This is a genomic window from Streptomyces sp. NPDC007856 (genome assembly GCF_042868225.1).
Taxonomy (GTDB): Bacteria; Actinomycetota; Actinomycetes; order Streptomycetales; family Streptomycetaceae; genus Streptomyces.
Genome location: NZ_JBIAEC010000001.1, coordinates 589,810 through 814,363 on the forward strand (window position 1 = coordinate 589,810; position 224,554 = coordinate 814,363).

At 71.7% G+C, this 224,554-nt stretch carries 205 protein-coding genes, 2 tRNA genes, 2 pseudogenes and 1 riboswitch (2 of these 210 running past the window's edge); of the genes and pseudogenes, 127 read left to right on the plus strand and 82 right to left on the minus strand.

What is annotated here, in order from left to right; genetic code table 11:
- A protein-coding gene (locus ACFYOH_RS02840) for an ABC transporter ATP-binding protein (RefSeq protein WP_388620428.1) crosses the window boundary here: on the plus strand, nt 1–214 show its 3' portion. Its footprint begins 839 nt before the window's first position; only the last 214 of its 1,053 coding nucleotides appear in the window; its start codon lies off the left edge, out of view; it ends in the stop codon at nt 212–214.
- A gap of 146 nt (nt 215–360) precedes the next feature.
- Here ACFYOH_RS02840 and ACFYOH_RS02845 read toward each other — a convergent pair whose 3' ends face one another.
- The gene (locus ACFYOH_RS02845) at nt 361–2,499 is read right to left on the minus strand and encodes a prolyl oligopeptidase family serine peptidase (RefSeq protein WP_388620432.1); all 2,139 of its coding nucleotides are present in this window, start codon (nt 2,497–2,499) and stop codon (nt 361–363) included.
- 164 nt (nt 2,500–2,663) lie between these two features.
- Here ACFYOH_RS02845 and ACFYOH_RS02850 point away from each other — a divergent pair, with 164 nt between their 5' ends.
- The 8 genes from ACFYOH_RS02850 (at nt 2,664) to ACFYOH_RS02885 (ending at nt 10,408) form a co-directional block, all read left to right on the plus strand.
- Complete coding sequence (locus ACFYOH_RS02850; protein WP_055707280.1) at nt 2,664–2,858, plus strand: hypothetical protein; 195 nt, start codon at nt 2,664–2,666, stop codon at nt 2,856–2,858.
- A gap of 74 nt (nt 2,859–2,932) precedes the next feature.
- The gene (gene mshB, locus ACFYOH_RS02855; RefSeq protein WP_388620435.1) at nt 2,933–3,790 is read left to right on the plus strand and encodes an N-acetyl-1-D-myo-inositol-2-amino-2-deoxy-alpha-D-glucopyranoside deacetylase; all 858 of its coding nucleotides are present in this window, start codon (nt 2,933–2,935) and stop codon (nt 3,788–3,790) included.
- Nucleotides 3,787–4,203 (plus strand): DUF6113 family protein, encoded by a 417-nt coding sequence (locus ACFYOH_RS02860; protein ID WP_388620438.1) that lies wholly within the window; start codon nt 3,787–3,789, stop codon nt 4,201–4,203. The genes mshB and ACFYOH_RS02860 overlap by 4 nt, the downstream gene beginning before the upstream one ends.
- Nucleotides 4,204–4,364: 161 nt before the next feature.
- Nucleotides 4,365–6,782, plus strand: a complete 2,418-nt coding sequence (locus ACFYOH_RS02865; protein ID WP_388620441.1) for a hypothetical protein — start codon at nt 4,365–4,367, stop codon at nt 6,780–6,782.
- 152 nt (nt 6,783–6,934) lie between these two features.
- A complete protein-coding gene (locus ACFYOH_RS02870; RefSeq protein WP_388620444.1) occupies nt 6,935–7,864 on the plus strand; it encodes an ABC transporter ATP-binding protein in 930 nt (309 codons plus the stop codon).
- Nucleotides 7,861–8,601: an ABC transporter permease gene (locus ACFYOH_RS02875; RefSeq protein ID WP_388620446.1), complete on the plus strand. Its 741-nt coding sequence runs from the start codon at nt 7,861–7,863 to the stop codon at nt 8,599–8,601. Before ACFYOH_RS02870 ends, ACFYOH_RS02875 begins: the two co-directional genes overlap by 4 nt.
- A gap of 5 nt (nt 8,602–8,606) precedes the next feature.
- The gene (locus ACFYOH_RS02880; protein ID WP_388621056.1) at nt 8,607–9,797 is read left to right on the plus strand and encodes a sensor histidine kinase; all 1,191 of its coding nucleotides are present in this window, start codon (nt 8,607–8,609) and stop codon (nt 9,795–9,797) included.
- Entirely contained in the window at nt 9,794–10,408 is a 615-nt protein-coding gene (locus tag ACFYOH_RS02885) for a response regulator (protein ID WP_388620448.1), read from the plus strand. The genes ACFYOH_RS02880 and ACFYOH_RS02885 overlap by 4 nt, the downstream gene beginning before the upstream one ends.
- Before the next feature lie 4 nt (nt 10,409–10,412).
- On the opposite strand, the gene ACFYOH_RS02890 is transcribed toward ACFYOH_RS02885, so the two are convergent.
- Complete coding sequence (locus ACFYOH_RS02890; protein ID WP_388620451.1) at nt 10,413–11,279, minus strand: tetratricopeptide repeat protein; 867 nt, start codon at nt 11,277–11,279, stop codon at nt 10,413–10,415.
- A 387-nt stretch (nt 11,280–11,666) separates the two neighbouring features.
- Entirely contained in the window at nt 11,667–12,707 is a 1,041-nt protein-coding gene (locus ACFYOH_RS02895) for a GNAT family N-acetyltransferase (protein ID WP_388621058.1), read from the minus strand.
- 296 nt (nt 12,708–13,003) lie between these two features.
- Here ACFYOH_RS02895 and fdxA point away from each other — a divergent pair, with 296 nt between their 5' ends.
- Nucleotides 13,004–13,324, plus strand: coding sequence for a ferredoxin (gene fdxA / locus ACFYOH_RS02900; protein WP_023546973.1), 321 nt, complete (start codon nt 13,004–13,006; stop codon nt 13,322–13,324).
- A gap of 141 nt (nt 13,325–13,465) precedes the next feature.
- Nucleotides 13,466–14,563 (plus strand): bifunctional succinyldiaminopimelate transaminase/glutamate-prephenate aminotransferase, encoded by a 1,098-nt coding sequence (locus tag ACFYOH_RS02905; RefSeq protein WP_388620454.1) that lies wholly within the window; start codon nt 13,466–13,468, stop codon nt 14,561–14,563.
- Between the two features lie 72 nt (nt 14,564–14,635).
- Here ACFYOH_RS02905 and ACFYOH_RS02910 read toward each other — a convergent pair whose 3' ends face one another.
- Nucleotides 14,636–15,052: an ATP-binding protein gene (locus ACFYOH_RS02910; RefSeq protein WP_388620456.1), complete on the minus strand. Its 417-nt coding sequence runs from the start codon at nt 15,050–15,052 to the stop codon at nt 14,636–14,638.
- A gap of 286 nt (nt 15,053–15,338) precedes the next feature.
- Nucleotides 15,339–16,331, minus strand: a complete 993-nt coding sequence (locus tag ACFYOH_RS02915; RefSeq protein ID WP_388620459.1) for a heavy metal transporter — start codon at nt 16,329–16,331, stop codon at nt 15,339–15,341.
- A 97-nt stretch (nt 16,332–16,428) separates the two neighbouring features.
- Here ACFYOH_RS02915 and dapE point away from each other — a divergent pair, with 97 nt between their 5' ends.
- Both dapE and ACFYOH_RS02925 read left to right on the plus strand, forming a co-directional pair.
- Entirely contained in the window at nt 16,429–17,508 is a 1,080-nt protein-coding gene (gene dapE / locus ACFYOH_RS02920; RefSeq protein ID WP_388620462.1) for a succinyl-diaminopimelate desuccinylase, read from the plus strand.
- Between the two features lie 114 nt (nt 17,509–17,622).
- Complete coding sequence (locus tag ACFYOH_RS02925; protein ID WP_351799286.1) at nt 17,623–18,381, plus strand: TIGR00730 family Rossman fold protein; 759 nt, start codon at nt 17,623–17,625, stop codon at nt 18,379–18,381.
- 58 nt (nt 18,382–18,439) lie between these two features.
- On the opposite strand, the gene folP is transcribed toward ACFYOH_RS02925, so the two are convergent.
- On the minus strand, nt 18,440–19,300 hold the full coding sequence (gene folP / locus ACFYOH_RS02930) for a dihydropteroate synthase (RefSeq protein WP_388620465.1): 861 nt from the start codon (nt 19,298–19,300) through the stop codon (nt 18,440–18,442).
- Nucleotides 19,301–19,449: 149 nt separating this feature from the next.
- On the opposite strand from folP, the gene ACFYOH_RS02935 reads away from it, so the two are divergent.
- From ACFYOH_RS02935 to ACFYOH_RS02945, 3 genes are read left to right on the plus strand one after another with little or no spacing between them, the layout of a single operon-like run.
- Nucleotides 19,450–19,806, plus strand: coding sequence for a DivIVA domain-containing protein (locus ACFYOH_RS02935; protein ID WP_388621060.1), 357 nt, complete (start codon nt 19,450–19,452; stop codon nt 19,804–19,806).
- On the plus strand, nt 19,803–20,393 hold the full coding sequence (locus tag ACFYOH_RS02940) for a DNA-3-methyladenine glycosylase I (protein ID WP_388620468.1): 591 nt from the start codon (nt 19,803–19,805) through the stop codon (nt 20,391–20,393). Before ACFYOH_RS02935 ends, ACFYOH_RS02940 begins: the two co-directional genes overlap by 4 nt.
- A 5-nt stretch (nt 20,394–20,398) precedes the next feature.
- A complete protein-coding gene (locus tag ACFYOH_RS02945; protein ID WP_388620470.1) occupies nt 20,399–21,040 on the plus strand; it encodes a GNAT family N-acetyltransferase in 642 nt (213 codons plus the stop codon).
- Between the two features lie 515 nt (nt 21,041–21,555).
- Here ACFYOH_RS02945 and ACFYOH_RS02950 read toward each other — a convergent pair.
- Entirely contained in the window at nt 21,556–22,359 is an 804-nt protein-coding gene (locus ACFYOH_RS02950) for an enoyl-CoA hydratase/isomerase family protein (protein ID WP_388620472.1), read from the minus strand.
- 61 nt (nt 22,360–22,420) lie between these two features.
- Here ACFYOH_RS02950 and ACFYOH_RS02955 point away from each other — a divergent pair, with 61 nt between their 5' ends.
- Both ACFYOH_RS02955 and ACFYOH_RS02960 read left to right on the plus strand, forming a co-directional pair.
- On the plus strand, nt 22,421–22,585 hold the full coding sequence (locus tag ACFYOH_RS02955) for a hypothetical protein (RefSeq protein WP_388620475.1): 165 nt from the start codon (nt 22,421–22,423) through the stop codon (nt 22,583–22,585).
- A gap of 144 nt (nt 22,586–22,729) precedes the next feature.
- Complete coding sequence (locus ACFYOH_RS02960) at nt 22,730–22,897, plus strand: DUF3117 domain-containing protein (protein WP_018544333.1); 168 nt, start codon at nt 22,730–22,732, stop codon at nt 22,895–22,897.
- A gap of 84 nt (nt 22,898–22,981) precedes the next feature.
- Here the strand turns inward: ACFYOH_RS02960 and ACFYOH_RS02965 are convergent, their stop codons facing one another.
- On the minus strand, nt 22,982–23,680 hold the full coding sequence (locus ACFYOH_RS02965) for an O-methyltransferase (RefSeq protein ID WP_388621062.1): 699 nt from the start codon (nt 23,678–23,680) through the stop codon (nt 22,982–22,984).
- Between the two features lie 246 nt (nt 23,681–23,926).
- Between ACFYOH_RS02965 and sigE the strand changes: the two genes are divergently transcribed.
- The 5 genes from sigE to ACFYOH_RS02990 all read left to right on the plus strand — a co-directional run bounded on the left by sigE (nt 23,927) and on the right by ACFYOH_RS02990 (nt 28,956).
- On the plus strand, nt 23,927–24,640 hold the full coding sequence (sigE, locus tag ACFYOH_RS02970) for an RNA polymerase sigma factor SigE (protein WP_388620478.1): 714 nt from the start codon (nt 23,927–23,929) through the stop codon (nt 24,638–24,640).
- Nucleotides 24,637–25,677: an anti-sigma factor family protein gene (locus ACFYOH_RS02975; protein ID WP_388620481.1), complete on the plus strand. Its 1,041-nt coding sequence runs from the start codon at nt 24,637–24,639 to the stop codon at nt 25,675–25,677. The genes sigE and ACFYOH_RS02975 overlap by 4 nt, the downstream gene beginning before the upstream one ends.
- Nucleotides 25,678–25,810: 133 nt before the next feature.
- Nucleotides 25,811–27,517, plus strand: coding sequence for a S1C family serine protease (locus ACFYOH_RS02980; protein ID WP_388620484.1), 1,707 nt, complete (start codon nt 25,811–25,813; stop codon nt 27,515–27,517).
- An 84-nt stretch (nt 27,518–27,601) separates the two neighbouring features.
- Nucleotides 27,602–28,051, plus strand: a complete 450-nt coding sequence (locus ACFYOH_RS02985) for a sec-independent translocase (RefSeq protein WP_388620487.1) — start codon at nt 27,602–27,604, stop codon at nt 28,049–28,051.
- Nucleotides 28,052–28,290: 239 nt separating this feature from the next.
- The gene (locus ACFYOH_RS02990; protein ID WP_388620489.1) at nt 28,291–28,956 is read left to right on the plus strand and encodes a hypothetical protein; all 666 of its coding nucleotides are present in this window, start codon (nt 28,291–28,293) and stop codon (nt 28,954–28,956) included.
- Nucleotides 28,957–29,001: 45 nt separating this feature from the next.
- Here ACFYOH_RS02990 and ACFYOH_RS02995 read toward each other — a convergent pair whose 3' ends face one another.
- Genes ACFYOH_RS02995 through ACFYOH_RS03005 form a run of 3 tightly spaced genes read right to left on the minus strand, consistent with a single transcriptional unit; the run spans nt 29,002 to nt 32,066 of the window.
- Nucleotides 29,002–30,135 (minus strand): Mrp/NBP35 family ATP-binding protein, encoded by a 1,134-nt coding sequence (locus ACFYOH_RS02995; protein WP_388620491.1) that lies wholly within the window; start codon nt 30,133–30,135, stop codon nt 29,002–29,004.
- A 43-nt stretch (nt 30,136–30,178) separates the two neighbouring features.
- Nucleotides 30,179–30,784, minus strand: a complete 606-nt coding sequence (locus ACFYOH_RS03000; protein ID WP_388620493.1) for a DUF1003 domain-containing protein — start codon at nt 30,782–30,784, stop codon at nt 30,179–30,181.
- Nucleotides 30,774–32,066 carry a magnesium transporter MgtE N-terminal domain-containing protein gene (locus ACFYOH_RS03005; protein ID WP_388620496.1) on the minus strand — a complete coding sequence of 431 codons (1,293 nt, stop codon included), beginning with the start codon at nt 32,064–32,066 and terminating at the stop codon, nt 30,774–30,776. The genes ACFYOH_RS03000 and ACFYOH_RS03005 overlap by 11 nt, the downstream gene beginning before the upstream one ends.
- Before the next feature lie 238 nt (nt 32,067–32,304).
- Here ACFYOH_RS03005 and ACFYOH_RS03010 point away from each other — a divergent pair, with 238 nt between their 5' ends.
- On the plus strand, nt 32,305–33,054 hold the full coding sequence (locus ACFYOH_RS03010; RefSeq protein WP_388620499.1) for a hypothetical protein: 750 nt from the start codon (nt 32,305–32,307) through the stop codon (nt 33,052–33,054).
- Nucleotides 33,055–33,102: 48 nt separating this feature from the next.
- Here the strand turns inward: ACFYOH_RS03010 and ACFYOH_RS03015 are convergent, their stop codons facing one another.
- Both ACFYOH_RS03015 and ACFYOH_RS03020 read right to left on the minus strand, forming a co-directional pair.
- Complete coding sequence (locus ACFYOH_RS03015; protein ID WP_388620502.1) at nt 33,103–33,618, minus strand: hypothetical protein; 516 nt, start codon at nt 33,616–33,618, stop codon at nt 33,103–33,105.
- A gap of 24 nt (nt 33,619–33,642) precedes the next feature.
- On the minus strand, nt 33,643–34,773 hold the full coding sequence (locus ACFYOH_RS03020) for a magnesium and cobalt transport protein CorA (RefSeq protein ID WP_388620505.1): 1,131 nt from the start codon (nt 34,771–34,773) through the stop codon (nt 33,643–33,645).
- 502 nt (nt 34,774–35,275) lie between these two features.
- Here ACFYOH_RS03020 and ACFYOH_RS03025 point away from each other — a divergent pair.
- The 4 genes from ACFYOH_RS03025 (at nt 35,276) to ACFYOH_RS03040 (ending at nt 38,446) form a co-directional block, all read left to right on the plus strand.
- Nucleotides 35,276–35,860 (plus strand): suppressor of fused domain protein, encoded by a 585-nt coding sequence (locus ACFYOH_RS03025; RefSeq protein ID WP_388620507.1) that lies wholly within the window; start codon nt 35,276–35,278, stop codon nt 35,858–35,860.
- Between the two features lie 229 nt (nt 35,861–36,089).
- Nucleotides 36,090–36,731, plus strand: a complete 642-nt coding sequence (locus ACFYOH_RS03030; RefSeq protein WP_388620510.1) for a DUF6758 family protein — start codon at nt 36,090–36,092, stop codon at nt 36,729–36,731.
- 188 nt (nt 36,732–36,919) lie between these two features.
- Complete coding sequence (locus tag ACFYOH_RS03035; RefSeq protein ID WP_388620513.1) at nt 36,920–37,777, plus strand: PHP domain-containing protein; 858 nt, start codon at nt 36,920–36,922, stop codon at nt 37,775–37,777.
- A 63-nt stretch (nt 37,778–37,840) separates the two neighbouring features.
- Complete coding sequence (locus tag ACFYOH_RS03040; protein WP_388620516.1) at nt 37,841–38,446, plus strand: MarC family protein; 606 nt, start codon at nt 37,841–37,843, stop codon at nt 38,444–38,446.
- A gap of 55 nt (nt 38,447–38,501) precedes the next feature.
- Here the strand turns inward: ACFYOH_RS03040 and ACFYOH_RS03045 are convergent, their stop codons facing one another.
- Nucleotides 38,502–38,654, minus strand: coding sequence for a hypothetical protein (locus ACFYOH_RS03045; RefSeq protein ID WP_194294011.1), 153 nt, complete (start codon nt 38,652–38,654; stop codon nt 38,502–38,504).
- A 207-nt stretch (nt 38,655–38,861) separates the two neighbouring features.
- On the opposite strand from ACFYOH_RS03045, the gene ACFYOH_RS03050 reads away from it, so the two are divergent.
- Nucleotides 38,862–39,767 (plus strand): NYN domain-containing protein, encoded by a 906-nt coding sequence (locus ACFYOH_RS03050; RefSeq protein ID WP_388621064.1) that lies wholly within the window; start codon nt 38,862–38,864, stop codon nt 39,765–39,767.
- Between the two features lie 52 nt (nt 39,768–39,819).
- On the opposite strand, the gene ACFYOH_RS03055 is transcribed toward ACFYOH_RS03050, so the two are convergent.
- Complete coding sequence (locus ACFYOH_RS03055) at nt 39,820–40,701, minus strand: alpha/beta fold hydrolase (RefSeq protein ID WP_388620521.1); 882 nt, start codon at nt 40,699–40,701, stop codon at nt 39,820–39,822.
- A 155-nt stretch (nt 40,702–40,856) separates the two neighbouring features.
- Nucleotides 40,857–43,226: a DEAD/DEAH box helicase gene (locus ACFYOH_RS03060; protein WP_388621066.1), complete on the minus strand. Its 2,370-nt coding sequence runs from the start codon at nt 43,224–43,226 to the stop codon at nt 40,857–40,859.
- Between the two features lie 505 nt (nt 43,227–43,731).
- Here ACFYOH_RS03060 and ACFYOH_RS03065 point away from each other — a divergent pair.
- A complete protein-coding gene (locus ACFYOH_RS03065) occupies nt 43,732–44,478 on the plus strand; it encodes a ferritin-like fold-containing protein (protein ID WP_388620524.1) in 747 nt (248 codons plus the stop codon).
- A gap of 155 nt (nt 44,479–44,633) precedes the next feature.
- Here the strand turns inward: ACFYOH_RS03065 and ACFYOH_RS03070 are convergent, their stop codons facing one another.
- The 4 genes from ACFYOH_RS03070 to ACFYOH_RS03085 form a co-directional block, all read right to left on the minus strand.
- The gene (locus ACFYOH_RS03070; RefSeq protein WP_388620527.1) at nt 44,634–44,903 is read right to left on the minus strand and encodes a hypothetical protein; all 270 of its coding nucleotides are present in this window, start codon (nt 44,901–44,903) and stop codon (nt 44,634–44,636) included.
- Nucleotides 44,904–45,073: 170 nt separating this feature from the next.
- Entirely contained in the window at nt 45,074–45,301 is a 228-nt protein-coding gene (locus ACFYOH_RS03075; RefSeq protein ID WP_388620530.1) for a DUF3107 domain-containing protein, read from the minus strand.
- A 134-nt stretch (nt 45,302–45,435) separates the two neighbouring features.
- Complete coding sequence (locus tag ACFYOH_RS03080; protein WP_132853227.1) at nt 45,436–46,077, minus strand: TetR/AcrR family transcriptional regulator; 642 nt, start codon at nt 46,075–46,077, stop codon at nt 45,436–45,438.
- A 177-nt stretch (nt 46,078–46,254) separates the two neighbouring features.
- Nucleotides 46,255–46,479: a hypothetical protein gene (locus tag ACFYOH_RS03085; RefSeq protein WP_388620533.1), complete on the minus strand. Its 225-nt coding sequence runs from the start codon at nt 46,477–46,479 to the stop codon at nt 46,255–46,257.
- A gap of 245 nt (nt 46,480–46,724) precedes the next feature.
- On the opposite strand from ACFYOH_RS03085, the gene ACFYOH_RS03090 reads away from it, so the two are divergent.
- The 12 genes from ACFYOH_RS03090 to moeZ all read left to right on the plus strand — a co-directional run bounded on the left by ACFYOH_RS03090 (nt 46,725) and on the right by moeZ (nt 62,002).
- Complete coding sequence (locus ACFYOH_RS03090) at nt 46,725–47,708, plus strand: alpha/beta fold hydrolase (protein ID WP_388620536.1); 984 nt, start codon at nt 46,725–46,727, stop codon at nt 47,706–47,708.
- Between the two features lie 628 nt (nt 47,709–48,336).
- Nucleotides 48,337–49,557, plus strand: coding sequence for a DUF3152 domain-containing protein (locus tag ACFYOH_RS03095; RefSeq protein WP_388620539.1), 1,221 nt, complete (start codon nt 48,337–48,339; stop codon nt 49,555–49,557).
- Nucleotides 49,558–49,613: 56 nt separating this feature from the next.
- Complete coding sequence (locus ACFYOH_RS03100) at nt 49,614–49,709, plus strand: Ms4533A family Cys-rich leader peptide (RefSeq protein ID WP_388620542.1); 96 nt, start codon at nt 49,614–49,616, stop codon at nt 49,707–49,709.
- 169 nt (nt 49,710–49,878) lie between these two features.
- Nucleotides 49,879–51,597 (plus strand): ABC transporter substrate-binding protein, encoded by a 1,719-nt coding sequence (locus ACFYOH_RS03105; protein WP_388620545.1) that lies wholly within the window; start codon nt 49,879–49,881, stop codon nt 51,595–51,597.
- Nucleotides 51,598–51,601: 4 nt separating this feature from the next.
- Nucleotides 51,602–52,645 carry an ABC transporter permease gene (locus ACFYOH_RS03110; protein ID WP_388620548.1) on the plus strand — a complete coding sequence of 348 codons (1,044 nt, stop codon included), beginning with the start codon at nt 51,602–51,604 and terminating at the stop codon, nt 52,643–52,645.
- Nucleotides 52,642–53,640, plus strand: coding sequence for an ABC transporter permease (locus ACFYOH_RS03115; protein WP_388620551.1), 999 nt, complete (start codon nt 52,642–52,644; stop codon nt 53,638–53,640). The genes ACFYOH_RS03110 and ACFYOH_RS03115 overlap by 4 nt, the downstream gene beginning before the upstream one ends.
- Complete coding sequence (locus tag ACFYOH_RS03120) at nt 53,637–55,229, plus strand: dipeptide ABC transporter ATP-binding protein (protein ID WP_388620554.1); 1,593 nt, start codon at nt 53,637–53,639, stop codon at nt 55,227–55,229. Before ACFYOH_RS03115 ends, ACFYOH_RS03120 begins: the two co-directional genes overlap by 4 nt.
- 201 nt (nt 55,230–55,430) lie before the next feature.
- Nucleotides 55,431–57,128, plus strand: coding sequence for a DUF3492 domain-containing protein (locus ACFYOH_RS03125; RefSeq protein ID WP_388620558.1), 1,698 nt, complete (start codon nt 55,431–55,433; stop codon nt 57,126–57,128).
- Between the two features lie 260 nt (nt 57,129–57,388).
- Nucleotides 57,389–58,726, plus strand: a complete 1,338-nt coding sequence (locus ACFYOH_RS03130; RefSeq protein WP_388621068.1) for a hypothetical protein — start codon at nt 57,389–57,391, stop codon at nt 58,724–58,726.
- A gap of 337 nt (nt 58,727–59,063) precedes the next feature.
- Nucleotides 59,064–60,023: an NAD-dependent epimerase/dehydratase family protein gene (locus ACFYOH_RS03135; protein WP_388620561.1), complete on the plus strand. Its 960-nt coding sequence runs from the start codon at nt 59,064–59,066 to the stop codon at nt 60,021–60,023.
- Nucleotides 60,011–60,760 (plus strand): spherulation-specific family 4 protein, encoded by a 750-nt coding sequence (locus ACFYOH_RS03140; protein WP_388620564.1) that lies wholly within the window; start codon nt 60,011–60,013, stop codon nt 60,758–60,760. The genes ACFYOH_RS03135 and ACFYOH_RS03140 overlap by 13 nt, the downstream gene beginning before the upstream one ends.
- 63 nt (nt 60,761–60,823) lie before the next feature.
- On the plus strand, nt 60,824–62,002 hold the full coding sequence (gene moeZ / locus ACFYOH_RS03145) for an adenylyltransferase/sulfurtransferase MoeZ (RefSeq protein WP_388620567.1): 1,179 nt from the start codon (nt 60,824–60,826) through the stop codon (nt 62,000–62,002).
- 101 nt (nt 62,003–62,103) lie between these two features.
- Here the strand turns inward: moeZ and ACFYOH_RS03150 are convergent, their stop codons facing one another.
- The 4 genes from ACFYOH_RS03150 to ACFYOH_RS03165 form a co-directional block, all read right to left on the minus strand.
- Complete coding sequence (locus tag ACFYOH_RS03150) at nt 62,104–62,691, minus strand: SMI1/KNR4 family protein (protein ID WP_388620570.1); 588 nt, start codon at nt 62,689–62,691, stop codon at nt 62,104–62,106.
- 57 nt (nt 62,692–62,748) lie between these two features.
- Nucleotides 62,749–64,305: an alpha/beta hydrolase gene (locus tag ACFYOH_RS03155; RefSeq protein WP_388620573.1), complete on the minus strand. Its 1,557-nt coding sequence runs from the start codon at nt 64,303–64,305 to the stop codon at nt 62,749–62,751.
- Between the two features lie 133 nt (nt 64,306–64,438).
- Complete coding sequence (locus ACFYOH_RS03160) at nt 64,439–65,983, minus strand: alpha/beta hydrolase (protein ID WP_388620576.1); 1,545 nt, start codon at nt 65,981–65,983, stop codon at nt 64,439–64,441.
- 81 nt (nt 65,984–66,064) lie between these two features.
- Nucleotides 66,065–68,890 (minus strand): lysylphosphatidylglycerol synthase domain-containing protein, encoded by a 2,826-nt coding sequence (locus ACFYOH_RS03165; RefSeq protein WP_388620579.1) that lies wholly within the window; start codon nt 68,888–68,890, stop codon nt 66,065–66,067.
- A 186-nt stretch (nt 68,891–69,076) separates the two neighbouring features.
- Here ACFYOH_RS03165 and ACFYOH_RS03170 point away from each other — a divergent pair, with 186 nt between their 5' ends.
- The 5 genes from ACFYOH_RS03170 (at nt 69,077) to nudC (ending at nt 79,374) form a co-directional block, all read left to right on the plus strand.
- Nucleotides 69,077–69,463, plus strand: coding sequence for an MGMT family protein (locus tag ACFYOH_RS03170; RefSeq protein ID WP_388620582.1), 387 nt, complete (start codon nt 69,077–69,079; stop codon nt 69,461–69,463).
- A 257-nt stretch (nt 69,464–69,720) separates the two neighbouring features.
- On the plus strand, nt 69,721–73,152 hold the full coding sequence (locus tag ACFYOH_RS03175) for an ATP-dependent helicase (RefSeq protein WP_388620585.1): 3,432 nt from the start codon (nt 69,721–69,723) through the stop codon (nt 73,150–73,152).
- A 114-nt stretch (nt 73,153–73,266) separates the two neighbouring features.
- Nucleotides 73,267–76,818: a UvrD-helicase domain-containing protein gene (locus tag ACFYOH_RS03180; protein ID WP_388620588.1), complete on the plus strand. Its 3,552-nt coding sequence runs from the start codon at nt 73,267–73,269 to the stop codon at nt 76,816–76,818.
- Between the two features lie 53 nt (nt 76,819–76,871).
- The gene (locus tag ACFYOH_RS03185; RefSeq protein WP_388620591.1) at nt 76,872–78,275 is read left to right on the plus strand and encodes a dipeptidase; all 1,404 of its coding nucleotides are present in this window, start codon (nt 76,872–76,874) and stop codon (nt 78,273–78,275) included.
- Between the two features lie 154 nt (nt 78,276–78,429).
- Nucleotides 78,430–79,374 carry an NAD(+) diphosphatase gene (gene nudC, locus ACFYOH_RS03190; RefSeq protein WP_388620594.1) on the plus strand — a complete coding sequence of 315 codons (945 nt, stop codon included), beginning with the start codon at nt 78,430–78,432 and terminating at the stop codon, nt 79,372–79,374.
- Between the two features lie 74 nt (nt 79,375–79,448).
- On the opposite strand, the gene ACFYOH_RS03195 is transcribed toward nudC, so the two are convergent.
- Nucleotides 79,449–79,691: a mycoredoxin gene (locus ACFYOH_RS03195; RefSeq protein WP_030649619.1), complete on the minus strand. Its 243-nt coding sequence runs from the start codon at nt 79,689–79,691 to the stop codon at nt 79,449–79,451.
- Between the two features lie 125 nt (nt 79,692–79,816).
- Here ACFYOH_RS03195 and ACFYOH_RS03200 point away from each other — a divergent pair, with 125 nt between their 5' ends.
- From ACFYOH_RS03200 to ACFYOH_RS03220, 5 genes are all read left to right on the plus strand, one after another.
- Nucleotides 79,817–82,069: an ATP-dependent DNA helicase UvrD2 gene (locus ACFYOH_RS03200; RefSeq protein WP_388620597.1), complete on the plus strand. Its 2,253-nt coding sequence runs from the start codon at nt 79,817–79,819 to the stop codon at nt 82,067–82,069.
- Between the two features lie 164 nt (nt 82,070–82,233).
- Nucleotides 82,234–82,554: a hypothetical protein gene (locus ACFYOH_RS03205; RefSeq protein WP_388620600.1), complete on the plus strand. Its 321-nt coding sequence runs from the start codon at nt 82,234–82,236 to the stop codon at nt 82,552–82,554.
- Between the two features lie 171 nt (nt 82,555–82,725).
- Nucleotides 82,726–83,094, plus strand: coding sequence for a WhiB family transcriptional regulator (locus tag ACFYOH_RS03210; RefSeq protein ID WP_388620602.1), 369 nt, complete (start codon nt 82,726–82,728; stop codon nt 83,092–83,094).
- Nucleotides 83,091–83,414, plus strand: coding sequence for a hypothetical protein (locus tag ACFYOH_RS03215; RefSeq protein WP_388620605.1), 324 nt, complete (start codon nt 83,091–83,093; stop codon nt 83,412–83,414). The genes ACFYOH_RS03210 and ACFYOH_RS03215 overlap by 4 nt, the downstream gene beginning before the upstream one ends.
- A gap of 137 nt (nt 83,415–83,551) precedes the next feature.
- Nucleotides 83,552–83,764, plus strand: a complete 213-nt coding sequence (locus tag ACFYOH_RS03220; RefSeq protein WP_388620608.1) for a hypothetical protein — start codon at nt 83,552–83,554, stop codon at nt 83,762–83,764.
- Between the two features lie 101 nt (nt 83,765–83,865).
- Here ACFYOH_RS03220 and ACFYOH_RS03225 read toward each other — a convergent pair whose 3' ends face one another.
- Together ACFYOH_RS03225 and ACFYOH_RS03230 are read right to left on the minus strand one after the other, a co-directional pair.
- The gene (locus tag ACFYOH_RS03225; RefSeq protein WP_388620611.1) at nt 83,866–85,275 is read right to left on the minus strand and encodes an ABC1 kinase family protein; all 1,410 of its coding nucleotides are present in this window, start codon (nt 85,273–85,275) and stop codon (nt 83,866–83,868) included.
- Complete coding sequence (locus ACFYOH_RS03230) at nt 85,268–86,482, minus strand: TOMM precursor leader peptide-binding protein (RefSeq protein ID WP_388620614.1); 1,215 nt, start codon at nt 86,480–86,482, stop codon at nt 85,268–85,270. Before ACFYOH_RS03230 ends, ACFYOH_RS03225 begins: the two co-directional genes overlap by 8 nt.
- 327 nt (nt 86,483–86,809) lie before the next feature.
- On the opposite strand from ACFYOH_RS03230, the gene ACFYOH_RS03235 reads away from it, so the two are divergent.
- From ACFYOH_RS03235 to ACFYOH_RS03250, 4 genes are all read left to right on the plus strand, one after another.
- Nucleotides 86,810–87,406, plus strand: coding sequence for a M48 family metallopeptidase (locus ACFYOH_RS03235; protein ID WP_388620617.1), 597 nt, complete (start codon nt 86,810–86,812; stop codon nt 87,404–87,406).
- 129 nt (nt 87,407–87,535) lie between these two features.
- Entirely contained in the window at nt 87,536–89,239 is a 1,704-nt protein-coding gene (locus tag ACFYOH_RS03240; protein WP_388620620.1) for a TerD family protein, read from the plus strand.
- A gap of 12 nt (nt 89,240–89,251) precedes the next feature.
- The gene (locus ACFYOH_RS03245; RefSeq protein ID WP_388620623.1) at nt 89,252–89,932 is read left to right on the plus strand and encodes an AIM24 family protein; all 681 of its coding nucleotides are present in this window, start codon (nt 89,252–89,254) and stop codon (nt 89,930–89,932) included.
- Between the two features lie 17 nt (nt 89,933–89,949).
- Nucleotides 89,950–90,705 (plus strand): AIM24 family protein, encoded by a 756-nt coding sequence (locus tag ACFYOH_RS03250; RefSeq protein WP_388620626.1) that lies wholly within the window; start codon nt 89,950–89,952, stop codon nt 90,703–90,705.
- Nucleotides 90,706–90,767: 62 nt separating this feature from the next.
- Here ACFYOH_RS03250 and ACFYOH_RS03255 read toward each other — a convergent pair whose 3' ends face one another.
- Nucleotides 90,768–91,289, minus strand: a complete 522-nt coding sequence (locus ACFYOH_RS03255) for an NUDIX hydrolase (RefSeq protein ID WP_388620628.1) — start codon at nt 91,287–91,289, stop codon at nt 90,768–90,770.
- Nucleotides 91,286–92,719 carry a zinc-dependent metalloprotease gene (locus ACFYOH_RS03260; RefSeq protein WP_388620631.1) on the minus strand — a complete coding sequence of 478 codons (1,434 nt, stop codon included), beginning with the start codon at nt 92,717–92,719 and terminating at the stop codon, nt 91,286–91,288. Before ACFYOH_RS03260 ends, ACFYOH_RS03255 begins: the two co-directional genes overlap by 4 nt.
- Nucleotides 92,720–92,907: 188 nt before the next feature.
- On the opposite strand from ACFYOH_RS03260, the gene ACFYOH_RS03265 reads away from it, so the two are divergent.
- From ACFYOH_RS03265 to ACFYOH_RS03280, 4 genes are all read left to right on the plus strand, one after another.
- Nucleotides 92,908–94,020: an SDR family oxidoreductase gene (locus ACFYOH_RS03265; RefSeq protein ID WP_388620634.1), complete on the plus strand. Its 1,113-nt coding sequence runs from the start codon at nt 92,908–92,910 to the stop codon at nt 94,018–94,020.
- A gap of 129 nt (nt 94,021–94,149) precedes the next feature.
- Nucleotides 94,150–94,608 carry a molybdenum cofactor biosynthesis protein MoaE gene (locus ACFYOH_RS03270; RefSeq protein WP_388620637.1) on the plus strand — a complete coding sequence of 153 codons (459 nt, stop codon included), beginning with the start codon at nt 94,150–94,152 and terminating at the stop codon, nt 94,606–94,608.
- A gap of 172 nt (nt 94,609–94,780) precedes the next feature.
- Nucleotides 94,781–94,954, plus strand: a complete 174-nt coding sequence (locus ACFYOH_RS03275) for a hypothetical protein (protein WP_385316635.1) — start codon at nt 94,781–94,783, stop codon at nt 94,952–94,954.
- A 50-nt stretch (nt 94,955–95,004) separates the two neighbouring features.
- Nucleotides 95,005–96,102: a PDZ domain-containing protein gene (locus ACFYOH_RS03280; protein ID WP_388620640.1), complete on the plus strand. Its 1,098-nt coding sequence runs from the start codon at nt 95,005–95,007 to the stop codon at nt 96,100–96,102.
- A gap of 71 nt (nt 96,103–96,173) precedes the next feature.
- On the opposite strand, the gene ACFYOH_RS03285 is transcribed toward ACFYOH_RS03280, so the two are convergent.
- Nucleotides 96,174–96,716, minus strand: coding sequence for a PPA1309 family protein (locus ACFYOH_RS03285; protein ID WP_388620642.1), 543 nt, complete (start codon nt 96,714–96,716; stop codon nt 96,174–96,176).
- Nucleotides 96,717–96,880: 164 nt separating this feature from the next.
- Here ACFYOH_RS03285 and ACFYOH_RS03290 point away from each other — a divergent pair, with 164 nt between their 5' ends.
- From ACFYOH_RS03290 to ACFYOH_RS03305, 4 genes are all read left to right on the plus strand, one after another.
- Complete coding sequence (locus tag ACFYOH_RS03290) at nt 96,881–99,817, plus strand: UPF0182 family protein (protein ID WP_388621070.1); 2,937 nt, start codon at nt 96,881–96,883, stop codon at nt 99,815–99,817.
- 41 nt (nt 99,818–99,858) lie between these two features.
- Nucleotides 99,859–99,932: transfer RNA gene (locus ACFYOH_RS03295), tRNA-Met, on the plus strand.
- 203 nt (nt 99,933–100,135) lie between these two features.
- The gene (locus ACFYOH_RS03300) at nt 100,136–101,944 is read left to right on the plus strand and encodes a tetratricopeptide repeat protein (RefSeq protein WP_388620644.1); all 1,809 of its coding nucleotides are present in this window, start codon (nt 100,136–100,138) and stop codon (nt 101,942–101,944) included.
- Between the two features lie 68 nt (nt 101,945–102,012).
- Nucleotides 102,013–102,086: transfer RNA gene (locus ACFYOH_RS03305), tRNA-Met, on the plus strand.
- Between the two features lie 132 nt (nt 102,087–102,218).
- Here ACFYOH_RS03305 and ACFYOH_RS03310 read toward each other — a convergent pair.
- The gene (locus ACFYOH_RS03310; protein WP_388620646.1) at nt 102,219–102,635 is read right to left on the minus strand and encodes a Fur family transcriptional regulator; all 417 of its coding nucleotides are present in this window, start codon (nt 102,633–102,635) and stop codon (nt 102,219–102,221) included.
- A gap of 106 nt (nt 102,636–102,741) precedes the next feature.
- On the opposite strand from ACFYOH_RS03310, the pseudogene ACFYOH_RS03315 reads away from it, so the two are divergent.
- Nucleotides 102,742–103,638: pseudogene (locus tag ACFYOH_RS03315) on the plus strand (catalase); the annotation flags it as partial.
- A gap of 104 nt (nt 103,639–103,742) precedes the next feature.
- On the opposite strand, the gene ACFYOH_RS03320 reads toward ACFYOH_RS03315, so the two are convergent.
- Both ACFYOH_RS03320 and hisN read right to left on the minus strand, forming a co-directional pair.
- Complete coding sequence (locus tag ACFYOH_RS03320) at nt 103,743–104,138, minus strand: cyclic nucleotide-binding/CBS domain-containing protein (RefSeq protein ID WP_388620648.1); 396 nt, start codon at nt 104,136–104,138, stop codon at nt 103,743–103,745.
- Between the two features lie 149 nt (nt 104,139–104,287).
- Complete coding sequence (gene hisN, locus ACFYOH_RS03325; protein ID WP_388620650.1) at nt 104,288–105,088, minus strand: histidinol-phosphatase; 801 nt, start codon at nt 105,086–105,088, stop codon at nt 104,288–104,290.
- Nucleotides 105,089–105,276: 188 nt separating this feature from the next.
- Here hisN and ACFYOH_RS03330 point away from each other — a divergent pair, with 188 nt between their 5' ends.
- Nucleotides 105,277–105,885 (plus strand): TetR/AcrR family transcriptional regulator, encoded by a 609-nt coding sequence (locus ACFYOH_RS03330; protein ID WP_388620652.1) that lies wholly within the window; start codon nt 105,277–105,279, stop codon nt 105,883–105,885.
- A 203-nt stretch (nt 105,886–106,088) separates the two neighbouring features.
- Here ACFYOH_RS03330 and ACFYOH_RS03335 read toward each other — a convergent pair whose 3' ends face one another.
- The 4 genes from ACFYOH_RS03335 to ACFYOH_RS03350 form a co-directional block, all read right to left on the minus strand.
- Nucleotides 106,089–106,412: a DMT family transporter gene (locus tag ACFYOH_RS03335; RefSeq protein WP_388620654.1), complete on the minus strand. Its 324-nt coding sequence runs from the start codon at nt 106,410–106,412 to the stop codon at nt 106,089–106,091.
- An 87-nt stretch (nt 106,413–106,499) separates the two neighbouring features.
- On the minus strand, nt 106,500–107,510 hold the full coding sequence (gene rsgA / locus ACFYOH_RS03340; RefSeq protein WP_388620656.1) for a ribosome small subunit-dependent GTPase A: 1,011 nt from the start codon (nt 107,508–107,510) through the stop codon (nt 106,500–106,502).
- Nucleotides 107,511–107,519: 9 nt separating this feature from the next.
- A complete protein-coding gene (gene aroA / locus ACFYOH_RS03345) occupies nt 107,520–108,836 on the minus strand; it encodes a 3-phosphoshikimate 1-carboxyvinyltransferase (protein WP_388620658.1) in 1,317 nt (438 codons plus the stop codon).
- A 110-nt stretch (nt 108,837–108,946) separates the two neighbouring features.
- Complete coding sequence (locus ACFYOH_RS03350) at nt 108,947–109,669, minus strand: M50 family metallopeptidase (RefSeq protein WP_388620660.1); 723 nt, start codon at nt 109,667–109,669, stop codon at nt 108,947–108,949.
- Nucleotides 109,670–109,824: 155 nt separating this feature from the next.
- On the opposite strand from ACFYOH_RS03350, the gene ACFYOH_RS03355 reads away from it, so the two are divergent.
- Nucleotides 109,825–110,628: a hypothetical protein gene (locus tag ACFYOH_RS03355; protein ID WP_388620662.1), complete on the plus strand. Its 804-nt coding sequence runs from the start codon at nt 109,825–109,827 to the stop codon at nt 110,626–110,628.
- Nucleotides 110,629–110,742: 114 nt separating this feature from the next.
- Here the strand turns inward: ACFYOH_RS03355 and ACFYOH_RS03360 are convergent, their stop codons facing one another.
- Complete coding sequence (locus tag ACFYOH_RS03360) at nt 110,743–113,235, minus strand: N-acetylmuramoyl-L-alanine amidase (protein ID WP_388620663.1); 2,493 nt, start codon at nt 113,233–113,235, stop codon at nt 110,743–110,745.
- Nucleotides 113,236–113,451: 216 nt separating this feature from the next.
- Between ACFYOH_RS03360 and ACFYOH_RS03365 the strand changes: the two genes are divergently transcribed.
- The 10 genes from ACFYOH_RS03365 (at nt 113,452) to ACFYOH_RS03410 (ending at nt 123,405) form a co-directional block, all read left to right on the plus strand.
- Nucleotides 113,452–114,267, plus strand: a complete 816-nt coding sequence (locus tag ACFYOH_RS03365; RefSeq protein WP_388620665.1) for an SOS response-associated peptidase — start codon at nt 113,452–113,454, stop codon at nt 114,265–114,267.
- A gap of 1 nt (nt 114,268) precedes the next feature.
- A complete protein-coding gene (locus ACFYOH_RS03370) occupies nt 114,269–114,895 on the plus strand; it encodes an alpha/beta family hydrolase (protein WP_388620667.1) in 627 nt (208 codons plus the stop codon).
- 256 nt (nt 114,896–115,151) lie between these two features.
- Nucleotides 115,152–115,847 (plus strand): RNA polymerase sigma factor SigR, encoded by a 696-nt coding sequence (gene sigR / locus ACFYOH_RS03375; protein ID WP_388620669.1) that lies wholly within the window; start codon nt 115,152–115,154, stop codon nt 115,845–115,847.
- Nucleotides 115,844–116,146 (plus strand): mycothiol system anti-sigma-R factor, encoded by a 303-nt coding sequence (gene rsrA / locus ACFYOH_RS03380; protein WP_388620671.1) that lies wholly within the window; start codon nt 115,844–115,846, stop codon nt 116,144–116,146. The genes sigR and rsrA overlap by 4 nt, the downstream gene beginning before the upstream one ends.
- Before the next feature lie 109 nt (nt 116,147–116,255).
- Nucleotides 116,256–117,569 (plus strand): HD-GYP domain-containing protein, encoded by a 1,314-nt coding sequence (locus ACFYOH_RS03385; RefSeq protein WP_388620673.1) that lies wholly within the window; start codon nt 116,256–116,258, stop codon nt 117,567–117,569.
- Nucleotides 117,566–118,858: an HD-GYP domain-containing protein gene (locus ACFYOH_RS03390; RefSeq protein ID WP_388620675.1), complete on the plus strand. Its 1,293-nt coding sequence runs from the start codon at nt 117,566–117,568 to the stop codon at nt 118,856–118,858. Before ACFYOH_RS03385 ends, ACFYOH_RS03390 begins: the two co-directional genes overlap by 4 nt.
- 100 nt (nt 118,859–118,958) lie before the next feature.
- Complete coding sequence (locus ACFYOH_RS03395) at nt 118,959–119,939, plus strand: tetratricopeptide repeat protein (protein ID WP_388620677.1); 981 nt, start codon at nt 118,959–118,961, stop codon at nt 119,937–119,939.
- A gap of 73 nt (nt 119,940–120,012) precedes the next feature.
- A complete protein-coding gene (gene def / locus ACFYOH_RS03400) occupies nt 120,013–120,663 on the plus strand; it encodes a peptide deformylase (protein WP_388620679.1) in 651 nt (216 codons plus the stop codon).
- Between the two features lie 289 nt (nt 120,664–120,952).
- Complete coding sequence (gene cyc1, locus ACFYOH_RS03405; RefSeq protein WP_388620681.1) at nt 120,953–122,038, plus strand: epi-isozizaene synthase; 1,086 nt, start codon at nt 120,953–120,955, stop codon at nt 122,036–122,038.
- Nucleotides 122,035–123,405: a cytochrome P450 gene (locus ACFYOH_RS03410; RefSeq protein ID WP_388620683.1), complete on the plus strand. Its 1,371-nt coding sequence runs from the start codon at nt 122,035–122,037 to the stop codon at nt 123,403–123,405. The genes cyc1 and ACFYOH_RS03410 overlap by 4 nt, the downstream gene beginning before the upstream one ends.
- 37 nt (nt 123,406–123,442) lie before the next feature.
- On the opposite strand, the gene ACFYOH_RS03415 is transcribed toward ACFYOH_RS03410, so the two are convergent.
- Nucleotides 123,443–124,405, minus strand: coding sequence for a GlxA family transcriptional regulator (locus ACFYOH_RS03415; protein WP_388620685.1), 963 nt, complete (start codon nt 124,403–124,405; stop codon nt 123,443–123,445).
- 93 nt (nt 124,406–124,498) lie between these two features.
- On the opposite strand from ACFYOH_RS03415, the gene ACFYOH_RS03420 reads away from it, so the two are divergent.
- A complete protein-coding gene (locus tag ACFYOH_RS03420) occupies nt 124,499–124,711 on the plus strand; it encodes a hypothetical protein (RefSeq protein WP_388620687.1) in 213 nt (70 codons plus the stop codon).
- A gap of 8 nt (nt 124,712–124,719) precedes the next feature.
- On the opposite strand, the gene ACFYOH_RS03425 is transcribed toward ACFYOH_RS03420, so the two are convergent.
- The 7 genes from ACFYOH_RS03425 to nagB all read right to left on the minus strand — a co-directional run bounded on the left by ACFYOH_RS03425 (nt 124,720) and on the right by nagB (nt 132,712).
- Entirely contained in the window at nt 124,720–125,733 is a 1,014-nt protein-coding gene (locus ACFYOH_RS03425) for a ribonucleotide-diphosphate reductase subunit beta (protein ID WP_388620689.1), read from the minus strand.
- A complete protein-coding gene (locus ACFYOH_RS03430) occupies nt 125,733–128,102 on the minus strand; it encodes a ribonucleoside-diphosphate reductase subunit alpha (protein ID WP_388620691.1) in 2,370 nt (789 codons plus the stop codon). Before ACFYOH_RS03430 ends, ACFYOH_RS03425 begins: the two co-directional genes overlap by 1 nt.
- A 146-nt stretch (nt 128,103–128,248) precedes the next feature.
- Nucleotides 128,249–128,327, minus strand: a riboswitch (cobalamin riboswitch).
- Between the two features lie 77 nt (nt 128,328–128,404).
- Nucleotides 128,405–128,911 (minus strand): GNAT family N-acetyltransferase, encoded by a 507-nt coding sequence (locus ACFYOH_RS03435; RefSeq protein ID WP_388620693.1) that lies wholly within the window; start codon nt 128,909–128,911, stop codon nt 128,405–128,407.
- Nucleotides 128,912–128,985: 74 nt separating this feature from the next.
- A complete protein-coding gene (mctP, locus tag ACFYOH_RS03440; RefSeq protein ID WP_388620695.1) occupies nt 128,986–130,614 on the minus strand; it encodes a monocarboxylate uptake permease MctP in 1,629 nt (542 codons plus the stop codon).
- The gene (locus ACFYOH_RS03445) at nt 130,611–130,874 is read right to left on the minus strand and encodes a DUF3311 domain-containing protein (RefSeq protein WP_388620697.1); all 264 of its coding nucleotides are present in this window, start codon (nt 130,872–130,874) and stop codon (nt 130,611–130,613) included. The genes mctP and ACFYOH_RS03445 overlap by 4 nt, the downstream gene beginning before the upstream one ends.
- A gap of 123 nt (nt 130,875–130,997) precedes the next feature.
- Entirely contained in the window at nt 130,998–131,762 is a 765-nt protein-coding gene (locus tag ACFYOH_RS03450; protein WP_388620698.1) for a GntR family transcriptional regulator, read from the minus strand.
- 164 nt (nt 131,763–131,926) lie between these two features.
- Nucleotides 131,927–132,712, minus strand: a complete 786-nt coding sequence (gene nagB, locus ACFYOH_RS03455) for a glucosamine-6-phosphate deaminase (protein WP_388620700.1) — start codon at nt 132,710–132,712, stop codon at nt 131,927–131,929.
- 133 nt (nt 132,713–132,845) lie between these two features.
- On the opposite strand from nagB, the gene ACFYOH_RS03460 reads away from it, so the two are divergent.
- Both ACFYOH_RS03460 and ACFYOH_RS03465 read left to right on the plus strand, forming a co-directional pair.
- Nucleotides 132,846–133,475 (plus strand): TetR/AcrR family transcriptional regulator, encoded by a 630-nt coding sequence (locus tag ACFYOH_RS03460; RefSeq protein ID WP_388620701.1) that lies wholly within the window; start codon nt 132,846–132,848, stop codon nt 133,473–133,475.
- Between the two features lie 365 nt (nt 133,476–133,840).
- A complete protein-coding gene (locus ACFYOH_RS03465) occupies nt 133,841–135,316 on the plus strand; it encodes a sensor histidine kinase (RefSeq protein WP_388620703.1) in 1,476 nt (491 codons plus the stop codon).
- A gap of 196 nt (nt 135,317–135,512) precedes the next feature.
- Here ACFYOH_RS03465 and ACFYOH_RS03470 read toward each other — a convergent pair whose 3' ends face one another.
- Both ACFYOH_RS03470 and ACFYOH_RS03475 read right to left on the minus strand, forming a co-directional pair.
- Complete coding sequence (locus tag ACFYOH_RS03470; RefSeq protein WP_003992873.1) at nt 135,513–135,770, minus strand: WhiB family transcriptional regulator; 258 nt, start codon at nt 135,768–135,770, stop codon at nt 135,513–135,515.
- Nucleotides 135,771–136,101: 331 nt separating this feature from the next.
- Nucleotides 136,102–137,070, minus strand: coding sequence for a diacylglycerol/lipid kinase family protein (locus ACFYOH_RS03475; RefSeq protein WP_388620705.1), 969 nt, complete (start codon nt 137,068–137,070; stop codon nt 136,102–136,104).
- A 143-nt stretch (nt 137,071–137,213) separates the two neighbouring features.
- Here ACFYOH_RS03475 and ACFYOH_RS03480 point away from each other — a divergent pair, with 143 nt between their 5' ends.
- Nucleotides 137,214–137,639: a hypothetical protein gene (locus ACFYOH_RS03480; RefSeq protein ID WP_388620707.1), complete on the plus strand. Its 426-nt coding sequence runs from the start codon at nt 137,214–137,216 to the stop codon at nt 137,637–137,639.
- Nucleotides 137,640–137,648: 9 nt separating this feature from the next.
- Here the strand turns inward: ACFYOH_RS03480 and ACFYOH_RS03485 are convergent, their stop codons facing one another.
- The 3 genes from ACFYOH_RS03485 to ACFYOH_RS03495 all read right to left on the minus strand — a co-directional run bounded on the left by ACFYOH_RS03485 (nt 137,649) and on the right by ACFYOH_RS03495 (nt 139,786).
- A complete protein-coding gene (locus ACFYOH_RS03485) occupies nt 137,649–138,770 on the minus strand; it encodes an RNA polymerase sigma factor SigF (RefSeq protein WP_388620709.1) in 1,122 nt (373 codons plus the stop codon).
- A 17-nt stretch (nt 138,771–138,787) separates the two neighbouring features.
- Nucleotides 138,788–139,204 carry an anti-sigma regulatory factor gene (locus ACFYOH_RS03490; RefSeq protein ID WP_009190566.1) on the minus strand — a complete coding sequence of 139 codons (417 nt, stop codon included), beginning with the start codon at nt 139,202–139,204 and terminating at the stop codon, nt 138,788–138,790.
- Between the two features lie 321 nt (nt 139,205–139,525).
- The gene (locus tag ACFYOH_RS03495; protein ID WP_388620711.1) at nt 139,526–139,786 is read right to left on the minus strand and encodes a UBP-type zinc finger domain-containing protein; all 261 of its coding nucleotides are present in this window, start codon (nt 139,784–139,786) and stop codon (nt 139,526–139,528) included.
- Between the two features lie 61 nt (nt 139,787–139,847).
- Between ACFYOH_RS03495 and ACFYOH_RS03500 the strand changes: the two genes are divergently transcribed.
- Nucleotides 139,848–141,443 carry a Na+/H+ antiporter gene (locus ACFYOH_RS03500; RefSeq protein ID WP_388620713.1) on the plus strand — a complete coding sequence of 532 codons (1,596 nt, stop codon included), beginning with the start codon at nt 139,848–139,850 and terminating at the stop codon, nt 141,441–141,443.
- 2 nt (nt 141,444–141,445) lie between these two features.
- On the opposite strand, the gene ACFYOH_RS03505 is transcribed toward ACFYOH_RS03500, so the two are convergent.
- Nucleotides 141,446–142,384, minus strand: coding sequence for a 1-aminocyclopropane-1-carboxylate deaminase/D-cysteine desulfhydrase (locus ACFYOH_RS03505; protein WP_388620715.1), 939 nt, complete (start codon nt 142,382–142,384; stop codon nt 141,446–141,448).
- A gap of 10 nt (nt 142,385–142,394) precedes the next feature.
- Complete coding sequence (locus ACFYOH_RS03510) at nt 142,395–142,988, minus strand: N-acetylmuramoyl-L-alanine amidase (RefSeq protein WP_388620717.1); 594 nt, start codon at nt 142,986–142,988, stop codon at nt 142,395–142,397.
- Nucleotides 142,989–143,277: 289 nt separating this feature from the next.
- Here ACFYOH_RS03510 and ACFYOH_RS03515 point away from each other — a divergent pair, with 289 nt between their 5' ends.
- Entirely contained in the window at nt 143,278–144,684 is a 1,407-nt protein-coding gene (locus tag ACFYOH_RS03515; protein WP_388620719.1) for a family 2B encapsulin nanocompartment shell protein, read from the plus strand.
- Between the two features lie 124 nt (nt 144,685–144,808).
- On the plus strand, nt 144,809–145,933 hold the full coding sequence (locus ACFYOH_RS03520) for a family 2 encapsulin nanocompartment cargo protein polyprenyl transferase (protein WP_388621072.1): 1,125 nt from the start codon (nt 144,809–144,811) through the stop codon (nt 145,931–145,933).
- 516 nt (nt 145,934–146,449) lie between these two features.
- On the opposite strand, the gene ACFYOH_RS03525 is transcribed toward ACFYOH_RS03520, so the two are convergent.
- A complete protein-coding gene (locus tag ACFYOH_RS03525) occupies nt 146,450–147,040 on the minus strand; it encodes a TetR/AcrR family transcriptional regulator (RefSeq protein WP_388620721.1) in 591 nt (196 codons plus the stop codon).
- Between the two features lie 144 nt (nt 147,041–147,184).
- Between ACFYOH_RS03525 and ACFYOH_RS03530 the strand changes: the two genes are divergently transcribed.
- The 4 genes from ACFYOH_RS03530 to ACFYOH_RS03545 are packed head-to-tail and all read left to right on the plus strand — an operon-like array spanning nt 147,185 to nt 148,852.
- Nucleotides 147,185–147,772, plus strand: coding sequence for a dihydrofolate reductase family protein (locus ACFYOH_RS03530; protein ID WP_388620723.1), 588 nt, complete (start codon nt 147,185–147,187; stop codon nt 147,770–147,772).
- A 26-nt stretch (nt 147,773–147,798) separates the two neighbouring features.
- Complete coding sequence (locus ACFYOH_RS03535; protein ID WP_388620725.1) at nt 147,799–148,026, plus strand: hypothetical protein; 228 nt, start codon at nt 147,799–147,801, stop codon at nt 148,024–148,026.
- A 31-nt stretch (nt 148,027–148,057) separates the two neighbouring features.
- Nucleotides 148,058–148,480, plus strand: coding sequence for a YciI family protein (locus ACFYOH_RS03540; RefSeq protein ID WP_388620727.1), 423 nt, complete (start codon nt 148,058–148,060; stop codon nt 148,478–148,480).
- A gap of 39 nt (nt 148,481–148,519) precedes the next feature.
- Complete coding sequence (locus tag ACFYOH_RS03545; protein ID WP_388620729.1) at nt 148,520–148,852, plus strand: DUF952 domain-containing protein; 333 nt, start codon at nt 148,520–148,522, stop codon at nt 148,850–148,852.
- 304 nt (nt 148,853–149,156) lie between these two features.
- Here ACFYOH_RS03545 and ACFYOH_RS03550 read toward each other — a convergent pair whose 3' ends face one another.
- Genes ACFYOH_RS03550 through ACFYOH_RS03560 form a run of 3 tightly spaced genes read right to left on the minus strand, consistent with a single transcriptional unit; the run spans nt 149,157 to nt 150,833 of the window.
- Entirely contained in the window at nt 149,157–149,906 is a 750-nt protein-coding gene (locus tag ACFYOH_RS03550; protein WP_388620731.1) for a VOC family protein, read from the minus strand.
- A gap of 55 nt (nt 149,907–149,961) precedes the next feature.
- Complete coding sequence (locus ACFYOH_RS03555; RefSeq protein WP_388620733.1) at nt 149,962–150,378, minus strand: VOC family protein; 417 nt, start codon at nt 150,376–150,378, stop codon at nt 149,962–149,964.
- A 56-nt stretch (nt 150,379–150,434) separates the two neighbouring features.
- Nucleotides 150,435–150,833 (minus strand): helix-turn-helix transcriptional regulator, encoded by a 399-nt coding sequence (locus ACFYOH_RS03560; RefSeq protein WP_388620735.1) that lies wholly within the window; start codon nt 150,831–150,833, stop codon nt 150,435–150,437.
- 139 nt (nt 150,834–150,972) lie between these two features.
- Here ACFYOH_RS03560 and ACFYOH_RS03565 point away from each other — a divergent pair, with 139 nt between their 5' ends.
- Both ACFYOH_RS03565 and ACFYOH_RS03570 read left to right on the plus strand, forming a co-directional pair.
- A complete protein-coding gene (locus ACFYOH_RS03565) occupies nt 150,973–152,127 on the plus strand; it encodes an anion permease (protein ID WP_388620737.1) in 1,155 nt (384 codons plus the stop codon).
- A gap of 17 nt (nt 152,128–152,144) precedes the next feature.
- Complete coding sequence (locus ACFYOH_RS03570; RefSeq protein ID WP_388620739.1) at nt 152,145–152,384, plus strand: hypothetical protein; 240 nt, start codon at nt 152,145–152,147, stop codon at nt 152,382–152,384.
- 104 nt (nt 152,385–152,488) lie between these two features.
- Here ACFYOH_RS03570 and ACFYOH_RS03575 read toward each other — a convergent pair whose 3' ends face one another.
- Nucleotides 152,489–153,577 carry a LacI family DNA-binding transcriptional regulator gene (locus tag ACFYOH_RS03575; RefSeq protein ID WP_388620741.1) on the minus strand — a complete coding sequence of 363 codons (1,089 nt, stop codon included), beginning with the start codon at nt 153,575–153,577 and terminating at the stop codon, nt 152,489–152,491.
- A gap of 274 nt (nt 153,578–153,851) precedes the next feature.
- Here ACFYOH_RS03575 and ACFYOH_RS03580 point away from each other — a divergent pair, with 274 nt between their 5' ends.
- The 4 genes from ACFYOH_RS03580 to ACFYOH_RS03595 are packed head-to-tail and all read left to right on the plus strand — an operon-like array spanning nt 153,852 to nt 158,687.
- A complete protein-coding gene (locus ACFYOH_RS03580) occupies nt 153,852–155,150 on the plus strand; it encodes an ABC transporter substrate-binding protein (protein WP_388620743.1) in 1,299 nt (432 codons plus the stop codon).
- A gap of 11 nt (nt 155,151–155,161) precedes the next feature.
- Nucleotides 155,162–156,193: a carbohydrate ABC transporter permease gene (locus ACFYOH_RS03585; protein WP_388620745.1), complete on the plus strand. Its 1,032-nt coding sequence runs from the start codon at nt 155,162–155,164 to the stop codon at nt 156,191–156,193.
- Nucleotides 156,190–157,023 (plus strand): carbohydrate ABC transporter permease, encoded by an 834-nt coding sequence (locus ACFYOH_RS03590; RefSeq protein WP_388620747.1) that lies wholly within the window; start codon nt 156,190–156,192, stop codon nt 157,021–157,023. The genes ACFYOH_RS03585 and ACFYOH_RS03590 overlap by 4 nt, the downstream gene beginning before the upstream one ends.
- Nucleotides 157,024–157,049: 26 nt before the next feature.
- Nucleotides 157,050–158,687 carry a glycoside hydrolase family 13 protein gene (locus tag ACFYOH_RS03595; protein ID WP_388620749.1) on the plus strand — a complete coding sequence of 546 codons (1,638 nt, stop codon included), beginning with the start codon at nt 157,050–157,052 and terminating at the stop codon, nt 158,685–158,687.
- Between the two features lie 37 nt (nt 158,688–158,724).
- Here the strand turns inward: ACFYOH_RS03595 and ACFYOH_RS03600 are convergent, their stop codons facing one another.
- Both ACFYOH_RS03600 and ACFYOH_RS03605 read right to left on the minus strand, forming a co-directional pair.
- Nucleotides 158,725–159,486, minus strand: a complete 762-nt coding sequence (locus ACFYOH_RS03600; RefSeq protein ID WP_388621074.1) for a response regulator — start codon at nt 159,484–159,486, stop codon at nt 158,725–158,727.
- Between the two features lie 44 nt (nt 159,487–159,530).
- Nucleotides 159,531–160,409, minus strand: coding sequence for a sensor histidine kinase (locus ACFYOH_RS03605; protein ID WP_388620751.1), 879 nt, complete (start codon nt 160,407–160,409; stop codon nt 159,531–159,533).
- Between the two features lie 128 nt (nt 160,410–160,537).
- Here ACFYOH_RS03605 and ACFYOH_RS03610 point away from each other — a divergent pair, with 128 nt between their 5' ends.
- Together ACFYOH_RS03610 and ACFYOH_RS03615 are read left to right on the plus strand one after the other, a co-directional pair.
- Nucleotides 160,538–161,281 carry an ABC transporter ATP-binding protein gene (locus tag ACFYOH_RS03610; protein ID WP_388620753.1) on the plus strand — a complete coding sequence of 248 codons (744 nt, stop codon included), beginning with the start codon at nt 160,538–160,540 and terminating at the stop codon, nt 161,279–161,281.
- Nucleotides 161,278–163,623, plus strand: coding sequence for an ABC transporter permease (locus ACFYOH_RS03615; RefSeq protein WP_388620755.1), 2,346 nt, complete (start codon nt 161,278–161,280; stop codon nt 163,621–163,623). The genes ACFYOH_RS03610 and ACFYOH_RS03615 overlap by 4 nt, the downstream gene beginning before the upstream one ends.
- 102 nt (nt 163,624–163,725) lie before the next feature.
- Here the strand turns inward: ACFYOH_RS03615 and ACFYOH_RS03620 are convergent.
- Together ACFYOH_RS03620 and sodN are read right to left on the minus strand one after the other, a co-directional pair.
- Nucleotides 163,726–164,418: pseudogene (locus tag ACFYOH_RS03620) on the minus strand (ATP-binding protein); the annotation flags it as partial.
- A gap of 102 nt (nt 164,419–164,520) precedes the next feature.
- Nucleotides 164,521–164,916 carry a superoxide dismutase, Ni gene (gene sodN / locus ACFYOH_RS03625; protein ID WP_351613554.1) on the minus strand — a complete coding sequence of 132 codons (396 nt, stop codon included), beginning with the start codon at nt 164,914–164,916 and terminating at the stop codon, nt 164,521–164,523.
- A 145-nt stretch (nt 164,917–165,061) separates the two neighbouring features.
- Between sodN and sodX the strand changes: the two genes are divergently transcribed.
- On the plus strand, nt 165,062–165,496 hold the full coding sequence (sodX, locus tag ACFYOH_RS03630) for a nickel-type superoxide dismutase maturation protease (RefSeq protein ID WP_388621076.1): 435 nt from the start codon (nt 165,062–165,064) through the stop codon (nt 165,494–165,496).
- Here sodX and ACFYOH_RS03635 read toward each other — a convergent pair.
- Complete coding sequence (locus ACFYOH_RS03635; protein WP_388620757.1) at nt 165,400–166,029, minus strand: CGNR zinc finger domain-containing protein; 630 nt, start codon at nt 166,027–166,029, stop codon at nt 165,400–165,402. The two genes, sodX and ACFYOH_RS03635, sit on opposite strands and share 97 nt — an antisense overlap.
- 97 nt (nt 166,030–166,126) lie before the next feature.
- Here ACFYOH_RS03635 and ACFYOH_RS03640 point away from each other — a divergent pair, with 97 nt between their 5' ends.
- Together ACFYOH_RS03640 and ACFYOH_RS03645 are read left to right on the plus strand one after the other, a co-directional pair.
- A complete protein-coding gene (locus ACFYOH_RS03640; RefSeq protein WP_388620759.1) occupies nt 166,127–166,885 on the plus strand; it encodes a class I SAM-dependent methyltransferase in 759 nt (252 codons plus the stop codon).
- 45 nt (nt 166,886–166,930) lie between these two features.
- Nucleotides 166,931–167,077 carry a hypothetical protein gene (locus tag ACFYOH_RS03645; protein ID WP_388620761.1) on the plus strand — a complete coding sequence of 49 codons (147 nt, stop codon included), beginning with the start codon at nt 166,931–166,933 and terminating at the stop codon, nt 167,075–167,077.
- Between the two features lie 73 nt (nt 167,078–167,150).
- Here the strand turns inward: ACFYOH_RS03645 and ACFYOH_RS03650 are convergent, their stop codons facing one another.
- The 3 genes from ACFYOH_RS03650 to ACFYOH_RS03660 are packed head-to-tail and all read right to left on the minus strand — an operon-like array spanning nt 167,151 to nt 169,908.
- Nucleotides 167,151–167,903, minus strand: a complete 753-nt coding sequence (locus ACFYOH_RS03650; protein WP_388621078.1) for an amino acid ABC transporter ATP-binding protein — start codon at nt 167,901–167,903, stop codon at nt 167,151–167,153.
- A gap of 50 nt (nt 167,904–167,953) precedes the next feature.
- Nucleotides 167,954–168,904 carry an amino acid ABC transporter permease gene (locus ACFYOH_RS03655; RefSeq protein ID WP_388620763.1) on the minus strand — a complete coding sequence of 317 codons (951 nt, stop codon included), beginning with the start codon at nt 168,902–168,904 and terminating at the stop codon, nt 167,954–167,956.
- Between the two features lie 47 nt (nt 168,905–168,951).
- A complete protein-coding gene (locus tag ACFYOH_RS03660; protein ID WP_388620765.1) occupies nt 168,952–169,908 on the minus strand; it encodes an ABC transporter substrate-binding protein in 957 nt (318 codons plus the stop codon).
- Between the two features lie 554 nt (nt 169,909–170,462).
- Here ACFYOH_RS03660 and ACFYOH_RS03665 point away from each other — a divergent pair.
- The 4 genes from ACFYOH_RS03665 (at nt 170,463) to ACFYOH_RS03680 (ending at nt 173,768) form a co-directional block, all read left to right on the plus strand.
- Nucleotides 170,463–171,686 carry an NADP-dependent malic enzyme gene (locus tag ACFYOH_RS03665; RefSeq protein WP_388620767.1) on the plus strand — a complete coding sequence of 408 codons (1,224 nt, stop codon included), beginning with the start codon at nt 170,463–170,465 and terminating at the stop codon, nt 171,684–171,686.
- 231 nt (nt 171,687–171,917) lie between these two features.
- Complete coding sequence (locus tag ACFYOH_RS03670; RefSeq protein WP_388620769.1) at nt 171,918–172,883, plus strand: zinc-binding dehydrogenase; 966 nt, start codon at nt 171,918–171,920, stop codon at nt 172,881–172,883.
- 112 nt (nt 172,884–172,995) lie between these two features.
- A complete protein-coding gene (locus ACFYOH_RS03675) occupies nt 172,996–173,205 on the plus strand; it encodes a helix-turn-helix domain-containing protein (protein ID WP_018571396.1) in 210 nt (69 codons plus the stop codon).
- Complete coding sequence (locus tag ACFYOH_RS03680; protein ID WP_388621080.1) at nt 173,205–173,768, plus strand: Clp protease N-terminal domain-containing protein; 564 nt, start codon at nt 173,205–173,207, stop codon at nt 173,766–173,768. Before ACFYOH_RS03675 ends, ACFYOH_RS03680 begins: the two co-directional genes overlap by 1 nt.
- 112 nt (nt 173,769–173,880) lie before the next feature.
- On the opposite strand, the gene ACFYOH_RS03685 is transcribed toward ACFYOH_RS03680, so the two are convergent.
- Both ACFYOH_RS03685 and ACFYOH_RS03690 read right to left on the minus strand, forming a co-directional pair.
- Complete coding sequence (locus ACFYOH_RS03685; protein ID WP_388620771.1) at nt 173,881–174,924, minus strand: PadR family transcriptional regulator; 1,044 nt, start codon at nt 174,922–174,924, stop codon at nt 173,881–173,883.
- Between the two features lies 1 nt (nt 174,925).
- Nucleotides 174,926–175,945, minus strand: coding sequence for a DUF4097 domain-containing protein (locus ACFYOH_RS03690; protein WP_388620773.1), 1,020 nt, complete (start codon nt 175,943–175,945; stop codon nt 174,926–174,928).
- A 156-nt stretch (nt 175,946–176,101) separates the two neighbouring features.
- Between ACFYOH_RS03690 and ACFYOH_RS03695 the strand changes: the two genes are divergently transcribed.
- From ACFYOH_RS03695 to fxsT, 9 genes are all read left to right on the plus strand, one after another.
- Nucleotides 176,102–176,971 (plus strand): hypothetical protein, encoded by an 870-nt coding sequence (locus tag ACFYOH_RS03695; protein WP_388620775.1) that lies wholly within the window; start codon nt 176,102–176,104, stop codon nt 176,969–176,971.
- A gap of 425 nt (nt 176,972–177,396) precedes the next feature.
- On the plus strand, nt 177,397–177,576 hold the full coding sequence (locus ACFYOH_RS03700; RefSeq protein WP_003992906.1) for a DUF6104 family protein: 180 nt from the start codon (nt 177,397–177,399) through the stop codon (nt 177,574–177,576).
- Nucleotides 177,577–177,672: 96 nt separating this feature from the next.
- Nucleotides 177,673–178,086 carry a CU044_2847 family protein gene (locus ACFYOH_RS03705; protein ID WP_388620777.1) on the plus strand — a complete coding sequence of 138 codons (414 nt, stop codon included), beginning with the start codon at nt 177,673–177,675 and terminating at the stop codon, nt 178,084–178,086.
- Nucleotides 178,087–178,100: 14 nt separating this feature from the next.
- Complete coding sequence (locus ACFYOH_RS03710) at nt 178,101–180,272, plus strand: trypsin-like peptidase domain-containing protein (protein WP_388621081.1); 2,172 nt, start codon at nt 178,101–178,103, stop codon at nt 180,270–180,272.
- A gap of 192 nt (nt 180,273–180,464) precedes the next feature.
- Entirely contained in the window at nt 180,465–181,481 is a 1,017-nt protein-coding gene (locus ACFYOH_RS03715) for an AAA family ATPase (protein ID WP_388620779.1), read from the plus strand.
- 7 nt (nt 181,482–181,488) lie between these two features.
- Nucleotides 181,489–184,707: an SAV_2336 N-terminal domain-related protein gene (locus tag ACFYOH_RS03720; RefSeq protein WP_388620781.1), complete on the plus strand. Its 3,219-nt coding sequence runs from the start codon at nt 181,489–181,491 to the stop codon at nt 184,705–184,707.
- A 91-nt stretch (nt 184,708–184,798) separates the two neighbouring features.
- Complete coding sequence (locus ACFYOH_RS03725) at nt 184,799–185,074, plus strand: hypothetical protein (RefSeq protein ID WP_388620783.1); 276 nt, start codon at nt 184,799–184,801, stop codon at nt 185,072–185,074.
- Nucleotides 185,071–186,342 carry an aKG-HExxH-type peptide beta-hydroxylase gene (locus tag ACFYOH_RS03730; RefSeq protein ID WP_388620784.1) on the plus strand — a complete coding sequence of 424 codons (1,272 nt, stop codon included), beginning with the start codon at nt 185,071–185,073 and terminating at the stop codon, nt 186,340–186,342. The genes ACFYOH_RS03725 and ACFYOH_RS03730 overlap by 4 nt, the downstream gene beginning before the upstream one ends.
- 95 nt (nt 186,343–186,437) lie before the next feature.
- The gene (fxsT, locus tag ACFYOH_RS03735; protein WP_388620786.1) at nt 186,438–189,440 is read left to right on the plus strand and encodes an FxSxx-COOH system tetratricopeptide repeat protein; all 3,003 of its coding nucleotides are present in this window, start codon (nt 186,438–186,440) and stop codon (nt 189,438–189,440) included.
- A 76-nt stretch (nt 189,441–189,516) separates the two neighbouring features.
- Here fxsT and ACFYOH_RS03740 read toward each other — a convergent pair whose 3' ends face one another.
- The 4 genes from ACFYOH_RS03740 to ACFYOH_RS03755 all read right to left on the minus strand — a co-directional run bounded on the left by ACFYOH_RS03740 (nt 189,517) and on the right by ACFYOH_RS03755 (nt 196,270).
- The gene (locus ACFYOH_RS03740; RefSeq protein ID WP_388620788.1) at nt 189,517–193,323 is read right to left on the minus strand and encodes a multifunctional oxoglutarate decarboxylase/oxoglutarate dehydrogenase thiamine pyrophosphate-binding subunit/dihydrolipoyllysine-residue succinyltransferase subunit; all 3,807 of its coding nucleotides are present in this window, start codon (nt 193,321–193,323) and stop codon (nt 189,517–189,519) included.
- A gap of 303 nt (nt 193,324–193,626) precedes the next feature.
- Nucleotides 193,627–194,742, minus strand: coding sequence for an ATP-binding protein (locus ACFYOH_RS03745; RefSeq protein ID WP_388620789.1), 1,116 nt, complete (start codon nt 194,740–194,742; stop codon nt 193,627–193,629).
- Nucleotides 194,739–195,479 carry a response regulator transcription factor gene (locus ACFYOH_RS03750; RefSeq protein WP_351623052.1) on the minus strand — a complete coding sequence of 247 codons (741 nt, stop codon included), beginning with the start codon at nt 195,477–195,479 and terminating at the stop codon, nt 194,739–194,741. Before ACFYOH_RS03750 ends, ACFYOH_RS03745 begins: the two co-directional genes overlap by 4 nt.
- 113 nt (nt 195,480–195,592) lie before the next feature.
- Nucleotides 195,593–196,270, minus strand: coding sequence for a spermidine synthase (locus tag ACFYOH_RS03755; protein WP_388620791.1), 678 nt, complete (start codon nt 196,268–196,270; stop codon nt 195,593–195,595).
- 196 nt (nt 196,271–196,466) lie between these two features.
- Between ACFYOH_RS03755 and ACFYOH_RS03760 the strand changes: the two genes are divergently transcribed.
- From ACFYOH_RS03760 to ACFYOH_RS03785, 6 genes are all read left to right on the plus strand, one after another.
- A complete protein-coding gene (locus ACFYOH_RS03760; protein ID WP_388620793.1) occupies nt 196,467–197,291 on the plus strand; it encodes a rhomboid-like protein in 825 nt (274 codons plus the stop codon).
- A 148-nt stretch (nt 197,292–197,439) separates the two neighbouring features.
- Nucleotides 197,440–199,860, plus strand: coding sequence for an endopeptidase La (gene lon, locus ACFYOH_RS03765; protein WP_388620795.1), 2,421 nt, complete (start codon nt 197,440–197,442; stop codon nt 199,858–199,860).
- A gap of 151 nt (nt 199,861–200,011) precedes the next feature.
- The gene (locus ACFYOH_RS03770) at nt 200,012–200,962 is read left to right on the plus strand and encodes a serine/threonine-protein kinase (protein ID WP_388620797.1); all 951 of its coding nucleotides are present in this window, start codon (nt 200,012–200,014) and stop codon (nt 200,960–200,962) included.
- Nucleotides 200,963–201,174: 212 nt separating this feature from the next.
- Nucleotides 201,175–201,771 carry a hypothetical protein gene (locus tag ACFYOH_RS03775; RefSeq protein WP_388620799.1) on the plus strand — a complete coding sequence of 199 codons (597 nt, stop codon included), beginning with the start codon at nt 201,175–201,177 and terminating at the stop codon, nt 201,769–201,771.
- Between the two features lie 116 nt (nt 201,772–201,887).
- The gene (locus ACFYOH_RS03780; protein WP_388620801.1) at nt 201,888–202,325 is read left to right on the plus strand and encodes a DUF1153 domain-containing protein; all 438 of its coding nucleotides are present in this window, start codon (nt 201,888–201,890) and stop codon (nt 202,323–202,325) included.
- Nucleotides 202,326–202,360: 35 nt separating this feature from the next.
- On the plus strand, nt 202,361–202,873 hold the full coding sequence (locus tag ACFYOH_RS03785) for a hypothetical protein (protein WP_388620802.1): 513 nt from the start codon (nt 202,361–202,363) through the stop codon (nt 202,871–202,873).
- Nucleotide 202,874: 1 nt separating this feature from the next.
- Here the strand turns inward: ACFYOH_RS03785 and ACFYOH_RS03790 are convergent, their stop codons facing one another.
- Nucleotides 202,875–205,241, minus strand: a complete 2,367-nt coding sequence (locus ACFYOH_RS03790; RefSeq protein WP_388620804.1) for a SpoIIE family protein phosphatase — start codon at nt 205,239–205,241, stop codon at nt 202,875–202,877.
- Nucleotides 205,242–205,437: 196 nt separating this feature from the next.
- Between ACFYOH_RS03790 and ACFYOH_RS03795 the strand changes: the two genes are divergently transcribed.
- Entirely contained in the window at nt 205,438–205,644 is a 207-nt protein-coding gene (locus tag ACFYOH_RS03795; protein WP_388620806.1) for a response regulator transcription factor, read from the plus strand.
- A 22-nt stretch (nt 205,645–205,666) separates the two neighbouring features.
- Here the strand turns inward: ACFYOH_RS03795 and ACFYOH_RS03800 are convergent, their stop codons facing one another.
- Complete coding sequence (locus tag ACFYOH_RS03800) at nt 205,667–206,509, minus strand: lysozyme (RefSeq protein ID WP_388620808.1); 843 nt, start codon at nt 206,507–206,509, stop codon at nt 205,667–205,669.
- 235 nt (nt 206,510–206,744) lie between these two features.
- Between ACFYOH_RS03800 and ACFYOH_RS03805 the strand changes: the two genes are divergently transcribed.
- Nucleotides 206,745–207,236 carry a MarR family winged helix-turn-helix transcriptional regulator gene (locus tag ACFYOH_RS03805; protein ID WP_388620810.1) on the plus strand — a complete coding sequence of 164 codons (492 nt, stop codon included), beginning with the start codon at nt 206,745–206,747 and terminating at the stop codon, nt 207,234–207,236.
- A 198-nt stretch (nt 207,237–207,434) separates the two neighbouring features.
- Here the strand turns inward: ACFYOH_RS03805 and ACFYOH_RS03810 are convergent, their stop codons facing one another.
- Nucleotides 207,435–208,223 (minus strand): protein phosphatase 2C domain-containing protein, encoded by a 789-nt coding sequence (locus ACFYOH_RS03810; protein ID WP_388620812.1) that lies wholly within the window; start codon nt 208,221–208,223, stop codon nt 207,435–207,437.
- Nucleotides 208,224–208,595: 372 nt separating this feature from the next.
- Here ACFYOH_RS03810 and ACFYOH_RS03815 point away from each other — a divergent pair, with 372 nt between their 5' ends.
- The 5 genes from ACFYOH_RS03815 to ACFYOH_RS03835 are packed head-to-tail and all read left to right on the plus strand — an operon-like array spanning nt 208,596 to nt 214,854.
- The gene (locus ACFYOH_RS03815; RefSeq protein WP_388620814.1) at nt 208,596–212,024 is read left to right on the plus strand and encodes a nitrate- and nitrite sensing domain-containing protein; all 3,429 of its coding nucleotides are present in this window, start codon (nt 208,596–208,598) and stop codon (nt 212,022–212,024) included.
- The gene (locus ACFYOH_RS03820) at nt 212,021–212,518 is read left to right on the plus strand and encodes a roadblock/LC7 domain-containing protein (protein ID WP_388620815.1); all 498 of its coding nucleotides are present in this window, start codon (nt 212,021–212,023) and stop codon (nt 212,516–212,518) included. Before ACFYOH_RS03815 ends, ACFYOH_RS03820 begins: the two co-directional genes overlap by 4 nt.
- Complete coding sequence (locus ACFYOH_RS03825; protein WP_388620817.1) at nt 212,515–212,925, plus strand: DUF742 domain-containing protein; 411 nt, start codon at nt 212,515–212,517, stop codon at nt 212,923–212,925. Before ACFYOH_RS03820 ends, ACFYOH_RS03825 begins: the two co-directional genes overlap by 4 nt.
- Nucleotides 212,906–213,565, plus strand: a complete 660-nt coding sequence (locus tag ACFYOH_RS03830; RefSeq protein ID WP_388620819.1) for an ATP/GTP-binding protein — start codon at nt 212,906–212,908, stop codon at nt 213,563–213,565. Before ACFYOH_RS03825 ends, ACFYOH_RS03830 begins: the two co-directional genes overlap by 20 nt.
- A gap of 35 nt (nt 213,566–213,600) precedes the next feature.
- Nucleotides 213,601–214,854, plus strand: a complete 1,254-nt coding sequence (locus ACFYOH_RS03835; RefSeq protein WP_388620821.1) for a styrene monooxygenase/indole monooxygenase family protein — start codon at nt 213,601–213,603, stop codon at nt 214,852–214,854.
- A 110-nt stretch (nt 214,855–214,964) separates the two neighbouring features.
- Here ACFYOH_RS03835 and ACFYOH_RS03840 read toward each other — a convergent pair whose 3' ends face one another.
- The 4 genes from ACFYOH_RS03840 to ACFYOH_RS03855 all read right to left on the minus strand — a co-directional run bounded on the left by ACFYOH_RS03840 (nt 214,965) and on the right by ACFYOH_RS03855 (nt 218,324).
- Nucleotides 214,965–216,098 carry an NlpC/P60 family protein gene (locus tag ACFYOH_RS03840; RefSeq protein ID WP_388621083.1) on the minus strand — a complete coding sequence of 378 codons (1,134 nt, stop codon included), beginning with the start codon at nt 216,096–216,098 and terminating at the stop codon, nt 214,965–214,967.
- Nucleotides 216,099–216,231: 133 nt separating this feature from the next.
- Nucleotides 216,232–216,534, minus strand: coding sequence for a hypothetical protein (locus ACFYOH_RS03845; protein WP_388620823.1), 303 nt, complete (start codon nt 216,532–216,534; stop codon nt 216,232–216,234).
- Between the two features lie 10 nt (nt 216,535–216,544).
- The gene (locus tag ACFYOH_RS03850) at nt 216,545–217,198 is read right to left on the minus strand and encodes a TetR/AcrR family transcriptional regulator (protein ID WP_388620825.1); all 654 of its coding nucleotides are present in this window, start codon (nt 217,196–217,198) and stop codon (nt 216,545–216,547) included.
- Between the two features lie 187 nt (nt 217,199–217,385).
- Nucleotides 217,386–218,324 carry a diiron oxygenase gene (locus ACFYOH_RS03855; RefSeq protein ID WP_388620827.1) on the minus strand — a complete coding sequence of 313 codons (939 nt, stop codon included), beginning with the start codon at nt 218,322–218,324 and terminating at the stop codon, nt 217,386–217,388.
- A 124-nt stretch (nt 218,325–218,448) separates the two neighbouring features.
- Between ACFYOH_RS03855 and ACFYOH_RS03860 the strand changes: the two genes are divergently transcribed.
- Together ACFYOH_RS03860 and ACFYOH_RS03865 are read left to right on the plus strand one after the other, a co-directional pair.
- Nucleotides 218,449–219,558 (plus strand): ferritin-like domain-containing protein, encoded by a 1,110-nt coding sequence (locus ACFYOH_RS03860; protein WP_388620829.1) that lies wholly within the window; start codon nt 218,449–218,451, stop codon nt 219,556–219,558.
- Nucleotides 219,559–220,220: 662 nt separating this feature from the next.
- The gene (locus ACFYOH_RS03865; RefSeq protein WP_388621085.1) at nt 220,221–221,123 is read left to right on the plus strand and encodes a hypothetical protein; all 903 of its coding nucleotides are present in this window, start codon (nt 220,221–220,223) and stop codon (nt 221,121–221,123) included.
- Nucleotides 221,124–221,145: 22 nt separating this feature from the next.
- On the opposite strand, the gene ACFYOH_RS03870 is transcribed toward ACFYOH_RS03865, so the two are convergent.
- The 3 genes from ACFYOH_RS03870 to ACFYOH_RS03880 all read right to left on the minus strand — a co-directional run.
- A complete protein-coding gene (locus tag ACFYOH_RS03870; protein WP_388621087.1) occupies nt 221,146–222,603 on the minus strand; it encodes a penicillin-binding transpeptidase domain-containing protein in 1,458 nt (485 codons plus the stop codon).
- Nucleotides 222,604–222,626: 23 nt separating this feature from the next.
- Entirely contained in the window at nt 222,627–223,988 is a 1,362-nt protein-coding gene (locus tag ACFYOH_RS03875) for an FtsW/RodA/SpoVE family cell cycle protein (protein ID WP_388620831.1), read from the minus strand.
- A 68-nt stretch (nt 223,989–224,056) separates the two neighbouring features.
- On the minus strand, nt 224,057–224,554 hold the final stretch of the coding sequence (locus ACFYOH_RS03880) for an ATP-binding protein (RefSeq protein WP_388620833.1). It continues 753 nt past the right edge of the window; the window shows 498 of its 1,251 coding nt (coding positions 754–1,251); the start codon falls outside the window, past its right edge — the gene reads right to left on this strand; the stop codon is at nt 224,057–224,059.

A 224,554-nucleotide genomic window follows, 5' to 3' on the forward strand; every position in this document is an offset into this window, starting at 1 on the left:
GATCATCCTCAGCGGAGACGTGCCCTCGCCGACGAACATCCCCTCCGGCTGCCGCTTCCGCACCCGCTGCTGGAAGGCGCAGGAGCGCTGCGTCCGGGAGGTGCCGGCCCTGGCGGTACCGGCCGTCTTCCGCGACACCTCCGGCCCGGCGGCCCACGCCTCGGCCTGCCACTTCGCGGAGGAGAAGCGGGTGGTGCCGGCGGAGGACTCGTAGGGGTACGCGTACGGCAGCGGGCCGGGATGACATGGCGCACCCCGGCCCGCTTACGGCACCCGCACGGCCGTACGCTGATCAGCGTGCCGCGTCCGTATATCGGTACCGATTCCGTGCAGTTGCCTGCGTGTTAACGCAGTTCACGGTCATTTTCCCTGCTGGGGCAGCGAACGCCGGAGGAAGTCCAGCTGGAGCAGCAGCAGGTTCTCCGCGACGGTCTCCTGCGGGGTCATGTGCGTCACCCCGGACAGCGGCAGGACCTCGTGCGGGCGGCCGGCGGCGAGGAGGGCGGAGGACAGCCGCAGGGAATGGGCGACGACGACGTTGTCATCCGCAAGCCCGTGAATGATCATCATCGGGCGGTGCGGCTCGGCCGGGCCGACCAGGCCCGCGTCGTCGATCACTGAGTTGCGGCTGTAGACCTCCGGCTGCTCGCCCGGCAGGCCCAGATAGCGCTCCTGGTAGTGGGTGTCGTACAGCCGCAGATCCGTGACCGGGGCGCCGACGACCGCCGCGTGGAAGACGTCCGGGCGGCGCAGTACCGCCAGTGCCGCCAGATAGCCGCCGAAGGACCAGCCGCGGATGCCCACCCGGTCGAGGTCCAGTGGGAACTCACCGGCGAGCGCGTGCAGCGCGTCCACCTGGTCCTGGAGTACGACGGCCGCCAGCTCGTCCCGGACCGCCTTCTCCCAGGTCGGCGAGTGCCCCGGAGTGCCCCGCCCGTCCGCCACGACCACCGCGAAACCCTGGTCGGCGAACCACTGGGAGGTGAGGTGGGCGTTGTGCGCGGCGAGCACCCGCTGGCCGTGCGGGCCGCCGTAGGGGTCCATGAGGACGGGCAGGGGAGTGTCACCGTGGTAGTCCCGTGGCATAAGCACGGCGCACGGGATTCGGCGTGCGCCCCCCTGGGTCAGCGTCACCCGTGGGGAGAAACCGGGACTTTCGGCGTACGAGGGGACAGTCGCCGCCGGTTTTCCGTCACGCAGTACCTGGACACGGGAGCCGGGAGTGTCCGGCGTCGCGGACACCAGCACGGTCACACCGCCGACGCGCACCGCCGAGTGCACCCCGGGCTCCTGCGACACGCGCTCCACGCCCAGCTCGTTCACCCGGTACACATGGACCTCGCCGGTCTCCGGCGCCTGCGCCTCCGTGCCCGCCGAGGCGGAAACCAGCACGTCGTCGTCGCCCACGTCCAGCACCGCCCGGACGTGCAGCTGAGCGCTGGTCAACGGCCGTTCGCCGACCGTCAGCACTCGTGCGCCGCCCTCGTCCGCGATCCGGACAAGCTGCCCGGACGGGCTCCAGCAGGGCACTCCAGGGAAAAGTTCCAGCCAACTTGGATCTTCATCGGCGTGCACCATCCGGGTGGCCCCCGTCTCCGGGTCCACCGCCAGGAACAGCTGGCTGCGCTGGTCCCGCGCCTGCACCAGCAACAGCGGCGCACCCGCCGTTGACCAGTGCACACGGGCAAGATACGGATAGCGGGACCGGTCCCACGCGACCTCCGTGCGCTCCCCGTCGAGCCCGATCACGAACAGCCGTACGTCCGCGTTCGGTGTGCCCGCGGCCGGGTACGCGATGTCGATCGGCTCGCGTTCCGGGTGGGCCGGGTCCGCGATCCACCACCGCTTCACCGGCGTGTCGTCCACGCGCGCCACGAGCAGCCGGCGCCCGTCGGGCGCCCACCAGAATCCCCGCGAACGGCCCATTTCCTCGGCCGCGATGAACTCGGCGAGCCCGTACGTGACCCGTCCCGGTCCGTCCGTGGGCTCCGGCTCGGCGAGCGCCCGGTCGCCCTCGCCCTCGGCGCCCACCACCCGCAGCGCGCCCTGCGCGACATACGCGATGTGCCGGCCGTCGGGGGAGGGCCGAGGGTCGATCACCGGTCCCGGGACCCGGAGTTCCCGTGCGGTACCGGCCCGCAGCTCGGCCGCGAAAAGCCGCCCCGACAAGGCGAAAGCCGCCAACTCCACGGCCGTGTCGGTGGCATAGCCGACGATGCCGGCACCGCCCTCCCGGCTGCGCTCGCGGCGCGCCCGCTCCTCGGCCGAGAGCTCTTCGGAGGCGCCGCCGAGGAGGGCGTCGGGATCGGCCGCCAGACGCTCTGCGCGGTCCGGAAGGTCCATGACCCAAAGGGAGTTGGCCCGGTCGGTGCCGGAGGCGGAGCGCAGGAACGCGACACGCGCACCGTCGGGTGCCACCGTGAACGCACGCGGCGCGCCGAGCGTGAACCGCTGGGTGCGGGCGTACCGACGGGGGAAGGAGTCAGACTCGGTCGTCATACCCCGACCATATTGGCCATGCGCCCCCTTGTGCGGCCGTGCGCCGCGCGATGCGCGAGCACGGATAGTTATGATCACTACCGCTGTGTGGGTATGAACCTGCTGGCGTCTGCATGGATTTGCTCAACTGATCTAGATCTGACGATCTTTGGAGGTGAGCCGCCGTGGCACTCTCGATTTCGGCGGTGGTGCTGCTGGCGATCATCGTCTTCCTGCTGATCAAGAAGTCAGGGCTGAAGGGTGGTCATGCGCTCGTCTGCATGCTGCTCGGTTTCTACCTCGCCTCCTCGACCGTCGCCCCCACGATCAGCCAGCTGACGACCAACGTCGCCAGCATGATCAGCAGCATCAAGTTCTGAGGTGGGGTGTGACTCCCCGCGCCGCCCCACCCCGGCGACCCCCCAAGGCGCCCCCCTCCTCGTAGGGTGGACCCATGACGGAACTCCCCGCCCGGCGTCTTCTCCTGGTGCATGCGCATCCGGACGACGAGTCGATCAACAACGGCGCCACCATGGCCAGGTATGCGGCCGAGGGTGTGCATGTGACCCTGGTCACCTGCACCCTCGGCGAGCGGGGTGAGGTCATCCCGCCGGAGCTTCGGCACCTGACCGGCCCGGCGCTGGGCGCGCACCGGCGCGGGGAGCTGGCCGCCGCCACCCGCGCGCTGGGCGTGGGCGACGCTCGGCTGCTCGGCGGCGCGGGGCGGTACGGCGACTCCGGAATGATGGGCATTCCGGACAATGACGACCCCGGATGCTTCTGGCAGGCCGACGTGGACGAGGCCGCCGGGTATCTGGCCGACGTGATCCTCGAGGTGCGGCCCCAGGTCCTCGTCACCTATGACGACAACGGCGGCTACGGCCACCCGGACCACATCCAGGCCCACCGCGTCGCCATGCGGGCCGTCGGGCTCGCGGCCGAGCGCGGCCACCGCATCGCCAAGGTCTACTGGAACCGCGTCCCGCGCTCGGTCGCCGAGGACGCCTTCGCCCGGCTCCAGGACGAGCTGGCCGTGCTGCCCTTCGAGAAGAGCGCCACCGTCGCCGACGTACCCGGTGTGGTGGACGACGAGCGGATCACCACCGTCGTCGACGGGTCCGCCCACGCCGCCGCCAAGGCCGCCGCGATGCGCGCCCACGTCACCCAGATCGAGGTGGCCGAGCCCTACTTCGCGCTCTCCAACGAACTGGCCCAGCCGCTGTTCACCACCGAGTACTACGAGTTGGTGCGCGGCGCGGGCCGCCCCGGGGAGACCGACCTGTTCGCGGGCATCGAGGAGGCGGCGGCATGAGCAGCAACGGACAGGGCCCGCTGCTCGCCCAGCCGCTGCAGCGGCCCTCGGCGGGGCGGATCGCCGCCTATGTCGGACTCTTCCTGCTCGGCGCCGTCATCGGCCTCGCCGGTTCCCTGCTCCAGGCCGCCTGGTTCCCCGGCGGGCTGCTGCTCGCTCTCGCGGGCGCGGCCGGGCTGTTCCTCGGCGGGGCGTACGCCACGGGCGGCCGGGGCGGGGCGGTCGCCCCGGTGGCGGGCTGGATCATCACCGTCATCCTGCTCACCACCTCACGCCCCGAGGGCGACTTCCTGTTCGGCGCGGGACTCGGCTCCTATCTCTTCCTGCTCGGCGGTATGGCCGTCGCTGTGATCTGTGCCACCCTTGGCGCCGGGCGGCAACCTCGGGGCGGTCCCGCCCGACTTGGCAAGTGACGTACCACTTCGCCGTGCGGCGCAGGTGCGAGTCCGGTGTGGGTTTCCTCGGCGGTCATGGGATAAGCGCCAGAAGTGGCCAGTATGGTGGTGCGCGCCGCCGAGCCGCCCGAGCTAGTTGAGGTCGAAACGGGCGGCGAAGCCAACTGGGAGAACCTGCCTTGAGTCGTGAAACTGACACTCCGTCCTCCGGGCCCAACGGGCGCGGCGGTGCCGCATACCCTTCCGGCACGCCGCCGTACGGGACCCCCATGGCTTCCGACGACGGTACGGACGCCGGTCGTTCGGCCACGCGCCCGGAGGAGAAGAAGACCGAGACCACGCTGACGACCCGGATCCGGATCAACATCCCCGGTTCCCGGCCCATCCCGCCGGTCGTCGTGCGCAAGCCCGTCGGGGACGCCGAAGGCGCCGGGGACGAGGCGCCCGCCCGCGAGCCGCGCCCCGCGGCCGACCGGACGGCCACCTCCGCCGCCGAGCCCCCCGCCGAGCCCGCGGCCCAGGCCGAGGAGAAGACCAGCGACTGGTTCGCGCCCCGCAAGTCCTCCGCCGGCAAGGCCGGTCCGGCCGGCGGCGGCACGAACGGGGCCGGAACGCCCGGAGTTTCCACCACCGCCCCCGGCGCGTCGGGCACCCGTCCGGGTGGTCCGGGAGCAACCGGGGCGTCCGGTACCACCGGCGCACGCCCCGGCGGCCGCCCGGGCGGTGTGGTCGGCTCCATGAGCGTCCCGGGCGCCTCCCGCCCCGGCGCCGGCAAGGGCAAGGGTCTGCCCGGTGCCACCGGCGGCCCCGTCGCCCCCGGACACGGCGGCGGCACCGGCTCCTTCGACGTGACCGAGGCACTGAACGCCGCGGGCAACGGCTCCCGCCCCGGCGCGTCCGGCGGCGAACCGCGCCGCGACAACCTGCCGTACTTCGCGGAGAACGGCGGCGGGGACGGCCTCGGAGGCACGGGCACGGCCGGTGCCAGCGGCCCCGAGGACTTCGGCACCCCGGGTGCACACGGCAGCAGCGGCTTCCCCGGCACCGGTGCGAGCGGTCACGACGGCTTCGGCGGCCCGGCCGCCCCGAGCGGAACGGGCGGCCCCGTCGGTCCCGGCGGCCCCGGTGGTCCCAGCGGCTTCAACGGCCCGAACGGCCACGGCGGCCCGGGCGGCCCCCAGGGCCCGGCCGGCCCCACCAGCGGCCCGGTCACCGGTGACGGTCCCCTCGTCCCGTCGGCCGGCGAACCCTTCGACGCCCTGTCCGGCATGGGCGGTTACGACGGTCCCGGCGGTCGGCACACCCAGGCTCCCCGGCCCCCGCGCAGCGCCCTCGCCGACCTCGAAGGGCCCGCCGTCCCGGGCGGTCCCGCCGGACCCGGCGCCCCGGCCGGCGGCGCCGGTCCCATCGGTCTCGGCCCGGGCGGCGGACTCAGCGACGACACCGCGATCCTCACCCCGCAGAAGCCGGCCCCCGAACCGGGCACGCCCGGCTACCGCCCGGTCGACAACGTCTCCGGACACACCGTCACCAGCGGTATCCCGGTGGTCCCCGGGGCCGCCGGCTCCCCGTTCTCCGCCGATGGTCCGGCCGGGCCGACGCAGGCGAAGCCGGCGTCGGCCCCCGCCCCCAAGGCGCAGGCCAAGCCGAAGAAGAAGGGCCGCAGCAAGCTGGTGCTGCTCGGCGTCGGCGTGGTCGTCGTCGCGGGCGGTGCCTACGGCGCCGGACTGCTGATGAACCACACCGACGTGCCCAAGGGCACCACGGTCCTCGGCGTGGACATCGGCGGCGGCACCCGTGACGACGCCGTCAAGCAGCTCGACGACGCCTTCGGCAGCCGGGTGAACAAGCCGCTGAAGCTCTCCGTCGGCGACCGGACGGTCACCCTCACGCCGGAGAACGCCGGTCTCCAGTTCGACTTCCAGGCCACCGTGAGCAAGGCCGCGACCAGCGACTACAACCCGGTCCACGTCATCGGGTCGCTCTTCGGGCAGAAACGGGTGATCGAGCCCGAGATGCCGGTGGACGAGGAGAAGCTCCAGGCCGCGCTCCAGCAGGCGGGCGGCGGCTCAGGCTCGGTGGTGGAGGGCGGTATCGACTTCAAGCCGGGCAAGGCGGTCGCCGTCTACGGAAAGGCGGGCAAGGCCATCGACGCCGCCCAGTCCACCCGGGCGGTCGAACAGGCCTACCGCACCCTGGTGGAGACGGGCACGCCGACGCCGATCACGGTCCCGACGACCACCAGTCAGCCGACGGTGTCGAACGCGGCGGTCGACCAGGAGATGAAGCTGTTCGCGCAGCCGGCGATGTCGGCCAACGTGGTCGTGAAGACCGACGCGACGCACGTGGTCCTGATGAGCCCGCAGAACTCGCTGTGGAAGTTCCTCCGGGTGACGGCAGTCGACGGCAAGCTGGTCGACAAGCCCGACCTGGCCGCCCTGAAGCAGCTGTACGGCAAGGCCTTCGACGGTGTGCTCATCACCCGCGCCAACGGCAAGAAGACGCCGGTCACTCCGCAGGACGTGTACGTCGCCCTGCGCCAGGCGCTGATCAGCAGGACCAACCGGGTCGCGGTCATCTCCACCAACCCCAGCTAGACCAGCTAGACCAGCCGCACAAGGGGGCGTCCGGCGTTCGGCGGGCGCCCCCTTGGCCATGCCCGTCACCCGATCCGTATGACATCTGTCATCCGCCACTCGGGATCCCCGACACTGCCCCGCACCCGGCCGTCGCCGCGAGCATGGATGCCATGACGACAACTGCGGCACCGGCCACCACCACCCCGGTGGTCGGCTTCGACCAGGTGACCAAGACGTACGGGAGCGTGCGGGCCGTCGACGGCCTCTCGCTCCGGCTCTACCCCGGCGAGACCGTCGCCCTCCTCGGCCCGAACGGGGCCGGCAAGTCCACCACCCTCGATCTGCTCCTCGGCCTCAAGCAGCCCGACGGCGGCACCGTGAGCCTCTTCGGCGGCACCCCGCGCGAGGCGATCGTCGCCGGGCGGGTCGGGGCGATGCTGCAGAGCGGCGGCCTGATGGACGAGGTCACCGTCGAGGAACTGGTCAACCTGGGCTGCTCGCTGCACCCGAAGCCGTACAAGGCCGCGGACGTGATGGCCCGCGCGGGCATCACGCAGATCGCCGACCGCAAGGTCAACAAGCTCTCCGGCGGCCAGGCGCAGCGCGTCCGCTTCGCCCTCGCCACCGCCGGCGACAGCGACCTGATCATCCTGGACGAGCCGACCACCGGCATGGACGTCTCCGCCCGCCAGGCCTTCTGGGCCACCATGCGCGAGCAGGCCGACCAGGGCCGTACGGTCCTCTTCGCGACCCACTACCTCGAAGAGGCCGACGCGATCGCGGACCGCGTGCTCGTGCTGCACCGCGGCCGGCTCCTGGCCGACGGCACCGCCGCCGAGATCAAGGCCAAGGCGGGCGCCCGCCGGGTCGCCTTCGACCTGGAGGGCGAGATCGACGAGACCGCCCTGCGCGCCCTGCCGTTCCTGACCTCCATCGACGTGTCGGGCCAGACGGTGCGCATCCAGTCGTCCGACGCCGACGCCACCGTGCACGCCCTGTACGGCCTCGGTGTCTACCCCCGCAACCTCGAAGTCGCCGGTCTCGGTCTGGAGCAGGCCTTCGTCGCCATCACGGAGGCCGAGGAGGCCAAGCAGTCATGAACGCCCTGATCAAGCTCGAACTGGCGCGCGCCCTGCGCAACAAGAAGTTCCTGTTCTTCTCGGTGCTCTACCCCGCGATCCTCTTCCTGATCTTCTCCAGCAGCTCCGGCTCGAACGAGAAGGTCGACGGCACCGGCCTGACCGTCGCCACGTACCTGATGGTCTCCATGGCCTCCTTCGGTGCCCTGACCGCCGTCCTGATGGGCAACAGCGAGCGCATCGCCAAGGAGCGCGAGAACGGCTGGGTACGGCAGCTGCGGCTGACCCCGCTGCCCGGGCGCGGCTATGTCCTCGCCAAGACCGCAAGCGCCGCCGTGGTGAGCCTGCCGTCGATCATCGTGGTGTTCCTGGCCGCGGCCGCGATCAAGCACGTCCACCTGGACGCCTGGCAGTGGCTGGCCCTCACCGGGGTCATCTGGGCCGGCAGCCTGGTCTTCGCCGCGCTCGGCGTCGCCATCGGCTATGTCGCCTCCGGTGACGCGGTCCGCCCGATCACGATGATCATCTACTTCGGCCTGTCGATCCTCGGCGGCCTGTGGATGCCGTCCACCACGTTCCCGCAGGTCCTGCAGGACATCGCGAAGTGGCTGCCCACGCACGCGTACGCTGCACTGGGGCGGGCGATCGAGCAGAGCCAGGCCCCGCACGCGACGGACATCGCCATCCTCGCCGTCTACTTCGTCCTCTTCGCGGGCGGCGCGGCCTGGCTGTACCGGAAGGACACGCTGAAGGCGTGAGCACGATGACGGAAGACCCGCAGGCCTGCGAGCAGCGCCAGCGGCACCAGGTGCGGATCGGCCAGGGGTCGCGCAACCGGCGCGAGCTCATGGTCAGGACGCTGTGGATCGGGGTCTGGCTGATCTTTCTCGGCTCCCCGGTCCACGATCTGACCAGCGGCCGGCACACCACGGGCGGCACGGTGGCCGGCGCGCTCGGCCTGACCGCCTTCGTCGTCACCTACCTGTCGCTGGTCTTCCGGAACATGGGGCGGCCCTTCTCGCCGCGGGTCGTCGTCTCGATGCTCTCGGTCCTCGCCGTCCTCGCCCCCCTCCTGGCCTACACCCTCGGCCCCGCCTGGCTCGGCCTGTTCGTCTACCTCTCGGTCGCCTGCGGGGCCACCCTGCCGGTCCGGGCCACCTACTGGGCGATCCCGTCGACGGGCGTGGTGACGTACCTCGTCGGCCGGCACTGGGACCAGAAACCGGACGACAGCCTGGTGCTCGTCGTGCTCATCGGCTTCGCGATGGTCGGTGTCGGCCAACTCGTCCGTACGACCGTCGAGTTGCGCAAGGCCCGGGCCACCGTCGCCCAGCTCGCCGCCAACGAGGAGCGGCTGCGGCTCGCCCGTGACCTGCACGATCTACTCGGCCACTCGCTCTCCCTGATCACGCTGAAGAGCGAGCTGGCCGGGCGGATGCTGCCCGGCCAGCCGGACAAGGCGGCCCAGCAGGTCGCCGACATCGAGCAGGTCAGCCGGCAGGCCCTGGCCGACGTCCGGGAGGCCGTCACCGGCTATCGGCGCCCCCGGCTCGCCGCCGAGCTCGCCGGCGCCGAGGTCGCCCTGACCGCCGCCGGTGTCAGCGCCGAGGTGCCCGCCGAGCCCGGCCTCGACGGCGTCCCCGAGGAGTCCGAGTCCGCGCTCGCCTGGGGGCTGCGCGAGGCGATCACCAACGTGGTCCGGCACAGCGGCGCCGACAAGTGCCTCGTCCAGCTCACCCACCGTCAGACCCTGGACGGCGCGGTGCTCGAACTCTCCGTCGAGGACAACGGATCCGGCGGCAACGGCAGCGGGCCCGGCAACGGCCTGATCGGTCTCACCGAGCGGTTGGAGAAGGCCGGCGGCGCCCTGGAGGCGGGCCGGACCAAGCACGGGTTCAGGCTGGTCGCCCGTGTCCCGTCGGCTCCCCGGGGGGACGTAGGATCCGGGGCATGACGAGCACGATCAAGGTCCTGCTGGCCGAGGACCAGTCGATGGTCCGCGAGGCCCTGGCCGCGCTGCTCGGGCTGGAGGAGGACATCGAGGTCGTCGCCCAGGTCGCGCGCGGGGACCAGGTGCTGGCCGCCGTCGGCGCGCACGGCGTGGACGTGGCGCTGCTCGACATCGAGATGCCCGGCTGCACCGGCATCGAGGCGGCCGCCCAGGTCCACCGGGAGTTCCCGCAGGTCAAGCTGGTCGTCCTCACGACCTTCGGGCGCCCCGGCTATCTGCGCAGCGCCATGGAGGCGGGCGCCGACGCCTTCCTCGTCAAGGACGCCCCGGCCGCCCAGCTCGCCGAGGCGATCCGCAAGGTGCTGTCCGGCGAGCGGGTCATCGACCCCACGCTCGCCGCCGCCGCGCTCGCCGAAGGCGCCAACCCGCTCACCGAGCGCGAACGCGAGGTGCTCCGCGCGGCCGCCGACGGCTCCACCAACGCCGAACTGGCCAAGGCCCTCCACCTCTCCCAGGGCACGGTCCGCAACTACCTCTCCACGGCCATCCAGAAGCTCGCGGTGCGGAACAGGGCGGAGGCGGTACGGATCGCGCGGGAGAAGGGGTGGCTCTGAGGATTCAGTTGAGCATCGCGCGAGCGGTGTGCGCCTGCTCCCGCACCTTGCGCGCGGCCGACTCGTCCACCACCTCGATCAACTCGGCGTAATACTCCAGCTCTTCCGCGCCGGACGCGAACTCCCCCCGCTGCACGAGAAGTTGCCCGCGCTCGTAGCGCAGCCGAGCCGGATGCGCGGGCACCAGCAGGGCCAGCTCCACGGCCCACAGCGCCACGTCCGACCGCTCCGGCCGGGCGGCGGCCCACGCGCGGATGTTGTTCAGGATCCGCTGGACGACCTCCAGCGGCGCCGCGGGCTCCAGCATCGAGGCGTCCAGCGGCGTCCCCGTGGCCCCCACCACGAGCATCTCCGCGTCGGCCCCGGTCAGCACCCGCCCGCCCTCGAACGGATCCGCCAGCACCTGCTCCTCCGCCGCCCCGAAGCCGACCACGAAGTGCCCCGGCAGCGCGACCCCGTACACCGGAGCCCCCGCCCGCCGCGCGACCTCCAGCCACACCACCGACAGCAGGATCGGCAGCCCGCGCCGCCGCCGCAGCACCTCGTGCAGCAGGGAGGACTCCAGCCGCTGGTAGTCGCCGGGCGTCCCGTGGAAGTCGTAGCGCTCCCCGAGCAGCCGCCGTACGGCCTCCGCCCACGCGCGCGGCCCCCCGGGGCGGTACGGCAGCTCGCCCGCGAGCCGGTCCAGCTCCAGCTGGGCGGCGTCGATCCCCGCCTCGTCCAGCGTGCCGTCACCCTCGGCGCCGATCAGGAGGCACAGCGCCGACAGATCCGGCCGCTCGGACCGCGCCTCGTCGGCGAACCTGCGACGCAACTCGGCCGACCGCTCCGGCGGGGGCGGATACGGCGGCGGCAGATACGGGTGACGCATGCCAGGCTCATGCCCTTCCACAACGGTTCTACGACCGGACCGGCCCGGATTCCTTCAGCCCCCGGCCTCCGGGCCCGTCACCTGCCGGTCCCGGGCGGTGGGCGGCGCGCCTCCGGCAGCCTGGTGCGCTTGTGGCGGTGTCCCGGTCGCCGACCGAGCCCGCGGCCCCGGCCGTGTGGGCAGATCCGGCCGTGTGCGGGGCGGCCTTGTCCGCAGCCTCGGCAGTATCGGCCGTGTCAGCCGGGCTGACGGTGTCCCGATCGGCGGCCGTGCGCGCAGCGCCGGCCGTCTCCGACAGCCCCGGCTGTGTGTGCGGCGTCGTCCTTGTCCGCAGCCCTGGCCGTGTGTGGGGCGGCCTTGTCCGCAGCCTCGGCAGTATCGGCCGTGTCAGCCGGGCTGACGGTGTCCCGATCGGCGGCCGTGCGCGCAGCGCCGGCCGTCTCCGACAGCCCCGGCCGCGTCGGCAGCGCCGGCGGTGGCCCGATCATCGACCGCAGCGCCTGCCGTCTCCTGGCCACCGGCCGCGGTCGCTGCGCCGCTCCGGCCCGTGGACATGGCCGTCTCGTGGTCGTGAGCGCCGGGCGTCGGTGCGTCCGGTGCCCGGTAATGGTGGTACGCGTGGTGCGGTGTGAAGCCCAGTGCGGCGTACAGCGCGCGGGCGACCTCGTTGTCCGTCTCGACCTGCAGCCAGGCCGCCGACGCGCCCTCGGCCAGCGCCCGCCGGGCCAGCGCGGCCATCACCTCGGTGGCGAGGCCCTGCCGGCGCCGCCCGGGATCCACCTCGACCGCCGCGAACCCGGCCCACCGGCCGTCCACGACGCACCGCCCGATCGCCGCCGGCGCCTCGCCCTCGGCTCCGGGCGCGGTCGCGAACCACACCGACGGCCCGCCGCCGAGCACCCGCAGGGCCACCTCGCTCACCCCCTTGCGCTGGTACCGGGCGAGCCACGCCTCGTCCGCCTGCCGCGACAGCACCACACCGGTGCCCTCGGCCCGGTCCGCGACCGGCGCCAGGCCGCCGGTCCACACCTCGGCGGTCACCTCCCGCACCCAGCCGCGCCGCTCCAGCTCCCCGCACAGCAGCTCCTGCGTGCCCTCGGCTCCGGTGGCCGTCTGGACGTAGGCGGGCAGGCCGCGCTCGCCGTACCAGCGTCGTACGGCCGTCAGGGCCGCGTCGAGAGGGAGACCGGGGTCGCCGAGCGGCAGCACACTGTTCGCCCGCCGGGTGAACCCGCCGGACGCCCGCAGCTCCCACTCACCCAGCCGCTCGGTCTCCAGCGGCTGCCAGCCGCGCGAGCAGACCCGCGCGAGTTCCTCGTACGAGGCGGCGGGCCCCCGGCGGCGCGCCGGAGCGGCCGGTACCACCTTGCCCGCGACCAGCGCGGACTCGGCGATCCGGACGCTCTGCCCGTCCCGCCGTGTGATCATGAGCACGCCACTGTCCCATGATGTGAGAACACCCACCGTGTCGGTGAACTTCTCCGGCGCCGCGCCGGGTTCGCTCAACCGCCGTACGGAAACACGTTTTCCCACGTCAGTAGGGGTGATGCGGACTTCCAGACGTCCTGCAGCCGAGATTTCCACTGGTCAGTTCACCCCTCCTGTTCGGATCATGCTCCGGAACGGAGATACTAGAGGCGGGCATCGACGACGCCGCGCTCCCGCGCGCCAGGCGGCGGAGCCTGAGGAGGCCCGCCAGCGCCCTATCGAGGAGGAACGACAGCGTGACCTACGTCATCGCGCAGCCTTGTGTCGACGTCAAGGACAAGGCGTGCATCGAGGAGTGCCCGGTCGACTGCATTTACGAGGGCTCCCGGTCCTTGTACATCCACCCGGACGAATGCGTCGACTGTGGTGCCTGTGAGCCGGTCTGCCCGGTCGAGGCGATCTTCTACGAGGACGACGTCCCGGAGGAGTGGAAGGACTACTACAAGGCGAACGTCGAGTTCTTCGACGAGCTCGGCTCTCCCGGCGGCGCCAGCAAGCTGGGCCTGATCGAGCGCGACCACCCGTTCGTCGCCGCGCTGCCGCCGCAGGGCGAGTGACCGTCTAAGCGCCAAGCGGCCCGCAACGAACGCGCCGCCTCGGTCCCGTACGGCCCGATCGCCCAGATCGCGGCCGTACGGGACCGAGGCGTTTGCCGCACCGGGCGTTTGCCGCACCGTACGAAAGAGAGCCTGATTCCCGTGTCCGCAGTCTCCGACCGGCTCCCCACCTTCCCCTGGGACAAGCTGGAGCCGTACAAGAAGACGGCCGCCGCGCACCCCGACGGGATCGTCGACCTCTCCGTGGGAACCCCGGTCGACCCGGTGCCCGAGCTGATCCAGAAGGCCCTGATCGACGCGGCCGACTCGCCGGGCTATCCGACCGTCTGGGGCACCCCGGCGCTGCGCGACGCGATCACCGGCTGGCTGGAGCGCCGCCTGGGCGCCCGCGACGTCACCCACCGCCATGTCCTGCCGGTCGTCGGCTCCAAGGAACTGGTCGCCTGGCTGCCGACCCAGCTGGGCCTCGGCCCCGGCGACAAGGTCGCGTACCCGCGCCTCGCCTACCCCACCTACGAGGTCGGCGCCCGCCTCGCCCGCGCCGACTACGAGGTCTACGACGACCCGCGCGACCTGGACCCGGCGGCCCTGAAGCTCCTCTGGCTGAACTCGCCGTCGAACCCGACGGGCAAGGTGCTGTCGAAGCAGGAGCTGACGGACATCGTGGCCTGGGCCCGCGAGCACGGCGTGCTGCTGTTCTCCGACGAGTGCTATCTGGAGCTGGGCTGGGAGGCCGACCCGGTCTCGGTCCTGCACCCGGACGTCAACGGCGGCTCCTACGACGGCATCGTGGCCGTGCACTCGCTCTCCAAGCGCTCCAACCTCGCCGGCTACCGCGCGGCCTTCATCGCCGGCGATCCGGCCGTCCTGGGCCCGCTGCTGGAGATCCGCAAGCACGGCGGCATGATGACCCCCGCACCGACCCAGGCTGCGGTCGTGGCGGCGCTCGGCGACGACGCCCACGTCCACGAGCAGCGCGAGCGCTACGCCGCCCGCCGCGACGCCCTCCGGGCGGCCCTGCTCGGCCACGGCTTCCGCATCGAACACAGCGAGGCCAGCCTCTACCTCTGGGCCACCAGGGACGAGTCCTGCTGGCAGACGGTCGCCCACCTGGCCGACCTGGGCATCCTCGTCGCCCCGGGCGACTTCTACGGCGAGGCGGGCGAAAAGTTCGTACGAGTGGCCCTGACGGCGACGGACGAACGGATCCAGGCAGCGGTGTCGCGCCTGGCGGCGTAGATCCCGGCGCAGGCGCACAAGCGAACGGGGTCCAGGGAAATCCCTGGACCCCGTCACCGGTCGAAGCGGCGCTCAGCCACCCAGCGGCAGCCCCTGCACCGGCAGGTGGGGCACCCCGCCCTTCGTCACGTTGGACGTGGCGCCCCCGAGGACGCTCCCGGCCGCCCCGGCGGTGTCACCCGCGGCCTTCTGCGCCACCGGCGTCGCCTTCTTCAGGGCACCGCCCGTGGTCTTGCCCGCGGCCGGCACCGTCTGCTCGACCGCCTTGCCGCCCGCGTGGCCCGCGAGGGAGGTGACGGTCTGCGCGGCACCGTCGACCGTGTTGCCGGCGTGCGCCGTGTCCAGGGCGGACAGGCCGCCCAGGTTCGGGGCCGCCGCCGGCAGGTTCGTGGCCGCACCGGCGGAGCCGGCCGCACCGACCCCGGCTGCCGCTCCCGCTGCGACGAGCAGCGCGGCACGGGCGATCCGGCGGGTCAGAGGGAGGGACATGATGCTCCATTCGACGGGAATGAACGGTGTTTGTGTCCGGTCCACTTCGTGGCTCGGACGCCCTGACTACCGCTCGAAACCCGCGAAGGTTGCGGACGCCCCAGGTAAAGAATGGATAACGCATCGCATTATCAGGTGTGGATAAAAACGGGCAAAGAACGTCTGCCCGAAATTCCGCAGAATCCTTACGGCCCTTGATTTCCCAGGGATTCCGGAGACGGTACGCGTACCGTCACGGCCGCCGCCCGGACCGGCGCCGTACAACCCCTCGGTGTGATCTCCCGTACTACTGTCCGGTCACGATCCGGACGACCCCCAGGGACGCCCCCGCACCGCGGGCCCCGGACGAAGCGGCCGCCTTCCACTGCCCGCCGCCGCTCCCCGTGGCCCACTCCCGCCCCGCGTAGGACACCCGCTCGATGTGCAGCGCCGAGGAGTTGGCCACGGCCCACTGCGCCAGCTGCCAGCCCCGCTGCCGCTCGCCGCGCCCGATCGCGTCGACCTTCGTGCCCTGCGGCACCGGCACCGTCACGGTCCGCCCCTGCGCGGTCGCGGTCACACTCGGCGCGGGAGACGGCGACGGCACGGGCGTACCGCCCACCTCCGCACCGGTCTCCTGCAGCGCGTCCCGCCCGAAGTCCCGTACCAGCGCGGCCCGCACCGCGTCCGGACCCGTCGCCGAGGCCATGGTCTCCGGGCGCCCGTCGCAGGTCAGCGTGGCCGCCGCCCGCCCGGTCAGCGCCGCCGCCAGCAGCTTCGCGTCCGACTCGTGCTTGGCGTACGCCTCCGGGTAGCCGCTGCGCTGGACCTCCTGGGCCGCCCTGGTCAGCGGCAGATCGGTGTAGTTCGGCACCTTGGCGAGGTGGGCGTAGAAGATGCCGGCCGCGTACGCCGGGTCCATGATCTGCTGCGCGGTGCCCCAGCCCTGTGAGGGCCGCTGCTGGAACAGGCCCAGCGAGTCCCGGTCGCCGTGCTCGATGTTGCGCAGCCCCGACTCCTGCAGGGAGGTCGCCAGCGCGATCGTCACCGCCCGCTCGGGCATCCCGCGTCCGGTGCCGACGGCCGCGATCGTCGCCGCGTTCACCGCCTGCTCCGGCGTGAACTCGTACGACGTCGTGTCACCGTCGGCCGAGACCACCTTGCAGCCGCGCGCTCCGCCGCCTCCGGTGACGTACTGCACCACGAGGTACGCGGCGACGCCGCACAGGACCAACAGGGCCGCGCCGAAACGGAGGAGGCGGCCGCGACGCTTGGGACGGGTGGGGGTCGGCTCTGGCACGCGTACAAGGTACTGGAGGCCCGGCGGACCCTCACCGGGGGTTACCGGACAGCGCTTGCCAGCCGGCCCCGGTGAGCGGCGCGCTAGGGTCGACGCCATGGCCGACACCTCGCTTGACCTCACGCTCGACGCCGCCGCGCTCACCGCGCAGCTCGTGGACTTCCCGTCCGAGAGCGGCACCGAGAAGCCGCTCGCGGACGCGATCGAGACCGCCCTGCGCGCCCTGCCGCACCTGACGGTCGACCGCTACGGCAACAACGTGATCGCCCGCACGAACCTGGGCCGCGCCGAGCGCGTGATCCTGGCCGGCCACATCGACACGGTCCCGATCGCGGACAACGTGCCCGCCCGCCTGGACGAGGACGGCGTGCTGTGGGGCTGCGGCACCTGTGACATGAAGTCGGGCGTCGCGGTGCAACTGCGCATCGCGGCCACGGTCCCCGCCCCCAACCGCGACCTGACGTTCGTCTTCTACGACAACGAGGAGGTCGCCGCCGAGCTCAACGGCCTCAAGCACATGGCCATGGCCCACCCGGATTGGCTGGAGGGGGACTTCGCGGTCCTGCTGGAGCCCTCCGACGGCGAGGTCGAGGGCGGCTGCCAGGGCACCCTGCGCATGCTGCTGAGGACGAGCGGCGAGCGGGCCCACTCGGCGCGCTCCTGGATGGGCGCCAACGCCATCCACGCGGCGGCGCCCATCCTGGCCCGCCTGGCCTCCTACGAGCCCCGCTACCCGGTCATCGATGGCCTGGAGTACCGCGAGGGCCTGAACGCCGTGCGCATCAGCGGCGGGGTCGCCGGCAACGTCATCCCCGACGAGTGCGTGGTGACGGTCAACTTCCGCTACGCCCCCGACCGCACGGAGGAGGAGGCGATCGCGCACGTCCGCGAGGTGTTCGCGGACTGCGGCGTGGCGGAGTTCGTGGTCGACGACCACAGCGGCGGCGCGCTGCCCGGCCTCTCCCACCCGGCCGCCGCGGCCTTCATCGAGGCGGTGGGCGGCACCCCGCGCCCCAAGTACGGCTGGACGGACGTCTCCCGCTTCTCCGCGCTCGGCATCCCGGCCGTCAACTACGGCCCGGGCAACCCGCACTTGGCCCACAAGCGCGACGAGCGCGTGGAGACGGCCAGGATCCTGGCGGGCGAGGAACGGCTGCGCACCTGGCTCACCGCATAGGACGTCGTAGGACGCCCGTACGGCGCACGCGTGCCGGACATACACATGTCCCCCCTCCGTAACCGGCGTGGATCTACGCTGAGGTGGAACCACCCCCGAGCGGAGGGAGCGCACATGCCTACCGGCAACCCCGAGGGGAAGAAGATCCCGCCGGACGAGCAGCGTCTGGGACCGGTCCTCCGCCGACGAGGACAGGTGACGGCGAGCACGACGGACCAGCGGCTGCTGGACGCCGGCGGCCCCTCGGACTGGGTCCACACCGACCCCTGGCGCGTGCTGCGCATCCAGTCGGAGTTCATCGAGGGCTTCGGCACGCTGGCCGAACTCCCGCCCGCCATCAGCGTGTTCGGCTCGGCGCGTACGCCGGTGGACTCGCCGGAGTACGACGCCGGGGTGCGGCTCGGCCGGGGCCTGGTGGAGGCGGGCTGGGCCGTGATCACGGGTGGCGGGCCGGGCGCGATGGAGGCGGCCAACAGGGGCGCGTGCGAGGCGGGCGGCGTCTCGGTCGGCCTCGGCATCGAACTGCCCTTCGAGCAGGGCCTGAACCCCTATGTCGACATCGGCCTGAACTTCCGCTACTTCTTCGTCCGCAAGATGATGTTCGTGAAGTACGCGCAGGGTTTCGTGGTCCTGCCCGGCGGTCTCGGCACCCTCGACGAACTCTTCGAGGCGCTGACCCTGGTCCAGACCCAGAAGGTCACCCGCTTCCCGATCGTCCTCTTCGGCAGCGAGTACTGGGGCGGCCTGGTGTCCTGGCTGAAGAACACCCTGGTCGCCCAGGGCAAGGCCGCGGAGAAGGACCTGCTGCTGTTCCACGTCACGGACGAGGTGGAGGAAGCGGTGGCACTGGTGTCGAAGGAGGCGGGCCGCTAGCGGGCCGCCTGCGCGGGGCTTCGCGGACGGGGGTCCAGGGGGCCGGGCCCCCTGGTACCTAAGCCAGACCCCGCCGGGCCACCGCGGGGACCCGGTGCCCGGCGATGGACGCGACCATGTCCAGCACCTGACGCGTCTCGGCCACCTCGTGCACCCGGTACACCTGCGCCCCGAGCCACGCGGACACCGCGGTCGTCGCCAGCGTACCGATCAACCGTTCCTTCACCGGCCGGTCCAGCGTCTCCCCGACGAAGTCCTTGTTGGACAGCGACACCAGCACCGGCCACCCCGTGGCGACCATGTCGTCCAGCCGCCGCGTCGCCTCCAGGCTGTGCCGCGTGTTCTTCCCGAAGTCGTGCCCGGGATCGATCAGCACCGACTCACGCGGCACCCCGAGCGCGACCGCCCGCTCGGCCAGCCCCACGGTGACATCGAGGATGTCGGCCATCACATCGTCGTACGTCACCCGGTGCGGACGCGTACGCGGCTGCACGCCACCCGCGTGCGTGCACACCAGCCCCGCCCCGTACCGTCCGGCGACCTCCGCGAGTCCCGGGTCGACGCCACCCCACGCGTCGTTCAGCAGATCCGCCCCCGCCTCGCACACCGCCTCGCCGACCTCGGCCCGCCAGGTGTCCACGCTGATGATCACGTCCGGGAAGCGCCGCCGTACCTCCGCCACGAAGCCGACCGTCCGCCGCGCCTCCTCCTCGGCCGTGACCTCCTCGCCCGGCCCGGCCTTCACCCCGCCGATGTCGATGATCGCGGCGCCCTCGGCCACCGCCTGCTCCACGCGCGCGAGGGCCGGCTCGTCACGGAACGTGGCTCCTTGGTCGTAGAAGGAGTCCGGAGTCCGGTTCACGATCGCCATGATCACCGGCTCATAGGGCCCGAATTCCCGCCTGCCCAGCCTGAGCATCCGCTGTGACCTCTCCTAGTACGTTCCGCAGCACGGCCGCCTGTGACCCTAACTGTCAGACTCGCATGGCACGATCGGACCCTGAGAGATTCGACGGAGACATTCGACGTCCGGCGGAGTGTCCGGCAGAGAGCATGGGGACCCTGGCGATGGTGATGTTCTTGTTCCTGGTCGTCGCGCTGGCCGTCGTGGTCGCCGCGGTGGCACTCGGCGTGGTGGGCGGCGGCGGCAGCGGCCCGCTGCCCGAGGTGGCACCGGAGCGGCTGCAGGACCCGCTGCCCCCGGACCGCCCGGTGAACCGCGCCGACGTGGACAGCGTGCGCTTCCCGGTCGCCCCGCGCGGCTACCGCATGGCGGACGTCGACGACGTCCTCGGTCGGCTCGGCGCCGAACTCGCCGAGCGGGACGCCCGCATCGCCGACCTGGAGTCGGCGCTGGCCGGCGCCAGAGCCGCGGCGGCACACGTCCACATGGAGAAGCCCGATCACCCCGAGGACCAGCGATGAGCGACGGCGCCGCCCTCGCCGGGCCGGACGGCGCGCTGCGCTGCCCCTGGGCCCTGTCCACCGACGACTATGTGTCGTACCACGACGAGGAGTGGGGCCGTCCGGTCCACGGCGACGACGCCCTCTTCGAGCGGATCAGCCTGGAGGCCTTCCAGTCGGGCCTGTCCTGGATCACGATCCTGCGCCGCCGCGAGGGATTCCGTGCCGCCTTCTCCGGCTTCCGGGTCGAGAAGGTCGCCGCGTTCACCGACGAGGACCGCGAGCGCCTGCTGGCGGACGAGGGGATCATCCGCAACCGCGCCAAGATCGACGCCACGCTCGCCAACGCGCGCGTGCTCGCCGACTGGGGGGAGGGCGAACTGGACGAGCTGATCTGGTCCCACGCCCCGGACCCGGCCGGCCGCCCGGCCCCGAAGACCGTCTCCGACGTCCCGGCCGTGACCCCGGAGTCCACGGCGCTGTCGAAGGCGCTGAAGAAGCGGGGCCTCAGATTCGTCGGCCCGACGACGGCGTACGCACTGATGCAGGCCTGCGGTCTGGTCGACGACCACCTGGAGGCGTGCGTGGCGAGAGGAGCGGGCGCCTGACCGCCGTGACCCCGACCCTGGCCGACATCCTGGACGCGGCGGCGCAGGGGCGCTTCCCGGCGCCCGACGGCGGTACGACCGTGGTGCCGCAGCCGAGCCACCGCGACGCCGGGGTGATCGCGTTCACCGCGCATTCGGTGGTGTTCACCGACGAGGACCCGCAGTGGGTGCACAGCACGCTCGCGTCCCTCGACTGCGACGAGCTGGCGGCGGCGATGAACCCCCGCTTCCTGGCCGCGTTCCTGGCCCGCACGGGCCGCACGACGGACTGCGTCGATCTGCTCACCGTGGCGAGCTCTCTGCCCGGTGATCCCCCGGTGGACCTGCGCGAACTCACCGACCCGGACCATCCACGCGTGCACAGCGCCCGTGAGCGCCGGGACGACGTGCGCGTCTGGGCGACGGACGGCGGAGTCGTCGTCCTCGGGCGGGGCGTGGCGGGCCGCTGGGAGACGGCGGTCGAGGTGGACGAGGAGGTACGGCACCGGGGGCTGGGCCGGGCCCTGGCCACAGCCGCCCGGCACCTCATTCCCCCGGGCCGCTGGCTCTGGTCGCAACAGGCCGCCGGCAACGCCCGCAGCATCCGCGCCTTCCAGTCAGCGGGCTACCGCCCGGTGGGCGCGGAGTCCCTGCTCATCGCACGCTAGCCCCGAGCCGACCGCCGGCCCGCCCGCCTGGCCGACGTGGCGGCCCCCGCACATCGCGCCCCAGAACCGCTCGGTCCGCGGTCTCTGCCGGCGGTTCGCTGCCCGCCCGGCCGCTTGGCCGGTGCGGTGGCTGTGCGTGTCGCGTGCCGGGGCCGCCCGGTCCGCGGTCACTGCTGCTGGCGCGCCGTCGCCCGGTTCGCTGTTGCTGTCGGCAGCCCCTGAGCCAACCGCCGGCCCGCCCGCCTGGCCGACGCGGCGGCCCCCGCACATCGCGCCCCAGAACCGCTCGGTCCGCGGTCTCTGCCGGCGGTTTGCTGCCCGCCCGGCCGGCTGGTCGGGATGGAGGGCCTGCACATCGCGCGTCAGGGCCGTGGCCGCACGGGCCGGTGGCGCTGTCGCCGGCCGCCGTTCGACAGGGCAGCGCCGAAGGCATCATGGCGCCGCTGGTCCGGTCACCCCGCCCCGAGCGAGCGTGGGACGCTGCGGTGGTCCGGCTCACCGGGCCGGGTGGCGCGTCACCGGCCCAGGTACTTCGGCTTCTCCTTGTTCACGAATGCCTGTACGGCGATCGCGTGGTCCTCGGACTGGCCGGCGCGGGTCTGCAGGTCGTCCTCCTTGTCCAGGGTCTCGGAGAGGGAGTGCGTGAGGCCGTAGGCCACCGCCTCCTTGATGGCCGCGTACGCCACCGTCGGGCCCTCGGCCAGCGCCCGCGCCGTCTTCTCGGCCTCGGCGCGCAGCTCGGCCGCGGGGACGACCCGGTTGGCGATGCCCAGCTCCAGCGCGTCCTGGGCGCTGATGCTGCGCGGGAAGAGCAGCAGGTCGGCAGCGCGGCTCGGGCCGATCACCCGGGGCAGGGTCCAGGAGATCCCGGAGTCGGCGGTCAGGGCCACGCCCGCGAAGGAGGTGTTGAAGGCGGCCGTGTCGGCGACCAGCCGGTAGTCCGCGGCGAGGGCGAAGCCGAAGCCGGCCCCGGCCGCGACCCCGTTCACCGCGGCGACCACCGGCTTGGGCGCGCCGGAGAGCGCCCGCACGATCGGGTTGTAGTGCTCCTTGACCGTGGTCATCGTCTGCCCCGACCCGGTCTCACGGTCCGCCGCGAGCAGCCCGATGTGCTCCTTGAGGTCCTGGCCGACGCAGAACGCCCGGTCCCCGGCCGCCGTCAGCAGGATCGCCCGTACGGCCGTGTCCCCGGCCGCGGATTCCGCCGCCTCCCGCAGCGCGACCTTGGTCGCGATGTTCAGCGCGTTCATCGCCTCGGGGCGGTTCAGCGTGATCGTCGCGAGTCCGTCGCTCACCTCGTAGAGCACGGTGTCGGCCATGGCGCATCCCCTCCGGTTCGCGGGTGACGTACCGCTCAGTACGTCTCGTACGAAGGACAGCATGGCCGAGATCGCCGCCGAAGGACCGGACCCGACGTGTGACCTGCGTCAAAGAAATCCGGAGCGGAGTCGGCCGGTCGATGTCGGTGCGGCGGTGCAGTATCGCAGCCACATCGCCGAATTGGGTGGTTTTGCTCGCGCGCGTTGCCCAAGCGATGCCGACTGACGTTGGTCATCGGGTCCTGCGATGCGGGATAATGGCTGGGAAGCAATGTGTTCGATGCCGGTGTCGCGTGTCCGTTTCGGAACCGCGGATGCCCTCCCAGGGCTCTCGGCAGACGATGAGCTGGTTTCAGGAAGGGGAACGAGCATGGCGGCCATGAAGCCGCGGACGGGTGATGGCCCGCTCGAGGTGACCAAGGAGGGGCGGGGCATCGTCATGCGCGTTCCGCTCGAAGGCGGCGGTCGACTCGTCGTCGAGCTGACCCCTGACGAGGCCGAGGCGCTCGGCGACGCCCTCAAGAAGGTCGTCGTCTGACGTCCCAGCGATCCTGTCCTTCGGACCGCCCCGGCATCGTACGCGGTGCCGGGGCGATCGCGCTCCCGGACCCCGCGGCGGGCCTCACCTCTTGACCGCGCACAGGAGACCGTCGCCCACCGGCAGCAGCGACGGGACCAGTTCCTGGCTCTCGCGCACCGCGCGCAGCAGCTCCCGCAGCCGCAGCACCTCCGTGGGCTGCGGCCCGGAGTCCACCGTACGGCCGTTGGCGAATATGCCCTCGAACACCACCAGACCGCCCGGCCGCAGCAGGCGCAACGATTCAGCGAGGTAGTCCAGGTACTCCAGCCGGTCGCCGTCGCAGAAGACGAGGTCGTAGCCGGCGTCCGCGAGCCGGGGCAGCACGTCCAGGGCGCGGCCGGGGATGAAGCGGGCCCGGTTGCTGGCGAAACCGCAGGCGCGGAAGGCCTGCCGGGCGAACTGCTGGTGCTCCGGCTCCGGGTCGACCGTGGTGAGCACCCCGTCCGGGCGCATGCCGTGCAGCAGATGGATTCCGGACACCCCGCAGCCCGTGCCGATCTCCGCGACCGCCTTCGCGTCCACGGAGGCGGCGAGCAGTCGCAGCGCGGCGCCGGTGCCGGGCGACACCGAGCGCAGCCCTGCCTCGCGGGCCCGGTCGCGGGCCCACCGCAGCGCGTCGTCCTCGGCGACAAAGGCGTCGGCGAACGCCCAGCTCGTCGGCCGGTTGCCGGTAATGACCCTCTCCTGTCCCCGTGATTGCCTGGGCGTGACTGTATCCGTTGGTGGCGGGAACCCGCAGATAGGACCAGGCGTTAAAAGGGTTGAGACGGTGGCCCGGGACGTGACGGGGGTAAGACGGGGGTGCCAGAGGTGGATGGGGACGTCGCGCAACTGCTGACGCAGCCGGATGAGCCGTGTCAGCCCAGATCAAATTCTTGTAAAACCGCTTATGGGGAGCTAACGGGCGAGGTGGCTATGGTAGGGGCTCCACTGGACACCACCAGAGCTGACAGGGGAGGTGCGGCTGCGCCCGGAGACCGGGGTGGAGTGCTGCGGCGCTTCCTCGGGTCGGCGGGCAGGCCGAAATCCGTGACCGACACCGCTGCTGACCACCACGCCGGTTTCGCCGCAGGCGAGGCCCCCCAGACCGCGACCTTCTCCACCGACGCGGACGGGCAGGCGTGGACTCCGCCCACGTGGGAGGAGATCGTCAGCACGCACAGCGGCCGGGTCTACCGGCTCGCCTACCGTCTGACGGGCAATCAGCACGACGCCGAGGACCTCACCCAGGAGGTCTTCGTCCGTGTCTTCCGCTCCCTGTCGACGTACTCGCCGGGCACCTTCGAGGGCTGGCTGCACCGCATCACCACCAACCTGTTCCTGGACATGGTCCGGCGCAAGCAGCGCATCCGCTTCGACGCCCTCGGCGAGGACGCGGCCGATCGCCTGGCCAGCCGCGAGCCCACCCCGCAGCAGCTCTTCAACGACGCGCACTTCGACGCCGACGTCCAGCAGGCCCTGGACACCCTCGCGCCCGAGTTCCGCGCCGCCGTCGTCCTGTGCGACATCGAGGGACTGTCGTACGAGGAGATCGCCGCCACCCTCGGCGTGAAGCTCGGCACGGTCCGCTCCCGTATCCACCGTGGCCGCTCCCAGCTCCGCAAGGCGCTCGCCCACCGGTCCCCGGAGGCCCGCGCGGCCGAGCGGCGCTCCTTCGTGGCCCGTGTCCCCGCTCTGGGGGGAGGGGGCGCGACCGCGTGAGTGGATCTCGGCCCAAACCTGCGGAGGCACACCTCGCAGAGCAGCACCTGGGAGACCGGCTCTCCGCCCTGGTGGACGGAGAGCTCGGTCATGAGTCGCGTGAGCGGGTCCTCGCGCACCTGGCCACCTGTGCCCGGTGCAAGGCGGAGGCGGACGCCCAGCGCCGACTGAAGAACGTGTTCGCGGAGACGGCCCCGCCGCCTCCCTCGGCGAGCCTCCTGGCCCGCCTCCAGGGCCTCCCCGGAGGAGGTGACCCGGACGGCGACGGCACGTCGCCGCCGGGGGGAGGACTCTTCGGCCGCGGCCCGGGTGACGACGAGACCACCGGGCCGGCGGGAGTCTCCGGCGTCTTCGGGCTGAAGCGCGGCGAGCGCTTCACGTTCGGCTACCTCCCGGCCCGCTCGCACGGCTCCGCGCATCCGGGCAGCCCGGTCCCGGCCGCCGAGGAGCGCGGCTTCCGCATCCACGCCGTCGGCCGCCCGGACGACGGCCGCTCAGCCTCGCGCGGACTGCGGTTCGCGTTCGCCGCCGCCGGCGCGGTGTCGCTGGCCGCGGTCGCCCTCGGCGGCGTGACCACCGCCGTCCCCGGTGACACCACCGCGGACCCCCGCGGCGGCACCGGCACCGGCAGCAATGTGATACCCGCGCGCCCGGCGGGCACCGGCGCGGGCTCGGCCACGCCCGACAGCCTGCGCCGCCGCTCGGTGGGACCGCTGCTCGCCCAGGGCGGTACCCGGTTCGGACCGTTGCCGGCCGTCCCGACGTCGATGACGGCGCCACTGGTGCCCGGCCTGCCGACGCCCGGCACCGGCGGGACCCGCGGCGACGACGCCACGCGCGGCCTGACCGCGCCGGTGATGGCCGGTGCGGCCGCCGTCTCCCCACTGATACGTCCGCTCGACGACACCGTGGTCTATCCGCTCGCCGCCTGGTCCAGGTTTCCCGGAGTGACCGGCTCCGGCCTGCCGCTCGCCCCCGTCCCCGGCACCACCCCCGCTCCCGCACCGTCCGCCTCCACACCCCGCCAGACCCCCTGACCGGCCACTGCGCCACGGCCCGCGAACCTGGTTGAATTCGTGCGGGCCGTTCCCGCGGCGTTGACCCGGGGGCGTAGTCGACGTTCCGCGGCCACCGCCGAAGCGCGCGGCCGCGGCCAGCCGTGGGGAGAGCATGAACAAGGGCAACCGTGTCCCGCCGGAGGACGCCCCGGAGGGAACGGCGGATGTGACACCGACCGGCCGAACCGACGCCGAGCAGCCGGGGGCGGACAACACCGGCGCCGCGGTCGACGGGGACTTCGAGCTGGCCAAGCCGGTGCCGAAGGTGACCGACGGGGCCGGAGCGGATGGAACCGCCGCAGCCGCCGCGTCGACCGAGCCCGAGTCCGAGCCCGAGAACAACGCCTGGGTGGCTCCCACCACCGAGCGGCCGAAGCCGTTGCACGACCCCGACCCCTACGGCACCCCGCCGTACGGCGAGCCGGGCCCCTGGGCGCCCGCACCGCCCGTACAGCACCCCGCGGTCACCACGGCCCGGGGAACGGCCCAGGGAGCGCCACCGCTAGCCGCCGCACCCGCGCCCACAGCAGCGCCGCACACCGCCGCCCCCGGCCTCCCCGCCCCCGCAGGACCGCTGCCGCCCACCTCGGCGGCGGAGACGGGTCAGCGGTACGACCCCTGGGCCACCGGCTCGCCCAAGGAGCAGGTGTTCGCTCAGGGGGCGTTGCAGCAGACCGGTGCCGGGGTGCTGACGGCTGGGCAGCGCAAGCGGCGGGGGCGGGGGCTGCTGGTCGCGTGGACTCTGGCGGTCGCCGTCGTCTCCGCGGGGATCGGCGGGGTGGCCGGCGCCTGGGTCCAGCGGCAGGGGCTGGGGGACGACGTACATCTGCCGCAGGCCGGACACGTACCCGTCGGGCGGGCGCCGTACAGCGTGGCCGGGATAGCCGCCCGCTCGCTGCCCAGTGTCGTCACGCTCCATGTCACCGGCACCGACCAGTCGGACACCGGCACCGGCTTCGTGCTCGACACCCAGGGGCACATCCTCACCAACAACCACGTCGTCGCGCCGGCCGGACCAGGCGGCGAGATATCCGTGACGTTCAGCAGCGGCGACACGATCAAGGCCAAGGTGGTCGGCCACGACAGCGGCTACGACCTCGCCGTCGTCCAGGTCCGCGGGGTGCCCGGGCTCACCCCGCTGCCCCTCGGCAACTCCGACGACGTCCAGGTCGGTGACCCCGTCGTCGCCATCGGCGCCCCCTTCGACCTCGCCAACACCGTCACCTCCGGCATCATCAGCGCCAAGGAGCGGCCCATCACGGCAGGCGGGGAGAAGGGGGACGGGAGCGACGTCTCGTACGTCGACGCGCTGCAGACCGACGCCCCCATCAATCCGGGCAACTCCGGTGGGCCGCTGCTCGACTCAAGGGGCCAGGTCATCGGCATCAATTCGGCCATTCGTTCCGCCGACGGCAGCTCCGACTCGGAGAGCGAACAGGCCGGCTCCATCGGACTGGGCTTCGCCATCCCCGTGAACCAGGCCAGGCGTGTCGCCGAGGAACTGATCAACGACGGCCACGCGACCCACCCGGTGATCGGCGTCACGCTCGACACGGCGTACACCGGCGACGGCGCCCGTATCGACAGCAGGAGCGCGGACGGCGGCCCCGCCGTGACCCGGGGCGGCCCCGGTGCACGAGCCGGTCTCAAGGCGGGCGACATCATCACCGGGGTCGACGGGCAGCGCGTGCACACGGCCGAGGAGCTGATCGTCAAGATCCGTGCCCACCGGCCCGGTGACCGGCTGCGGCTGACGGTCCGGCGCGACGGCACGGATCAGGAGGTCCCGCTCCGACTGGGCGCGGCGGAGCAGAACTGACAGAAGTCTCACCTCGGGACGGTACCGGTCGGACAGGAACGCCGGGTACCGTTGAGCGACCGAGGACATCGCAAGGAGCGTCAGGTGTTCAATGACATAGGACCACTGGAGCTGGTGACGATCATTGTGCTCGCCGTGCTCGTCTTCGGTCCGGACAAGCTCCCGAAGGTCATCCAGGACGTCACGCGCACGATCCGGAAGATCCGCGAGTTCTCGGAGAGCGCCAAGCAGGACATCCGCAGCGAACTGGGTCCGGAGTTCAAGGACTTCGAGTTCGAGGACCTCAACCCCAAGACGTTCATCCGCAAGCAGCTGGACAACGACGAGCTGGGCCTCAAGGAGATCCGCAACGGCTTCGACCTGAAGAAGGAGATGGCCGAGGTCACGGACGCCGTAAACGGGCGGGAGAGCGAAGCCTCCGCGTCCTCCGCGTCTTCTTCGGGTTCGGCCCCCTCGGGGCGGATCGACATGACCAAGAAGCCGGAGGAGCCCGGCAAGGACGAGCGGCCGCCCTTCGACGCGGACGCCACCTAGGTGCACGCCCCGGCGCCGACACGCGCACGCGGGCGTACGCCACGCACGTGACGCGTTTCATAGCGCGCACCCCTCGCGCACGGCGTGAACAGGCCGTTCGCGCGACCCACGCATCCAGCGCCTGCCCTGCGGCTCTCACCGGTGTGGATATGCTGCCGAGTTGTTGTGCGGACCGGCGAGTACGCCCGAAGGGGGGCGGGCCATCCCGGTCCGACGAGAGCGAGGAGGCGTCCGGGCAGATGGAGACGACGAGTCGGGTGGGCGCGCAGGCGCCGGCCGCGGAGGGTGCGCAACAGCTCCCCTTCGCCCGGCGTACGGTCGACGGTTACCTGCAGGCACCCTTCCCGTGGTACGGCCTCGACGAGGCGTTCACCGGGCCGCGCTGGCTGATGCAGGTCGGTACGGCGGCCGACGGTGCCGTCGAGCACGGTTCGATCGGGCACGGCGACGAGCCCTCCCTACGGGGCGAGGCGGGCGCAGCCGGTGAGCCGCGGGAGAAGTTCGCGGTGGTCGTCACCGTGGCCGCACAGCCGTCCCGGAGGAGCGCCGACGGTACGGGGCTGCTGGAGGCCACGTCGGTCTCCTCGGCGGCGTGGCTGGCCGGGGTGGGGCTGCTGTCGTTCACCTGGCCCGCGCAGATGGACCACAGCCTGCGGGACGACTGGCTGGAGCAGCAGACCGAGACCGCATGGGCTTTGGCCGACGATCTGGAGGGGCCGGAGTGGAGTCGGCTCTCTCTGCCGGTGGACGGGGTTGCGGCCGCTTTCCATTACCGGGAGTCGGAGTTCGGGTGGGTGCTCGCCGGCACCACTGAGGCGGGGGTGCACCTGGGTGCGTACGGGCGGGGGATGAGCGCGTACGGGCTTGGGTTCGCCGTGGTGAAGGACGTTGCCGCCTACGCATGACTGAGGGGCGCCGGTTGCTTTCGGCGCCCCTTCGCCGTAGGGCCTCTAGAACTTGTTCTTCGGGGTGATCCCCAGAGACAGGCCCGAAAGGCCCCGCTGGCGACCGCCCAGCTTCCCGGCGATCGACCTCAGCGCGCTGCCCGCCGGGGAGTCCGGGTCGGTCAGGACCACTGGCTTGCCCTCGTCGCCGCCCTCGCGGAGGCGGACGTCGATCGGGATGTTGCCGAGGACCGGGACCGTCGTACCCGTCGTACGGGTCAGGCCGTCGGCGACCAGCTGGCCGCCGCCCGTGCCGAAGACGTCGACCATCTCGCCGCAGTGCGGGCAGGGCAGGCCGGACATGTTCTCGACCACGCCGACGATCTTCTGGTGGGTCTGAACGGCGATGGAACCGGCGCGCTCGGCGACCTCGGCCGCCGCCTGCTGAGGCGTCGTGACGACCAGGATCTCGGCGTTCGGGACCAGCTGGGCCACGGAGATGGCGATGTCACCGGTGCCGGGCGGGAGGTCCAGGAGGAGAACGTCCAGGTCGCCCCAGTACACGTCCGCGAGGAACTGCTGGAGGGCACGGTGGAGCATCGGGCCGCGCCAGACGACCGGGGCGTTGCCCGGGGTGAACATGCCGATGGAGATGACCTTCACGCCGTTCGCCGACGGCGGCATGATCATGTTCTCGACCTGGGTGGGACGGCCGTCCGCGCCCAGCATGCGCGGCACGCTGTGGCCGTAGATGTCGGCGTCGACGACGCCCACCTTCAGGCCGTCGGCGGCCATGGCGGCCGCCAGGTTCACCGTCACCGAGGACTTGCCGACGCCGCCCTTGCCGGAGGCGACCGCGTAGACGCGGGTGAGGTTGCCGGGCTTGGCGAAGGGGACCTCGCGCTCGGCCTGGCCGCCGCGCAGGGCCGCCGCCAGCTCCTTGCGCTGCTCGTCGCTCATCACGTCGAGGGTGACGTCGACACGGGTGACGCCCTCGACCCGGGACACCGCCTCGGTGACACGCTGGGTGATCGTGTCGCGCATGGGGCAGCCGGAGACCGTCAGGTACACGGTGACCGCGACCGCGCCGTCCTCCCCGATCTCCACCGATTTGACCATCCCCAGTTCGGTGATGGGTCGGTTGATCTCGGGGTCGTTCACCGTCGCCAGTGCCTCGCGCACCGCGTCTTCCGTAGCCATAAGGACGATGGTACGGCGCGCCGAGGGGCGTCCGGGATGCCCCTCAGCGGTCGTCTGTGTCACGTCCCGGAGAACGATCTGACCGTTCCGCCGGGAATAGGACATGCCCGTCGTGATGCCGTCGGTGCTCCAGCTCCTTGACCATGTCCTGCAGCTCCGAGCGGATCCAGTCGCGGGTCGCGACCTCGCCCAGGCCCAAGCGCAGTGCGGCGATCTCCCGGGTCAGGTACTCGGTGTCGGCGATGGACCGCTCGTTCTGCTTGCGGTCCTGCTCCAGGTTGACCCGGTCGCGGTCGTCCTGCCTGTTCTGCGCGAGCAGGATCAGCGGGGCCGCGTAGGAGGCCTGCAGGGACAGCGCCAGGGTCAGGAAGATGAACGGGTATTCGTCGAAGCGCAGATGGCGGGGCGCGGCGATGTTCCACAGCACCCAGACGATGATGACGATCGTCATCCAGACGATGAAGCGTCCCGTGCCCAGGAAGCGGGCGATGCGCTCCGACAGCCGGCCGAAGGCCTCCGGGTCCCACTCGGGGATGATCCGGCGGCGCGGCGGGCGCGGCTGGTCCAGCCGGGGTGCCCGGGGCCGGGTGGCGGCGGTGGCGCCCGCCGGGTTGCGCTCGCGGGTCGCGATGTCACGCTCAGGAGCCATAGCTGCCCACCCCCTCGTTCTCGTCGTTCAGGTGGAACTCCGTCTCGCGCCAGTCCTCGGGCAGCATGTGGTCCAGTACGTCGTCCACGGTGACCGCGCCGAGCAGCGACCCGGACTCGTCCACCACGGGCGCGGCGACCATGTCGTACGTGGCGAAGAACCCGGCGATGATGCGCAGCGCCGCGTCCGGGTCGAGCGGCTGCAGGTCGGTGTCGACGATGGAGCTGACGAGGGAGTAGGGCGGCTCGCGCAGCAGCCGCTGGAAGTGGACCGTGCCCAGGTACTTGCCGGTCGGGGTCTCGTCCGGGGGCCGGCAGACGTAGACCTGGGCGGCGAGCGAGGGGGAGAGGTCGGGGTTGCGGACCCGGGCGAGCGCGTCGGCGACGGTGGCGTCCGGGCGCAGCACGATCGGCTCGGTGGTCATCAGACCGCCGGCCGTGTGCTCCTCGTACGACATCAGCCGGCGCATGTCGGCCGCGTCGCCCGGCTGCATCAGGCTCAGCAGCCGTTCCTTGTCCTCCTCGGGCAGTTCGCCGAGCAGGTCGGCCGCGTCGTCGGGGTCCATGGCCTCCAGGACGTCCGCCGCGCGCTCCTCCTTCAGCTTGCCGAGGATCTCGATCTGGTCGTCCTCCGGCAGTTCTTCGAGTACGTCGGCCAGCCGGTCGTCGTCCAGGGCGGCGGCGACCTCGGCGCGCCGCTTGGGGGAGAGGTGGTGCAGGACGTTGGCGAGGTCGGCGGGGCGCAGCTGCTCGAAGGTGGCGAGCAGGCTCTCGGCGCCCTGGCCGTGCTCCTCCAGGGAGAAGCCGGTGACGGCCGACCACTCGACGGTCAGCGTCTCGCCCTTGGCCCGCCGGAAGGCGCTCGCCTTCTTGCCCTTGCGGACGAAGACGCGGTCGATCTCCCAGTCGCGGCGGGCCGGCAGCTGCTGCACGGACACGTCGAGGACGGTGACCTCCTCGCGGGTCTCCACCAGCGTCACCCGCCGGTCCAGCAGCTCGCCGAAGACCAGCCGCTCGGTGGGCCGCTGCTCGAAGCGCCGGACGTTCATCACGCCGGTGATGATGACCTGCCCGGACTCGACGCCGGTGACCCGGGTCATGGGCAGGAAGATACGGCGCCGGGTGGTCAGTTCGACGACCAGCCCGAGGAGGCGCGGAGGTTTGCGGCCCACGCGCAGCATCACGACCAGGTCGCGCACACGGCCCACCTGGTCGCCGTTCGGGTCGAAGACGGGGACCCCGGCGAGGTGCGAGACGAAGATCCGGGGGGCGCCGGCTGCCATGGCTCTGCTTCCTCTGCTGATGTGGCCTGGGAATCGCCCTTTGGTGGGGTGTTCCGCATTCTTTGTGAATAGATCGGTGAATTGCTCGGATTTGCCCGCTCGGGTGCGCTTCAGGCTAGCCCCTACCGGTCGAACACGCCCCGGTGGGGGGTCCGGACGGACTGGCTCCGCCGGGTGGCCGGGGCACCGGTACGCTGCCGTGCACCGCTCAGGAACCGTCAGAAAGGCGACCCCACCTGTGACTGCGATTCCCCAGGGCCGTACCCGCCGGGCCGCGCTGGTCGCCGCGATCTGCGTCGGCGCCGTGACGGGGACGGCGGTGCTGACCGGGTGCGGCGCCGAGGATCCGGACGCGGGGACGAACGGCGTGGGCAAGCTGCCCGCCGACAAGATCCAGGCGAAGACCCGGTCGGCCGCCCAGGGGGCGTCGGCGGTACGGCTGTCCGGCACCGTGGTCACCAGCGGCCGCACGTACCAGCTGGACATGCGGCTGAAGGCCGACGGCGGGACCGGCTCCGTGACCTCGAAGGGGGCGACCTTCAAGCTGCTGCGGGTCGGGAAGCAGCTGTATCTGAAGGCCGACGCGGACTTCTGGAACCAGGCCGGCGGCAAGAACGGCGCCGACGGCGCGGGCGAGAAGCTGAACGGCAAGTATGTGAAGGTGCCGCAGGGCGATCCCGCGTACCGGAAGTTCAGCGGCTTCACGGACAAGGACGTCCTCCTCGGCGGACTGCTCAGCCTGCACGGAACACTGGCGACGGACGGCCACCACGACGACGCGGGTACCCGCACCATCCGCATCACCGGCGACAAGGGCTCCGGCGGCAGCCTCGACGTCTCCCTCGAGGGCACCCCGTATCCCCTCCGCCTGGTCCGCGGCGGCGGCGCGGGCACGCTCAGCTTCTCGGACTGGGGTAAGGACTTCGCTGTCGCCGAGCCCGCGAAGGGTGAGACCGTGGACTACGGGCGGCAGCTGCCGACGTCGTAGGCGTTCGGGTGGGTCCGCTCAGGGGGGGGCTGAGCAGGAGGTTCGGCGCTACCGTCCCTTCCGGCGCTTGGCGAGAAGCTTCGGCAGGCCCGCCGGCACCGGTCGGCGCGTGGTCGCCGGCGTCGGCACAGGAGCCTCCGCCAGGCTGCCGGCGGGCAACGGCACCCCGGACCCCGCCGGAACCAGGCGCAGCACCCGGCACTCGCGGGCCCAGCGGGCCGGCATCTCCTCGCCGTCGGGGGCGTTCAGGCGCTTGCCCTTCAGCTCGGCGACGGCCGCCTGCCACTCCTCGGAGCCGGAGGGCAGCTCGGACACGGTCGCGGGGAACGTCACCAGCCGCCCGCCCTTGTCCTTGCTGCGCACCGTCACCTCGGCGGTTCCCCCGTCGGCCAGCCCCTCCAGGGGCTGCTCACCGGGCCCGCCCCCGACCAGGCACACCGCGCCCTCGTGCCACACGTGCCACAGCGCACGCGCGGCGGAGGCCCCGGCGCCCCTGACCCAGATGAGGCCGGACTTCTTGCAGGCCTCCTCGATGAGGGCCCGGTCGAGCAGCTCGCTTGTCATGCGCCCAGCCTATCCAGCGCCCGCTCACAGCCAGCCGTTGCGCTTCAGCACCCGGTGGATGCCCACACACATGGCGATGGTGACGCCCAGGACCAGCGGGTAGCCGTACTTCCAGTGCAGCTCGGGCATGTGGTCGAAGTTCATCCCGTACACGCCGGTCACCATCGTCGGCACGGCGATGATCGCGGCCCAGGCGGTGATCTTGCGCATGTCCTCGTTCTGCGCGACGGACGCCTGCGCCAGGTTGGCCTGGAGGATGGAGTTGAGGAGTTCGTCGAAGCCCAGCACCTGCTCCTGGACCCGGGCGAGGTGGTCGGCGACGTCCCGGAAGTACTTCTGGATGTCCGGGTCGATCAGCCGCATCGGCCGCTCGCTCAGCAGCTGCATCGGGCGCAGCAGGGGAGCCACCGCGCGCTTGAACTCCAGTACCTCACGCTTGAGTTGGTAGATCCGCGCCGAGTCCACACCACGGGAGACCCCGCCCTTGCGGCCCGGCGAGAAGACCTCGGTCTCCACCTCGTCGATGTCGTCCTGCACCGCGTCGGCGACCGCGATGTAGCCGTCCACGACGTGGTCCGCGATCGCGTGCAGCACCGCCGAGGGGCCCTTGGCGAGCAGCTCAGGGTCGTCCTGCAGCCGGTGGCGCAGCGCCCGCAGCGAGCCCTGGCCGCCGTGCCGGACGGTGATGAAGAAGTCCCGGCCGGTGAAGCACATGACCTCGCCGGTCTCCACGACCTCGCTGTTGGCGGTGAGCCGGTCGTGCTCGACGTAGTGGATGGTCTTGAAGACGGTGAAGAGCGAGTCGTCGTACCGCTCCAGCTTGGGCCGCTGGTGCGCCTGCACCGCGTCCTCCACGGCCAGCGGGTGCAGCCCGAACACGCTGGCGATACCGGCGAATTCGGCTTCGGTCGGCTCGTGCAGACCGATCCACACGAAGCCGCCGTCGCGCCGCACCAGCCGCATCGCCTCGTGCGGGCCGAGCGGCTTGTCGTTGCGCACGCGGACGCCGTCGCGGTAGACGGCGCAGTCGACCACGGCCGACGGGGTGGCGGGGTCGCGGGTGGTGTCGTACGACGCGCTCGACGGGCTCGTGGGCTTGCGCAGCGAGACGCGGGACGGACGGACCGCGGCGCGCAGGTCGCGGATCATCGACATGGGCAGGCTCCTTCGCGACAGGCAACGAAAGGCCGCCGGCGACGGGTGGAACTACCCGGAATGGGGACGTCCTGACTGCGGGATGTTTGGCACGTCCACAAAGCGGGGAGCACCGCACCGTTGCGGTGGCGACTTCGCTACTGATGCAGAACTGATGCGATCGGCGGATCGGGTGATCAGACGGATCGGATGATCAGGCGGATCAGGCAAAGCGAAACGAAGTGCTCTTCCGAAGGGCAACGCGCACGGGAAGGCGTAGAGCAGCCGGAAACCAGCCAGTGACTACATCAACGGGCGGAAGAGCGAGTGGTACTGCACGGTCGACTTCGATCCATGACAGCCCCACCTCCTCCGGCCGGTCCCTCGTAAGGGAGTCTCATCGGCGTCGGGACTCGATAGCGACGCTTCTGCGTGCTGTCCCGAACCACCGGCTCAGCGTAGCAGCCGCCCGATGTGTCAAGGCGCAGCTTTGCCCGCTACTGACGAGTTCTATGCTCACGGCATGGTTGATGTTCTTCCTCTGGTCGAAGCACGGTTGACCACCGCGCTGGGCGAGCCGGACGCGCGCGCCGCCGTCACCTTCCTCGGCACGGACCGCATCGAGGTGCTCCGGTTCCAGGAGGGGGACGTCGTGCGGTACGCCACCCTCGGCATGTCCGCGCACCCCATGACCGACCCCACCGCGATGCTCGCCGACCCGGTCAAGGGCCCCCGCGCCGAGCTGGTCCTGTCCGTCCGCGCGGGCCTCGCCGACACCGACAAGGTGCTCCGGCCGCTGGCCGTGCTGGCCGCCTCCCCGCAGGTGGAGGGCCTGGTCGTGACCCCGGGTGCCTCCCTGGACGTCGGTGACCCGCTGTGGCCCGGCGCCCCCTTCACCTCGGTCCTGGTGGGTGAGCCCGGCGGCCTGGTCGAGGACCTGGAGCTGGACGACCCGATGGAGCCCGTACGGTTCCTGCCGCTGCTGCCGATGACCCCGAACGAGGCCGCCTGGAAGCGGGTGCAAGGCGCCCAGGCCCTCCAGGAGCGGTGGCTCGCGAACGGGACGGACCTGAGGGATCCCGCCCGCAGGTCGGTCCCGCTCGACTGATCCGGAGGTGACCGATCTCACCAACGCAGGGCCGGACTCGGCCAGTTGGCAAAGACGGTGACGCCGTCCGCGGTGTCGTGCGGCCCCGCGCGGCTTGCGGCGGGACCGGGCCGACCGGGCCGATGCCCGTGAACCCGACTGCGCAATAGATCGATGTAGATGGCATCGGGTTTGCCGGACGGGTGATCGTCCTTGACGTGGGCGTTCGGGGGTAGGACCGTGGAGCCCTATGAGGGGCGAACCCAGTTGCCCGAGGTGCGGTGGCCGGGTCAGGGCGCCCGGTCTCTTCGCCGATGCGTGGCAGTGCGATGTGCACGGCACGGTGTATCCGCTGCAGCCCGTGATCCCGCCCAGTGTCGAAGCCCTCAGCGCCGTCGTGCACCGCACACACGTGCCGTTGTGGATGCCCTGGCCGCTGCCCGTCGGCTGGCTCTTCACGGGCGTGGCCTACGCGGGTGACGACCGCAGCGGTGGCCGCGCGACCGCCGTCGCCTGCTCCGGACCCGGCCCGCTCGGCGGCCCGGCCGAACTCATCCTGGTCGCCGAGGAGCTCGGCGTCGGCCTCGGCGCGCGGTACGCGGGCATCGACGGCCCGGACCCGGGGTCGTACATGAACGTCGAGAAGCCGCCCCAGGCCAAGGTGCTGGCCGTCGGCCGCCCGACCCCGCTCTGGCACGTCTACCGCACTCCCGACGACCGCGCCGTCTTCGCCGGTGAGGCCCTCGGCATGTGGCTGTGGGCGGTGGTGTGGCCGGAGCAGGCGGGCCTGCTCATGTACGACGAGCTGGTGCTGACCGATCTGCGGGACGCGGGGGCGGAGCTGGATCTGGTGCCCTTCGGAGCGTTGTCGCCGCGCTTGCTTCGGCCGTAGCGCCCACTGGGGTGCCGGGTGCTGTCTGATGGCGGCTGCGGGTTGTGGTGGGTTGCTCGCGCAGTTCCCCGCGCCCCTTTCAGGTTGGCTGCCGTAGGGGGCGCTGAACGGTTGCGGGTGTGACAGTGGGCTTGAAAATCCCGGTATCCTTAGGTGTCCCCTTCCGTCCGTCATCGCCTGGAGTCTGCGTGCGTATCGATCTGCACTGTCACTCCACGGCCTCCGACGGTACGGACACCCCGGCCGAGCTGGTGCGCAATGCCGCCGCTGCCGGGCTGGACGTCGTCGCGCTGACCGATCACGACACCACCCGTGGGCACGCCGAGGCGATCGCCGCGCTGCCCGAGGGGCTCACCCTGGTCACCGGGGCCGAGCTGTCCTGCCGGATCGACGGCATCTCGATGCACATGCTGGCCTATCTCTTCGACCCCGAGGAGGCCGCGCTGCTCGCCGAGCGCGAGCTGGTGCGGGACGACCGGGTGCCGCGGGCCAAGGGCATGATCGCCAAGCTCAACGGGTTGGGCGTGCCGGTCACCTGGGAGCAGGTCGAGCGGATCGCGGCCGGCGGTTCGGTGGGGCGGCCGCATGTCGCGACGGCGCTGGTCGAGCTGGGCGTCGTACCGACGGTGAGCGACGCGTTCACCGAGGAGTGGCTGGCCGACGGCGGCCGGGCCTTCGTGGAGAAGCACGAGACCGACCCCTTCGAGACGATCCGGCTGGTCAAGAACGCGGGCGGGGTCTGTGTGTTCGCGCACCCGGCCGCCGCCAAGCGCGGTCGTACGGTCCCGGAGGCGCGGATCGCGGAGCTGGCCGAGGCCGGTCTGGACGGCATCGAGGTCGACCACATGGACCACGACGCCGACGCGCGCCACCGGCTGCGGGGCTTGGCGAAGGACCTGGATCTGCTGGTCACGGGCTCCTCGGACTACCACGGCAGCCGCAAGACCGTGGCGCTGGGCGCGTACGCGACCGACCCCGAGGTGTACGGCGAGATCACGCGGCGGGCCACCGGGGCGTTCCCCGTGCCGGGGACCGGCGGGGCCTGAGGCCGTCAGCGGCCCTCGCGCGCCCCCAGTCCACCCTTTTCCAGCAAGGCCAGTACTTCCCCCATGTTCGACATCGCCGGCTTCGGTTCCCTGTTTCTGACCCTTTTTGTCATCATGGATCCCCCAGGGATCACCCCGATCTTCCTCGCCCTCACCGCCGGCCGTCCGGCCAAGGTGCAGAAGCGGATGGCCTTCCAGGCCGTGTGCGTGGCGGGCGGGGTCATCGCCACCTTCGGTGTCCTGGGCCACCAGATCCTCGACTACCTGCACGTCTCCGTCCCCGCGCTGATGATCGCGGGCGGCCTGCTGCTTCTGCTGATCGCACTGGACCTGCTCACCGGCAAGACCGACGAGCCGAAGCAGACCAAGGACGTGAACGTGGCGCTCGTACCCCTGGGTATGCCGCTGCTGGCCGGGCCCGGTGCGATCGTGTCCGTGATCCTGGCCGTGCAGAAGGCCGACAGCGCGGCCACGCAGGTATCGGTGTGGAGCGCGATCCTCGCGATCCATGTCGTGCTGTGGCTGGTGATGCGCTACTCGCTGCTGATCATCCGGGTCATCAAGGACGGCGGTGTCGTGCTGGTGACGCGGCTCGCGGGCATGATGCTCTCCGCGATCGCCGTGCAGCAGATCATCAACGGTGTCACTCAGGTGATCCGGGGGAGCTGAGCCCTCGTCGGCTCGGCTCCCCCGGAAAGCTTGAGTGGCGCGCAGCGCGTGAGCGTTACGAGGCCTGGGTGTCGGCCGGGCGGATCCACAGGCGCTGTCCGATGGCGGCGGCCTGCTGAACGATCCGGTTGACGGAGGCGGCGTCCACGACGGTGCTGTCCACGGTCGTGCCGTCGACCTCGTCGAGTCGCATGATTTCGAAGCGCATGGCTTCTCCCTTCGTCTGGTCATCCTCCTGCGGAGAACTACTTGGCGGGCCGGATGTGTCTTCCGGCCTCGTGAGTAGTCAACCTGCTTCTTGTTACAAACATTCCCTACGCTAAAGAAAATTTTCGAACGACTAATTACCGAGCGGTAAGTAGAGGGTGCGGGACTGATCGGGAGCGGTTGTGTTCGCAGCGTGACCACCGGGACAATGGAGGCGATGAACGACGACCTGGCCGCCCTGGGCGCCCGCATCGACCGCACGAACGAGCTGCTGGAACGCATGCTCGCCGAGGTGGCGAAGACGCCCTCCACCCACGCGATCTTCGTCGACGCGGGCTATCTGTACGCGGCCGCGGGCCGGCTGGTCGCCGGGACCGAGGACCGCCGGGCCTTCGATCTCGACGCCGAGGGCCTGATCGAGGCCCTCATCGACCGGGCCCGCCAGGTCTTCGCGGACAGCCGCCTGCTGCGTGTGTACTGGTACGACGGCGCCCGCCGGCGCATCCACACCGCCGAGCAGCAGTCCATCGCCGAACTCCCCGACGTCAAGGTCCGCCTCGGCAACCTCAACGCCAACAACCAGCAGAAGGGCGTCGATTCCCTGATCCGCAGCGACCTCGAATCACTGGCGAGGCATCGCGCGATCAGCGACGCTGCCCTGCTCGGCGGTGACGAGGACCTGGTCTCGGCGGTCGAGGCGGCGCAGGGCTACGGCGCCCGCGTCCACCTGTGGGGCATCGAGGCCCCCGAGGGCCGCAACCAGGCGGAACCCCTCCTCTGGGAGGTCGACAGCCAACGCACCCTCGACCTGGAGTTCTTCAAGCCGTACGTCTCCCGCCGCACGGCCGCCGCGTACGACGCCACCGCCGGCACCCGCCCCACCCGCGAGGACGTCCGCTTCGTCGGCGCCCAGATCGCCGCGAAGTGGCTCGTCTCCCGAGGCCGCGAGGCCCTGGTCGAGTTGCTCCCCGGCCACCCCTACCTCCCCGGCTCCGTCGACCAGGACCTGCTGGTCGAGGCCGAGGGCCTGCTCCAGTACTCCCTGCGCGGCCAGGCAGACCTGCGCCGCGCCCTGCGGGACGGCTTCTGGGACCATCTGCAGACGCAGTACTAGCCCTGTCCGACGCCACTGTTCCTGGTCCGGCGGCGCCGGCCCTGTCCGGCGGCTAGGCCTGTCCGGTGGCGCTGTCCCAGAAGTCGGCGATCGCGCGGGCCGTGGCGAGGGGCTGGTCGGTGTTGGGGGAGTGCTCGGCGTTCTCGATCACCGTCCGCCGTGCGTTCAGTCGTACCGCCATGTCGTCCAGCAGCTGCAGCGGCCAGGTGTCGTCCCGCGCGCCGGACAGGACGTGGAACGGCAGCGGCAGCGCAGCCAGTTCCGTGACACGGTCTGGTTCCGCGCACAACTGGCGTCCGGTGGCGATGAGTTGGGCCGGCTTGGTGCCAAGCCAGCGGCGCTGCAGGTCGTCCCGGTCGTCGAGGCCGCCGTCGAGCGCCGCCGTCTCGGTCTCCTCGGGCGTCTCCATCGCCCGCATCGCGTCCCACACCTGGCCCATGGTCATCACCGCGAGCGCGTCCCGCAGCAGCTTCACGCGCTGCTGCTGGGATTCCGAGATCTGCGCGGGGCCGGAGGCCATGAGGGTGAGCGACCGGAAGGGTGCGTGGTCGAGGAGTACGGCCGCGCGCGAGATCTGCCCGCCGAGGGAGTGCCCCAGCAGATGCACCGGCTCCCCGAGCGCCGCCGCCTGCGCCAGCACGTCCCGCGCCAACTCCTGCTGCGCATAAGCCGATTCGTCGGTGTCGGGCCCGTCCGACTCGTACTGCCCGCGCCCGTCGACGGCCACGGTCCGGTACCCGCGCCGCGCGAGCGGCACGTGCAGCGGATTGAAGTCCTCCTTGCTCCCGGTGAACCCCGGCAGCAACAGCGCCACCCCTCGGGGCTCGACCCCGTCGGCCACGGGAGCGTCGATGACGGCGAACTCCCCGCGCGCGGTCCGCAGCGAGTACGCACGGGCACCGGGAGGCGGGACGAAGGTGGCGGGCCTGCTCATGGGGAGAGGCTACCGGGCGCGGCGCCGCGCGCTGTGCTGTGGCTGGGCGGGAGCGTCTCGGAGGCGTGCGCGTACGCAGACCGCGGCGCGGCATCCGGGAAAGGCGACGGCCCGGTCCTCATCAGGGACCGGGCCGTCGCTTGTCGTGTGCCGGATCAGCCCTCGGCGACCTCGACGGCCGCCGTGGCCTTACGGGTACGGCGACGCGGCTTGGCCTCCGGCGCCGGCTCCTCGGTGGCCTGCGTCGGAATCTCCGCGGCGACCGCCTTGGCGACGGCCTTGCGGGTCCGGCGGACCTTCGGCGTGGCCGCCTCGGCGTCCCCGTCCGCCTCGGCGACGGCGGCGGCCGTCTTGCGGGTGCGGCGGGGCTTGGCCTCCGCGGCCTCGGCCGTGTCCACCGCGGCTTCGGCGGCGGCAGCCGTCTTGCGGGTCCGGCGGACCTTCGCCGTGGCCGCCTCGGCGTCCCCCTCCGCCTCGGCGACGGCGGCGGCCGTCTTGCGGGTGCGGCGGGGCTTGGCCTCGGCTTCGGCTGCCTCGGTCGTCTCCGGTGCGGCGGCGGCCTTCTTCCGGGTGCGGCGCGGCTTGGCCTCCGCGGCCTCGGCCGTGTCCACGGCGGCCTCGGCCTCCGCAGCCTCCGTCGTCACCGGTGCGGCGGCGGCTTTCTTGCGGGTGCGGCGCGGCTTGGCCTCCGCCTCCGTGTCCGCCGGTGCTGCCTCGGCCGGTGCTGCCTCGGTGACGGCGGCGGCCGTCTTCCGGGTGCGGCGCGGCTTGGCCTCCGTGCCCTCGGCCGTGGCGACGGCCGTCTCGGCGGTGGGCTCGGCCGTCTTGCGCGTACGGCGGCGCGGCTTCGCCTCCGGGGCCTCCACGGGGGCGGCCTCGGCCTGCGGCTCGGCGGCCACAGGTGCCGTCTCCGCCGCCGGCGCGGTGGTCTCGGGCGCCGTCTCGGTCATGGCCGGCTCCGCCGACTTGCGGGTGCGGCGGCGGCGCGGCTTCTCCGGGACCTCAGGGGTCTCCAGCCGGGCCGGGCCCTCCGCCGTGTCCACCGACTCGACGGCGGCCTCGGTGGCCGTCACCTGCTGCGCCGGTGCCCCGCCGCGCGTACGGCGACGGCGGCGCAGGGTGCGGGGAGCGCTGGACTCCGTCACGTCGGCGGCCTCCGGGGCGCCCGACTCGGACGCCGGCACCGAGGTGGTCGTGGTGGCGTCGACCGGCGCTCCGCCACGGGTGCGGCGGCGACGGCGCGCCGTACGGTCCGTGGGCTCGCGCTCGGTGGTGCCGGACTCGGGACGGCTGTCACGCTCGCCCCGGCCGCGACCGCGTGCGCCACGCCCGCCGGTCTCGCCGAGATCCTCCAGCTCCTCCGCGTCGAGACCCGCTCGGGTCCGCTCCGAGCGCGGCAGGACGCCCTTGGTGCCCGCGGGGATGCCGAGGTCGGAGAACAGGTGCGGGGACGAGGAGTACGTCTCCACCGGGTCGTTGAAGTCCAGCTCCAGCGCCTTGTTGATCAGCTGCCAGCGCGGGATCTCGTCCCAGTCGACGAACGTGATCGCCGTACCCTTGGCGCCCGCGCGGCCCGTGCGGCCGACGCGGTGCAGGTACGTCTTCTCGTCCTCGGGGGTCTGGTAGTTGATGACGTGGGTCACGCCCTCGACGTCGATGCCGCGCGCGGCGACGTCGGTGCAGACCAGGACGTCGACCTTGCCGTTGCGGAAGGCGCGCAGCGCCTGCTCGCGGGCGCCCTGGCCGAGGTCGCCGTGGACCGCGCCGGAGGCGAACCCGCGGCGCTGCAACTGCTCGGCGATGTCGGCGGCCGTGCGCTTGGTGCGACAGAAGATCATCGCCAGTCCGCGGCCCTCGGCCTGCAGGATGCGGGCGACCATCTCCGGCTTGTCCATGGAGTGACCGCGGTAGACGAACTGCTTGATGTTCGCGACCGTCGCGCCCTCGTCGTCCGGCGCGGTGGCGCGGATGTGCGTGGGCCGGGACATGTAGCGGCGCGCGAGGCCGATGACCGCGCCCGGCATGGTCGCCGAGAACAGCATGGTCTGGCGCTTGACCGGCAGCATGTCGATGATCTTCTCGACGTCGGGCAGGAAGCCCAGGTCGAGCATCTCGTCGGCCTCGTCGAGGACCAGGCACTTCACGTGCTTGAGGTTCAGCTTCTTCTGGCCGGCGAGGTCGAGCAGCCGGCCCGGGGTGCCGACGACCACGTCGACGCCCTTCTTCAGGGCCTCCACCTGGGGTTCGTAGGCCCGGCCGCCGTAGATCGCCACCACGCGCACGTTACGGACCTTGCCCGCGGTCAGCAGGTCGTTGGTGACCTGGGTGCACAGCTCGCGCGTGGGGACGACGACGAGCGCCTGCGGGGCGTCGGTGAGGGCCTCGGGGGCGGCGCGTCCGGCCTCGACGTCGGCGGGGACGGTGACGCGCTCGAGGAGCGGAAGACCGAAGCCCAGCGTCTTGCCGGTGCCGGTCTTGGCCTGGCCGATGACGTCCGTGCCGGAAAGGGCGACGGGGAGCGTCATCTCCTGGATGGGGAAGGGGGTGATGATGCCGACGGCCTCCAGGGCCTCGGCGGTCTCGGGGAGAATCCCAAGGTCTCGAAACGTCGTAGTCAGGGTCATGCCTCTTCTGTGTGCGCGGCGCGAGGCGAGCGCGGGGGTCATGTGCGACCGTGCCGGGGACGTCGGCCGCCGTACGGGCGAGCCACTCAAGGCAAGCCGTAGGGCACGGGACCTCTGCCGACGCTCTAGCGCTCGTACCGCTGAGGGTGTCCCTCCGGTCGTCGTACGAACTGTTCCGTACGGCCAGGGAGGGCTGTCGGGTCGGAGCCGATCGGGCCACCGACCGGGCATCCTCATGCATGCGGCCTGTTCTGAGACGTCGAACACCGTCGACGCACTCGGGCAGGCGCATTACCACCATACCCCGGATTCGCGCACATGCGATGGCCGATTTGGTCACGTCATGGTCGTCACACTGATCGGCAACGACCTTCCGGTGCCGCGCAAGCGGGCTATTGTGCGCCTCATGACTAGCTCTGACAAGCCTGAGAACGCGTCCGCCGCCTCCGCCGAACCCACCGGTGTCGCCGCCCAGGACTGGGCGCAGGCCTCCGCCGACCCGCAGTACCGCGCCGCCGTCGTGGACCTGCTCGGCGCGCTCGCGTACGGGGAGCTTGCGGCGTTCGAGCGGCTCGCGGAGGACGCGAAGCTCGCGCCGACCCTCGCGGACAAGGCGGAGCTGGCGAAGATGGCCTCGGCCGAGTTTCACCACTTCGAGCGGCTGCGGAACCGGCTGACCGAGATCGGCGAGGAGCCGACGGCGGCGATGGACCCGTTCGTCGCCGCACTCGACGGCTTCCACCGGCAGACCGCGCCCTCGGACTGGCTGGAGGGCCTGGTCAAGGCCTACGTCGGCGACTCGATCGCGAGCGACTTCTACCGGGAGGTCGCCGCCCGTCTGGATTCGGACACGCGCGAACTCGTCCTCGCCGTGCTCGACGACACCGGGCACGCCGGGTTCGCGGTGGAGAAGGTGCGGGCCGCCATCGACGCGGACCCGCGGGTCGGGGGCCGACTGGCGCTGTGGGCGCGGCGGCTGATGGGCGAGGCGCTGTCACAGTCCCAGCGGGTGGTCGCGGACCGGGACGCGCTGTCCACGATGCTCGTGGGCGGGGTTGCCGACGGGTTCGACCTCGCGGAGGTCGGGAGGATGTTCTCGCGGATCACCGAGGCGCACACGAAGCGGATGGCTGCGCTGGGCCTCGCGGCCTGAGAGCCGGTGCGCTCTGTGGGGGCGGGTGCGGTGACTTGCGCGGCTGCCGCTGGGGTGTGGTTGCGCGCGCCCCGCGGCGGAGCCGCATATCAGACACAGCCCCGCGCCCCTTCGGGGGCGCTGCGCCCTCCGCGTCCCTGACGGCTCGGCTTTGGCTACGCCGTCAATGATCGTCGGCGCAGGCGGCCTGACGGGCGCAGGAGCAGGGACAGGGATGCCGCCGAGATGATCGCGGCGCCCAGCAGGCTCAGCCAGGCGGCGCCGGGGCCGAGGGCGGTGTGGGTGACGAAGTCGCCGAAGAGGGCGCCGGCGATGCCCGTGGAGAAGACCATGGGGCGGGCCGGCAGGCGGTGGGACAGACGGTGTGCCGCCGCCCAGGAGAGGATCAGACCGAGCACTGCGGACGCGAGTGCTTCCAGGATCATGTCGGGGTTCCTCCCACGGCCGGCCTGCCCACATGCGGTCGTAGCTGGTCATACCCGTGGCCTGCAAAGTGCAATCATCCGCCGTGGAGGAGTTGTGCTCCGACCGTGGGCCCCGCACATGCGGAAGGGCCCGGCGGCACACGGCCGCCGGGCCCTTCTCGTGACGTCGCCTACAGCGCGCCGAAGCCCACCTTGCGCACGGTCGGCTCGCCGATCTCCACGTACGCCAGGCGGTCCGTCGGCACCAGGACCTTGCGGCCCTTCTCGTCCTGGAGGGCCAGCAGCTGCGTCTTTCCGGCCAGCGCGTCACTCACCAGGCGCTCGACCTCCTCGACGCTCTGACCGCTCTCCAGAACGATCTCGCGGGGCGCGTACTGCACGCCGATCTTGACCTCCACGGCTATGTCCCTCCGACGGTCAGTGATGTGCGCGATCTTCCGCGCCGTACCCAGCACACATTAGCCCGGTGAGAGGACCCGTACGCCGCGGGCCGGAACGCCGTCAGCGAACAGCGCACGGGAACAAACGGCCGTCAGTGGTGTTCGGTGCCGTGCAGCGGGAAGCCGGCGATGCCCCGCCAGGCCAGCGAGGTCAGCAGCTGCACCGCCTGGTCGCGCGGCACGCTGCGGTCGCTGTGCAACCAGGAGCGGGCCACCACCTGGGCGAGGCCGCCGAGGCCGGAGGCGAGCAGCATCGACTCCGCGCGCGACAGTCCGGTGTCCTCGGCGATGACGTCGCAGATCGCCTCGGCGCAGTCGTTGGTGACCTTGTCGACGCGCTCGCGGACCGCGGGCTCGTTCGTCAGATCCGACTCGAAGACCAGCCGGAAGGCGCCGCCGTCGTCCTCGACGTAGGCGAAGTAGGCGTCCATGGTCGCCCGGACCCGCTGCTTGTTGTCGGTCGTCGACGCCAGCGCGTTGCGCACGGACTGGATCAGCGACTCGCAGTGCTGGTCCAGCAGGGCGAGGTAGAGGTCGAGCTTGCCGGGAAAGTGCTGGTAGAGCACCGGCTTGCTCACGCCGGCACGCTCGGCGATGTCGTCCATCGCCGCCGCGTGGTACCCCTGCGCGACGAAAACCTCCTGGGCGGCGCCCAGCAGCTGGTTCCGTCGGGCTCGGCGTGGCAGACGGGTGCCACGCGGGCGTGCCGCCTCAGTTTGCTCGATGGCTGTCACGCCGCCTCCCAAAGTCGTCCATTTCGCGGTGTCAGCCGCGCGGCCATCGTACTTTTCGGTAACCGTGGTGTGCGCGGTGCGAGCGCAGAATTTCACGTACCGGACGGCGGCGAAAGCTGCAGTCGGGCTCCGTGCGAGCTGCAGCGGGCGTCTCGTGCGGCCGCGGGGTCGGCGAGGTCAGCGGTAGTCGTCCTCGTCGAGTGAGACCACACGCGCCTGTTCGACCAGATCGGCCTCGTTCGCGCGGGCCGGATCCACGCCCGTCAGGGGGTCGTCACGGTCCGGCTTGACGTCGGCGTGCTGCTCGGCGGCGTCCACCTCGTTGGCTTCGACGTCGATCTCCGGGACCGCGTCGGCCTCCAGATCCTCGATTGTGTCGGGTTCGGTGGGGTCATAGGCCATGGTGGGCTCCCTTCCTACGAACGTCCCTGGAAACAGCAGGGGCCACATACGGGTGCCCTGTGTACGAGCCTATGAGACTCCGGAACCGGATGCCATGCCGTCTCGCCCGTTCGCAGCGGACCTGTTCGGATCCGGTAGGGATCTGGTCGGGATCCGGGTGCGGTGCCGCTTCACCCGTCATTCGCGGGTCGCTCTGTGACGGCGAACACATGAACCACGACGTGATCACCTCGTAACATTGCCGCATGTCTTCGACCGAGTCGCCGTCCGTGCCGGCCGCCAGTGTTCTTCCGAGGGTGGCGCCCGTCCGGGTCGGCGAGGGCGAGCGGCTGCGGTCCGTGGGACTGCCCGGGGTCACCCTGTCGATCCGGTCCCGCCGTCCCGCCCGCGAGGGCCTGCCGCCCGCGCTGTACGTCCACGGGCTCGGCGGTTCCTCGCAGAACTGGTCGGCGCTCATGGCCGAGCTGGACGGCGTCGTCGAGAGCGAGGCGGTCGACCTGCCGGGCTTCGGCGACTCACCGCCCCCGGACGACGGGAACTACTCCGTCACCGGGCACGCGCGTGCGGTGATCCGCTATCTCGACGCGGCCGGCCGCGGCCCGGTGCACCTGTTCGGCAACTCGCTCGGCGGCGCGGTCGCCACGCGCGTGGCCGCCGTACGCCCCGACCTCGTCCGTACGCTCACGCTCGTGTCCCCGGCCCTGCCGGAGCTGCGCATCCAGCGCACCGCGGCGCCGACCGCGCTGCTCGGGGTGCCCGGTGTCGCCGCGCTGTTCACCCGGTTCACCAAGGGGTGGACGGCCGAGCAGCGGGTGCGCGGGGTCCTGGCGCTCTGCTACGGCGACCCCGGGACGGTGTCGCCCGAGGCGTTCCAACACGCCGTGGAGGAGCTGGAGCGACGGCTGCAACTGCCGTACTTCTGGGACGCGATGGCCCGCTCCGCGCGCGGGATCGTCAACGCCTACACGCTCGGCGGACAGCACGGTCTGTGGCGCCAGGCCGAGCGGGTGCTCGCGCCGACCCTGCTGATCTACGGCGGCCGTGACCAACTGGTCGGCTTCCGCATGGCCCACCGGGCCGCCCGCGCCTTCCGTGACTCGCGTCTGCTGTCCCTGCCGGACGCCGGGCACGTGGCGATGATGGAGTACCCGGACGTGGTGGCCACGGCGTTCCGGGAACTCCTCGCGGAGACCGGGGACACCGGCACCGACTCGGGCACGGGGAGCTGAGGCCGGCGTGGGACGCCACAGCCGCCGCGGCCCGTCCCCGAAGGACGACTCCGCGGACATACCCGCCGCAGGGCGGACGACCGGCACCCGAGACGGGCGGCCCCTGCTACCGGGCCAGCGACAGGCACCGACGGCCACCACCGGGTCCCCACCGCGCGGCCCACAGCCCTTCCCGCCCGGCACTCCTACGGGCGGCGCCCAGAACTTCCCCGCCGGCGCGCCTGCGCGCGGGGTTCCGGGGCTTCCCGACGGCACCCGTGCGCAGGGTGTTCGGAGGCTTCCTGACGGCGGTCCCGCGCATGGTGTCCCGGGGTTCCCGGGGGGCGCGCCGGGTCAGGGTGTGCCGCCTCTGCCTGACGGCACTCCGGCACATGGCGTCCCGAGGCTTCCCGACGGCACCCCCGCACGGGGTGTTCGCCGGCTTCCTCACGGCACTCCCGCCGATGGTGTTCCGGGGTTCCCGGGGGGCACGCCGGGTCAGGGTGTGCCGCGTTTCGGTGGGGGAATCCCGGCGCACGGTGTGCCGCGCCTTCCCGACGGGACGCCCGCGCGCGGTGTGCCCAGGCTTCCTTATGACCCGCCTGCGCCCGGTGTTCCGAGGCTCCCTGACGGCACCCCCGCGCACGGCATGCCGGGGCTTCCCGACGGCACCCCCGCGCACGGCATGCCGAGGCTTCCCGACGGCACCCCCGCGCACGGTGTCCCCCGTCTTCGCGAGGGCGGTCCGGCTGCTCGTGGTGGGCACCCTCAGCAGCGGGAAGCCGGTGGTGGCTGGGGTGAGTTCGCGGGGGCGGCCGGTCCCGGTGTCGTGGTTCCGCGGCAGCGGCCGGCCGGTCCGGGCGCCGGGGCCGGGCCCCGGCGTGAGTACCTCGACGCCTTCGCCGACGGGCGCGGCGGCGTCGGCCTCGACGACGACATCGACGTCTTCACGCCCCGCACGGGGAAGCCTCGCCCCGCCGAGGGGCACCCGGCCGACGCGCCGGAGGCGGACGCCGGTGACGCACCCCCGGCCGGTCCACCCGCGCAGCCCTCCGTCGGCCTGCCCGCGCAGCGCCACGGCGGCAAGGGGCGGGCCTTCACCGGAATCGCGGCGGCCGCCGTCACCACCGTGCTCGCGGTGGTCGTCGCAGGCCAGGTCGCCGCGTCGCAGCACCACGGCGGTGGACAGCCGAGCTCCGCCGCCGACCAGGCTCGGGACGCAGGCATCCCCGGCGGTGAGGCCCCGTCCGCCTCGCCCGGCACGGTCACACTGTCGTACGAGCAGAAGATGGACCGGACGTACCCGCTCAGCGCCACGCTGAAGGGCTCCGGGAAGTTCGAGACCGTGCCCGGTTCCGCCAAGGCGCCCGGCAAGGGGCAGAAGTACACCTACCGCGTGGACATCGAGCAGGGACTCGGACTGGACGGCGAACTGTTCGCCGAGGCCGTACAGAAGACCCTGAACGACGACCGCAGTTGGGCCCACGACGGCGCCCGTACCTTCGAGCGGGTCTCCTCCGGGAAGCCCGACTTCGTGATCACGCTGGCCAGCCCTGGTACGACCGCCAAGTGGTGCGCCAAGTCCGGGCTCGACACCACCGAGGACAACGTCTCCTGCGACTCCGCCGCCACCGAACGAGTGATGATCAATGCATACAGGTGGGCCGAGGGCAGCAAGACATATGGGGACAAGATCCACGCCTACCGGCAGATGTTGATCAATCATGAGGTCGGTCACCGGCTCGGCCACGGCCATGTGACGTGCCAGAAGGACGGCGAACTCGCCCCCGTCATGCAGCAGCAGACCAAGTTCCTCGACCATGACGGAATCCACTGTCTGCCCAACCCGTGGCCATATCCCAGGAGTTGACCGGCGCCACTTACGTCACATTGACATGAGCCGCAGGTTCGTTCATATTTCTGCTCATGTGGTCTAGTCATGCCGCCCGTGAGAGCGCAGCCATCGAGCTGGCGCTCATCGGCGTGACCGCACTCTGCGTGGCCGACATCGACTGTCGCTGACGCCGCCACCCTGGCGTTCGCGTCGCGACCCTTTTCCCCTTTTCACGTCCGTGACTCAGTCACGGATTGAGTCACGGATTTTCGACGACCTGACGCCGGGGCTGACGTCTGCCCGCAATCGTCTCACCCCTTGTCCTTCAGTCTCAGTATTCGAGAGGTCGTCATTCCGATGCGTCAACCGTCCGTCATAGCGCGCCGCGTGGCAGCGGCATCCGTCAGCCTGGTCGTGGCAGCGGGCGCCGCCGCCTGCGGCCCGAAGGACAACGATGCCAAGGGCTCCGGTGGCGACTCCACGCCCCACAAGGGCGGCACCCTGACGGTGCTGAACTCCGAGCCGCAGACCGACTTCGACCCCGCGCGCCTCTACACCTCCGGCGGCGGAAACGTCCCTTCGCTGGTCTTCCGCACCCTCACCACGCGCAACCGCGAGAGCGGCGCGGCCGGCGCCAAGGTCGTCCCCGACCTCGCCACCGACACCGGGCGCCCCAGCGAGAACGCGACCGTGTGGACGTACACCCTGAAGAAGGGCCTCAAGTACGAGGACGGCACCCCGATCACCTCGGCCGACATCAAGTACGGCATCGAGCGCTCCTTCGCCCCCGAACTCTCCGGCGGCGCTCCCTACTTGAGGGACTGGCTGGTCGGCGCGGCCGACTACCAGGGGCTCTACAAGGACAAGAAGGGGCTCGCGGCGATCGAGACGCCTGACGCGCGGACCATCGTCTTCCACCTGAACAAGCCCGAGGGCGAGTTCCCGTTCCTCGCGACGCAGACGCAGTTCACCCCGGTGCCCAAGAGCAAGGACAACGGCACCAAGTACGAGGAGCACCCGATCTCGTCCGGCCCCTACCGGGTCGTCAAGAACGACAACGACGGCGAGCACCTGGTCCTGGAACGCAACAAGTACTGGTCGACGGCTGTCGACGACCAGCGCAAGGCCTACCCGGACACCATCGACGTCCGCTCCGGACTCGACTCCTCGGTGATCAACCAGCGACTGTCCGCGTCTCAGGGTGCGGACGCCGCCGCGGTCACCACGGACACCAACCTCGGTCCGGCCGAGCTGGCCAAGGTCAGCGGCGACAAGGAACTGGCCGCGCGCGTCGGCACCGGCCACTTCGGCTACACGAACTACATCGCGTTCAACCCGACCGTGAAGCCCTTCGACAACCCCAAGGTGCGGCAGGCGATCGCCTACGCCGTCGACCGCTCCTCGGTGGTCAACGCGGCCGGCGGCAGCGCGCTCGCCGAGCCCGCCACCACCTTCCTGCCGAACCAGAAGTCCTTCGGCTACACGCCGTACGACCCGTTCCCGGCCGGTACGTCCGGCAACCCGGCCAAAGCCAAGGAACTGCTCGCCCAGGCCGGCTACAAGAACGGGCTCACCATCACGCTGACCCACTCCAACGCCAAGGACTTCGAGACCAGCCCGGAGATCGCGACCGCCGTCCAGGACGCGCTCAAGAAGGCCGGCATCACGGTCAAGCTGCAGGGCCTGGAGGACAACGACTACCGGGACACGATCCACAGCGTGAAGACCGAGCCCGGTTTCTTCCTCGCGCACTGGGGTGCCGACTGGCCCTCCGGCGGTCCCTTCCTCGCCCCGATCTTCGACGGCCGGCAGATCGTCAAGGACGGCGCGAACTTCAACACGGGCCTGCTCAACGACAAGTCGGTCAATGCCGAGATTGACGCGATCAACAAGTTGACCGACCTTGACGCCGCCGCCAAGCGGTGGGGCGCACTGGACAAGAGGATCGGCGATCAGGCCCTCGTCGTGCCGCTGTTCCACCCGGTCTACAAGCGTCTGTACGGCAAGGACGTCAAGAACATCGTCATCAGCGACTGGACCGGCGTGCTGGACATCTCCCAGGTCGCGGTGAAGTAGCGCCGTGAGCGAGGCACTCCTCGCCGTCGAGACCGCCGGGACGGAAGCCACCGTCCCGGCGGCCTCGGGGGCCCGTCAGTTCTGGCGGCGGCTGCGCGCGCAGCGCGCCGCCCTGGTCGCCGCGGCCGTCGTCGCGCTGCTCGTCCTGGTCGCGCTCGCCGCGCCGCTGCTCACCGCCCTGGAGGGCCAGGACCCCACCACCTACCACCCGTCCCTGATCGACTCCGCGCGCGGCGGCGTGCCCATCGGCTCCCTCGGCGGCATCGGCGCCGACCACTGGCTGGGCGTCGAACCGCAGACCGGCCGCGACCTGTTCGCCCGCCTGGTCTACGGGGCGCGGGTGTCGCTGGGCGTCGCCTTCGCGGCCACGGTGGTGCAGGTCGCCATCGGGGTCGCGGTCGGCGTGGCCTCCGCGCTCGGCAATCGATGGGTTGATCAACTGTTGAGCCGCGCCACGGACATCATCGTGTCGATGCCCCTCATGATCATGTCGTTGGCACTGCTGGCCATCGTGCCATCCAGTTTTCCGCGGCCGGTCCTGGTCACCCTGGTCATCGGCCTGATCGCCTGGGGCAACATCGCGAAGATCGTGCGGGCCCAGACGCTTTCCCTGAAGGGGCTCGACCACGTCTCCGCCGCCCGGCTGAGCGGCTGGGGCGCCTGGCGGGTCGCCCGCCGCGAACTGCTGCCCGGCCTCGCCGCTCCCGTCATCACGTACGCCGCGCTGCTGGTGCCCACGAACATCTCCGTCGAGGCGGCGCTGTCCTTCCTCGGCGTCGGCGTGCAGCCGCCCACCCCGTCCTGGGGACAGATGCTGACCGCCGCGGACGTCTGGTACCAGGCCGCGCCCCAGTACCTGCTGCTGCCGGCCGGCGCCCTGTTCGTCACCGTCCTCGCCCTCACCGTTCTCGGCGACGGCGTACGCACCGCACTCGACCCGCGCGCCGCCTCCCGCCTGCGCGTCGGCACCGGCCGCAAGGACGTCCAGGACGCCCAGGACGTCCAGGAAACCGAGGGTGCCAAGAGCGACAAGGAGGCAACCGCATGAGCGGCCTCGGCGGCTTTCTGCTGCGCCGCGCCGTCGGCGTGGTGGTCACCCTGCTCGCCATCTCGGTGATCGTCTACGTCGTCTTCTACGTCACCCCCGGCAACGTCGCCCAGATCACCTGCGGCCCGCGCTGCTCACCGGAACAGGTGCGCCAGGTCGCCGAGCAGCTCAAGCTGGGCGACCCCCTCTATCTGCGCTACTGGCACTTCCTGGAAGGGCTCGTCGTCGGCCAGGACTTCTCCACGGGCACATCGGTCGTGCACTGCGCCGCGCCCTGCCTGGGGCAGTCGTACCAGACCGACCAGCAGGTCCTGGACATCATCCTGACCAAGCTGCCGGTCAGTCTGTCGCTGGTCCTCGGCGGCATGGTGGTGTGGCTCGTCCTCGGCGTCGGCACCGGCGTGCTCTCCGCGTGGCGGCGCGGCCGGATCTCCGAGCGCGTGCTGACCGCGATCACCCTCGCGGGCACGGCCACGCCCGTCTTCGTCATCGGCCTGGTGCTGATGATCGTCGTCTGCGGCGAACTGCAGCTGCTGCCCTTCCCGCAGTACGTGAACCTCTCCGACGATCCCGAGCAATGGGCCTGGAACCTGCTGCTGCCCTGGCTCTCGCTCGCCCTGATCGAGGCGGCGGCCTTCGCCCGCCTCACCCGCGCCGCCATGCTGGAGACCCTCGCCGAGGACCACATCCGGACCTTCCGGGCATACGGGGTGTCCGAGCGTTCCATCGTCGGCCGGCACGCCCTGCGCGGCGCCCTGGCGCCCGTGATCGCGCTGAACGCCAACAACGTCGGCTCGGCCGTCGGCGGTGCCGTCCTCACCGAGACCCTCTTCGGGCTGCCCGGCATCGGCCAGGAGCTGGTGCACGCGGTGAAGGTAGTCGACCTGCCGGTGGTCGTGGGCATGGTCCTGGTCATCGGCTTCTTCGTGGTCCTCGCCAACGCCGTGGCGGACGTCCTGTACGCGGTGGCCGACCGACGGGTGGTACTCCAATGAGCCTGGTGGAAGTCACGGATCTGACCGTCGAGTTCGGTTCGCTGCGGGCCGTCGACGGACTCTCCCTCAGCCTCGCGAAGGGGGCCGCGCTGGCCCTGGTCGGCGAGTCGGGCTCCGGCAAGTCCACGGTCGCGGGCGCCCTGCTGGGCCTGCACCGCGGCACCGGAGCCCGGGTCACCGGCTCGGTCCGCGTCGCCGGCACGGACGTACACGCGGCCCCCGACGAGGAGTTGCGGCGGCTGCGCGGCGCCACGGCCGCCATGGTCTTCCAGGACCCGCTGTCCTCGCTGGACCCGTACTACGCGATCGGCGACCAGATCGCCGAGGTCCACCGCGTGCACACGCGCGTGTCGCGCCGCGCCGCACACGCGCGTGCCGTCGAGGTGCTGGAGCGGGTTGGAATTCCGGACGCGGCACGGCGGTCCCGGTCCCGCCCGCACGAGTTCAGCGGCGGCATGCGCCAGCGCGCCCTCATCGCCATGGCCCTCGCCTGCGAGCCGGAGCTGCTGATCGCCGACGAGCCGACCACCGCGCTCGACGTCACCGTCCAGGCCCAGATCCTCGACCTGCTGCACACGCTGCGCGAGGAGACCGGCATGGGCCTGCTGCTCGTCACCCACGACGTGGGCGTCGCCGCCGAGAGCGTGGACGACATCCTCGTCATGCGGCACGGCAGGGTCGTCGAGCACGGCCCGGTCGGCACGGTCCTCGCGGCGCCCGCCGAGACGTACACCCGGGAACTCCTCGACGCCGTACCGCGCGTGGACACCCGCCGCACCGGCTCCCGCGCCTCCGCCGATGTCGTGCTGGAGGCCACCGGGGTGCGGCGCGAGTTCGGGCGTGGCCGGCGGGCGTTCGCGGCCGTGGACGACGTCTCGCTGACCGTCCGCCGCGGCGAGACGCTCGGGGTGGTCGGCGAGAGCGGCAGCGGCAAGACCACGCTCGGCCGGATGCTGGTCGGCCTGCTGGAGCCGACCGCCGGCGCGATCCGCTACGAGGGCCGCCGCCACAAGGGCGTGAACCCGGCCGTCCAGATGGTCTTCCAGGACCCCGTCTCCTCCCTCAACCCGCGTCGCAGCGTGGGCGAGTCCATCGCCGATCCGCTACGCGCGCGTGGCGAACACGACGAGGAGCGCATCCGGGGGCGCGTGACCGAACTGCTGGAGCGTGTCGGGCTCGAAAGGGCGCACTACGACCGCTACCCGCACGAGTTCAGCGGCGGTCAGCGCCAGCGCATCGGCATCGCCCGCGCACTCGCCGCCGACCCGCGCGTCATCGTGTGCGACGAGCCGGTCTCCGCGCTCGACGTCACCACGCAGGCCCAGGTGGTCGAGCTGCTCGGCGAACTCCAGCGGGAACTCGGCCTCGCGCTCGTCTTCATCGCCCATGACCTCGCCGTCGTACGGCAGGTCAGCGACCGGGTCGCGGTGATGCGCCAGGGCCGGCTCGTCGAATACGGGCCCGCCGACGAGGTGTACGACAGCCCGCGGGAGCCGTACACCCGGCAGCTCCTGGCGGCCGTACCGGCGCTCGACCCGGAGCTGGCGGCGCAGCGACGGGCCGCGCGGCGCGAACCGGCCGCGGCGTAACGTTTCGTGCATGACTGATCGCCCTGTGAAGCCTTAGCGCGGCCGAACGCGACCCGCACGCGAAAGTTACGTCCGTTCACCCCTTTTGGTGGCGCGATGGACAACCGTCCGTCGCGCCACCGCCTTGTCCGCTTACGTTCGTCCCGCTGCGAGCCGCCGGGGGAACGGCGGCTCACCGGACAGGAGATCGGGGGTGCACACGTGCGCATCGGACTGCTTACGGAAGGCGGCTACCCGTATGTGAGCGGTGACGCCGGACTCTGGTGCGACCGGCTCGTGCGCGGGCTCGACCAGCACGAGTTCGACATCTACGCGCTCAGCCGCAGCCGGCGCCAGGAGGACGACGGCTGGGTCGCGCTCCCGCCGCAGGTCGGCCGGGTGCGTACGGCGCCGCTGTGGACGGCCGAGGACGACGGGGTCACCTACTCACGGCGCACGCGCCGGCGCTTCACCGAGTGCTACGGCGAACTGGTCGCCGCCATGTGCGCCGGAGCCGACCCGGTCTCCGGGGGCGGATCCACCGACATGGCGGACCGTTTCGGCAGCGCGCTGTACGGACTCGCCGAACTCGCCCGCGAGGAAGGCGGACTGGCCGGCGCCCTGCACTCGGACACCGCCGTACGCACCCTCGAACGCGCCTGTCGCGCCCCCGGCGCGCTGCGCACGGCGCGCGAGGCGCGCGTACCCGATCTGCTCAGCGTCACCGCACACCTCGAACGCGCCCTGCGCCCCCTCTCCCTCGACTGGTACGGCGACGAGGACCTCGGCGCGGCCGACCTCTGCCACGCCGCCGCCGGCGGCCCCGCCGCCCTCCCCGGGCTACTCGCCCGGCACTTCGCCGGCGTACCCCTGCTCGTCACCGAGTACGGCGTGCAGCTCCGCTCGCACTACCTGGCCCTCGGCCCCGACACCGCCGCCCCCGCCGTACGCGCGCTGCTCGCCGCCTTTCACGGTCGGCTCGCCGCCGAGGTCTACCGGCGCGCCGAGCTCCTCACCCCCGGCAACGCCCACGCCCGCCGCTGGCAGGAACGGTGCGGCGCCGACCGGGCCCGGATCCGCACGGTCTACCCCGGCATGGACGCCGGCCATTTCACGGAGGTCGGCGAGGCCCCGGACCGCGCCGACCCCGGCACGCTGGTCTGGGTCGGGCGGGTCGAACCCGCCAAGGACCTGATCTCGCTGCTGCACGCCTTCGCCGAAGTCCGCAAGGAGGAGCCCAAGGCGCGCCTCAGGATCGTCGGCGCGCCCTCCGGACCCGAGGGCGCGGCCTACCTCGGTCACTGCCGGGCGCTCGCCGCGCAGCTCTTCCCGGACGAGGCGGAAGGTGTGCACGCCGTCGGCGACAACCCGGTCTCCTTCGAGGAGATCGGCGGCCCGGAGGCGCCCACGCTGCCCGAGGCGTACGCGGCCGGCGCGGTCGTCGTGCTGTCCAGCGTGGTCGAGGGCTTCCCGATCGGCCTGATCGAGGCCATGTTCTGCGGCCGGGCCACGGTGTCCACCGACGTCGGCGCGGTGGTGGAGGTCATCGGGGGCACGGGGCTCGTCGTGCCCCCGCGCAATCCGCGGGCGCTCGCCGAGGCGTGCGTGGCGCTGCTGCGCGACCCCGAGCGCCGTGAGCGCCTGGGCGCCGCCGCGCGCGCCCGCGCGCTCGAACTGTTCACCGTCGAGCAGAACATCGCGGCATTTCACGGCATTTACCTGCAGATCGTATCTCGCTGCCCGGTCCGCAGGTTCGTCCTCGACGAGGGCGGTGACCCCCTGCCGTTCGCCACCCCCGCCGAGTCCCATGTCTCCGGCCGCTGGACCGGCCCCACGGCCCGCGTCCTGCCCCGGACCGCCCCTGGCTGGGCCACGGCCCCACCGGTACGCGCGACACGACTCGCCGCGGAGGGGACGTGATGGGCACACGGGACGACCACACGGGCGGAGACCGCACCGTGTCGGTGGACGAGCAGACCGAACCGGACACGCCGGGAGACCTCGGCTCGCGGGGCACTGAGGTGCGGGGCGGGCTGGGGTGCGCGGATTCGGCCGCCGGGGTGGCGGAGGCGCTGGGCGGGTGGGGCGCGTGGGGCACTGGAGTGTCCGGGGAGACGGGGGGCTCGGGTTCGCCCGCCGGGGTGTCGGGAGCGCCGGGCGGGCTGGGCGCGCCGCTCGGGATGCCCAGTGCTGCTGAACCTTGGGACTCGCGGTCGGGGGAGTGGTTCGAGGCCGAGCGAGCCGATGAGGGAGCCCTGTCCGGCGAGACCTCGTCGGCCCGGTCCGCCGCCGGAACGCCCGCCGCGGGCGCCGTCACCCAGGCGGAATCGGACGACTCGCCGTCGGACAACTCACTCTCGGACAACTCCCCGTCGGGCAAGGGTGAGTCGGACAAGCGGCGCGTCGCCCCCGCGCCCCGGCGTGGAGCCGCCGACCCCGTGAAAGCCCTGCTGCACCGGCACCGCGAGCTGTGCGAGCGGGCCGTGGACCCGTTGGAGATCGCCGCCGGGCTGGAGGCGCACGGTGTCACCGACCGGACCGCCGCCCGCTTCCGCCACCGCGACGTCTTCTCGCTCGCCGAGGAGCTGTACGCGCGCGTGCCGCGAGGCGGCGAGCAGGGCCCGGAGTCCGAGCCCCTGCCCGTACCGCGTGTGCGCGCGGACTGGATCCTGCTCAGCCTCCTGCCCGGCGCCCTCGGCGCGGCCACCGTGGCCGGACTGCGTCTCGCCCACGGACAGCCACGCCTGCTCGCCGCTGCCGTCGGCATCCTCGCCGTAGCCTTCGCCACGCGCGCCGCACTGCGCCGCGGCCCCCTCGCCGGACCGCCCGGCACGCACGCGTGGCGCACGGCGAAGGCCACGCGTGCGTGGACCCTGTGGCTGCTCGGATACGCCCTCCTGGGCGACGGCCTCCTCCACGCGATCACGACCGGTGGCCCCGATGCCCTGCCCACCGGCGCCCCGGACGGCCCCTGGCCCACGGCCCTGGCGCCGGCCCTGGCCCTTACGCTGGCCTGTGCTCCGGCGGCCTGGTGCGCGCACCTGCTCAGCGCGGGCGCCCGCCGCAGGCTCGCCGGCAGCCGGGGTCTGGAGGACTTCGCAGCCAGCGCCAAACCGTTGCTGTTCGGCATGTTCGTCCTGTTCCTGGGCGCCCTCACCGCCCTGCTCCTGGTGTGCGGCACCCTCCTGCACGAGCCCGTGGCCTACCCGCAGACCCTCGCCCTGGGCGCCCTGCTGCTGCTCGCCCGCGTGCTCACCGTCCACGGCCGCCGGCACGCCCCGGCCGTGGCGCTCGGCGCCGCGGCAGCCGCGGAGGCGGTGGCCCTCGCGCTGCCGCTGGCCGGAAGGCTGCCGGGCTGCGCTGTGCTGGCGACCCCCGTGGGAAACCTCGTCGAGGCCTGGGGTGAGGCCGCGGTCCCGGCCCTCGTCTGCGGTACGGCCGCGCTGGCCCTGTTGTGCCATGCCGGCCGGACCCTCACCCAGGCCTCGGCGCACGCGCCCACGGGAGCCCCCGACTGAATCTTCCGCCACCGGCCCGAATCGCCGCCGGCAGCGACCGCACCGCCCCTCTTGAAGGAGAAGACGAGATGACCACCTCCCGCCCCGGAGCGTCCGGAGCCCCCGGAACCTCCGGCGCGTCCGCAGCAGTCGCAGCCGCGGATGCACAAGCCGGGACCGCCGGAGCCGGAGTCCGGGCAACCACCGGATCCGCAGGCACCGCGAGCACGGGCGGACCCAGCACACCCTCATGGCTCAAAGCACCCTTCAGCCACGTTTGGCACATCGGTGCAGCCAGCCACAACTGTCACATCGGCCCCGCCAGTCACGCCGGCGCCCGCATGACGGGAGCCGCCCGATGAGGGTCCTGCTGATCGGAGCCAACGGATACATCGGCCGCTTCGTCGCCGACCGCCTGCTCGCCGACCCGGCCGTCCAGCTCACCGCGCTCGGCCGCGGCGACGACGCCGACGTCCGCTTCGACCTCGCCACCGGCAGCCCCGGCGCACTCACCCGCTTCCTGGACGCGGTCCACCCCGGGGTCGTCGTCAACTGCGCCGGTGCCATCCGCGGCGGCGCCCGCGAACTCACCCGGCACAACACCGTGGCCGTCGCCACCGTCTGCGAGGCCCTGCGCCGCAGCGGCTGCGGAGCCCGGCTGGTGCAGATCGGGTGCAGCGCCGAGTACGGGCCGAGCCAGCCCGGCTCCTCCACCGCCGAGGACGCCGTACCGCGCCCCGGCGGCCCGTACGGCGTGAGCAAGCTCGCCGCGACCGAACTGGTCCTAGGCTCCGGACTGGACGCCGTCGTGCTGCGGGTCTTCTCCCCGGCCGGTCCCGGCACCCCGGCCGGCTCCCCGCTCGGCCGGCTCGCCGAGGCGATGCGGCGCGCGATGCAGTCCGGCGACGGCGAGCTCAAGCTGGGCGGGCTCGGCGTGCAGCGCGACTTCGTCGACGTACGCGACGTCGCCCGCGCCGTGCACGCCGCCTCGCTCTCCGCCGCGCAGGGCGTCATCAACATCGGCTCCGGCCGCGCCGTCCGCCTCCGTGACGCCGCCGCCGTCCTCGCGCGCGTGGCGGGCTACGGCGGCGCCCTGCACGAACTCGACGCCCCGCCCGGCCCGCTGCGCAGCGCCATCGGCCACCCCCGCGCCGACTCCGACCACGCGGCCCCGGTGGCTTACCCGTACCCGGACGGCTGCGGCAGCTGGCAGCAGGCCGACGTGCGCACCGCGCGCGACCGGCTCGGCTGGCGGCCCCGCATCAACCTCGAAGAATCCCTGGCCGACATCTGGATGGAGGCGGCATGCCGCATCTGACCAGCACCACAGCAGGCGCCACGAGCACCGGCCTGCGCACCGCCATCGGCGTACCCGGCTACGCCCACCCGCTCGTCGCCCCCGCCGAGTGGGCCCAGCTCGCCCGGCCGGGCACCCCCCTGGACTGGGTGGTCCTGAACGTGGCCGCCGGTCCCGGCACCCGCCCGGACCCGCACTGCCTGGAGGCCGCGGGCCGGCTGCGGGAAGCGGGCGTCCGCGTCCTCGGCCACCTGGACCTCGCCCACGGCACCCGCGCCTTCGCCGACCTGCTCCCCGACGCCCACCGCCACCTCGACTGGTACCGGGTCGACGGCTTCCTGCTGGACCGCTGCCCCACCGACCGCACCGCGCTCCCCGAGGTCCGCCGCGCGGTCACCACGCTGCGGACGATCAGTGACACTGCCCACATCGTCCTCGGCCACGGCAGCCATCCGCACCCCGGGTACGCGGAGAACGCCGATCAACTGGTGACTTTCTCCGGCCCCTGGTCCGACTACCGCTGGTCGCAGGTCGCCGAGTGGACCGCCGACTACCCGCCCGACCGCTTCTGCCACTTCGTGCACGGCGTGCCCCGCGGCCACCTGGAGGAGGCGCTGCGCATCGCCCGCTGGCAGGGCGCGGCGACGATCTACTTCACCGACCGCACGGACCGCGGCGGCCGCACCGACCCCTGGGAGACCATGCCCGGTTACTGGGACGAAATCGTCTCGCGTGTCGGAACAGGTGTCTCGGAATGAAGAAGGCCGTGGCAGTGTTACGGAGAGAACAACTGTAGTGATTGACCGACCAACGGAGTCCCCGTGTCGCTGCCACCCCTGGTTGAGCCAGCCTCTGAGCTCACCGTAGACGAGGTCCGCAGGTACTCCCGCCACCTGATCATCCCCGACGTGGGCATGGACGGGCAGAAGCGGCTGAAGAACGCCAAGGTGCTCTGTGTGGGTGCCGGCGGCCTGGGCTCGCCGGCGCTGATGTACCTGGCCGCCGCGGGCGTGGGCACCCTCGGCATCGTGGAGTTCGACGAGGTCGACGAGTCGAACCTGCAGCGCCAGATCATCCACAGCCAGTCCGACATCGGCCGCTCCAAGGCCGAGTCCGCCCGTGACACCGTCAAGGGCATCAACCCGTACGTGAACGTGATCCTTCACGAGGAGCGGCTCGAGGCCGACAACGTGATGGACATCTTCAGCCAGTACGACCTGATCATCGACGGCACCGACAACTTCGCGACCCGCTACCTGGTCAACGACGCGTGCGTGCTGCTGAACAAGCCGTACGTGTGGGGTTCGATCTACCGCTTCGACGGCCAGGCCTCCGTCTTCTGGTCCGAGCACGGCCCCTGCTACCGCTGCCTCTACCCGGAGCCCCCGCCCCCCGGCATGGTCCCCTCCTGCGCCGAGGGCGGCGTCCTGGGCGTGCTCTGCGCGTCCATCGGCTCCATCCAGGTCAACGAGGCCATCAAGCTCCTCGCGGGCATCGGCGAGCCGCTGGTCGGCCGCCTGATGATCTACGACGCCCTGGAGATGACGTACCGCCAGGTCAAGGTCCGCAAGGACCCGAACTGCGCGGTCTGCGGCGAGAACCCGACCGTCACCGAGCTCATCGACTACGAGGCCTTCTGCGGCGTCGTCTCCGAGGAGGCCCAGGCGGCGGCCGCCGACTCCACGATCACTCCGAAGCAGCTCAAGGAGTGGATCGACGACGGCGAGAACATCGAGATCATCGACGTCCGCGAGCCGAACGAGTACGAGATCGTCTCCATCCCGGGCGCCAGGCTGATCCCGAAGAACGAGTTCCTCATGGGCGCCGCCCTGGAGGGCCTCCCGCAGGACAAGAAGATCGTCCTGCACTGCAAGACGGGTGTCCGCAGTGCGGAAGTCCTCGCCGTCCTGAAGTCCGCGGGCTTCGCCGACGCCGTCCACGTCGGCGGCGGCGTCATCGGCTGGGTCAACCAGATCGAACCGCACAAGCCGGTCTACTGATCACCGGGCCCGCCCACCGGCGAGGCTGACGAAGCCCACGGCTCCGACCAGGTCGGAGCCGTGGGCTTCTGTCGTTCTCGGTCGGCGTCGGGCAGCGGCTGTCAGATCATGGCGAGCCGGTCCACCAGCAGTTCCACCCCCGGTTCGGTGTACACAAAGCGGTTGTCCAACGGCTCGTCGAGGTCCGGCAAGAAGTCACTGAGCTCCTCCGGCGCGTGCAGGGACTCCGACAGGACGATCTCGACCCAGGCCAGGGAACACCGTTCCATCCAGTCCTCCCAGCGCTCGGCCGCCTTGTCGGCCAAATCGAGCTTCGTCATCACTGGAGGATCGGCCTTGTCGAGATCAACGAGCCGGATGCCCCACGACGCCGCCCTTTGGTTCTCATGCCGGAACACCAGTACCTCACCGCGCTCGTCGACGTACAGCTGATCCGGACTGAGCAGGCGGTCATGGTTGCTCGTCAGATCCTGTCGGTCACCTATGAGCTGGTAGCCCTGACGAAGCGCCGCGGGCATGGTGAGACCGAGTCGGGTCTGCGCACATGCCAGCTCCGCATCGTCGCAACCGTCGCCCTCAGCCAGTGGCGTCACCCAGTGCGCGGCGAATCCGCGAATGAAGCGCCAGGCCTCGGCGGCGTCCGTCACACCCGGCTTCAGCTGGCTGACGAGGTCACATGGTGAGGCCATGCGGCGGACGCTATCGCAGGGACCGCCGGCCTGAGACCGACGCGCCCTCAGACAACGTCAGGAGCAGACCTTGCCGTCCTTCGGCACCGTCCCGTTCAGCAGGTAGGCGTTCACCGTCGAGTCGACACAGTCGCTGCCGTTGCCGTACGCCCCATGTCCCTCGCCCTTCCAGGTGAGTTCGACGCCGACGCCCTTGCCCAGTTCGTCGGCCATTCTGCGGGCGCCCTCGTAGGGCGTGGCCGGGTCGCCGGTGTTGCCGATCAGCAGGATCGGTGCCGCTCCCGGCGCGCTGACGTCCGGGGTCGTGAACTGGCCCGGTACCGGCCAGTCGTGGCACCAGCCGGCCGTGTCCCAGCCCAGGAAGTCCCCGAACACCGGCGAGATGCGCTCGAACTCCGCCAGCCGCTTCTTCGTCTCGGCGAGCGTCGGCCGCTCCTTCTCGTCCAGGCACGATATGACCCGCTGTGAGTGGGACGTCGTACCGTAGTGCCCCGAGGAGTCCCGCTCGTTGTAGTCGTCCGCGAGCGCCAGCAGCGGTGAGCCGTCGCCCTTCTCCGCCGAGTCGAGCGCGGCGGTCAGCCTCGGCCAGCTGGATTCGCTGTACAGCGGCAGGACGATCCCGGTGACCGCGAGGGTGTCGGTCAGCTTCCGCCCGGACGATGTCGGCAACGGGCGCGCGTCGATCCGCTTCAGCAGGGTGGTGATCTTCCGGGAGCCCAGTGCGGGGTCCTGCCCGGTGGACTTCAGGTAGTCGTCCAGCGCCCGCTGGAAGCCGTGGGTCTGGTTCTCGGCCTGGCCCACCGTGTCCGCAGTCGGGTCGACCACCGCGTCGAGGATCAGCCGTCCCACCCGCTGCGGGAACAAGTGGGCGTACACGCCGCCGAGTTCGGTGCCGTAGGAGATGCCGAAGTAGTGCATCCGCGTGTCGCCGAGGACCTGGCGCATCAGATCCATGTCGCGTGCGGTGTCGGTGGTGGAGACATGGGCCAGCAGCTTGCCTGCGGCCTTCGCGCAGCCCTTGCCGAAGTCGGTGGCGTCCTGGAGGAACGCCTGCTCCTCCTGTGGACTGTCCGGCGTTGCGTCCACGTCCTCGGCGGCCTCGATCTGCCGGTCGCCGCGGCAGCGGACGCCCTCACTGGGGCCGACCCCGCGCGGGTCCCAGCTCACCAGGTCGTAGTGCTCACGGAGTTTCGAGACGGTGCCTGCGTAGTACGGCATCATCTCCAGGCCCGAGCCGCCGGGGCCGCCGAAGTTGAACAGCAGGGAGCCGATACGGTTCCCGCCCGTCGCCTGCGCGCGGATCAGAGCCAGGCCGATCGTCGCACCGTCCGGCTCGGACCAGTCCAGCGGCACCTTGAGCGTCGCGCACCGCCAGTCGCCGCTCGGCGCGGGGGACTTCCCCGTGGCCTTGCACCCGTGCCAGTCGAGGTGCTGGGAGGTGAGGGACGCGGGCAGGTCCGTCGCCGGAGCCGGCGGGCCGGCCGTGCTCGTGCCCTTGTCCTCGCCGCCGTCGTGCCCCTTGCCGTTGCCCCGTCCGTCCGACAAGCCGCCGCCGCAGCCGGCCACCAGCAGCGCCGCGGCCAGCGCGGCCGTCCAGCGCAGGAATCGCCTCATACGCACCCCCTCACAGGCCCTGCGCGTCGTGCCGCGCCGGGTGTCCAGGCCATGGTAGGCATACCCTGCCGATCTCGTGGCGGCCTGTGGATAACGCTCTGACCAGTGGTTTCTTGGCAGGTGTGGGGGTGTTTCAGGAGCAGACCTCGCCGGCCTTCGGTTCCCTCCCGTCCAGCAGATAGCCGTTCACCGCGCTCTGCACGCACCTGTTCTTGCTGTCGTACGCACCGTGCCCCTGGCCCTTGTACGTCAGCTCGACGGCGACGCCCTTGCCGAGCGCCTCCACCATCTTCTTGGCGCCCTCGTACGGGGTGGCCGGGTCGCCGGTGTTGCCGACGACGAGGATGGGCGCCGAGCCGGGCGCGCTGACGTCGGGATGGTCGGCGGCACCCGCCACGGGCCAGTTGGTGCAGCTGACCATGCCCCAGGCCAGGTAGTCCCCGAACAGCGGGGAGGCGGCACGGAACTCGGGCAGCTTCCGTTGGACGTAGCCGACGGTGTACCGCGGCTTCTCGTCGGCGCAGTTGATGGCGATGTTCGCAGCGGTGATGTTGCTGTACTGACCGTCCTCGCTGCGGCCGTTCATCGAGTCGGACAGCAGCATGAGGATCTTGCCGTCGCCCGCGTACGCCTGCTCCAGGCCCTCGGTGAGGTACTCCCAGAAGTCCTTGGAGTACAGGGACTGCGCGATGCCGTTCGTCGCGGCGGTCTGGGTGAGCTGACGCGGCGCGATGCCGGGGATCGGCTTCTTCTCCAGGTCGTTCAGCAGTTTCGCGATGCGGTTCTTCACATCCTGCGCGGTGGTGCCGACCGGGCATTGCGTGGTCTTGGAGGTGCAGTCCGCGGCGTAGTTGTCCAGTGCGAGCTGGAAGCCCTTGGCCTGGCCGAGCGCGCTCTGTTCGGGGTTCTGCGTGGGGTCGACGACCGCGTCGAGCACGGCCCGGCCGACGTTCTTGGGGAACAGGTGGGCGTACACGCCGCCGAGTTCGGTGCCGTAGGAGATGCCGAAGTAGTGCAGCTTGTCGTCACCGAGGACCTGGCGCATCAGGTCCATGTCGCGGGCCGCGTCGGTGGTCGCCACGTGCGGCAGGATCTTCCTGGAGTTCTTCTCACAGGCCGCGTTGAACTGCTTGGTGCGGTTCACCAGCGCCGTACGTTCGGCGCCGTTGTCGGGGGTCGCGTCCTGCTGGAAGTACACATCCAGCTGGGAGTCGCTCTCGCACTGCACCGGCGAGCTGCGGCCGACCCCGCGCGGGTCGAAGCTGACCAGGTCGTAGCGGGTGCGCAGGGCGGCGTAGTCCGGGGCGAACGCGGGCAGCGAGCTGACGCCGCTGCCGCCGGGGCCGCCGAAGTTGAACACGAGTGAGCCGATCCGCTCGCTCGCGGGGCCGCTGGCCCTGGCGCGGATCAGGGCGATGCCGATGGTGTCGCCCTTCGGATTGCTCCAGTCCAGGGGTGCCTTCATGGTGGCGCACTGCCATGTGCCGCCGTTCGGCAGCGGGGACGGGGCGCTGCCGCCGCCCTCGGCCTCGGACGGAGCCGTGCAGTCCTTCCAGTCCAGCTTCTGCGCCGAGAGGTCGCTGTCCTTGCTGCGGTCGCCGCACCCGGCCAGCAGAGCCGGGAGCATCAGGGCAGCGGTGGTCAGGGCGGCGGCGCGCAGCCGGGAGGAGTTCGCCATACTCCCATCCTGGAGGCGCACACGCCGGGACGCGCGGGGCGCGGGCCGTACGAGGTACGGCACCCGTGCCCTGCGCGATCCCTACAGGGCTCCCTTGCGGGTGAGCTGGTTGAAGGCCAGCCAGCCCGGCAGCACCGGCAGCCACAGCGTCAGCAGGCGGTACAGCAGGACGGCCGGGGCGGCGACCTCCTTGGGCAGGCCGACGGCGATCAGGCCGACCGTCAGGGTCGCCTCCACGGCACCGACGCCGCCCGGGGTGGGCGCCGCGGAGCCGAGGGCGTTGCCCGCGAGGAAGACCACGGCGACGCTGGCGATGCTGAGCGAGGCCGAGCCGTCGCCGAACGCCCGGACGGAGGCGTCCAGGCACATCACGAAGCAGAACGTCAGCAGCAGAATGCCGCCGATGCCGGTGATCAGCTTCTGCGGCCGCTGCAGCACATCGAGCATGCGGGGCACGACACCAGCGAAAAGTGAGCGCACGCGCGTGACGACGAATTTCCGCAGGAACGGCACCGATGTCACCACGAGCACCAGCACCGCCACCGTCAGCAGGCCCGCGATGACCGTCCGGGACGGCGACAGGGACGGCGTCTTCTCGGTACCGGTGAGATAGCCGAAGGACAACAGCATCAGGATGTGGAAGCCGAGCCCGGCCAGCTGCGAGGCGCCCACGCTCGCCACCGCGAGCCCCGGCCGCACCCCCGAGCGCTGCAGGTACCGCGTGTTGAGGGCCACACCGCCGACCGCGGCCGGTGCCACGATCTTCACGAACGAGCCGGCCACCTGGGCCGCCACGGCCCGCAGGAACGGCACCCGCTCCGGTACGAACCCCAGCAGCTGCATCGCCGCCGCGACATAGCTGAGCGCCGCGAACAGCACGGCGGCGACGACCCAGCCCCACTGGGCGTTGGCCACGAGCGGCCCGAACTCGATGTGCGTGAGCTGCGTCAGCAGGAAGTACGCGCCGATGGCACCGGCGAAGACGCTGATCAGCGTGCGGGGCCGCACCCGTTCCAGCCGGGCCGGCTCCACTGGCGCCTGCGGCCTGATCCGCAGCACCTCATGGCGGATCTGGGTGAGCAGATCCTCCTCACGCGCTTCCTCCAGGGCCTCGTCGACGGCCCGCTTCTCGGCTCGCGCCTGGGCGCGTACGGCCTTCTTGTCGGCCTTGCCGAGGGCCTCCGTGCCCTGCGTTCCGGCTTCCTCCGGAGGCACCTCCTTGGCCTGCCGGGATGCCTCCAGCACCGCCTCGCGCTCGCGCTGGGCCTGCTCCCGGGCCAGTTTGCGCAGCGTCGCGCGCGTGGAGCGGGTCAGGGCGATCGGCTGGAGCAGCGGCAGGCAGTCGGCGACCGCGTCGGGCCCGAGCACCCGGACCGCCGAGGCCACCGCGCGTTCGGCGCCCACCCGCAGACCGAGCGTCGTGACCAGCTGGGCCACGTCCATGCGCAGCAGCAGCTCGCCGGCCGCGATCTCACCGCCGCGCAGCTCGGTGAGGATCACCCTGCCGGAACGATCCACCAGAATCGCGTCACCTGCGAGTCTGCGGTGTGCAATGCGCCGCGACTGCAGCGCCTGCACCTGGTGCCAGGTGTTGCGCAGCAGCTCGTCGGTGATCTCCTCGTCGGCCAGCGAGTCCAGCGTGCGCCCGCCGGTGTGCTCGTAGACGAGCATGACGGCGTCGGGGCCGAGTTCGGAGGTGGCGATCAGCTTGGGCGCGTTGGCGCCGGCCGCGATCGCCGCGTACGCCAGCAGCGCCTCCTGTTCCAGCGCCTGGCGCAGCGACTGGAGGCTGGAGCGGGTGGCGAAGCCGCGCAGGGTGAGATTGCGCCACGCGCGGTAAAAGAAGCCCTGGGCCTGCTGTTCCCGGTCCACGACCGTGACGTCCAGCGGCGGGCCGTCCTCCAGGGTGACGAAGTAGCGCCGGCCGCGGTCGCCGTTCTCCGTCTCCACGGCCTCCTCGCGGGCCGCGTTGACGGGGTGGAAGCCGACGTGCCTGAGGCCCGCCATCAGGGTCTGCCCGGTGGGGCGCACGTTGGGGGAGCCGACCGCGTACAGCGTGCCGTAGGCGATGGTCCAGCCGATCAGCACTGTCAGGATGATCGAGAACGGCGTCGTGTAGCCGGTGACCAGCATCGAGAACGCGTCGAGCAGCAGCACGATCCACAGCACCGCGCGCCATCTGGGTCTGCGGGACATGCCGACGGCCGTCATATAGGCGATGACGGGTGCCAGATAGCCGTGGACGGGGTCGGTGAGGGCATGGATGTCGCCCGGGGAGGGCTGGGTGAGCGCCTCCTGGATCGAGCCCGGGGCGGCCCGCGCGACCCACAGGTCTGTCGCGAGGGTCACTCCATGGGCGAGGACCGCCGCGAGGACGCCGTCGGCGATGCGCAGCCCGTCGCGTTTGATCAGCCGCTCGATCGCGAAGGCGACCGGCACCAGCAGGATCGCGATGCTGGACGCCAGACCCGCGATCTTGATGAGCAGGTCGGGGGCCTGACCGGTGCCCTTGTGGATGTCCTGCTCGAAGCCCGAGGTGGTGCCGTGCGCGAACGCGGCGATCGCGAGCAGCACCACGACGGCGAGCACGCCCACCAGGAGCCGCATGAGGTCCGAGGGGCGGTGCACGCGCGCGGGGAGCAGCGGTTCGTCGCCCTCCACGGCCTCGGCGTGCGGATCGTCGTCTGCGCCCGGACCGTGGCCGGGGGGCGTGTTCTCCGGGACGTGCGCTCCCTCGGTGTCGTCGTTTCCGTCGGCCGCGCTGTTCTCACGCGCGCGTGCGCTGCCGTCTGCGCTGTTCTCCAGCGCGCGCGGGCCGTCGTCCTGCGCGCCGCCGGCGGTGTCGGGGCGCGCGGCCGCGTCAGGGGTGCCCGCCGCTCCTTCGGGGTGCACGCCCTGCTGCTTCATGGTCTCTTCTTGGTCTCGTATCACCAGTCACCGCCCGCACGATGGTGGCATGCTCCGCCGACACACGGGGGCATCAGGGTGCGGATGCGCGGGCGCACAGTCTGCCGGAAGCGCCGTCCGGCGGCGAGAGGGCCGTTCCTCGCGGTCCGCGCCGCGATGTCGGTGGGGTGGGGCAGGATGGGGCGAATGAGCGAGCAGAGCCCTGCCGGGGACACCCGCGAGGAGTACGCGGACGCGCTGCCGGAGTACGCGGAGCGGGTCCTCGAGGTCGCCGAGCGGATCCCGCCGGGCCGGGTCATGACGTACGGCGATGTCGCCGAGTGGCTCGAGGAAGGCGGACCGCGCCAGGTCGGCCGTGTGATGTCGCTCTACGGAGGCGCGGTCCCGTGGTGGCGGGTGGTGCGTGCCGACGGGGTGCTGCTGCCCGGCCACGAACTGCGCGCGCTCGCCCACTACCGCGCGGAGGGCACGCCGCTGAAGGAGGCGGCCAGGAGTGCCGAGGGGCATCTGCCGCGGATCGACATGCGGCGGGCCCGATGGGACGGCGGAACGGGCGCAGTGGGTCACACCTGACAGCTTCCGCCATTCGATGCCCTCGGGGAGAGCCCATGGCACGTACGGGTGACAGGGGGGACATCCGTGGCATGACGTACGTTCGTGGGTTGTGGGACGCGCGTGGCACGAGCGCCGCGAGGGAAGAAGCGGAAGCCCTGCTTCCGTCCGGTGCGGCGGCGTAGCGTCGGCTGCACGTGTCCCCCTCACCCCGCGGTCACCGCCTCGCACGCGTGACCGCCCGCCCACCAGCACGAACACCAGGACCGGCCGATCAAGTGAGCTCCTCTTCCACCACCAGGCGCCTGCCGCACCCCCCGGTGCGGCAGGGGGGCCGTGGCGCTTACCGACTGGTCCGTACCCCGCCGGCCACCATGGACCCCCCTCGTCTGGACGCGGCTCAGCGCGCCGTGGTTGACCACAGCGCCGGACCCCTGCTCGTCCTCGCCGGCCCCGGCACCGGCAAGACCACCACCCTCGTCGAGTCCGTGGCCGCGCGGATCGCCCGCGGCGCCGATCCCGAACGCATCCTGGTGCTGACGTTCAGCCGCAAGGCCGCCGTCGACCTGCGCGACCGCATGGCCCTGCGCATCGGCGCCGCCCGCGCGCCCCGGGCGACCACGTTCCACTCGTACTGCTACGCGCTCGTGCGCGCCCACCAGGACAGCGGCCTGTTCACCGAGCCGCTGCGGCTGCTCTCCGGCCCGGAGCAGGACGTCACCGTCCGCGAGCTGCTCGCCGGGCAGCCGGAACTGCAGCGGCTCGGACTGGCGCATGTGCGCTGGCCCGACGAGCTGCGCGCCTGCCTGACCACGCGGGGCTTCGCCGACGAGGTCCGCGCGGTCCTCGCCCGCAGTCGCGAGCTGGGCCTCGGCCCCGGCGCACTGGACGCCTTCGCCCGCCGTATCGGCCGCCCCGACTGGCGCGCCGCCGCCGCGTTCCTCGCCGAGTACCTGGACGTGCTCGACATGCAGGGCGTGATCGACTACACGGAACTGGTCCACCGCGCGGTCCTGCTCGCCCGCCGCCCGGAGACCGCCGCACGGCTCGCCGCCCAGTACGACGCCGTGTACGTCGACGAGTACCAGGACACCGACCCTGCCCAGGTACGGCTCCTGCACGCACTGGCCGGCGGCGGACGGACCCTGGTCGCCCTCGGCGATCCCGACCAGTCGATCTACGCCTTCCGGGGTGCCGACGTGAACGGCATCCTCGACTTCCCGGCGGCCTTCCCGCGCGCGGACGGCCGCCCCGCCCCCGTCGAGGTGCTGCGCACCTCCCGCCGCTCCGGTGCCGCCCTGCTGGCCGCCACCCGGCTGATCACCCAGCGCATGCCGCTGCCCCGGCTGCCCGCCGACAGGGTTCGCGTCCACCGTGAGCCGGCCGCCGTACGCGACGGGGGCCGCGTGGAGGTCTACACGTACCCGACGGCAGGTACGGAACTGGACAACATCGCGGACATCCTGCGCCGCGCGCACCTGGAGGACGGCGTCGCCTGGAGCGACATGGCCGTCCTGGTCCGAGCCGGCGCCCGCACCCTGCCGACCCTGCGCCGCGCCCTCACCGCGGCCGGCGTTCCGCTGGACATCGACGGCGACGACCTGCCCCTGCGCCACGAGCCGGCGGTGGCGCCGCTGCTGACGGCCCTGCGCGCGGTGGCCACGGCGGAGGCCCGGCGCCACGAGGAGAACGCGGGCGTGCTCTCCCCTGCCGACGAATCTGTCGAGACTGCCTCGGACGATCCTGAGGAGACCGGCCCAGAAGAGGCCGTCGCCGCGGACGCCGCCCCCGAAGACACCGCCTCCGAAGACATGGCGGAGCCGGCCCCGGACCTCTCCTGGCTCGACACCGAGACCGCGCTCACCCTGCTCGCCTCCCCCCTCGCCGGCATGGACCCCGCCGACCTGCGCCGCCTCGGCCGCGCCCTGCGCGAGGAGGAGCGGGTGGCCGGCAACCCGCTGCCACCCCCGTCCGACGTACTCCTCGCACGGGCGCTTGCCGAGCCCGAGCGCCTGGCCGTGCACGACCCGGCGTACGCGCGCGGCGCGCAGCGCCTCGGCGCGCTGCTGCGCAAGGCCCGCGAGCGCCTCGCGGGCGGCGGTACGGCCGAGGAGGCGCTGTGGGACCTGTGGGAGGGCACGCCATGGCCCACGCGCCTGGAACGGGCCGCCCGGCGCGGCGGCGCGGCCGGCCGCAACGCCGACCGGGACCTGGACGCCGTGTGCGCGCTGTTCGCCACCGCCGCGCGCGCGGAGGAGCGCACCGGAGGCCGTGGCGCGCTCAACTTCCTGGAGGAGATCGAGGCCCAGGACATCGCCGCCGACACGCTCACGCGCCGCGCGGTACGCCCCCACGCAGTCCGTCTGATGACCGCGCACCGCGCCAAGGGCCTGGAGTGGCGGCTGGTCGTCGTCGCCGGTGTCCAGGAGGGCCTGTGGCCCGACCTGCGCCGGCGCGGCTCCCTCCTGGAAGCCGACCGCATCGGCCGCGACGGACTCGCCGAACCGCTCACCCAGGGCGCCCTGCTCGCCGAGGAGCGCAGGCTGTTCTACGTGGCCGCCACGCGCGCGCGTGAACGCCTCGTCGTCACCGCGGTGAAGGCACCGGCCGACGACGGCGACCAGCCGTCCCGCTTCCTGACCGAACTCGGCGTCGAGCCGAAGGACGTCACCGGCCGCCCCCGCCGCCCGCTGTCCGTGGCCGCGCTCGTCGCCGAGCTGCGCGCCACCACGGTCGACCCGCGCGCGTCCGCCGCCCTGCGGGAGGCCGCCGCCCGCCGCCTGGCCCGGCTCGCCGCCCTCGCCGACGAGGACGGCCGCCCGCTGGTGCCCTCCGCGCACCCCTACCGCTGGTGGGGCATGTACGACCCGACCGAGAGCAAGGTGCCGCTGCGCCACCGCGACCGGCCGGTCGTGCTCTCCGGCAGCGCCCTCGACCAGCTCGCCAACACCTGCGCGCTCCAGTGGTTCCTGGGCCGCGAGGTGAAGGCCGACGCCCCGGCCACCACCGCACAGGGCTTCGGCAACGTCGTCCACGTCCTCGCCGACGAGGTCGCCTCCGGCCGCAGCCCGGCCGACCTCGACGTCCTCATGGAACGCCTGGACTCGGTGTGGAACGCGCTCGCCTTCGACGCGCCCTGGAAGTCGCAGCAGGAGAAGGACAACGCGCGCGTGGCGCTCGAACGCTTCCTGAACTGGCATGTGCTGGACCGCACCGGCCGCACCCCGGTCGCGAGCGAGCAGGACTTCGACGTCACCCTCGAAGCGGGCGACTACCAGGTCCGCATCCGCGGCCAGATGGACCGTGTGGAAACGGACGCCGAGGGCCGCGCCTACGTGGTGGACTTCAAGACCGGCAAGCAGGCACCCAGCGCCGCCGAGGTGGCCCGCCATCCCCAGCTCGCCGTCTACCAGCTGGCCGTCCAGGAGGGCGCCGTCGATGAGGCCTTCGACGGCGCACGTCCCGAATCCGGCGGCGCCGAACTGGTGCACCTCAGGCAGGGCGCCGCCAGACGCGACGGCGGCGACAGCCTGCCCAAGACGCAGACCCAGGAACCGCTGTCGGGGGAGTGGGTCGGCGAGCTGCTGGCCACCGCCGCCGGCAAGGTCCTCGACGAGCGGTTCGCGCCGAACACCGGCCAGCACTGCACGCACTGCGCGTTCCGCGCCTCGTGCAGCGCCCGTCCCGAGGGACGGCACGTGATCGACTGAGCCACCGGGGATGCCGGAGTGACGCACGGCACCACATGCGCTGACCTGTGCTTCTTGCTCCCGGAGGGCCGATCGGGGCTCGACTGTCAGTCCCCGCCGCTAGCCTTTTGCGACATGTCCGCCCGCATCACCGACCCCGAGCAGCTCAAAGAGCTCCTCGGCATCCCGTTCACCCCGGAGCAGACGGCCTGCATCACCGCGCCGCCCGCCCCGCAGGTGATCGTGGCCGGAGCCGGGTCGGGCAAGACCACCGTGATGGCCGCCCGCGTGGTCTGGCTGGTCGGCACCGGCCAGGTCGCCCCCGAACAGGTCCTCGGCCTGACCTTCACCAACAAGGCCGCAGGCGAGCTGGCCGAACGCGTCCGCAAGGCCCTGATCAAGGCCGGCGTCACCGACCCGGACGCCCTCCCGTCACCCGACCACCACCCCTCAACGACACCGCTTCGCGCTGACTCCGTCTCGTCGGACCCGGACAACCCGCCCGGCGAGCCGGTCATCTCGACGTACCACGCCTTCGCCGGCCGCCTCCTCACCGACCACGGACTGCGCCTCGGCCTGGAGCCAACCTCCCGGCTGCTCGCCGACGCCACGCGCTACCAGCTCGCCGCGCGCGTGCTGCGTGAGGCCCCCGGCCCCTACCCCGCGCTGACCCGCTCCTTCGCCGACCTCGTCAGCGACCTGCTCGCCCTCGACTCCGAACTCGCCGAACACCTCGTCGACCCCGAGGAACTGCGCTCCTGGGACGCCGACCTGCTGCGCACCCTCCAGAGCGCCAAGCTCACCAACGCCGACCTGCGCAAGGTGCCCGAGACGGCCGCCGCCCGCCGCGAACTGGCCGACCTCGTCCGCCGCTACCGGACGGCCAAACGCGAACGCGACCTGCTCGACTTCGGCGACCAGATCGCCCTGTCCGCCCGCCTCGCCCGCATCCCCGAGGTGGGCCGGCTGCTGCGCGAGGAGTTCCGCGTGGTGCTCCTGGACGAGTACCAGGACACCTCCGTCGCCCAACGCGTCCTGCTCGCGGGCCTGTTCGGCGGCGGCACGGGCCATCCCGTGACCGCGGTCGGCGACCCCTGCCAGGCCATCTACGGCTGGCGTGGCGCCTCCGTCGCCAACCTGGACGACTTCCCCGCGCACTTCGCGCACGCCGACGGCCGCCGAGCCACCCGGCAGGCCCTCAGCGAGAACCGCCGCAGCGGCGGCCGCCTCCTCGACCTCGCCAACGGCCTCGCCGAACCCCTGCGTGCCATGCACGCGGGCGTGGAGGCCCTGCGCCCGGCCCCCGGCGCCGAGTACGACGGCACGGTCCGCTGCGCGCTGCTGCCCACCCACGCCGAGGAACTCGACTGGATCGCCGACTCGATCGCCCACCTCGTGCACACCGGCACGGCCCCCGGCGAGATCGCCGTACTGTGCCGTACGGCCACCGACTTCGCCGAGATCCAGGGCGCCCTCGTGGCACGGGACGTCCCCGTCGAGGTGGTCGGCCTGTCCGGGCTGCTGCACCTGCCCGAGGTCGCCGACCTCGTCGCCGTCTGCGAGGTCCTGCAGGACCCCGGCGCCAACGCCGCCCTGGTGCGCCTGCTGACCGGCCCGCGCTGGCGCATCGGCCCCCGCGACCTCGCCCTGCTGGGCCGCCGCGCCCGCCTGCTGGTCGCCCACGCACGCGTGGACGACGGCGACGACCCCGACCGCCGGCTCGCCGCCGCCGTCGAGGGGGTCGACCCCGCCGAGGTGATCTCGCTCGCGGACGCCCTCGACACCTTCCTCGAAGCACCCATGGACGCCGAGGCGCACGACGACGGGCTGCCGTTCTCCCCGGACGCGCGCGTGCGCTTCGCCCGCCTGGCAGCCGAACTGCGCGACCTGCGCCGCTCGCTGTCCGACCCGCTGATGGACGTCCTGCACCGCGTGCTCGCCGTCACCGGCCTGGAAGTGGAGCTGTCGGCGTCCCCGCACGCCCTGGCCGCCCGCCGCCGCGAGACCCTGTCCAACTTCCTGGACGTCGCCGCGTCCTTCGCGGCGAGCGACGCCGAGGCCACCCTGCTCGCCTTCCTCGGCTTCCTGCGCACCGCAGCGCAGTACGAGAAGGGCCTCGACAACGCCCTGCCCGGCGGCGAGAACACCGTCAAGGTGCTCACCGCCCACAAGTCCAAGGGCCTGGAGTGGGACGTCGTGGCCGTCCCCGGCCTGGTCAAGGGCACCTTTCCCAGCGCACAGGGCCGCGAGAAGTGGACGGCGCAGGCCAAGGTGGTGCCGCACGCCCTGCGCGGCGACACCGACACCCTGCCCGACGTCGACAGCTGGGACGCGCGCGGCATGAAGGCCTTCCACGAGGCCATGAAGGACCACCAGCACACCGAGGAGCTCCGCCTCGGCTACGTCACCTTCACCCGCCCCCGCTCGCTGCTGCTCGGCTCCGGCCACTGGTGGGGGCCCAGCCAGAAGAGACCACGCGGCCCCTCCGACTTCCTCCGGGCCCTCCACGACCACTGCGCCGCCGGACACGGCGAGATCGAGGCCTGGGCCGAGGAGCCCGCCGAGGACGAGGAGAACCCCGCCCTGCACACGGCCGGCGCCGACCAGGTGTGGCCGCTCCCGCTGGACGCCGCCGCCCTGGCCCGCCGCCGCGCGGCCGCCGAGACCGTCCTCGCCCACCTGGACGCCCTCGCCGCCCAGGACACCACGCACCCGTCGGCCGCCCACGACCCCGCTGCCCTCGACGACCCGGCCTGGCCCCCGCCCCCGGACGACGACCCCTACGGCGAGGAGCCGTACGAGGGCCTGCCCGAGGATCCGTACGGGGACGGGTTCCCGTACGACGACGGCGGCCCCGATGCGCAGGATGCCGACAGCTGGGACTCCTGGAGCGCCGAGCGGCCGACCGTTCCCCACCAGGCACCCGCGCCCGGCGCACGCGCTCCGCGCACCCCCGATCCCGCGCCCGAGGCCTCTCTCACCCCCGAGGAGGCCCGCACCATCGCCTCCTGGGACCGTGACCTGGACGCGCTCAGCGGCGAACTGCTGCGCGCCCGGCAGACCGTCACCGACGTCCCGCTGCCCGCCGCGCTCACCGCCACCCAACTGCTGCGCCTGGCCGAGGACCCGGACGGGCTCGCGCAGGAACTCGCGCGCCCCATGCCACGCCCTCCGCAACCGGCCGCGCGCCGGGGCACCCGGTTCCACGCCTGGGTCGAAGCCCGCTTCGAGGAACTGACGCTCCCCCTGCTGGAACCCGACGAGCTGCCCGGCAGCGACGCCGAGATCGCCGACGAACAGGACCTGGAAGCCCTCAAGGAGGCCTTCGAACGCACCGAGTACGCCCGGCGCACCCCCTACCGCGTCGAAGCGCCCTTCCAGCTCACCCTCGCCGGCCGCGTGGTACGGGGTCGCATCGACGCCGTCTACAGACACGGCGACGGCGACGGGGCGACGTACGAGATCGTCGACTGGAAGACCAGCCGTACCCGCACCGCCGACCCGCTCCAGCTCGCCGTGTACCGGCTGGCCTGGGCCGAGCAGCAGGGCGTGCCCCCCGAGTCCGTCACGGCCGCCTTCCTGTACGTGCGCACCGGCGAGGTCGTACGGCCGCAGGACCTGCCGGACCGGACCGCCCTGGAACGGCTCCTCACGGAAGACACCGAAACGGCACACCCGGCAATCTGAGTGTGACGAACCGCCCGCCGAGGATGTCCGTGCGGGCCGATAGGCTCGTGAACATGAGCCAGACCCCGGACAGCGCCGTCCGCACGTACATCGAGCAGCACCGCGCCACCTTCCTCGACGACCTCGCGGCATGGCTGCGCATCCCCTCCGTGTCGGCCCAGCCCGACCACGCGCCCGACGTACGGCGCAGCGCCGACTGGCTCGCCGCCAAGCTCAACGAGACCGGCTTCCCGACCACCGAGGTCTGGCAGACCCCCGGCGCCCCGGCCGTCTTCGCCGAGTGGCCCTCCGGCGACCCCGAGGCACCCACCGTCCTCGTCTACGGCCACCACGACGTACAGCCCGCCGCCCGCGAGGACGGCTGGGACACCGACCCCTTCGAGCCGGTCGTCCGCGGAAACCGTCTCTACGCGCGCGGGGCGGCCGACGACAAGGGCCAGGTGTTCTTCCACACACTCGGCGTCCGCGCCCACCTCGCCGCCACCGGCCGCACCGCCCCCGCGGTCAACCTGAAACTCCTGATCGAGGGCGAGGAGGAGTCCGGCTCCCCGCACTTCCGGGCCCTGGTCGAGGAGCACGCGGGCCGGCTCGCCGCCGACGCCGTGATCGTCTCCGACACCGGCATGTGGTCCGAGGACACCCCGACCGTCTGCACCGGCATGCGCGGCCTCGCCGAGTGCGAGATCCGGCTGTACGGCCCCGACCAGGACATCCACTCCGGCTCGTTCGGCGGTGCCGTACCCAACCCGGCCGTCGCCGCCGCCCGCCTGGTCGCAGCCCTGCACGACGAGCACGCGCGCGTGGCGATCCCCGGCTTCTACGACGGCATCGTGGAGCTGACCGACCGAGAGCGCGAGCTGTTCGCCGAGCTGCCCTTCGACGAGCAGCGCTGGCTGGACACCGCCAAGTCCCGCGCCACCCACGGCGAGGCCGGATACACCACCCTCGAACGCATCTGGGCCCGCCCGACCGCCGAGGTCAACGGCATCGGCGGCGGTTACCAGGGCCCCGGCAACAAGACGATCATCCCCTCCTCGGCCATGGTGAAGCTGTCCTTCCGGATGGTCGCCGGCCAGGACCCGGACCACCTCGAGAAGGCCGTCCGCGCCTGGGTCGAGACACAGGTGCCCGCCGGGATCCGGTACGAGATCGGCTTCGGCGCGGCCACCCGCCCATGCCTGACCCCGCTCGACCACCCCGCACTGCAGTCCGTGGTCCGCGCCATGGGCCGCGCCTTCGAGAAGTCGGTCCGCTTCACCCGCGAGGGCGGCTCCGGACCCGCCGCCGACCTCCAGGAGGTCCTCGGCGCCCCCGTGCTCTTCCTGGGCATCTCCGTCCCCTCCGACGGCTGGCACGCCCCGAACGAAAAGGTCGAGCTGGATCTCCTCCTCAAGGGCGTCGAGACCAGCGCCCATCTGTGGGGTGACCTGGCCGAGCACTGGCGTCACACGCCCTGACCGGCCGGTGCCGTACGGGTGGGCACCGCGCGCGGGGCACACTGGAAGGACCGTCCCGCCCGTCCCACCCGCGCCCGGCCCGGTGCCCTCCCGCCCACGTCCCGCCGAACCGCCCGCCGAACGAACCGCTGCACTGGGGGAGTTGGAAGCACCCGTGACCACCTGGACCGACGACACAGCTGACCGTCCCATCTCGCTGACCGCCCCGAACGGCATCGACCGCGCCGCCCACCACCGGCTCGACGAGGCCTGGCTCGCGGCGGCGTGGAGCCACCCCACGACCCGCTGCTTCGTGGTCTCCGGCGGCCAGGTGCTCATCGACGAGACCCCGGACGGCCGGACCGAACTCGTCATGACGCCGTCCTTCGAGGCCCCCCTCACCGAGGCGCACCGCTACTTCCTCGGCATCGACGAGGACGGCGTCAGCTACTTCGCGCTCCAGAAGGACGCGCTGCCCGGCCGTATCGACCAGTCCGCACGGCCCGCCGGGCTGCGCGAGGCCGGCCTGCTGCTCTCGCCGCGCGACACCGGGCTGATGGTGCACGCGGTCGGCCTGGAGAACTGGCAGCGCACCCATCGTTTCTGCTCCCGCTGCGGGGAACGCACGGTCATCGCCGCCGCCGGCCACATCCGCCGCTGCCCGGCCTGCGGCGCCGAGCACTACCCGCGCACCGATCCGGCCGTGATCATGGCCGTGACCGACGCGGACGACCGCATCCTGCTCGGCCGCCAGGTCCACTGGCCCGAGGGCCGCTTCTCCACGCTCGCCGGCTTCGTCGAACCCGGCGAGTCCATCGAGCAGGCGGTGCGCCGCGAGGTGTCCGAGGAGGTAGGCGTCACCGTCGGCCCCGTGGAGTACGTGGCCAGCCAGCCCTGGCCCTTCCCGTCCAGCCTGATGCTCGGCTTCATGGCCCGCGCCACCTCGACCGAGATCGACGTCGACGGCGACGAGATCCACGAGGCCCGCTGGTTCTCCCGCGAGGAACTGCACGACGCCTTCGAATCCGGCGAGGTACTGCCGCCCTACGGCATCTCCATCGCGGCCCGCCTGATCGAGATGTGGTACGGCAAGCCGCTGCCGACACGCAGCTTCGTCTGAAGTCACAGCAGGGCGGCCCCCGATCCTTTCAGGGGCCGCCCTGCTGTGTGGTTACCGCGGAAACCCGCGGAGCGTCAGGCGGCGAGCTTCTGCTTCACCTGGGCGAGCGACGGGTTCGTCAGCGTGGAACCGTCCGCGAAGAGCACCGTCGGGACCGTCTGGTTTCCGCCATTCGCCTTCTCCACGAAAGCGGCGGACTCCGGGTCCTGCTCGATGTTGATCTCGGTGTAGGCGATGCCCTCCCGGTCCAGCTGGCTCTTCAGCCGCCGGCAGTAGCCGCACCAAGTCGTGCTGTACATCGTCACAGTGCCCTGCATGTCTCTCGCGCTCCTCAGGCAGCTCGGAAAGTCGTCCGGGGGAAGAACGTACGCGAGCCGTCCGCCATTCCCGCCCGGGGTATCCACAGGCGGCTGTGACGCCTGCCGCATTCATACGACTATCTGTGCCCGCCTGTGGACAACCGGCACGGCAGTCCCGGGCGACCTGGCAGCATGGCGGTGTGACAGCAGCACCGCACTCCACCCTCTTCCCGCAGGCACCGGACTCTGCCGACGCGGTGCTCGAAGGGCTCGACCCCGAGCAGCGCGCGGTGGCCACCGCCCTGCACGGCCCGGTGTGCGTCCTGGCCGGAGCGGGCACGGGCAAGACACGGGCGATCACCCACCGCATCGCCTACGGCGTGCGCGCCGGCATCCTCCAGCCCTCCAGCGTGCTCGCCGTCACCTTCACCAACCGCGCCGCCGGAGAGATGCGCGGCCGGCTGCGCCAGCTCGGCGCCCACGGCGTCCAGGCCCGCACCTTCCACTCCGCCGCCCTGCGCCAGCTCCAGTACTTCTGGCCGAAAGCGATCGGTGGCGGCATGCCCCGGCTCGTCGACCGCAAGATCCAGCTCGTCGCCGACGCGGCCGCACGACTGGGCACCCGGCTCGACCGGGGCGAGCTGCGCGACGTCACCGCCGAGATCGAGTGGTCCAAGGTCACCCAGACGATCCCCGCCGACTACCCGTACGCGGCCGCGAAGGCCGGCCGCGAGGCCCCCCGCGACCCCGCCGAGATCGCCCACCTCTACGCGGCCTACGAAGACCTCAAGCGCGACCGCGCCGTGATCGACTTCGAGGACGTCCTGCTGCTGACCGTCGCCATCCTCCAGGACCGGCACGACATCGCCGAACAGGTCCGCGCGCAGTACCAGCACTTCGTCGTCGACGAATACCAGGACGTCAGCCCCCTGCAGCAGCGGATGCTGGAACTCTGGCTCGGCGACCGCGACAACCTGTGCGTCGTCGGCGACGCCAGCCAGACGATCTACTCGTTCACCGGAGCAACGCCCGACCACCTCCTCGACTTCCGCACCCGGCACCCCGGCGCCACCGTCGTCAAACTCGTCCGTGACTACCGCTCCACCCCCCAGGTGGTCCACCTCGCCAACGGCCTGCTCGCCCAGGCCCGCGGCCGCGCCGCCGACCACCGGCTGGAACTGGTCTCCCAGCGGCCCCCCGGCCCCGAGCCCGTCTACACCGAGTACACCGACGAACCGGCCGAGGCCGAAGGCGCCGCCCGCCGCATCCGCGAACTGATCGACGCGGGCGTCCCGGCCGCCGAGATCGCCGTCCTGTTCCGTACGAACGCCCAGTCCGAGACCTACGAGCAGGCCCTCGCCGACGCCGGCGTCCCCTACCAGCTACGCGGCGCCGAGCGCTTCTTCGACCGCCCCGAGGTCCGCAAGGCCGGCATCGCCCTGCGCGGCGCCGCCCGCTTCGGCGGCAACGACTCCCTGCTGGACGACGCCGTGGACCTGCCCTCCCAGGTGCGCGCCGTCCTGTCCGGAGAGGGCTGGACCACCGAGCCCCCGGCCGGCTTCGGCGCCGTCAGAGAACGCTGGGAGTCCCTCGCCGCCCTCGTCGGCCTCGCCCACGACCTCGCCGCCGCCCGACCCGGCGCCACCCTCGGCGACTTCGTGGCGGAACTCGACGAGCGGGCGAACGCCCAGCACGCCCCGACCGTCCAGGGCGTCACCCTCGCCTCCCTGCACGCCGCCAAGGGCCTGGAGTGGGACGTCGTCTTCCTGGTCGGCGTCGCCGAGGGCATGCTCCCCATCACCTACGCCAGGACCGACGAGCAGATCGAGGAAGAACGCAGGCTCCTCTACGTCGGCGTCACCCGTGCGCGGGAACGGCTCCACCTCTCCTGGGCGCTGTCCCGCTCACCCGGAACCCGCCCCAACCGCAGACCCAGCCACTTCCTCGACGGATTGCGCCCCGGCACCACCCCCACCGTCGGCCACGCCGGCACCGCCGTCACCGGAGGCATCGAGCGCGGGACCACCACCGGCACCCTCGCCGCTCCCCGCCGTACCCAGCGCACCCCCGCCCGCTGCCGGGTCTGCGGCCGCACGCTCACCGACGCCGGCGAGATGAAGCTGATGCGCTGCGAGGACTGCCCCTCGGACATGGACGAAGGGCTCTACGCACGGCTGCGGGAGTGGCGGGCGATCCAGGCCGAGCGCAGCGGACAACCGGACTTCTGCGTCTTCACCGACCGCACCCTGATGGCCATCGCCGAGGCACGGCCCGAGAGTCCCGCCGAGCTCTCCCGCATCCCCGGTGTCCTCAGCCGCAAGCTGCGCAGCTACGGAACCGACGTTCTGGCCATCTGCGCAGGCCACGAGGTTGGGGAAGGCGACGAGGGCGACTGATGCGAACTCGTCGAAAAAATAGTTTGCGCATGCCCCGGCAATCCCCATAGGTTCTAGGCACGGAAGCAGCGGCCTTCTCGAAGGGCCCGCCTCCGTGATGTACTTGCATATCCGAACGGACTGGTTCACCCCAGTCCTTGAGACGCCGAGAGGAGGCGAGTCCAGTGATCAGCATCAACACCAGCACCATCAGCACGGCCAAACTGACCGATCGCTCGGCCGTCTCCCTGTGCATGCTCGGCGCCTCCCACCAGGCCACCGGTCTGTCCGGCATCCGTGCCGACCGCCCGGCGTCCTCCCTTGCTCCCGCGGGCCTTCCCGTCCGTGAGCGCAATGAGCGACCGACCAAGGCACTGGAAGCGGTAGCGGCACAGGCGCAGGCCTATGCCTTTGCGGCGGCCGGTGCCGGATTCCGGAAGCAGACGACGCAGCACCACCTGATGTGGGCCTTCCGTGGGCCAGAACCCTGGAGTGATCCAGCCTGATCCGATCAGGCCGGCGCCTTCAGGGCCGCGGAACCCCATCCGGGATCCGCGGCCCTTCTGTTTTCCCCGAACGGGGACGACGGAGCGAAGGGGCCTCGGGACAAAAAAGAACCCGGTACCAAGCCGACACCCGGTCAACCGGCCGGACCGACCAGACGAGGAAGACCAACCGTGCAACTCGAAGCGCACGCCCCGTCCGTACCGCCTTCGCAAACGATCCCCCCGCCCGGCCTCACGGAGGACTCCACCTTGACCCCCCTCACCGCGCTCACCGCGCTCGACGACGCCATCGAGAACCTCGGCGTACCCGTCCCCTGCCGCTCCTACGACCCGGAGGTCTTCTTCGCCGAGTCGCCGGCGGACGTCGAGTACGCCAAGTCCCTCTGCCGCACCTGCCCGCTGATCGAGGCCTGCCTCGCCGGCGCCGAGGAGCGGCGTGAGCCCTGGGGCGTCTGGGGTGGCGAGCTGTTCGTCCAGGGTGTCGTCGTCGCCCGGAAGCGGCCGCGTGGTCGCCCGCGGAAGAACCCGGTCACGGCATGAACACCGCAGGAACGATCGACCGTCCCCTCACGCACGACCCCAAGAAGCAGGCCCCGATGAAGCCGTCCACCAGCGAGCCCGCAGGCTCCGCGACTCCAGACGTCACCACCACCGGCGCGACCGAAGCGCGCCAGAACAGGACCCGAGAGATGCAACTCATGCAAGAAGCCCTGGCTCGTGCGCATATGGACGAGCGACTCCATGACGCCGCGCGGGAGCGCCGGGCCGTGCGCCTGGCGGTCGCCGAGCGGATGCAGCGCCGGGCCGAGCGCGCCTCGCTGCGCGCCCGGCGCGCGCTCGCCATGGCGGTCATGCAGTAACGATCACGCCTGCGGAAGCGGCGGCCTCCCGGCCCGGGAGGCGAAGCCTTCTCGAGCGGGGGCCGGTCCGGCTGAACGGACCGGCCCCCGCGGTGCGTTGTACGGCGTTCCGCCGCCTGCGGAGTTATCGTCGCCGGGTGACGAGTCTTCCCGGAGGAAGTGATCAGGGCGGCTCCACCCCGGAGCGCCGCGTTCTCGTGTGCGCCCGCTGCGGAACCCCCGCCGAAGGCCCCCAGCCGGTCACCTGGACCTGCTCCGTGGAGAACGGCGTCCGCCAGTACTTCTGCGACACCTGCTCCAGGGAGAACCTGAGGGCGATCGAGGGGCGGCTGGACTCGTCCTGGTGGTGAGCCGCTTCTCGGGGCCCCTCCCCCCGCCCCCGCCCCCTCCCCTCCCTCCCCGCTTTCAAGAATCGCCGGTCACCCGATACGAGGCACCTCGCATCACGGGATCACGCCTCCGCCGCAGGCTCCTCCTCAGGCAGTTCGTCGTCCGTCAGTTCGCCGTCCATCAGTTCGTCCTCAGGGATGTCGAGGACGAACCCCGGCAGCCAGTCTTCCAGCTCCTCGCGGAGTCGTACCGTCGCGCCGAGTTGGCACAGGACGCCGATGGTGCTCAGGGTCACCCGGTGGATCAGCAGATAGGCGGGCGGCAGGTTGAGCCGCTTGCCCAGCTGATAGGCGGGGGAGCGAGGGTCGGCGATGCGCGCGGCCTGGTTGCGCATCCAGGTGCGGCTGAAGGTGAACGCCTCGACCCGGGCCGGTTCGATGATCGGCAGCAGGTAGTCGAGGACCGCGTCGGGGTCCAGCTCTATGGACTCCTTCACAAATCCTTCCTCGCAGAGGAGTTCGTAGACCGTCTCGGCCTCGCCGTCCAGCGTCATACGGAGCGAGATGCCGATCGGAGTCGGCAGACCGCCGGGCAGCCGGTCGACCGTGCCGAAGTCCAGGACGCCCAGGCGCCAGTCGTCCTCGCCGGCCGGGCCGCCGGGCAGCAGCCGGAAGTTGCCGGGATGCGGGTCGGCGTGCAGCAGGCCGGTGCGTGCCGGGCCCGAGAAGAGGAACCGGGCCAGGAGCTGGCCGGCGCGGTCGCGCTGCTCCGGGGTGCCGTCCGAGATCACCTCCGACAGCGGGATGCCGTCGATCCACTCGGTCACCAGGACCTGGTCGCACTGGTGCACCACCGCCGGGACCACCACGTCCGGGTCGTCCGCGAACTCCTCCGCGTGGGCGGTCTGGGCCTGCGCCTCCAGTCCGTAGTCCAGCTCCTCGGAGACGCGGTCCTTCAGTTCCGCGATGAGCGGCTTGATGTCCATGCCGGGAATCAGCGGGCCCAAGAGGCGGGCGAAGCGGCTCAGTTGGCCGAGATCGGAGAGCAGGGCCTCGCCGGCGCCCGGGTACTGCACCTTGACCGCCACCTCACGGCCGTCGTGCCACACGGCCCGGTGCACCTGCCCGATCGAGGCCGCCGCGGCCGGCTTGTCCTCGAACTCCTCGAACAGCTCGCGCCAGTCCGGCCCGAGCCGCTCCGCGAGCACCGCGTGCACCGTGCGGGTCGGCATCGGCGGCGCCGCCTCCTGGAGCTTGGTCAGAGCGGCGCGGTAGGGCCCGGCGATCTCCTCGGGCAGCGCGGACTCGAAGACGGACAGGGCCTGCCCGAACTTCATCGCACCGCCCTTCAATTCGCCCAGCACCTTGAACAGCTGCTCCGCCGTGCGCTGTTGCAGTTCCCGGCCGACGATCTCCGCGGACTCGCCCACGATCCGCTTGCCCAGCCCCCAGGTCGCCCGGCCGGCGAAGCCGAGCGGGAGCGCGGCGAGCTTGGCGGTACGGGTGACCGCCTTCCGGGGAAGATCAGACATGCGCCCTCCAAGTCCCAGTCGGCCGCGCCGCGCGTGACTTGCGTCGTTGCTCCGTCGACGGCCGTTGCACCGCCATTGTCGCGCGTGCTTCGCCGACGGTTGAGGGGTGCTCCTCTTCAGGTCTGTCCGCAGCGCCGCACCCGCATGCCGGATGCGGCCGGACCGGTCGGGCGTGCCAGTTCAGGCCGGGCGTGGACACCTCCCAGCGGGTGCCGGTGCTGGACGGCGACTCCCCGTCGAGGAAGGCGAGCGCGTGCGCCGCGGCCAGTCCGGCGACCGCCGTGGCGAGCGTCAGATCGCAGGCCCCGACCCGGCGGGCCCTGGCGCACCGCCACTGGGCGGTCAGCCGGGGCCAGGCCGGGTCCCGGTCCCCGCGGTCGAGGTGCAGACAGCCGGCGCAGCCCGATGCGCCGGGCAGGACGAGCGGTCCGACGACTCCGGTGCCCTCGACGACGCCGGCGTACAGATGGGGCGTTCCGGAGGCCATGAGCGGCTCGGTGTCGGCCGGGTCCGGTGCGTGCACGGCGACGTCGTCCCGGGGAGTGAGGATCACCAGGGAGAATCCGGGGTCCTGGGCGCCGGATCCGGGGGAGTGGGCGCGGCGCGGTGGGCGCTCGGGTGCCGCACGGCGCACCGCGGCGCGCGCCGCCGTGTCCCGGCGCTCGCCGAGCGACTCGGCGGGCAGCCCGCCCGGTGCCACGTCCCACGGCTCGACGCGTCCCACGTCTCGTACGTCGACCTCGCCGACTCCGGCGCCCGACAGCGCCGAGGCCAGTACGGCGCCGACGCGGCCCGCGCCCCGGACCTGGACGCGCAGTGCGCGGCGGGCGGCGAGCCGGGCGAGCGCGCCGCCGGGCTCGGCCGTGGTCAGGGACAGCGCGGCGAGGTCGGGGCGCAGCCGCCCCAGGACATGCGTCTTGGCGCGCAGCGCGTCGGCGGCCGGTCCGCCGCCGCGCGCGTCGTCGACGAGGCCCGCGCGGGTCAGCCGTGCCAGCAGGGTGTCGACATGGCCGGCCGGGAGCCGCATGCGGCGGGCCTCCTCGCGGAGCAGCGGCAGTCCGCGCGTGCCGTTGAGCAGGTCGAGGAAGCCGCGCGTGGCCGGGTCCATCGGTCCCAGTGTCAGCGCGTGTGCCTGGGTCATTCCGAACTGCACGGTCTCGCGATCACGCCAGCCGCGCCGCAGCGCGGGTTTCATCACCGGATGCATGACTGGCCCCCGTATCCGTGGAAAGCATCCTGAACATCTCGTCGCCGGTGGAACCGGTCACGCTCCACCGACGCCTGCCAGCATGCCGTGCCAGTCGGACCGGTGCCGAGGGTTATCCACAGGGTGAGGGTATTTGTCGTATAGGTCGACCGATCAAAGCGTAATAAATCGGTCGGACGGTGGCGGCAAACCGCTCGTGCGGAGCCTCGTAAACCGGATGTGCGGATCAGTGGTAGGAATCATAGGAATCAAACGCACGGTGGGGGATCGGCATCGAACCGTTCCGGAGCCGGGACTTCGGCCCTGCCCAGCGGGTAACGTCGGGGCGTGCCCGCCGACCCACTGCACCGTGCCGGAATTCCACAGCGCAGCACGACGAGCCAGCCGCCCGGCGGCTCGGGGGCGAGCGCGATCGAGGTCCGCAGGAGTTCCCGGCGCCGCCGGACGGTCTCCGCGTACCGCGAGGGCGATCGCACCGTCGTACTGATCCCCGCCCGGATGTCGAAGGCGGAGGAACAGCGCTGGATCACCGTCATGCTCGACAAACTCGCTGCCCAGGAGAGCAAGCGGGTGCTCGGCGACGCCGAACTGGCCGAGCGTGCCGAACGGCTGTCGGCGCAGTACTTCGACGGCCGGGCGCGCCCCGCCTCCGTACGCTGGGTCACCAACCAGAACACGCGCTGGGGTTCGTGCACCCCGGCCGAGGGCAGCATCCGGCTCTCGCACCGGCTGCAGGGAATGCCCGAGTACGTCGTCGACTACGTCCTCTGCCATGAGCTGGCCCATCTGCTGGTCCCCGGTCACGGGCCGGACTTCTGGCGGCTGCTGGAGGCGTATCCGCGCACCGAGCGGGCCCGCGGCTACCTCGAAGGGGTGGTCGCCGCGGAACGGCTGCCGCATGTGCCCGGGGCGCGCGGGGGGTGAACCCGGCGCCGTCCGTCCTCCTCCGGGCGCGGTTGTGTACCGGCTCTGTACCGGCTGCGTCCGCTGTCGGACTTTGCCGTTAGCCTGGCGCGACGCACTCGTATTCGGGATGGGGGACGGTCGTTACGCATGGCCAGGGAATTCCAACGCGGCCACAAGGCCAGGATCAGTGACCTCACGGCCGGCACGGATCTGTACGTGGGCGTGCAGATCTCCGGCCCCGGGCTGACCTTCGACATCAGCTGCTTCGGTCTGGACGCCGACGAGCGCCTCTCGGACGACCGGTACTTCGTCTTCTTCAACCAGCCGAAGTCCCCGGAGGAGTCCATCCAGCTGCTGGGTGCCCAGGCGGGCGACACCGAGTCGTTCCGGGTCACGCTGGACCGGATCCCCCCGCACATCCACAAGCTGGCCTTCACGGCGACCATCGACGGCGCCGGGCAGATGTCGCAGATCGGCCCCGGCTACCTGCGGATCGTGGCGGGCGGTGAGGAGATCGCGCGGTACTCCTTCAGCGGCGCGGAGTTCTCCACCGAGCGGGCCGTGATGGTCGGCGACATCTACCTGAAGGACGTGTGGCGGTTCGCCGCCGTCGGGCAGGGCTTCGACGGCGGACTGGAGGCGCTGCTGAAGAACTTCGGCGGTGAAGTGCTGGAGGAGGAGGCGCCCGCCGCCCCGCAACAGCCGCAGACCGGTGCCGCCCCGGGCTTCGCCCCGCCCGCCCAGGCCGCTGCCCCGCCCGCGTTCGCCGCCCCGGCCGTCCCCGCCCCGGCCCCCGCGCCACAGCCCGCCGCCCAGGGTTTCGCGCCGCCGCCCGGAGCCACAACTCCGCAGGGCTTCACACCGCCCGGCCACACCCCGCCCCCGGCGCCCGCGCCGGACGTGCACGCCGCGCCGACGGTCATCGCCCCCATGACCCCGCCCGTCGGCGGCACGGTCCCGCCGCCGGCCCCGGCCCCCGCACCGTACGGACAGCCCCAGCAGCCGTACGGCCAGCCGCCCCAGCAGCCGTCCTACGGCGGTCAGCCCGCCGCGCCGATGCCGCCGGGCTACGGCCAGCAGCCGCCCTCCTACGGCGGACAGCCCACCGCGCCCATGCCCCCGGGCTACGGGCAGGTACCCGGCCAGCAGCCCGCCGGCTACGGAGTGCCGCAGGGCGCCCCGCAGGGCGGTGCCGGTGTGACGGCCGCGCTGCAGATGTACAAGGAGACGCCCACCGGGCAGCGCTGGACGCAGCAGAACAAGAAGCTCATCCGCGTCGACCTCGGCATCGGCGGGCAGCCCGTGCTGGCCCGGCAGGGCAGCATGGTGCTCTACCAGGGCAAGGTCGACTTCAGCTACAAGGGCGCCGGATTCGCCGGACGGATCGTCGGCAACGCCACCGGCCAGGAGATGCAGCTGATGCGCTGCACCGGCAACGGCCAGGTGTTCCTCGCCGAGAACGCCACCCATGTGCACCCCGTCGAACTGCAGGGTGACGCGATCTGCGTGTCCGCGGAGAACGTCCTTGCCTTCGACGAGAGCCTGCAGTACGAGGTCCGCCGCATCGAGGGCCACGGCATTCCCGGCGGCGCGCTGTTCACCATGCAGTTCCAGGGCACCGGCACGATCGTCGTCAAGACGCACGGCACGCCCGTGGTCCTGCCGGTCACGCCGACCACCTTCGCCGACTGCAACGCGGTCGTCGCCTGGTCGGCCGCCTCCCAGGTGATCGTCTCCAGCCAGGTCCGCATGCGCCGCAACGCCTACCCGGGCGACACCGGCGAGAGCGTCAACCTCCAGTTCCGGGGCGCGCCCGGCAACTTCATCGTCGTCCAGCCGTACGAGGTCTAAGGGGAGCCCGTCATGAACCAGCCGCTCGCGGGCTACGCCCCCGCACCCGTCACCGCGCGCATGGAGAACCACGGCAGCCACATGCTGAAGGTCGCCATGCAGACCGGGAACGACCTCCTCGCGCGCGTGGGCTCGATGGTCGCCTACGAAGGCTTCATCCAGTACGAGCCCAACCCGCCGGCCGTCCGCCAGATCGCCCGCGACTGGATCACCGGCGAGGGCGCGCCCCTGATGAAGTGCACCGGGGACGGCCTGCTCTACCTCGCCGACTACGGCGCCAACGTCGTCGTGATCAACCTCAACGGTGACGGCATCTCCGTCAACGCCACCAACCTGCTCGCCTTCGACGCCCACCTCAACTGGGGTGTGGAGCGGGTGAAGGGCCTGGCGAAGTTCGCCGGGCAGGGGCTGTGGAACACGAGGATCTCGGGGCAGGGCTGGGTCGCGCTGACCTCCCGCGGCGAGCCGATCGTCGTCGACTGCGGCGGCGGCGAGGACGAGACCTACGTCGACCCGGACGCGCTCGTCGCCTGGTCGCCGAACCTGAAGGTGAAGGGCAAGCGCAGCTTCAAGGCGCAGTCGCTGATCGGCCGGGGCAGCGGTGAGGCCTACCAGATGGCCTTCTCCGGCCAGGGCATCGTCGTCGTCCAGCCCAGTGAGGACAGCACCGACCGCCTCCGGATCCGGGGCTGAGGGGGAGTCACCAAGCCATGCAGAGCCCGCTTTTCGCGCACAACGACGTCCAGACGCAGGAGCGCTGGAGCCTGCAGAACTCGCAGATGCTCCGCGTCACCCTGGAGGGCCACGACGACATCCTCGCCCGTAAGGGCACCATGGTCGCCTACCAGGGGCTGATGGAGTTCGACGCCGAGTACCAGAACAGCAACCAGGCACGCGCGCGTGCGTACACCGGCGAGGGCCTGGACCTGATGCGCTGTCACGGGCAGGGCACGGTGTATCTCGCCAACCTGGCCCAGCACGTGCACATCATGGACGTCGAGCAGGACGGGCTGACCGTCGACAGCTCCTACGTCCTCGCCATGGACTCCTCGCTGCACTACGAGGTCGTCGCCGTCGACAGCCTCTACGGCATCTCCGGCTCCGGGAAGTACCAGCTGAACATCACCGGGCGCGGCAGGGTCGCCCTGATGACGTCGGGAGCGCCGCTGCTGATGCAGGTGACGCCGGACAAGTACGTCAACTGCGACGCGGACGCGATCGTCGCCTGGTCCACCGGGCTGCGCGTGCAGATGCAGGCGCAGACGCATTCCTCCGGAGTGTGGCGCCGGCGCGGCAGCACCGGTGAGGGCTGGGAGCTGAGCTTCATGGGGTCCGGCTTCGCGCTGGTCCAGCCCAGCGAGCTGCTGCCGCCGCAGAACGCGGTGATCGGGCAGGGCCTCGCCGCACAGTTCGGCATGGGGCAGCACGGTGCACGCGGGCAGAACCAGGGGAACGTCTGGAGCTGAGCCCACAGGTGAGGGGTGGCCGCCATGGTGGCCACCCCTCACACCGGGCCACGCTCACACCGTCACAGCCTGGCGCGCGTCGCCTCCAGTAGACGTACGACCGACTCGTCGGCCACGTCGGCCACCTCGTCGTACGGGAACCAGCGCAGGTCGAGCGACTCGTCACTGATCGCCTGCATGGCGCCGGGCGGTGCCAGGGCCGCGTACTGCACGTCGTAGTGCCAGTGGCAGGGCGCCGGGATCGGATGCCGGTCCAGGCGCACCGGGCCGCCGGGCAGCAGGGTCAGCCCGGGGACGCCGGACTCCTCCGTCGCCTCGCGCAGGGCCGCCGCCGCGAGCGACGGATCGCCCGGTTCGCAGTGGCCGCCCATCTGCAGCCACATCCGCAGCTTCCTGTGCAGGGTGAGCAGCACCCGGCCGTGCTCGGGATCGATGACCAGGGCGCTCGCCGTCACATGGCCGGCCTCGCAGGCCTTCCACATGCCGTCCGGGTGGGCCGCCAGATGGTCGAGGTAGGCCTGGCGCAGTTCGTCCTGGCCCTCGTACCCCTTCAGGACGAGGACCGCGTCGTCGTGCAGGCTCACTCGGCGTCGTCGCCCTCTGCCTCGCCGTCGTCCTTCTTGCGCAGGTCCGGCTTGTCGGCGGCTTCCCCGAGCATCTTGTCCAGCTCGGAGAAGTCCAGCTGCTCGCGGTGCACGAAGCCGTCCGGGTCGTCCAGGTCGGTCGCGGTCGGCAGCATGTCCGGGTGGGCCCACAGACCGTCCCGGCCGTCGACCCCGCGCGCGTCCGTGAGCGAGGCCCACAGGCGGGAGGCGTCGCGCAGCCGGCGCGGGCGCAGCTCCAGGCCGATCAGGGTGGCGAAGGTCTGCTCGGCCGGGCCGCCCGTGGCACGGCGGCGGCGCAGGGTCTCGCGCAGGGCGTCGGCCGACGACAGACGCGGCTTCGCGGCCGCGTGGACCACCGCATCCACCCAGCCCTCGACGAGCGCCAGCGCGGTCTCCAGCCGGGCCAGGGCGGCCTTCTGCTCCGGCGTGTCCTCCGGCTGGAACATGCCCTGCTGCAAGGCGTCCTGCAGCTGCTCCGGGTTCTGCGGGTCGAACTGGCCGACCACGTCCTCCAGCTTGGCGGTGTCGACCTTGATCCCGCGCGCGTACCCGTCGACCGCGCCGAACAGGTGCGAGCGCAGCCACGGCACGTGCGCGAACAGGCGCTGGTGGGCCGCCTCCCGCAGAGCCAGATACAGCCGCACCTCCTCCTGCGACACGCTGAGGTCCTTGCCGAAGGCCTCCACGTTGGCCGGGAGCAGCGCGGCCTTGCCGGCCGGGCCGAGCGGCAGGCCGATGTCGGTGGAGCCGACGACCTCGCCCGCGAGCACGCCGACGGCCTGACCGATCTGCGTGCCGAACATGGCGCCGCCCATCGAGCGCATCATGCCGATCAGCGGGCCCGCCATGGCCTGCATCTCCTCCGGCAGGACGTCGCCCATGGCCGCGCCGACCCGCTCGGCGACCGGGTCGACCAGTTCCTGCCAGGCCGGCAGGGTCGCCTCGACCCACTCCGCGCGGGACCACGCGACCGCCGAGGCCGAGCCCGACGGCAGGGACGTCACGTCGTCCAGCCACAGGTCGGCCAGGCGGACGGCCTCCTCGACCGCCCTGCGCTCGGCCGGGCCCACGCTGGCGTCCTTCGTGCCGTCCGGGGTGCCCTGGGCGACCGTCTGGCGGGCGATCTGCTTGGCCATGTCCCAGTTCACCGGGCCGCCCTCGTAGGAGAGCATCTGGCCCAGCTGCTGGAACGCGGCGCCCAGATCCGTGGGGTTCAGCGACCCGAACATCGCTGCGAGCGGATTGTCGGCGCCGGGGCCGCCAAAGCCTCCGGCTCCGGGCAGGCCGCCGAAGCCGAACGGATTGGCCGGTCCCTGCCCACCACCGCTCTGTTGGTCCTTCTTCTTGCCCTCGTCGCCGTCTTCCGGCTCCTCCGGCGGAAGGCCGAAACCGAATGGGGTGTCACTCACGGGATTCCTCGGCTGGTAAGGCCACCGGTTCTCTCCGGCGGCGCGGCTGCCCGACAACACCAAGCGTAGACACCCGGACCCGATCGGGCCTCGGTGCTTCGCTCACGGCAGGCCTGCGGCAGGATGGATGCACCTGGTACGTGCGCGTCACTCGCGCCCGTACCGAAGACAACCGCTGGAGACGCCCGGTGAGTTCCCCAGATCCGCAGGTTCGCGCAGCGCGAAACCCATCAACCTCTCCCGCCGTGCGCGGCCCCGTCGTCGCGGTCACCGGCGCCGCCGGCGGGGTCGGTGCCCTGCTCACCGAGCGGCTCGCCGCCTCCGAGGAGATCAAGCAGGTCATCGCCATCGACGAGCGGCGCGGGGAGTGCGCCGAGGCGCAGTGGCACATCCTGGACGTGCGCGACCCCGCCATCGCGGACAAGCTGCGGGGCGCCGACGTGGTCGTCCACCTCGCGCTCGACCTGGACCTGGAGACCGATCCGGCCGCTCGCACCGCTTACAACGTCCGGGGGACGCAGACCGTCCTGACGGCCGCGGCGGCGGCCGGCGTGCACCGGGTCGTGCTGTGCACCTCGGCGATGGTCTACGGCGCGCTGCCGGACAACGAGCTGCCCCTTTCGGAGGACGCCGAGCTGCGCGCGACCGCCGAGGCGACCGGCGTGGGGGACCTGCTGGAGATCGAGCGGCTGGCCCGGCGGGCGCCGCGGGCGCATCCGGGGCTGAACGTCACCGTGGTCCGGCCCGCCGTGCTGGTCGGGGGTACCGACACGGCGCTGACCCGCTATTTCGAGTCGCCGCGGCTGCTCGTCGTCGCCGGGTCGCGGCCCGCGTGGCAGTTCTGCCATGTCGAGGACCTGTGCAGTGCCCTGGAGTACGCGGTCCTGGAGAAGGTCGACGGGGAGCTGGCCGTCGGCTGCGACGGGTGGCTGGAGCAGGAGGAGGTCGAGGAGCTGAGCGGGATCCGGCGGATGGAGCTGCCGTCGGCGGTGGCGCTGGGCGCGGCGGCCCGGCTGCACCGGATCGGGCTCACGCCGTCCCCCGCGGGGGACCTGGCCTACACGATGTACCCGTGGGTGGTCAGCGGGAGCCGGCTGCACGACGCCGGGTGGCGGCCGGGGTGGACCAACGAGGAGGTGCTCGCGGAGCTGCTGGAGGAGGTCTCCGGGCGGCACACGGTGGCCGGGCGGCGGCTGGGACGCAAGGACGCCACGGCCGCGGGGGCCGCGGGGGCGACGGTGGCGCTGCTCGGCGCGGCCGCTGTGGTCCGGCGGGCTCGGAAGGCCCGGCGGCGGGTCTGAGACCGGTGAGGCCGGGCGGGATGGGCTCCGTGCCCGCGGCCGAGTGGTACAAGCATCCAAAACGCCCCGCGCGCGTGCCTGGTGAATCTCGTATTCCCCGGTGTCACAGGCGTGCGGCACGATGGGGGCATGGCACACGCGAACGAGCACCCCGGTGAGCAGGCGGCACAGGATCCCATCAAGTTGATCGGTGTCCGGGAGACCGCGCTCTCCGTGGACGAGGTGTTCCAGGCCGTCGGGGACGCCGCGGCCGGCGGCATCGCCCTGTTCGTGGGGACGGTGCGGAACCACGACGGGGGCGCGGACGTGGACGCCCTCGGGTACTCCTGCCACCCCAGCGCCGAGGCCGAGATGCGGCGGATCGCCGAGAAGGTGGTGGCCGAGTACCCGGTGCGGGCGCTGGCCGCCGTGCACCGGGTGGGGGACCTGCGGGTCGGGGATCTCGCCGTGGTCGTCGGTGTCGCCTGTCCGCACCGGGCCGAGGCCTTCGACGCCTGCCGGAAGCTGATCGACGACCTCAAGCACGAAGTGCCCATCTGGAAGCACCAGAGGTTCTCCGACGGTACCGATGAATGGGTCGGCGCGTAGCGCCGTCGTTGAGGGGTGGTGGTCGGCTGACGGGGCCTGCTGAGCTGGGTCACTCGGAGCACACGGGCTACCCCGTGTTGCGTAACCGGCACCCTCGCGTGAGCGTTGTCAGTGCGGATGGTTAATCTGCTGATCAGTCAGTTGCGGACGCTCATGGCGTTGGGAGGTCGGCATGGGGGCGCTTGTCTGGCTGCTCATTCCGCTGGTGGCCGCGGTCGGCGGCGGACTGTGGGGCAGTTGGGCCAATCGGACTCGTAAGGTGCGCGGTGACGGCCCGGAGCTGGACGGGTATGCCCGGTTCCGCGAGGCCATGGAGAGATCCCACACGGGTGCCGGCGGGGCGTGACGGGGGTGCCCTGACGGTGTGCTGACAGAGGCGTCCCGTACTGTCGTGGCATGCCACGCCGCACCGCGACGATGCTCGCCTCCACCCTGATGCTGATCGCGCTCCTGTGCGCGGGAGTGCTCATCCCCGTGCCGTACTCGGAGATGTCCCCCGGCCCGACCGTGAACACGCTCGGGGACCACGACGGCGAGCCGGTGCTGCAGATCACCGGGCACGACACGTACAAGACCAGCGGCAACCTGAACATGACAACCGTCCGGGTCACCAGCGCGGACTTCCGCATGAACCTGGTGGAGGCCGTCTACGGCTGGCTGGACCACGACACCAAGGTCGTCCCGCACGACACGCTGTACCCGAACGGGACGACCGAGGAGCAGTCCTCGCAGCAGAACGCCGAGGAGTTCAGCCAGTCCCAGGAGAGCGCCAAGGTCGCCGCCCTGAAGGAACTGGGCATCCCGGTGAAGTCCTGGGTGATCGTCTCCACCGTCGTCAAGGACTCACCCGCCCAGGGCAGGCTGCACGCCGGTGACGTGATCAAGGCCGTCGACGGCACGGCCGTGAAGCAGCCCACCGACGTCGCCAAGCTCGTCACCCGGCACAAGCCCGGGCAGAAGGTCGTCTTCACCGTCGTCCCCGCCAAGGAGCAGGCCGCCGCCGAGAAGGCGCACAGGGCGGCGACGAGGACGCAGGACGTCACGATCACCACGGCCACCTCCAACGACAGCGGCGCCAAGCGGGCCGTCGTCGGCATCTCGGCCGGGACCGACCACACGTTCCCGTTCAGCATCGACATCAAGCTCGCCGACGTCGGCGGGCCCAGCGCCGGTCTGATGTTCGCCCTCGGCATCTACGACAAGCTGACCCCGGGCAGCCTGACCGGCGGCAAGTTCGTCGCGGGCACCGGCACCATCGACGACAACGGCACCGTCGGGCCGATCGGCGGCGTCGAGATGAAGACCGTCGGCGCGCGCGAGAAGGGCGCCCAGTACTTCCTGACGCCCGCCGACAACTGCGCGGCCGCCGCCAAGGACACCCCGAGCGGGCTCACCCTGGTCAAGGTGAAGAACATCGGCGACGCGCTCGGCGCGCTGAAGGACATCCGCAGCGGGAACACCGCGGCCCTGCCCAAGTGCACCACCAAGGGCTGACCGGCCTGTGACACGGCTGGGGGCGCCCCTGAGGCGGGGCCGCCCCCAGCGCCGTACCGAACCGGGCCGGATCAGTCCGCGAACGTCGCCGCCAGGGCCGCCGCCAGGCCGGGCACCAGGTCCGGGCCGGTCAGGACCTCCGTCGGGGAGTCCTTCTCGCGCAGCCGCAGCGCCGACTCGCGGCCGCCGTCGCGCAGCACCGCGACCGTCATGCGCACCTCCTGGCGCTCGGGGTGGTCGGCCACCCACTGGGCCAGCTTGGCCTCGCTCAGGTTCTTCGGTACCTGAGCCTCGGCTGACGGCGGCAGCATCAGGCGCTCCACCGAGAGCGCGCAGCCGGCCACGGCGTCCGGCCAGGCGATGGTGCCGAGGAACTCGTCCAGCGGCTTGCCGGACGGGATCTCGTCCTGCTCGATCGGGGTGAGACCGGCGGAGGCGGACTCGTCCTCAAGGCCCAGCTGGGCCGCGAGCGCGGGTTCCTGGGCCCGCAGCCGTGCGGTGTCGACAAGGGCGAAGAGGCGAGCGGGCTGGTCCCAGCCGAGGCCGGAGACGTACTCGTCGATCTCGAGTACGGCCCGGGTGAGCGGGCTCGCTGCCATGGGAGTGTTGGACATGGTCACAATCCTGCCTCGTTCCACACCGGAATCGGGAACCGAGGAACGCGTGAGTAAGTTGCATAGGTGTGGGTCCGCGATCACGGGGGGCCACGGCGGGTCCGCGAACACGAGGGCCTGACGGATCGACAGCGAACTTCGAGGTGCGCACCTTGGCTTTCCAGATGCCGGACCGCGGCGGAGGCCCGACGGGGCCGCGGATCAGAGCGGGACGACCGCCCCGGGGTGTCCGGACCCTGCTCATGACGCTGGGCGTCCTGGCCGTCCTCGGCATGGCGTTCACCATGTTCGCGGGCTTCTGGACGGACTGGCTGTGGTACCGGTCGGTGCACTACTCGTCCGTGTTCACGACCACGCTGTGGACCAAGATCGGTCTCTTCTTCGTCTTCGGTCTGCTGATGGCGGTCGCCGTGGGGGTCAACATCTGGCTCGCGCACCGCCTGCGGCCCCCGCTGAGCGCCATGTCCATGGAGCAGCAGAGCCTCGACCGCTACCGGATGGGCATCGCGCCGTACAAGAAGTGGCTGCTGCTCGCCGTCACCGCGCTCGTCGGGCTGATCGCCGGCGCCTCCGCCGCCGGCCAGTGGCGGACCTGGCTGATGTGGGTCAACGGCGTGCCCTTCCACCAGAAGGACCCCCAGTTCCACCTCGACATCTCCTTCTACGCCTTCGATCTGCCCTGGTACCGCTTTCTGCTCGGCTTCGGCTTCGCCGCCACCGTCCTGTGCCTGATCGCCGCCGCGCTCACGCACTATCTGTACGGCGGGCTGCGCGTCACCAGCCCCGGCGCGCGGGCCACCGCCGCCGCGACCGGGCACCTGTCAGTGCTGCTCGGGATCTTCGTCGCCCTCAAGGCGGTCGCCTACTGGCTCGACCGGTACGGCCTCGCGGTGAAGTCCAGCGACTTCAAGGCGACCGGCAACTGGACCGGCCTGCGCTACGTCGACGCCAACGCCTATCTGCCGGCGAAGACGATCCTGTTCTGCATCGCCGTCATCTGCGCGCTGCTGTTCTTCGCCACGCTGTGGCGGCGCACCTGGCAGCTGCCGGTCATCGGCTTCGGCCTGATGGTCCTCTCGGCGATCCTGATCGGCGGGCTGTACCCGGCGATCGTGCAGAAGTTCCAGGTCCAGCCCAACGAGCAGGCCAAGGAAGCCCCGTACGTCCAGAAGAACCTCAAGGCGACCCGCGAGGCGTACGGCATCGACGACACCAAGGTCACCGAGTACGCCGGCAAGTCCACGACCTCGGACACGACCAGGCTGCGCGGTGACGCGGACGACGCGGCGAGCATCCGGATCATGGACCCGAACATCGTCTCGCCGACGTTCCAGCAGGCGCAGCAGATGAAGAACTACTACGCCTTCCCGACCAATCTGGACGTCGACCGCTACCCCCCGCAGGACGGCAAGGACGCCAGGGACGCCAAGGAACAGGACACGGTCATCGGCCTGCGCGAGCTGAACCTGGACGGCGTCCCGAAGAACAACTGGATCAACGACCACTTCCGCTACACGCACGGCTACGGCGTGGTCGCCGCCAAGGGCACCGAGGCCGACGACCAGGGCCAGCCGGTCTTCACCGAGTCCAACCTGCCGTCCAAGGGTGACCTCGGCGCATACGAACAGCGCGTCTACTACGGCGAGAAGACCACCACGTACTCCATCGTCGGCGGACCGCAGAAGGAGGTCGACTACTCGGCGGACAACGGCGACGAGAAGACCTTCAGCTACACCGGCAACAGCGGCGTCAACCTCGACAACCCGATCAACCGGGCCGCGTACGCGGTGGCGTTCAACGAGCCGCAGATCCTCTACTCGGGCGCGATCGGCAAGGGCTCGCGGATCCTGTACAACCGTACGCCCAAGGAGCGCGTCGAGGCGGTCGCCCCCTGGCTGACCATCGACGGGGACGCCTATCCGGCGGTCGTGGACGGTCGTATCCAGTGGATCGTCGACGCGTACACGACGTCGAACGGCTACCCGTACTCCTCGCGTACGACCCTGGGCGACACGACGGCCGACTCGCTGACCGCCGCCAACAACAACCGTGCGGTGGTGGCCCAGCAGAACCAGGTCAACTACATCCGCAACTCGGTGAAGGCGACCGTCGACGCGTACACCGGCGAGGTCAAGCTGTACCAGTGGGACAGCCAGGACCCCGTGCTGAAGACCTGGATGAAGGCGTTCCCGGGCACGGTGCAGCCGAAGAGCACCATCTCCAAGGACCTGCTGGCCCATCTGCGTTATCCGCAGGACCTGTTCAAGGTCCAGCGCGAGCTGCTCAGCCGCTACCACGTGACCGACGCGCAGACGTTCCTCACCGGCAGCGAGGTCTGGCAGGTGCCCGACGACCCGACCAACGACTCGGGCAGCGCGGTGCCGCCGTACTACCTGAGCATGAAGATGCCGGACCAGAGCAGGCAGTCGTTCTCGCTGACGACGACGTTCACGCCGAACGGACGTGACAACCTCAGCGCGTTCATGGCGGTCGACTCCGACCCGGGCGCCAGTGACTACGGCAGGATCAGAATCCTGAAACTGCCGACCAGCACGACGGCCGACGGTCCCAAACAGGTGCAGAGCCAGTTCAACTCCCGGCCGGACATCGCGGAGACGATCAGCTTGCTCACCCGGGGACATTCCAAGGTGGAGTACGGCAATCTGCTGACCGTGCCGCTCGACGGCGGACTGTTGTACGCGGAGCCGGTCTACGTCCTCGGCGGTAAGCTCAAGTACCCGTTGCTGGGCAAGGTTCTGGTCACCTACAACGGCAAGACGGCCTTCGAGAACACCCTGGACGAGGCGCTGAACAAGGTGTTCGGGGTGCAGGGTTCGACCACCCCGCCCGACACCGGCACCCCCAATCCCCCCACGTCGGCCAACCCGACCGTCCAACAGGCCCTGAGCGACGCCCAGAAGGCGTACGACGCCGGACAGAAGGCCCTGCAGGGGCCGAACGGACCGGACTGGACCGCGTACGCCAAGGCCCAGAAGGACCTGAAGGACGCGCTGCAGCGGGCGCGGGAGGCGGAGGCCAAGGCAGGTCAGTCCGGCGGTGGCAAGAACGCCGACAAGAGCACCGGCAAAAAGGGCACTTGATCAAGGGCGCCCCACGTCGTGGTACGGTTGACAGGCAACGGCGCGGGGTGGAGCAGCTCGGTAGCTCGCTGGGCTCATAACCCAGAGGTCGCAGGTTCAAATCCTGTCCCCGCTACTGCAGTCGAAGGCCCGGATCCCAAGGATCCGGGCCTTCGTGGTGTGCGAACTCATGTGCTGAGGGGAGGGACGGCCGCGCCGCCGTGGGGAGTTGCGGGGTGTGTGTTTGACTTGTCGTCCTGTGGGCATGTCGACAAAACGCTGAAGTGACCTCACGGGCTGCGGTATACCGGGTGTACCCGGGGTGCAGGTGGTGCGACGATGGACGTTATGGGGGACAAGGCAACTCTGTTCGAGTCAGGGCGATTTGTGCAGCCTTCCGGTGGGGAACCGTCCCGTGACGAGATGACCGACACGGGGGACGCCGCCGAGGAGGTACGCCTCGGACTCGCCGCGCAGAGCGGCGACGCCGAGGCCGCCAGCGTCCTCGGAGCCATGCTGCTGCGCCGCGGCGACCTCGACGGAGCCGAAACCCATCTGCGAGCCGCCACCGCGGCCGGTGACCGGGCCGCCGCCAACAACCTGGGTGTCCTGCTGCACCAGCGCGGCTACCCCGAGGAGGCCGCCGGCTGGTGGCGCATCGCCGCCGTCGCCGGTTCCGCGGCCGCCGCGCACGCCCTGGGCCGCTACCACCGTGAGCGCGGGGACGAGCCCGCCGCCGAGTACTGGCTGCGCCAGTCCGCCGAGCAGGGCCATGTCCTCGGCGCCTACGCGCTCGCCGACCTGCTGGAGCACCGCGGGGACGTCGGCGCCGAGCCCTGGATGCGGGCCGCGGCCGAGCGGGGGCACCGGGAGGCCGCCTACCGGCTGGCGCGCGCGCTCGACACGGCCGGGCGTGAGGACGAGGCCGGGGCCGACAACGCTGTCGCCGAGGCCGAGCAGTGGTACCGGCAGGCCGCCGCGCGCGGCCACCGGCGGGCCGCGCTGCACCTCGGGGCGATCCTGGAGAAGCGCGGGGATCTGAAGGAGGCCGGGCGCTGGTATCTGACCTCCGCCAAGGACGGCGAGGCCCGCGCCGCCTGCGCGCTCGGCTTTCTGCTGCGCGACGCCGGGGACACCGAGAGCGCGGCCGTGTGGTGGCTGCGCGCGGCCCAGGAGGGCGACGGCAACGCGGCCAACGCCCTCGGCGCACTGCACGCCGAGCGCGGCGAGACCCAGACCGCCGAGCGCTGGTACCGGGCGGCGCTGGACGCCGGTGACGACAACGGCGCCTACAACCTCGGGCTGCTCTGCGCCGAGCAGGGGCGGACCGCGCAGGCCGAGCAGTGGTACCGGCGGGCCGCCTACGCCGGGCACCGGGAGGCCGCCAACGCGCTGGCCATCCTGCTGCTCCAGGGCGGCGACACCACCGGCGCCGAGCCGTGGTTCTCCAAGGCCGCCGAGGCCGGCAGCGTGGACGCCGCGTTCAACCTCGGCATCCTCTACGCCGGACGCGGCGAGGAGGCCATGGCGCTGCGCTGGTACGAGCGGGCGGCCGCCGCCGGGCACACCGAGGCCGCGCTCCAGGTCGGGATCGCCCGGCTGCGCGCGGGCGAGGAGCAGGAGGCCGAGCGGCATCTGCGGTGCGCGGCGGGCGGGGGCAGCGCGGAGGCGGCGTACCGGCTGGCCGCGCTGCTCGACGCGCGGCGGCCGCCGGAGCCGGCACACGAGCTGGGCGAGATCGTGCACGAGAAGACCGAGTGCGAGGAGTGGTACGAGCGGGCGGCGACCCAGGGGCACCGGCGGGCGCAGGTGCGGGTCGGGATGCTCGCGGCGGCCCGGGGTGACGTGGTCGAGGCGGCGCGCTGGTACCGGGCGGCGGCGGAGGCCGGGTCGCGCAACGGCGCCTTCAACCTCGGGCTGCTGCTCGCGCGGGAGGGGAGCGAGCCGGAGGCCGCGGTGTGGTGGACGCGAGCGGCTGACGCCGGGCACGGCCGGGCGGCGCTGCGGCTGGCCCTGGTCTACGCGCGTCGGGGGGAGCTGGCGGAGGGCCAGCGGTGGGCCGACCGGGCGGTCGAGCTGGGGCCGGCGGAGGTTTCGGAGCGGGCGGGGCGGTTGCGGGATGCGCTGCGGGAGGAGCTCTCGGCGTGAGCCCGGCCACGTCCCCGGTAACTGATTTGCTTCCGTCGACCTCCCTCACGTAATGTCGTGTTCACCGACGCGGGGTGGAGCAGCTCGGTAGCTCGCTGGGCTCATAACCCAGAGGTCGCAGGTTCAAATCCTGTCCCCGCTACTGAAGGCCGAGGGCCGGAATCCAGAGATGGATTCCGGCCCTCAGTCGTATCCGGGAGATCCGGGAGATCCAGGAGTTCGGGCGCGCAGGGCAGAAAAAAGAGGGGGCTTGCGCCCCCTCTCCAGCGTTCGCTCACGCCCGCGCGCAGTCCGGGCACAGCCCCCGGTACGTCACCTCGACATCCGACACCGTGAAGCCGAAACGCTCGGTGTCGGGGAGGTCGGCGAGCGGGTTGCCCGTGGGGTGGACGTCGCGGATCGCGCCGCACTGGGCGCAGACCAGGTGCTGGTGCGGCCGGTGCGCGTTCGGGTCGTAGCGCTTGGCGCGTTTGTCCGTCGCGACTTCCAGCACCTCGCCGAGCGAGACCAGCTCACCCAGCGTGTTGTAGACGGTCGCCCGGGAGATCTCGGGCAGCTTCGCGACAGCCCGTGCGTGGACCTCGTCGGCCGTCAGATGGACGTGCTCGCCGTCGAGGACCTCGGCGACGACGCGCCGCTGCGCGGTCATCCGCCATCCGCGTCCACGCAGCCGTTCCAGAAGGTCGCTCATGGACCCAAGCCTAACAGCAAGGGGGACCAGGACGGGAATAGGTGTGATTTTGGATCGATCTTTGATTTAGAACCTGTCCAACATGGATCGAGCGCGGCTTTGGCTCGCACTGAAGTTCTCCACCGAGGAGGGCAACTACGACCTCGTCGGCAACAACACCCCGGTCTTCTTCATCCGGGACGCGATCAAGTTCCCCGACTTCATCCACACCATCCCGGCGTCGTACCGCCACATGGACGGCTTCGGCTCGCACACGGAAGAGGCCGAGGTGCTCGTGGGCAAGGACCCCGACTCGCACCAGCGCGAGCTGCGTGAGGCGATCGAGCGCGGGGAGTTCCCGAGCTGGACCGTGGGTGTGCAGATCGTGCCGGCGGCCGACGCAGGGACGTACCGCTTCAACCCGTTCGACCTGACCAAGGTGCGGCCGCACGCGGACTACCCGGTCATCGAGATGGGCAGGCTGGAGCTGAACCGCAACCCGCGGAACATCTTCGCCGAGGTCGAGCGGTCGATCTACAGCCCCGCGCACTTCGTGCCGGGCATCGGCCCCTCGCCCGACAAGATGCTCCATGGCCGCCTCTTCGCGTACGGCGACGCGCACCGCTACCGCGTCGGCATCAACGCCGACCACCTGCCGGTGAACCGTCCGCACGCCACCGAGGCGCGCACCAACTCCCGTGACGGCCACCTCTACGACGGCCGGCACGGCTCGGCGAAGAACTATGAGCCGAACGGCTTCGACCACGCGACGCCGGCGCACGCCGAGGACGACGACTTCGTGCAGGCGGGCAACCTGTACCGGCTGATGTCGCAGGAGGAGCGGGACCGCCTGATCGCGAACCTGGCGGGTGCCGTCTCCCAGGTCTCGCGCGAGGACATCGTCGAGCGCGCCATCGGCAACTTCCGCAACGCCGACGCCGACGCCGGCTTCGGCAAGCGGCTGAAGGCGGCGGTGCAGGCGCTGCGCGGCTGTGAGTCGGTCGTACCGAGCCGGCCGTATTGAGTCGGAGACAACAGATCGGCGGCACGCCCGTGCCGCTGGGCCGGACCCCCTGGTGCTCGGGGTCCGGCCCGTTCCGCTGGGTCACATGCCTGGCCCGGGACTGCTCAGAGCACCGCTGCGGGCTCGCGGGTCGGGGCCCAGCAGCGGATGATGTCGCGGACCGAGACGATGCCGGCCACCTCGCCGCGATCGAGGACGACCAGGTGCCGGAAGCCGCCGTGGGCCATGGCGCGTGCGGCCTGCTCCAGGGTCCAGGTCGGGGCGGCGAAGACGACGTCGGTGGTGGTGTGGGCGTGGGTGCGTTCCGTGTCGGGGTTCTGGCCGAGGCCGACGGAGTTGAGGATGTCGCGTTCGGTGAGGATGCCGATGCCGCCGGCGTCCGGGTCGAGGACGACGGCGGCGCCGACCCGGCGTGCGGACATCAGGGCGGCTGCCTGGCGGAGGGTGTGGGCGGGGCCGACGGTGAGGATCACCGTGCTCATGGCGTCACGGACGAGCATGGATGGGGCCACCTCCTAGGAATCCAGTGGGTTAGTTCCTGGATTCACAAGTTCACAAGTGGGGGTGACTTCAGGGTGACAGGTAAAGGTGCGGTCAACAAGGGGGCGCGCGGCGCCAGTTGAGGGCGTATCGGGACTGCACCCGGGTCTCAGTGGCGCGGGTTGAGATACCCCAGCAACTCGTCGTGCAGCAGACCGTTGGACGCCGCCGCGTTCCCGCTGTGCGGGCCCGGGCGGCCGTCGAGGCCGGTGAAGCTGCCGCCGGCCTCCGTGACGACGATCGCGGTGGCGGCCATGTCCCAGAGCGACAGCTCCGGCTCCGCGCAGATGTCCACGGATCCCTCGGCGACCATCATGTACGGCCAGAAGTCGCCGTACGCGCGGGTGCGCCACACCTGGCGGGTGAGATCGAGGAAGCCGTCGAGGCGGCCCTGTTCCTCCCAGCTGGAGAGGGAGGAGTAGGCGAAGGACGCGTCCGCGAGCTTGCCGACGGCGGAGACGTGGATGCGGGTCGCGGAGGTCAGGCTGCGGCCGGTGAAGGCCCCGTGGTCCTTGGCGGCCCACCAGCGGCGGCCGAGGGCGGGGGCGGAGACGACGCCGACGACGGGGTGGTAGCCGCCCTCGCCCGCCTCCATCAGCGCGATGAGGGTCGCCCATACGGGCACGCCGCGTACGTAGTTCTTGGTGCCGTCGATGGGGTCGATCACCCAGCGGCGGGAGCCGGAGCCCTCGACGCCGTACTCCTCGCCGAGGACCGAGTCTCTCGGGCGTGCGCGCTGGAGGTGGTTCCGGATGAGTTCCTCCGCCGCCTGGTCCGCTTCGCTCACCGGGGTCATGTCCGGCTTGGTCTCCACTTTCAGGTCGAGGGCCTTGAAGCGGTCCATGGTGGTGGCGTCGGCGGCGTCCGCGAGGACGTGGGCCAGGCGCAGATCGTCGAGGTAGTCCGGCATGTGACGAACGCTATCTGCCGGGGTCGGTACGGGGCTACCAGGGGACGGGGCGGTGTCGTGGGCTTGTGGTGCCGGTGGGGCCGTGGTGACAGGCGCGTCGGTCCACCGACCCGTACTGCCGCGAACCCTTGACAGTGCATACAAGCGCGTCAAATCTGGGCGCAGAGCCGCTCTGACCCAGGGAGGCGATGATGCCTGCTGCCCGGGAGTCCCTACTGGACGCCGCCCATACGGCGCTCGCGCGCCGGCCGTGGTCCGCGGTGCGGATGGTCGACGTGGCAGCGGCGGCGGGCGTGTCCCGGCAGACCCTGTACAACGAGTTCGGGAGCAAGGACGGGCTGGCGCGGGCGCTGGTGCGGCGGGAGGCCGACGGGTACCTCGCCGGAGTCGAGCGGGCGCTCGCCGGGCCGGGCGAGCCGAGAGAACGGCTCACCGCCGTCGCCGAGTGGACGCGCTCCGCCGCGCGGGACAACGAACTGGTACGGGCCATGCTCACCGGCTGCTGGAGCGAACGGCTGCCCACGCCGCCGCTCGCCGCCGTGCCGTCCTCCTCCTCGGTGCCGGCCCAGCGCCGCGCGGACGGGCCGCTGCCCACGCCCCGCGACTTCGTACGGATCGTGCGGGACCGCGCCGTCACCGCCCTGACCGGCCACGCCGCCACCCTGGCCGATCCCGCCGAGCTGACCCGCCCCTGCGAACTGGCCGTACGCCTCGCCCTGTCCTGCGTCGCGGCACCGCCGGGGGAGGGCGGCGTGGCGGAGCTGATCCAGGCGGTCGTCCCACGCCAGTTGGTGTGAGTCCAGGTCTCAGCAGGGGCCACCCCGGAAGTACCGGGCGCCGTACGGCCGGGCGTGGTCGCCGTGCTCGTGGGCGGCGTCGGACCGGTGCGCGGGGGCCGCGCGCTCCGACGCGTGCGTAGCCGCTCCAGGCCGGCCAGCACCTCGGCGCGATGGCCGGACTCCTTCATCCACCGGGGCAGTCGCGGGAGCATCGCGTGCCCTCAGTGCGCCGACCCCGACAACTGCAGCCCGATCACCCCGACGATGACCAGGCTGATCGAGACGATCTTCAGGGTGGAGACCAGGTCGCCGAGGAAGACCATGCCGTAGATCGCGGTCCCGGCCGCGCCGATGCCGGTCCACACGGCGTACGCGGGGCCCACGTCGAGCTTCTTCAGGGACAGGGTCAGCAGGCCGAAGCTGCCGAGGGCGAACGAGGCGAAGGCGACGGTCGGCCAGAGGCGGGTGAACCCGTGCGAGAGCTTCAGGCACACGGCGAAACCGGTCTCCAGCATCCCGGCCACGATGACCAGCAGCCACGCCATGTGCGGTCCTCCCGTTGATCCGGATCTCCGGCTCGGTGCGATTATGCACTTACCGAACCCGGGCCCCGGCAAACAACGCAGGGCGGCTCAGTCGCCTTCCTTGCGCTCCCGCGTGGCCAGCAGGCGGCGCAGCGAGTACAGGCGCGCCGGGTCTGCGTGGCCGTCCGCGACCCAGGCGTCCAGCGCGCAGTCCGGCTCGTCGTGGCTGCACGCGCGCGGGCAGCCCTCCGTGCCGGGTTCGAGATCCGGGAAGGCGTGGATGACACGGGACGGGTCGATGTGGGCCAGGCCGAAGGAGCGCACGCCCGGGGTGTCGATGACCCAGCCGTCCACATCGGTCAGGGGCAGGGCGAGGGCCGACGTCGTGGTGTGGCGGCCGCGGCCCGTCACCGCGTTGACGTGTCCCGTCGAACGCCGGCGTTCCTGGGACACCAGCGCGTTGACCAGGGTCGTCTTGCCGACGCCCGAGTGGCCGACGAACGCCGTCACCCTGCCGTCCAGGTACTCCCGCACCCGGTCCGCGGCATCCCCGTCCTCCAGTTCCTCGCGGCTGGTGACGACGTGGGGGATGTCGAGGGCGCCGTACAGCTCCAGCAGCTTGTCCGGCGGTGCGAGGTCCGACTTGGTCATGACCAGCAGCGGCTCCAGGCCGCCGTCGAAGGCGGCGACCAGGCAGCGGTCGATCAGACGCGGGCGCGGTTCCGGGTCGGCCAGGGCCGTGACGATCGCCAGCTGGTCGGCGTTGGCGACGACCACCCGCTCGAACGGGTCGTCGTCGTCGGCCGTGCGCCGCAGCACCGACGTGCGCTCCTCGATCCGTACGATCCGGGCGAGCGTGTCCTTCTTGCCGGACAGGTCGCCGACCAGGGCCACCCGGTCCCCGACCACCGCGGCCTTGCGGCCCAGCTCGCGGGCCTTCATCGCCATCACGGTCCGGTCGTCGACCAGGCAGGTCAGCCGGCCGCGGTCGACCGTGAGGACCAGGCCCTCGGCGGCGTCCTCGTGCTTGGGCCGGATGTTCGTGCGCGGCCGGGTGCCCCGGCGGCCGGGGCGGGTACGGATGTCGTCCTCGTCGGTGTGCTTGCCGTAGCGGCGCATGGCGTGTCCCTACTGCCCGAGCATCCCGGTCCACAGCTCGGGGAAGTCCGGCAGGGTCTTCGCCGTCGTCGCCACGTTCTCGATCCGCACGCCCTCGACCGCGAGGCCGATGATCGCGCCGGCGGTCGCCATGCGGTGGTCCTCGTAGGTGTGGAAGACGCCGCCGTGCAGCGGGCGCGGGCGGATGTGCAGGCCGTCGGCGGTCTCGGTGACGTCACCGCCGAGCTCGTTGATCTCCTTGGTGAGCGCGGCCAGCCGGTCCGTCTCGTGCAGCCGCAGATGGGCCACGCCCCGCAGGGTCGAGGGGGAGTCCGCGAGGGCGGCGACCGCCGCGATGCCCGGGGTCAGCTCACCGACGTCGCCCAGGTCCACGTCGATGCCGTGGATGGCGCCGGAGCCGGTGAACACCAGCCCGAACTCGGTGAGTTCGCAGGAGCCGCCCATCTCGGTGAAGATCTCCCGCAGCCGGTCACCCGGCTGGGTGGTGCGCTCCGGCCAGTCCGGGATCAGTACCTTGCCGCTTGTCACCAGGGCCGCCGCCAGGAACGGCTGGGCGTTGGACAGGTCCGGTTCGATCGTCAGGTCCCGGCCGAGCAGCGCGCCCGGCGTCACCCGCCACACGTTCGGCTCGCCGCCCGACTCCGGGGTGTCCACCTGGGCGCCGACCGCGCGCAGCATGTCGACGGTCATCCGGATGTGGGGCATGGAAGGCAGGGTCGCGCCGGTGTGGCGGACCTCGACGCCCTGGTTGAAGCGGGGTCCGGACAGCAGCAGGGCGCTCACGAACTGGGAGGACGAGGAGGCGTCGATCGACACCGGGCCGCCGTCCAGGGCCCCGCCGCCGTGCACCGTGAGCGGCAGCGCGCCCCGGCCGTCGTCGTCGATCCGGGCGCCGAGCGCCCGCAGCGCGTCGATCACGCCGTGCAGGGGACGTTCGTACGAGCGCGGGTCGCCGTCGAACCGGATGGGGCCGTCGGCCAGCGCGGCCACCGGCGGCAGGAAGCGCATCACCGTGCCGGCGTTGCCGACGTCGACCGTGGCCGGGCCGTGCAGCCCCGTCGGCAGCACCCGCCAGGCCTCGCCGGTGCCGTCGGGGCCGACCCCTTCCTCGATCTCCACGCCCATCGCGCGCAGGGCACCGGCCATCAGCAGGGTGTCGCGGGAGCGCAGCGGGCGGCGCAGCCAGCCGGGCTCGGAGGCGAGGGCGGCCAGCACCAGAGCGCGGTTGGTGACCGACTTGGACCCGGGCACGTGGACCGTCGCGTCGACGGCTCCGCTCGCGTGCGGGGCGGGCCAGAGGGCGGTGTGTGCGGGGTTAACGGTCATGCGCCCCACTTTAGTGGCTGGGGGCGGCCGGAGATCTCGATCAAAAGCGGCGAAACCCCCGACGAGAGCCCGACGGGAGCCGTCGCCCGGGCGGCGTCCCTGCCCGGGGCTCACACCGCCAGCAGCCAGCGGCCGCCGCCGATCAGCGAGCACAGCGACACCGCGTGGAACAGGAACAGCCACAGCGCGGCCGGTACGTGGGTGAGCCGCGAGAGCTGGTCCGCGTCCGAGTCGCCCGCGCCGCCCCGCGACCGCTTCAGCTGCAGCTCGAACGGCGGCCGTACCCCGCCGAACAGCAGGAACCACACCACCGCGTACGCGAAGGCGGCCTGTACCTGGGGCCCGGCCAGCCAGGACACCAGCAGGAAGGCGCCCCCCGTCAGCACCACGGTCAGCACGCCGTACGCGTTGCGGATCATCACCAGCATCGCCACCAGCAGCGCCGTCGCGGCCCAGAGCAGCAGCGTGATGCGGCCCGCGGCCAGCAGGGCGGCGCCGCCGAGGCCCAGCAGCGAGGGGGCCGTGTACCCGGCGGCGGCCGTCAGGATCATGCCGAGCCCGTGCGGCTTGCCCCTGCTGACCGTGAGACCGCTGGTGTCGGAGTGCAGCCGGATGCCGGTGAGCTGCCGGCCGGTGAGCAGGGCGATCAGCCCGTGGCCGCCCTCGTGCGCGATGGTGATCGCGTTGCGGGATATCCGCCACACGGTGTGCGGGACCACCACGGCGAGCGCGGCCACCGAGGTGGCGAGCACCACCCACAGATCGGGATCGGGCTGGGTACCGGTGAGCCGGTCCCAGATGTCGGGCAGCGCGGTGGCGGCGAGGCTGTCCATAGGTCCGAGAGGCCCCCTGTTCTGGTGCGGAGTCTGGCAGTGTGGCACGTCTGTGCGGACGGTATCCGAGACGCCGACCTCGCAGCGATCGTTCCTGAGGTGCGGGCTCGTCGACAGCACGTCCGTTGTCAGTGCGGTGCGCTTCACTGTCCGTTATGGAGCTCATCCAAGCGACCGTCGATGACCTGCTGGCCCGACTCGGCCCGGGGGACGGCTACCTGTACCTGGCCGGCGACCTGGACCCGCAGGACCTGACCGACCTGCTCAGCGACAGGTACGGCGCCCCGCGCACCCTCGTCCTCGACGGCTTCACCGATCCGACGGTCGACGAGTCCGGGGGCGCGGCCCTCCTTGCCCCCTTCGAGGACCGGGCCGTGAAGATACGGGCGTGGGCATACGGGGATCAGTGGGTCGGCACGGGTACGGTGCGCGACGCCGAGGGCGTCGAGCGGCCGGTGCTGGTGATCGCTCACAGGGAGATGCCAGAACCCTTGGCGGTCGCTCCGGGCGAGGACGGGGACGTCGACTGGATGGAGCGGCTCAGACGGATCACCGGCTGGACGCAGCCCGCCCAGCGGCCGGACGTGGACTGGGCGGAGGTGGAGTCGCGCCTGGGCACGGCGCTGCCCGGCGACTACAAGCGCATGGTCGAGACGTTCGGCAAGGGCGCCTTCGACGGATATCTGGGCCTGAACCAGGAGCCGTGGACGCATCTCAGGGAGGACGGGCTGCTGATCTGGGCGGGCACTGAGCACGAGGACCTGTACTGCTGGAGGGCCGACGGCGACGACCCCGACCGCTGGCCCGTCGTGGTCCGGTCCTTCGACGGCGAGGACGTCTCCTTCGAGTGCCGGGCCGCGGAGTTCGTCTGCCGCATCCTCATCGACCCGTGCCACCGGTTCACGATGGCCCGCTATTTCGACACCCACTGGTTCATGAACTACCGGGAAAGCGTCTGACCGGCCCGAAAGCCGAAAAGGTCGCGGGTGGGCGTTCCCGGTGTCTCTGCTGACGCGCGTGCCCGCCGGCCCCGCCCAGCGGTGCGACCGTGGGCGGGACGGCGGGGGTGCTGGTCAGCCGATGGTGGCGATGCCGTCGGAGGTGACGGTCGGGCGGCCCGAGGTGCCGACCACGACGATCTTCAGGGTGTGTTTGGCGGAGCTGGACCACGTCTTCGTCCAGATCGCCTGTCGATACAGCGTGGTGGAGGACTTCAGGTCGACCTCGGTGACCTTGGTGCCGTCGAGGTAGACGTACGCCTGGCCGGAGGTGGAGGCCCGCGAGACGATCCAGGCCACCGAGCGGCCGGTGAAGGTCCAGCTGATCGAGGCCCCGGCGGAGGAGGCGCTGTAGGAGTAGCCGCCCAGGTAGCTGGTGCTGCTCTTGTGCGTCCAGGTGCCGGTGCGGGTGGTGGAGGTCTCCTGGACGATGTTCGGCGTCCGGTAGACGGAGGCGCCGACGCTGTTGCCTGCCACGTCGTACGCCTTCAGCGCGAACAGGTCCGAGCCGCCGGGCTTGGCGGTGGTGTTCCAGGAAGTGGTGGTCGGGCCGAAGGAGGCGGAGGAGGGCGAGGTCGCGAGGACCTGGGCCAGCGCCGCGTTGTCGGCTGCCTTCCAGGTCACCGTGACCGGAACGGCTGTCGAACTCACCGTCCCCGTACGCGTCTTGACGTCGGGAGTGGTCGGGAAGGCGGGCGCGGTGGTGTCGCCGACCAGGGTGACCGAGCCGGACAGGGTGGTCGAGCCGCGGACGTGGGTGGCACGGACCTGGACCGTGTGGCTGCCGGCCGCGACCGAGATCGAGGCGGAGCGGGCGGAACCGGAGGCATGCGCCACGGCCTTGCCGTCGACCAGGACGTCGAAGCCGGAGATCACCTGGGACGGTGTGGCGGTCGTCCAGCTCACCGTCGCCGCGCCCTTGGTGTAGTAGCTCGTACCGGACTTGGTCGCGCCGCCGGACATTCCGGTGACGGTGACGGCACCGACCGGGCCGGCCGCGTAGGAGCGGACCGTGCCCAGGGCGTTGTAGAGCTGGTTGCCGGGGCAGTCGGTGGCGTAACCGTTGCGGTGACCGGAGATGACGTCGAAGTTGTAGCTGTTGCCCAGGGTGAAGCCGTGGCTGTCGGAGGCGCCCTCGGGCAGGGAGGCGGAGTCGGTGCCCGGGTTCACCCCGGTCATGCCGAACTTCCAGGCGGCGATCCGGGCGATCGAGCCCAGCATCGCCTGCGTCGGCGCGGCCCCCGGGAAGGTGCTGGCCGTGGAGTCACCGCCGCTGAAGTCGGTGTACGTGCCGATGGCGGCCACGCCCATGCTGTTGGTGTTGAACCCGTAGGTCTGGGCGCCTACGACGGGCAGAGCCATCCCGCCGAAGCGGCCCTCGAAGATGGTGCCGCACTTGTCGACCAGGAAGTTGTAGCCGAGGTCGCGCCAGCCCTGGTTGAGGTGCTCGGCGTAGATGCCGCGCACGATCGCCGGAGAGTCGGAGCAGGAGTAGTTGTTCGTGGTGTCCGTGTGGTGGACGAACATCACCTTCACCGCCGACCCGTACAGCGGATAACCGGTCTCCCGGGCGCACTCGTCCGCGCCCCAGCCGGCCCGGGTGACCACGGTCGGCGGCGCCACCGTCGAGGTGGTCGTGGCCGGCATCGGGTCCGGCGGGACCGGCGATGCCGACGCGGAGGGGCTGGCCGAGGAGGCCGGGCAGGACGGGTACGCCTGGTCCATGGTCGGCAACTGGCTCGGCCAGGACGTCGCCGACGCGCTCGGCGAGGTGGAGCCGGAGGCGGAGGGCGAGGTGCTGGTGGACGGTGCGACGGAGGTGGAGTCCGTGGCCGTGGGGGTGGCCGAGTCCGTCGCCGTCGCCGAGTCGGTCGGGGCGGCGCTGTCGGTGGCCGTCGCCGTGCCGGTCGCGGTGGCCGTGTCCGTCGGCGTGGTCGTGTCGGTGGCCGTGGCGGTATCGGTGGCCGTGGCGGTGTCGGTGGCCGTCGCGTCCATGGCGTAGGCGGCCGGGGCCATGCCGGAGCCCGTGGTGCCCGAGGCGGCCTTGCCCGGGTCGATCAGGTCCACCCGCAGCCCGGCGGGCAGCGCGGCCGCGCGGTGCGCGCCGGCCGCGCGGACCTGGATGCCGTTCGACGGCCCCGCCCACATCGGCGACATCCCGCCCCGTACGCCGGGACGGTTCAGCTCGGCCGCGTCGGGGATGTCGTCCGGCTGCTGCATCTTCAGCCACTGGGTCCAGTGGCCGTCGGCGGCGGAACGGGTGCGTACCTCCACCGTGCCGCGCAGCGAGGTGTGCGCGCCGTTCCAGGTGACGCCCACCATGCTGAACGGGGCCGTGGACCGGGCGCCCAGCGTCTTGAGCGACGCGCTCGAACCGGTCAGCGGCAGCGAGTGCACATGCGTCTTGACCGGCCCCGCCGCCGACGCCCCGGAACCACCGCCCTGCCCGGCCGCCGCGACGGCTGCCACCGCCAGGCCGCCTCCCGCGACGACCGCTCCCAACGCCACCCAGGCGCGCTTCTTCAGTCCGGACGGACGCGTTCGCCGGCCCCTGTATGCAGTTCTCATGCCCCACCTTGTGGAAACGTGGCATCCCTTGCCACACGTCGAACCCATGGGGACCGGATGACGTGGCCCGGCCGGCCCATGACCGGCGGGCCATTACATGATCCCCGAGAGATCCAGCGCATCACACGTCACTTTCGTTTCTCGGACGGCTCGTCCTCCTTGCGTAAGGTGGTGACGACCCTGGGGTCACTGGGCAGGTCGGAGGGGTGGTTTCGGATGTGCGGACGGTATGCGTCGAGTCGTAGGCCCGAGGATCTCGCAGGAATCTTCGACGTCGAGAAGTGGGGGCCCGAGGAGACCCTGGAGCCGGACTACAACGTGGCGCCGACCAAGGAGGTCTACGCCGTCCTCGACCGTCCCCTCAAAGACGCGGACTCCCCGCGTCCGGTCCGCCAGCTGCGCAAGCTGAAGTGGGGTCTGGTGCCGTCCTGGGCCAAGACGCCCGAGGGCGGCGCCCGGATGATCAACGCCCGGGCCGAGACGGTGCACGAGAAGCCCGCCTACCGCCGCGCCTTCGCCGCCCGGCGCTGCATCATCCCCGCCGACGGCTACTACGAGTGGGTCACCGGCAAGCAGGAGCGCGACCTGGAGGTCGAGGGAAAGAAGAAGCGGCCGCGCAAGCAGCCGTACTTCGTGCTGCCGGCCGACGGCTCGGTGTTCGCGATGGCCGGGCTGTACGAGTTCTGGCGGGACCGCACCCTGCCCGACGACCACCCCCAGGCCTGGTGGGTGACCTGCTCGGTGATCACCACGGAGGCGGAGCAGACCCCGCTGGCCGTGGCCCCGGCCGAGGGCCCGTACTCGCTGGTCGACATCCACCCCCGGATGCCGCTGATGCTCACCCCGGACCGCTGGGACGCCTGGCTCGACCCGGCCCGCACCGATCCCGACGCCCTCCGCGACCTCCTCGCCCCGCCCCCGCCCGGCCTGATGCGCGCCTACCCGGTCTCCACGGCCGTCAGCAACGTCCGCAACAACGGCCCGGAACTGCTGAAGGAGCTTGAGGCACCGGAAACGGGCACACTCTTCTAACGTGATCGAGATTGTCGAGACCGACGCCGGGACCGCACGCATCACCTGGCACAAGGCGAAGAAGGCGCGACTGGTCCTGGCCGTGAGCCATGGAGCCGGCGGTGGCATCGAGGCACGCGACCTCCAGGCCCTCGCCCGCGTGCTCCCGGAGCACGGCGTGACCGTGGCCCTCGTGGAGCAGCCCTGGCGCGTCGCCGGGAAGAAGGTCGCCCCCGCGCCGAAGACCCTGGACACCGGCTGGCGCGGCATCTGGCCCGCGCTGTCCGGGATGGAGCTGCCGGTGGTCTCCGGCGGCCGAAGCGCCGGCGCCCGGGTCGCCTGCCGTACGGCGACCGAGCTGGGCGCGCATGCCGTGCTCGCGCTCAGCTTCCCGCTGCACCCGCCGGGCAAGCCCGAGAAGTCCCGCGCCGAGGAACTGCTGGGGGCCGGGCTGCCGACGCTGGTCGTGCAGGGCGGCAACGACCCCTTCGGCAAGCCGGAGGAGTTCCCGAAGGGTGACTTCGAGCTGATCGAGGTGCCGTACGGCGATCACGGTTTCGCGGTCCCCAAGCGTGCGGAGATCACCCAGGAGAGGGCCCTGGAGATCGTCAGCGAGGGCGTAGTGGAGTGGACCGTGTCACTCGGGTGACCCCCGGGAATGTTGCCGGCCGGACCTCTGTTGATCGGGACAGAAGTGCTGAGGCCTCGGCACCGACGTCGTAGGAGAGGAAGTCCGCCGCATGGGTTCGACCATCTGCCCGAGCCAAAAGCGCAGCGCTGACCTGGACTGGACGGTGCTGCACGCGGCCAAGGCCACTCCTATTCGAGGGGCGGCAGGCACGGGTCGTGTTCTATCCTCCGAAACGAGTGGGACCGGTTTCGGTCCTGCCCGGGATCTTGAGGAGGTGGGTCCGGTCACCGGTACCGACGCAGGGACCGACAACGGCCAGGCGGAGCAGCCCGAGGGCCAGGGCGTGAGCGCGGAGGCGATCTCCGAGTCCACCGCCGAGCGCAGTGCGCGCTTCGAGCGGGACGCGCTCGAGTTCCTCGACCAGATGTACTCGGCCGGGTTGCGCATGACGCGCAACCCGGCCGACGCCGAGGACCTGGTGCAGGAGACCTACGCGAAGGCGTACGCGTCCTTCCACCAGTTCCGCGAGGGCACCAACCTCAAGGCGTGGCTGTACCGGATCCTCACCAACACGTTCATCAACTCCTACCGCAAGAAGCAGCGCGAGCCGCAGCGCTCCGCCGCGGAGGAGATCGAGGACTGGCAGCTCGCCCGCGCCGAGTCGCACATGTCGACGGGTCTGCGCTCCGCCGAGTCGCAGGCGCTCGACCACCTGCCCGACTCGGACGTGAAGGAGGCGCTGCAGGCGATCCCCGAGGAGTTCCGCATCGCCGTCTATCTCGCGGACGTAGAGGGCTTTGCGTACAAGGAGATCGCGGACATCATGGGGACACCCATCGGTACGGTGATGTCCCGGCTGCACCGGGGCCGCCGTCAACTGCGCGGCATGCTGGAGGACTACGCCCGTGAGCGTGGGCTGGTCCCGGCGGGCGCCGGAGAGTCGAACGAAGCGAAAGGCTCGGGCTCATGAGCTGCGGAGAGCCGCACGAGACGGACTGCAGTGAGGTCCTCGACCATCTGTACGAGTTCCTCGACAGTGAGATGCCGGACGTCGATCGCGACAAGTTCCAGCACCACTTCGAGGAATGCTCTCCGTGCCTGGAGAAGTACGGCCTGGAGCAGGCCGTGAAGAAGCTGGTCAAGCGGTGCTGCGGGCATGACGACGTACCCGCGGACCTGCGCGCCAAGGTCATGGGGCGGATCGACCTGATCCGTTCCGGCCAGGCCGTCCCCGAGCACGACGTGACCGCCACCCCGCAGGAGAGCTGACCGCCGGGTCGTCACTCGAACGTGCTAATCCTCAGGTCATAGGCCCCGCACCCCCCGATCCCCGCCCTAGGCTCCGAGCCTGGACAGGCATGGTCGGGGGAGGGGCGTGATGGAGGCGGTACCGGCTAGGGCCCGCGGTTATGTGGCCTGTGTCGCCCTGCTGGCGCTGCTCTGCCTCCTGCCGCTGCCGACGGTACGCACCCCGTGGTGGGCGCTCGGTCTTCTCTGCGCGCTCTACGCCGTCTGCGAGCACGCCGTGCGCCGACGCTTCGGCGGCACCTTCTACCCCGTGCTGCTCGCCGGGGCGTTCCTGCTGCCGCCGCCGGCCGCCGCGCTGGTCCCGCTGCCCGCGGCCCTGCTCTCCCCGGTCGAGCGGGCCGGGCACCGGCCCGCGCCGCTCAGACGCCTGTGGCGGGCCGCGCAGCCCGCGCTCGCCGTGTGGGGCGCCGCCCGGGTGCACTGGGCGCTCGGCGGCCGCGACGCCGTCGTCGCCTCCGACTTCCCGTACGCGCTGCTGCCCGCGGGCGCGGCCGTGCTCGCCTTCTGCCTGATCCTCACCGTCCTCGACGGCGGGATCCGCGCCGTCGCCCTCGGCGTCCCGCTGCGCCGGGCCTGGCGCGGGCTGCTGTCCCGCTCCCTCGCGCCCGTCGCGGTGCACGGACTCGCCGGGCTGATGACGGCCGTGCTGTGGCGCAGCCCGTACGGCCCGGTCGCCGCGCTGCTCGTGCTGCTGCCGATGTGCGTGTCCTGGTGGATCTTCGCCCAGTACCACCGCGAACGCGCCGCCCACCAGGCCACCATCCGTGCCCTCGTCCAGGCGGTCGACATCAAGGACGGCTACACCCGCGGCCACAGCGAACGCGTCGGACAGGCCTCCGTGATGATCGCCCGCGAACTGGGCATGGACGACGACCGCGTCGAGGTGCTGCGCTTCGCCGGCATCCTGCACGACGTCGGCAAGCTCGGTGTCCCGACGCGGCTGCTGCGCAAGGACGGCCCGCTGACCCCCGAGGAACGCCGGATCATCGAACTGCACCCCGAGTACGGCCATGAGATGGTCCGCGGGATCTCCTTCCTCGGCGAGGCCCGCGCCGCGATCCTGCACCACCACGAACGCCTCGACGGCAGCGGCTACCCGTACGGCCTAGTCGGAAGCCAGATCCCCGAGTGCGCCCGCATCGTCGCCGTCGCCGACGCCTTCGACGCGATGACCTCCACCCGCTCCTACCGCCGGGCCCGCCCGGTCGAGGCGGCCGTCGCCGAACTGGAGCGCTGCGCCGGCGCGCAGTTCGACCCGCGCATGGTGGACGCGTTCCGGCGCGCGCTGGGCCGCTACGGCTGGCACCCCACGGTCACCTCCGAGGACACCGCGACGCCGCACGAGAGCCAGGGCCGGTCGCCGGTCATCGGGGCACCCCGGTGACCGCGCTGCGGATCGTGCACGGGGCCGCCGCGCTCACCGCGGCCGGGTCCCTCGCCGTCACCCTGTGGACCGGGCTCGACGAACGGGGCGTCGCCCTCGCCTTCGGGGTGCTCATAGCGGTCGGCGAGCTGACCCGGTGGAGCGACGCCGAGGTACGGCAGGCCGCCCCCCTCGCCACCGCCGGCTCGCTGTCGTACGCCCTGCTCGGAGCGGAGGCCGGTCGGCCCGCGCACCACGACGCGGCGCAGGTCGTCACCGTGGTCCTGGCGGCCGCCCTGCTCGGCGCCGTCCCGCACATCTGGCACGGACGCACCCCCACCCTCGACCATCTGGCCCGCCGTGTGCTCACCGTCGGCTTCGCCGCCGTCTGCTTCCAACCCCTCTACAGCAAGGGCGCATTCACCTCCTGGAGCGGCCCCGCCTACGCCGTGCTCCTGGTCGCCCTGCTCTGCCTCACCGCGCTGTGCGACGCCGTCCTGGCCGCCGCTCTCGCCCACTCCCGCACCCGCTGGCCGTTCGGCCCGCTGCTGCGCGAGGAACTGCGCGGGCTGCTCGGCATCGGCTCCGCCGTCTGTGCGACCGGCGCGGTGATCGCGCTAGGGGTCGCCGTCGCCGGGCTGTGGGCGCTGCCCGTGTTCTGTCTGCCCCTGCTGCTCACTCAGTTGTCCCTGCGCAGATACGCGGCCGTCCGCGCCACCTACCGGCAGACCATCGCCTCCCTCGCCCGCGCCACCGAGATAGCCGGCTGCACCCCACCCGGGCACGCCCGCCGGGTGGCCGCGCTCAGCCTCGCCGTCGGCCGGGATCTCGGCCTGACCGGCGGCGAACTGACCGTCCTGGAGTACGCGGCCCTCATGCACGACATCGGCCAGCTCAGCCTGGTCGACCCGGTCCCGGCCGGTGCCACCGCCGGGCTGCCGCCCGCGCAGCAGCGGCGGATCGCGCTGCTCGGCGGGGCCGTCGTAAGGCAGACCGGTGTGTCCGCGGCCGTCGCCGTGATGGTGGAACGGCAGGCGGACCCCTACCGCGAACAGCCCCTCGCCGCCCGGATCATCCGGGCCGTGAACGCCTACGAGGAGAAGACCCGGGACGCGGGCCCCGAGGGACCCCTGCGGGCGCTGGAGGAGCTGCGTCTCGGCACCGCCGGTGACTACGCTCCGGAGGTGGTGGAGTCCCTCGCCCGCGTCCTGGCCCAGCCACGGACCTGGGGGGAGAGCGCGCCAGTGGCGGGCGACGGGAGACGCACGGCACTGTCTGACCCCGCTCGCGGCTGGGTAACCCATGGGTAATGAGCGCCTTTCCCACCGTACGTGGTTGGATGCGAGGGAGAGGGTGTCCGGGGGCACAAGCCAGCCCACTGAGCGGAACTGGAACTGGCAGGCGGGAATCGTGAGGATCTTCGGCAAGGGACGGCACCGGCCCTCCGCCTCCTGGCGGCAGGCCACCGACCGGGCGTTCACGCTCATCGGCGACGGTCGGTACGAGGACGCGGGCGAGCTGCTGACACGGGCCGCCGACCTGGAACCCTGGCTGTCGGAGTCCTGGTTCAACCTCGCCCTGCTGCACAAGTTCCGGCACGACTGGGAGCAGGCCCGCGCGGCCGGTCTGCGCGCGGTGGCCCTGCTCGACCGGGAGACCGGGGCGCCCGACTGGTGGAACGTCGGCATCGCCGCCACCGCCCTGCAGGACTGGCCGCTGGCCCGCCGCGCCTGGCAGGCGTACGGGCTGAAGGTGCCCGGAGGCGCCGCCGTGGCCGGGGAACCGGTCGGCATGGAGCTGGGCAGCGCGGCCGTACGGCTCTCCCCGGAGGGTGAGGCCGAGGTCGTGTGGGGCCGCAGGCTGGACCCCGCGCGGATGGAGGTGCTGTCCATCCCGCTTCCCTCGTCCGGGCGACGCTGGGGCGAGGTCGTGCTGCACGACGGGGTCCCGCACGGCGAGCGCACGACCTCCACCGGCCATGCGTATCCGGTCTTCGACGAGATCGAGCTGTGGGCGCCCTCACCCGTGCCGACCTGGGTGGTTCTGCTGGAGGCGGCCACGGAGGCGGACCGGGACGCGCTGGAGCAGCTCGCCGCGGACGCCGGGTTCGCCGCGGAGGACTGGTCGTCGTCCGTGCGGCTGCTGTGCCGGATGTGCTCGGAGTCGCGGATGCCGTCGGACGAGGGCGAGGGTGATCACCTGGACCCGCACGACCACAGCGAGCCAGGTCATCCCGGGCCGCTGGGGCACCGGACGGACGGGCAGCTGTGGGTGCCGGAGCGGGAGTGCGGGGTGGCCGCGCCGGCTTCGCTGGTGCGGGGGCTGCTGGACGGGTGGGTCGCCGACAGCCCGGACTCCAGGGACTGGCGGGATCTCGAAGAGGTTTGCTGAGCCGCCGGTGACCAGCCGCCTTTAGGCTGTACCCGAGACTTTTCCAAGGTTTGCAGGAAGGCGTACGTCGGTCATGGCGCAGCAGGACACCGATCAGCAGCACGCGGGCGTGCTCCCCGTCGACGAGGAGGGGTACGTCGTCGACACGGAGGACTGCGAGGAGCGCGAGAAGGCCTGGCGGGAGCGTGGGACCTCGCGGCCGATCACGGTGGTCGGCAACCCGGTGCTGCACAAGGAGTGCAAGGACGTCACCGAGTTCGGCGAGGAGCTGCAGCAGCTCGTCGCGGACATGTTCGCCAGCCAGCGCACCGCCGAGGGCGTGGGTCTGGCCGCCAACCAGATCGGTGTCGACCTGAAGGTCTTCGTCTACGACTGCCCCGACGACGAGGGCGTCCGGCACGTGGGCGTGGTGTGCAACCCCAAGCTCGTCGAGCTGCCCGCCGACCAGCGCCGCCTGGACGACAGCAACGAGGGCTGCCTGTCGGTGCCGACGGCGTACGCACCGCTCGCCCGGCCCGACTACGCCGAGGTGACCGGCCAGGACGAGCAGGGCAACCCGATCAAGGTCCGTGGCACCGGCTACTTCGCACGGTGTTTGCAGCACGAGACCGACCACCTCTACGGCTACCTGTACATCGACCGGCTGTCCAAGCGGGACCGCAAGGACGCGTTGCGGCAGATGGCCGAGAACGAGCCACGTTATCCGGTGGTCGCCAACGACTAGCAGGCGCCGCGGACTTGGGGCGTCCGGCGGGATCACTCCCGGTCGGGCGCCCTTCGTATGTCCGGCTTCGATCATCCGTGCGTCGTACAACCGCCCCGTTCTGCCCTCCTAATGATCCTTAATCGGTCACACAGGGGGAGATTCTCGGCACCTAGGGGTAGTGATTGAAGCAAATCCGTTCCCACGGCGGACAGTTGTGGTGCTGAATGTAAGTGCGGGGATACGCAACGGCGCACGCCCGGCACGACGGTAGGGGTGTGCGCTCCTGGCGGCGGAGAGGGGTTTGTACGTGCATGCTTTCCCATACGGCACCACAGCGACGCCGATGGCGGTCGTAGTACCACCCTCACTGGCACTCCCGGTGATCGAGTCCGCCTTTCCTCGGCAACTGCACCCGTATTGGCCGCGACTCCAGGAGAAGACACGGCTCTGGCTGCTGGAAAAGCGGCTCATGCCGGCGGACTTGGTGCGGGAATATGCCGATGGACTGTGCTACACCGACCTCATGGCGGGGTACTACCTCGGTGCCCCCGACGAGGTCATGCAGGCCATCGCCGACTACAGCGCATGGTTCTTCGTCTGGGACGACCGCCACGACCGGTACGTCGTCCACGGCCGGGCCGACGACTGGCGACGCCTCAGGCACCGCCTCCATACGGCCCTCGACGCACCCCGGCACCATCTGCACCACCCGGACTCGCTGGTCGCGGGGTTCGCGGACAGCGTGCTGCGGCTGTACGGCTTCCTGTCGCGCACCTGGAACCAGCGGTTCGCCCGGCACTTCCACGCGGTGATCGAGGCCTACGACCGCGAGTTCCGCAACCGCACCGAGGGATACATACCCGGCGTCGAGGAATACCTCGCCCTGCGCCGCCACACCTTCGCGCACCGGATATGGACGGACCTGCTGGAGCCGAGCGCCGGATGTGAACTCCCGGATTCCGTGCGGAAAAACCCGGCCTATCGCCGGGCCGCACTGCTCAGTCAGGAATTCGCCGCCTGGTACAACGATCTGTGCTCGCTGCCGAAGGAAATAGCGGGCGACGAGGTCCACAATCTCGGCATCAGTCTCATCGCCCATGAGAGGCTGACTCTCGAGGAATCGGTGGACGAAGTGAGGCGGCGCATCGAGGAATGTATCAGTGAATTCCTCGAAGTCGAGCAGGAGGCCCTGCAGTTCGCCGACGGCCTCGCCGACGGCACGGTCCACGGAAAGGAACTGAACGCCGCGGTCCGCACCTGCGTCGGCAATATGCGCAACTGGTTCAGCTCCGTCTACTGGTTCCACCACGAGTCCGGCCGGTACATGGTCGACACCTGGGACGACCGGTCCACACCCCCGTACGTCACGAACGAAACGGCAGGTGAGAAATGACCGTCCAGTCTGTGCGGCCCCTGACCTCCGAGACCGCCGAGCTGCGTGAACCGCCGCTGGCCGGCGGCGCGGTGCCCGGCCTCGGGCACGGTCTGCAACTGGTCCGCGATCCGCTCGCGTTCATGTCCCGGCTCCGGGACCACGGCGACGTCGTACGCCTCAGGCTCGGCCCCAAGACGGTGTACGCCGTCACCGCCCCGGAGCTCACCGGCGCGCTCGCGCTCAACCCCGACTTCAAGATCGACGGACCCCTGTGGGAGTCCCTCGAAGGGCTGCTCGGCAAGGAGGGCGTGGCCACCGCCAACGGCCCCCGGCACCGGCGCCAGCGGCGCACCATCCAGCCCGCGTTCCGGCTCGACGCCATCCCGAACTACGGGCCGGTCATGGAGGAGGAGGCGCACGCGCTGACCGAGCGCTGGCGGCCCGGCGAGACCGTCGACTGCACCTCCGAGTCCTTCCGGGTGGCCGTCCGCATCGCCGCCCGCTGCCTGCTGCGCGGCGAGTACATGGACGAGCGCGCCGAGCGGCTCAGCGTCGACCTCGCCACCGTCTTCCGCGGCATGTACCGGCGCATGGTCATCCCGCTCGGGCCGCTCTACCGGCTGCCGTTCCCGGCCAACCGCGAATTCAACCGGGCGCTGGCCGATTTGCATCTGCTGGTCGACGAGATCATCGCCGAGCGGAGGGCGTCTGGTCAAAAGCCGGACGATTTGCTGACGGCATTGCTGGAGGCGAAGGACGACAATGGCGACCCCATCGGGGAACAGGAGATCCACGACCAGGTCGTCGCGATACTCACCCCCGGCAGCGAAACAGTGGCGTCCACGATCATGTGGCTGCTCCAGGTCCTCGCGGAACACCCGGAACACGCCGAGAAGGTACGGACCGAGGTTGAATCCGTGACCGGTGGTCAACCGGTCGGTTTCGAACACGTCCGCTCGCTCCGGCACACCAACAATGTCGTCGTCGAGGCCATGCGGCTCCGGCCCGCCGTATGGATATTGACGCGGCGAGCGGTGACCGACACCGCGCTCGGTGAATATCGCATTCCGGCCGGGGCGGACATCGTCTACAGCCCCTACGCGATCCAGCGCGACGCCCGCTCCTACGACCGCCACCTCGACTTCGACCCCGACCGGTGGCTGCCGGAGCGGGCCAAGGACGTGCCGAAGTACGCCATGAGCCCCTTCAGCGTCGGCAACCGCAAGTGCCCCAGCGACCACTTCTCCATGACCCAGCTGAGCCTGATCACCGCGGCGATCTCGGCGAAGTACCGCTTCGAGCAGGTCGCGGGGTCGAACGACACCACCCGCGTGGGCATCACGCTCCGCCCGCACAACCTGCTGCTGAGGCCGCTGCCTTGGTAGGAGTGTCTGGGTAGGACAACCTGGTACCGGCGCGCGCTCAGGCGGCCTCAGGGCCCCGGAACGCGCGCCGGTAGGCGTTCGGGGTGGTGCCGAGCGCCCGCACGAACTGGTACCGCATGGCAGCCGCCGTACCGAACCCGGTGCGCCAGGCGATCGCGTCCATGGTCTCGTCGGTCCCCTCCAGCAACTCCTGGGCGCGCAGCACCCGTTGCCGCAGGATCCACCGGTAGGGAGTGGTCCCGGTCTCCTGCTGGAAGCGGCGCGCGAAGGTGCGCGGGGCCATGTGGGCGCGCGCGGCGAGCTGCTCGACGGTCACCTCCTGGTCGAGGTGCTCCTCCATCCACACCAGCACCTCGCCGACGGTGTCGCACGGCCCCTTCGGCAGCGGCCGCTCGATGTACTGCGCCTGCCCGCCGTCCCGGTGCGGCGGTACGACCATCCGGCGGGCGATCTTGTTGGCGACCTCGGGTCCCTGCTCCTTGCGCACCAGATGCAGACAGGCGTCGATCCCGGCGGCGGTGCCGGCCGAGGTGATCACGGGGTCCTCGTCGACGTAGAGCACGTCCGGCTCGACGGTCAGCCGCGGATACTGGCGGGCCAGCTCCGCCGCGTGGTGCCAGTGCACGGCACAGCGCCGGCCGTCCAGCAGCCCGGCGGCGGCGAGGACGAAGACGCCCGAGCAGACGCTGAGCACCCGGGCGCCGCGGTCCACCCCGCGGCGCAGGGCGGCGAGCAGCTCCGGCGGGAACGCGCGCGAGTCGTAGCAGGCCCCGGCTGGTACGGCGATCAGATCGGCCGCCTCCAGGCGCTCCAGGCCGTGCTCGACCTGCAGGGTGAACCCCGCGTTGGAGCGCAGCACCCGGCCCTCGGCCGAGGCGACCGCGAAGTCGTACACCGGCAGTCCCTCGTCACTGCGGTCGGTACCGAAGACCTCGCAGACGACGGCCATCTCGAAGGGGTTCACGCCGTCGAGCAGCACGGCGGCCACGTTCTGCAGCATGCTGCCAGTCTGCCTCGCCGGTGGCAGTAATTCGAGGGTGTACGGCAGTCCTGCCGCTCCCGGTAAGGAGCGTTCGGCGGGACAGTGATGTCCATGACCACATCACAGACAGAAGGACTGCTCGGAATGATCGCCGTGATCGGGATCCTGGGCCTGCTGATCCTCCCGGCGGTGATCGGTATCGCGCACGACAGGATGATCGACCGCCAGATCAGCAGGTCACAGCGTAAGGAGGCGAAGGGGGAGAACGAGACGCGGCGGCCGAGCCGGACCCGCAGGAGGCACGGCGTGGCCCACCCCGTCTGAACGGCCGGTCAGAAGTCTTCGTCCAGGTCGACGGTGCCCTCCACCGCGACCTGGTACGCCGACGGGCGGCGCTCGAAGAAGTTCGTCAGCTCCTGGACGCCCTGCAGCTCCATGAAGGAGAACGGGTTCTCCGAGCCGTACACCGGGGCGAACCCCAGGCGGCCGAGGCGCTGGTCGGCGACGCACTCCAGGTACTGCCGCATCGACTCGGTGTTCATGCCCGGCAGGCCGTCGCCGCACAGGTCGCGCGCGAACTGCAGCTCGGCCTCGACGGCCTCCCTCAGCATGTCGGTGACCTGCTGCCCCAGCTCCTCGTCGAACAGCTCCGGCTCCTCCTTGCGGACGGTGTCGACCACGTCGAAGGCGAAGGACATGTGCATCGTCTCGTCGCGGAACACCCAGTTGGTGCCGGTGGCCAGACCGTGCAGCAGACCCCGGCTGCGGAACCAGTAGACGTACGCGAACGCGCCGTAGAAGAACAGGCCCTCGATGCACGCGGCGAAGCAGATCAGGTTGAGCAGGAAGCGACGGCGGTCGGCCTTCGTCTCCAGCCGCTCGATCTTCTCGACCTCGTTGATCCACTTGAAGCAGAACCCGGCCTTCTCGCGGATGGAGGGGATGTTCTCCACCGCGGCGAAGGCCGCCGCGCGGTCGTCCGGGTCGGGCAGGTAGGTGTCCAGGAGCGTCAGATAGAACTGGACGTGCACGGCCTCCTCGAAGAGCTGACGGCTCAGGTAGAGCCGTGCCTCGGGGGAGTTGATGTGCTTGTACAGCGTCAGCACCAGGTTGTTGGCGACGATCGAGTCACCGGTCGCGAAGAAGGCGACCAGGCGGCCGATGAGGTGCTGCTCCTCGGGCGTCAGCTTCGCGAGGTCGGCGACGTCCGAGTGGAGGTCGACCTCCTCGACGTGCCAGGTGTTCTTGATCGCGTCGCGGTAGCGCTCGTAGAAGTCCGGGTAGCGCATGGGGCGCAGGGTGAGTTCGAAGCCCGGGTCGAGAAGGTTCTGGGGACGGTTGGACATTACTGGCAGGCCTCGCAGGACTCGGGGTTCTCAAGGGAGCAGGCGACCGCGTCGGGGTCGGCGACCTGCTGGACGGGGATGCCGGCGGCGGTCTGCGCCTGGGCGGCGCGGGCGATGCGGGTCGCCGGGCGGGAGCGCAGGTAGTACGTCGTCTTCAGGCCCGACTTCCAGGCGTAGGCGTACATCGAGGAGAGCTTGCCGATGGTCGGCGTCTCCATGAACAGGTTCAGGGACTGCGCCTGGTCCAGGAACGGGGTGCGGGCCGCCGCCATGTCGATCAGGCCGCGCTGCGGGATCTCCCACGCCGTGCGGTACAGCGCCCGTACGTCGGCCGGAATCCACGCGAAGTCCTGCACCGAGCCGTTGCTGTCCCGCAGCGCCTCACGGGTGCGGGCGTCCCAGACGCCCAGCTCCTTCAGGTCCTGCACCAGGTAGGAGTTGACCTGCAGGAACTCACCGGACAGCGTCTCGCGCTTGAACAGGTTCGACACCTGCGGCTCGATGCACTCGTACACGCCCGCGATGGAGGCGATGGTGGCGGTGGGCGCGATGGCCAGCAGCAGGGAGTTGCGCATGCCGACCTCGGCGATACGGCCGCGCAGCGCCGCCCAGCGCTCCGGCCAGGACAGCTCGACACCGAAGTGGTCGGGGTGCAGCACGCCCTGGGCCGTACGGGTCTTCTCCCAGGCCGGCAGCGGGCCGTTGCGCTCGGCCAGGTCGGCGGAGGCCTCGTACGCGGCGAGCATGATCCGCTCGGCGATCCGCGTGGACAGGGCCTTGGCCTCCGGCGAGTCGAAGGGCAGGCGCAGCTTGAAGAAGACGTCCTGCAGACCCATCGCGCCGAGACCGACGGGACGCCACTTGGCGTTCGACCGTCCCGCCTGCTCGGTCGGATAGAAGTTGATGTCGACCACGCGGTCCAGGAAGGTGACGGCGGTGCGGACGGTGTCGTCCAGCCGCTGCCAGTCGAGGTCACCGGTCGTCGTGTCGACAAAGGCACCCAGGTTCACGGACCCCAGGTTGCAGACCGCCGTCTCCCCGTCGTCCGTGACCTCCAGGATCTCCGTGCAGAGGTTGGAGGAGTGGACCACGTGCCCCGGCAGGGCCGTCTGGTTGGCGGTGCGGTTGGCCGCGTCCTTGAAGGTCATCCAGCCGTTGCCGGTCTGCGCGAGGGTGCGCATCATCCGGCCGTACAGCTCACGGGCCGGCATGGTCTTCTTCGCGAGGCCCTTTTCCTCCGCCTTGCGGTAGGCGGCCTCGAACTCCTCGCCCCACAGGTCCACCAGCTCCGGCACGTCCGACGGGGAGAACAGCGACCACTGCTCGTCGGCGTTGACCCGGCGCATGAACTCGTCCGGGATCCAGTGCGCGAGGTTCAGGTTGTGCGTACGGCGGGCGTCCTCACCGGTGTTGTCCCGCAGCTCCAGGAACTCCTCGATGTCGGAGTGCCAGGTCTCCAGGTAGACCGCGGCCGCGCCCTTGCGCCGGCCGCCCTGGTTCACGGCGGCCACCGAGGCGTCCAGGGTCTTCAGGAACGGCACGATGCCGTTGGAGTGCCCGTTGGTGCCGCGGATCAGCGAACCCCGGCTGCGGATCCGGGAGTACGACAGACCGATGCCTCCGGCGTGCTTGGAGAGCCGGGCCACCTGGTGGTAGCGGTCGTAGATGGAGTCCAGCTCGTCCAGCGGGGAGTCGAGGAGGTAGCAGGACGACATCTGCGGGTGCCGCGTGCCGGAGTTGAAGAGCGTGGGGGAGGACGGGAGGTAGTCGAGCCTGCTCATGAGCCCGTAGAGCGCGGCCACTTCGTCCACGGAGCGGGTCGTGTCGTCCTCGGCCAGGCCGCTCGCGACCCGCAGCATGAAGTGCTGGGGCGTCTCGATGACCTTGCGGGTGATCGGGTGCCGCAGGAGGTAGCGGCTGTGCAGGGTGCGCAGGCCGAAGTAGCCGAAGCGGTCGTCGCCGGCCGCGTCGATCAGCGTGTCGAGCCGCTCGGCGTGCAGCCGTACGAACTCGGCGGTGCGGTCGGCGATGAGCCCCTCGCGGTGCCCCACGGCCACGGACCCGGTGAAGGACGCCACGCCCTGCGAGGCGGCCTCGGCGCGGATGGAGATGGTCAGCAGCCGGGCGGCCAGCCGGGAGTAGGCGGGGTCCTCGGAGATGAGCCCGGCGGCGGCCTCGGTGGCCAGCTCGCGCAACTCCGCCTCGTCGGCCCGGGCGGACCGGCCGCGCAGCGCGGCGGCGGCGACCCGGCCGGGGTCGGCGTCGGGGAGGTCGACGGTCAGCTCGGTCAGGGTCCGCAGCAGCGCGGCACCGGGACCGTCGGTCTCCAGGCCGCTGGCTGAAGCCGGATCTGCTGGCGCGATGGTCACGTGGGGCTCTCCCTCGCTGGGCACGGGGGCCTTGTCGAGGGCAGGGGGCAGCCACGAGCGCGCACGGCGTCGCGTCCACCGGCCCATCCCACGAGGCCCGGACGTCTCAGGGCACCCGAACCGGACGGCCGGGTGCGCTGTCGGCAGGTCCTCGGACTGACTCCTGAGCGCAGACGCGCACAAGTACACCGTTGCGGGACAGTTCCGGATTCGCACCGGATTCCCCTGCGACGACAGCGAGCATGAGCATACATCTAGTGCCGGGCTGTCGTGTCACCCCCAGATGTTGTGTCGTGACGGTGTCAGAGCGTCAACTCGTAGGTGAGGAGAGTGATGTCGGCGAGTTCCGGGAGCGGGTTCCAGTCGCGTTCGGGGACGCGGACGAACCCCAGGCGCTCGTAGATGCGGTGGGCGGCGTGCATGGTGCGCTGGGTCGACAGGACGACGGCCCGGCAGCCCTCGGTGGCCCGTGCGCGGTCGATGCAGGCCCGGACGAGGGCGTCGCCCGCACCCTGTCCCCGTCCCGCGTGCGCGACCGCCAGCATGCGGATCTCGGCCTCTGCGGGGCGGGCGATGTCGGCCATGGGGCCGGGGGACGGCACGAAGGTGACTCCGCCGAGGAGGGTGCCGTTCCGGACGGCCACGAGCACCTGTGCCGCGGCCGCTCGCTTGGCCACGTCTCTCAGTTCGCCCAGGTACCAGTCGCTCTCCCCGAAGTCGAGGAGCCCATCGTCCAGGTACGCCCGGGCGGTGATCTCGCCGAGGGCGTCGTAGTCGCCGGGGTGCGCGGGCCGGATCACGATGTCCATGGCGTCGAGTCTGCCGGAGCGGTACGACGACGGGCCGCCGGATTTCCGCCGGCGGCCCGTCGTACGGCAGTCGCTCAGTGACCGGCGCCCGCGGTCGCCGGCGGCAGTTCCACCTGCACCCCCGGGTCGCCCGCGTCCGCCGTGTAGTCCTCCGGCTTGGTCTCGTCGACGCCCTCGGGGGCCTTCACGGCCTTCAGGACGACGGTGAGGACCACGGTGACCACGGCATTGAGGACGAAGGCCGTGAGGCCGATGTAGCCGATCTCGCCGATGCCGGGGATCTCCTTCGCCGAGCCGCCGAAGTGCTTCTGGGTCGGGGAGGCGACGCCGTACGCGGCGACCGTGCCGTACGCCATGCCGACCGCCCAGCCGGCCAGTAGCGCCCAGCGGTGGAACCAGCGGGTGAACAGGCCACCGACCAGGGCCGGGAAGGTCTGCAGGATCCAGATGCCGCCCAGCAGCTGGAAGTTGATCGCCACCGTCTTGTCCATGGTGAGGACGAAGACCAGGGCGCCGACCTTCACCAGCAGAGAGACGATCTTGGAGACCTGGGCCTCCTGCTTCGGCGTGGCGTCCGGCTTGATGAAGTCCTTGTAGATGTTGCGGGTGAAGAGGTTCGCCGCGGCGATCGACATGATCGCCGCGGGGACCAGGGCACCGATGCCGATCGCCGCGAAGGCCACGCCCGCGAACCAGTCCGGGAACATGTTCTCGAACAGCTGGGGGATGGCCAGCTGGCCGTTGGTGACCTTGACCCCGGCCGCGATCGCCATGAAGCCCAGCAGCGCGAGCAGGCCGAGCATCAGGGAGTACAGCGGCAGGATCGTGGTGTTGCGGCGGATCACGTTACGGCTCCTGGAGGACAGGGTCGCGGTGATCGAGTGCGGGTACATGAAGAGCGCGAGTGCGGAGCCCAGGGCCAGGGTGGCGTACGTCCACTGTCCGGCCTCCGGGGGCACGAGCGCGCCGCGCGGCTTGCCCGTCACCGGGTTGACCTGACTGAACGCGTGGCCCGCCTTGGCGAAGATGTCGTCGAAGCCGCCCAGCTTGATCGGGATGTAGATGATCGCCACCGCGATGACGATGTAGATCAGCGTGTCCTTCACGAAGGCGATCAGGGCGGGGGCGCGCAGACCGGAGGAGTAGGTGTACGCCGCCAGCACGCCGAAGGCGATCAGCAGCGGCAGGTCCCGTACGAACCAGTTGGTGCTGCTGTCCCCGCCGACGCCCATCACGTCCAGCACCGCCTGGATGCCCACGAGCTGGAGCGCGATGTACGGCATCGTCGCCAGGATGCCGGTCAGTGCCACCGCCAGCGACAGGCCCTTGGAGCCGAAGCGGCCCCGGACGAAGTCGGAGGTGGTGACGTACCCGTGGCGGTGCGAGACCGACCACAGGCGCGGCAGGAACGTGAAGATCAGCGGGTAGACCAGGATCGTGTACGGCACGGCGAAGAAGCCGGCCGCGCCCGCCGTGTAGATCGCCGCCGGTACGGCGACGAAGGTGTACGCGGTGTACAGGTCGCCGCCGAGCAGGAACCACGTGACCCAGGTGCCGAACGACCGTCCGCCCAGGCCCCATTCGTCCAGGGAGTGCTCGTTCTCGGCCCTGCGCCAGCGGGCGGCGAGGAAGCCCATGACCGTGACGGCCAGGAAGAAGAAGATGAAGACGCCGAGCGCGACGCCGTTGACGCCGTTCTTCACTTCGCCTCACCACCCTGCTGAGCGGCGCGGGCGCGCTGGTCGCGCTGCCACAGCTTGTAGGCGGTCATCGTGAGCGCGGTGGAGATCAGCACCCAGAGCATCTGGTACCAGTAGAAGAACGGGATCCCGATGAAGGCGGGGTCCGTCTTGGCGTAGGAGCCGACCCAGAGCGTCGCCACGAAGGGCGCGACGAGACACAGGCCGATGATCACACGCACCGGCGTCACCACCGGTGGTTTCACTTCAGGCGTTTCGGACATGCCACGGCTCCGTCCCCTCGCTGATCACCTGTGTAATGCGCAGGCAATGTAGGTGACGGCGTCGTGGAAGCGGAAGACCTCGTCCGGATCTCGGTATATCGATTCAGCGACGGTCCGCGGGTCCTACTCGGCAGGCCGCTTCAGCCGCGCGACGAACTTGTACCGGTCGCCCCGGTACACCGAGCGCACCCACTCCACCGGCTTGCCCTCGTGGTCCAGGGAGTGGCGGGAGAGCATCAGCATCGGCAGGCCCACGTCGGTGCCGAGCAGGCCCGCCTCGCGCGGCGTGGCCAGCGAGGTCTCGATGGTCTCCTCGGCCTCGGCGAGGTGGACGTCGTAGACCTCGGCGAGGGCGGTGTAGAGCGACGTGTACTTCACCAGGGAGCGGCGCAGGGCCGGGAAGCGCTTGGCGCTCAGGTGGGTGGTCTCGATGGCCATCGGCTCGCCGTTGGCCATGCGCAGCCGCTCGATGCGCAGCACCCGTCCGCCGGCGGTGATGTCGAGCAGCTCCGCGAGCCGGTCGTCGGCGGTGATGTACCCGATGTCCAGCAGCTGCGAGGTCGGCTCCAGCCCCTGGGCGCGCATGTCCTCGGTGTAGGAGGTGAGCTGGAGCGCCTGGGAGACCTTGGGCTTGGCGACGAAGGTGCCCTTGCCCTGGATGCGCTCCAGGCGCCCCTCGACCACCAGCTCCTGCAGGGCCTGGCGGACGGTGGTGCGGGAGGTGTCGAACTCGGCCGCCAGCGTGCGCTCGGGCGGGACCGGCGTGCCCGGCGCCTGCGTCTCCGTCATGTCGAGCAGGTGCTTCTTCAGGCGGTAGTACTTGGGCACGCGCGCCGTACGGACGGTCGTCGCGGCCTCGTTCTCCGCACTGCTGACGTCGGTGCTCATGCTCTGCCTTCCCGGCTCCGGATGCCGAAAGCGACCGACTGACATCGGCCACGGCTCACATCGTGGCACGGGTTCTTCTGTCAGGACTCCACCCGCACGCTCCGTGATCTCCTCTATATACAGTGGTGACCGGGTTTGGTCTAGTCCATGCCGCCGAGCAGGCGTCAGATCCCCTGCCAGTCCGGCTTGCCCGCGTAGGTGTGCCGGAAGTAGTCGGCCAGCTTGAGTTTGGAGGCCGCCGCCTCGTCGACGACCACCGTGGCGTGCGGGTGCAGCTGCAGCGCGGAGGCCGGGCAGACGGCCGCGACGGGGCCCTCGACCGTCGCGGCGACCGCGTCCGCCTTGCCCTCGCCGGTCGCCAGCAGCACCAGATGGCGGGCCTCCAGGATGGTGCCGATGCCCTGGGTGATGACGTGGCGCGGCACCTGCTCGATGTCGCCGTCGAAGAAACGGGCGTTGTCGACGCGGGTCTGCTCGGTCAGTGTCTTGATCCGGGTGCGCGAGGCGAGCGAGGAGCACGGCTCGTTGAACCCGATGTGCCCGTCGGTGCCGATCCCGAGCAGCTGCAGGTCCACCCCGCCGGCCTCGGCAAGCGCGCGGTCGTACGCCTCGCAGGCCGCCTGGATGTTCTCGGCGGTGCCGTCGGGCCCGAGGAACTCGTCCATGCCGATGCCGAGCGGCTCCAGGACCTCCCGGCGCAGCACCGAGCGGTAGGACTCGGGATGGTCGGCGGGCAGTCCCACGTACTCGTCGAGCTGGGCGATGCGCGCCCGCGAGGTGTCCACGGCGCCGGAGCGCACCTTCGCGGTCAGCGCCTGGTAGATGGGCAGCGGGGTGGAGCCGGTGGCCACGCCGAGCAGGGCGCCGGGCTTGCGTCGCAGCAGCTGTGCCATGGCTTCGGCGATCAGTTCGCCGCCCGCCGCGGCGTCCGGAACGATGACAACTTCCACGCTGGGCCTGCCGTTCTGAAGTGGGCTCTGGACGTCCTATGTGGTTTAGACCAATCTAACAGAACCGGGTGCCCCGGCGATGTGCTTCTCCCGACCGGCGCCTTTTTCTAGGGCCCGCTATAAAATGCCCTCCATGGTGAGCGCTCAGGAGACGGGAACACGGGCCGGGGCATCCGGAACGCGGGGCCGCCCGCGCTCCTTCGATCGTGCCACCGCGCTGGAGAAGGCGCTCATGGCCTTCTGGGAGCACGGCTACGAGGCCACCTCGGTCGCCGACCTCACCCGGCTCATGGGGATCGGCGCCCCGAGCCTGTACGCCGCCTTCGGCGGCAAGCGGACGCTGTTCGAGGAGGTCGTTCGGCTCTACACCGATACGTACGGCGCCTTCGGTGATCGCGCCCTCGCCGAGGAGCCCACCGCCCGCGCCGCTGTCGAACGCATGCTGCGCGAGGCCGCCGCCGAGTACACCGACCTCGCCCATCCCCACGGCTGCCTTGTCGTGCACGCCGCCACCAACTGCACCAGTCCCGAGGTGGCGCGGCTGCTGCGGGAGCGGCGGAACGCGAACATCGCCGCCCTGGAGTCCCGGATCCGGGCCGATGTCGCGGAGGGCCGACTTCCGGCCGGCACCGACGCCGCTGCCCTCGCCCGGCACGCCGGCGCCATGATCCAGGGCATGTCCCAGCAGGCCCGCGACGGAGCGAGCCGGCAGGAACTGGAAGCACTCGCGGAAATTGCCATGTCCATCTGGCCCCACGGCTGACCGAGGCGGGCTAGGCTTCATGGCATCGGGTGCCATCAGTCGTGCATGCCGACAAAGCCGTGGACACATCGTTGTGGTCTAGTCCACAATCGACGACGACGGATCCGACGACGTATCCACGCGAACAAGCCTCCGTCTTCCCCGCACAGGAAGGCGGATCGAGGACCCGGAGCTCTCTGCCCTGACTGCCCCGGCTCCTCGACCTTCGGCCGACCGGGACCGCACACCCCACGGCCGATGATGCTCCGGGCTGCGGTGCCGGGAGGGTTGAGGGTCCCTTCCAGGCGCCGCGGCCCGCGGGTGTTTCCGGAGCCGGTGGCAGATGTTTTTCAGCCATGTTCGAACGTCCGGGTACGCTCGCAGACGTGCCCTCCATGAACGAACTGGTCCGCCAGCACACCGCCCTCGACGACTCCGACCTCGAGTGGCTCCATCTGCTGGTCTCGGAGTGGCAGCTGCTCTCCGACCTCTCCTTCGCCGACCTGGTTCTGTGGGTCCCCACCCGGGACGGCACCCGGTACGTCTCGGTCGCCCAGATGCGCCCCAACACCGGCCCCACGTCCTACCAGGACGACATGGTCGGCCACCTGGTCCCGCGCGGCCGGCGGCCCATGCTGGACGCCGCGCTCGACGAGGGCCGGATCGTGCGCGAGGGCGACCCGGAGTGGCGCGAAGAGGTCCCGGTACGGGTCGAGTCCATCCCCGTACGGCGCGAGGGCCGCGTCCTCGGTGTGATCGCCCGCAACACCAACCTGCTCACGGTCCGCACCCCGAGCCGTCTGGAGCTCACCTACCTCCAGAGCGCCTCCGACCTCGCGCAGATGATCGCCGCAGGATCGTTCCCCTTCCCCGACCAGCAGGTCGACATGGACGCCTCGCCGCGCGTCGGCGACGGCCTGATCCGGCTGGACGGCGACGGCATCGTCCAGTACGCCTCCCCGAACGCGCTGTCCGCCTACCACCGCCTGGGCCTCGCCGCCGACCTGGTCGGCCAGCACCTCGGGCAGACCACCGCCGAACTCGCCCCGACCCGGGGGCCGGTCGACGAGGCGCTCGCCAAGGCGGCCAGCGGCTGGGCGCCGCGCGAGTTCGAGATCGAGGCCAACGACGGCGTCATCCAGTTCCGGGCGATCCCGCTCAAGCCCAAGGGCACCCGGATCGGTTCGCTGGTGCTGTGCCGGGACGTCACCGAACTGCGGCGCCGCGAGCGCGAGTTGATAACGAAGGACGCGACCATCCGGGAGATCCATCACCGGGTGAAGAACAACCTCCAGACGGTCGCCGCGCTGCTGCGGCTGCAGGCCCGGCGCATCGAGTCCGAGCGCGGCCGGGAGGCCCTGGAGGAGGCCGTCCGCCGGGTCGGCTCGATCGCGATCGTGCATGAGACGCTGTCTCAGAACCTGGACGAGCGGGTGGAGTTCGACGACATCGCCGACCGTGTGCTGGCGATGGTCGCCGAGATCTCGCCGGGCAAGGTGACGGGCCGGCGCAGCGGGCGGTTCGGGATCCTGGACGCCGAGGTGGCCACACCGCTGTCGATGGTCCTCACCGAGATCCTGCAGAACGCCCTGGAGCACGGCTTCCGAGAGGGCGACACCGGCACGGTCGAGGTCTCGGCGGTCCGGGGCGGTACGACGAAGGAGGCCCGGCTTCTCGTCACGGTCCAGGACGACGGCGTCGGCCTGCCCGAGGGCTTCGACCCGCACCGCTCGGGCAACCTGGGGCTGCAGATCGTACGGACGCTGGTGGAGGGGGAGTTGGGTGGCTCGTTCGACATGGTCCCGGCGCCGGGGCGGGGGACCAGGGTGATCCTCGACATTCCGGTGCGGGCGCAGAAGTGAGCAACTCCGTGCGCCATAAAGGAGCTTGAGGACAGCAAAAAGCCCCGGACCGCCGTTGGTCCGGGGCTCGTGCTCGTTGCTGCTCCGCTATATCGCTAAGCACATCGGGGGATACTGCGCGCTGCGGCTCGGGGGCGGGAGATGCGTGCGTGCTGCACGCGCCGCCAAGCTCAGGCTGTCAGCAGGGGTGGGTATGTCAGGCGGAGGCCTGACGAGCCCGGTTGCGGGCGGCGCGGCGCTTCATGGCGCGGCGCTCGTCCTCGCTGAGACCACCCCAGACGCCGGAGTCCTGACCGGACTCGAGCGCCCACTGCAGACACTGCTCGATCACCGGGCAGCGACGGCAGACGGCCTTGGCTTCCTCGATCTGCAGCAGCGCAGGACCGGTGTTGCCGATGGGGAAGAAGAGCTCGGGGTCTTCCTCGCGGCAAACGGCGTTGTGACGCCAGTCCATGGCTGCTACCTCTCCTAGGTTCTCTGAACGTATTACGTGCAGGTTGCTTGTGAATGTGAACGCTTTCACGAATCCCTCAACAAGTGAAGGGCCGACCGCCGAGTCTTCCCCGGCGTGGTCCTTGGTTTGAGGAGGGGTTCCGGCGATCAGTGGAGGCCGGTCTTGCGGGCCGTCCCGATCGCCAGATAGAGACTCGCAAACCTCGGCGGCGGATACAACCCCTTCCAGAAAGTTTTTTTTGATTCCTCGGTGTCGACTAGGTCACAGCCGTACTTCCATGGGGTGGATCCTGGCCTAAACGTTCGAGTGAAAGGACTTTTGCCCGTTCCGCTCACACAATCACACGCAGTGCACGGCGTACGCCTGTGAACGTCACGCTCGTACGCAGTCCCAGGTGGTCACCGTCCATCTGCAGGGGCAGGGGCGCCTTCGAATGCAAGGTGAACTGGTCCAGATCGTGCAGCGAGACGACATGTCGACCATGGGGTCCACGCTCGGGGGACGAAGTGAGCAACTGGGTGCCATACCGGGCAACCGCGGCAGTCGACAGACGGCTGAGACCGAGCACGTCGACGCCGGTATCGAACGAGGCCTTAGGCGACGTGTACATGGGGCGATTGCCGAGATACGTCCAAGGGGACGTGTTCGAGACTATGGCCACCACAAGATCGGCAATCGGTTCCTCGCCGGGTTGCTCCAGCGTGATCGAGCCGCGCCGGCGGTTCTGCTCACCGAGGAACTGCCGGATCACCTGACGTACGTACAACGCGTGTGTCGACTTCTTGCCGCGCTCGCGCTGCTGCTCCACCCGGCCGACGACACCCGCGTCGAATCCGAGTCCCGCGTTGAAGGTGAACCAGCGGTCCGGGACCGCCTCGTCCTCGGTGCCGGGCGTGCCCGAGGTCAGCCCGAGGCCGACGACCCGCTCCCGGCCCTCCCGCAGCGCGTCCAGCAGGGCGCCGGTGGCCTCGACCGGATCGTTGGGCAGGCCCAGGGCGCGGGCGAAGACGTTGGTGGAGCCGCCGGGTACGACGGCGAGACCGGGCAGGCGCTCGGGGTCGGGGCCGGCGTGCAGCAGGCCGTTGACGACCTCGTTGACGGTGCCGTCGCCGCCGAGGGCCACGACCAGGTCGATGTCGTCGCTGTCCGCCGCCTGCCGGCCGAGGTCGCGCGCGTGTCCGCGGTACTCGGTGGTGACCGCCTCCAGCTTCATCTCGCTCGCGAGCGCGTGGATCAGCACGTCACGCCTGCGTGCGCTTGTGGTGGTTGCCGCCGGGTTGACCACGAGAAGTGCACGCATGGTCTGCAGCGTACCTACTGGGGGGTACCGGGCCCACAGCGAGGTAGGGATCGGGTAAGAGGGACGGGCGTGAGCCTGGACACGCCGGTGGTCTGCGGGCCGCCCCTTCGGGGCGCTGACACCGCCCCCGCTACCCTGCTGGGGTGAGCAGTGAGCAGAACCCCGCCCAGGAACCCCGTCCCCGTCGGCTGACCTATGCCGCTGTGCTGGCCGGGCTGGAGGGCGTCGCCCTCGGCGTCGGCGGGGTCTGGGTGCTCGTGCTCGGCCTCACCGGGTCCCCGGACAACCGGCAGCAGGCCGTGACCCTCGGTGTCACCCTCGTCGTGCTCGCGCTGCTGCCGCTGCTCGCCGCGCGCGGGCTGCTGCTGCGGCGCGGCTGGAGCCGAGGCCCCGCAGTGATCACCCAGGTCATGGCGCTGCCCATCGCCTACAACCTGCTCAAGGCCGACAGCATGGCCATCCCGGCCGGGATCGCCCTCGCGGTGGTTGCCGTGGCGGCGCTGATCCTTCTCGTCAACGGCGAGACGACCCGGGCCCTCGGCATCAAGGGACCGGGCCGCACCGAGTAGGCAGGCGCTCTACTCCTCCACCAGCAGTTTCTCCCGCAGCTGTGCCAGTGTGCGGGCCAGCAGCCGGGAGACGTGCATCTGGGAGATGCCGACCTCCTGCGCGATCTGCGACTGGGTCATGTTCCCGAAGAAGCGCAGCAGCAGGATCCGCTTCTCGCGCGGCGGCAGATCCTCCAGCAGCGGCTTGAGGGACTCCCGGTACTCCACTCCCTCCAGCGCCTCGTCCTCCGCGCCGAGGGTGTCGGCGACCGCCGGGGACTCGTCGTCGGTGTCGGGGACGTCCAGGGACAGCGTGGAGTACGCGTTGGCGGACTCCAGGCCCTCCAGGACCTCCTCCTCGGAGATCGCGAGCTTCTCGGCCAGCTCGTGGACCGTGGGGGAGCGGCCGTGCAGCTGGGACAGCTCGGCCGTCGCCGTGGTCAGCGCGAGCCGCAGCTCCTGCAGCCTGCGCGGCACGCGCACCGCCCAGCCCTTGTCGCGGAAGTGCCGCTTGATCTCGCCGACCACGGTGGGGGTGGCGTACGTGGAGAACTCCACGCCGCGCTCCGGGTCGAAGCGGTCGACGGACTTGATCAGCCCGATCGTGGCGACCTGGGTGAGGTCGTCCAGCGGCTCGCCGCGGTTGCGGAACCGGCGTGCCAGGTGCTCCACGAGCGGCAGATGCATACGGACCAGCTGATTGCGCAGCGCCGCGTACTCCGGGCTGCCCTCCTTCAGCGTGCGCAGCTCCACGAACATCGCCCGCGCCCCGCTGCGGTCCGCCGGGTCGTGCTGTACGGCCTGCACGGCCCCCATGGCCTCCGCGCCCGGCGCGTCGTCCCCGGCGTGCCGCTCGTGTTCGCTCATCGTCCCGCCCGTAGCCCTTCCCCGAGCCCTGGCCCCCGTGCGGCCGGCGGACCCGGCGTCGCCGGAGCCCTCCGGCGGTACGCCCTGCGCGGCACCGTCACCTCCGGCCCGCGCGGAGTCGTCCTCCGGGTGTGGTCTGGCCTGCTCGGGGATGCCGTCGATGCCGTCGGCCATGCGCCGGGAACCGTCCCCGGGGGCCTCCCCGGACAGGTCGCCCGTGCTGGGCCAGGAGGCGCCCCCGTCCTCGGCCGGCAGCTCCCGTGTGCCGCGCTCTTCGTCCCGCACCGGACCGTCCCCGTTCCTCACGCCGGGCCGGGGCCCGCGCCGCGCTGTTTGTAGAGGCTGATCGACACGGTCTTGTCCTCGTCGACGGCGGACGAGACCTTGCCCGCGAGGGCCGAGAGCACGGTCCAGGCGAAGGTGTCCCGCGAGGGGGCGTGACCGTCCGTGGTCGGCGCCGAGACCGTGACCTCCAGCGAGTCGTCGACGAGCCGGAAGACACAGCTGAGCACAGAGCCGGGCACGGCCTGCTGGAGCAGGATCGCGCAGGCCTCGTCCACGGCGATGCGCAGGTCCTCGATCTCGTCCAGGGTGAAGTCCAAGCGGGCCGCGAGACCGGCCGTGGCCGTCCGCAGCACCGACAGGTAGGCACCCGCGGCCGGCAGCCGGACTTCCACGAAGTCCTGATTCGCCGCGGGCTCGCCTGCGATCTGGGACACCCTCACCTCCATGGTGGTACAAGCTTTACGGGGCCGAGGGTCGCCCCCCGGGGTAACGCGCACATGGTTCCGCGGTGACGCTATCGCGCTCCGAACGGTCCTGTCCCGGGACCCCAACCCCCCAGGCGTCACTCACAGTAAAGCTGTGCATACGCTCCGTGTCTAGAGGGTTTGCGGGCCCAAAAGGGAGGAGCGCGCGCCGGGTTGACGTACCCAGACGTCAGACACTCGAACCGTCGTGCGGCAGCCGCCGCATGCAGTGTCACACGAGAACACGGCCGAACGGGAATGCGATCACGCGAGAACCCGCTCGAAAGAGGGTCAGACGAGCACGTGGTCCACGAAGCACCACCGCCAGTCCTCGCCGGGTTCGATGGTCCGCATCACCGGGTGACCGGACGTCTCGTGGTGCTGTGTCGCGTGCCGTCCGGGCGAGGAGTCGCAGCAGCCGACATGGCCGCAGGTGAGGCACAGCCGCAGCTGCACGGGGTGCGTGCCGTCACGCAGGCACTCCGGGCAGGTCGGATCGAGCGGTTCCGGTTCCGGGTGCGGCAGCGCGCCGGCGTGCGTGCACTGTTTCATGATTGCCAGATTACGACGGGCGTGCGGTCGGCCGCGCGGAAAACGAGGGTGGGCGAGGATCATGGACGTGATGCCGCTGCTGTTGCTGGTGGCGGGCAGCGCGGGGGTCGCGGGGGTCGCCCGGCGCACGCCGGTGCCGGCGCCGCTGCTGCTGGTCGCCGTCGGCCTGGCGGTCTCGTACATCCCGGGCATCCCGCACTACACCCTGGACCCGAACATCGTCCTGCCGCTGGTGGTGCCGCCGCTGCTGTACAAGGAGGGCACCGAGAGCTCGTACCTGGACCTGCGCGCCCAGATGCGGCCCGTGGGCATGCTGTCCATCGGATACGTGCTCTTCGCGACCTTCGCCGTCGGCTGGGTCGCCTACCTCGTCGTACCGGGGCTGCCGCTGCCCGCCGCGCTGGTGCTGGGCGCGGTGGTCGCGCCGACGGACGCGGTCGCGGCCGCGGCCATCGCGCGCCGGGTGGGTCTGCCCTCCCGGATCACCACCATCCTCCAGGGCGAGTCCCTGCTCAACGACGCCACCGCGATCACCGCCTACCGGGTGGCCCTCGCCGCGGCCGTCGGCGAGGGCGCCACCTGGGCGGGCGGAATCGGTGAGTTCCTGCGGGCCGCCATCGGGGGTGTCGTGGTCGGTCTGGTGCTCATGGTGCCGATCCACTGGCTGCGCACCCACCTGAAGGAGGCCCTGCTCCAGAACACCCTCTCGCTGCTGATCCCGTTCGTCGCCTACGGCGTCGCCGAGCAGTTCCACGGCTCCGGGGTCCTCGCGGTCGTCGTGGTCGCGGTCTATCTCGGGCACCACGCGTGGGAGGTCGACTTCGCCACCCGGCTCCAGGAGGACGCGGTGTGGCGGATGGTCGCCTTCGTGCTGGAATCGGCGGTGTTCGCGCTGATCGGCCTGCAACTGCCCACCGTCCTCAAGGGGCTGGGCGCGTACCAGGGCGCCGATGCGGTGTGGTACGCCGTCGCGGTCTTCCTCGTGGTCGTCGCGGCCCGCTTCGTGTGGGTGTTCCCGGCGACCTTCTGGCCCCGGCTGCTCTTCCGCCGCATCAGGGAGCGCGAGGACAACCCGACCTGGCGGGGCCCGGTGGTGACCGGGTGGGCCGCCATGCGGGGCGTGGTGTCCCTGGCCATCGCCTTCTCGATCCCGCTCACGGTGCACGGCGGCGCCCCCTTCCCGCAGCGGAACCTGATCCTCTTCCTGACCTTCACCACGGTCATCGGCACCCTTGTGGTGCAGGGACTGACCCTCGCGCCGCTCATCCGCCTGTTGAAGTTCCCCGCCCGCGACCCGCAGGCCGAGACCCTCGCCGAGGCCAACGCCCAGGCGCAGGCCTCCCGGGCCGCCGAGAACCGCCTCGACGACCTCCTCTCGGACGAGCGCAACGAGCTGCCCCCGCCGCTCGCCGACCGTCTGCGCACCGTCCTGGAGCGCCGCCGCAACGCCGTCTGGGAGCGCCTCGGCCAGATCAACCCCATCACCGGCGAGTCCGTCGACGACACCTATCGCCGTCTCTCGCGCGAGATGATCGGCGCCGAACGCGAGGTCTTCGTCACGCTCCGCGATCACCGCTACATCGACGACGAGATGCTGCGCGCGCTGCTCAGACGCCTGGACCTGGAGGAGGCGGCGGCCTACCGGGAGGCGGAGTAGCGCTACGGGAACGGCCGCCCGGTGACGACGGCGGCGACCGTCGTCCCACGCGCGAAGGCACCCTCCTCCGCGAGGGCGGCGAGTCCGTAGAGCAACTTGGCGACATAGAGACGTTCGACAGGCAGCCCGTGGCGGTCCTCGAAGTCCTCGGCGAACGCGTCAAGTTCGGGTGTCGTACGGGCGTAACCGCCGAAGTGGAAACGCTCGTCGAGGGACCAGGAGCCGGTACGGCCGCCGAAGGCACGTTCCTGCAGGGCCTGTACGTCGCCTTCCAGGAAGCCGCCCCTGAGCACCGGCACGCCGAGTGCCCGCTGCCCGGGGGCCAGCCCGGCGGCCAGCCCGGCGAGCGTGCCCCCGGTGCCGCAGGCGACGCCGACGACCTCGGCGAGCCCACGCAACTCCGCTCCCAGCACCCGGCAGCCGCGCACGGCCGCGCTGTTGCTGCCGCCCTCGGGCACGACGTACGCGTCCTCGGCGCCGACCGCGCGCAGGAGGGTGCCCAGCGTCTCCGGCTCGTTCTTCCGCCGGTACGTCGATCTGTCGACGAAGTGCAGCCGCATGCCGTCCGCCGCGCACCGGGCCAGCGAGGGATTGAGCGGACGGTCGGCCAGCTCCTCGCCGCGGACCACACCGGTGGTCGGCAGCCCGAGGATGCGGCCCGCGGCGGCGGTGGCCCGCAGATGGTTGGAGTAGGCCCCGCCGAAGGTCACCAGCGGCCGCCCTCGCGCCGCCTCGACATTCGGCACGAGCTTGCGCCACTTGTTGCCGACGAGCTCGGGGTGGATCAGGTCGTCCCGCTTGAGCACCAGCCGCAGCCCGTGCCGCTCGAACCGGTCGTCCCTGACCTCCTGGAGGGGGGAGGGGAGGCGTGGGGGGAGCGGGGTACGGCTGGTCACCGCTCCATTGTCGCCCGGGGACCGGGCTCGGAGACGGCCATGCATCCCTACGGCGCTACCCCTTCAGTCGCTCTGCCACGCGATCCCGCAGCCAATCCATCCCGAACCCCCGAGGATCAACCTTCCCCGGCCGCCACTCCAGATGGCCGATGACCGACCTCTCGGTCCACCCGTGCCGCCGGCACAAAGCGGCCGCGACCCGTTCGATCGCGTCCAGCTGGGCGTGCGGCCAGGGGTCCTCCCCGTCGCCGAGGTTCTCGCACTCGAAGCCGTAGAAGTGCCGGTTGCCGTCGGTGTTGGCCTCGTCGGCCGGCGGCAGCCCCTTCTCGGCGATGACGGCGCGCAGCACGTCGTCGTCGCCGAGGCCGGCGTGGTTGGCGCGGCCGTAGCCGACCAGGTGGACCGTGCCGTCCTTGGTGATCACGCCGTGGCACAGCGGGCCCGGCAGCGCCGGGTGGCCGTCCCGGCAGATCTGCACGGTGTGCGCGCTGCCCCGGGTCACCGTGTGGTGGATCATCACGCCGTGGACGGGCCCCCACGGGCCCTTGTGGTTGCGGTTGTGGTTCCGCCAGTCGCCCACCTCGACGACCGTGACGCCCTCCGCGCGCAGTGCGTCCAGGAATCCGCTCGCGGACATGGGTGGGGCCATGCCGCCTCCTTCGTGCCGTGCCGGTCTGCCGATTTGCGATGAAATCTCTACCGAAACCGGACGTCCCGGACCACATCGTTCGCACGCTGTGCGAGCCGATCCGGACAGGCGGCGCAGGTCGCCGACGGCGCCACGCGCCGGCCGGAGTCCCTCTTCCTGCCCAGTAGTCCGATGATCCATTCCCGCACTTTCGGGTAATGGCGCGACCACGCTCCGTGATGGAAGCCTCGACGGTGAGACCGGTGCCCCCTGCGATTCGGTGCCGGGCATACTTGGGAGGCAATTCTCTATGTCGGTAGGCGAAGAGGTCCGCACGGATCAGGGCAAGCCGCAGCAGTCCCTCGGGACGGCGGCCGCGCGGAACCTGGCCACCACGACCAAGTCCGTTCCTCAGATGCAGGAGATCAGCTCCCGCTGGCTGCTGCGCACACTCCCGTGGGTCGACGTCCAGGGCGGCACGTACCGCGTCAACCGGCGGCTGACGTACTCCGTCGGCGACGGCCGCATCACCTTCGTGAAGACCGGGGACCAGGTCGAGGTCATCCCGGCCGAACTCGGCGAGCTGCCGGCCCTGCGCGCCTACGAGGACGAGGAGGTGCTGACGGAGCTCGCCCGGCGCTGCCGCCAGCGCGACTTCGCGCCCGGCGAGGTGATCGCCGACTTCGGCAACCAGACGGGCGCGGTGTACCTGCTGGCGCACGGCAGGGTCGAGAAGGTCGGCACCGGCCCCTACGGCGACGACGCCGTCCTCGGAGTCCTCGCCGACGGCGCCTACTTCGGCGAGCAGGCGCTGCTGGACCCGGACGCCATCTGGGAGTACACCGTTCGCGCCGACACCGCGACCACCGTGCTGATCCTCAGCCGCCAGGACTTCCAGCAGGTCGCCGAGCGCTCGGACAGCCTGCGTGAGCACCTCGAACAGCTGCGCTCGGTGCCGGAGCAGCGGACCAACAAGTACGGCGAGAAGGAGGTCGAGCTGGCCGCCGGTCACTCCGGTGAGCCCGACATCCCGCACACCTTCGTGGACTACGAGGCGCGGCCCCGCGAGTACGAGCTGAGCATCGCCCAGACCGTGCTGCGCATCCACACGCGCGTGGCCGACCTCTACAACCAGCCGATGAACCAGACCGAGCAGCAGCTCAGGCTCACGGTCGAGGCGCTCAAGGAGCGCCAGGAGCACGAGCTGATCAACAACCGCGACTTCGGCCTGCTCCACAACTGCGAGTACGACCAGCGGATCCAGCCGCACGACGGCGTGCCCAGCCCGGACGACATGGACGAGCTGCTCAGCCGCCGGCGCAGCACCAAGCTGTTCCTGGCCCACCCGCGCGCGATCGCCGCGTTCGGGCGCGAGCTGAACAAGCGCGGACTGGTTCCGGAGACCGTCGAGATCGGCGGCAACCGCATCCCGACCTGGCGCGGAGTGCCGATCTACCCGTGCAGCAAGATCCCGGTCACCCCGGAGCGCACTACCTCGATCATCGCGATGCGTACCGGTGAGCAGGACCAGGGTGTCATCGGCCTGCGGCAGTCGGGCATCCCGGACGAGATCGAGCCGAGCATGTCCGTGAGGTTCATGGGCATCAACGAACAGGCCATCATCAAGTACCTGGTGACGGCCTACTACTCGGCCGCCGTACTGGTGCCGGACGCGCTCGGCGTGCTGGAGAACGTCGAGATCGGCCGGTGGAGGTGACGTTTCCGCACTTCGCGGCCGTGTCCCCGCCCGCCGGGCGGGGTAGACCCTCGGAATATGCGTCCGGCCGGGCCGGCGACGCCGGTGTCCGCGGACCTGGCGAGGGGGAGACATGGCCGAGTTCATGACGGAGACCGAACAGCGTTGCCCCGCCGTGCCGCAGCCGGGCACGGCGGGGGAGCGGTGGCATCTCGACGGACAGCTCGAAGTTCGGTCCGAAGGGCAGGAGGCGCCGGCGCTGCTGGAGCGCACCCGGGCCGTGGTCGACCCGGAGCTGCGGTCGGCCCTGGAGTCGCTGCCCGCCTCCATGCGCCGGATCGCGCTCTACCACTTCGGCTGGCAGCACGCGGACGGCAGCCCGGCAACGGGCAACGCCGGCAAGGCGATACGGCCCGCGCTCGTCCTGGCGGCGGCCGCGGCCCTCGGCGGATCCGAGGCCCGTACGGCGGCGGTCCGGGCGGCGGTGGCGGTCGAACTGGTCCACAACTTCACGCTGTTGCACGACGACGTGATGGACCGCGACACCTCCCGCCGGCACCGGCCCACGGCCTGGACCGTGTTCGGCGACGCCGACGCGATCCTCGCCGGTGACGCACTGCAGGCGCTGGCCCTGCGGCTGCTCGCGGAGGATCCGCACCCGGCCTCCGGTCCGGCCGCGGCCCGGCTGGCGGACTGTGTCGTGGAGCTGTGCGCCGGCCAGCACACCGACACGGACCTTGAGCACCGCGCCCCGGACGAGGTCACCCTCGACGAGGTGCTCGCCATGGCGGAGGCGAAGACCGGCGCGCTGCTGGGCTGCGCCTGCGCCCTCGGTGCGCTGTACGCGGGCGCCGGCCGGGAGCAGGTGGCGGCGCTGGACGGCTTCGGCCGCCAGGCGGGGCTCGCCTTCCAGCTGATCGACGACGTCATCGGCATATGGGGTGACCCACGGCACACCGGGAAGCCGGCCGGTGCCGATCTCGCCGCCCGCAAGAAGTCGCTGCCCGTGGTGGCGGCCCTGACCTCCGGCACCGAGGCCGCGGCCGAACTCGCCGAGCTGTACGGCAAGCCGTACGTCTCCGGTGACGACGAGGGCATCGCGCGTACGGCCCTGGCCGTGGAGCGGGCCGGCGGCCGGGACTGGGCGCAGGCCGAGGCGGCCGACCGGATGGCCCGCGCCATGCAGGAGCTGTCCCGCGCGGTCCCCGCTCCCGAGGCGGCGGGCGGCCTGCTGGCACTCGCCGAGTTCGTCACCCGCCGCAACAGTTGAGCCCTGCGGGCCCGGGGGCCGGGAAGAGCCGGGAGCCCCCGTCGGCACCGACAGCCGGGAGAACCTGCGAACCCCGCCGACACCGGCAGCCGGGAAGAACCCGGAACTCCGGGCCTGTGCGGCTCCTGACCCCCCGCGGTCACCGGGGCTTCGGCCAGGTGCGTCCCGCGCATCCCCACGGTGCGCGGGGCTCGCTGCTTTTCCAAGCCGGCGCAGGGTGCGCGAGCCGTGGTCCCCGCCGGCCCACCCGTCGTCGGCGAGCCGTTGCGCCGCGGGCCTTGCCTATTTGGCCGGGGTGATCGTCGTCTACGAGTCGTCGGGTCGTGGGTCCCGTCGGCCTGCTCGTCGGGGACGGCCGTCGTCTAGGAGCCGTCGCGCCGCGGAGCCCCACCGGGTTACTCAGCCGGGGCGATCGTCGTTGAGCCGTTGAGCCGTTGAGCCGCGGGGCCCCGTCGGTCCGCTCGGCAGGGACGGTCGTCGTCAAGGGGCCGTCGCGCCGACGAGGCCCGCCGGGGTCTACTCGGCCGGGACGATCGTCGTCACGATTCTCTCGACCAGTCCCTCCGGCACGCTCACTCCTGCCAGGGCTCCGTCCAGGACGCCGGGCAGTGTCAGGTGCTCCAGGATGAGGCCGAGCATCGCGAGGTAGAGGACGGTGACGGTCTCGTCGCCGCCGGGCAGGCCGCTCTCGCGGTGGAACGCCATGCCCTGTTCCAGGTCCCCGCGCACCGACCTGGCGTAGGAGGCGCGCAGTTCCGGGCGCCGGGTGGCCTCCAGGCGCATCTCCAGCAGGGCCAGATAGCCGGTGCGGTCGCGGGTGGCGCGGTCCATGAGATCCCGCATGAACGCCATGACCAGGGAGCGGTCGCGGGCCCCGCGCAACAGCGTCTCCACCACCTTTGGATCGGGCGCGAGCCGGAGATGCAACCGGGCGTCGATCTGGCGGAGCAGATCGTCGCGGTTGGTGAAGTAGTTGGAGGCGGTACCCGTGGGCACGCCTGCCTCGCCGTCCACCGCGCGGAACGTCAGCCCGCGCGCGCCCTCCCGCGCCAGCACCGTGATCCCGGCGTCCACCAGCGCCGCCCGCCGTTCCGGATTGCCCGCCATGCGGAATCCCTTCTCCCACTTGCCTTCGGTCCCGACAGCATCCCCGAAAGACCTTGTCACCACTACATACGGAGTACTACAAATGAAGCACTACAGACGGAGTGGTCGTCCGGCCGCCCAGCAGCCTACGAAAAGAGACCAAGCTTGCGAAAGCTCACGTACTTCATCGCCTGCTCGCTCGACGGCTTCATCGGCGACGAGCACGGCGACGCCTCCGCGATGCTCCGCTTCCTGGACGAGGATTCCCTGAGGTTCCTCGGGACGGAGTTCCCGGAGACCCTCCCCACCCACGCCCGCCAGCCGCTGGGCCTGGACCACCTGGAGAACAAGCGGTTCGACACCGTCATCCAGGGCCGGGCCAGCTACGAGTTGGCACTGAAGGAGGGCATCACCAGCCCCTACGCCCACCTGCGCGAGTACGTCGCCTCGCGCACGCTGGGCAGCTCCCCCGACCCGAACGTCGAGATCATCGCCGACGACCTGGTCGGCCGGGTGCGTGAACTGAAGGCCGAGGAAGGCGGGTTGGACATCTTCCTGTGCGGTGGCTCGCTGCTCGCCGGCGCACTGCTCGACGAGATCGACGAACTCGTCATCAAGACCTACCCCATCGTCTACGGCACCGGCATGCCGATGTTCGGCACCGGACTCGACATCAAGGAGTTCACCCTGGACTCGGTGCGCACCTTCGGCAACGGCGCGCTGGTGCGGACGTACTACCGCAGGAAGCGCTGAACCCTCGCCCGCCCTACCCTGAGGACATGGACAGCGAGGACCACGTCTGTCCCGTCTGCGGACAGCCCGTCGACACGGTCGTCGGACGGCGCAAGACGCTGGGCGCCTGGGTGCCGGTGTGGGGCCCCGGCCCCTGCCGCAACCCCGACTGCCCGGCCTACGGCGAGCCCGTCGAGCCGGTCGAGCCCGCGGCCCCGGACGACGGGAACGAGCAGCCGCGCAGCCCCGGTGGATCCACGGCCGAGGAGTCCTGAGCCGGGCGGTCCCGAGCCGAAGGAGGGGGCCATGCGGTACCTGGTGATGGTGCAGGGCACCCAGGCGGACTACGACGCGATGGCCGGCAAGCGCACCGAGCACGCTCCGGCCTGGACCGAGGTGCAGCTCAAGGCCATGTACCTGTACATGGCGGCGCTCAGCGACGACCTCGCCGAGTCCGGCGAACTCGTCGAGGCCCAGGGCCTGGCCGAGCCCGCCCTGACCCGGCTGGTCGCGCGGGGCGAGCACGGCCGGACCCTGATCACCGACGACCCGTACGGCGACACCGAGCCGCTGATGGCCGGCTACTGGGTGGTGGACTGCGCGAGCCTGGACCGGGTCACCGAGATCGCCGAACGCGTCACCCGCTGTCCCGGCCCCGGGGCCATGACCGACTACCCCGTGGTGATCCGGCCCGTCATGGGCGGAGCGGACGACATCGGGACCGGATGAGGAGGCGCGCGCCCCCGGCCGGGGCCGTAGCGTGGCCGCATGCCGAAACTTCCGCACATCGTCCACATCACCGAGCGCTCCCTGTGGGAGGCGGCGCGCGAGCGCGGCACCTACGAGGTGTCGACCCGTGGCCGCGCCCTGCAGGAGGAGGGCTTCATCCACTTCTCCACCCGCGAACAGCTCCCCCGCATCGCCGAGTTCCTCTACGGCGACTACGCAGGCCCGGACGAACTGGTCGTGCTGGTCGTGGACCCGGCCCTGGTCGGCGCGCCGGTGAAGTACGAGGCCGTGGAGCCCGGCGGGGAGGAGTTCCCGCATGTGTACGGGCCGGTGCCGGCCGACGCCGTGGTGGCCGTGGAGTCCTGGGGGTGACCGGGCAGCAGGGAACGCCTCGTCGCCGGGGTGGCGGTGGGCGGTGATGGTCTGGGCGGTCGCCGTGGCCGTGGGGGGAGGACTCACGCTCCTGCTCCAGGAGGACGCCCGGCCCCGGGGCCGTAAGTCTGGGACGGCGGGCACGGGGCCCGTCCGTCGCCGGGTGCGCGGCGCCTGCGGAAGCCGCCTGGTGACGACCGCTCCTGCCCGCCGAGTCCGCCGCAGGATCCGGCCGAGCCCTCGCGTACCGGGGTCGTGTGCCTCTACGGGACGACGGCTCGCTGACCGGCACCCGTCGCCCGTCTCACCGGCCGGCGCCCGGCAGGCCGCCGGTCTCCGGGTCGCGGCCGGTCAGGCAGTAGATGCCGCCCGCCGGGTCGCGGAGCACCGTCCAGTGCGGGCCGCCGCCCACCACGACGGCGCCGTGCTCCTCGTGCCGGGCGCGGACGGCGGCGATGTCCGCGCAGGCCAGATCGAGGTGGGCGGAAACGGCGCGCTCCTCGCCGAGCCGTTGGAGCAGGATCCGGACGGGCAGCCCCGCCGGCGGCCTCAGCACCTCGAACTCCGGCAGGGACCCCTTCAGCCGCTCCCAGCCGGTGAGACCGGCCCAGAAGTCCGACTCGGCGGCGTACGCCGACGGCGGGATGTCCAGGCACACCTGGTCCAGCCGGCCGCCGGCCACCACCGGCGGCCGTACCGTCTCTCCGTGCCAGGGCACGGCACAGAACAACTGCCCCGCCGGGGAACGCAGTACGGCCCACTCGCCGTGGTCCGACACCAGCGCCGCGCCGAGTTCCAGGGCCGCCCCGGTCAACTCCCGTACGTCCTCGGTGCAGAGGTCGAGATGGGCGCCGCCGTCGCCCCCGGTGACGCCCTGGAGCTTCACGCACGGGTCCGTCCCGGCCGCCTCCTCGGGCAGCAGGGTCAGGAACTCGCCGCGCTCACCACGGGGCCGGGACGCCCGGGTGCCGGTGACGGCCGTCCAGAAGTCGCGCGCCTCGGGCAGCCGGCCGGCGGGGCGGTCGACGAAGGCGTACGTCCAGCGAACGATCATGTGGGGAGTGTAGGTCCGAACTCCTCGACGATCTCCGGGAAATCAGCCGGGGCACTCACTCCGCGGGGCGCTGGAGGAAGCGCAGCTGGTTGCCCGCCGGGTCCCGGAAGGCGCAGTCGCGCACACCGTACGGCTGGTCCGTCGGCTCCTGGAGCACATCGGCGCCGGACGCCCGCACCCGCTCGTACAGCGCGTCGCAGTCCTCGGTCGTGAAGATGACACCCCGGAGCATGCCCTTGGCCAACAGCTCGGCCATCGCCTGCCGGTCGGCGGGGGAGGCGTCCGGGTTCGCGCCGGGCGGCTCCAGCACGATGTCGACGTCCGGCTGCAGCGGCGAGCCCAGCGTCACCCAGCGCATGTCCTCGAAGCTCACGTCATTGCGGACCTCCAGACCGAGCACGTCACGGTAGAAGGCGAGCGCCTTGTCGTGGTCGTCCACCGCGATGAAGCAGTTCTTGAGTTTCACGTCCATGGGCTCACGCTAGGCCCATCCGGGCGACGGCGCGCCTCCGTACGGGCGGGCGGGGCTCAGTACGGCCGGCGGCGGGGCCGGGTGAACGTACGGGCCACGCAGGACGGGATCACCGCGCTCTCCTCGTGGTCGCGGGCCCGGTAGGCGCTCGGGGTCTCCCCGACCAGCTCGGTGAAGCGGGAGCTGAAGGAGCCCAGTGACGTACACCCCACGGCGAGGCACACCTCGGTCACGGTGAGATCGCCCCGGCGCAGCAGCGCCTTGGCCCGCTCGATCCTGCGGGTCATCAGATAGCTGTACGGCGTCTCCCCGAAGGCCTTGCGGAAGCTGCGCTGGAAGTGGCCGGGTGACATATGGGCGCCCCGGGCCAGCTCGGTGATGTCGAGCGGCTCGGCGTACTCCCGGTCCATGCGGTCGCGCACGCGCCGCAGCTGTCTGAGGTCCTCCAGGGTCACGTCCACAGCTTGGCACAGGGCACCGACACCGCCGGATGCAACGGTTTCGCACAGGACTGCACAACAGGCCTCCCGATGTTCGACACGCCGTTCGCCTTCGGTTCCCCATGCACTGGCCCTCTCTTGCTTGCCTTGGGGAATGGACCACATCACGTTCCTCGTGGCGGTCGTCATCGTCACGGCACTGGCGTTCGACTTCACGAACGGGTTCCACGACACTGCGAACGCGATGGCCACCTCCATCGCGACCGGCGCACTCAAACCGCGCGTAGCGGTCATGATCAGCGGGATCCTCAATATCGCCGGGGCCTTTCTCTCGACCGAGGTCGCGAAGACGATCTCCGGCGGGATCGTGGACGACGCCCTGGTCAGCCCGGCGATGATCTTCGCGGGGCTGGTCGGCGCGATCCTGTGGAATCTGGTGACCTGGCTCGCCGGACTGCCCTCCAGCTCCTCCCACGCCCTCTTCGGCGGTCTGATCGGCGCGGTCTGGGTCGGCGCCGGCTCCGGCGCCGTGCACTTCGACAAGGTCGTCGACAAGGTGCTGATCCCGGCCGTGGCCTCTCCGGTGGTGGCCGGCCTGGCCGCCCTGGTCGCCACCTACCTCGCCTACAAGCTCTCCGCCCGCGCCCGCCAGGAGTCGGTGACCAGGGGCTTCCGCCTCGGCCAGGCCGCCTCCGCCTCCCTGGTCTCCCTCGCGCACGGCACCAACGACGCGCAGAAGACCATGGGCGTGATCACGCTGACCCTCATCTCGGCGGGCGCACTCGGCCATGACGCGGGTCCGCCGGTGTGGGTGATCGGCTCGGCGGGCCTCGCCATCGGCCTCGGCACCTACCTGGGCGGCTGGCGGATCATCCGCACCATGGGCAAGGGGCTGGCGGAGATCCAGTCACCGCAGGGCTTCGCCGCCGAGACGGCTTCCACGGCCGTGATCCTCAGCTCGGCCCACCTGGGCTTCGCGCTGTCCACGACCCAGGTCGCCTCGGGCAGCATCCTCGGCGCCGGCCTGGGCCGCCGGCTCGCGGAGGTCCGCTGGGGCGTGGCCGGCCGTATGGTGCTGGCCTGGCTGATCACCCTGCCCTCCGCCGCGCTGGTCGGCGGCCTCGCGGCGAGCGTGGTCAAGCACGGCGGCAATCTCGGTACGGCGGTCATCGCCCTGGTCGCCCTGGCCTTCGCCGCCGTCATCGTCGCCGCGTCCCGCCGTAACCCGGTGCGCGCCGACAACGTCAACGACCACCACGAGGTCACCCTCCGCGCCCCGGGCCCGACGAACGTCCGCTCGGCCGCCTGAACCCCCTGGGAGTCCCCATGCATGTCGACTGGTCCGCCCTCGGCAAGGTCGCCGCGGTCAGCCTCGGTGTCACGGTCGCCGTGGTCGTCGTCTTCACCTTCGGCGTCCTGGGCCTGTCCCGGGCCGAATCCGACGCCGCCGAAGCCGGCCGCTCCGGAGCCGCCACCGCGGGCCGGGTCCAGGCCGCCCTGTGCTTCCTCGCCTGCGCGGCGGTGGTGGTGTACGGGATCTGTCTGATCGTGCCGCAGTTCCACTGACCGTGGACACGCGGACGGCAGGGGCCCGGTCGAGGGGAAACCGACCGGACCCGTCGCCGAACTCGCGACCGTACCCGTCCTCCGAACGCGTACGGCAGAAAGCCTCAGGCGCGCGGAAGTTCGCCGTCGGCGTCCCGGTCGCCGTGCGGGACGGGCGCGGTGGTGGCCCGCGGGATCAGATGCGTGGGCAGCACGATGTGCTGCTTGTGGTCCGCCTGGTCCGCCTGGTCGGGCTGGTCCGCCTCGGAGCCGTCGATGAGCCGCAGGGCCAGCCGGCCGGCCTCGCGGCCGATGTCCGAGGGTGACTGGGCGATGGTGGACAGGTCGAACCAGTCGGCCACCGGCTGGTCGTCGAAGCCGAGGACGGACATCTGCGTGGGTACCTCGATGTGCGTCCGGCGTAGGGCCCGGAGGACGGCGACGGCGACCTCGTCCTGTTCGGCGAAGACGGCGGTGGGCGGCTCGCGCAGGCTCAGCAGCTTCCCCAGCGCTTCGGCGGTGGCGCGTTTGTCGCCCACCGGGAGCCCGGCCACCAGGTTCTCGTCGAGGGGGACGCTCGCCTCGGTGAGCGCCTGCTGATAGCCGAGCAGCCGCTCGTTGGAGCTGAAGGAGAAGCCGCTCGCGCCCACCGTCTTGATGAACGCGATCCGCCGGTGCCCGAGGTTGAGCAGGTGCCGGGTGCCGTGCAGGGCGCCGGCGACGTCGTCGACGTACACGCTCGGGCGGCCGTCGACGTGCTGGCTGACGTAGATGACCGGCATGCCGAGGGTGTCCAGCCGGTCGGTCTCCTCCTCGGTGAGGTCGAAGGAGAAGACCAGCAGCGCGTCGGCGTTCCGGCGGGCGGGCAGCCGGTCGAAGAACGAGGTGCGCTCGGCGAGGTCGGGGATCACATAGACGGTCAGCTCCATCCCCGCGGCCCGCAGCACCGGGGCCAGGCTGGAGAGGGCCGAGCCCATGAACCACGCGTTGAGTGTGGGGACGAGCACCGCCACGGTCCCGGTCTTCCCCGTGACAAGGCTTGCGGCCTGCCGGGAGACGGCGAAGTTCAGCTCGCGGGCGGCCTGTTCGACCCGGGCGCGCACCTCCGGGGAGACGGTGGTCAGGCCGCGCAGGGTCCGCGAGACGGTGGACGTGGAGACCCCGGCCCGTTCGGCGACGTCAGCCATCGTCGGGTGTCGCTGAGCTGGAGGCATGTGCCGGACGGTAGCACAGAAGGCCCGTTGTCGACGCTGGTTGTGACAGCGCTTTCACAAGCTCGGGGCCCTGATTCCCACTCGTTACCGGGAAGTAACGCATTGACTTCCGCTTGGTCCACTCCTAGCGTGCAAGCGTTGTCTCGGACAGGTCAAAGCAGTCCCCCGTGTACTTGCGCCATGTGCTTTGACCTGCGCATTTGATCAAGAAGTTGCTATGACAACGCAGTCTCACAACAGCGTCGCCTCAGGTTCCGCACGACCAGGAGAGACAGTGAAGACCACAACCGCCAGAGCCCTTCGATGCTCGGCCGCGCTCGCCGCCGCCGGACTCCTCCTCGCCGCCTGCGGCTCGTCCGACGACGGCGGCTCCGCAGGCCAGTCCGGGCCCACCTCGTTCACCGGCCGCGGCCCCATCACCTACGTGGCCGGAAAGGACACCACCGGAGCCGTCCAGCCGGTCCTCGACCAGTGGAACAAGCTGCACCCGAAGGAGAAGGTCACCTTCATCCAGCTGCCCACGGACGCGGACGCGCAGCGCCAGCAGATGATCCAGAACGCCGAGACGAAGTCCGACGCCTATACGGTGCTCTCTCTGGACGTCGTGTGGACGTCGGAGTTCGCCGCGCACCAGTGGATCGACAAGCTGCCCGAGCAGCAGTTCCCCCTGGACAGGATGCTCAAGCCGGTGGTGGAGACGGCCAAGTACCGCGGTGGTCTGTACGCGGCCCCGGCCAGCTCGGACGGCGGCATGCTGTACTACCGCACCGACTTGCTGAAGCAGGCGGGAATCGGCAAGGCCCCGGCGACCTGGGCCGAGTTGAAGGCCGACTGCGCCAAGGTGAAGAAGCTGCCCGCCGCCAAGGGCGTGTCCTGCTACGCCGGGCAGTTCCAGAAGTACGAGGGCCTGACGGTCAACTTCTCCGAGGCCGTGAACTCCGCGGGCGGTGTCGTCACCGACGCGAACGGCAAGCCCGACGTGGACACCCCCGAGGCGAAGAAGGGACTGGACTTCCTGGCCGGCTCGTTCCGGGACGCCACGATCCCCAAGGAGGCCATCACCTACCAGGAGGAGGACGGCCGCCAGGCCTTCCAGGCCGGCAAGCTGGTCTTCCTGCGCAACTGGCCGTACATGTACGCGCTCGCCGGCAAGAGCAAGCTGGCCGGCAAGTACGCCGTCGCGCCGCTGCCCGGCCTGAACGGCCTCGGCGCCTCCAGCCTGGGCGGTCACAACCTGGCCCTGTCGTCCTTCGCCAAGAACAAGGCGACGGCCCTGGACTTCATGAAGTTCTACAGCAGCGAGACCACCGCGAAGACCTTCCTGGAGAAGGCCTCCCTGGCCCCGCCGTACGCCGACCTGTACGACGACGCGGCGCTGGCCGGGCAGTACCCGTACCTCCCGGTCCTCAAGCAGTCGATCCTGCACGCCGTGCCGCGCCCGCGCGTCGTCCAGTACGGCGATGTCACCTCGGCGGTCCAGCAGGAGGCGTACGCCGCGCTGACCGGCACCAAGAGCAGCGCACAGGCGCTGAAGGACCTGCAGCGGGAGCTGCTGAAGTCCACCGGGCAGTGAGGAGCGGGGCCATGACCGACATCGAGATACCGCCCGGACCCGCGGCGGCCGAGCCCCATCGCCGGTCCGGTACGACCGTGACAGGCCGGCGGGCCCGCGCCACGGCCGGCGCCGGGCGGATGGCGGCCCTGCTGGTGTCCCCGACGCTGCTGGTGCTGACGGTCGTCGTGCTCTACCCGACGCTCATGGCGCTCAGGGAGTCGCTGTACGGACCGAAGGGTCTCGACCCGAGGACCGGCTTCATCCGCAGCACCGAGCCGTTCGTCGGGCTGAAGAACTACGCCGACATCTTCGGCGCCGCCGGGGACCGGTTCTGGAACGCCTTCTGGAACACCAGCTTCTTCACGGTCGTCACCGTCGGACTGGAGACGGTGACCGGTGTGGTGATGGCCCTGATCATGCACCGGGCGTTCAGCGGCCGGGCCCTGGTGCGGGCGAGCATCCTCGTGCCCTGGGCGGTGCCCACGGCCATCTCCGCCCTGCTGTGGCGGTGGATCTTCAACAGTGACGGCATCGCCAACGCCCTGATCGGCCATCAGATCCTGTGGACCACCGAGGGCTTCCACGCCAAGGTCGCGGTCATCGTCGCCGAGGTATGGAAGACCGCCCCGTTCATCGGGCTGCTGGTCCTGGCCGGACTGCAGGTCATTCCGAACGAGGTATACGAGGCGGCCCGCATCGACGGGGCGAGCGCGCTGCGCCGGTTCTGGCACATCACGCTGCCCCTGGTGAAACCCGCGCTGCTGGTGGCCATGCTGTTCCGCTGCATGGACGCGCTGCGGATGTTCGACCTGCCGTACATCCTGATCGGCGCGCAGAAGAATTCGGTGGAAACGCTGTCCATGCTGGCGCAGAACGAGGCGTCCAACGTCCGCTTCGGGCCCGCCTCCGCCTACGCGGTCCTGCTCTTCCTGTACGTCTTCCTCATCGCGCTCGCCTTCGTACGGCTGCTGGGCGCGGATCTCGTCGGCGACACCGGCGGCGGCCGCCGGAAGACGAAGACCAGGCTCGTGTTCGCGCGCCGTACGGAGGTGACGGCATGACGACCACGGCGAAGTGGCGCGGCCGCCTGCTGTACGTGGGGGTCGCCGCGGTGGTGGCCTACTGCCTGGCCCCCTTCTACTGGATGCTGGTCTCCAGCCTGCGCCGCACCTCCGACATCTTCGACACCTCACTCGTCCCGTCACCGGTGTCGTTCGCGAACTACCGGTCGCTGTTCGGCGCCTCCCAGGGTTTCACCCGGGCGCTGCTCAACAGCCTGGTCGTGGCCGGTGTCACCACCGCGCTGGCGCTGCTGCTGGCCACGTTCACCGCCTACGCGATGGCGAGGCTGGAGTTCCGGTTCAAGCGGCTGATCCTCACCCTGATCATCGCCACCTCGATGTTTCCGGTGGTGTCGATCGTGGTCCCGCTGCTGAAGCTGTTCACGGACATCGGCTGGATCAACACCTACCAGGCCATGATCGTGCCGAGCATGTCCTTCGCACTGCCGCTGGCGGTGTGGAACCTGACCACCTTCTTCCGGCAGATGCCGGACGAACTGGAGCACGCCGCCATGGTCGACGGCTGCACCCGCGGCCAGGCCTTCCGCAAGGTCATCGTCCCGCTCGCCGCGCCCGGCATCTTCACCACCGCGATCATCACGTTCATCGCCGCCTGGAACGAGTTCCTCATCGCCCTGTCGATGACCAACCGGCCGGACATGCAGACCGCACCGGTCGCCATCTCCAAGTTCACCGGCGCCACGACCTACGAGACCCCGTTCGGCAGCCAGATGGCAGCGGGCGTCCTCGTCACGATCCCGCTGGTGGTCATGGTGCTGCTCTTCCAGCGCCGCATCGTCGCCGGCCTGACGGCCGGTGCCGCGAAGTAAGCCCTCTTCCACTCCTAAGGAGCAGCATGTCCGGCACCGCACCGTGGTGGCGCAGCGCCGTCATCTACCAGGTCTACATCCGCAGCTTCGCCGACGGGAACGGGGACGGCGTCGGTGACATCGCCGGCATCCGCTCCCGACTGCCGTACCTGAAGGCGCTGGGCGTCGACGCGCTCTGGATCAACCCGTGGTACAAGTCGCCGCAGGCGGACCACGGTTACGACGTGGCCGACTACCGCGCGATCGACCCGCTGTTCGGCACCGTGCAGGAGGCCGAGCGGCTCATCGAGGAAGCCCACCGGCACGGGATCCGCGTCATCCCCGACATGGTGCCCAACCACACCTCCGACCGGCATGCCTGGTTCCAGGCGGCGCTGGCGGCCGGCCCGGGCAGCCCGGAACGCGACCGCTACATCTTCCGCCCCGGCCGCGGCCCCGACGGCGACCTGCCGCCCAACGACTGGGTCTCCTCCTTCGGCGGCCCGGCCTGGACCCGGCTGCCCGACGGCGAGTGGTACCTGCACCTCTTCGCCCCGCAGCAGCCCGACCTGAACTGGCAGCACCCCGAGGTGCGGGCGGAGTTCGAGTCGATCCTGCGGTTCTGGTTCGCCCGGGGCGTGGACGGCTTCCGTATCGACGTGGCGCACGGACTGATCAAGCACCCCGAACTGCCCGACCTGCCGCCGCCTCCGGCCGGGGTCGGCCGGCGCCGGCACCACCTCGACCACCCGCACTGGGACCGCGACGAGGTCCACGACATCTACCGCGCCTGGCGCAAGGTGGCCGACGAGTTCCCCGGCGACCGGTGCTTCGTCGCCGAGGCGTGGGCCGACACCCCCGAGCGGCTGGCGGCCTACGTCCGCGCCGACGGCCTGCACACGGCGTTCAACTTCGACTTCCTGATGTCCAGTTGGGACCCCAAGGACCTGCGCACGGTCATCGACGACTCCCTCGCCATGCTCGGCGCGGTCGGCGCACCCGCCACCTGGGTGCTCTCCAACCACGACGTCATGCGCCACGCCAGCCGGTACGGCCGCAGGGCGGCCAAGCGCTGGGTGGCCAACGAGCGCTACGAACCCGAAGGCCCCCTCGACCTCGACCTGGGCACCCGCCGCGCCCGCGCGGCCGCCCTGCTCATGCTCGCCCTGCCCGGCGGCGCCTACGTCTACCAGGGCGAGGAACTCGGCCTGCCCGAGGTCGAGGACCTGCCCGAGGCGGTGCTGCAGGACCCCGTCTGGGAACGCTCCGGCCACACCGACCGCGGCCGCGACGGCTGCCGGGTGCCGATCCCCTGGTCCGGGCGGACGGCACCGTACGGCTTCAGCCCCGAGGGCGCCTCCGCCGCACCCTGGCTGCCGCAGCCCGCGGACTGGGCCGCGCGCACCGTCGAGGCGCAGACCGGCGACGAGACCTCAATGCTGGAGCTCTACCGCACCGCGCTGCGCCGGCGCCGCGAGCATCCGGCCCTCGGCGACGGCACCCTCACCTGGCTGGACGCCCCCGCCGGAGTCCTCGCCTTCCGCCGCGACCCCGGCTTCGTCTGCGTGGTCAACCTCTCCACCGAGCCGTACCCGCTGCCCGACCACACCGCGGTCCTGCTGACCAGCGAACCCCTGGAGGGCGGCCGGCTGGCCCCGGACCAGGCGGCCTGGCTGGCGGTGTAGCGGCTCCCTTCCGTGAGCAGCGACAGGCGGCCACCGGTCACTGCCGACCGGTGGCCGCTCCGCCGGGCGTGACCAGGCCCGTCTCATAAGCGAGGACGACGGCCTGGGCGCGGTCGCGGAGGTCGAGCTTGGCGAAGATCCGGGCGACGTGCGTCTTCACGGTGGCCTCGCTGAGCGTGAGGGACGCGGCGAGCTCGGTGTTCGACAGGCCCCGGCCCATCAGCATCAGCACCTCGCGCTCGCGGGGGGTCAGCGCGGCCAGGTCACGGTGGAGCGCGGGTGAGGGCGGTGCGGTGGCGGGGCGGTGCGCGGGCACGGCCGGGCCGGCCTCGTGGCCGGCCGCGTACCGCTCGACCAGACGGCGGGTGATCGAGGGGGCGAGCAGCGCGTCGCCCGTGTTCACCAGCCGTACCGCCGCGGCGAGATGGGCGGCAGTGACGTCCTTGAGCAGGAAACCGCTCGCGCCGGTGGCGAGCGCCGCGTAGACGTAGCGGTCGAGGTCGAACGTGGTGAGCATGAGGACCCGGCACCGCGGCACCAGCCGCAGGACGAGCTTGGCGGCTTCCAGGCCGTCCAGGTCGGGCATCCGGATGTCCATCAGGACGACGTCCGGGCGCAGCCGTTCCGCTTCCGCCACGGCCCGCAGTCCGTCCGCCGCCTCACCGACGACCTCGATGCCGCGCGAGGTGAGGATCAGCCGGAACCCGGTGCGGATGAGCTCTTCGTCGTCGGCGATGAGGACGCGCGGGGCACCGGTTTCCTGGGCCGGGACAGGGGCCGGGGCAGGGCAGTCCGGGATGCGGCCCGGCGCGGGGCCGAGGCCGGGGTGTGCGGCGGGTTCGGTCACGGGCGCTCCAGCGGGATGCGGGCACGGACACGGTACCCACCGCCGATGCGGCGCCGGGCGTCGAAGTGGCCGCCGTAGACGGCCACACGCTCACGCAGGCCGATCAGGCCGCGCCCCGCCCCCTCGTCCCGGCGCTTCCCGGGACCCGGTGCCGGACCGCTGCTCGCGTGGTCGGCGGCCAGCACGCTCGGTCCGCTGTCCAGCACCTCGACCCGAAGGCTGTGGTCGGCATAGCGCACCGTCACGGTCGCCGTGCCGCCGTCGCCGTACTTGAGCGAATTGGTCAGCGCCTCCTGGATGATCCGGTAGGCGGTGACGTCGATGCCGGGAGGCAGCGGGCGCGGTTCCCCGGAGATCCGCACCTCGACCGGCAGTCCGGCGAAGGCGATCCGGTCGACGAGCGTGCCCAGTTGGCGCAGGCTCGGCTGCGGCGCGAGTCCGGAGAGGTCTCCGTGCTCGCTCGGCTCGGCGGGGTCGTCGCCGTCCGGCGACGGCGCCAACAGACCGAGCAGGTGGCGCAGTTCGGTCATCGCGTCGCGGCCGGCGCCCTCGACGGCCGCCAGCGCGGTCTCCGCCGCGTCCGGCAGGGTGGCGAGCACCTCCCGGGCGGCCGTCGCCTGTACCACCATGAGGCCGACCTTGTGGCTGACGATGTCGTGCAACTCGCGGGCGATGCGGGCGCGTTCGGCCACCACCGCCGTACGGGCTGCGGCCTCCCGCTCACGCTCCAGCAGCCAGCGCCGGTCCTCCAGCACCTTGCGGTACCGGCGGCGGGCCCGCGCCAGCAGCACGACGGCGCCACCGGCCGACGCCAGGCCCACCGCTGCCAGGGCGATGAGCAGCGCGCCCGTCTCCGATGTCCACACGCCGTCCATCGTGCCAGCCGGCCGACGGACGGGCGTCCTCCTCCGGGGCCATCCCGTACATCGCCGGGATGACCACCGCCGCGGGATACCTCCGGGGGCTGACGCCGGGACGGACCCGGCCGCCTACCGTCCCTGCCATGACCACCGAAGACATCGGCGACCCGAGCCGGGGGGCCGGCCCGGCCGCCGTACCCGACCAGGAAGTCGTCCGGCTGAGCGGGCTGCGCAAGGAGTACGGCGACACCGTCGCCCTGGACGGCGTGTCGCTGGAGATCGCCGCCGGGGAGGCGGTGGCGGTGATGGGGCCGTCCGGCTGCGGCAAATCGACCCTGCTGAACATGATCGCCGGTCTGGACCGGCCGAGCGGCGGACAGGTGCGCGTGCACGGCGAGGACCTGGGCGCGCTCAACGAGACCGGGCTGGCGCTGTTCCGGCGGCGCCGGATCGGCATGATCTTCCAGTTCTTCAACCTCATCGACGACCTGCCCGCGATCGACAACGTCGCCCTGGCCGCGCAGCTCACCGGCACCTCGGCCCGCCAGGCCCGGCGCCGGGCGCTGGAGCTGCTGGACGAACTCGGCATCGCCGACCGCAGGAACGTCTACCCCGCCGCGCTCAGCGGCGGCGAGCGCCAGCGGGTGGCGGTGGCCCGCGCGCTGATGAACCGGCCCGCGCTGCTGCTCGCGGACGAGCCCACCGGCGCGCTGGACAGCCATGCGGGCGAGCAGGTGATGGACCTGCTCATCGACCTCAACGAACTGGGCCAGACCCTGCTGCTGGTGACGCACGACCCGACGCTGGCCACGCGCTGCGCCGGCCGGCTGGTGACCATGGCGGACGGCCGGATCACCGGCGACCGGACCCTGGAGCGGACGGCATGAGCGCGGTGTGGCGTGCCTCCCGCGCGGCCGTGCGCCGTCGCCGGCTGCAGACCGCCGTGATCGGCGCGGTGGTCCTCGTCTCCTCCGTGGCGCTGGTGGTCGCCCTCGGCCTGCTGGACGTCGCGTCCGGGCCGTTCGACCGGATCTTCGGCCAGGCGCACGGCGCCCACGTCGTCGCCACGTTCGACGCGACGAAGGTCACCGGCACCCGGCTGGCACGGACCGCGCACCGACTGGGCGTGCGGGCCTCGGCCGGGCCGTTCCCGGAAGCGGTGGTCGACCTGCCGCAGAGCGCGGTCGCCGAGCTGCCCGGGATGGGACCCGGCCCGCTGACCGTGGTGGGCCGGGCGGACCCCGGCGGCACGGTCGACCGGCTGGACCTGTTCGCCGGGCACTGGGCCACCGGCCCCGGCCAGCTCGTCCTGGCGCTTCCGGACGCGCCCGGGATGGGCGACGGCCCGCACTCTCCGATCGGCAGACGGATCAGGCTGCCCGGGTTGGCGCCGCTGACCGTCGTCGGACTCGCGTCCAGCGTGAGCGGCACCGCGCAGGCCTGGGTCTCACCACGGCAGATCACGGCCCTGCACCCCACGACGTACCAGATGCTGTACCGCTTCGACCGGGCCGGCACGGCCCGGCAGATCACGGCGGACACCGCGGCGGTGAGCGCCGGTCTGCCGTCCGGCTCGCTCGTCGCCCACCAGTCGTATCTGACCCTGAAGGCGCAGGTCGCGACCGAGCCCAACGCCTTCGTGCCGTTCCTCATGGCCTTCGGCATCCTCGGCCTGCTGGTGGCCGTGCTGATCGTGGGCAACGTGGTGAGCGGCGCCGTCGTGTCCGGCTTCCGGCACATCGGGGTGCTCAAGTCCGTGGGATTCACGCCGATCCAGGTGACCGCGGTCTACCTGGTGATGGTCTGTGTCCCGGCGACGGTGGGCGCAGCGATCGGCACCGCCCTGGGCGCGGTGGTGGCACGGCCGCTGTTGCACCAGGTCTTCTACGGCGCCGACCTCGGCACGGTGACCCTCAGACCGACGATCAGCTCCTGGGTGTACGTGACGACGGCGCTGGGCATGCCCGCGGTCGTGCTGCTGGCCGCGCTGATTCCGGCGCTGCGCGCTCACCGACTCTCCGCGGCGCGGGCGATCAGCGCGGGCAGCGCGCCCGACGGCGGACGCCGGCCTGCGGTGCAGCGGTGGCTGAGCGGGGTGCGGCTGCCGCGCTCGGTGACACTGGGCCTGGGCCTGCCCTTCGCCCGGCCCGGACGGGCGCTGCTCACCGTCTGCGCCGTCCTGCTCGGGGTGGCGACGGTGACCTTCGCCACCGGCCTGTCGGCCACGATGGTCTCCTACGGCGTCGCGGTCGAGGGCACCGGCCGAACGCAGGTGGTCGTCTTTGCCGGGCAGGCCAGGTTCGGGGAGACCGTTCCGCACCAGGGCGACGACGCGACCCAGGGCCTGTTGCGCTCGCTGCCGCATGCGGCGGACGTGTCCGGCGTGGGCTTCGCCGGGGTGCGGATGCTCGGGCAGAGCCAGGACGTGACGATTCAGGGTGCGCGCGGGGGCCGGTCCGCGCTCCAGGACGACCTGGCCAGGGGCCGGTGGGCGCGCAGGTCCGGCGAGGTGGTGGCCTCCGGCAGGTTCCTGTCCAAGTACGGCCTGCATGTCGGTGACTCGTTCACGCTGAGCGCGGCGGACGGCCGGACGGAGCGCGTGACCCTGGTCGGGGAGGTCATGGCCGGGCCGGCGGACTGGCTGCGCGCCGACTGGCCGACGGTGACCGCCCTGGCACCGCACGCGCAGGCCAACCAGTACTGGGTGCGGCTCACCCCCGGAGCCGATGCCGGCGCCTATGTGAAGGCTGTCCGGGCAGCCGATCCCGGGCTCTACCCGAGTGAGCAGTCCGCGGTCAACGCCGGGGCGGTGACCGTGATCGGCTCAGCCTCCGCGCTGACCCTGATGCTCACGACCGTCTCCGCGATGGGCGTGTTCAACACGGTCGTGCTGAGCGCCCGGGAACGGCGGCGTGACCTGGGGATGCTGAAGTCGATCGGCATGACACCACGGCAGGTGGCAGTGATGCTCGTGGTGTCCATGGCCGGACTCGGCCTGGCCGGTGGAATCCTGGGGCTGCCGGTGGGCGTCGCGGCCTACCGTCTGGTGATCCCGATGACCGAGCACAACGCCCATCTGACCCTCCCGGCCCGGATGCTGGACGTCTGGCACCCCGCGACCCTGGCCGTGCCGGTGCTGGCCGGGGTGGCGATCGCCGGGCTCGGTGCGGTGATTCCGGCGCATACGGCGGCGCGGCAGACCATCGCCCGGGTGCTGCGCACGGAGTGACGAGCGGGTGAGCCGAAGAGGCCCACTTGCCGGGGCCCCACGTTCCTCCACGCCCCAGTCGTCGGCGAGGGCCGAGACGAGCAGCAAGCCGCGGCCGGTCTCGGCGGTGGCTGGTACATGTCGTCCGAGGGGTGGGGCGTCGCCGCTGTCGTGTACTTCGATGCGGAGTTGGATGTCGTCGAGGGTGACGTGCACCAGCACCAATCCGCCTGAGGGGGCTCCGTGCAGGGTGGCGTTGGTGGCGAGTTCGGAGACGCACAGCTGGACGTCGTCGAGGCGTTCGGTCCGGCCCCATTGGGTAAGGGTCTCGGCGACGAACCCCCGGGCGGCGCCGGGTGTGGTCCGGCGTCGGTCGAAGAGCTTCCTGCGGCGCTCGACGTCGGCGTTGGGGGCAGGTGCCGGGGCCAGGGCGAGGGTGCCCGGCTTGCCGGGCAGTGTGCTGGGCATGGCCAAGCCTCGGCGGGGCGCTCGGCACTGGCGAGTTCCCGCTCGGAGCCGACCATGCACAGGAGAAGCCGGGGTTGTGGCCAGCGGTCTCGGCGCGGGGCCTGCACGGAACGGTGGGCGGTTGTGGCGCCTGGAGTACGGCGGGCAAGGTCCGCCAAGGCCGGGTTGGCGGCCTGCCGGTAGCTCGCCTGCAGGTGGCGGAAGGCTTCCTCGGCCGCTGCGGCCCGCTGCTCGTGGCGGCGCTGCTCGTGCCACTTGGCGGCGGCGCGGGCCAAGTGCAGCGTGATGCAGGTCCGGCTGGTCATCGGCGGCGCCTCCGGCGTCATCACGCTGCGGATCGACGCCCATCTCCGGCCGGGTGAAAAAGACCGCACCCGGGCCGTCAGGGGCGCCGTGCTCGGCGGCCTGGGGACCGGGTGCGGGCAGGGAGATAGTCGGTCTGAGTGAAGATCAGGCCTTCTTGGTCTCCCAGAAGATCTTGTCGATCTGGGCGATGTAGTCCAGCGCCTTCTGGCCCGTCGCCGGGTCGGTGGACGCCTTGGCGGCCGAGAGGGCCTTCAGGGTGTCGTTGACCAGCTGGTGCAGCTCCGGGTACTTCTCGAAGTGCGGGGCCTTGAAGTAGTCGCTCCAGAGCACGGAGACGTGGTGCTTCGCGAGCTCCGCGCGCTGCTCCTTGATGACGGTGGCACGCGCCTGGTAGTGGGGGTCGTCGTTGCCGGCCATCTTGTCCTGGATGGCCTTCACCGACTCCGCCTCGATGCGGGCCTGGGCCGGGTCGTACACGCCGCAGGGCAGGTCGCAGTGGGCGCTGACCTTGACCTTGGGGGCAAACAGGCGGGAAAGCATGGAGCATTCCTTCCTCGTGATCGTCTTCTCAGGTGCGACATTACTCCCTGAGGAAGGCGATTTCTCGGGTGCCCCCTAGGGCTTAGGACAAAAGTCCAGGGTCAGACTGAGACTGGTGGAGGAACGGACCGGGGAGGTGCCGGGGATGCCGGAGCTGTCGCAGGAGACCGAGCGGGGGAGGGCCGTGGCGCCCTTCGGAGTGGCGGAAGTCACCGGGCCGTCCATGGTGCCCACGCTCCTTCACGGGGACCGGCTGCTGGTGCGGTACGGCGCGTCGGTCCGGGTCGGGGACGTCGTCGTCCTGCGGCATCCGTTCCAGCAGGACCTGCTCGTCGTCAAGCGCGCCGTGGAGCGGCGCGACGGCGGCTGGTGGGTGCTCGGGGACAACCCCTACGCGGGCGGGGACAGCACGGACTACGGGGTCGTACCCGATGAGCTGATCCTCGGCCGCGCCCGCTTCCGGTACCGGCCGCTGCCCGCCGGTCAGCGCTCGCCGCTGACGCTGGCGCGCTGGGCGCTCTCGGCGGCGAGGCCGCTGCTGCCCGACCGGTCGGCCTCCAGGCGCTTGCGGGCCCGGTAGGCGGCCACGTTCGCGCGGGTCGCGCAGCGGTCGGAGCAGTAGCGCCGCGAGCGGTTGGTGGAGGTGTCCAGGTAGGCGTTGCGGCAGGGGGCCGCCTCGCACAGGCCCAGGCGGTCCACGCCGTACTCCGTCAGGTGGAAGGCCAGGCCCATCGCCGCGATCGCCGCGTAGCCCGCCGTGGCGTTCGACGGGTGGTCGGCCAGGTGCATGTGCCACAGCGGGCGGCCGTCCTCGTCACGGTGGTCGTGGCCGGAGATCTGCGGCGACACCGGGAACTCCAGCAGCAGTGAGTTCAGCAGGTCCACGGCCAGCGTCTCGTCGCCCTTGTCGGCCGACTCGAAGACCGCGCGCAGTCGCGCCCGCACCGAGCGGAAGCGCGTGACATCGGCGTCGGTGGCGCGGCGGGCCGCCGACGCGTTGACCCCGAAGAGGTCGCGGACGGCCTCGACCGAGGTCAGCGAGTCCTTGCCCCGGGCCGGTTCCTCGCTGTTGACGAGACGGACGGCGTAGTCCGAGTAATAGGCCAGTTCCACTTGTAGTCCTTACGAGGGCGTTCTATGGTCGTGTCTGCGGTCGGGTAACAGCCGGTCGTGCTTCCAGGGTATTACACAGACGAGGGGGACAGGCTTCATGACGACGAGCACGGGCACCGACTGGGCCGCGTGGCAGGAGAGCTGGGACCGGCAGCAGGAGTGGTACATGCCGGACCGCGAGGAACGCTTCCGGATCATGCTCGACATGGTCGAGGCGCTGGTCGGTACGGCCCCGAGGGTCCTCGACCTCGCGTGTGGCACCGGCAGCATCACCGCCCGGCTGCTGCTGCGCTTCCCGGACGCCACCAGCACCGGCGTCGACCTCGACCCGGCCCTGGTGGCCATCGCCCGCGGCACCTTCGAGGGCGACGGGCGGGTCACCTTCGTCACCGCCGACCTCAAGGACCCCGACTGGCGGGCGGAACTGCCGTACGGCTCCTACGACGCCGTCCTGACCGCGACGGCCCTGCACTGGCTGCACAGCGAACCCCTCGCGGCCCTCTACGGTCAGGTCGCGGAGCTGCTCCGCGACGGCGGTGTCTTCATGAACGCGGACCACATGATCGACGACAGCACGCCCCGGATCAACGCCGCCGAGCGCGCCCGGCGCCACGCCCGTATGGATCAGGCCAAGCGGGACGGTGTCCTGGACTGGGCCGAATGGTGGCAGCTCGCGGCCGAGGACCCGGTCCTCGCCGAGCCCACCGCCCGTCGCTTCGAGATCTACGGCGAGCACGCGGACGGGGACACGCCCTCGGCCGCCTGGCACGCCCGCACCCTGCTGGCGCAGGGCTTCGCCGAGGCCCGGCCGGTGTGGTGCTCGCCGTCGGACACGCTGCTGCTCGCCCTCAAGTAGCGGCCGGCACGGCACGCACGCGGTACGAGAAGAGGCGGTACGCCGGTGCTGAAGTGCAGCAACGAGAAGGTGCCCGGCGGCCTGTTGTCCATCTGGCTCACGCCCGCGCAGAAGCTCACTCAGCCGTCGGCCTTCCCGCTGACCCGGGCACAGCTGCGCGAACCGGCGCTGGAGCCGCAGCTGCTGCCGTAGCCGGGCGGCTGCTGTAGCGGGGCACGAAAAGGGGCGGTACGAGGATGTCGTACCGCCCCCTGCCGTGCGTGCGCTACAGCACCTTGGACAGGAACGACTGCGTCCGCTCGTGCTGAGGGTTCGTCAGGACCTCGCGGGGATGGCCCGATTCGACCACCACGCCCTCGTCCATGAACACCAGACTGTCGCCCACCTCGCGGGCGAAGCCCATCTCGTGGGTGACGACGACCATGGTCATACCGGACTCGGCGAGGTCCCGCATGACGTCCAGGACATCGCCGACCAGCTCCGGGTCCAGGGCGGAGGTCGGCTCGTCGAACAGCATCAGCTTCGGGTCCATCGCGAGGGCCCGGGCGATCGCCACCCGCTGCTGCTGGCCGCCGGAGAGCTGCGAGGGGTAGTGCCCGGCCCGGTCGGCCAGGCCGACCCGCTCCAGCAGCTGCACGGCCCGCTCCCGGGCCTGCGCCTTGCTCACGCCCTTGACCTGCACCGGCGCCTCGATGACGTTCTCCAGCGCCGTCATGTGCGGGAACAGGTTGAAGCGCTGGAAGACCATGCCGATGTCCCGGCGCTTGCGCGCGACCTCGCTGTCCTTCAGCTCGTACAGCTTGTCGCCCTTCTGGCGGTAGCCGACCAGCTCGCCGTCGACGTACAGCCGGCCGGCGTTGATCTTCTCCAGGTGGTTGATGCAGCGCAGGAACGTCGACTTGCCGGAGCCGGACGGGCCGATCAGGCAGAACACCTCGCCCGGCCTCACCTCCAGGTCGATGCCCTTGAGCACCTCGACATGGCCGAAGGACTTGTGCACGCCCTGCGCCCTGACCATCGGGACCGTGGCCTCGGCCGGGGTGTCCTGCGTCTTGCTGAGCTTGTCGGTCATGCCGTGACCTTCCTGCTGGAGAAGGTCGTCAGATGCCCCTTGACCTTCTGCCACGGGGTCGGCGGGAGGCTGCGGCTGGAACCCCGGGCGTAGTAGCGCTCGATGTAGTACTGGCCGACGCTCAGCACCGAGGTCATGATCAGGTACCAGGCCGCGGCGAGGAAGTACATCTCCACCGGGGCGCCGGAGTTCTGGCCGATGTCCTGGGCATAGCGGAACAGCTCGGGATACTGGACGGCCGCCACGAGCGAGGTCGTCTTCAGCATGTTGATGACCTCGTTGCCGGTCGGCGGCACGATCACCCGCATCGCCTGCGGGATGATCACCCGGCGCAGGGTCTTGCTGTGGCTCATGCCCAGCGCGTGGGCCGCCTCGGTCTGGCCCTCGTCCACCGCGAGCAGGCCCGCCCGGCAGATCTCGGCCATGTACGCCGCCTCGTTCAGACCCAGGCCGAGCAGCGCCGTCAGCAACGGCGTCATGAAGTTCGACCAGTAGTCCTTGTAGAACGGCATCAGGTTGATGTACTCGAAGACCAGGCCCAGGTTGAACCACAGGAACAGCTGGACCAGGACCGGCGTGCCGCGGAAGAACCAGATGTAGAACCAGGCGATCGACGAGGTCACAGGGTTCTTCGACAGCCGCATCACCGCGAGGACGATGCCGAGGACGATGCCGATCAGCATCGACAGGACCGTGAGCAGCAGGGTCTTGCCGACACCGGTCATGATCCGGTGGTCGAAGAAGTACTCCGGCACCGCATGCCAGTTGATCTTGCCCTGGCTGAAGGCGTAGATGATCGCCACGAGGATGCCAATGGCGACGAGGGCGGATATGTACCGCCCGTAGTGCCGGACCGGGATGGCCCTGATGGCCTCCGGGCCGTCGGCCGGGAGAGCGGGCGCGTCCTCCCCGGCGCCCTCTCCGGCCGTCTTCTCGATGTCAGTCACGGGTGTTGCCTCTCAGTGGCCGCTTCTGCTTCTGCTGCTTCCGCGGGTCACTTGCCGCCGTTGATCACGGACTCCTTGACGGCGCCGTCCTGGGCGCCCCACTTCTGGAGGATCTTCGCGTACTCGCCGTTCTTGATGATCGCGTTCAGCGCGGCCTGCAGCGCGTCGCGCAGCTGGGTGTCCTTCTTGGCCACGGCGATGCCGTACGGAGCTGCCTCGACCTGCTGGCCGACGATCTGGAAGTCCTTGCCGCCGCCGGAGGTCTTCACCGCGTACGCGGCGACCGGGAAGTCGGAGGAGGCCGCGTCCACACCGCCCGAGCGCAGCCGGGTCTGGGACTGCTGGTCGTCGTCGAACGGCTCGATGGTGAGCTTCTTGCCGCTCGGACACTTCTTGGCCTCCTGCTTGGCCAGGTCCTCCGAGACGGTGCCGCGCTCCACGGCGATCTTCTTGCCGCACAGGTCCGACCAGCCGTTGATGCCCTGGGTGTCGCCCTTGCGGGTGTAGATGGAGACGCCGGCGGTCAGGTAGTCGACGAAGTCGACGCCCTCGCCGACCTTCTTGCCCGTGTCCGGGTCGACGCCCTCCTGGCGGTTCTTGTTGTCGGTCATGGCCGACATGGCTATGTCGTAGCGGCCCGAGCGCAGACCGGTGAGCAGGGCGTCGAACGTGCCGTTCTGGAAGTCCAGCGTCACGCCGAGCTGCTTGCCCATGGCCGCCGCGAGGTCCGGGTCCAGGCCGACGGCCTTGCCGGAGGAGTCCTTGAACTCCACGGGGGCGTACGCGATGTCCGAACCGACCTCGATCTTGCCCTTGTCCCGGATCTCCTTGGGGAGCTTGTCGGCCAGCGGGGCGCTGCTGACGGAAGCGCCGGAGTCCTTGCTCTTGTCCTTCGTCTGGTCACCGCAGCCGGTGAGCAGCAGGGCGCCCGCGACCGCGATCGCACCGGCCGCTGCCAGACGGGAGCGTGCGGCGGTCGTACGACGGGTGGAGCTTGCGGTCATCGTGGTTCCTCCGGCGAGTGGGAAGGTGCCGATGGGTCAGCGAGAGCACACACCTTCGGGTGTCGCGACCTCGTGGGTTTACGGCATCTTGCCATTCGGACTACGCCGTTCAGGGGTGCAGCTATGTCAAAATCGGATAACGGGTCACCCCCGAACCGCATCAGGTCGGTACATCCTTGGTAGTTCACCACCGAACCGTCTGCGGGAATCCAGCCTTCCGGCCGGAAAACCTTCGGCGCGTCTCACGATGTGGTCGCCGCGGGCGCCGGCCTACCAGCGTCTTCGCACGCCCGACGCGGTTGTCAGCCGCGTGTCATCCAGGTGTGGCTTTCTGGTTCCGAGATGTGACCTTGCACCTAATGGACTCGTCGTGGGCACCGTCCGTCCGGTAAGAAGGTTCTTTACACCCCTCATCCGGGGCTCAGGGCGCGTGTGCGGCGCGCCCGTCGCGTATGGCCCGTACGTATCACCAATCGGGCGGTGCGCGGTGCCCGCCCACCCCTCACCAGGAGTGGTCGACCCTCAAACCATGCATACCTAAGGGGTAAAACGAAGTGGCAGCGGAGATCGTCAATCCTCGCAGCGACAGCAAAACGGACCAGGACGGCGGGGCCGAGCCCCTCGATTCCTTCGATCCGGCGTTCGCGCTGCACCGCGGCGGCAAGATGGCCGTGCAGGCCACCGTGCCGGTCCGTGACAAGGACGACCTTTCCCTCGCGTACACGCCCGGCGTCGCTCGCGTGTGCACCGCGATCGCGGAACAGCCGGAGCTGGTCAACGACTACACATGGAAGTCCTCCGTGGTCGCCGTCGTCACCGACGGTACGGCCGTGCTCGGACTCGGGGACATCGGTCCCGAGGCCTCCCTCCCCGTGATGGAGGGCAAGGCGATCCTGTTCAAGCAGTTCGGCGGCGTCGACGCGGTGCCGATCGCGCTCGACTGCACCGACGTGGACGACATCGTCGAGACCGTCGTCCGGCTCGCCCCGTCCTTCGGCGGAGTGAACCTGGAGGACATCTCGGCGCCCCGGTGCTTCGAGATCGAGCGCCGGCTCCAGGAGCGCCTGGACATCCCGGTCTTCCACGACGACCAGCACGGTACGGCCGTCGTGACGCTCGCGGCGCTGCGGAACGCGGCGCGGCTCAGCGGGCGGGAGATCGGGCAGCTGCGGGCCGTCATCTCGGGCGCCGGCGCGGCCGGTGTGGCCATCGCCAAGATGCTGGTCGAGGCCGGCATCGGGGACGTGGCCGTGGCGGACCGCAAGGGCGTCGTGTCGGCCGACCGGGAGGACCTGACCCCGGTCAAGCGGGAGCTCGCGGGCTTCACCAACAAGGCCGGCATCTCGGGCTCGCTGGAGGACGCCCTCGCGGGCGCGGACGTCTTCATCGGCGTCTCCGGCGGTACGGTCCCGGAGGAGGCCGTGGCCTCCATGGCCAAGGGCGCCTTCGTGTTCGCGATGGCCAACCCGAACCCCGAGGTGCACCCGGAGGTCGCGCACAAGTACGCGGCCGTGGTGGCGACCGGGCGGTCCGACTTCCCGAACCAGATCAACAACGTGCTGGCGTTCCCGGGCATCTTCGCTGGCGCGCTGCAGGTGCGGGCCACTCGGATCACCGAGGGGATGAAGATCGCCGCGGCGGAGGCGCTGGCCGCGGTGGTCGGCGACGATCTCGCCGCCGACTATGTGATTCCCTCGCCGTTCGACGAGCGGGTCGCTCCGGCGGTCACGGCGGCGGTTGCGGCCGCCGCGCGGGCCGAGGGCGTTGCTCGTCGCTGACGTTGCGCTGAATGGCCCCGTCCGTTCTTGGGTTCGGGCGGGGCCATTTTTTTCACCCGCCCGCCCGACTCGGGCGGCGCAAGGGTGGCCAGAGGGGGACTCGGCGCTGAAGAGGTGCCCCGCGGTGGCGTCGGCGCCGGCCTGCGCCGCTTGGGTGGCCCTGCGCAAGAGGGCATGTGTCACAGACCCTCGCTGTTCCGTCGGCTGATCAACGCACCTATCGTCGGCTGCATGTTCGCTGTCTACGCCGCCCGAATCGACCGCGACCAGCCGCTCACCGGCCTGGAGTTGGGGGAGCGTCCGGCTCCCGAGGCCCGGCCCGGCTGGAGCACCGTCACGGTGCGTGCCGCCTCTCTCAACCACCACGACCTCTGGTCCCTGCGGGGCGTCGGCCTCCCGGAGGACCGGCTGCCGATGATCCTCGGCTGTGACGCCGCCGGTGTCGACGAGGACGGCAACGAGGTCGTCCTGCACTCCGTCATCGGCCAGACCGGTTACGGAGTCGGCCCCGACGAGCCGCGCTCCATCCTCACCGAGCGCTACCAGGGCACCTTCGCCGAGCAGGTCGCCGTGCCGACCTGGAACGTGCTGCCCAAGCCCAAGGAGCTGTCCTTCGCCGAGGCGGCCTGTCTGCCGACGGCCTGGCTGACGGCGTACCGGATGCTGTTCACCAACGCCGGAGTACGGCCCGGCGACTCGGTCCTCGTGCAGGGCGCGGGCGGCGGTGTCGCCACGGCCGCGATCGTGCTCGGCAAGTCGGCGGGGCTGCGCGTCTTCGCCACCAGCCGGGACGAGGCCAAGCGGAAGCGGGCGGTGGAGCTGGGGGCCGTGGAGGCGGTGGAGCCGGGGGCCCGGCTGCCGCAGCGGGTGGACGCCGTGATCGAGACCGTGGGCGCCGCCACCTGGTCCCACTCGGTGAAGTCGCTGCGGCCCGGCGGCACGATCGTCATCTCCGGTGCCACCAGCGGGGACCGGCCCTCGCACGCGGAGCTGACCCGGATCTTCTTCCTGGAGCTGAAGGTCGTCGGCTCCACCATGGGCACCAAGGAGGAGCTGGAGGACCTGCTCTCCTTCTGCGCCGCTACCGGGGTGCGGCCCGTCATCGACGAGGAACTGCCGCTGGACCGCGCCCGCGAGGGCTTCGAGCGGCTCGCGTCGGGGGAGCACTTCGGGAAGATCGTGCTGACCAACTCCTGAGGTCCTTCGGGAAGGTGGTCGTCGGGCGGGTCCGGGTGTCCGGGCCCGCCCTTTCCCATGCCGCGATGTCAACTTGGGTTGACATGGGCGCTTGTCAACGTAGGTTGACATCATGACCGAGGCAACCGATCTCGCCGAGCGCGCCGGCGACCGTGATCCGCGGGTCGGACTGCGGGCCGTGGCCGCGCTGCGCAGGCTGCTGGAGCAGCTGGAGGCGGTACAGGTGCGCAGTGCGCGCAATCAGGGCTGGTCGTGGCAGGAGATCGCGGCGGAGCTCGGAGTCAGCAGGCAGGCCGTGCACAAGAAGTACGGGAGGCAATGATGTTCGAACGCTTCACCAAGGACGCCCGTGAGGTCGTGAAGGGAGCGTTCGTCCACTGTGAACGCTCGGGTGAAGAGACCGTCGGTGCCGAGCATCTGCTGCTCGCCCTTCTCGACCGGGACGGCAGCCGGGCCTCCTTCGCGCTGGCCGCACTTGGGCTCGGGGAGCGCAAGGCGTCCGTACGGCAGGCGCTGGACGAGGCGCGGCGGCGCGGCGGGCTGTCCCGGGCCGACTCGGACGCGCTGGCGGGGCTCGGGATCGATGTGTCGGAGATCGTCGCCCGGGTCGAGGAGGTGCACGGTGTCGGGGCGATGTCCGGCGACCCGGAGGACCGCCGCCGGCCCGGGCGGCGGCCGGGCTTCGGCCGGGGCGCCAGGACCGTCCTGGAGAGGTCGCTGCGGGTCGCCGTCGGACACCGCGACCGGCACATCGGGGACGAGCACCTTCTGCTCGCGCTGACCGTCCTGCCCGGAGTGGTGGGCGAGGTGCTGGCGGACCACGGGGTGACGCACGCGTCCGTGACTCGTGTGCTGTACGGAGCGGGCGAGGCGCAGGTCGGCTGAGGCATCGGCCTGCTGCGGCACCGGTTCGCCGAGGCGCAGGCCGGCTGAGGCGCCGGCCTCTGAGGGGTATCGGCTCGACGGGGCCGCCGGGTGCCGACCCGCTCCCGCCCCGTCAGGCCTTCGGAGTCCGCAGGAGCGCGCCGATGTTGGCCGCCGCCGTGGACAGATGGCGGCGGGCCTCCCGGAGCTGGGTGGGGGTGACTCCGTGGTCGCGGGCCGCGTCGCGGATGTCGTCGCGGAAGCGGTCCAGGAGTCGGTCCAGGTCGCGGGCCGGTTCGCCGGTGGAGTCCTCGTGGGCCCAGGTGGGTTCGTACTCGGCCGGGAAGTCCTCCTCCGCAGAGACGTAGTGCGTGTCCGCCGGTGTGGGGGTGGGCTTCGGCGCCGGTCCCCCGGGGGTGCGGGGGGAGCCCCAGTACTTGCCGAAGTCTCCCAGCTCCCTGGTCAATTCGGACAGGCCCTCGCGGACGCCCGTCGGCCAGTCGCCCTGGGCGAAGTGGTCCTGGACGCGGTCCTGGACCCGGCGGGCGATGCGCTGCACCTCCTCCTGCGCCTGGGCCCGCGCCCGCGCCTGCGCCTCCTGCGCCTGATGGCGGGCCCGCTGGGCCTCCTCGCGGGCCCGGCGGCTCTCGTCCTTGGCGCGGCGCGCCTGCTCCTTCCACTCCTGCTTGGCCCGGCGCATCTCCTCCTTGGCGGCCTTCCACGCCTCCTTGTCGCCCAGATCGCCGTACTCCCCGAAGGGGCCCGGGCCCGCGCCGGCCTTCGCGCCCCGGCGGGCCTCGGAGGCGGCGGCGCGCATCTCGCGGCGCAGATCGCCGGCCGCGCCTCGCACGTCGGCCTGTATCTCGGCGGCCAGTTCGGCGACCGACTCGCGGATCTCCAGCTCCAGATCGGCCAACTCGCCGCTACGGTCAGCCAGTTCGGCGCGGCCCGCGTCCGTGATGGCGTACACCTTGCGGCCGCCCTCGGTGGTGTGCCTGACCAGGCCCTCGGCCTCCAGCTTGGCCAGCCGGGGGTAGACCGTGCCCGCCGAAGGGGCGTACAGACCCTGGAAGCGCTCCTCCAGAAGCCTGATCACCTCATAGCCGTGGCGCGGGGCCTCGTCGAGCAGCTTGAGCAGATACAGGCGGAGGCGCCCGTGGGCGAAGACGGGGGGCATGTCAGAGCACCTTCTTGTCGGTCGTGCCGTCGGCCGGGGCGTCGATGCCGTCGGAGGCGTCGGCGCCCCGGCCGGAGAGGGAATTGTCCCCCGCGGTGGCCGGGCCGCCTGCGGCGGGGGCGGTGCCTGGGTCCCGTGGGGCCGCGTAGGAGCCGGAGGAGCCGGAGGGTTCTGCGAGCCGGGTGGCCTCCCACGGGGTGTCCGTCTCGCCCTCCTCGTGCGGCGGGCGGCGCAGCAGGGCGATCGAGCCGGAGACCGTGGTGGCCCGCAGCCTGCCCGTGCCCGCGCCGAGGCGGCCGGTGATCTTGTGGGCGCCCCACTGGCCGTGCACCCGCAGTCCGTCGAAGGCGTTGGAGATCGTGCCGCTCGCGGTGTTGGCCTCCACCTCGGCGTCCGCCGGGTGGGGCAGGCGGATGGCGATCTCGCCGGAGACGGTGGTGAGGTTGACCTCCGTCGGGCCGTCCGGGTCCAGGTCGACGATCATGGAGCCGCTGACCGAGTCGGCGCGGACGGAGCGGCCGGAGCCCGAGACCACCGTCAGGTCTCCCGAGACCGATTTGAACCGGAGGTCGCCGGTGACCGCCTGGGCTTCCAGGTTTCCCGACACGGTGTCCGCGCGGACCGGGCCCGAGAGGCCGACCAGGGTCGTGTCGCCGGTCACTCCCTTGACCACTGCCGGGCCGCGGACGCCGGAGACGACCGCGCCGGCGCCGACCACGCCCACCTCCACGCGGGTGTCGGCGGGGACCGCCAGGGAGACGACCGCGCTGCGCCGCCAGCCTTTGCGGTCGAGCCACTTGAGGAAGCCCTTCCAGGGCAGGTCCTCGTAGGCGACCGTGAGGGTGTCGCCCTGCTGGGTGACCACCAGGGGTGGGCCTTCGATCTCCGAGATCTCGAGGCGGGCGGAACCCTCGTCCGTGCCCACCACGTTCACCGTTCCGTTGACGATGCGGACCTGGAGGTCGCTCACGCGAGTGTCGAAGGTCAGCTTCTGGGGCTCGTTGACGGACCACACGGACATGGGAGACCTCCTAGGCCGGATACAAGGCGACACGCCATATCGCGTTCTCCAGGAAACACGATATATCGTGGTGCCGGGAAGTCAAGGCACTCTTTCGTGTGAGTGCGTACGCCTCATATCGGGCGCGACATGGGCGAACTGCCTAGCGTGTCTGCCATGCCGACGGACGCGTTCCAGGGCGGACACCGGGCCGCCTCCGCCACCGGGGCCCTGCTGCTGTGCCGGGCCCAGCCGGAGTCCGTCGCCCTTCTCGCCCCGCTGCTGCGCGAGCGGATGGGGCTCACGCGCGCGGGCGATCGCTGGACGGTGCTGGTGCCTGAGGGGAGTCCGTGGCGGGGAGGCGGTACCCGAGGTGAACCGGTAGACCGGGTGCTCACCGGCTGGGCCTCCGCGCTCGCCGTCGGGTCGTCCTGGCCCGTGCTCGCGCTGTGGTGGGACGCCGACCGCGCCGGTTACACCCTCGCGTCCGGGTTCCGCCGCCCCGTCGGATACGTCTGGCTGGCCAACGGCACACCGGCGGGTGAGGGCGAGGCGATGCGCACCTTCGCGGCTCGGCTGGGGCTGGATCCGGTGCTGGACGTGCAGGCCCTCGACGGACTGACCGCGGTGGACTCCGACGCGGACGGGCCGGCACGGATGCGGGGGCTGATCGCGGTCCTCACCCGCGCGGGTGTCGCGTTGCCGGCCGGTCTTGTGCCCGGGGAGGGCGCCGATCGGCTGCTGGAGGCCGCGGCGCAGGTGCCCGGTGGGGTGCGGTGGATCGAGGGGGCCGGGTGGCGGGAGGCGGTACCGGTGGAGTCCGCGGCGGGGGAGCCGGTGGGCGGCGCCAGGGGGCTCGGGGTGTGGGTGCCGGGGTCGGGGGATCCGCGGGCTCGATGGCTCGGGCTGGTGCAGGTGGGGGCGGGGGTGCCGGTGACCGCGTGGGGGATCTGGCGACGGCGAGGCGGATGGGTGGCGGCGGGGGTACTGCTGCTGGCGCACGGGGCGCTGGGGATGGCGTACGAAGGCGTGCGCGGGCGCGGATGACTGCGTGCGCCGGGGTGTGGCGCGGGTGCGCTGCCGCTGGGCCTGCCTCTGAGGTGCCCCGAGCTGGGGCTGGGCGGGGTTCGCGGGGCGCCCGGTGCCGGCCGCCCGCCAACGGGGCGTTTCGCTCGCCCGCGCCGACGGGTGCCGCTGCGCCCACCCGTGCCGCCCCAGCGGCACGCGTGCCCGCAGCCACGCGGGCTGCGGCGGAGCACTGCGCGGCCGGCCGCCGGACGGCCCGCAGCCGCGTACGGTCTCGAACGACGCGGTGGGTGGGCACCGCCCGAGCGGCACGAGTGCCCGCACCCACGCGGGCCGCGGCGGTGGTCCCGCCCCCGCACGAACCCCGCGCCGCGCACCCCCGAACGTTGCATACGCTGTCTCTGTAGCCACCACCGGCATTGATGTTCACGCAGGAGACGCACCCCATGTACTTCACCGACCGCGGTATCGAGGAGTTGGAGAAGCGGCGCGGCGAGGAAGAGGTCACCTTTGAGTGGCTGGCCGAGCAGCTGCGCACGTTCGTGGATCTCAACCCCGACTTCGAGGTGCCCGTAGAGCGGCTGGCCACCTGGCTCGCCCGGCTCGACGACGAGGACGACGAGTAGCCCCCTGGAGCCCGTGGCGTAGGAGCAGGTCCTCCCCCTCCCCCCTCCCCTTTCCCGGGAGTTAGCCTTCTTCTCCCATCAGCGAACGGGGGCGTCATGGCTGGCGGAGTCGAGCGGATACGGCTGGACGACGGGACGGTCGTCTGGGCCAGGATCGGGGAGAGGGACGGAGACGAGGGCGGTTACGGCGAGGGATACCGGGACACCTCTCTCGGAGATCGCGTCATCGACATGGCGGGAGGTCTCGCCGGCACGGTCGGCGGAGTCGTGCGCTCCCTGCGCGCCGGTCTGGACGCACCGGCCCCCGTCGAGGTCTCCGTCAGCTTCGGCATCGAACTGACGGCGCAGGCGGGCAAGATCGTGAGCGCGATCGCGGAGGGCGGCGGCAAGTCGTCCCTGACCGTGTCCCTGACCTGGACCGAACCGGCCACCGCGGCCGACGGCGCGGATCCCGCACAGCCCGGCGGCACGGTCGTAGCGCCGCGGTCCCCGGCCTCCGGCGCCGTATGAGCGCCTTCGCCGAGATGGTGCGCCCCTCCCTCGCACGCATCGGCGCACCGGGTGACGGGTATGCAACGGACCGTGACCCGTACTGGGGATCGGGCTTCTTCATAGCCCCGGGCTGGCTGTTGACCTGCGCCCATGTCGTGGGGAAGGGGGGAGCCGAGGTGTGCCGAGGGGAGAGCGCCATGAGCGTGACCTGGCTGGAGCGCACCTTTGCCGACGGCTGGACGGAACGCACCGGCACCGGCACCGCCCGGCTCCTCGCCCCCCGTCCCGAGGCCGCGCAGGCAGTGCGTGACCGCTGGTCGTTCCCCGACCTCGCGCTCGTCCAGGTGACCGGCGCCGACGACGTGCCCTGTCTGTGGCTGGCCGACCGGGAGGCCGGCCCCCGCACCCCCGTCGGCCTCTACGGCTGGTCCGTGCAGACCGGCGAACTGGGCATCCGGCACGGCGACGGAGAACTCGCCGGCGCCGACGCGCGTGCTCTGCTGCTCACCGGGAGCCTGCCGGTCGGCGGGCTGTCCGGCGGCCCGGTGCTCGATCTGCGGCACGGCTCGGTCATCGGCGTGATCAAGGGACGGCGGACGGAGGACGGCGTCGCCGTCCCGGTCACCGCGCTGTCCGAACTGCTCGACCTGAGGGACGGCGGCCGCACGGTGCGCGAGGTGCTGCGCGCACACGACCTGCACCATCTGCGCCGCCTCGAAGACGCTTCCCTCTCCTCACCCTTCCCGGCGCACCCCGACTGGACCTCATTCCAGGCCGAACTGCCCGGGCACGCGCCCTCGGTCACCGGGATCGGCGCCGAACTGCGCACCCGGCTGTACGGCCACCTCGCGCACCTGCCGCCGCCGGCCGGCGCGGGCGAGGTGGTCCACCTCGTGGAGGACGTGAAGGAACAGGTGCGCGGCGAGCGCCTGCTCTCGCTGGTGCTGCGCAACGCGCGGACCTGGCGCGAGGGCGCCGGGCTGCTGTCCGGGCTGCGCACCCTGCAGCCGGGCGGCGGCGGCACGCTGGTCGATCTGGACGCCGTGCTGCTCTACGCGGCGAAGGTCGCCCGCAGGACGGCATGGGAGCGCGCCGACGAGATGGACCCCGCCCGGCTCGGCGCCTTCACCTCCTGGATCGCCGGTCAGGCCGCCGGGCACCGGCACTGGGCGGTCGGCGAGGCCATCCGCGCCCTGCTGGAGGGCATCGACAGCCGTCAGAGCCCATCGGCTGCCCCCTGTGTCGGCGCGGAAGAGAGCACGGGCGGCGAGGCCGCCGAGTGGTCCGCCGTACCGCCCGACGCCCGGACCGACGTCCTGGTCAAGGTCGGCGCGCCCATGTACGACGGCCGGTATCCGTGGAGCGTGCAGCTGATCTACGACGGTCAGGACGTCACCCCGGTCGCCGCCGACGACCGGGGCGTGCCCGCCGACGAGCTGGTGCGGGCGCTGCGCGAGCCGCTGGCCCGGGCGCTGAGCCAGGGTGATCACGGCGAGCATCTGGCCGCCATCGAGGTGTTCCTGCCCCGCAGGCTGTTCGACCTGCCGGTGGACGAGTGGCAGCTGCTGTCCGAACCGCCCGGCGGGGAGGGGCCCATGGGCGACGAGGACGCCGAGGACGAGTTCGTGGACGAGCGGGCGATGCCGCTCGGGATGCGGCGGACCGTCGTCGTCCGGGACGTGCGCCGCACCGCCCTGGCGCCCTCCCCGGAGTGGCGCCGGCGCTGGAGCGGTGTGCGGAAGGGGCCGCTCACGGGCGAGACGCTGCACGGACGGCCGGCGGCCGAGGGGCATCCGCCCGGCGCCCGCCCCGGCGGCCGCTTCGCGTACTACGGCGCCCTGACCGGGATGGCCGACGGGTGCGTACCGGTGTACTGCGGGCCCGTGGGCAGCGGAGAGGGGCTGGCCGCGATGAACGACGCGCTGCGGGCCGGGCACTCGGTGGTGCTGTGGCGCCGGGACCGGCACGACCACGAGGAGTGCGGGGCCTTCCACCGGCAGGCCGCCGACCTGCTGAAGGCGGCCCGGCACGCGGGCGGGCTGCACGGTCCGGTGCGTGACCTGCGCATCCGGCTCGCCGACGCGGACACCGCCCGCGGGCACGGGCTGTGCGGGAAGGTCGCCGTACTCTTCGACCCGCCGGACCGGCCGCCGTTCGGCGCGGAGGCGATGCGGCCGCCGCCGCAGGCCGCGCCCGACGGCTGACCCGGCCGCGCGCGGACCCGCCGCCGGCCCGCGGACACGCCGTCAACCTGCTTGATCCACAAGGCCGTTCGTCCGGCCGGAAGTGAACGCCGGGCGCCCCGAACCTCGGCAGCCACGGCCCGCTGGCGGTAGCCTCATAGGCCGGACGACCGGGACCCGCTTCATGATCACCAGAGCCGGGAGGAGCCCAAGGTGAACGACTGGCGGATCTACCGCGGAGTGGGTCAGCCGCACGACGGCGTACGGCGGTTGCCGGCGCCGCCGCCCTGGCGTGACTTCGCGGCGTCCCGGGAGAACGGGGCGGCGGGCCCGGAGGACCCGAGCAGCGCCCGCCGGCTCGGGGTCCGCCGCCGGCTGGTGGAGAGCTACGCGCCCCGGCCCGCCGAGGTCGACGCCGTCAACGCGGCCCTGTATCTGCGCCGGCCCCTGCTGGTGACCGGCAACCCGGGCACCGGCAAGTCCACCCTGGCCTACGCGATCGCGCACGAACTGGGCCTCGGCAGGGTGCTGCGCTGGCCGATCGTCAGCCGTACGTCCCTCCAGGACGGCCTGTACCGCTACGACGCGATAGGCCGCCTGCAGGACGTCCAGCTGGAGCGGGCCCGGGGCGGCGGCCAGGACGCGGCGAGCCCCTCCGGGATCGGGTCGTACATCCGGCTCGGGCCGCTCGGCACCGCGCTGCTGCCCGCCGACGAGCCGCGCGTGCTGCTGATCGACGAGCTCGACAAGAGCGACCTCGACCTGCCCAACGACCTGCTGAACACCCTGGAGGAGGGGGAGTTCGCGATCCCGGAGCTGGAGCGGCTGGCCGACCGCGAGCCCGTGGTCGAGGTGCTCGACCACGACGGCGACCGGGTGGCCGTGCACGGCGGACGCGTCGCCTGCACCGCCTTCCCGGTGATCGTCCTGACCTCCAACGGCGAACGAGACTTCCCCGCCCCGCTGCTGCGCCGCTGCATCCAGCTGGAGCTGGAGGCGCCCGGCGAGGAGCAGCTGACCGCCATGGTCGAGGCACATCTCGGTCCGGAGGGCGTCGCCGCGGGCGGCGAGCTGATCCGGCGGTTCCTGGAGCGCGAGCCGGGCGAGGTGCTCGCCGCGGACCAGTTGCTCAACGCCCTCTTCCTCACCCGGCACGACCCGCGCGCACAGAGCCTCACCCGGGAGCGCATCGCCGAGATGCTCATGCAGCCGCTCGACCGTACGAGGTGATGGCCGGATGCCCGGCATGGGTCTGGACGAGCTGATCGGCAAGCTGCGCCAGGGCGGGCTCGACCCGACCGCCGAGGACGTGGCGGACGCGCTCTGGCTGGCCGGGCGGCTCGGCGCGGGCCCGGCGCGCCACGGCCCCGGGCCGTCCCCGGCCGAGCCCGGCCCACCCCTCCGGGACGGCACGCCGGCACCGGCCACGCAGGACACCCCGGACGCTCCGCCGGATCCCGGCACCGGCCCGCGTCCGTCCCGCGCGGAGCACTCCACCGCCCCCGTGCCGCTGCACATGCGCACGCCAGGCTCCGGTCCCGCGCGTGCGCAGTCCGAGGGCGCCCCGGTCGCGTTCCCCGTCCGCGCCCCCGCCGCCGGCGCGCTGCCCGGACTGCTCGGCCTGGAGCAGGCCCTGCGCGCCCTCGGCCGCTACCGGACCGCCTCCGCCCGCCCCGAGGACGAGCGGATCGACGAGGAGGCCACCGCCGACCGGGCCGCCGCCGGCGGCATCCTGCTGCCCGTCACCCGGCCCGGCCGCCGCCGGCGCTGTGACGTCCAGCTCCTCATGGACACCGGCCCCGCGATGGCCGTGTGGGGCCGGATGGTCGAGGAGCTGCGCCAGGCCTGCCAGCAGTCCGGAGCGTTCGCCTCCGTGCGGGTCCATCAGCTGTACCTGGGGGATGCGGGTGTCCCCCTCGTGGGGACGACCGCCGGCCCCGGCCGGCGCACCCGGTTACGCCCCGCCGACGAGCTGCACGACCCCACCGGCCGCCGGGTCACCTTCGTCATCAGCGACTGTGTGGGCCCGCTCTGGCAGAACGGCAGCGCCCAGCGGCTGCTGCACCAGTGGCCGCGCAGCGCCCCGCTCGCCGTCGTCCAGCCGCTGCCGCCGCGCCTGTGGGGCCGTACCGCGCTGCCCGCCGAACCCGGACTGCTGGTGCGCGGCGGCGAGACCGGCGGACGCCTGGCCTTCCTCCCCGACGACGAACCGTGGGAGGAACCGGCCGCCGACGCCCGGCCGGTGCCGGTGCTCACACCCACCCCGGACGCCTTCGGCGCCTTCGCCCGGCTGCTCGCGGGCACCGGGCCCACCCCTGAGCGCGCCTGGGCCGCGCTCACCGGCCCCGGTACGGTCCCGCCGCCCCCGCCCGTCGGCGCCGGCCCGCCGAGCGACGACGACCTGCTGCGGGCCTTCCGCGCCGGGGCCTCGCCCGGTGCGCTGCGCCTCGCGGTCTACCTTGCCGCGGCCCCGCTCACCCTGCCCGTGATGCAGCTCGTGCAGCGGGCCATGCTGCCCGACACCGGGCCCATGGAGCTGGCCGAGGTGCTGCTCGGCGGACTGCTGACCCAGCTCCCGGGCACCGCCGACCAGCCCTGCTTCGCCTATCCGCCCCGGGTCCAGGACCTGCTGCTGTCCTCCCTGGACCAGGACACCGCCGGACTCGTCCTCAAACACTGCTCGGCCTATGTGGAGCGGCACTTCGGCCGGGGCACCCGCAACTTCGCCGCGCTCGCGGCCGTGCGGCTCACCGACCACGACCCGGACGGCGGCGCCGGGCCGCTGCCCGAGGGGACCGGGGCGTGGGACGAGGGCGGCAGCGTCGAGGCCGAGCTGTTCGCCCGGGTGCCCGCCCGGGTGCTGCGCTTCTACCAGCCCGAGCACCCCGCTCGCGATCCGCTCACCGAGGGCGGTCGGCTGTTCGAGGAGTGGCGGCGCCGCGGCGATCCGGAGACGCTGCGGCAGGCCCGCGACCTCGCCCGTACGGCGGTGACAGGTCCGGCGCTGGTGCCAGGCACTGCCGCACGGGCCCGGCTGCTGCTCGGCCGCGTGCTGCGCGCGGAGGCGGGCACGGCGGCCGCACGCGCCGCGGGCCGCCGCGAGGAACTGCTCCGCGAGGCGGTCACCGAGCTCGCCGCCGCGTACGGGACGGCCGTCGCCGACAGCCGCGAGCGCGCCGAGACGGCCCTCGAACTGGCCTCCTTGCGGCGGGAGTTGTGGCAGCTGGTGGCGCAGGACGAGCTGCTCGTGGCGGCGCTGGAGGTGCTCGACCCGGACCGTGCGCCGTGGCCGGGGCCGGCGGAGGCGGCGCGCGCCTGGGTGCGTCTGCGACAGGACGGGTCCGACGGGACGGGTGAGGGTGCCGTCGACACCGAGGACGTCCCCTGGGCCGTCGGTGCGCACCGGGCCCGGCTGCTGTTGCGCGGCCGGCTGCTGCTCACGTTGCGGCGCGCCGGTGCCGCCGTGCCCGAACTCAGGGAAGGCTGTGCGCTGTTGGACCTCGAAGAGGCCGCTGACGCCGTACGGGCCCCGGCGCTGCTCGATCTCGCGCGGGCGCTGCGGGCCACCGGGGCCGACGAGGCGGAGACGCGCCGGGCGCTGGAGCGGGCCGAGCGGGCGGCCGGTGAGGATCCCGCGCTGCTGCTGCCCTGCCTCGCCGCCCTGGCCGCGTTCCACGACGAGGCGGGGGAGGCGCGCGAGGCCGACGCGGCCTACGAGCGGGCCGCGCTGCTCGCCCCGGCCGACAGCACCCGGCGCTGCGAACTTCTCACCGCCTGGGGCGAGTCGCTGCTCCGGCGGGCGTCGGCACGGGACGGCGCCGGCATCGTCGACCGGGCCGAGTATGTGCTCCGCGAGGCGCTGCAGGCCCTGCCGGTGCGCTCCGCGCAACGGGGCCGGCTCCAGGGCCTGGTCGGCAGCGCGCTCGCCCAGCGGTTCCGGCACCTGGGCTTCCTGCCCGACCTGTTCGAGAGCCGGCATCTGCTCGGCCAGGCGGTGCGCGCGGCGGCCGACGCGGCCGTACGCGCCGAGGCGTGGCTCCAGTTGGGGCGGGTACGGCTGGAGGGCTGGCATCACGCGGGGGCGCCCGTGCTGATGGACGCGCTCCAGGCGTACGAGAACGCCGAACGGGAGGCACACGCGGCCCACGGTGGCGATCCGGGCTCGCTGACGGCGGCCCGCGCCCGGCACGGCAGCGGGGCGGTGCTCGCCCTGATGGGACGCCCGGCAGCGGCGCGCGGCGCGTTCCGGGCGGCCCGGGACCAGTGGCAGCGGCTCGTCGGCGCGCTGCGGGAGGTCGACTGGGCCGACGTCGAGCTGACCCGCACGGCGCAGGAGCAGCTGACGGAACTCGACGAGGCGCGGTGGACGCCGGAGGAGCGGTGGCACCGGATGGCTCCGCCCTGGTGGCCCTGGACCCAGGAGTGGGCCAACCCGGCCGATGCTGACCGGAGTTGAGCCGTCCAGGGTTTCTGCCTCCGGCCTGTCGGGAAGAACTGGGCAGCCATGACGGCCGTGCGGGGCGGACGTGGGCAGGGAGGAGCCGAGCGTGGCGGAGCAGACGAAGGAGGAGGTCGGCCCGGGCGAGGAAGCCGGTCGGTCCGTGTTTCTGCCCGACCTGACCGGTGTGGACCTGCGCACTCTGCGCGCCATGGACGATCCGGGGCTCACGGCGCTGGTCGACGAGGTCCTGGCGTCGGCCCAGCGGTGTGGTGAGGTCTGGTACACCGGTGGGGACTACAGCCCCGTCGAACCGGGACCGCCCGGCCGGTCGTTTCCAGCCACCCGTACGGAGCTGGTACGGGGTGAGGAACGGCCGGGATGACCCTGGTGTCCGTGCCGCGCGACACGTTCGCGGAACTCGCCGGGACCCGGCCCCGCCCGGCCGCCCTGGCCGCGCTCGCAGAAGGGCTGCACGCCCGACGCCTGCTCCTGCTCAAATCGCTCGCCGTCCGGGTGGAGCGCGGCGGCGGTCCGGCCCGCCGGGACTTCGAGGCGGACTGGGCCCTGCTGGAAGAGGCCGAGCGCACCGACGCCCGAGCGGTCCGTGAGGTCGTCGACTACCCGATGACCGGTGCCTGGCTGGCCGAGACGCTCGGCGCGCCCGACGGCCCCGCCTTCCACGGACAGCTCGCGCAGTTCCGGGGCCTGGCCGCCGCCGCGGCCGTCCGCGCGGGCCACCGGATCGCGGTGACGGTCCCGCCCGCCGCCGGCTTCCTCGTGCTGCCCGGACTCGGCGTCCTCGACCCGGCGGCGGGCCGCGCACACCTGGACGGCCGCAGCGGCAGCGTCCGGCTCCCGGACGGCCCCGGCCGCGAGAACGTCGTACCCCTGTACGCCCCCGCGGTGCGGTGGGCCGGGCCGCGGCGGCCGGCCCGGCGCGGCTGGTCGGCCCTCGGCACGCTCCCGGGCGGGGCCGTCGTATTCGACGATCTGCACCCCCAGCGGGTGCCGCCCGGGGGCATCGGCCCCGGGGCGCTGCCCCCGGCCGAGCGGGCGCGCTCCGCCCAGGCGGTGTGGGCCCGGCGGTGGCGGGAGGCCCACGCGCTGCTCCGGACGACGGATCCCGAGCGTGTCGCCGAGATCGGTGCGGTGCTGCGGGCCGTGGTGCCCCTGGCCTCGCCCCGGCGCGGCGGCCCCGCCATGAGCGCCACTCTGCAGACCGCGCCGGGCGCCGTGCTCTCCCAGCTCCCGGCGAGCGGTGCTGACCTGGCGGAGTCCCTGGTCCACGAGGCGCACCACACCAAGCTGGCGGCCCTGCACGAACTGGTTCCGCTGTGCCGCCCGGGTGGAGCCGCCGTGCACCGGGTGGGCTGGCGCGCCGATCCGCGGCCCGTGGCGGGCGTCCTGCACGGGGCATACGCCCATCTGGCGCTGAGCGACCTGTGGTGGCGGGCGAGGAGCGGGGCGACGGCCGGACGGGCCTGGCGGCGGCGGGCCGCCGAGCAGTTCGACCAACACCGCGCACACGTCGGCCAAGCCTTGTCGATTCTCCTTGAATCCGATGAACTGACTTTTGCGGGTGGGCAGTTCGTCCGGGCGATGGCCAGATCCCACGCCCGGCTCGGCGTGGCGAGCCGGGGGCATGAGTGACACTGTGTGCGTGATCGGTCACAGCTGGTGGGTGGCCGATGGAAGGGCCGCGGACGAGGTACGGCGGCGGCGGACGTGGAACAGGGAGTTGGCGCATGGCGGAACAGCGCAGGACGGGTGGGGGCGATACGGGGGCGACCGAGCACTTCCTCGTGGTCTTCCCGGGCTATCACCGCTCATGGGCGGCCTGGATCGCGCAGATCCTGGAGCGCCACGGCCACCGGGTCACCCTCCAGCGCTGGGACCCGCCCCGCGAGGTGCCGCTCGAGGACTCGCTGGGTGACCTGCTGCTGTCCTCCGGACGGGTACTGCTCGTCCTGGACGACTGGTTCTTCGAACTCGGCCCGCGCCCCGCCGGGGAGTGGAACGACGCCCTGCGCGGCTTCGTCGCCGCCCACGCCGACCGCTTCACCGCGGTCAACCTCACCAACCGGCCCCTGCTGCCCGCCACCGCGGTCCTGGAACCGGCCAGCCTGTGGGGAATGGGCGAGGAAGGCGCCGAGGAACGGCTGCTGGGCCGGCTGGGCCTGGAGCGCCGCCGCACGCCCAGGGCCCCGACCACGCGAATCCGCTACCCCGACACCCGCTGCGAGATCTGGGGCGAGGTCCCGCGCCGCAACCCGCGCTTCACCGGCCGCGACGACCTGCTGGCCGAGCTGCACCAGCGGCTCGCCGACGCCGAACGCGGCGCCGCCGCCTGCACCCTGCTCGGCATGTCCGGCATCGGCAAGACCCAGCTGGCCGCCGAGTACGCCCACCGGTTCAGCCCCGACTACGACGTGGTGTGGTGGGTCAACTCCGACGACCGCAACATCCAGCGCGACCGGTTCGGCGAACTCGCCGTGGAACTGGGGCTCGGGATCGGCAGCGAGCCCGGCGAGCGCATCCGTGCCGTGCGCGACGCGCTGCGCCGGGGCGAGCCGCACGCCAACTGGCTGCTGATCTTCGACGGCTGGGACGACACCGAGGGCATCAACACGCTCCTTCCACAGGGCCCCGGACACGTGCTGATCACCTCCCGCAACCGCGGCTGGAGCGAGCACACCGACATCCTGGAGGTCACCGCCTTCCTGCGGCCGGAGTCCACCGGCTATCTGATGCGCCGCGCCCCGCACATCACGGCGGCCGAGGCGGACGAGGTCGCCGCCGAGTTCGGTGACGTCCCGCTGCCCATCGTCCAGGCCGCCTCCTGGCTCGGCGAGTCCCGCATGGAGGTGCCCGAGTACCTGCGGATGGTGCGCGAGCGCAGGCTCTCCACGGTCGACGAGCCGGTCACCGGGGACGGCTTCCCGCAGTCGTCCATGACCTCCTGGTCGATACTGCTCAACCGGCTCCGCCGCGCCCAGCCGCAGGCCATCGACATCCTCGGCCTGTGCACGTCCTTCGCGCCGGGACGCATCCCGCTCGGCCTGATCCGCGCCTACCCGCAGGCCGACCTGCCCGAGGAACTGCGCTGGATGGCCACCGACCTGCCCGCCTGGACCCGGGCCCTGGACACCCTGGTCAACTACTCGGTGCTGACCCGCGAGACCCGCGGCCCCGTCGGCGCCGACATGGGCCCGCACCAGGAGTCGGTCCACATGCACCGGCTCGTCCATGACATCGTCTCCAAGCTGACCAGCGACGACAGCCGCGCCGTGCACCGCAGGGCCGTGCACACGCTGCTCGCGGAGGCCGATCCGGGCAACCCGGTCGACTCCAGGAACTGGCCCCGCTACGCCGAGCTGCTGCCCCACCTGGAACTCTCCGGCGCGCTCGGCAGTGACCAGCCCCGGGTGCAGGAGACCGTGCTGAACTGTCTGCGGTACTGCTTCCGCAGCGGCGAGTACAGCGGCGGTCTCAAGCTCGCCCAGCAGATCCGGGACCACTGGTCGCGCACCATGGACCCGCTGGCCCAGCCCATGCTCGACCTCGCCAACCAGGAGAGCTACATCCTGCGGGCCAGCGGCAGGTTCCGCGACGCCTACGAACTGGACCGGGGCGTCCTGGAGCGCCTCCGGACCGCTGCCCGGCGCAACGAACTCGCCGAACTGACCACCAAGAGCGCCATGGCCAACGGCCTGCGCCACCTCGGGCGGTACGACGACGCGCACACGCTCCAGCAGGAGGTGCTCGAAGGCACCACGCAGCTCCTCGGCCCCGACGAGGTCATGACGCTGGCGGCCCGGCACAACCTCGGCGTCGGCCTCAGACTGCTGGGCCGGTACGCGGAGTCGTACGAACTCGACCTGGAGACGCTCGCCCGGCGGGAGAACGTCCTGCGCGCCCGGCACATCAACACCCTCAACTCGGGCAACGCCGTCACCAACTGCCTGCGCCTGCTGGGCCGTTACCGGGACGCCGTGGCCCGCCAGGAGCCCGTGGTCCGGTCGCACGTCCAGGTGCTCGGCCCGCAGCACCCGCAGACCCTGGAGGCGCGTGCCCAGCTCGCCATGTGCCGGCAGCGCGAGGGCGGGTTCGCCCCGGACGTCGGGCCGTCGATGGCCGCCCTCCTGGAGCAGCTGGTACAGCTGCACGGCCGGGAGCACTACCGGACGCTGGCGTTCCTCGCCAACTACGGCAACTACCTCAGGGAACACGGGGAACTGAGCCGGGCCCGGGAACTGGTCGAAGAGGCAGAGTCCGGCTACCGGGCCCTCCTCGGACCCGCCCACCCCGTGGCCACCGGCATGCTCGCCAACACGGGCCTGGTGATGCAGGCGTCGGGTGAGCGGGCCGAGGCCCTGTCCATGTTCGAGGCGTCCTTCGCAGGCCTCAGCGCCACCCTCGGGCCCGACCATCCCTGGGTCCTCGGCTGCGCCCTCAACGCGGCCAGCGCCCGCAACTTCAACGGCCGTATCGGCGACGCCGTGGAGCTGAGCCGCGACACCCTGAGGCGGGCCCGGCACAGCCTCGGCGACGAGCATCCGCTGACCCTGTCCTGCGTGATCGCGCTCGCCGCCGATCTGCGGGCCGCGCGCGAGCACGAGGAGGCCGGAAAACTGGAGGAGGACGGGCTGCTGGGGTTCACCCGCACGCTGGGCGCGCAACACCCCCACACTCTCTCCGCCCGGCAACGCACCAGGCCGTACTGGGACTTCGAGCCGTATCTCGGCTGAGGGGGGCAGGCGAAGGGCCCGGCACCGAGCAGGAACTCGGCACCGGGCCCTGAGCGTCGGCCGAACCGCCGGAGGCCTACGCCTCGAAGACCTCACGCACCAGCTGCTCCTGCTCGGCCTGGTGCCGCTTCGCGGAGCCGACCGCCGGAGACGAGGAGTGCGGGCGCGAGATGCGCCGCAGGCGCTCGCCGTGCGGGACGTCCGCGCCGACCGCCAGGTCCAGGTGGTCGATCAGGTTGAGCGCGATGAACGGCCAGGCACCCTGGTTCGCCGGCTCCTCCTGGGCCCACAGGTACTTCTCGGCGTTCGGGTACTTCTTGATCTCCGCCTGCAGCTCGGCACCCGGCAGCGGGTAGAGCCGCTCGACGCGGATGATCGCCGTGTCCGTGACGCCGCGCTTCTGGCGCTCGGCCTCCAGGTCGTAGTAGACCTTGCCGGCGCAGAAGACGACCTTGCGGACCGCGGCCGGGTCGACCGTCGAGTCGCCGATGACCGGGCGGAACTGGCCCGACGTGAACTCCTCCGTCTTCGACGCGGCGGCCTTGAGGCGCAGCATCGACTTCGGGGTGAAGACCACCAGCGGCTTGTGGTGCGGGTTGTGCACCTGCCACCGCAGGAGGTGGAAGTAGTTCGACGGCAGGGTCGGCATCGCGACCGTCATGTTGTTCTGGGCGCACAGCTGGAGGAACCGCTCGACACGGGCCGAGGAGTGGTCCGGGCCCTGGCCCTCGTAGCCGTGGGGGAGCAGGAGCGTGACGCCGGACATCTGGCCCCACTTCTGCTCCGCCGCCGAGATGTACTCGTCGACGACCGACTGCGCGCCGTTGACGAAGTCGCCGAACTGCGCCTCCCACATCACGAGCGCGTCGGGGCGGGCCAGCGAGTAGCCGTACTCGAAGCCCATGACCGCGTACTCGGACAGCAGGGAGTTGTAGACGTTGTAGCGCGCCTGGTCCTCGGCGAGGTACTGGAGCGGGGTGTACTCCTCGCCCGTCTGGCGGTCGATGAGAACCGCGTGGCGCTGGCCGAAGGTGCCGCGCTGGGAGTCCTGGCCGGACAGGCGGACCGGGGTGCCCTCCAGCAGCAGGGAGCCGATGGCCAGGGTCTCGCCCATGCCCCAGTCGATCGTGCCCTCCTCGACCATCGTCGTCCGGCGCTGCAGCTGCGGTAGCAGACGCGGGTGCACGGTGAAGTGGTCGGGGATGTTGACCTGGGACTCGGCGATGCGCTTCACGACCTCCGAGGAGATCGCGGTCGGCACCGCGACCGGGAAGCCGTCCTGCGGCGCCTGGGTGTCCGCGGCGGCCGGCTGGGAGGTGGCCTCGCGGACCTCCGTGAAGACCTTCTCCAGCTGGCCCTGGTAGTCCTGCAGGGCCTGCTCGGCCTCTTCCAGGGTGATGTCGCCGCGACCGATCAGGGACTCGGTGTAGAGCTTGCGCACCGAGCGCTTCTTGTCGATCAGGTCGTACATCAGCGGCTGGGTGAAGGCCGGGTTGTCCGACTCGTTGTGACCGCGGCGGCGGTAGCAGATGAGGTCGATCACCACGTCCTTGTTGAACGCCTGGCGGAACTCGAAGGCCAGGCGGGCGACGCGGACGACCGCCTCGGGGTCGTCGCCGTTGACGTGGAAGATCGGGGCCTCGATCATCCGCGCCACGTCCGTCGCGTACATCGACGAACGCGAGGACTCGGGAGCGGCCGTGAAGCCGACCTGGTTGTTGATGACGATGTGGACCGTGCCGCCGGTGCGGTAGCCGCGCAGCTGCGACATGTTCAGGGTCTCGGCCACCACGCCCTGGCCCGCGAAGGCCGCGTCGCCGTGGATCGCAACCGGCAGGACCGTGAAGTCCGTGCCGCCCTTGTTGATGATGTCCTGCTTGGCGCGGGCGATGCCCTCGATCACCGGGTCGACCGTCTCCAGGTGGGACGGGTTGGCGGCCAGCGAGACCTTGATCTGCTCGCCGTCCAGGCCGGTGAAGGTGCCCTGTGCGCCCAGGTGGTACTTCACGTCGCCGGAGCCGTGCATCGACTTCGGGTCGAGGTTGCCCTCGAACTCGCGGAAGATCTGCGCGTACGACTTGCCGACGATGTTCGCCAGCACGTTCAGGCGGCCGCGGTGGGCCATGCCGATGACGACCTCGTCCAGGCGCGACTCGGCGGCGGAGTCGATGACCGCGTCGAGCAGCGGGATGACGGACTCGCCGCCCTCCAGGGAGAAGCGCTTCTGGCCGACGTACTTCGTCTGCAGGAAGGTCTCGAAGGCCTCCGCCGCGTTCAGCCGGCGCAGGATGCGCAGCTGCTCCTCGCGCTCCGGCTTGGAGTGACCGCGCTCCACCCGGTCCTGGATCCACTTGCGCTGCTTGGGGTCCTGGATGTGCATGAACTCGATGCCGGTGGTGCGGCAGTACGAGTCGCGCAGCACGCCGAGGATGTCGCGCAGCTTCATCATCGACTTGCCGGCGAACCCGCCGACGGCGAACTCGCGCTCCAGGTCCCACAGGGTGAGGCCGTGCTCGACGATGTCCAGGTCGGGGTGCTTGCGCTGGCGGTACTCCAGCGGGTCGGTGTCGGCCATGACGTGGCCGCGGACCCGGTAGGAGTGGATCAGCTCGAAGACGCGGGCGGCCTTGGTGACGTCGTCGTCGTGGCTGGCGTCGATGTCCCTCAGCCAGCGGACCGGCTCGTAGGGGATGCGCAGCGACTCGAAGATGTCGTCGTAGAAGCCGTTCTCGCCGAGCAGCAGGTTCGAGACCTGGCGCAGGAACTCGCCGGAGGCGGCGCCCTGGATCACCCGGTGGTCGTAGGTCGACGTGAGCGTCATGACCTTCGAGATGCCGAGCTTGTTCAGGGTGTCCTGGCTGGTGCCCTGGAACTCCGCCGGGTAGTCCATGGAGCCGACGCCCATGATCACGGACTGGCCGGGCATCAGGCGCGGCACGGAGTGGACGGTGCCGAGGCCGCCGGGGTTGGTCAGGGAGACCGTGACACCGGTGAAGTCGTCCATCGTCAGCTTGCCGTCACGGGCGCGGCGGACGATGTCCTCGTAGGCCTGCCAGAACTCGAAGAAGTTCAGCGTCTCGGCCTTCTTGATGGCCGCGACGACCAGCTGGCGGTCGCCGTTGGGCTTCACCAGGTCGATGGCCAGGCCGAGGTTGACGTGCGGCGGCTTGACGAGGGTCGGCTTGCCGTCCTTCTCGCCGAAGGACCAGTTCATCGACGGCATGGCCTTGATGGCCTGCACCATCGCGTACCCGATCAGGTGCGTGAAGGAGATCTTCCCGCCCCGGGCGCGCTTGAGGTGGTTGTTGATGACGATCCGGTTGTCGAACAGCAGCTTCACCGGGACCGCGCGGACCGAGGTGGCGGTCGGCAGCTCCAGCGAGGCGTTCATGTTCTTGGCGACGGCGGCGGCCGGGCCGCGCAGCGTGATCAGCTCCGGGCCCTCGGGGGCCTCGGGGGCCTTCGCGGCGGGAGCGGCCTTCGGCTTCGGCTGAGCGGGCGCCTGTGCGGGCTGCGCCGGCTTGGCCGGGGCGGGGGCCGCGGCCTTCGCCGCGGGGGCTGCGGGAGCCGGCGCCGGAGCGGCGGCGGGCTTCGGGGCCGCCGGGGCTGCGGGAGCCGGCGCGGCCTGGCCCACAGGGGCCGTGGTGGTGGTGTCTGCGGCCCCCGCGGCCGCAGTACCCGCCGCAGCCGGGGTGGCAGGCGCTCCCGGCTTGTAATCGGCGAAGAAGTCCCACCAGGCGCGGTCTACCGAATTCGGGTCCTGGAGGTACTGCTGATAGATCTCGTCGACGAGCCACTCGTTCGGACCGAACGCAGCAGCGGGGTTCTTCCCGGCTTGGTCGTCGGTGGAGACGCTCTGGTTACTGGGGGACTGTGGCGACACGGCGGCAACCGCCCTCTTCCGCTTCACAAGGTGATGGACAGCGGGAATAAAGGCTACGCCTCCATGGCCGGGAAGGTCAGGTCGAGCAAGGTCATCGTCGCGTAAGTCACATCGGAAATCTTGTTTCAGGGCTTGATATGGCGGGAAACAAGCGTGGTTCCGCATGTGAGAGGGTGCACCGGCCCCGGCCCGGCGCGCCTTCGTCCGACCGGTCGCGCGGGCCTGCTCCTGATCACACGTGTCCAGCTGCACGGCAATGGCGCGGACGCTCGTGGATCTTGTGCCTCCGGTTCGAACTTTACGTCAACTTGGGACGGAGGACTCTCCCGGGAGAGTGACGATGATCCGGCAGCCCCGCTCGGATTCGGCCACACCGATCCGGCCGCCGTGCAGATCCACCGCCCAGCGGGCGATCGCCAGACCGAGTCCGGTGCCGCCGTCGCTGCCCGGGCCGTGCGGCCGGGTCACCGCGCCCCGGTTGAACCGCTCGAACACCCGGTGCCACTCCGACCGCGGTATGCCGGGGCCCTCGTCCAGGATCTCCAGCTCCAGCGACTCCGGCTGCGGCCCGCGCCGCGCCCGTACCGTCACCCGGCCGTGCGGCGGGCTGTGCTTGACCGCGTTGTCGATCAGGTTGGCGACGACCTGGTGGATGCGCTCGGGATCCGCGTGCGCGGTCAGCTCCGGCGGGGAGACGTCCAGGTGCAGATGGACGTCGCTGCGCGTGTGGCTGCCGGAGCCGGAGGCGATGCCCGCGCGCGCCGAGGCCACCATGTTGGCCTCCTTCAGCACGCCCGAGAGGTACGGCCACACCTCGAAGCGCCGCATCTTCAGCGGTACGACGCCGTTGTCGAGCCGGGACAGATCCAGCAGGGTCTCCACGAGCCGGCCGAGCCGCTCGGTCTGCTTCAGGGCCGTCCGCATGGTCTCGGGGTCGGCCTCGGTGACCCCGTCGACGATGTTCTCCAGCACCGCGCGCAGGCCCGCGATGGGGGTGCGCAGCTCATGGGAGACATTCGCGACCAGCTCTTTGCGCTGGCGGTCCTGGGCCTCCAGCTCGTCCGCCATGACGTTGATCGTCCCGGCCAGGTCGCCCAGCTCGTCCCGGCGGCCCTCGCTCACCCTGCGGGTGTAGTCGCCCTCGGAGATCGACCGTGCCACCGCGTTCATCTCGTCCAGCGGCATGGTCAGCGAGTGGGCCACGAACTGCGTGATCAGCAGGGTGGCGATCATCGAGAAGACCGTGATGAAGCGCAGCTCGGTCTTGGTGTGCACCGCGACGATCGACAGTCCGGTGGTGATCAGCACCGCGATGACGACCAGCGCGCCCAGCTTGGTCTTGATCGAGAACGGGCGTACGCCGCCCCAGGGATCCTCCCCGGGGCTCCTCCGTGCGGCCTGCCGCCCGTCACCGCTCATGGAGTCGGCGTCTCCAGTGCGTAGCCGACGCCGTGCACCGTACGGATCCGCTCGGCGCCGATCTTCCGGCGCAGCGCCTTGATGTGGCTGTCGACCGTACGGGTGCCGGAGGCGTCGGCCCAGTCCCACACCTCGGCCAGCAGCTGCTCCCGGGAGAGCACCGCGCGCGGGGTGTTCGCCAGGCACACCAGCAGGTCGAACTCGGTGGGCGTGAGGTGGACGTCCTCGGACTTCACCCGCACCCGGCGCTGTGCGTGGTCGATCTCCAGTTCGCCGAGCCGCAGGATGCCGGAGCGCGGGGTGGCCGCGGCCAGTGCCGCCCGCTCCACCCGGCGCAGCAGCACATGCACCCGCGCGGCCAGCTCCCGCATCGAGAACGGCTTGGTCATGTAGTCGTCCGCGCCGACCCCGAGACCGACCAGCATGTCCGTCTCGTCGTCACGCGCGGTCAGCATCAGCACCGGCACCGGGCGCTGTGCCTGCACCCGCCGGCAGACCTCCAGGCCGTCGAAGCCCGGCAGCATGATGTCGAGGATCAGCAGATCCGGCTGCCAGGCCTCGGCCGTGTCGACGGCGGCCGGGCCGTCCGTCGCGGTCTGTACGAGAAATCCCTCGGCGCGCAGCCGGGCCGCGATGGCGTCGACGATCGTGGGATCGTCCTCGACGACCAGCACCCGGCGCTGTGCGCCCGGGGTGGTCGTCGCCGCGCCGCTCTGGGAGGTGTGTGTCTGCTCCATCGCCCGCCCCTGCTTGTTGCTTTCCGGAACCCGTGGGGTGATCCCATGTCTGCGATTGACGCTTGAATGATCCGCGTCAGGGCAGCACATTACGGGGATCCACCATCCTGTCGCTATCCAGGGCGGAGGGCGAGGTGCACGGCGTCCGGAACGCCCCGGGCAACGGGCACCTCTTCGGTACGCACCTGCTGGAACCCGGCATTCCGCAAGCTTCCTTCAAATTCCGGAGAGGGTTCGGCGGACCATACCGCGAGCACTCCTTTGGGGTTCAACACCCTTGCGCAGGCGGCCAGTCCGGCCGGTGAGTACAGCGTGTGGTTGTCGTCCGTGACGGTCCAGCCGGGGCCGTTGTCGATGTCCAGGCAGAGCGCGTCGAACGTGTCGGATGTCTCATTGACGAACGCCACGAAATCGTCCTGCACGATCTCGGTGCGCGGGTCGCCGAGCGCTGCGGCGGAGATCTCCGCCAGCGGGCCGTCCCGGTGCCAGTCGATGACGGCGGGTTCCCGCTCGACGACGGTGATCCGGCCCCACCGGGGGTCCGCCGCTGCATGTGCGAGTGAGAATCCCACTCCCAGCCCGCCGATCAGCACCTTCGGCTCCGGCCGCCCGTCCAGCGCCCGGTGTGCGGCGTCGACCAGCAGCCGCTCCGAGCGCCCGTCGGAGGTGTCCATCAGGAAGCAGCCGTTGGCGATGATCTGCAACAGCGCGCCGTGCCGGCGCAGCACCACCTCGCCGTACGGGCCGTCGCGCCGGTCGAGGACCACGGGGGAGTCGTACGCGGCAGTCATGCACCCATATTCCTTGAACACACCTTGACCTGCACGGGAATTAGGGATGTCGCACTGATGTGCACCCTTGCGGTACGGGGCGCGGACGCAGCCGGAACGTAGGAGGTTGCTGTGAATCGGGTCTCGCGTGGCGTCGGTCATAGACAGCGGCCCCCGGAACCCGAAGGGTTGGGCGCGACGGAAGGAGTGCCACAGCGTGGAACGGACCGCGACGGGCCCTGCGACGGCCGCGTCCCCGCCCCTGCCGGGCGTGCCCCAGCCGGACGGCACCGCCGCCGTCCCGGTCCCCGCGATCGCGGACCTGCTGGACGGCATGCCACGTCAGCGGCATGCCCCGCTCCCCGCTCCCGGACCCGCCTTCACCGACCCGCGCCCGACCGCACCGCTGCGGCTTCCGTTTCCGCTCCCGCGGCCGTGGCGCCTGCTGCCCACTCCCGCCGGCACGCCGTTCACCTTCGCCTACACGGCCGTCCTTGCCGTCACCTCCGTGGTCGCGGCCCTGGCCGACCCCGCCGTGATGCACGCGCTCTACCAGGACTCCAGCACGGACGTGGCCCATCTGGTGCGCACGCCGGGGGTGGTGCTGCCGGCGAGCGCACTGTGGATCGCGGGCGGGGTCCTCTCCCCGTACGCGCTGGCGTTCGTGCTGGTGCTCACCGCGCTGGAGCGGCGGATAGGCGGCGCGCGCGCGGCCTGTGTCTTCCTCGCCGGGCACGTCCTGGCCACACTCGCCACCGAGATCCCCGTGGGCCTGGCCGTCCTGGTCGGCCACCTCCCGCCCACCTCACTGCACCGCCTCGACTACGGCATCAGCTTCGGCGTCGCGGCCAGCATCGGTTCGCTGGCGGGGCTCCTGCGCCCCTGGCTGCGCTGGCCCCTCCTCACCGTGACGGCCGCCGAGCTCATCGGCGACCTGATCGCCCTGGAGGATCCGATGACGAACTGGGGCCACGTGATCGCGCTGACGATAGGTGTGGCGAGCTGGCCTTTCGTGCGCCGGTGGGCTGAAGCGCCCCGATAGGGGCCCACGCACCCGCACCCGCGAACGCACCTTCCACGGCACCCCCTTGGGAGAACTTGATCGCTGAGAGCGAACAAGCAGGGGGAACACCAGCCCATCCCCAGCAGTTGAGTCGGCATAGCTCAACTTGACTGCCGAAGGGGAGATCATGGCTACTGAGTCCACGGCGTTCACGCTCGTCCTGCCCGTGCTGCCGCTCGACGACGAGGTCGTGCTGCCCGGCATGGTGGTTCCGCTGGACCTGAGCGACGCCGAGGTACGGGCCGCGGTGGAGGCCGCGCAGGCCGCCGCCCGGTCGGAACCGGGCAAGCCCAGGGTGCTGCTGGTGCCACGCATCGACGGCACGTACGCGAAGACCGGTGTGCTGGGCACGGTCGAGCAGGTCGGCCGGCTGGCCGACGGTGACCCGGGGGCTCTGATCCGCGGCCGGAGCCGTGTGCGCATCGGCGCCGGCACCACCGGTCCCGGCGCGGCCCTGTGGGTCGAGGGCGCCCGCATCGACGAGAGCGTGCCGGACCCGCTGCCGGGCCAGGTCGCCGACCTCGTCAAGGAGTACAAGGCGCTCGCCACCACCTGGCTGAAGAAGCGCGGCGCCTGGCAGGTCGTGGACCGCGTCCAGGCCATCGACGACGTCTCCGCGCTCGCCGACAACTCCGGCTACTCGCCGTTCCTCACCACCGAACAGAAGGTCGAACTGCTGGAGACCCCCGACCCGGTGGCCCGGCTCAAGCTCGCCACGCAGCAGCTCCGCGACCACCTCGCCGAGCAGGACGTGGCCGAGACCATCGCCAAGGACGTCCAGGAGGGCGTCGACAAGCAGCAGCGCGAGTTCCTGCTGCGTCGTCAGCTGGAGGCCGTCCGCAAGGAACTGCGCGAGCTGAACGGCGATCAGGAAGGCGAGGAGTCCGACGACTACCGCGCCCGCGTCGAGGCCGCCGACCTGCCGGAGAAGGTCCGCGAGGCCGCGCTCAAGGAGGTCGACAAGCTGGAGCGGTCCAGCGACCAGTCCCCGGAGGGCTCCTGGATCCGCACCTGGCTGGACACCGTCCTGGAGATGCCCTGGAACGAGCGGACCGAGGACGCGTACGACATCCAGGGCGCCAAGGCGATCCTGGACGCCGAGCACGCGGGCCTCCAGGACGTGAAGGAGCGCATCACCGAGTACCTCGCGGTCCGCAAGCGCCGCAGCGACCGCGGGCTCGGCGTCATCGGCGGCCGGCGCGGCGGTGCCGTACTGGCCCTGGTCGGCCCGCCCGGCGTCGGCAAGACCAGTCTCGGTGAGTCGGTCGCGCACGCCATGGGCCGCAAGTTCGTCCGCGTCGCCCTCGGCGGCGTCCGCGACGAGGCGGAGATCCGCGGCCACCGCCGTACCTATGTCGGCGCGCTGCCCGGCCGGATCGTGCGGGCGGTCAAGGAGGCCGGGTCGATGAACCCGGTGGTCCTGCTGGACGAGATCGACAAGGTGGGCTCCGACTTCCGCGGCGACCCGGCGGCGGCCCTGCTCGAAGTCCTGGACCCGGCGCAGAACCACACCTTCCGGGACCACTACCTGGAGGTCGAACTCGACCTGTCGGACGTGGTCTTCCTGGCCACGGCCAATGTCCTGGAGGCCATCCCGGAGGCGCTCGCCGACCGTATGGAGATCGTCCGCCTGGACGGCTACACCGAGGACGAGAAGGTCGTCATCGCCCGTGACCACCTGCTCCCGCGCCAGCTGGAGCGGGCGGGACTCGGCACGGACGAGGTCGCTCTGGACGAGAGCGCCCTGCGCAAGCTGGCCGGCGAGTACACCCGGGAGGCGGGCGTGCGCACCCTGGAGCGGTCCATCGCCCGCCTGCTCCGCAAGGTCGCGGCCCAGCACGAACTGGGTGAGCGGGAGCTGCCGTTCACCGTGACGGACGCCGACCTGCGCGACCTGATCGGGCGCCCGCACCACGTGCCCGAGTCCGCCCAGGACCCGGCCGAGCGCCGTACGTCCGTCCCCGGCGTGGCAACCGGTCTCGCGGTCACCGGCGCCGGCGGTGACGTGCTCTTCGTGGAGGCGTCCCTGGCCGACCCGGAGACGGGCGCGGCGGGCCTGACCCTGACCGGTCAGCTCGGTGACGTGATGAAGGAGTCGGCGCAGATCGCACTGAGCTTCCTGCGCAGCCACGGCGCCGAACTGGAGCTGCCCGTCGGCGACTTGAAGGACCGGGGCGTGCACATCCACTTCCCGGCGGGCGCGGTCCCGAAGGACGGCCCGAGCGCCGGCATCACGATGACGACGGCTCTCGCGTCCCTGCTGTCCGGGCGGCTGGTCCGTACGGACGTGGCGATGACCGGCGAGGTCTCGCTGACCGGCCGGGTGCTGCCCATCGGCGGCGTCAAGCAGAAGCTGCTCGCCGCCCACCGCGCCGGGGTGACCACCGTGATCATCCCCAAGCGCAACGAGCCCGACCTGGACGACGTCCCGGCCGAGGTGCTGGACAAGCTCGACGTCCACACCGTGACCGACGTCCGCCAGGTCCTGGAACTGGCACTCGCGCCCGCGACGAACGGCGCGACGCCGGAGGTTCCCGTGGCGGCGTGACGGACGCCATGGGAAAGGCGAGGCCCGGGTCCCGTGAGGGAGCCCGGGCCTTCGCCATGTGCTCGCAGGGGCGGGCGTAGGGGGATCACAGGGGATCGTACGAGTATCTTCATATTGCGCCTATATCGGGATGGCTCGATAGAATTCAGGCGTGAGTTGGCCCCCCAAGACCCCCTCCGGTCTGATCGGGGCCGAGATCGCGGGCTACAAGGTGGAGCGCGAACTCGGTCGCGGTGGGATGGCCGTCGTCTACCGCGCCAGGGACCTGCGCCTCGGCCGGACGGTCGCCCTCAAGCTGCTCGCCCCCGAGTACACCAGGAACGACGCCTTCCGCCGCCGCTTCGCCCAGGAGTCCCGGGTGGCCGCCGCCATCGACCACCCCAACATCGTCCCCGTCTTCGAGGCCGGCGAGTTCGACGGGGTCCTCTACATCGCCATGTGCTACGTCTCCGGGCAGGACCTGCGCGCCCTGATCGACCGGGAGGGCCCGTTGGCGGTGCCGGTCGCGCTGCGCATCGCGGCCCAGCTGGCCTCCGCCCTGGACGCGGCCCACGCGCGCGACCTGGTGCACCGGGACGTCAAACCCGGCAACGTCCTGATCGCCAAGGTCGTCGACAGCGACCACCCCGAGCACGTCTATCTCACCGACTTCGGGCTGGCCAAGAAGTCGCTGTCGCTCACCGGTTTCACCACCGCGGGCGAGTTCGTCGGCACCCTCGACTACGTGGCGCCCGAGCGGATCGCCGGGCGCCCGGTGGACGGCCGGGCCGACCAGTACAGCCTGGCCTGTGTGGTCCACGAGATGCTCACGGGCGCCCCGCCCTTCCAGCGCGAGGACCACCTGGAACTGCTGTGGGCGCACCAGTACGACCCGCCGCCCGTGCTCAGCAAGGAGCGGCCGGACATTCCGCCGGCCGCCGACGAGGTGCTGCACAAGGCCCTGGCGAAGGCCCCGGACGACCGTCACGGCACCTGTCTGGAGTTCGTCGCGGCCCTGCGGGCGGCCGTCGCCGACTGTGTGCCCCGCCGCCGTACGCCGACCCTGGTGGACCTGGTCCCGCCGCCGCAGCCCCCTGCCTGGGCCCGGCGGTTCCTCGGCTGATCCGTGCCGCGGCTGATCTGTGCCGCTTACGCGGGCTTTACCCGACGCCTGTGAGCGCGTCAAGTCCCGAGTCCTCGGAACGTGACCCCGATTTCCCGTTCGGGCCTACTTGAAGCACGGCCTCACCGAACGGAAATGAGGCGGTCCGAGGGAAACGGAAATCCTCCGGCAATCCCTCTCGGGAAATCCTCACAGTAATTGGGAGAAAGCTCATGACTCGTATCGTTCACACCCACGCCGACGCCCGTCCGAAGCGCCGAGGTCTGCGTTTCGCGACCCTCGCCGCCTCCGCCGCGCTGGTCACCGGGGGTGTCCTCCTGCCCGTCTCCAGTGCGATGGCGGCCCCGATGCCCACCTCGACCGTGGCCTTCGTCCACGGTGGCGGCGCCGGTGGAGCCGGTGGTGACGGCGGTGGCGGCCTGGTCGGTGGCGGCGGTGGCGCCGGTGGATCCGGTGGCGGCAGCGTCCTCGGCACCGGTGGTGACGGTGGCCAGGGCGGCAAGGGTGGCGACGGCGTCCTGGCCGGTGGCGGCGGCGGTGGCGGCGGTGGCGGCGGCGAAGGCGTCATCGGCGGCAAGGGCGGCGACGGCGGCGCCGGCGGCTTCGGCGTCCTGTCCGGCGGTGGCGGCGGCAGCGGCGGTGGCGGGGGCGACGGCACCCTCGTCGGCGGCAAGGGCGGCAACGGCGGCAAGGGCGGCGACAGCGTCTTCCAGGGCGGTAGCGGCGGGAAGGGCGGCAAGGGCGGCTTCGGCGGCCTGTTCGGCGGGTCCGGCGGCTCCGGCGGGGCCGGTGGCTCCAGCCTCTTCTGACCGTCTCCTGTGACCGTCGACGGGGTGGGGGCCGCCCGGCCCCCACCCCCGACCGGGCCACAGCGCCCGCACATGAAACGCCCCACCACACCCCTGATCGGAAAAGGAGACCCCCGATGTCCATGAACTCCTGGCGGCGTCCCTTCACCCTCGCGGCAGCCTCCGTGGCTCTCGTCACCGCCACCGCCTGCGCCGCCCAGGCGGCCACTCACACGGCCCCGGTACCCGGCGGCTACGTGGCCGCGCCGGCCCATCCGTCCTCGCACTGCGGAGAGGGCGGCGAAGGCGGCAAGGGCGGCGCGCCCGGCAAGCCGGGTGAGCCGGGCAAGCCGGGCAAGCCGGGCTGCTCCCCGCTCGACCTCCACGACCTGCCCGACAAGCCGAAGTCGGATCTCTCGCGGCTGGACAAGGCGCGGATCGCGCTGGCCGTGCTGACCGGCCGGGTGACCCAGGCCGACGCGGCCAAGAAGTACAAGATCCCGGAGAAAGAGATCAGCACATGGGAGCGGCAGCTCCTGAACGGCGACTGGCTCGCATTTCTGCAGACGGACTGAAGTTCCGAGAAGAAGTTCGGAGAAAGGAAAATCCCATGGGCAGCCACTCCTGGAAATTCGGTATCGGTCTCGCGGTCTCGACCGTGGTGATCGCCGGGGGCGCGATGGCCCCCGCCGCGATGGCCGACACCGGCCCCGTCGGCGGTGGATCCGGCGGCAGCCCGTCCAGCCTGAGCAGCGTCCATGTGGGCAACGGCAGCGTCCGTATCGGCGACTCGATCTGTGCGGGCGACTGCAACGGCACCGTCAACGGCACCAAGGGCGCGGGCGGCGGCATCTGCGCCGGGCTCTGCAACGGCAGCGCCAACGGCGGCGACGGCACCGCCGGCGCACCGGGCCGGAACGGCGGCAAGGGCGGCGACGGCGGGATCTGCGTCGGCGTCTGTTCGGGCAGCGTCAACGGCGGCGCCGGCGGGAACGGCGGCGGCGCGGTGGGCGGGGGCGACGGCGGCGCCGGCGGGCGGGGCGGGAACGGCGGGATCTGCCTCGGCGTCGGCTGCGAGACCAGCGGTCAGGGCGGCCGCGGGGGCAACGGTGGCGACGGCTGACTCAGCCGGGGGCCTCGGCGACCGACTGCTCCGCCCACACCGTCTTGCCGACCCGGTCGTGCCGGGTGCCCCAGCGTTCGGCGAGCTGGGCGACCAGCAGCAGGCCCCGGCCGCCCTCGTCGAAGATGCGGGCGCGCCGCATGTGCGGGGTGGTGCCGCTGGAGTCGTACACCTCGCAGATCAGGGTCGCGTCCTGGTGGATCAGCCGGAGCTGGATGGGCGGGCGGCCGTAGCGGATGGCGTTGGTGACCAGCTCGCTGACCATCAGCTCGGTGGTGAAGGAGGCCTCGTCCAGGCCCCAGGCGGACAGCTGGGCGCAGGCCAGGTGGCGGGCGTGGGCGACGTCCTCGGGGTCGCTCGGCAGCTCCCAGGCGGCGACCCGGTCCTCGTGCAGGACCCGAGTGCGGGCGACGAGCAGGGCGATGTCGTCGTCGGGGCGATGGGTCAGCAGCTCGGTGAGCACGTGGTCGCAGACCGCGTCCAGTGACCGCGCGGGCCGGACGAGCGCGGCGAACATCTTGTCCAGCGCCTCGTCGATGTCGTGCTCGCGGGCCTCGAACAGCCCGTCGGTGTACAGGGCGAGCAGGCTGCCCTCGGGCAGTTCGGTCTCGGTGGCCTCGAACGGCAGCCCGCCGAGCCCGAGCGGCGGGCCCGCGGGCACGTCCAGGAAGCGCACGGTGCCGTCCGGCGTGACCACGGCGGGCGGCGGATGGCCCGCCCGGGCCAGGGTGCACCGGCGGGAGACCGGGTCGTAGACCGCGTACAGACAGGTGGTGCCGATGCCGCCGGCGGTCTCGGCGGTCGGGTCCGTGCTGCCCTCGTCGGCGGCGAGCCGCAGCACCAGGTCGTCCAGGTGGGTGAGGAGTTCGTCGGCCGGCAGATCGACGTCGGCCAGGGTGCGCACGGCGGTGCGCAGCCGGCCCATGGTGGCCGAGGCGCGGATCCCGTGGCCCACCACGTCCCCCACGACCAGCGCCACCCGCGCCCCGGACAGCGGGATGACGTCGAACCAGTCGCCGCCCACCCCGGCCCGTGTCGCGGCGGGCAGATAGCGGGTGGCGATCTCCAGGGCCGCCTGGTCGGGCAGCGTGTGCGGGAGCAGGCTCTGCTGGAGGGCCATGGTCGTGGTGCGGGTCTTGGTGTAGGAGCGCGCCTGCCGGATGCCGGTGGCCGCCTTGTCCGTGAACTCCTGGGCCAGCCGCAGATCCTCCGGGCCGAACGGCTCGCGGTCGCGCCGCCGGCCGAACAGCGCCACCCCGAGCATGCTGCCCTGGGCGAGCAGCGGCACCGCCAGCAGTGAGCGCGCCCCGGACGCGCGCAGCCACGCCGCACCCGGGTCCACCGCCGCCCACTCGGCGACGAGCGGGTCCGCCGTGTCGTACAGCAGGGGCCGGCCGGCCGTCAGACACCGGGCCGGGGGCGAGTCCGGCGGGCAGACGACGGCCTCACCGACGCCGCTGCCGTACGCCGGGCCGACGCCGTCGGGCATGGCGCGCAGCGCGGCGCGGCGCAGGACGACCGGGCCGGGCCGCGGGGCGGGTTCCTCGTCCGCCTCGCGGGGGGAGTCGAGCAGGTCGACCGCCATGACGTCGGCGAGCCGGGGGACGGTGACCTCGCCGAGCTCCTGCGCGGCGCGGGCCTGGTCGGCGGCCATGCCGACGCGCGAGCTGCTGTCGGCGGACGTGCGTTGCCGGGCGGCGGAGTCCTGGGCGGGTGTCTGGGTGGACAGGCAGACGGCGCGCACCCGGCCGTCGGCGTCCTTCAGCGGGGTGAGCACGGCACTTCGGCCCAGTTCCGCGCCGAGCCGGGCCCGGGCCTCCTGCGGCCGGCCGGTCTCCAGCGCGAGCCGCATCGACCGGTCGGCCTCCTCGCTCGCGGAGCCGGGCACGATGTGCGGCAGCCTGAGTCCGCGCATCGCGGCCTCGGGCAGGGCGAGGGCGTGTTCCATCCGGCGGTTGGCGCGCACGAGCCGCAGCTCGGCGTCGAAGATCGCCAGCGGGAAGGGGGACTGCAGGAACGTCCACTCCTCCAGCGGTTCGCCCCGGGGCGGCTGCGCACGGGCCGTCACGGCGCTCACCACCAGCCAGTCGGTGACGCCGGTTTCCGAGGTCCGGCGGTGCGCGAGCACGCCCAGTTCCAGCAGCCGGCCGTCGCGGTGCCGCAGCGGGACGGTGCCGTTCCAGCGGTCCCGGCCGGCGAGGATCCGGCGGGCCGCCGAGCCGTCGGTGGCGAGAAGCGCGGTGGCGGGCCGTCCGACGACGGCCGGAGCGTCATAGCCGAGGAGCCGCTGGGCGCCTTCGCTCCACGCGGTGAGAATGCCCTGCTCATCGATGGTGGCCGTGGCCGTGTACGTCGACTGTCGCTCCATCGCCGCTCATCTCGCCCTTGCTCGGCAGGCTCTCCTGACCAGCATGATCCCGGGCGGCGCGGAGCACCAACGCAGGGCCGCGGCAAGAAATCCGCGGGCGTCCGCAACCGGTCGGGGGTTGCCCGGCGTGAAGGAGGCAAATGCCCTTATTCCGGCATTACCCATCCTGCTGGGGGGTGACAACAAGGAGGACTCGATGACTGGCGTTACGGCCCGGCCGCTGACCGATCGCGAACGGGAGACGCTCCGACATGTCGCCGCGGGCCGCACCTATCTCCAGACGGCCCGCGCCATGGGCGTGTCCCGGCACACCGTGGACACCTACATGCGCCGCATCCGCGCCAAGCTCGGCCACACGAGCATGGCCGAGCTGACACGGATCGCGATTTCCCTGGGGCTGTGAGGGCTCAGGGGTCTGTGAGGGCTCAGCCGTTGGCCAGAGCCTGCACCCGGTCCAGCGCCCCGTTGAACTTGTCGTGGTCGCCGACGGTCGGGCCGGAGGAGATGTACTGCCACATCGTGTAGTACGACCAGCCGGCCGGCAGCGTCCCCGGGTCCGAGGCGTAGCGGGCGATCCACAGCGGGTTGTTCACCGCGAAGCCGCCGTAGTTGCCGGTGCAGTCGCTCCACCAGCTGGTGGCCGTGTAGATCACGGCGTCCCGGCCGGTCAGGGACTTGTAGGTGTTCAGGAAGTCGGCGATCCAGCTGATCATCTGGCTCGCGGTCTTGCCGTAGCACTCGGCGCCGTACGGGTTCCACTCGATGTCGAGCGCGCCGGGCAGGGTCTTGCCGTCCCGGGACCAGCCGCCGCCGTGGCCGACGAAGTAGCTCGCCTGGGTGGCGCCGCTGGTGGTGTCCGGGGTCGCGAAGTGGTAGGCGCCGCGGATCATGCCGATGTTGTACGAGCCGTTGTACTGCTGGGCGAAGTACGGGTTCGTGTAGTACGTGCCTTCCGTCGCCTTCGTGTACGCCCAGCGCACCCCGCTGTTCCACAGGGTCGACCAGGCGACGTTGCCCTGGTAGCCGGAGACGTCCACGCCCTCGGTCTGGGTGACGTCACCGGAGGCCGGGGTGCCGTGCCGGCCGTCGTGCGCGAGGACCCCCATGCCCATGTAGGCGGAGCCGCGGCTGTGCGTGCTCGCGGCATGGGCGGAGGTGAGCGGGAGGGTCAGGGAGAGCGCCGCGAGCAGGGCCGTGACCAGGACGGTGAGGGGGCGCGGGCGCGGGGAGCGGGCGGAGCGGTCGGAGCCGGGTCTGTGCACGGGCATGACGTGCCTCCGGAGAGTGGGGTGGGGGGAACGTGGCTGTGACCGTGTACCGGATGCCGCACTGGCGTGGGCATGCCATTCATTGCCTGGTAAGGAAGCTACGCACGTAGATGACGACGGGGAAGGGGGTCCGGACGCCGCCGTTGGTCTAGCCCTGCGAAATACTTACAGAGCTGCGGCAATGACGACTTTTGGCAGAAACTTTCAGGACGCGAAACCGAGCAGGGGTGCTGACGTGCACGAGGACGGAAACGGCGACGCACATCGCGGCGCCCAGCAGATGACGCCCAGTGGTGCAGACCAGGAATTCCTGGCACTGGAACGGGAGTTGACCGTACTGCTCAGGCGGGCCCGGGCCAACCAGGGCGAGATGGCCCGCGAGGTCCATCCCGACCTGGAGTCCTCCGCGTACGGCCTGCTCATCCGGCTGGACGAGTGCGGCGGCCAGCGGGCCACGGAGCTCGCCGGCTACATCGGCGTCGGCAAGGCCACCATGTCCCGCCAGCTGCGCGCCCTGGAGGAGCTGGGCCTGATCGCCCGCGAACCCGACCCCGCCGACGGCCGCGCCTGGCTCGTCACCCTGACCGAGGAGGGCCGCGGCCGGGTCGGCAAGGTCCGCGAGGCCCGCCGCGCCCGCTACGTCCGCCAACTCGCCCACTGGGACCGCCGCGAGGTCGCGGAACTGGCCCGGCTGCTGCATCAGCTGAACGGGGTCATGGAGAGGTAGGGGCACGCAGGAGGGGGCGGGCGGAGCAGGCTGGGCGGACGGCGGCGCGCGGAAGGGGCTGAGCGGACGCGGTGGCGGAAGCAGGCCGGGCGGGACGGGCCGCCCGAAGAGGCCGGGCGGGCGGCGTCGCGCGGACGGGGGCGGGCGGAACGGCCGTCTCGAAGAGCCAGCGTGGAAGCGTGACGCAGGCCGGGGGGATCACAGCTCTGCGTACACCACCGTCGCGTCGTCGTGTGTCTTGCTCCGGCCCAGGAACGCCCGCTGGTCGCGGTCCGCCCTCTCCAGTTCCCGTACCCGGTCCACCAGTGACCGGGCACCCTGCTTCGCGACCGTCTCGAACAGGGCCTGCCAGTCGCCTTCGTGGAACTTCTCCGTCCAGCGGGTCGCGCCGTCCGTCAGCGCGGCCACGGCACGGACCTCGCCCCGGGGCACCGTGCCGGCGACCGCGCGCACGGCCACCGAGGGATCGGCGGCGGCCGTGAAGAACCCGCCCTCCTTGTTGCGCAGGGTGGCGTCCACCACGGCGTCCGTGGCGAGCGCGGAGCGCGGGAGCCGGGCCAGCTGGTCGTCCAGGACCGGGGTGACCGTCCCGTCGGTGCCCTGCAGCAGCAGCGCGGAGTCGGACAGCACCAGGTACTCGACGGTCTCGGCGGACCAGCGGGCCAGGGCCACGGTTGCCTGGGGGGTTCGCGGGTGAGAAAGCTCACAGGTTCGCGCGTGGGCTTCGGCGGTGCGGCCGATCGCCCGCGACAGAATCTCCGGCAGCGTCAGATCTCCGCTCGAAACGGTCAGTTCGGTCAGCGCGCCACCGAGCCGAGCGGTGAACCAGGGGACGGAATGCAGACACCCCGTCTCGCCCCGTGGCGGAGTCACTCCGTCCAGGACGATCACACAACCGCCCTGTCCGGAAGCGGGTAGTCCGACAGCGGCGAAGTCCTCATTGGGCCGGTTCGCGTCACCGGGTTCCGAAACGAGATCAGTGCGCATTCAGCCAGTCTGCACGAGGCCTTCACAGGATGCGCCAAAGGCTGGCAACCGCCCCAGTATTGGCGCGACCCCGCAGGTCAGCCGCCTGTTTTGGGATGGAATCGGCCACTCCGGGAAGGCGTGGTGGCGAATACTGCCAAAGCCTGCCCCGCTCGTCCAACCGGCATGCCGCGCAAGGGCACCGCACGGGCCAGAGGAACTTGCCCGCCAACTCCCCTCCGATGTTCACTCCTTCGGGTGGCGGGTCAGGTGATGCGCGACTACTGCCCACCGGCGCTGGGAGGGTCGGGAACCGTACGAACCGGGTGTACGCACCACTTGGCACCGAGATGACGGAGTGCCACCCGGGTCCTTGGCTAGTCGAGTTCAGGAATGCGAGCACCGGTGCAGATGAAGCGGCCTCGGCGCACAGGCAGGCAGACGGCCCCCACGGGGACCGAACCGCAGACCCCCGTGGGCACCGGCCGCCCCAGCCATGTGCGCACCCGACTGATCGTCGCCGTCGCCGTGGTGGCCGCCGCCGTCGCGGGAGCCGGCGTGCCCTCCCTGCTCACCGCCTCCCAGGACGTCAGTGACTCCCAGGACCTGGTGACGCTGGCCGGCCGCACCCAGGACGCCCTCGCCCTCGCGAACTCCCTCGCCGACGAGCGCGACGAGGTCACCTCCTACATCGCGGCGGGCCGCCCCGAGTCCAAGGCACCCTCCGAGGACCGCAGCGCCCGCGTCGACCGCCAGGTCGAGGACCTGCGCGCCGAGGACGACACCCCGGCGAGCCTGCGCGGCGACCTCGACGGCATCGCCGCCGTCCGCCGGGCCGCCCTCACCGGCAAGACCACGGCCCTCCAGGCCCACCAGGCGTACTCGGCGGCCATCACCGAGCTGCACCGCCTCGCCGAGCAGCTGGCCGATCGGACACCACCGCGGGCCGGCTCCGGCGCCCATGCGCTCGCCGAGCTGGACACCGCCGTCCAGCAGTCCGCCGCCGCCCGCGGCCTGCTGCTCGCCGCGCTGAACGTGCCGTCCACCACCCGGACGGTGATCAGCCCCGTCACCGGGCTGCCCACCACGACCTCCACCACCTCCGAGGCCGACCGGAAACAGCGCGACCGACTGACCGCCGCCGCCCAGCAGGCCCGGCTGCGCGCCGACGCCGCCCTCGCCGACTTCCGCGCGACCGCGCCCAAGGCGGCCGTCGACTCCTACGACTCCACGGTCACCGGCCCCGAGGTCAACTCGGCCGAGAAGTACCTCGCCACGCTCACCGACCAGCCGACGCTGGCCGACAGCGAGCTGACCACCAGCACCAAGAAGCTGGACGCGGCCCTGTCCGCCCGCGTCGACGAGATGCGCGGCGCGGAGTCGGCCCTCTACGACCACCGCACCAAGGACCTGGCGAAACTCCGCGACGACGACGTCACGGCGCTGGAGATCCGCATCGCCGTGCTCGGTGCGCTCATGCTGGTCGCGGTCGGCCTGGCCACGGCCATGGCCCGCACCCTGACCCGCCCCCTGTCGGTGCTGCGCCGCGGCTCGGCCCGCCTGGCGGAGTCCGGCGACCCGGCGTCCCAGGAGCCGATCGCCTTCACCGGCCGCAACGACGAGTTCGCCCAGGTCGTCCGCTCGGTCAACGCCCTGCACGGGCACGCTGCGGCCCTGCACGAGCGCGTGGCCACGCTGGAGACGGACCGCAAGCACCTGGTCGGCCAGCGCCAGAGGATGGCCGACGCCCGCGAGGAACTCCGCGCCGAACTCGCCGAGTCCGCCGCCCAGCTGGAGCGGCTGCGCACCAGCATCGGCGGCACGTTCGTCAACCTGGCCCTGCGCACCCTCGGCCTGGTCGAACGCCAGCTCGCGGTCATCGAGGGCCTGGAGGAACGCGAACAGGACCCCGACCGCCTCGCCACGCTCTTCAAGCTGGACCACTTCGCCACGGTCATGCGCCGCCACAGCGAGAACCTCCTGGTGCTGGCCGGCGCCGAGCACGTCCAGCAGCACCACGGCCCGGTGCCGCTGGTCGACGTGGTCCGGGCGGGCGTCAGCGAGATCGAGCGCTACGAGCGGGTCCGGATCGCGGCGCTTCCCCCGCACGCGCATGTGGCGGGCTTCGCGGCGGACGACCTGTCCCACCTGCTGGCCGAGCTGATGGAGAACGCCACGTCGTTCTCCCCGCCGGACGTGCCCGTCGAGCTCTCCGGCTGGCTGCTGGAGAGCGGCGAGGTGATGCTCTCCGTCCAGGACGAGGGCATCGGCATGGCGGCCGACCGCCTGGACCTGCTCAACGCCCGCCTGAGCGACTTCGACTCCGAGAGCCACTACGACAACGAGGGCGACGCCGGCCTCGGCCTCGGCCTGTACGTCGTCGCCCGCCTCGCCCACCGTCACGGTGTCCGGGTGCAGCTGCGTGAGCAGAAGCAGGGCGGCATCGCCGCGGTGGTCGTCCTCCCGGCCACCCTGCTCAGTGAGGCCCCGCCCACCGCCCTGCCTCCGCAGGCCTCGTCCGCGAGCACCACGGGCACCTTCTCCCTCCCCGGCGCCGACGCCGAGGCCAACTCCAACGTCCTCCACGGCCGCACCAAGGACACCGACCCCCTGGTCGCCCTGGCGGAACGAGCGGTGGCACAGGCCTCCGACACCAGGACCAAGTCCGACCCTGTCGAGCCCGCCCCGCCAGCGGAACCAACGGCACCCACGGCCGAGACCAGGACCGCCTACGGCGACCTGACCGACACGGAGAACCCCCTCGCCCCCACCGGCTCGACGGAGCACGCGACGCGGGACGCCTTCGGCGTGCGGACCGGGGAATCGGTGCGGGATGCCTTCGGAGGGCCGGTCGGTGACGCGGCGCAGGACGCCTTCGGTGGTCCGGCCGATGACTCGCTCGGGGTGCGCGGTGGCTCGGGGCGGGATGCCTTCGGCGGGTCGGCCGGTGACTCGGTGCGGGATGCCTTCGGAGGGCCGGCCGGTGACGTGGCGCGGGACGCCTTCGGTGGCTCGGCCGATGACTCGCTTGGGGTGCTTGGTGGCTCGGCCGGGGATGCGGTGCGGGACTCTTTCGGGGGGCCGGCCGGGGATGCGGCGCGGGATGCTTTCGGGGGGCCGGCCGGTGACGCGGCGCGGGACGCCTTCGGTGGCTGGGCCGGGGATGCGATGCGGGACTCTTTCGGCGGGTCGGCCGGTGACTCGGTGCGGGACGCCTTCGGAGGGCCGGCCGGGGATGCGGCGCGGGACGCCTTCGGGGGCTCGGTCGGACGCTCGGCGCGGGACGCCTTCGGTGTTCCGAGCGAGCAGGTGGCCCAGGAAGCGGCGGAACACGCGGTCCATGAGCAGGCCACGTCGGCCGGCCACGACACCGAGACCCGCCCGAAGGCGCCGCCGGAGACCTTCGCGGAGTCGACGATGGAGCTGCTGCTCCCGGACCTGACGCAGGGACCCACGGCCGAGCGCCCGGACGCGCCGCGGGCACTGCCGATGGACCCGCCGGCCGCCGACGGCGGACGCGCCCCACAGGGGCCACCCGCACTCGACGACGAAAGCCGCACGGGTGGTGCGGGTGGGAACGAATCCGCCGAAGGCGAAGCCGAGGCGGTCACCGCCAAGGGCCTCCCCAAGCGCACCCCCAAGATCACCGTACCGACCCAGGCCCCGCGCCAGCGGACCCGCTCTGTGGACGCCGAAGCCCTCCGCAGGAGACTCGGCGGGTTCCGCCAGGGCGCCCAGGCCGGCTACCGCGAAGTAGAGGCAGAGATCACATCACGTACCGAAACAGCCACGGGGGGCACAGCCGAGGAGGCAAGCAGTTGACCGCGCCCAGTACCTACGGACTGAGCAGTGAAGCCCGCAACCTGCACTGGCTGCTGACCAACCTGGTGGAGGAAGTCCCCGGCATCGAGTCGGTCGCCGTGGTCTCCTCCGACGGCCTGCTGCTCCTCTCGTCCGACCCCGGCCACACCGAGCAGTCCCGCCAGACCCGTCCGGGGAAGGGCCCCCGCGGCTCCTCCGCCGACCTGGCCACCATCGTCTCCGGCATCGGCAGCCTCACCATCGGCGCCGCGAAGCTGATGGACCTCGGCGGCGTCAAGCACACGATGATCGCGATGGAGGAGGGCAGCCTGTTCGTGATGTCGATCAGCGACGGCTCGCTGCTCGGCGTGCACGGTTCCGCCGAGTGCGACATGAGCGTGGTGGCGTACCACATGGCGCTGTTCGTCGGCCGCGCCGGCCACGTCCTCACCCCGGAACTCCGCAGCGAGCTGCGCAAGTCCCTGGAGGCCGAGTCGCCGGGGAGCGCCCGATGAGCGGCCCCGCGAGGAAACTCCCCGTGCGCGGCGGCGACCGCAAACCCGCCCGCGTCCGCCCCTACTCGCTCACCGGCGGCCGTACCCGCTTCGGCCACGTCCTCCTCGTGGAGACGTTCGTGGCGGCCCTCGAAGCCCCCGAGGAGCGCAAGGAACTGACGAATGGCTCCCTCAGCAGCCGGGTGATGCCCGAGATGCAGGCCATCGTCGAACTGTGCCGCCGTATGCGCACGGTGGCCGAGATAGCCGCGCTGCTGAGTATGCCGCTCGGCGTGGTCCGCGTACTCCTGAGCGACCTCGCGGACCAGGGAAAGATCCGTGTGTACGGCACCGGGACCGGTCACGGCACCGGCCGTCCGGACCGCGCTCTGCTGGAAAGGGTGCTGAGTGGACTCCGTCGTCTCTGACGCCGCCGCCTCCGCCGTCGGAGGCGCTCCCCTCGTCGCCGGATTCACCGAGGCCGACGAGGATCTGAAGTCCTGGCAGACGGACCGCACCCGGGCCCCCATCGCCACGAAGATAGTCGTGGCGGGAGGCTTCGGTGTCGGCAAGACCACCCTGGTCACCGCCGTCTCGGAGATCACGCCCCTGCAGACCGAGGCGCTGATGACCGAGGCGAGCGAGGAGACCGACGACCTCACCGCCACGCCTGGCAAGCTCACCACCACCGTGGCCATGGACTTCGGCCGCATCACGCTCGACGACGACCTGGTGCTCTATCTGTTCGGCACGCCGGGCCAGCAGCGGTTCTGGTTCATGTGGGACGACCTCGTGCGCGGTGCGATCGGCGCCGTCGTGCTGGCCGACACCCGCCGCCTGAAGGACTGCTTCCCGGCGCTGGACTACTTCGAGAGCTGCGGGCTGCCGTACGTCGTCGCCGTCAACCACTTCGACGGCAGTGAGCTGTTCGAGCCGGACGACGTACGGGAGGCGCTGACGATCCCCGCGCACATCCCTGTCATGATCATGGATGCGAGGCGTCGGATCTCGGTCATCGAGACACTGCTGTCCCTGGTCGGCCACGCGCTGGACGAAACCCCCGAGTAGTCCCCGAGCAGTACCCGTTAGGAGTCCCCACCCGCATGCGGAAGATACTCGTCGTCGGAGCCGGCCAGTCCGGTCTCCAGCTCGCCCTCGGCCTGCAGTCGCACGGCTACGAGGTCACCCTGATGTCGAACCGGACCGCGGACGAGATCCGCACCGGCCGGGTCATGTCGACGCAGTGCATGTTCCACACGGCACTGCAGCACGAGCGCGATCTCCAGCTGAACTTCTGGGAGTCCCAGGCCCCGAAGATCGAAGGACTCGGCGTCTCGGTCGCGGCCCCGGGCTCGCACGACCCGGGCCCCACGCAGCGGGCGATCGACTGGGTGGGCAGGCTGGACGGGTACGCGCAGTCGGTCGACCAGCGGGTGAAGATGGCCGGCTGGATGGAGACCTTCGCGCAGCGCGGCGGCCAGCTGGTCATCCACGGCGCGGCGGTCGGCGACCTCGACTACTTCTCCCGTACGTACGACCTGGTCCTGGTCTCGGCGGGCAAGGGCGAGCTGGTCCAGATGTTCGGCCGCGACGCCTCCCGCTCCCCGTACAGCGAGCCGCAGCGCGCGCTGGCGGTGTCGTACGTCCACGGTCTCGGCCCCCGCCCGGAGCACCCGGACTTCCTGGCCGTCCGCTGCAACCTGGTCCCCGGTGTCGGCGAGCTGTTCGTCATGCCGACGCTCACCACCTCCGGCCCGGCCGACATCCTGTTCTGGGAGGGCATACCCGGCGGCCCGCTCGACGTCTTCAACGGCGTCAAGGACCCGGCGGAGCACCTCTCCCTGACCCTGGAACTCATGGAGAAGTTCACGCCCTGGGAGTACGCGCGGGCGACGAAGGTCGAACTGACGGACGCGGGCGGCACGCTGGCCGGCCGCTACGCCCCCACGGTCCGCAACCCCATCGGCCGCCTCCCCGGCGGCGGCCTGGTCCTGGGCGTGGCGGACGTGGTCGTGGCCAACGACCCGATCACCGGCCAGGGCTCCAACTCGGCGTCCAAGTGCGCGGCGTCGTACCTCGCCTCCATCCTGGAGCAGGGTGACAAGCCGTTCGACGAGGAGTGGATGCAGGCCACGTTCGACCGGTACTGGAACACCGCGCAGCACGTCACCAAGTGGACGAACGCGATGCTCATGCCGCCGCCGGAGCACATCCTGAACCTCATCGGCGCGGCCGGCCAGCTCCAGCCGGTCGCCGACCGCTTCGCCAACGCCTTCAACGACCCCTCGGACTTCGAGAACTTCTTCTACGAGCCGGAGAAGACGGCGGCCTACCTGGCCTCGGTCACCGGCGCCTGACCGACGTTCATCGCCCTCGGACGGCCCACGGACGGCCCCGGCTGCACCGGGGCCGTCTCGATCGGGCACGTTTCCACCTGGGCCGCTGCCGGCCCACCCATGACAGAGGTCTAGTCGGATTCGGTGGCGGGGGCCTGGTCGTCCGGTCGTACGGCGCCGAGTACCGGATGGGACGCCAGCGGTGACAGCTGGACGTTCGCTCCGGGTCTCGGTGCCTCTACGACCTTGCCGTCGCCCACGTACATCGCCTCGTGGGTCGCGTCCGGGAAGTACACCACCAGGTCACCGGGGCGGAGGTCGCCGAGCGGGATCCGCTTCAGGCGCTGCCACTGCTCCTGGCTGGTGCGGGGGATGGATCTGCCCGCGTATTGCCAGGCCTCGGCGGCGAGGCCCGAGCTGTCGTAGCCGTCGAGGACCTGCACACCCCACATGTACGGCTTGCCGAGCTGGTACAGGGCATAGCGCACCGCGCGGGCGCCCTCGGGGGAGGGCAGGCGGTTCGCGGGGAGGGAGCCCGCGGTGGCGAGCTTGTGCTGGGCCTCGGTGACGCCCCGCTGTTCCAGCGCGGCGACCGCGGCCAGCTGGGCCGGGGTGAGGGAGGCCAGCAGGCGTTCCACATCGGCCAGTTTTCTCTGCACGTCGTCGCGCTGCTTCTGCTGCCGGTCGGCGAGGGTGAGCTGGGTGTCCAGGGCCGTGCGGGCCAACCGGGCCAGGATGCCCCGCTGCTTCTCCGTGGCGGTCAGCCGGTTCACGGCACGGGCCTGCGCGCGGACCAGCTCACCGATGACATGGCCCTCGTCCAGCGCGTGCTGCGGATCGGGCGCGAGGAGCACGCGGACGTACGGGCCGAGGCCGTCGGTGCTCTGGTACTGCCGGCGGGCCAGCAAACCGGCATCGGTCCGGCTGTCCTGCAGGGCGAGGCGGGTGCGGGCGAGGTCACCGTCGAGGCGGGCCACCGAGGCGCGCTGGCGCTTCAGCTTCTCGGCGGTGGCGTTGTAGGTCTCGGTGGCCTCTTCGGCCTGACGGTACAGCTGCTGAAGGGACGTCAGCAGCTGGGGCACCGAATGCCGTTGGGCTTGGGCCGGTACGGACTGCTGTTGGCCCGATACAGGCTGCTGAGGGCCCGGTGCCGGCCGCTGAGGGCCTGGTCCGGGCCGATGCGGGTCCGGGGCGGCCGCGGTGGGGGCGGGCACGAGGACGGCCTGGGCCGCCAGCACGGTCGTACAGGCCAGGCGCAGAAGCATCCCTGACACGTCATCACCTCGGGTGCGGGGAGGGGATCCCGGCGGGCGGGCTGGTCGCCTCCTATCGCACCGCGATAATCAGATGTATCCGTGGGGGACGCGCTCCTGGCGTGCGCGGTTCGGCGCAGGCCTGTCACTCCTTCGTGTCGTCCGGCTCGCCGGGTGGCGTGACGGCCGGCTTCGACCAGGGCCACCGGAGCCTTCCGCCGGAGGTGTCGTCGGGGTCGTACTGGTACTTCCACCCCTGGATCAGGCCCAGCCGCCTGCTGTGCCCCCTCGGCACACGGTGGTAGACGAGCACCGTGGGCGGGCCGCCGTCCGGGTCCGGGACGGGGATGCGGTACGTCTTCGGGGGGTGCCCGGTGGGCCCGACCATGACCGGCAGCACCCGCCCGTCCATGGGGCCGCCCTCGAAGGGGGTGTCCTGACTCTTCACGGCTTCAGTGTCAGCCTTCCGCGCCGAGTGCGCTGATGACGGCGGCCGTCTGCGGGTCCCGGGCCGCGGTGACCGTGAGTACGGCCACGAACTGCTCCACCAGCCAGGCGCGCAGCTCCTCGACCGGGGGCTGCTTGTCCTCGTCCAGCCAGATCAGGGAGGCCGCCTCCACGGCCGTGATCCAGGTCCGGACGGTCATCCGCAGCCGGGGTCCGGGCTCGGCGACGCCGAGGTGGCTGTAGATGTGCTCGGCGGCGGCCCGCCGCACCCCGTCCACGATGGCCGTGGTCCGCGAGGTCTCCACCACGCTGCCGCCCTGGAGCAGCGCGCTGAAGCCGGTGTCGTGTTCGTCGACGAAGCTCAGATAGCGGTCCAGGGCGCGGGACAGGCGGGGCAGCAGAGGGCCCTCGCGGGGCTCGTCGAAGCACAGCCGGAGCTCGTCGGCGGCCGAGCGCAGGGCGGCCTCGTACAGCTGCTGCTTGCCGCCCGGGAAGTACCGGTACACCAGGGGCCGCGAGACTCCGGCGGCCTCCGCCACGTCGTCCAGCGACACGTCCTCGGGGGCCCGGTGGGCGAAGAGGTTCAGGGCGGCGGCGAGGAGCTGGCTTCGCCGCTCCTCGACGCTCAGGCGGCGGTAGGCGGGGGTGGCGGCGGACGGGGTCATGGCCGTCAGCCTAATCGCTCCGCTCGGGGGGCCGGCTCTTGTCTGCCGGTCCGTTGTGGCTGGTCGCGTACACGGGGCGGAGCCGCACATCGATACGGCCCCGCGCCCCTCGGGGAACCGCAGCGCCGTCGGCTTCGAGGCGCGGCACCCCACAGCGAGCAGCGCCAACCCCCTGCCCGGCCCGGACCTACGCCAGCAGCCCCGACGACCTCCACAGCCGCCGCCCGACCCCCCGCAGCACCCCGATGTCGTCCAAGAAGTCCGTCAGCCGCTTCGCCCCCGTCTGCATGACCTCGCGCCGGTGCCCGCTCGCCTTCACCTGGGCCATGGCCTCCCGCTTGTCCAGGCCCACGTTCGTGTAGACCTCGGGGTTCACGAAGGCCACCGAGAAGACTCGGGCGAACTCGCCGGACGTGACCCGGGTGAACTCCTGGGACCACTTCGGCGCCGTCATCATCTGGCGCCGCAGTTCCTCACGGGCGTACCGGACGTGCCGGGCCTCCTCGACCACGTGGATGCGGGTGACGCCGCGGATGAGGGGCTGGATCCGCTCGTCCGGGAACGTCAGCCGCTGCATCCAGTCCAGGACCTCCTCGCCGAGGAGGGTGGCGGTGAAGGAGCCGGGCGTGGTGGAGATGGTCTTGAAGACGCGGCCGAGGTTCTGGTGGACGCGGCTCACCGGGTACCAGGGCGTGCCGCCGTGCGAGATCAGGCGCGCGAACATCTTGGAGTGCCGGCACTCGTCCTCGATCTCGGTGAGGGCGTAGCGGACGTGCGCGCTCGTCGCGGCCTTGTCGTAGATGTGCCGGACCAGCAGCTGCATCAGGATGATCTCGAACCAGATGCCGAGCGAGGCCAGCGCCGCCGCCTCGTGCTGGGAGAGCAGGATGCGCTGTTCCTCGCTCATCCGCTTCCACATCGGCGTGTCGTACAGCGAGACCAGTTCCGGCGGCCAGAACCACTTGCCCTCCTCGAAGGGCGCGTCCCAGTCCAGCTCCTTGTCCGGGTCGAAGGAGTGTTTGGCGGAGGAGACGAGCAGCCGTTCGGCCACCTGCTCCCGGTCCTTGAGCAGGCCGAGCGCATCGCGCAGACCGTCCAGCGCGTCCGCTTCCGTCAGGGTCGTCATGGCTCCCTCACCTCGTTACCGGGGGGTACGTCGTCATGCCTCTTATGAGACTGCCTGTCAGCAAGCCCGTCAATCCCTTGCACGTGACTTGTTGACTTCGCGTCTACGTGTGAGCCTGCGAGGTATGCCGACCCATGACCTGTACGCCAACGACCCCGGTGACCCCCTCTGGCAGGTGCCCGCGAGCGGCGCCGCCCGGTTCAGCTGGGAGTACGACGACGGCCGCGAACGCCTGCTCGCCCTGTACCAGAAGGGCAAGGACAAGCAGTGGGACGGGCAGCAGCGCATCGACTGGGACCTGGAGGTCGACCCGTACGACGCGCTGGGCACGCCCGAGGAGGCCATGTCCCTGTACGGCACCAAGTACTGGGACAAGATGACGGAGCGGGACAAGGGCGAGCTGCGGCGGCACTACGCCTCCTGGCAGTTCAGCCAGTTCCTGCACGGCGAGCAGGGCGCGATGATCTGCGCGGCGCGGATCGTGGAGTCGGTGCCCGACCTGGACGCCAAGTTCTACTCCGCGACCCAGACCATGGACGAGGCCCGGCATGCCGAGATCTACGGCCGGTTCCTGCACGAGAAGATCGGGCTCGTCTACCCGATCAACGACAATCTGCAGTCGCTGCTCGGCGACACGCTTCGGGACAGCCGCTGGGACATGCCCTATCTGGGCATGCAGGTCCTCATCGAGGGGCTGGCGCTGGCCGCGTTCGGGATGATCCGGGACACCACCGACAAGCCGCTGCCCAAGCAGATCCTGACCTACGTCATGCAGGACGAGGCCCGGCACGTGGCCTTCGGCCGGCTGGCCCTGAGGGACTACTACAAGCAGCTCACCGACGCCGAACTGCGCGAGCGCGAGGAGTTCGTCATCGAGGGCTGCTATCTGATGCGCGACCGGCTGCGGGGCGTGGAGGTCCTGGAGAACTTCGGCATCCCCAAGGCCGAGGCGGAGGAGCTGAGCGAGCGCTCGGAGTTCCTCCAGCTGTTCCGCAAGCTGCTGTTCAGCCGGATCGTGCCGTGCGTCAAGGACATCGGGCTCTGGGGCAAGCGGCTCCAGCAGGCCTATGTGGACATGGGCGTCTTCGAGATGGGCGACGCCAACCTGGATCTGCTGATGGCCCAGGACGAGGAACTCGCCGAGCAGTTGGACGCCCAGCGCTTCGCCGCCGAGGAGCGGGAGCGGATCGCGGAGGTTCGGGAGGCGATCGAGTCCGGGGCGGCGGAGAGCTGAGGCGCGTGCGGACCTTGGTGGCGGAGGGCTGCGGCGGTGGAGGGTTGAGGCGGTGGAGGGCTGCGGCGGGTGGGCGGCTGCGGCACGCCCGGGCGCCCCGCGCCTTTCGGCGGGCCCTCAGCCGCCCCGCACCCCGCCGCCGATCCCAGCCCCGCACGTTCCGCCTGGTTCCCTGGGCGCCGGGCTGAGGCGTGTGGAGGGGTGCGGCGGGTGGGTGGCTGCGGCACATCCGGGCGCCCCGCGCCTTTCGGTCGGCCCTCAGCCGCCCCGCACCCCGCCGCCGATCCCAGCCCCGCATGTTCCGCCTCGTTCCCTGGGCGCCGGGCTGAGTCGGGTGCCGGGCTGAGGCGTGTGGAGGGGTGCGGCGGGTGGGCGGCTGCGGCACGCCCGGGCGCCCCGCGCCTTTCGGCGGGCCCTCAGCCGCCCCGCACCCCGCCGCCGATCCCAGCCCCGCACGTTCCGCCTCGTTCCCTGGGTGGAGGGTCGAGCTGGGTGGAGGGTTGAGGTGGCGGAGGGCCGAGGCGGGTGCAGGGCTGCGACGGTGGAGGCTGAGGTCCAGCGCGGGACGTTACGCCCGACACCCGGGCGCCCCGCGCCTTTTGGCTGGGGCTGAGGTGACTGGCGGGTCGTTCACCCCGGTGCAGTAGCGTGCGGACGTGTCCATGCCTCCGCCGCAGCAGCCGTACCCGAACGGCCAGCCGTACCCCAACGGCCCCCAGCAGCCGCCGAACCCGTACGGCCCGCCTCCGCAGGCCGCCCCGGGCCCGTACGGCCAGCAGCCCCCGCAGGCCGCCACCGGTCCCTACGGCCAGCAGCCCCCGCAGGCCGCCCCCGGCCCGTACGGCTCCCCGTATCCGCAGCAGCAGCCGTACCCGCCCCAGCAGCCCTACGCCCAGCAGCCGTACCCGGGCTGGGGTGCGCCGCCCATGGCCCCGCTGCCGAAGAAGCGGCGGGTCGGGCTGATCCTCGGGATCGTGGGCGGCGTCGTCGTGGCGGTCGTCGTGGTGCTCGCCCTGATCGGGATGGCGGTGGAGAGCGGCTTCCCCGAGGCGAAGAACAAGCTCACGCTGCCCCAGACCCTGCTCGACGGCAAGTACCGGCTCGCCAAGGACCTCTCCGCCACCGAGGGCAAGAAGATCGAGGACGAGGCCGACGGCGCCTGGGACGCCAAGGACACCCACGGAGTCGTCGGCACCTACGCCCTGGGCGGTGACGCCGCCAAGGGCAACGTGGTGGTGTCGGGCATGTACGGCCGGTTCAAGAACGCCGACCTGGTCCGCCGGGAGGCGATGAAGGGCTTCGCCCAGGGCGGTAGCAACCCTGAACTGGCCGTCGCTCCCAAGGAGTTCCACCTGCAGATGACGATCAGCTGCGAAGTCGTGACCCAGGAGCAGACAGGCACGAAGATCACCATCCCCGCGTGCGTCTGGGCCGACGGCAACACCAGCGCCACCGTGGCCTTCGTGGACACGCCGCTCGCCTCGCAGAACCCGTCGGACGTCGATCTGGCGGCGCTCGCCAGGCAGACCGTCCAGATCCGCTCCGAGGCGGTCGAGCCGATCTGACCGTCGGCCCCTCGGCCGGTGCTCACCGGCCGAGGACCGCCCGCATCACATCCCGCGCGATCGGTGCCGCGTCGCCGGCGCCGCTGATCTCGCCCCGGTTCGCCGAGGCGTCCTCCACCACCACCGCGACCGCCACCTGCGGGTCCATGGAGTCGTCGGCCTGCGCCCAGGAGACGAACCAGGCGTACGGAGCACCGGAGTTGCCGACCCCGTGCTGCGCGGTGCCGGTCTTGCCGCCGACCAGGGCGCCGGGGATGGCCGCCCGGGTGCCGGTGCCCTCCTGGACCACGTCGGCCATCAGCCCCTTGAGCTGTTCGGCCGTGGCAGGGTTGATCACCTGCCGTACCGGATGCGCCCCGCTCCCGGCCACCGTCTCACCGCTGTGCCGGGTCGTCCGCTCCACGAGGTACGGCGTCCGCAGCTGCCCGCGGTCCGCGACGGCCGCCGCGACCATCGCCATCTGCAGGGGCGTGGCCCGCGTGTTGTACTGCCCGATCGAGGACAGCGCCAGCTGCGCCCGGTCCACGTGCGGGTCGAAGGTGCTGGGCGCGACGGAGAAGGGGATGCGCAGCCCGGGGTCGTCGAACCCGAACGCCCGCGCCGTGGCGACCATGTTCTGCACCCCGACGTCCACGCCCAGCTTGGCGAACACCGTGTTGCAGGACCACTCGAAGGCCGACCGCAGCGAGGCGTCCCGGCAGCCGTCGGCCTCGTTGGTCAGCCGGGTCGTGGAGCCGGGCAGCCGGTACGGGTCGGGGGAGTCGGTGCGCGCGTCCAGGTCGGTGACCAGACCCGCGTCCAGCGCCGCGGCCGCGGTGACCACCTTGAACGTCGACCCCGGCGGATAGGTCTGCCGTACCGCCCGGTTGAGCATCGGCTTCTGCGGGTCGTGGTTGAGCCGCTGCCACTGCGAGGCCACCGCCTTGCCGTTGCCGGACAGCACCCCAGGGTCGTACGACGGACTCGACACCAGCGCCAGGACGCGGCCCGTGGCCGGCTCGATCGCGGCCACCGCGCCCTTGCGCCCGGCCAGCCCCCGGTACGCCGCCTGCTGCGCGGCCCGGTTCAGCGTGGTGACGACGTTCCCGGCCGGAGCGAGCCCGCGCGTCATGTCGTTCCACAGCGGCAGCGGCGCCAGCACCGGATCCGTGCCGGAGAGCACCCCGTCCCCGGCGTGCTCCAGGAACGTGGTGCCGTACGACTGCGAGGAGAAGCCGGTGACCGGCGCGTACAACGGGCCGTCCTTGTAGCTGCGTTCGTAGCGCAGCTGCTCTCCGGTGTCCACGGAGCCGGTGACCGGCTGGTCGCCGACCAGGATGTCGCCGCGCGGATGGCCGTAACGGGCGATCTCGGCGCGCCGGTTGGCGGGATTGCCGTCGTAGACCCCGGACTGCACCACCTGCACCCGGGCCGCGTTCACCAGCAGGGCCGCCAGCAGCAGCGCGCAGAACCCGCAGGCGTGCCGGATGTAGCGCCCCATCGGCCGCCCGCCGCCGTAGTCGCTCACGCCGCCTCCTGCCCGTCGTACTGGCTGCGCGCCGAGTCGCTCACCCGGATCAGCAGCGCCACGATCGCCCAGTTGGTGACCACCGAGGAGCCGCCCTGGGCGAGGAACGGCATCGCCATGCCGGTCAGCGGGATCAGCCCGGTGACCCCGCCCGCGATCACGAACACCTGCAGCGCCAGGATCGAGGCCAGCCCGACCGCGAGCAGCCGGCCGAAGGGCTCGCGCAGGGCGAGGCCCGCCCGGTAGCCGCGCTCCACCAGCAGCGCGTACAGCACGAAGATCGCGGCGAGCCCCGCGAGCCCCAGCTCCTCGCCCGCCGTGGCCAGGATGAAGTCCGACTTGACGGCGAAGCCGATGAGGACGGAGTGCCCGAGCCCGAGCCCGGTGCCGAGCATTCCGCCGGCGGCGAAGGCGAACAGCGACTGGGAGAGCTGGTTCGGTCCCTGCCCGGCCTCGATGGTGGCGAACGGATGCAGCCAGTCCTCGATCCGCTGGTTCACATGCGGCTCCATCGGCCCGACGGCCATCGCACCGAGGACGGCGAGCAGCAGGCCGACCGCGATCCAGCCGGTCCGCCCGGTGGCGACGTACAGCAGCACCACGAACAGCGCGAAGAACAGCAGCGAGGTGCCCAGGTCCCGCTCCAGGACCAGCACGCCGACGCTGACCAGCCAGATGGTCAGGATCGGCCCGAGCACCCGCCCGGTCGGGAACTGCAGTCGCCACAGCCGGCGGCCCGTGTACGCGAGCGCGTTGCGGTTGGCGGCCAGATAGGCGGCGAAGAACACCGCGAGCAGCACCTTCGCGAACTCGCCGGGCTGGATGGAGAACCCGGCGATCCGGATCCAGATCCGGGCGCCGTTGATGGGCGGGAACAGGATCGGCAGCGCGAGCAGCCCGAGCGCGGTGGCCACGCACAGGTAGGCGTACCGATGGAGCACCCGGTGGTCGCGCAGCACCAGCACGACCCCGATGAACAGCGCGATGCCGAGCGTGGACCACACCAGCTGGGCCGGGGCCGCCTGGCCGCTCGGGGTCTCCCGGTCCAGCCGGTAGATCAGGACCAGCCCCAGCCCGTTGAGCAGCACACCGATCGGCAGGAACAACGGGTCGGCGTACGGCGCCCGGATGCGCACCGCGAGATGCGCGCACAGCGCGAGCCCGGCGAGCCCGGCGCCGTAACCGGCGGCGCCGGGCGGGACGGTGCCGGTCCGGGCCAGACCCACCGCGCAGTAGCCGTAGACGGACAACAGCACGGCCAGCACGATCAGGGCGAGTTCGACGCCACGACGCCGGGGCAGGCGTACGACGGGTGCGGGAGCCTGCTTGGCCGCCACGGTGGTTCCGGCCTTGGTCATGCCCGGAACCTACCCAAACAGGACGTCTTGTGTGTTGTGCCGGCCGGCGCCAGCGTGGCGTGGGGGCTTTACCGCCCCTCGACCACCGGCAGGACCAACGTGGCGACTGCCCCACCGTCCACCGCGTTGCCGAAGAACAACCGCGCCCCCAGGACCTCCGCCTGCCCCGCGGCAATCGTCAGCCCCAGCCCGTGGCCGGTCGCCCCACCCTCCGTGCGGAACCGCTGCGGCCCATGAGCCACCAGATAGTCCGGATACCCGGCCCCGTGATCACGTACCGTCACCACGGCCCCGTTCACCGTCAGGACTACCGGCGGCGCCCCGTGCTTGTGCGCGTTCGCCACCAGGTTCCCCAGCACCCGCTCCAGCCGCCGCCGGTCGGTCTCCACCCGGGCGTCGGCGAGGACGCGCACCTCCGTGTCGGTGCCCGAGGCCCGTACCACCCGCCGGGCCAGCGCCCCCAGCTCCTCGGTGTCCACCGCCGGCTTCTCCCGCCCGGTGTCCAGCCGGGAGATCTCCAGCAGGTCCTCGGTGAGGGTGCGCAGCGCCGCCACCCGGTCCCGCAC

What these genes read in the sequence shown, in the direction of transcription:
- ACFYOH_RS02845 (WP_388620432.1), bottom strand. Translation starts at nt 2,499, where the DNA reads ATGACGACCGAGTCTGACTCCTTCCCCCGTCGGTACGCCCGCACCCAG.
- mshB (WP_388620435.1), top strand. Translation starts at nt 2,933, where the DNA reads ATGACGGAACTCCCCGCCCGGCGTCTTCTCCTGGTGCATGCGCATCCG.
- ACFYOH_RS02860 (WP_388620438.1), top strand. Translation starts at nt 3,787, where the DNA reads ATGAGCAGCAACGGACAGGGCCCGCTGCTCGCCCAGCCGCTGCAGCGG.
- ACFYOH_RS02870 (WP_388620444.1), top strand. Translation starts at nt 6,935, where the DNA reads ATGACGACAACTGCGGCACCGGCCACCACCACCCCGGTGGTCGGCTTC.
- ACFYOH_RS02875 (WP_388620446.1), top strand. Translation starts at nt 7,861, where the DNA reads ATGAACGCCCTGATCAAGCTCGAACTGGCGCGCGCCCTGCGCAACAAG.
- ACFYOH_RS02880 (WP_388621056.1), top strand. Translation starts at nt 8,607, where the DNA reads ATGACGGAAGACCCGCAGGCCTGCGAGCAGCGCCAGCGGCACCAGGTG.
- ACFYOH_RS02885 (WP_388620448.1), top strand. Translation starts at nt 9,794, where the DNA reads ATGACGAGCACGATCAAGGTCCTGCTGGCCGAGGACCAGTCGATGGTC.
- ACFYOH_RS02890 (WP_388620451.1), bottom strand. Translation starts at nt 11,279, where the DNA reads ATGCGTCACCCGTATCTGCCGCCGCCGTATCCGCCCCCGCCGGAGCGG.
- ACFYOH_RS02895 (WP_388621058.1), bottom strand. Translation starts at nt 12,707, where the DNA reads ATGATCACACGGCGGGACGGGCAGAGCGTCCGGATCGCCGAGTCCGCG.
- ACFYOH_RS02910 (WP_388620456.1), bottom strand. Translation starts at nt 15,052, where the DNA reads ATGTCCCTCCCTCTGACCCGCCGGATCGCCCGTGCCGCGCTGCTCGTC.
- dapE (WP_388620462.1), top strand. Translation starts at nt 16,429, where the DNA reads ATGGCCGACACCTCGCTTGACCTCACGCTCGACGCCGCCGCGCTCACC.
- ACFYOH_RS02925 (WP_351799286.1), top strand. Translation starts at nt 17,623, where the DNA reads ATGCCTACCGGCAACCCCGAGGGGAAGAAGATCCCGCCGGACGAGCAG.
- folP (WP_388620465.1), bottom strand. Translation starts at nt 19,300, where the DNA reads ATGCTCAGGCTGGGCAGGCGGGAATTCGGGCCCTATGAGCCGGTGATC.
- ACFYOH_RS02935 (WP_388621060.1), top strand. Translation starts at nt 19,450, where the DNA reads ATGGTGATGTTCTTGTTCCTGGTCGTCGCGCTGGCCGTCGTGGTCGCC.
- ACFYOH_RS02940 (WP_388620468.1), top strand. Translation starts at nt 19,803, where the DNA reads ATGAGCGACGGCGCCGCCCTCGCCGGGCCGGACGGCGCGCTGCGCTGC.
- ACFYOH_RS02950 (WP_388620472.1), bottom strand. Translation starts at nt 22,359, where the DNA reads ATGGCCGACACCGTGCTCTACGAGGTGAGCGACGGACTCGCGACGATC.
- ACFYOH_RS02955 (WP_388620475.1), top strand. Translation starts at nt 22,421, where the DNA reads ATGGCCGAGATCGCCGCCGAAGGACCGGACCCGACGTGTGACCTGCGT.
- ACFYOH_RS02960 (WP_018544333.1), top strand. Translation starts at nt 22,730, where the DNA reads ATGGCGGCCATGAAGCCGCGGACGGGTGATGGCCCGCTCGAGGTGACC.
- ACFYOH_RS02980 (WP_388620484.1), top strand. Translation starts at nt 25,811, where the DNA reads ATGAACAAGGGCAACCGTGTCCCGCCGGAGGACGCCCCGGAGGGAACG.
- ACFYOH_RS02990 (WP_388620489.1), top strand. Translation starts at nt 28,291, where the DNA reads ATGGAGACGACGAGTCGGGTGGGCGCGCAGGCGCCGGCCGCGGAGGGT.
- ACFYOH_RS02995 (WP_388620491.1), bottom strand. Translation starts at nt 30,135, where the DNA reads ATGGCTACGGAAGACGCGGTGCGCGAGGCACTGGCGACGGTGAACGAC.
- ACFYOH_RS03000 (WP_388620493.1), bottom strand. Translation starts at nt 30,784, where the DNA reads ATGGCTCCTGAGCGTGACATCGCGACCCGCGAGCGCAACCCGGCGGGC.
- ACFYOH_RS03005 (WP_388620496.1), bottom strand. Translation starts at nt 32,066, where the DNA reads ATGGCAGCCGGCGCCCCCCGGATCTTCGTCTCGCACCTCGCCGGGGTC.
- ACFYOH_RS03015 (WP_388620502.1), bottom strand. Translation starts at nt 33,618, where the DNA reads ATGACAAGCGAGCTGCTCGACCGGGCCCTCATCGAGGAGGCCTGCAAG.
- ACFYOH_RS03020 (WP_388620505.1), bottom strand. Translation starts at nt 34,773, where the DNA reads ATGTCGATGATCCGCGACCTGCGCGCCGCGGTCCGTCCGTCCCGCGTC.
- ACFYOH_RS03025 (WP_388620507.1), top strand. Translation starts at nt 35,276, where the DNA reads ATGGTTGATGTTCTTCCTCTGGTCGAAGCACGGTTGACCACCGCGCTG.
- ACFYOH_RS03030 (WP_388620510.1), top strand. Translation starts at nt 36,090, where the DNA reads ATGAGGGGCGAACCCAGTTGCCCGAGGTGCGGTGGCCGGGTCAGGGCG.
- ACFYOH_RS03040 (WP_388620516.1), top strand. Translation starts at nt 37,841, where the DNA reads ATGTTCGACATCGCCGGCTTCGGTTCCCTGTTTCTGACCCTTTTTGTC.
- ACFYOH_RS03045 (WP_194294011.1), bottom strand. Translation starts at nt 38,654, where the DNA reads ATGCGCTTCGAAATCATGCGACTCGACGAGGTCGACGGCACGACCGTG.
- ACFYOH_RS03050 (WP_388621064.1), top strand. Translation starts at nt 38,862, where the DNA reads ATGGAGGCGATGAACGACGACCTGGCCGCCCTGGGCGCCCGCATCGAC.
- ACFYOH_RS03055 (WP_388620521.1), bottom strand. Translation starts at nt 40,701, where the DNA reads ATGAGCAGGCCCGCCACCTTCGTCCCGCCTCCCGGTGCCCGTGCGTAC.
- ACFYOH_RS03060 (WP_388621066.1), bottom strand. Translation starts at nt 43,226, where the DNA reads ATGACGCTCCCCGTCGCCCTTTCCGGCACGGACGTCATCGGCCAGGCC.
- ACFYOH_RS03065 (WP_388620524.1), top strand. Translation starts at nt 43,732, where the DNA reads ATGACTAGCTCTGACAAGCCTGAGAACGCGTCCGCCGCCTCCGCCGAA.
- ACFYOH_RS03070 (WP_388620527.1), bottom strand. Translation starts at nt 44,903, where the DNA reads ATGATCCTGGAAGCACTCGCGTCCGCAGTGCTCGGTCTGATCCTCTCC.
- ACFYOH_RS03085 (WP_388620533.1), bottom strand. Translation starts at nt 46,479, where the DNA reads ATGGCCTATGACCCCACCGAACCCGACACAATCGAGGATCTGGAGGCC.
- ACFYOH_RS03090 (WP_388620536.1), top strand. Translation starts at nt 46,725, where the DNA reads ATGTCTTCGACCGAGTCGCCGTCCGTGCCGGCCGCCAGTGTTCTTCCG.
- ACFYOH_RS03095 (WP_388620539.1), top strand. Translation starts at nt 48,337, where the DNA reads ATGCCGGGGCTTCCCGACGGCACCCCCGCGCACGGCATGCCGAGGCTT.
- ACFYOH_RS03100 (WP_388620542.1), top strand. Translation starts at nt 49,614, where the DNA reads ATGTGGTCTAGTCATGCCGCCCGTGAGAGCGCAGCCATCGAGCTGGCG.
- ACFYOH_RS03105 (WP_388620545.1), top strand. Translation starts at nt 49,879, where the DNA reads ATGCGTCAACCGTCCGTCATAGCGCGCCGCGTGGCAGCGGCATCCGTC.
- ACFYOH_RS03115 (WP_388620551.1), top strand. Translation starts at nt 52,642, where the DNA reads ATGAGCGGCCTCGGCGGCTTTCTGCTGCGCCGCGCCGTCGGCGTGGTG.
- ACFYOH_RS03120 (WP_388620554.1), top strand. Translation starts at nt 53,637, where the DNA reads ATGAGCCTGGTGGAAGTCACGGATCTGACCGTCGAGTTCGGTTCGCTG.
- ACFYOH_RS03130 (WP_388621068.1), top strand. Translation starts at nt 57,389, where the DNA reads ATGCCCAGTGCTGCTGAACCTTGGGACTCGCGGTCGGGGGAGTGGTTC.
- ACFYOH_RS03135 (WP_388620561.1), top strand. Translation starts at nt 59,064, where the DNA reads ATGAGGGTCCTGCTGATCGGAGCCAACGGATACATCGGCCGCTTCGTC.
- ACFYOH_RS03140 (WP_388620564.1), top strand. Translation starts at nt 60,011, where the DNA reads ATGCCGCATCTGACCAGCACCACAGCAGGCGCCACGAGCACCGGCCTG.
- ACFYOH_RS03150 (WP_388620570.1), bottom strand. Translation starts at nt 62,691, where the DNA reads ATGGCCTCACCATGTGACCTCGTCAGCCAGCTGAAGCCGGGTGTGACG.
- ACFYOH_RS03155 (WP_388620573.1), bottom strand. Translation starts at nt 64,305, where the DNA reads ATGAGGCGATTCCTGCGCTGGACGGCCGCGCTGGCCGCGGCGCTGCTG.
- ACFYOH_RS03160 (WP_388620576.1), bottom strand. Translation starts at nt 65,983, where the DNA reads ATGGCGAACTCCTCCCGGCTGCGCGCCGCCGCCCTGACCACCGCTGCC.
- ACFYOH_RS03165 (WP_388620579.1), bottom strand. Translation starts at nt 68,890, where the DNA reads ATGAAGCAGCAGGGCGTGCACCCCGAAGGAGCGGCGGGCACCCCTGAC.
- ACFYOH_RS03170 (WP_388620582.1), top strand. Translation starts at nt 69,077, where the DNA reads ATGAGCGAGCAGAGCCCTGCCGGGGACACCCGCGAGGAGTACGCGGAC.
- ACFYOH_RS03180 (WP_388620588.1), top strand. Translation starts at nt 73,267, where the DNA reads ATGTCCGCCCGCATCACCGACCCCGAGCAGCTCAAAGAGCTCCTCGGC.
- ACFYOH_RS03185 (WP_388620591.1), top strand. Translation starts at nt 76,872, where the DNA reads ATGAGCCAGACCCCGGACAGCGCCGTCCGCACGTACATCGAGCAGCAC.
- ACFYOH_RS03195 (WP_030649619.1), bottom strand. Translation starts at nt 79,691, where the DNA reads ATGCAGGGCACTGTGACGATGTACAGCACGACTTGGTGCGGCTACTGC.
- ACFYOH_RS03215 (WP_388620605.1), top strand. Translation starts at nt 83,091, where the DNA reads ATGAACACCGCAGGAACGATCGACCGTCCCCTCACGCACGACCCCAAG.
- ACFYOH_RS03225 (WP_388620611.1), bottom strand. Translation starts at nt 85,275, where the DNA reads ATGTCTGATCTTCCCCGGAAGGCGGTCACCCGTACCGCCAAGCTCGCC.
- ACFYOH_RS03230 (WP_388620614.1), bottom strand. Translation starts at nt 86,482, where the DNA reads ATGCATCCGGTGATGAAACCCGCGCTGCGGCGCGGCTGGCGTGATCGC.
- ACFYOH_RS03240 (WP_388620620.1), top strand. Translation starts at nt 87,536, where the DNA reads ATGGCCAGGGAATTCCAACGCGGCCACAAGGCCAGGATCAGTGACCTC.
- ACFYOH_RS03245 (WP_388620623.1), top strand. Translation starts at nt 89,252, where the DNA reads ATGAACCAGCCGCTCGCGGGCTACGCCCCCGCACCCGTCACCGCGCGC.
- ACFYOH_RS03250 (WP_388620626.1), top strand. Translation starts at nt 89,950, where the DNA reads ATGCAGAGCCCGCTTTTCGCGCACAACGACGTCCAGACGCAGGAGCGC.
- ACFYOH_RS03270 (WP_388620637.1), top strand. Translation starts at nt 94,150, where the DNA reads ATGGCACACGCGAACGAGCACCCCGGTGAGCAGGCGGCACAGGATCCC.
- ACFYOH_RS03275 (WP_385316635.1), top strand. Translation starts at nt 94,781, where the DNA reads ATGGGGGCGCTTGTCTGGCTGCTCATTCCGCTGGTGGCCGCGGTCGGC.
- ACFYOH_RS03280 (WP_388620640.1), top strand. Translation starts at nt 95,005, where the DNA reads ATGCCACGCCGCACCGCGACGATGCTCGCCTCCACCCTGATGCTGATC.
- ACFYOH_RS03285 (WP_388620642.1), bottom strand. Translation starts at nt 96,716, where the DNA reads ATGTCCAACACTCCCATGGCAGCGAGCCCGCTCACCCGGGCCGTACTC.
- ACFYOH_RS03290 (WP_388621070.1), top strand. Translation starts at nt 96,881, where the DNA reads ATGCCGGACCGCGGCGGAGGCCCGACGGGGCCGCGGATCAGAGCGGGA.
- ACFYOH_RS03300 (WP_388620644.1), top strand. Translation starts at nt 100,136, where the DNA reads ATGGACGTTATGGGGGACAAGGCAACTCTGTTCGAGTCAGGGCGATTT.
- ACFYOH_RS03310 (WP_388620646.1), bottom strand. Translation starts at nt 102,635, where the DNA reads ATGAGCGACCTTCTGGAACGGCTGCGTGGACGCGGATGGCGGATGACC.
- ACFYOH_RS03320 (WP_388620648.1), bottom strand. Translation starts at nt 104,138, where the DNA reads ATGCTCGTCCGTGACGCCATGAGCACGGTGATCCTCACCGTCGGCCCC.
- hisN (WP_388620650.1), bottom strand. Translation starts at nt 105,088, where the DNA reads ATGCCGGACTACCTCGACGATCTGCGCCTGGCCCACGTCCTCGCGGAC.
- ACFYOH_RS03330 (WP_388620652.1), top strand. Translation starts at nt 105,277, where the DNA reads ATGATGCCTGCTGCCCGGGAGTCCCTACTGGACGCCGCCCATACGGCG.
- ACFYOH_RS03335 (WP_388620654.1), bottom strand. Translation starts at nt 106,412, where the DNA reads ATGGCGTGGCTGCTGGTCATCGTGGCCGGGATGCTGGAGACCGGTTTC.
- rsgA (WP_388620656.1), bottom strand. Translation starts at nt 107,510, where the DNA reads ATGCGCCGCTACGGCAAGCACACCGACGAGGACGACATCCGTACCCGC.
- aroA (WP_388620658.1), bottom strand. Translation starts at nt 108,836, where the DNA reads ATGACCGTTAACCCCGCACACACCGCCCTCTGGCCCGCCCCGCACGCG.
- ACFYOH_RS03350 (WP_388620660.1), bottom strand. Translation starts at nt 109,669, where the DNA reads ATGGACAGCCTCGCCGCCACCGCGCTGCCCGACATCTGGGACCGGCTC.
- ACFYOH_RS03355 (WP_388620662.1), top strand. Translation starts at nt 109,825, where the DNA reads ATGGAGCTCATCCAAGCGACCGTCGATGACCTGCTGGCCCGACTCGGC.
- ACFYOH_RS03360 (WP_388620663.1), bottom strand. Translation starts at nt 113,235, where the DNA reads ATGAGAACTGCATACAGGGGCCGGCGAACGCGTCCGTCCGGACTGAAG.
- ACFYOH_RS03365 (WP_388620665.1), top strand. Translation starts at nt 113,452, where the DNA reads ATGTGCGGACGGTATGCGTCGAGTCGTAGGCCCGAGGATCTCGCAGGA.
- rsrA (WP_388620671.1), top strand. Translation starts at nt 115,844, where the DNA reads ATGAGCTGCGGAGAGCCGCACGAGACGGACTGCAGTGAGGTCCTCGAC.
- ACFYOH_RS03385 (WP_388620673.1), top strand. Translation starts at nt 116,256, where the DNA reads ATGGAGGCGGTACCGGCTAGGGCCCGCGGTTATGTGGCCTGTGTCGCC.
- def (WP_388620679.1), top strand. Translation starts at nt 120,013, where the DNA reads ATGGCGCAGCAGGACACCGATCAGCAGCACGCGGGCGTGCTCCCCGTC.
- ACFYOH_RS03410 (WP_388620683.1), top strand. Translation starts at nt 122,035, where the DNA reads ATGACCGTCCAGTCTGTGCGGCCCCTGACCTCCGAGACCGCCGAGCTG.
- ACFYOH_RS03415 (WP_388620685.1), bottom strand. Translation starts at nt 124,405, where the DNA reads ATGCTGCAGAACGTGGCCGCCGTGCTGCTCGACGGCGTGAACCCCTTC.
- ACFYOH_RS03420 (WP_388620687.1), top strand. Translation starts at nt 124,499, where the DNA reads ATGACCACATCACAGACAGAAGGACTGCTCGGAATGATCGCCGTGATC.
- ACFYOH_RS03425 (WP_388620689.1), bottom strand. Translation starts at nt 125,733, where the DNA reads ATGTCCAACCGTCCCCAGAACCTTCTCGACCCGGGCTTCGAACTCACC.
- ACFYOH_RS03435 (WP_388620693.1), bottom strand. Translation starts at nt 128,911, where the DNA reads ATGGACATCGTGATCCGGCCCGCGCACCCCGGCGACTACGACGCCCTC.
- ACFYOH_RS03445 (WP_388620697.1), bottom strand. Translation starts at nt 130,874, where the DNA reads ATGTCCGAAACGCCTGAAGTGAAACCACCGGTGGTGACGCCGGTGCGT.
- ACFYOH_RS03450 (WP_388620698.1), bottom strand. Translation starts at nt 131,762, where the DNA reads ATGAGCACCGACGTCAGCAGTGCGGAGAACGAGGCCGCGACGACCGTC.
- ACFYOH_RS03460 (WP_388620701.1), top strand. Translation starts at nt 132,846, where the DNA reads ATGGTGAGCGCTCAGGAGACGGGAACACGGGCCGGGGCATCCGGAACG.
- ACFYOH_RS03470 (WP_003992873.1), bottom strand. Translation starts at nt 135,770, where the DNA reads ATGGACTGGCGTCACAACGCCGTTTGCCGCGAGGAAGACCCCGAGCTC.
- ACFYOH_RS03475 (WP_388620705.1), bottom strand. Translation starts at nt 137,070, where the DNA reads ATGCGTGCACTTCTCGTGGTCAACCCGGCGGCAACCACCACAAGCGCA.
- ACFYOH_RS03495 (WP_388620711.1), bottom strand. Translation starts at nt 139,786, where the DNA reads ATGAAACAGTGCACGCACGCCGGCGCGCTGCCGCACCCGGAACCGGAA.
- ACFYOH_RS03500 (WP_388620713.1), top strand. Translation starts at nt 139,848, where the DNA reads ATGGACGTGATGCCGCTGCTGTTGCTGGTGGCGGGCAGCGCGGGGGTC.
- ACFYOH_RS03505 (WP_388620715.1), bottom strand. Translation starts at nt 142,384, where the DNA reads ATGCATGGCCGTCTCCGAGCCCGGTCCCCGGGCGACAATGGAGCGGTG.
- ACFYOH_RS03510 (WP_388620717.1), bottom strand. Translation starts at nt 142,988, where the DNA reads ATGGCCCCACCCATGTCCGCGAGCGGATTCCTGGACGCACTGCGCGCG.
- ACFYOH_RS03515 (WP_388620719.1), top strand. Translation starts at nt 143,278, where the DNA reads ATGTCGGTAGGCGAAGAGGTCCGCACGGATCAGGGCAAGCCGCAGCAG.
- ACFYOH_RS03520 (WP_388621072.1), top strand. Translation starts at nt 144,809, where the DNA reads ATGACGGAGACCGAACAGCGTTGCCCCGCCGTGCCGCAGCCGGGCACG.
- ACFYOH_RS03525 (WP_388620721.1), bottom strand. Translation starts at nt 147,040, where the DNA reads ATGGCGGGCAATCCGGAACGGCGGGCGGCGCTGGTGGACGCCGGGATC.
- ACFYOH_RS03535 (WP_388620725.1), top strand. Translation starts at nt 147,799, where the DNA reads ATGGACAGCGAGGACCACGTCTGTCCCGTCTGCGGACAGCCCGTCGAC.
- ACFYOH_RS03540 (WP_388620727.1), top strand. Translation starts at nt 148,058, where the DNA reads ATGCGGTACCTGGTGATGGTGCAGGGCACCCAGGCGGACTACGACGCG.
- ACFYOH_RS03545 (WP_388620729.1), top strand. Translation starts at nt 148,520, where the DNA reads ATGCCGAAACTTCCGCACATCGTCCACATCACCGAGCGCTCCCTGTGG.
- ACFYOH_RS03550 (WP_388620731.1), bottom strand. Translation starts at nt 149,906, where the DNA reads ATGATCGTTCGCTGGACGTACGCCTTCGTCGACCGCCCCGCCGGCCGG.
- ACFYOH_RS03555 (WP_388620733.1), bottom strand. Translation starts at nt 150,378, where the DNA reads ATGGACGTGAAACTCAAGAACTGCTTCATCGCGGTGGACGACCACGAC.
- ACFYOH_RS03565 (WP_388620737.1), top strand. Translation starts at nt 150,973, where the DNA reads ATGGACCACATCACGTTCCTCGTGGCGGTCGTCATCGTCACGGCACTG.
- ACFYOH_RS03570 (WP_388620739.1), top strand. Translation starts at nt 152,145, where the DNA reads ATGCATGTCGACTGGTCCGCCCTCGGCAAGGTCGCCGCGGTCAGCCTC.
- ACFYOH_RS03575 (WP_388620741.1), bottom strand. Translation starts at nt 153,577, where the DNA reads ATGCCTCCAGCTCAGCGACACCCGACGATGGCTGACGTCGCCGAACGG.
- ACFYOH_RS03585 (WP_388620745.1), top strand. Translation starts at nt 155,162, where the DNA reads ATGACCGACATCGAGATACCGCCCGGACCCGCGGCGGCCGAGCCCCAT.
- ACFYOH_RS03590 (WP_388620747.1), top strand. Translation starts at nt 156,190, where the DNA reads ATGACGACCACGGCGAAGTGGCGCGGCCGCCTGCTGTACGTGGGGGTC.
- ACFYOH_RS03595 (WP_388620749.1), top strand. Translation starts at nt 157,050, where the DNA reads ATGTCCGGCACCGCACCGTGGTGGCGCAGCGCCGTCATCTACCAGGTC.
- ACFYOH_RS03605 (WP_388620751.1), bottom strand. Translation starts at nt 160,409, where the DNA reads ATGGACGGCGTGTGGACATCGGAGACGGGCGCGCTGCTCATCGCCCTG.
- ACFYOH_RS03610 (WP_388620753.1), top strand. Translation starts at nt 160,538, where the DNA reads ATGACCACCGAAGACATCGGCGACCCGAGCCGGGGGGCCGGCCCGGCC.
- ACFYOH_RS03615 (WP_388620755.1), top strand. Translation starts at nt 161,278, where the DNA reads ATGAGCGCGGTGTGGCGTGCCTCCCGCGCGGCCGTGCGCCGTCGCCGG.
- sodN (WP_351613554.1), bottom strand. Translation starts at nt 164,916, where the DNA reads ATGCTTTCCCGCCTGTTTGCCCCCAAGGTCAAGGTCAGCGCCCACTGC.
- sodX (WP_388621076.1), top strand. Translation starts at nt 165,062, where the DNA reads ATGCCGGAGCTGTCGCAGGAGACCGAGCGGGGGAGGGCCGTGGCGCCC.
- ACFYOH_RS03640 (WP_388620759.1), top strand. Translation starts at nt 166,127, where the DNA reads ATGACGACGAGCACGGGCACCGACTGGGCCGCGTGGCAGGAGAGCTGG.
- ACFYOH_RS03650 (WP_388621078.1), bottom strand. Translation starts at nt 167,903, where the DNA reads ATGGTCAGGGCGCAGGGCGTGCACAAGTCCTTCGGCCATGTCGAGGTG.
- ACFYOH_RS03660 (WP_388620765.1), bottom strand. Translation starts at nt 169,908, where the DNA reads ATGACCGCAAGCTCCACCCGTCGTACGACCGCCGCACGCTCCCGTCTG.
- ACFYOH_RS03670 (WP_388620769.1), top strand. Translation starts at nt 171,918, where the DNA reads ATGTTCGCTGTCTACGCCGCCCGAATCGACCGCGACCAGCCGCTCACC.
- ACFYOH_RS03675 (WP_018571396.1), top strand. Translation starts at nt 172,996, where the DNA reads ATGACCGAGGCAACCGATCTCGCCGAGCGCGCCGGCGACCGTGATCCG.
- ACFYOH_RS03680 (WP_388621080.1), top strand. Translation starts at nt 173,205, where the DNA reads ATGTTCGAACGCTTCACCAAGGACGCCCGTGAGGTCGTGAAGGGAGCG.
- ACFYOH_RS03685 (WP_388620771.1), bottom strand. Translation starts at nt 174,924, where the DNA reads ATGCCCCCCGTCTTCGCCCACGGGCGCCTCCGCCTGTATCTGCTCAAG.
- ACFYOH_RS03690 (WP_388620773.1), bottom strand. Translation starts at nt 175,945, where the DNA reads ATGTCCGTGTGGTCCGTCAACGAGCCCCAGAAGCTGACCTTCGACACT.
- ACFYOH_RS03695 (WP_388620775.1), top strand. Translation starts at nt 176,102, where the DNA reads ATGCCGACGGACGCGTTCCAGGGCGGACACCGGGCCGCCTCCGCCACC.
- ACFYOH_RS03700 (WP_003992906.1), top strand. Translation starts at nt 177,397, where the DNA reads ATGTACTTCACCGACCGCGGTATCGAGGAGTTGGAGAAGCGGCGCGGC.
- ACFYOH_RS03705 (WP_388620777.1), top strand. Translation starts at nt 177,673, where the DNA reads ATGGCTGGCGGAGTCGAGCGGATACGGCTGGACGACGGGACGGTCGTC.
- ACFYOH_RS03710 (WP_388621081.1), top strand. Translation starts at nt 178,101, where the DNA reads ATGGTGCGCCCCTCCCTCGCACGCATCGGCGCACCGGGTGACGGGTAT.
- ACFYOH_RS03720 (WP_388620781.1), top strand. Translation starts at nt 181,489, where the DNA reads ATGCCCGGCATGGGTCTGGACGAGCTGATCGGCAAGCTGCGCCAGGGC.
- ACFYOH_RS03730 (WP_388620784.1), top strand. Translation starts at nt 185,071, where the DNA reads ATGACCCTGGTGTCCGTGCCGCGCGACACGTTCGCGGAACTCGCCGGG.
- fxsT (WP_388620786.1), top strand. Translation starts at nt 186,438, where the DNA reads ATGGCGGAACAGCGCAGGACGGGTGGGGGCGATACGGGGGCGACCGAG.
- ACFYOH_RS03745 (WP_388620789.1), bottom strand. Translation starts at nt 194,742, where the DNA reads ATGAGCGGTGACGGGCGGCAGGCCGCACGGAGGAGCCCCGGGGAGGAT.
- ACFYOH_RS03750 (WP_351623052.1), bottom strand. Translation starts at nt 195,479, where the DNA reads ATGGAGCAGACACACACCTCCCAGAGCGGCGCGGCGACGACCACCCCG.
- ACFYOH_RS03755 (WP_388620791.1), bottom strand. Translation starts at nt 196,270, where the DNA reads ATGACTGCCGCGTACGACTCCCCCGTGGTCCTCGACCGGCGCGACGGC.
- lon (WP_388620795.1), top strand. Translation starts at nt 197,440, where the DNA reads ATGGCTACTGAGTCCACGGCGTTCACGCTCGTCCTGCCCGTGCTGCCG.
- ACFYOH_RS03775 (WP_388620799.1), top strand. Translation starts at nt 201,175, where the DNA reads ATGACTCGTATCGTTCACACCCACGCCGACGCCCGTCCGAAGCGCCGA.
- ACFYOH_RS03780 (WP_388620801.1), top strand. Translation starts at nt 201,888, where the DNA reads ATGTCCATGAACTCCTGGCGGCGTCCCTTCACCCTCGCGGCAGCCTCC.
- ACFYOH_RS03785 (WP_388620802.1), top strand. Translation starts at nt 202,361, where the DNA reads ATGGGCAGCCACTCCTGGAAATTCGGTATCGGTCTCGCGGTCTCGACC.
- ACFYOH_RS03790 (WP_388620804.1), bottom strand. Translation starts at nt 205,241, where the DNA reads ATGGAGCGACAGTCGACGTACACGGCCACGGCCACCATCGATGAGCAG.
- ACFYOH_RS03795 (WP_388620806.1), top strand. Translation starts at nt 205,438, where the DNA reads ATGACTGGCGTTACGGCCCGGCCGCTGACCGATCGCGAACGGGAGACG.
- ACFYOH_RS03800 (WP_388620808.1), bottom strand. Translation starts at nt 206,509, where the DNA reads ATGCCCGTGCACAGACCCGGCTCCGACCGCTCCGCCCGCTCCCCGCGC.
- ACFYOH_RS03810 (WP_388620812.1), bottom strand. Translation starts at nt 208,223, where the DNA reads ATGCGCACTGATCTCGTTTCGGAACCCGGTGACGCGAACCGGCCCAAT.
- ACFYOH_RS03815 (WP_388620814.1), top strand. Translation starts at nt 208,596, where the DNA reads ATGCGAGCACCGGTGCAGATGAAGCGGCCTCGGCGCACAGGCAGGCAG.
- ACFYOH_RS03825 (WP_388620817.1), top strand. Translation starts at nt 212,515, where the DNA reads ATGAGCGGCCCCGCGAGGAAACTCCCCGTGCGCGGCGGCGACCGCAAA.
- ACFYOH_RS03835 (WP_388620821.1), top strand. Translation starts at nt 213,601, where the DNA reads ATGCGGAAGATACTCGTCGTCGGAGCCGGCCAGTCCGGTCTCCAGCTC.
- ACFYOH_RS03840 (WP_388621083.1), bottom strand. Translation starts at nt 216,098, where the DNA reads ATGCTTCTGCGCCTGGCCTGTACGACCGTGCTGGCGGCCCAGGCCGTC.
- ACFYOH_RS03850 (WP_388620825.1), bottom strand. Translation starts at nt 217,198, where the DNA reads ATGACCCCGTCCGCCGCCACCCCCGCCTACCGCCGCCTGAGCGTCGAG.
- ACFYOH_RS03855 (WP_388620827.1), bottom strand. Translation starts at nt 218,324, where the DNA reads ATGACGACCCTGACGGAAGCGGACGCGCTGGACGGTCTGCGCGATGCG.
- ACFYOH_RS03860 (WP_388620829.1), top strand. Translation starts at nt 218,449, where the DNA reads ATGCCGACCCATGACCTGTACGCCAACGACCCCGGTGACCCCCTCTGG.
- ACFYOH_RS03865 (WP_388621085.1), top strand. Translation starts at nt 220,221, where the DNA reads ATGCCTCCGCCGCAGCAGCCGTACCCGAACGGCCAGCCGTACCCCAAC.
- ACFYOH_RS03870 (WP_388621087.1), bottom strand. Translation starts at nt 222,603, where the DNA reads ATGGGGCGCTACATCCGGCACGCCTGCGGGTTCTGCGCGCTGCTGCTG.
- ACFYOH_RS03875 (WP_388620831.1), bottom strand. Translation starts at nt 223,988, where the DNA reads ATGACCAAGGCCGGAACCACCGTGGCGGCCAAGCAGGCTCCCGCACCC.